Genomic DNA, 216,712 nt, shown 5'->3' with positions numbered 1-216,712 from the left:
AAGCTGTTCCCATGGAACGCGTTGGCCTGCGCGCTTCTCCCAGGATTACCCTCGAGGCCCTCAAGGAAGCCCTTAAGGGCGTGCGCTTTCCTGAGGCCAAGGTCTATTTCATCACCGACTGGCAGGACCGCCGGCACCAGGCCCGGTACGCCCTTCTCATCCACGGGGGCAAGAAGGACCTCCTCACCCCTGACGCCTTCGGCCCCGCCTTTCAGGGAGGGGAAGAGGCGCTTTCGGAGCTGGTTAGCCTGTTGCTGGGGCTTGGGGCCAGGAAGTTCTACGAGGCGGTGGTTTCCCCAGGGGAGCTGACGGGCCTTTTGAACCTGCCGCCAGAGGAGCTCCTTAGGCGGATCAATGCCATCGCCAACCCCACCGACCCGGGCATCTACCTGAAAAGGGCCGCCTAACCGTATAGAAGCTTAAGCCGGGCGGCTTCCCCTGCCAGCTCGGGGAGGGCTTTCAAGTCTATTCCCGTGTGGAAGCCTTTGGTTTCCAGGTAGGGGAGGACCTTTTCCGTGGGCAGGTTTCCCACCAGCTCATCCCCGGCGAAGGGGCAGCCCCCTACCCCGGCCAAGGCGCCCTCCAACCAGAGGATGCCCGCCGCCAGCACCGCCTCCACCTTGGCCAAGACCCCTTCCGGGCGGGCGTGCAGGTGGGCCCCCAGGCCCTCGGGGCCAAAGCGGGCCGCGGCCTCCCCTAGCACCTCCTGGATGCGGCTTGCCTCCGCCACCCCGTAGGTGTCCGCCAGGGCGATCTCCCTGACCCCAAGTTCCCGTAGCCGCGCGATATCCTCCAGGACCCCCTCCACGCTCCAGGGGTCCCCGTAGGGGTTGCCGAAGGCCATGGAAAGGTAAACCACCAGGCCAAGCTTTCCTTTTGTGGCCTCCACCATGGCCTTTACCAGGGGCCAGGATTCCTGCCGGGTGCGGTTCGTGTTCTTCCGCTGGAAGGTTTCCGAGAGGGAGAAGGGGTAGCCGATGGCCGTGAGGTTTGGGGCCTTAAGGGCCCTTTCCAGGCCCTTTTCGTTGGCCACTATGGCCAGATAGGTGCGGCCCTGGGGTGGGGGAAGGCTGGCCAGCACCTCCTCGGCATCCGCCATCTGGGGTACCCACTTGGGGGAAACGAAGCTGGTGAGGTCCAGATGGCGAAACCCCGCTTCCAGGAGTTTCTTTAGGAAGACTACCTTCTCCTCGGTGGGGATGAAGCGGCTGAAGCCCTGCCAGGCATCCCGGGGGCATTCCACGTAGCGGATGGGGACCTTGGCCATAGGGCTACACCTGGAAGACCCCGGTGCGGAAAGGCTCCCGCTCGGGGTTTAAGGCGCAGGCCTCGAGGGCCCGGATAAGCCACTTCCGGGTCTCGTGGGGGAGGAGGATCCCATCCACCCAAAGCCGGGCGGCGGCGTACCGGGGGTCCAGGGTTTCCTCGTAGCGGCCCTTGATGCGCTCGTAAAGCTCCTTTAGCTCCTCGTCAGAGGGTTCCTTCCCCTCCCGCCTGAGCTTTTCCACCTCCAGCTCCAAGAGGGTCTTGGCCGCCTGGGCTCCTCCCATCACCGCGTACTTGGCGCTGGGCCAGGCGAAGATGAACCTAGGGGCGTAGGCCTTGCCCGCCAGGGCGTAGTTTCCAGCTCCGAAGGAGCCTCCCAGGATCACGGTGATCTTGGGCACCACGGAGTTGCTCACGGCATTGACCAGCTTGGCTCCCCGGCGGATGATCCCCGCCTGCTCCGACTCCTTCCCCACCATGAAGCCCGTCACGTCCTGGAGGAAAAGGAGGGGGATGTTCATCTGGTTCACCTCGAGGATGAACCGGGCGGCCTTGTCCGCCGCCTCCGCGTAGATCACCCCACCCACCTCGATCCGTCCCTTCTTCTTCAGGATGAGGCGCTGGTTGCCCACGATGCCCACGGGGAAACCCCCGATGCGGGCAAAGCCCGTGACCAGGGTCTCCCCGTATCCCCCCTTGTACTCCAGAAACTCCGAGCCATCCACCAGCCGGGCGATCACCTCCCGAAGGTCGTAGGGACGGCTGCCGTCAGGGGCGATGAGGCCGTAGAGGTCTTCGGCGGGGTAAAGGGGTTCCCTGGGTTTCTTGCGCCCTTCTGCCCAGGGGGCGAGCCTGGGGGGCGGGTACAAGGCGATGAGCTGGCGGATCCTTTCTATGGCGGCTTCGTCGTTCGGCTCGTAGAAGTCCACGGTCCCCGAGACCTCAAAGTGCATGCGGGCCCCTCCCAGCTCCTCGCTGTTGACCTCCTGGCCGATGGCCGCCTTCACCAGGGCTGGGCCCGCCAGGTAGAGGCCGCTTCCCTCGGTCATGATGAGGATGTCGGTCATGACGGGGAGGTAGGCTCCCCCGGCCACGCAGTTGCCCATGATGGCGGAGATCTGGGGGATGCCCAGGGCGGACATGCGGGCGTTGAGGTAGAAGATACGGCCAAAGTCGTCCTGGTCCGGGAAGACCTCGTCCTGTAGGGGTAGGAAAACCCCGGCGGAGTCCACCAGGTACAGGGTGGGGATGCGGTTTTCCAGCGCCATGGTCTGGGCCCGGATCACCTTCTTGGCGGTGATGGGGAAGAAGGCCCCCGCCTTCACCGTGGCGTCGTTGGCGATGATCATCCAGGTCTGGCCCTGGATCTGCCCGAGGCCGGTGATGACCCCTCCGGCCGGGGCCCCGCCCCACTCCTCGTACATCCCCCACCCGGCAAAGGCCATGAGCTCGTAGAACTCCGTGCCCGGGTCTAAAAGCCTCGCAATGCGCTCCCGGGCGGTGAGGCGTCCCTTTTTGTGCTGCCGCTCTACGGCCTTGGGCCCGCCCCCTTGGCGCACCTTCTCCAGGCTTTCCCTGAAGTCCCGCACCAGGGCCACCCAGGCGTCCTTATTGGCCTTGTAGACGGGACCTTCCCGCTCCTCCGGGCGGAGCTTGCTCTCGAGGCGGCTCGTGGGCTGGCCTAGCATGGCCTTAGTATAACGTTTTTCTGCTTATCGGGGAAAAAGCGTAGCCCCCTCAGGGGAGCAAGGGGTCTGGGACAGGGCCTTTTGCCGCTGGGCCTGGTGCCTGGCCTCCCGGTCCACCCGTTCGTTCTCCGGGTGGCCGCCATGTCCACGCACCCAGTGGGCCACCACCCGGTGCCGTTTGAGCTCCGGCATAAGGGCTTCCCAGAGGTCGCGGTTTTCTATGGGCTTGCCGTCCGCCTTCCGCATCCCCCTTTTTTCCCAGGCGGGGAGCCACTCGTTTAAGGCCTTCACCAGGTACTGGCTGTCGGAGAAGAGGTGTACTTCACAGGGTTCCTTGAGCGCCCTAAGCCCTTGCAGCAGGGCGGTGAGCTCCATGCGGTTGTTGGTGGTGCAGGGCTCGCCTCCGGAAAACATTCGTTCGTGGCTGCCGTAGCGCAAAAGCGCCGCCCACCCGCCAGGGCCGGGGTTTCCCAGGCAGGCCCCATCGGTGAAAAGCTCCACCTGCTTCACGACCAGGGGATGGGCCGATGGGGGAAGGCCAGGGGGGCCTTGGCCTCGCCGGGGAAGAGGATTTCCCTAAGGCGGTAGTGGTCCTCTTGGGGATGGCGGTAGACCTCCAGGAGGTTTTCCACCAGGTTCACGATCCAGACCTCAGGGATGCCTGCTTTGGCATACAGGGCGAGCTTCCTGCGGTCGTGGTCCAGGCTGGTGTCGGCCACCTCTATGAGGAGGAGGACGTCCTGGGGCTCAGGGAGGCGCTCGCTGTACTGTTCTAGGGGGGGCTTCAGCACCTGAAGGTCGGGCTCGGGTTCGGAGTCGGGGGAAAGGCGCAGGGGACTTTGGACTAGGATCACGGCTTCGTGGCCAAATAGCTCCACCAAGCGGTGGGTTAAGCGGGCGACGGTGCCAACATGCCTAGGACCAATTGGGCTCATCTCGTAGATCTCCCCCTCGAGGAGCTCGAGGTGCTTCACCCCCTGGAAGAGGCGTTCAAACTCCCCTACCCCGAAGCGGTACCGGGTGGCCATGCCCTCATTCTAGGCCCCAGATGTCGGCGGGGGCCAGCTCCACCAGGTTTCCCGCGGGGTCGCGGGTGTAAAGGCTTTTCCCCCGGGGCCAGTCCGCCCACCAGACGGGAAAGCCCGCTTCCTCGAGCTTCTTAGCCCAAAAGGGGAGGTCCTCCTCCGCCACCTTAAAGGCCACGTGGACGCTTCCTTGGGCCCCGTGGGGGGGGAAGCTTTTCTTCCTTTGCCGCGTGATGGGGGTTGAAAACCAGAAAGACCCCCTTCCCCGCCCGGAAGAAGGCGTGGCGCGGGGGCTGGTACTGGAAGCAAGGAAGGCCCAGGACCCCCTCGTAAAAGGCCCGGGCCTTCTCCAGATCCTCGGCGTAGACGGCGGTTTCCAGAACCTCCACTACTTGAGCTTGGCGATGAGGTCAGCCACGGGGATGGCCTCGAGGGTGGTGGTCCTCACGCTTCCCCTGGCCGAGAGGTGGAGCATGGCCCGGGCCACCGCCAGGGCATCCTCCGCCTCCACGATGTTCACGAAGTCATAAGGCCCCAAAACCGCGTACTGGGCCACCACCTTGACCCCGAAGTCCCGCTCCAGCTCCCGGTTCACTTCCTTGATGCGCTCGGGGTTTTTCACCAGGGTCTCGGCGCCGTCATCCGTGAGGGTGCTGAGAACGATAAAGGTAGGCATCTTGGCCTCCTTTCCCCCTCAGGATAGCCCAGGAGTTCCAGTTCGGCAATCGAGCTAGTCTTCCTGAAGTGTTTCCAGGGAAATCCCGCTATAGACCTCCTCCAAGGAGAGGGTTCCTTGGGGGCAGGGCAAGGGTACCTCCCCTTCTGTGAAGACCTGATAGAGGATGCCCGTGGCCTTTTTTTGATAAAGCTCTATTCGCCTTTCCCGGATATCCGCCAATACATACCCTTGCAGGGAAGGCAGGGAAAGATACCGCCAAAGCTTCTCCCGCCGGTCTATACCTTCGGTGCTTGGGGAAAGGACCTCCACCACCAGGCAGGGAGCTTCCTCGTAGTAGGGGTTTTCGGGCGGGGGAGCACAAACCACCATGAGATCCGGGTAGTAGACGGTCCTTTCCCCCACCTTGAGCTTCATATCCGCCACGTAGAGGCGGCATCCCTGCCTACGGGCTAAGGGGCCCAGGAGGAGGGCCAGGTTGGTGGTTAAAAGGGCGTGAGCCCGGCTGGCCCCGGCCATGGCGTAGGGCAGGCCCTCCACCAGCTCATGCTTGGTTTCAGACCGAGCTTCCCAGGCCAGATACTCTTCCAAGGAAAGGGGTTTTAGGGCCTTGGCGGGTTCGCCCATCACTCCCATTCTATGGTGGCGGGGGGCTTGGAGGTGAGGTCGTAGACCACCCGGCCGATCTCCGGCACCCTGCGGGTGATGCGCCGGGCTGCTTCGTCCAGGAAGTCCAGGGGCAGCCTGGCCCAGTCGGCGGTCATGAAGTCCTCGGTGGTCACAGCCCTTAAGGCCAGAACGTAGCCGTACTTCCGCTCGTCCCCTGCCACCCCTACGCTCCGCACGGGGGTGAGGACGGCCAGGGCCTGGGCCACCTGGGAATAAAGCCCCCACTCCCTTAGAAGGCTTATGAAGATATCGTCGGCCCGCCGGAGGATGTCCAGTTTTTCCTCCGTGACCTCCCCCAGGATGCGCACCGCCAGGCCCGGCCCCGGGAAGGGGTGGCGCAGGCGGATAGGGTCGGGAAGGCCGAGAAGCAGGGCGAGTTCCCGCACCTCGTCCTTGAAGAGGAGCCGGAAGGGCTCGAGGAGCTCGAACTTCAAATCTTCAGGAAGACCGCCCACGTTGTGGTGGCTTTTGATCTTGGCCGCTCCCTGTTCCCCGGCGGACTCGATCACGTCGGGGTAGAGGGTCCCCTGGGCGAGGAAGCGGAAAGGGCCTGCTTCCCGGGCCACCTGGGAGAAGACCTCCACGAACTCCCGCCCAATGATCCGGCGCTTTTCCTCGGGGTCTTCCACCCCCTTAAGGGCTTTAAGGAAGTGCTCCTTGGCGTCCACCACCCGGAGGTTTACCCCAAGGGCTTTAAGGGCTCCTTCCACCTCCTCCCGTTCCCCCAGGCGCAGGAGGCCGTGGTCCACGAAGACCGCCAGGTGGTTCACCCGGGCCTTGGCCAAGAGGAGGGCCAGGGTGCTGGAGTCCACCCCGCCGGAAACCGCCAGGAGCACCCGGTCCTCGCCCACCCTTTCCCGCACCTCCTTAACCAGGCTTTCCAGCACGTGCTCCGGAGTCCAGTCCCGTTTTACCCCGGCGATCTCCAGGAAGTTTTCCAGGATCTGCATCCCCTTGGGGGTATGGGCCACCTCGGGGTGGAACTGGACGGCGAAGGTCTTTCCGTCCGGGGCTTCCATGGCCGCCACGGGGTTTTCCTCGGTTTCCGCCACCACCCGCCACCCCGGGGGAAGCTCGGTCACCGCGTCCTGGTGGCTCATCCAGACCTGGACCTCGCCCTCCAAGCCTTTGAAGAGGGGTCCCTGGTAGCGGGTGAGGAGGGCCTTGCCGTACTCTGCCCGTCCCGCGCGCTCCACCTTGCCCCCAAGCTCCTGGGCGAGAAGCTGCATCCCGTAGCAGATGCCCAAGGTGGGAAGGCCGAGGGTGAACACCCGGGGGTCGGGGCGGGGGGCATCGGGGTCAAAGACGCTGTTGGGTCCGCCGGAGAGGATTAGGGCTTGGGGCTTGTGCTTAAGGATTTCCTCCAGGCTCGCCCGCCCCGGCAGGATCAGGGAAAAGACCCGAAGCTCGCGGAGCCTTCTGGCGATGAGGCGGGTGTATTGGGAACCGAAGTCCAGGACCAGGACCATGGAAGCCAGTCTAGCAGGGTAGGATAAACCCATGGCCGAGGTGGAAAGCTTTGCCCTGGACCACACGAAGGTGAAGGCTCCTTATGTCCGCCTGGCGGGGAGGAAGGCGGTGGGGAGTGGCCTGGTGGAGAAGTACGACCTGCGCCTGGCCCAGCCCAACCGGGAAGCCCTGCCCACGGGGGCCTTGCACACCCTCGAGCACCTTTTGGCTGGCTACCTCCGCGACCACCTGGAAGGGGTCATAGACCTTTCCCCCATGGGGTGCCGCACGGGGTTTTACCTGGTGGTGGAAGGCCCTTTGGAGGAGGAAAGGGTTTTGGTGGCCTTTGAACGGGCCTTAAGGGATGTTCTCCTGCACCAGGGGCCCATTCCCGGGGCCAGCTTCAGGGAGTGCGGCAACTACCGCGACCACGACCTCCAAGGGGCCAAGGCCTGGGCAGAGAAGGTGCTGAGGGAAGGACTGAAGGTTCAGGCCACCCTTCCCCTGGAGGAAAGGTGATCGCTTTCTTTGCGGCGGAGCCCGAGGAAGCGGAGGCCTTAAGGGAGGCCTTGGGCGCGAGGGAGGCCCTCGAGGCGCCCTTTCCCCTCCATCAGGCCCCCGGGGTGCTGGTGGCGGAAACCGGGGTGGGCAAGGTGGCGGCGGCCTTGGCCGTGGCCCATGTCCTAACCCGCTTTGCTCCCAGGGAAAGTTTTTTCCTGGGGGTGGCGGGGGGCTTGGACCCCTCCCTTCGCGCCCTGGACCTCCTTTTGGCCGAGAAGGCGGTGCAGTGGGATGTGGACCTGACCCCCTTTGGTCGGGAGCCCGGAGAGACGGCCTTTGGGGTGCGCTTTTTCCCCTCGGACCCTGGCCTTCTGGCCCGGGCTGAGGTGGCGGCTTCCGCCTTAGGCTTTCCCGCCCAGCGGGGGGTGGTGGCCACGGGGGACCGGTTTCTGGCGGATAGGGAGGAGGCAAGGAGGCTGGCCCGGCTCCACGGGGCCCAGGCGGTGGAGATGGAAGGGGCCGCGGCCCTCATGGTGGCCTGGCGCTTCCGGCATCCCATGGCCTTGATCCGTGCCGTGACCGATGGGGCGGGGGAGGAGGCGGCCAGGGACTTCCAGGCCTTTTTGCAGGCGGCCTCGAGGCGGCTTGGCTTCCTGGCCCAGGCTCTTTTGGCATACTGAAAAGGGAGGGGCAAGGTGGAGATCAAGCTCTTCACGGGGAACGCCCACCCCGATCTGGCCCGGCGGGTGGCGGAAGCCCTGGGGGTTCCCTTGGGAAAGGCGGTGGTGGACCGCTTCCCCGACGGGGAGGTGAGGGTGCGCCTTTTGGAAAGCGTGCGCGGGGATGATGTGTACCTCATCCAGCCCACCAGTCCCCCGGTGAACGACCACCTGATGGAGCTCCTCCTGCTGGCGGATGCCGCCCGCCGGAGCTCTGCGGGCCGCATCAACGCCGTCATCCCCTATTTCGGCTACGCCCGTCAGGATAAGCAGACCCAGGGCCGCGAGCCCGTGAGCGCCAAGCTGGTGGCCAATCTCCTGGAAACCGTGGGGGTGCACCGGGTGATCGCCATCGACCTCCACGCTCCCCAGATCCAGGGGTTTTTCGATATCCCCGTGGATCACCTTTCGGCGGTGCGCCTTTTTGCCCGCTACCTCCAGGAGAAGGGCTATACGGAGAACGGCGTGGTGGTTTCCCCGGATGCGGGCCGGGCGGAGGAGGCCAGGCGGCTTTCCGAGAGGCTGGGCCTGCCCTTTGCCATGCTGGCCAAGCGCCGCCACGGCCCCAGGGAAACCTCCGTCACCTACGTGATCGGGGAGGTGCTGGGAAAGAGGCCCTTGATCATTGATGACATCGTTTCCACCGGGGGGACCATAAGGCGGGGGGTGGAGGCCCTCCTGCTGGCTGGGGCCTTGCCGGAGATGGTGGTCATGGCCACCCATCCGGTCCTGGTGGGGGAGGCCAGGGAAAACCTTTCCCATCCCGCCATCCGTGAGGTGATCTTCACCGATACCATTCCCTTAAGGGATGGAGGGTACACGGTGCTTTCCACCGCCGAGCTTCTGGCCCAGGCCATCCGGCACGTGCACACCAACCAGTCGGTGAGCGCGTTGATCTGAGGTGGCAGGAGGGCCGGGGGGTGTGATAAGCTTTCCCATAGTGTGCCCCTAGGGGGCCTTTGCCTTTTGGGAGGTTGAGGAGGAGACATGGAATACCGTTTGAAGGCCCAGTACCGGGAAGGGGAGAAGCCCGCCGCCTTGCGCCGGGCGGGGAAGCTCCCTGGCGTCATCTACAATAAGCACTTGAACCGTAAGGTCTACGTGGAGCTCGGGGAGTTCGACAAGGTCTTCCGTCAGGCTTCCATCCACCACGTGATCGTCCTGGAACTCCCCGACGGCCAGGAACTGCCCACCCTGGTGCGCCAGGTGAACCTGGACAAGCGCCGGCGCCGTCCCGAGCACGTGGACTTCTACGTGCTCTCCGACGAGCCCGTGGAGATGTACATTCCCCTGCGCTTCGTGGGCACGCCCCAGGGGGTGCGGGAAGGAGGCGTGTTGCAGGAGGTGCACCGGGACATCCTGGTGCGGGTTTCCCCACGGAACATCCCCGAGTTCATCGAGGTGGATGTTTCGGGCCTGGGCATCGGGGATAGCCTCCACGCCGCCGACCTCAAGCTTCCGGAAGGGGTTAAGCTGGCCATTTCCCCGGAGGAAACCATTGCTGCGGTGGTGCCTCCTGAGGATGTGGAGAAGCTTGCGGTGGAGGCCCCCGAGGCTCCTGCCGAGCCCGAGGTGATCAAGAAGGGCAAGAAGGAAGAGGAGGAGTAGTACCGTCCTGTACTTGACGGGCGGGGACCCTGGGAAGGGGATTGGCCGCTGGCGGAAGGAAGGGGGGCGTTTTCGCCCCCTTTTTGCGGAGGGCAGGAATGTTCCTGGTGGTGGGCCAGGGAAACCCAGGGGAGCGGTACGCCAGGACCCGCCACAACCTGGGCTTCATGGTCCTGGACCGGCTGGGCCTGGAGTTTCGGGAAAGGGGGGAGGCCCTCCTGGCCGAGGTGGAGGTGGAGGGGAAAAAGGGGTTTTTCCTCAAGCCCCTCACCTACTACAACCTGAGCGGCCAGGTGGTGGCTCCCCTGGTCCGCTTTTACAAGATCCCCCCGGAGCGCCTTCTGGTGGTCCACGACGAGATGGACCTGCCCCTGGGCCGCTTGCGCTTCAAGGCAGGGGGTAGCCCCGCGGGAAACCGCGGGGTGGCCTCCATCGCCCAGGCCTTGGGGACCGAGGCCTTTCACCGCCTGCGCTTAGGGATTGGCAAGCCCCCTTCCCGGGAGCTTGGGGCAGCGTATGTCCTTTCCCCCTTCCTTCCCGAGGAGTGGCCGGTGGTGGAGCGGGTCCTCGAGGCGGCCAAGGAAGCCGTGCTCTGCTGGGTGAAGGAGGGGCTTCCTCCCTGTGCGGGCCGTTTTAACGGCCTGGATCTTTCCCAGGGCTTGGGGGAAAAGGGCTAAGCTTTAGGCATGGCCGCGCCAAAGGTCCTTCTCATCGCCGGGGGAAGAAGCCCCGAGCACGAGGTGTCCCTGCTTTCCGCCCAGGGGGTTTTGGAGCACATGCCCTTTCCCACTGAGCTTGCCGTGATCGCCAAGGACGGCGGGTGGCTCCTTGGGGAGGAGGCATTTGCCGCTCTGAGGGCCAAGGTGGCCCCTATCGGCCGGCACGCCTTTCCACCCCCTTTGGATTGGAGCCGGTATGACGTGGTCTTCCCCCTGCTTCACGGAAGGTGGGGGGAGGACGGCACCATCCAAGGCTTCTTGGAAATCCTGGGTAAGCCCTACGTGGGGGCGGGGGTGGCGGCCAGCGCCCTTTGCATGGATAAGGACTTAAGCAAAAGGATTCTGGCCCAGGCGGGGATTCCCGTGGTTCCCTGGGTGGCCCTTTATCAGGGGGAGCGCCCCTTTATCCCCTTTGACCCCCCCTTCTTTGTGAAGCCCGCCAACACGGGTTCCAGCATCGGCATCCGCCGGGTGGAGCATTACGCCGAGCTGGAGGAGGCCTTGGCCGAGGCCTTCCGCCACGACCAGAAGGCGGTGGTGGAGCAGGCGCTTTCGGGGGTGCGGGAGCTGGAGGTGGGTATTCTGGGGAACATCTTTGGCGAGGCCAGCCCCGTGGGGGAGGTGCGCTACCAGGCGGCCTTTTACGACTACGAAACCAAGTACACCCCGGGCCGGGCGGAGCTTTTGATCCCTGCCCCCCTGGACCCCGGTACCCAGGAAACCGTGCAGGAGCTGGCCTTGAAAGCCTACAGGCTTTTGGGTATCCGCGGCATGGCCCGGGTGGACTTTTTCCTGGTGGAAGGGGAGGTCTACCTCAACGAGATCAACACCATTCCCGGCTTCACCCCCACCAGCATGTACCCCAGGCTTTTTGCCGCCGGGGGTCTACCTTACCCCGAGCTTTTAAGGCGGCTGGTGGAACTGGCCCTGGAGTGAGGGGCTTAACCCCTCGAGGGGCTTGGCCAAGCCCCTTTTTGCTTTTTTCCCTGGCGGTGCGCTAGGATGGAATCCGAAGGGAAAGGGGGTTTTTATGGACCTTCTGGAGCGGCTTGGGCTTCTTGGGCGGCGGGTCCTCCTCCTGCACCACGATGACCTGGGCCTGACCCATGCGCAAAACGGAGCCTACCAGGCCCTGGGATTTCCCACGGGGAGCGTGATGGTGCCGGGGGCCTGGGCCAGCGGGGTCAGGGGGGAGGATCTCGGGGTGCACCTGGTGCTCACCAGCGAGTGGCCTGCCCCCAGGATGCGGCCCCTCACGCCGGGGGAAAGCCTTCGGGACGAAGCGGGGTATTTCCCTTCTTCTCTGGAGGTTCTCTGGCAGAATGCCCGCCTCGAGGAGGTGGAGCGGGAGCTAAGGGCCCAGATTGAGGCGGCGAAAAGGCTTTTTTCCCCCACGCACCTGGACACCCACCAGGGGGCGGTCCTTCGCCCCGACCTGGCGGGGATCTACGTGCGCCTGGCTGAGGAATACCGCCTGGTGCCCTTGATCCCGGAGAGCCTCGAGGGCCTGGGGGTCCCGCCTGTATTTTTGCCGGAGCTGGAAAGGCTCATGGCCCAGGTGCCCTTCCCCAGGGTGCGCTTCCTGGACCCCTATGGCCTTCCCCCGGAGGAGCGGCTTGGCTTTTACCTGGACCTGGCCAACCTCCCCCCTGGCCTTTACTACCTGGTCCACCACAGCGCCCTCCCTACCCCCGAGGGCCGGGCCCTTCCCGACTGGAGGACGCGGGAAGCTGACTACTTCGCCCTTGCCCACCCCGAGGTGCGCCGGGTCCTTTCCGAGTTCTACCCCCTCACCTGGCGGGCCGTGCGGGAAGTCCTTTGGGGGGCGTCATGAAAAAGTGGCGCTACGCCTCAGGGCAGCTGGGCCTCACCCTGGTTTCCGAAAGCTTCGGCACCTATCTGGCCTTCTTCTATCTGGAGAAGCTCGGCCTTTCCGCCGCCTTCTATGCCTTGGCCCGCACGGTGTATGCCTTCTGGGACGCCATCAACGACCCCCTGTTTGGCCACCTTTCCGACCGCACCAAGACCCGGCTGGGCCGCAGGCGGCCCTGGCTTCTTGTGGGTGTTCCCCTGTTTCTTCTCTTCTACCTCCTGGTCTTCTGGGTGCCGGACTGGGCCCGCTCCCCTCAGGTCCTGCCCTACTACTTTGCCGTGGGCATCGTCCTTTATGAAACCATGGCCACCGTGGTCTGGACCAACTACGGGGCCCTCTTCCCGGAGATGTTCCGGGGCCTTGGCGAGAGGGCGGGAGCCGCGGCCTTGAAGCGGGGCACGGAGCTTTTTGGCCTGATCCTGGGAATCGCCCTGGCCCCCTTGGTCTATGCCCAGGTGGGGTTTCTGGGCATGGCCCTCCTCTTCGCTGGGCTTGCCCTTATGGCCTTCTCGTGGTTCTTCCCGGGCATCCAGGAGGACCCCAGGGCGGAAAGCGGCCTGGGGCTAAGAGAGTCCTTCCGGCTGGTCCTGGCGAACCGGGCCTTCTGGGTGGCGGCTTTGGTGGGGCTTCTCTTTGAGTTCGGGCGCATGGTGATCCAGACGGGGATGGCCTTCTATGCCAAGCACAGCCTGGGCCTGCCGGAAGGGGCCACCACCTTTCTTTTCGCCGCCGTTTTCCTGGTGGCGATACCCTCGGTCTTCCTCTGGGGCCGGCTGGCAAGGACCCTGGGGGGCAAGAGGGCCTGGCGGCTCGCCCACCTCCTCATGGGCGTGGCGGCCTTGCTCCTTTTCCTTCCCCAAAGCCTCCTTCCCGCCATCCTGGTGGGCGCCCTGGTGGGGGTGGGGTTTGCCGGGGTGCGGGTCACGGGGGAGGTGGTGATGGCCAAGGTCATTGACCTGGACGCCGAGAGGACGGGCACCCGGCGGGAAGGAGCCTACTACAGCCTGGTGGGGCTTTTTGGCCGGGCCTCGGGGGCCTTGGTGGGGCTTTCCTTCGCCCTCCTTGGACCCCTTTTCGGGTACGTGAGCGGGGAAAATCCCGGGCCGAACCCGGGCTTGGCCTTCCGCTTCCTGGTGGCGGTGATCCCGGGGGTGGCCATCCTGCTGGCCTACTTCCTCGCGGCCCTTTTCCCCCATGAGATCAAGGAGTAGGGTCTTATGAAGCTGGACCCCAATCATCCCAGGCCCACCCTCCAGCGCCCGGGTTGGAAGAGCCTCGAGGGCCCGTGGAACTTCTCCTTGAACGAGGCCGAGGACCCCAAGAAGGTGCGCTTTGACCGTACCATCCGGGTGCCCTTTCCTCCCGAGTCCCCGGGTAGCGGCGTGGGCGAGCCCTGGGTGCAGGTGGCCTGGTACCGGAAGGTCCTAAGGATTAGGCCCAGGCCCGGCCTTCGGCTTTTCCTGCGCTTCGGGGCGGTGGACTACCGGGCGGAGGTCTTTTTGAACGGGGCCCGGGTCCTGGAACACGAAGGGGGGCATACCCCCTTCGGCCTGGAGCTCACCTCCTTCCTGGGGAGGCCCTTAGAGGTCCTGGTGCGGGCGGAGGACGACCCCTCGGATCCGGAAAAGCCTAGGGGCAAGCAGGCCCTGGGGGAGCCCGAGGGCATCTTCTACCCGAGGACCACAGGGATCTGGCAGCCGGTTTGGCTGGAATGGGTTCCGGAAAGCCACATCGCCTCCCTTCGCCTCCGCCCGGACCTCGAGGCCCTGGGCTTCCACCTGGAGGTCCAGGCCGTGGGGGAAGGGGATGCGGTGGAGGTGGCCCTTTTCCCGGGGGTGCGGGGGGAGGTTTTGGGGGAAAAGCCTTGGCTAGAAGCCCGTTTTCCCCTCGTGGGCGGGCTTGCCCGGGGGTTTTTGGGGCTTCCCCTAAAGGGAGAGGCGGGGGCAATCCTTTGGCGCCCGGAGAATCCGGTGCTTTTCCCCTTGCGCCTCCGCCTCCTCGGGGGAAGGCGGGTTCTGGATGAGGTCTACTCCTACGGGGGCTTAAGGGAAGTTTCCGCCCGGCAAGGGGTTTTCTTCCTCAACAGGGAGCCCTACTACCCCAAGCTGGCCCTGGACCAGGGGCTTTGGCCGGAGGGGCACTTAGCCCCGCCTGGCCTCGAGGCCCTCAGGCAGGACATCCTCCTGGCCAAGGCCCTGGGCTTTAACGGGGTGCGCAAGCACCAGAAGCTGGAAGACCCCCGCTACCTCCACCTGGCGGACCGGCTAGGGCTTTTGGTCTTTGCCGAGATGCCAAGCTTCTTCCGCTTCTCTCCCAGGGCCGCCCGGCGCTACCTGGCCGAGCTGGTGGCGGCCTGGGAGCGGGACCACAACCACCCCAGCGTGGTGGCCTGGGTCCTTTTCAACGAGAGCTGGGGCCTTTGGCCTTGGGGGCCTGAGGCTCGCTCCTTCCTCCAGGGCGTGTTTTTCCTGGCCCGCTCCTTGGACCCCACGCGCCTTTTGGTGGATAACGACGGCTTTGAGCACGGGTCCTTTTGGGACCTCTACACCGTGCACGACTACGCTCCCCCTGAGGTCCTTGCCCGCCGCTACCGCCAGAAGCCCTTTCCCCTCGCCCCCATGGGCCGGCCCCTTTCCTGGGAGGCTCTTCCTGAAGGGGTGCGCCCCTTCCTTTCCGAGTTCGGGGGTGTGAGGCTCAAGGGCTCCACCCCGGGCTGGGGGTACCGGGAGGTGGAGGGGGAGGAGGCCTTCTTGCAGGAGGTGCTCCGTTATTTGGAGGTGGCCTGCGAAAGCCTCCTGAGCGGGTTTTGCTACACCCAGCTCTACGACACCTTTCAGGAGGAAAACGGGCTTTTGGACTTCTGGCGCAGGCCCAAGGTGCCCCCGGAGAGGATGCGGGCTTTCCTGGAGGGGTGCGAGGCCAGGCGGGTGCTTTGGGAGTAGGCTATGGGTGGACCGCGAAAGGGCTTGCTGAAGAAACTGTGGAATGCGGTGGAAATGGTGGCCCTTCTGGGCCCTGGGGTTCTCCTTTTGGCCATCCAGTACGCCAGGAAGCGGGATCGGTGGGAGCCCAAGGCCCCCTTCCTCCCGTGGCAAGGGGTGGGGAAGCCCCTGGGACTAAAGGCCATTCCCGGCGGGGTGAGGGTGCGTTTCCAGGAGGTGGAACTGGAAGCGGTCTTCCTGGGAGAGGACCTCCTCCGCCTCACCTGGTTTCCCGGCGAGGCGGTGCCTCCTTACGCCCTAGCGGAGGCGGGGGAAGCCTCCCCCTTTGAGCCTGAGCGCCAGGAGGGAGGCCGCCTTCTTAGAACCCCCCACCTGGCCCTGGCGGTGGGGGAGGAAGGGTTGACCTTGTGGGATGGGGCGGGAAGGCTTCTCAGGCAGGAGGCCTACCCCGAGCGCTCGGGGAGGGCCTGGCGGCACCGGGTGCACCTGGCTCCGGAAGAGAGGGTCTTTGGCCTGGGGGAAAGGGCCTACGCCTTGGACCGCCGGGGTGGGGTCTTCCGTTTCTGGAACCAGGACCCCGGGGGAAGCTACGGCCCTGGGGAGGATCCCCTCTACCTTTCGGTGCCCCTTTGGCTTTCCCAAAAGCTCGAGGGAGGGTACCTGGCCTTTTACGAGAACCCTGCGGATGGCTTTGCCGACCTGCGGGAAGGCGAGGCCCTGGTGGGCTTTCTTGGCGGAACCTTCCGCTACTACCTGATCCCCGGGCCCCTGGAGGAAGCCCTGGCCCGTTATGTGCGCCTCACCGGCCTTCCACCCCTGCCGCCCCGCTGGGCCCTGGGCTTCCACTATGCCCGCTGGGGGCTTAGGACCCGGAAGGAGGTGGAGGAGGTGGTGGAGGGTTTCCTGAAGCGGGACCTTCCCCTGAAGGCGGTCCACCTGGACATCGATTACATGCGGGGATACCGGGTGTTCACCGTGGATGAAAAGCGCTTTCCCGACCTGGGGGGCATGGTGCGGACCCTCCGGGAAAGGGGAGTGCACACGGTGCTTATCCTGGATCCTGGGATTAAGGGAGAAAAGGGATTTTCCCCTTACGAGGAGGGGCTAAGGGAGGGGGTGTTCTGCCGGTTGCCCTCGGGGGAGGTCTTCCTGGGCCCTGTCTGGCCTGGACTTGCTGCTTTCCCCGACTTCACCGACCCCGGGGGCCGGGCCTGGTGGGGGGAGAGGCTTAAAGGATTCTTGGACATGGGGGTTTCCGGCTTCTGGCTGGACATGAACGAGCCCGCCCTCTTCGCCGCCTGGGGGGAGCCCACCTTTCCCCGGAGCATCCGCCATGCCCTCGAGGGCCAAGGGGGAGACCATACCCTGGCCCACAACCTCTACGGCCTCCTCATGGCCCGGGCCAGCTTTGAGGGATTCCGGGAACATGCCCCCCTTCGCCGGCCCTTCCTCCTCACCCGCGCGGGGTTTGCCGGGGTGCAGCGCTACGCCTGGGCCTGGACCGGGGATGTGGAAAGCACCTGGGAGGGCCTGAGGACCACCCTGCGGGCTCTCCTGGGCCTTTCCCTTTCCGGGGTGTACTTCGTGGGCTCGGACATCGGGGGCTTTAGCGGAAACCCCTCCCCCGAGCTATATTTGCGCTGGTTCCAGCTTGCCGCCTTTACCCCTTTCTTCCGCCTCCACTCCGCCCGCTGGACCAGGCGCCGGGAGCCCTGGCGCTTTGGGGAGGAGGTCTTGGAGGGGGTGCGCTGGGCCATGGAGCTTAGGGAAAGGCTTCTTCCTTACCTCTACACCTTGGCCTATCGGGCGAGCCGGGAGGGGCTTCCCCTCCTCAGGCCCCTTTTCCTGCAAGGGGGCCAGCCTGATGGGGCAGACCTTGGGGAGGCCTTTTTGTTGGGAAGGGACCTCCTGGTGGCTCCGGTCCTGGAGGAAGGGGCCAGGGCTAAGGAGGTGCCCTTGCCCAAGGGCGGGTGGTACCCCTGGGAGGAGGATGGAGTCGTGGAGGGCCCCGCCCGGGTGCGGCTTCCGGCTCCCTTAAAGCGGATTCCCCTTTTGGTGCGGGCCGGGTCCATCCTGCCCCTCTTGGAGGAAGGGGGCCTTGCCCTGCACCTTTACCCGGGGGAAGGCGGGGCGGAAGGCCGCCTGTACTGGGATGAGGGGGACGGGAAGGGGTCTTATCGGCTGGATCGGTTCCGCCTGCTCCCGGCGGAGGGGGGCTACCGCCTCCTTTGGGAAGGGGAAGGGGAGTACCCCTGGCCCTGGGAGGGAGTGAGCATCAGGCTTTGGGGGAGAAGGCTTTGGGGGGCCCGGGTGGAGGGGAAGGTCTACCCGTCCCAGGGAGGGCGGGTTTTCCTGCCTCCTTTCCGGGAGGCCCTGTTGGAGGTGGAGGGATGAGGTGGGAAAGAGCTTGGTTTTTGGCCCATGAAGCGAGGACCCCGGCGGAACTTCCCCAGGAAGGCTGGTGGGAGGTAGCCCTTCCCCACCAGTGGAGCCTGGGTGAGCCCGGGGGGCCGGAGGGCGCACGCCTGGAGGCGGAGGTGGGTTGGTACCGGCTTTCCCTTCCCGAGGGGGGCCCAAGGCGGTTTCTCTACTCCCTTGGGGACTATTACCAGGAGGCCTGGCTGGATGGCACCCACCTGGGACGGCACGAGGGGTACTTCTTCCCCTGGCTTCTGGAGCTTCCCCCTGGGCGGGAGCTTCTCCTTAGGGTTTCCGCCCCCAAGGAACCCCTGGGGGTCTGGCCCCGGTTCAAGCGGCAGATCAAGGGGGTCTTTGGGCAGCACGACTGCCGGCCCGGGGGGAGTTCGGAACGGGGCCAGGAGCGGGGAACGGGGGGCCTGTGGGGCGGGGTGGAGGTCTGGATGCGGGAGGAGGTGGCCCTTCTCGGCCTCACCCACCGCCTCCTTCCCCGACCCGGGGGGTGGCGGCTATGGGTGCGCCTTTGGGTGGATGCCCCAAGGCCCTTCCGCGAGGAGGTGGCCCTCAGGATCCTCCCCGAGAACTTCTCAGGGGAGGCCCTGGAGAGAAGGCTGGTCCTGGAGGGGGAAGGGGGACGGGGCTGGCGGGAGGCGGTCTGGGACCTGCCGGGGATGCCCCTGTGGGAGGTGTGGGAACGGGGGTTCCCCCATCTCTTCCGCCTGGAGGCGGAACTCCTGGGGGCCAGCCTAAGGGCTCCTCTCGGCTTCCGCACCGTGGAGCTGGACGGAGAGGGGTGGCTTCTTCTAAACGGCAGGAGGCTTTTCCTGAGGGGGACCAACATCATCCCCACCCAGTGGCTTGCCGGCTACAGCGAGGCCCTGGCCCAGAAGGACGTGGTCCTCCTCAAGGAGGCCAACCTGAACGCGGTGCGGGTCCACGCCCACGTGACCCACCCCGCCTTCTACCGGGCCTGCGACCAGGAGGGGATCCTGGTCTGGCAGGACTTCCCCTTGCAGTGGGGGTACGCCCCCGACGAGGCCTTCGCCCAGGAGGCCTTGCGCCAGGCAAGGGCCATGGTGGAGGTGTTGGGGGCCCATCCCTCCCTTTACCTCTGGTGCGCCCAGAACGAGCCCACCCACAACCGCCACACCCTGGGCCCCCTCCTTTCCGCTGCCCTCAGGGCCGAAGACCCCACCCGCCCGGTGAAGGAGGCTTCCGACTTCCGCGAGCACCCCTACCCCGGGTGGTACTGGGGGCACCTGCGGGACTTCCTGGCCCTTCCCGGGGCCCCCCTTCCTTCCGAGTTCGGGGCCCAGGCCCTGCCCCGGGCGGAACTCCTGCGCCGGGACCTGGGGGAGGCGGCCTGGCCTCCTAGATGGGAGGTCTACGCCTACCACAACTTCCAGCCCCACGAGACCTTCCGGGTGGCGGGGGTGGAGGTTGGGGGGTCCCTGGAGGAGTTTGTGGAGAACTCCCAGGCCTACCAGGCGAGGTTATTGGAGTTTGCCATCCATGCCTACCGGCGGGGGAAGGGGAGGGTGGTGGGCTACTTCCAGTTCATGTTCGTGGAGCCCTGGGAGGGGATCACCTGGGCGGTGGTGGACGTGGAGCGGGTGCCCAAGAAGGGCTACCACGCCCTGAAGGAGGCCAGCAGCCCGGTTCTCCTCTCCCTGGTTCCCTACCGGGAAAGGATGGAGGTGGGAGGGCCTCCCCTGCAGGAGGCCTGGCTCATAAGCGACCTGGAAAGGCCCTTAAGCCTTCGGGTCCACCTTTTCCTGGAAGGTCCACAAGACCTTTCCCTTTACGAGGAGGAGGTGGCCCTGGCCCCCGGGGAGGCCCGAAGGTTTTTCAGCCTGGGCGAGCTTTGGGAAAGCCCCCTCGAGGTCCAGGCCCGCTACCTTCCCCTCCAGGAGGCCTTGAGGCGGCTTCCCCCTGGCGCCTACCGACTGGTGGGGGAAGCCTACGAGGGGGAGAGGCTTTGGTCCCGCCATGTCCTCGAGGTGGAGTATCTGGAGCCTATCCTTCCCCTGGGGGTGGCCTGGTGATCCCGGCCCATATCGCCTATGCCCTGGGTGCTTTGGGCCTAACCCTGCCGGGCCAGACCTTCGGCACCTACCTGGCCTTTTACTACCTGGACCATCTGGGTTTGGCCGCCAGTGCCTTCGCCTTGGCCCGCTTGGTCTTTTCCGTCTGGGATGCGGTGAACGATCCCCTTTTCGGCTACCTCTCCGACCGCACCAGGACCCCCTGGGGCCGGAGGCGGCCCTGGCTTTTCCTGGGGCTTCCCTTTTTGCTTTTGGCCTTCTACCTTACCTTCAGCGTCCCCGGGCCCTTCCTTCAGGGGCCTGCCCTCTTCTGGTATTGCCTTGGGGTGATCCTGTTCTTTGAGACCTTCGCCGCCCTCACCTGGGTGAACCATGCGGCCCTTTTCCCCGAGCTTTTCCGCAAGGAGGAGGAGCGGGCCCGGGCCAACGCCTGGCGGCAGGGGTTCTACTTCGTGGGTCTGGCGGTGAGCATCGCCCTGACCCCCTTGGTCTACACTGCCTTGGGTTTCCCCGGCATGGCCCTCCTCTATGGGGGCCTCGGGGGCCTTTTGGTCCTCCTTTTCCTCAAGAGCATCCGGGAGGATCCCAAGGCCCAGGAGGCGGAGCCCCTTCCCTTTATCCCCGCCTTCCGCTACACCCTGGGGAACCAGGCCTTCTGGATCTACTCCCTGGCCGCCTTGTTCCTCCTCTTCGCCGTGGGGCTTTTCGGGGCGGCCATGCCCTTTTACGCCAAATACGCCTTGGGCCTTGGGCCGGAGGCCACTTCCTTGCTCTTCGCTACGGTGCTCCTGGCCGCTTTGCCCTCGGTCTTCCTCTGGGCCCGGCTGGCAGGGACTTTGGGCTCCAAGGGAGCCTGGCTCCTGGCCATTTTCCTCTTGGCCCTGGGGGCCCTTCTCCTTTTCCTGCCCCGCACCCTTCTTGAGGCTCTTCCCGTGGGCCTTCTCATCGGGGTGGGGTTTGGCGGGGTGCTGGTCCTGGGGGATGTCCTCCTGGCCGAGGTGATCGACCGGGACGCCGAGGTTACGGGGAGGAGGCGGGAAGGGGTTTACTATAGCGTGTACGGCTTCATCAACCGCCTTTCCGGGCCCCTGCAGGCTCTTTCCTTTGCCCTCCTCACCCCCCTCTTCGGCTACGTGAGCGGGGAGGTGCCGGGCCCGCGTCCCGAGGCCGCCTTCCGCTTCCTTATGGCGGGTCCACCCTTTTTGGCTACGCTTTTGGCCCTGGCCCTAGCCTTTCGCTTCCCTTACGGAGCGAAGGGTAGAATGCCGGGGGCAGGAAGCTCCTAGGGAGGATGGGGCATGCGGCTGGAGTTCTCGGATCCTCTTCGGGAAAGCCGCCTCGAGGTGCCGGTTCTGGCGGAGGCCTTGGGGCCTGTTCCCGGGGGTTACCTCCTGAGGGGCCGGGAGGTGCGGATCTTTGCTCCCTTTGCCTCGAAGCGCTTCTTCCGCCACGGCTGGCAGAGCTGGAGCCTCACCACCTGGGTGGACCTAAACTTTCCCCCGAAGCCCCTTTTCCCCGAGGCCCGCAGGCCCCAGGCGGACGACCCCTTCCTCCTCGAGGCTTCCGAGTGGTGGGGAAGCGGCCTAGGGGCCCTCGAGGGGCCAGATGGGAAGGTACTTCTCCTGGGGGCCCTGGGCGTGGGGGCGCGGGTCTTGGGGCGCGAGGACCTCCTCCTGGGCCGCTACGCCGAGGGGGAGGGGGAGTGGTTTCTGGGCTACGGGGAGCCAACGGAGGTGTTCGCCGCCTATGGCAGGCTCCTTCCCAGGCGGCTTTCCAAAGGGCCTCCCAGGCTGTGGTGCTCCTGGTATAGCTTCTACAACCGGATCCATGAGGCCTTGCTCCTCGAGGTGCTGGAGGAAGTGGCCGGGCTTCCCTTTGAGGTCTTCCAGATCGACGACGGCTGGCAGCGGGCCCTTGGGGACTGGGAACCCAACGAGCGCTTCCCCCGGGGGATGGCGTTTTTGGCGGAGAGGATCCGGGAAAAGGGCTTCAGGGCGGGGTTATGGCTGGCTCCCTTTTTGGTGACGCCGGATAGCCCCCTTGTGCGGGCCCATCCCGAGTGGATCCTGCGGGACGGGGAGGGAAGGCCCATCCCCGCGGGCTTCAACTGGTGGAAACCCCTATACGCCCTGGATTCGGGCAACGAGGAGGTTTTGGACCATGTGGCGGGCTTGGTGCGCAAGGTGCGGGCCTGGGGGTACGACTACCTGAAGCTGGATTTCCTCTACGCCGCTGCTTTACCCGGGGCCGAGGGGGAGGTGCGGTACCGTAAGGCCATGGAGCGGATCCGCGAGGAGGCAGGGGAGGCCTACCTTCTCTTTTGCGGCGCTCCCATCCTGGCCTCCTTGGGGCTTGCCGATGGCCTCAGGGTGGGTCCGGATGTGGCCCCCTACTGGGACAACGAGGACCGCTCCTTCTGGCTACAGGACCCCACGGGCCCGGGGCTAAGGAACGCCCTCCGCACCACCCTGCACCGGCTTTGGTTGCGGGAAAACGTCCAGGTGGACCCGGATGTGGCCTTTTTCCGGAGCCGTTTCTCGTTGCTGTCCCTTGAGGAGATGCGCCTGCAGGAGGCCATGGGGGAGATCACGGGCTTCAAGGCCACCTCCGACCCGCCCTCCTGGCTTTCCCCGGAGGAAAGGGAAAGGCTTTGGGCCTTCCTGAGCCGGGATAAGGAGGTAAAGCCCCTTGGCCCCTACCGTTTCCGGGTGGGGGAGGAGGTGTTGGACTATGCCTTCCTTTTATAAGCATGTGCATCGCAAGAAGGACGGGCGGGAGCTGATCCTTTACGGGCTTCATCCCCTCGAGGTGGAGGTCTTGCCCGTGGCCGAGGAGCCTTCCTTGCCGCAGGAGGCGGGGTCCATCTCCCCAAGCCCGCACCTCCGCTACCACCCCTTGCGGGGGGAGTGGGTGGTCTACGCGGCCCACCGCCAGGAGCGCACCTTCTTGCCTCCCAAGGAGCACTGCCCCCTTTGCCCAAGCCAGGAGGGGGGCTTTCCCACGGAGATTCCCTTTGACCGTTTTCGGGTGGCGGTCTTTGAAAACCGGTTCCCCTCCCTGGTGCCAAGGCCCACTCCTCCTCCGGATGGGCTTCCCGTTCCCGCGGAGAGGGCTTTGGGCCGGTGCGAGGTGGTGGTGTACACCCAGGCCCACGTGGGAAGCCTGGCCACCCTCACGGAGGAGGAAAGGCTCCTCCTGGCCTGGGTTTGGCGGGACCGGTACCGGGCCTTGTATGCCCTCGAGGGGATCCGGTTCGTCATGCCCTTCGAGAACCGGGGGGAGGCGGTGGGGGTGACCCTCCACCATCCCCACGGGCAGATCTACGCCTACCCCTTTGTGCCCCCCATCCTGGAGCGGGAAAGCCAGGCCTTTAAGGAAAGGCCCGTGCTCCTGGAGCTTTTCCCCCACCTGGAGCCCTACCGGGTGGACCAGGAGGAGGGGTTTTTGGCCTTCGTGCCCCCCTTCGCCCGCTACCCCTTTGAGGTCTGGGTGGCCCCTCTGGAGCGCCACCCTGGGCTTTGGACTTTTTCCGAGGGAGAGATGGCCGCCTTCGCCCGGCTTCTGGGCCGGGTGGTGGCCCGCTACGACGCCCTTTTTGGGGAGCCCTTCCCCTACGTGATGGTTTTCCACGCCGCCCCCTTGGGGGAGGAGCGCACCTTCCACTTCCACGTGGAGTTCTACCCCCCGAAAAGGGCCAAGGACAAGCTCAAGTTCCTGGCGGGCACGGAGCTTGGGGCGGGCACCTTCGTGGTGGACGCCCTGCCCGAGGAAGCAGCAAAAAGCCTAAGGGAGGCCTTATGAAGTACCTTTTGGCCCTGGACCAGGGCACCACCAGCAGCCGGGCCATCCTTTTCAGCTTGGAGGGGAGGCCTGTGGCCATGGCCCAGAGGGAGTTCCGCCAGCTCTACCCGAGGCCGGGCTGGGTGGAGCACGATCCCCTGGAGATCTGGGAAAGCCAGCTTGGGGTGACCCAGGAGGTCTTGCGCCAGGCCGGGGTGGAGGCCAGGGAGGTGGTGGCCCTGGGCCTCACCAATCAGCGGGAGACCACCTTGGTGTTCGAGAGGGGCACGGGGAGGCCCCTCTATAACGCCATCGTCTGGCAGGATAGGCGCACGGTCTCCCTGTGCCAGGAGCTTAAGGCCCAGGGCTTGGAGCCCCTCTTCCGGGAGCGCACCGGGCTTCTTCTGGACCCCTACTTCTCCGGCACCAAACTGGCCTGGCTGTTGGCGAACGTGCCCGGCCTTAGGGAGCGGGCGGGGAAGGGGGAGGTTCTTTTCGGCACCGTGGACACCTGGCTCCTCTACCGCCTCACCGGGGGCAGGGTGCACGCCACGGATCCCTCCAACGCCAGCCGCGCCCTGCTTTTTAACCTGCACACCCTCTCCTGGGACGAGGGGCTTCTGGGGATTCTGGGGATCCCCCCGGCCATGCTGCCCGAGGTGCGCCCCTCGGATGGGGAGTTTGGGGCGACCCTCCCGGAGCTCTTCGGGGCCCCCATCCCCATCCGGGGGGTGCTGGGGGACCAGCAGGCGGCCCTCTTCGGCCAGGCGGCCTTGGCGGCAGGGCAGGGGAAGTGCACCTATGGGACCGGGGCCTTCCTGCTCCTGAACACGGGAAAGCGGCCCGTCCCTTCCCCCAAGGGCCTCCTCAGCACCGTGGCCTGGAGCGTGAGGGGCAAGGTCAGCTACGCCCTGGAGGGAAGCGTCTTCATGGCGGGGGCGGTGGTGGGGTGGCTTCAGGGCCTGGGCCTGATCCGGGAGAGCGCCGAGGTGGAGGCCCTGGCCCGGGAGGTGGCGGACAGCGGGGGCGTGTACCTGGTCCCCGCCTTCACCGGCCTGGGGGCCCCCTACTGGGACCCCTACGCCCGGGGGGCCATCCTGGGCCTCACCCGGGGGACCAGCAGGGCCCACCTGGCCCGGGCGGCCCTGGAGGGGGTGGCCTTCCGGGTGCGGGACGTGGTGCGGGCTATGGAGGGGGAGGCGGGGCTTTCCCTGAAGGAGCTCCGGGTGGATGGGGGCATGGCCCAGAACGCCCTTTTCCTGGAGATCCAGGCGGACCTCCTGGGGGTGCCGGTCCTCAGGCCCAGGGTCACGGAGACCACCGCCCTGGGGGCGGCCTGGATGGCCGGGGTGGGGGCGGGGGTCCTGGGGCTGGAGGCGGTGCGGGAAGCCTGGACCCTGGAGGCTCGCTTTCTCCCCCGCCTATCCCCCTCCCGGCGGGAGGCCCTTTATCAGGGCTGGCGGCGGGCGGTGGAGCGGGCTTTGGGCTGGGCGAGGGAGGAGGGATGACCCCAAGCCGGGAGGAGCTCTGGGAGCGCCTGAAGGAGCCCCTGGACCTCCTGATCCTGGGGGGTGGGGCCACAGGGGCGGGGGTGTTGTGGGAGGCCACCCTAAGGGGCCTGAAGGCGGCCTTGGTGGAGACGGGGGACTTCGGGGCGGGCACCAGCAGCCGCTCCACCAAGCTCCTCCACGGGGGGGTGCGCTACCTGGAGCTGGCGGTGCGGCACCGGGACCCCAGGCAGCTTCGCCTGGTGCGGGACGCCCTCCGGGAGAGGAGGGTGGTGATGGAGCTCGCCCCCCACCTGGCCAGGCCCTTAACCCTCCTCACCCCCCTTTTCCGCCCCCTGGAGATCCCCTACTACGGGCTCGGCCTCAAGCTCTACGACCGGTTGGCGGGAAGAAGGCGGCTGGCCCCAAGCCGCTACGCTCCTCCCAAGGAGGTGCAGGCCCTCTTCCCCAGCCTTCCCCCCACCCTGGGGGGCATCCTCTACCAGGACGGGCAGTTCGCCGACTACCGCCTGAACCTGGCCCTCATCCTCTCCGCTCTCGCGCGGGGGGCGGTGGCCCTGAACCACGCCGAGGCCACGGGCTTCCTCCTGAAGGGGGGAAGGGTAAGGGGGGCGGTGGTCCGGGACCGCCTGAGGGGCCGGGAGGTGGAGGTCCAGGCCCGGGCGGTGGTGAACGCCGCTGGCCCCCAGGCGGACCGGGTGCGCCACCTTTTGGACCCCCATCTTCCCCCCCTCCTCACCCCCTCCAGCGGGACCCACCTGGTCCTGGACTACCCCTTGCGGGTGGGCCTCCTCCTGCCCAGGACCCGGGACGGCCGGGTCCTCTTCCTCCTGCCCTGGCAGGGCCGGGCCCTTCTGGGCACCACCGACCTCCCCGCCGAGGCCACCGCCTGCCCCCTGCCCCGGGAGGAGGAGGTGGCCTACCTCCTGGAGGAGATCCGGCCCTACCTGGGGGACCTCTCGAATAGGGTCCTGGCCGCCTGGGCGGGCCTCAGGCCCTTGGTGGGGAAGGGGGAGACCCGGCTTTTGGTGCGGGACCACCTCATCGTGGAGGAACAGGGCCTCTACACCCTCACCGGAGGCAAGTGGACCACCTTCCGCCTCATGGCCCTGGACCTCCTGGAGCGCCTGGCCCGGGACCTCTCCCTTTCCCTCCCTCCTTCCCCAAGCCACCGCACCCCCCTCCTGGGGGCGGGGCCCAGGCCTCCCCTGCCCCTGCCGGAGGGGGTGGCCGAGCACCTCTACGCCCACTACGGCACCCTGGCCCCCGAGGTGGCGGCCTTGGGGGATAGGCCCCTTCTCCCCGGGCTTCCCTACCTGGAGGGGGAGGTGGTGTGGGCGGTGAGGGAGGAGCTTGCCCAAAAGCCCCTGGACGTGCTGGCCCGCAGGCTGGGCCTGGCCCCTCTGGACCGGAAGCGGGCGGAGGAAGCCCTGCCCCGGGTGGGGGACCTCATGGCCCCTCTCCTGGGCTGGGATGATCCCACAAAGCAGGCCCTTCTCTCGGAGGCCGAAAAGGCTCTTCCCGCCCTTTGCTAGGCGCTTTCCTCCGAGGCCCTTTGCACCGCTTGGGCTTCCTTGAGGATGGCCCGCACCCGCTCCCCGGGGATGGTCTCCTCCCTAAGGAGTTCCTCGGCGATCTTGTGCATGGCGGGGGCGTGCTCCATGAGGACCTGGCGGGCCTTGGCGTAGGCTTCGTCCAGGATCTTGCGGATGTCTTGGTCGATGAGGCGGGCGGTTTCCTCGGAGTGGTCCTTCTTCTTGGCGATCTCCTCACCCAGGAAGATGGGGCCGGAGTCCGAACCCCAGGCGATGTTCTTGAAGTGCTCCCCCATACCCCAGTCCAGGACCATGCGTTTGGCGATCTGGGTGGCCCGTTTGAAGTCGTCCTGGGCCCCGGTGGTCACGGTGCCGGTGAAGAGCTCCTCCGCCACTCGGCCCGCCATGAGGACGGCCAGTTCGTCCATGAGGTGGTCCTTGGAAACCAAAACCCTTTCCTCGGGTTTGCTCCAGCGGGCACCCAAGGCCATGCCCCTGGGGACGATGGAAACCTTCTCGGTTTTGTCGGCGTGGGGCAGAACCTCGCCCACCACGGCATGCCCGGCCTCGTGGTAGGCCACGGCCCTCTTCTCTTCCTCGGAAAGCTTAAGGGCAGGCCGCTCGAGGCCCAGGACGATCTTGTCCAGGGCCTTCAGGAAGTGCTCCTTGCGGATTTTCTTGGCGCCATCCCGGGCCGCCAGCAGGGCTGCCTCGTTGACCAGGTTCTTCAGGTCGGCCCCGGAGAAGCCCGGGGTGAGGTGGGCCAGCTCCAGGGCATCCACCTCCTCGGCGATGGGTTTACCCCGCATGTGCACCAGGAGGATATCCCGGCGCTCCTCCAGGGTGGGAAGGCCCACCACCACCTGGCGGTCAAAGCGCCCGGGGCGCAGCAGGGCGGGGTCCAGGATGTCCGGGCGGTTGGTGGCGGCCAGGACGATCACTGAGGTGTCCTTTTCGAAGCCGTCCATCTCGGAAAGGATCTGGTTCAGGGTCTGCTCCCGCTCGTCGTGGCCGCCCCCGATGCCTGCCCCCCGTTTGCGGCCAATGGAGTCCAGCTCGTCGATGAAGATGATGCTGGGAGCGTTCCTTCGGGCGTCCTCGAAGAGGCTTCGCACCCGGCTTGCCCCCACGCCCACGAACATCTCCATGAACTCGCTGGCGGAAACGGAGAAGAAGGGTACGCCCGCTTCCCCCGCCACCGCCCGGGCCAGAAGGGTCTTGCCGGTTCCGGGAGGGCCCACCAGGAGAACTCCTTTGGGGATTTCTGCGCCCAGCTCCAGGTACTTCTTGGGGTTCTTGAGGAAGTCCACCACCTCCATGAGTTCCCGCTTGGCTTCCTCGTGGCCGGCCACGTCCTTGAAGGTGGTGTTGACCTGCTTTTCCTTCCCGTAAAGCTTGGCCCGGCTCTGCCCGAACTGCATCACCTGCCCAGCCCCACCCTGCGCCCGCATGAAGAAGAACCAGAAGAAGACGATGAGGAGAAGGGTGGGTCCCAGGTAGAGGAGGAACTGGGGCCATAGGGAGGGAGGTTTGGTGACGATCCTCACCCCGTTTTCCTCCAGAAAGCGGAGAAGCTCAGGGTCGGTCACCTGGGCCGGGGGCAAGGGCACGGCGAAGCGCCTGGCCACCTGGCTTCCCCCCTGTGGGGTGGGGAAGCGCTCGGGTTCCTTCAAGGTGCCCAGGATGCGGGTTTCCTCCAGGGTCACCTCCGCCACTTTGCCCTGGCGCACCAGGGTGCGGAACTCCGTGTAGGGAAGGGTGGGGGCCGGGGGGCCCGTGAAGGCGGTATAGGCCAGATAGCCTAGAAGGAGCAAGAAGACTAGGGTGAAGGGGTTGATCCGTTGCGGCAAGGTCTACCTCCCTGGTCCTATGGTAGCGCCTTTGTAGTGAGAGGACTGAGGGGTGTGGTATCCTCTAGCGGCGATGAAGGGGGTCCTCGAGGCCCTGCACCAAGGGGATTACGATACCGCCATCGAGCGCCTTACCCGGAAGGCCCTGTTCGGCTCCAAAGGGGAGGCCCGGGAGGCCCTTTTGCTCCTGGCGGAGGTGCACAGCCTCTACGGGGAGGAGGGGCTGGAGAAGGCCCACCGGGCCTTGGAGGAGGCCTATGAGCTTGGGGGGCTGGAGTACGACCCCCTGTACCGGGCCCTTCTGGGGGAGCTTCTGGCCCTCGAGGGCCGGGGGGAAAAGGAGGTGCTGGCCCTGTTCCTTCCCACGGAGGACCCCCGGGCCCGCTACCATCAGGCCCAGGCCCTTTTCTACCTGGGCCGGTTTGAGGAGGTTCTGAGGACGCTCAAGGAGGGGCTTCCCGCCTTTTTGGCCTGGCGGGCGGAGGGGCTTAAGGGAAGGGCCTTGGAAAGGCTCGGCCGCTACCGGGAGGCCGCTTTGGCCTACGAGAGGGGGGCGGAGCTGGCCTTGGGGCTGGAGCGCTACTGGCTCCTTTTGGATGCTGCCGCCATGTGGCTGGAGGCGGGGGAGGGGGAAAGGGCCCTTCTGGCCCTCGAGGAGGCCTCGGGAGCCGTGGGGGAGGAGCCCGTGGAGGACGCCGCCACCCGCCACTACCTCCTGGCCCGGGCCCATCTCCTCCTGGATAACCCCAACCGGGCCCTGGAGGAAGTGCAGAGGGCTTTGGCCTTGGAGGAGGAAGGCGGCCACAAGGCCTATGGCACCCCCCTTCTGCAGGGGCAGATCCTGCTCCGCCTGGGCCGCTACGCTGAGGGCATGGCGGCCTTCCAGGAAGCCTTGGCCAGGGCTGAGGGTCTGGAGAAGGGATACGTTCTCCACGAGATGGCGGTGGCGGCCTTGGACCAGGGGGCCTACCTGGAGGCGGAGGAGTACCTGGAGGCCCTTTTGCGGGAAGAGGGCTACCCCTACCGGGCCCAGGCCCTGGCGGACCTGGCCGAGGCCCTGTACCGGCAGGGGCGGTACCAGGAGGCGGAGGAAATGGCCCAAAGGGCCATGCGCCAGGGAGCGGAGGCGGCAGGGGAGCTCATCCTGGGCCATATCGCCTACGACCTGATGCACCTGGAAGAAGCCTTGGCCCACTACCGGAAGGCGGCGGAGGTTTCCGAGGAGGGAAGCCGGGAGTGGGTGGGAGCCCAGGAGATGGTGGTGGACACCCTGGTCCAGCTGGGTTACCGCTCTCCTGAGGAGATCCTGGCCCGTGCGGAGGCGGTGCTGCCCCATGTCCATCCCGCCGATGAATGGCACCAGGCCCTGGTTGCCTACCGGGAGCGGGCGGAGGCCATCCTGCGGGAGGGAAGGCGGCCCAACTAGGTCCCGCCCCGCCTTAAGGGGGCCAGGGCCTTAAGCACCTCCTGGGCCTTTAAGGGTTTGGGAAGATGCAAAACCCTGAGGGGACGGAAGAGAAGCCCCGGGGGGGTTTCGCTCACCACGTACAGGGAGGCCAGCTTGCCCTCGGGGTGGGCCCGGAGTTTTCGGGCCATTTCTAAGATCCTTTCCCCCTGGAGGATGATGGCCTTGGGCCTTTCCTTGAGAAGGCGCAGGGCCATCTCCAGGTCCAGGGGAAGCTGCACCCGGTAGCGGTGGGCCTCCAGGAGGTAGAGGAGAAGCCGCCGCACCACCCCGCTTTCCGCCAGCACTAGGACCAGGGGGTCGTCCGCAAGCAGGGTGGAAGGGCGGATCAGCCCCCGGCTTTTCAGCTCAAAGAGGATGTGGTAAACCTGCTCTTCCGGAAGGCCGGATAGCAGGGCCACGCTTCTCGCCCGGCGCACCCCGTCCAAGAGTTCCAACACCGTCCAGGCCTCGGGGGTGAGGGGGTGGCGGGTGGGGTCCTCCACCAGGTGGAAGACCTCGTCGGGGTCCACCTGGGCCTGGCGCCACTCGTCCAGGTGCCGGGCTGCTTCCAGAAGGGTGGCCTTGGTTTCCAGGGTTTCCGGCAAAGCCACCTGGCTTCCCTCCTCAAGGGGCTCGGCCAGGATCTCCCCCTCCTTCTCCCCCAGCAGGGTGGCTAGGGCCTCCAGGACCTGGGCCTCGAGGGCCTCCCTTAGCTCCTCTTCCCCGATGAGGCCCAGCTCCAGGGCCAGGGCCCCCAAGGGGGTTCCGGGGTTTTCCCGCCCCTGGCGCTCCACTAACTCCTGAACTTCCTCCAGGGAAAGGTGACCAAGGCGCACCAGGTACTCCCCCAGGTGGGGTCCCGGCTCGGTGCGGGCGTAGAGGATGCGCCCGTGGAGGAGGTGGATCCTGCCGTAAAGTCGCCCCCGGAAGGTCACCACGACGCTTTTGCGGTGGTCGGCCAGGGCCTTCAGGAGTTCCGCCAGGTCCAGTTCTTCCAGGGTGGCCCGTACCATGGCCTAGAGAAGGGGTTCCACGGGAGGGGGATAGCCCAGGTGGCGGTAGGCCCGTTCCGTGGCCACCCGGCCCCGGGGGGTGCGCTTCAGGAGCCCCTGCTGGATGAGGTACGGTTCGTGGACTTCTTCCAGGGTATCTGGATCCTCGGAGACGGCGGTGGCCAGGGTCTGCAGGCCCACCGGGCCGCCTCCGAAGCGCAGGATCAGGGTTTCCAGGATCTCCCGGTCCCGTTTCTCCAGGCCGAGCTCATCCAGGCCCAAGGCGTTTAGGGCTTCCAGGGTCCTTTCCTGGGTGATGGTTTCCTCCCCTGCCACCTGGGCGAAGTCCCGCACCCGCCGGAAAAGCCGTTTGGCCACGCGCATGGTGCCCCGGCTTCTTTTGGCGATCTCCAGGGCGGCTTCCTCGGTGATGGCTACCCCTAGAAGCCTCGCGTCCCGCCTGACCCCTTCGGCCAGCTCCTCCAGGGAGTAGTACTCCAGGTGCTCCACGATGCCGAAGCGGCTCCGCAAGGGGGCGGTGATGAGGCCCGGGCGGGTGGTGGCCCCGATCAGGGTGAAGCGGGGAAGCTCCAGGCGGATGGTGCGGGCCGCCGGCCCCTGGCCGATGACGATGTCCATCTTGAAGTCCTCCATGGCCGGGTAGAGGTGCTCCTCCGCCTGGCGGCTTAGCCGGTGGATCTCGTCGATGAAGAGGATGTCCCCTTCCTCCAGGGAGTTGGCCAGGATGGCAGCTAGATCGCCGGGTTTTTCTATGGCGGGCCCCGAGGTGACGCGCAGGTTCACCCCAAGCTCGTAAGCGATTACGTGGGCCAGGGTGGTCTTGCCTAGGCCTGGGGGGCCGAAGAGGAGGAGGTGCTCTAAGGGCTCCCCCCGGGCTTTGGCCGCCTCGAGGTACACCCTCAGCTTCTTCTTCAACCTCTCCTGGCCGATGTACTCGTCCAGGGTCCTGGGCCTTAGGGCGAGGTCCGGGTGCACTTCCACGCCCTTTCATGATAGCCTTTTCCCGTGCGCCGGACGGTTAAGGAGTTCCGTCACGCCAAGGGCCAGAGGCTCGTGTACCTCACCGCCTACGATTACCCCACGGCCCGCCTAGCTGAGCGGGCTGGGGTGGACGCCATCCTGGTGGGGGATTCCCTGGGCATGGTGGTGCTGGGCTATTCCTCCACGGTTCCCGTGAGCCTGGAGGAGATGCTCCACCACACCAAGGCGGCCCGGCGGGGGGCCCCGGACACCTTCTTGGTGGCGGACCTGCCCTATCTTTCCTATGCCACCCTGGACCGGGCCCTTTTCGCCGCCGAGCGGCTTCTCAAGGAAGGCGGGGCGGATGCGGTGAAGCTGGAGGGTGGGGAGGAGGTGGCGGAGATCGTCTTCGGGCTCAGCCGGGCGGGGGTGCCGGTCCTGGGCCACGTGGGCCTCACCCCCCAGACGGCGAGCCAGCTTGGGGGCTACAAGCTTCAGGGGAGGCGCCCCGAGGAGGCCGAGCACATCCTAAAAGGGGCCTTGGCCCTCGAGGAGGCGGGAGCTTACGGGGTGGTGCTGGAGATGGTGCCCAAGGACCTGGCCAGGGAGATCACGGAAAGGCTATCCATCCACACCGTGGGCATCGGGGCCGGCTCCCACACGGACGCCCAGATTCTGGTCTTCCACGACGTGGTGGGGCTTTACGGGGAGTTCAAGCCCCGGTTCGTGAAGCGGTATCTGGAGGGGGAAAGGCTCTTCCTCGAGGCCCTATCCCAGTACGTGCAGGAGGTGCGGGAGGGCGTGTTCCCCTCTGACGAGCACAGCTTCTAGGGGTAGGGTTTCCTCCCGCCCGGGCTTTTTATTCGCCCCAAGCGTTTGGAGATGGTCTATACTTTTGCAGGAGGGCGCTTTGGGTATGGAAGGGCCTATGCCCTCGCACCCCGGATCTTTGATCCGCAGGATCCTCCTTGCCCTACGCCAGGTGTTCCAGGCGGCCCCGCGGGAGGCGGCCTTGCTTTTGGGTCTTCTCGCCCTGGGCGGGCTCCTTCCGGTTGCGGTGCTGGGTCTCACCCGCACTCTGGTGGATGGCCTGGCGCGGGAACTGGGAAGGGGATCCCTTACGGACCTGTTCTGGCCCCTGGCGGGGCTGGCGACCTTCCCTGGTGGGCTTGACGGGCTTGTTGAAAATGGATTACCGTTATTGTGTGTTGGCCCTCGAGGTCCGGGACCTGTCCGTGCGCTTTGGGGAGTTCAGGGCCCTGGAGGGCGTCAGCCTGAAGGTGCCAGAGGGAGCCTTCGTGGCCATCGTGGGCCCCAACGGGGCGGGGAAGAGCACCCTCTTGAAGGCCATCCTGGGCCTTGTTCCCTTCCGGGGCGAGGTCAGGGTTTTGGGGCGTTCCTTGAGGGAAACCGATCCCCTGTGGTTCGGCTACGTGCCCCAGATCAAGACCTTTGACCGCTCCTTCCCGGCGCTTTCCCTGGAACTGGTGGCCACGGGTCTGAGGCGGCGCTGGCCCTTCCGCCTGTCCCCCTGGGAAAGGGAGGAAGCCCTTTCCGCCTTAAGGCGGGTGGGGGCGGAGGCACTGGCCTTCCGCCCCTTGGGCCGGCTTTCCGGGGGGCAGCTCCAACGGGTCTACCTGGCCCGGGCCCTCATCCGCCGGCCGAGGATCCTCCTTTTGGATGAGCCCGCCACCGGGGTGGACCGGGTGGGGGAGGTGGACCTCTACCGGTACCTGGAGGCCTACCAGGAGGAATCGGGGGCCACGGTGCTGATGATCACCCACGACTGGGAGGCCGCCCACCATGCCAGCCACGTCCTGGTGATGAACCGCAGGGTGGTGGGGTTTGGTCCGCCGGAGCGGGCCCTCACCGAGGAGTGCCTGCGCCAGGCCTTTGGGCACCTGGGCCATGCCCACGGGCTGTACCTAGGGGGTGGGCATGCTTGACGCCCTGGGTTATCCCTTTTTCCAGAGGGCCCTCCTTGCAGGGCTTTTGGTGAGCCTTCTTTCCGGATTGCTCTCCCCCTTCGTGGTGCAAAGGCGGCTTTCCTTCCTGGGGGATGGGCTTGCCCACGCCGCCTTCGCCGGGGTGGCCTTGGGGCTTTTCCTAAGGGGGGAGCCCCTTTGGTTTGCCCTGCCCTTCACCTTTCTGGTGGCCATGGCCATCACCCTGGTGAAGGAGAAGACCGAGCTTTCCGAGGACACCGCCATAGGGGTCTTCTTCGCTCTCTCCGTGGCCCTGGGGGCGGTCTTCCTCTCCAAGGCCCGGGGGTACGTGGGGGACGCCATGGGCTACCTCTTCGGCTCCCTTCTGGCGGTGGGGCCCGCGGACCTTTGGGCCATGGCCCTCCTCCTCTTCCTGGCCCTTTTCCTCCTTCCCCTGTGGGGGCCCTTGGCCTACGCCACCTTTGACCGGGAACTGGCCCTTTCCGACCGGGTGCCGGTGGTTCTCCACGACTACCTCCTTTCCGGCTTCCTTGCCGTGAGCCTGGTGCTGGCGGTGAAGGTGGTGGGGATTATTCTGGTGGCGGCTTTTTTGGTGATCCCCGGGGCGGCGGCCAGGCTCTTGAGCCGCACCTTTGCCGGGCTCACCCTTCTTTCCCTCCTCCTGGCCTCCTTTTCCACGGTGCTTGGCCTTTTCCTCTCCTTCCTCCTGGACTGGCCCAGCGGGGCCAGCATCGTGCTTCTGCAGGCGGCCTTGTTTGGCCTGGCCTTCGTGAAAACCGTATTTTCCGTGAGGAAATAAAGCCTTTGCGCTATACTGGGGGCATGTGGGTGTCCACGAAGGCCCAGTACGGCCTCAGGGCCCTGGTGGAGATTGGCCTCAAGGCCCCGGAGGCGGTGCCCCTTAAGGAGGTGGCGGAGGCTCAGGGCATCAGCCAGCACTACCTGGAGCAGATCGCGGCCCAGCTTAGGCGCTCCGGGTTCATCCGCTCCGTGCGGGGGGCCAGGGGGGGCTACCGCCTGGCCCGTCCCCCCGAGAGGGTGACGGCCCTCGAGGTGGTGGAGGCCCTCGAGGGCAGCCTGGCCCCGGTTTCCTGCATCGAGGACCCGGAGTCCTGCGCCAAGGTGGGGCAGTGCTCCACCGAGCTCCTCTGGAAGCGGGTGGATCTGGCCATGCGCCAGGTCCTGGGGAGCACCACCTTGAAGGACCTCATCGAGGAGCGGAAGCTCATCGAGGCCAAGCGCTTGATCCAGCTCCAGCCCGCAGGCTAGGCAAAGGGTCTTAGGAAGGGCTGCCAGGGCTTGCCCCTGGCAAAGGGAATGGAGGGCAAGGAGGAAACCTTGGCTTTGGTCTATCTGGACTACGCGGCCACCACGCCCCTGGACCCCGAGGTCCAGCAGGCCATGCGCGAGGTGGAGGGAATCTTCGGCAACCCGAGTAGCATCCACCGCTTTGGCCAGGAAGCCAGAAGGGTGCTGGAGGGAGCCCGGGAGCGGATCGCAAGCCTCCTGGGGGTGCGCCCCAGAGAGGTGGTCTTTACCGGTTCGGGTTCCGAGGCGGATGCCCTGGCCCTCTTGGGGGTGGCCTTGGCCAAGGGGAAGGGGCATGTGGTGAGCACGGAGGTGGAGCACTCCGCGGTCCTGGGGGCCTTGCGGCTTCTTGAGCGCCTGGGTTTTGCCGTGACCCGGCTCAGGCCCGACCGCTTGGGCCTGGTTTACCCGGAGCAGGTGGAGGAGGCCCTGAGGCCCGACACCATCCTGGTGAGCGTCATGGCCGCCAACAACGAGCTCGGCACCCTCTACCCCATCCGGGAGATGGCCGAGATCGCCCACGCCCACGGAGCCCTTTTCCACACGGATGCCGTGCAGGCCGTGGGCCAGGTGCCTTTCCGGGTGGATGAGGTGGGGGCGGACCTGGTTTCCCTAAGCGCCCACAAGTTCTATGGGCCGAAGGGGATTGGAGCCCTTTTGGTGCGCCAGGGGGTGGACCTCTTCCCCCTGGTGCCGGGCAAGCAGGAGGGAGGAAGACGGGGGGGCACGCAAAGCCCAGTCCTGGCCCATGGGATGGCGGTGGCCCTGGAGAAGGCCTTAAGGCTCTTGCCGGAGGAGTCCTCCCGGCTTCTCGCCTTGAGGCGGCGCCTCGAGGCGGGCTTGCTTTCCGTGGAAGGGGTGGAGCTCAACGGCCACCCGGAGCGCCGCCTTCCCAAGCTGGTCAACGTGACGGTGAAGGGCGCGGATGGGGAGGCCTTGCTTCTCGCCATGGACCTCATGGGGGTGGCGGTTTCCTCGGGCTCGGCCTGTTCGGCGGGGAGCCTCGAGCCCTCCCATGTCCTCCTGGCCATCGGACGCTCCCCGAGGGAAGCCCGGGCCTCCTTGCGCTTCTCCCTGGGACGCTACACCACGGAGGCCGAGGTGGACCGGGCGGTGGAGGTCTTCAGGGAGGCGGTGGCCCGGGCGCGGGCCTAAAGCTAAGGCTGCCTTTTGGCAAACTCTTCGCGGAGTTCCCGCCTGAGGATCTTCCCCACGCTGGTTTTGGGCAGGCTATCCCGGAACTCGATGATGCGGGGAACCTTGTAGGCGGCGAGGTTTTGCCGGCAGAAGGTTTCGATGTCCTTTTCCGTGACCTTGCCCTTATACCCTTCCTTGAGGACGATGAAGGCGGCCACGGTTTCCCCGCGGTAGGGGTCGGGTACGCCCACCACGGCGGCTTCCTGGACGGCTTCGTGCTGGTAGAGGACCTCTTCCACCTCGCGGGGGTAGATGTTGTAGCCGCCGGCGATGATCATGTCCTTTTTGCGGTCCACGATGTAGAAGTAGCCGTCCTGGTCCATTCGGGCCATATCCCCGGTGAAGAGCCAGCCGTCCTGGAGGGCCTTTTGGGTTTCCTCGGGGCGGTTCCAGTAGCCCTTCATGATGTTGGGGCCTTTGACGACGAGTTCGCCCACCTCTCCCATGGGGACTTCCTTACCCTCCTCGTCCACCACCTTGGCCTCCACGCTGGGCAGGGGCATGCCGATGGAGCCCTTTTTGATCTCCCCCTGGACAGGGTTGGAGTGGGTCACGGGGCTTGCCTCGGAGAGGCCGTAGCCCTCGATGAGCCGGGCCCCGGTGAACTCCTCAAAGCGCTTGGCCACCTCCACCGGCAGGGGAGCGGCTCCGGAGAGGCAGATGCGGATGCTCTTTACGTTTCGTTTCTCGATTCCCGGGAAGTTGTTGAAGGCCACGTAGAGGGTGGGTACTCCGGGGAAGTGGGTGACCTGGTGCTTTTCTATAGCCTCCACGATGGCGTGGATCTCCGGCCTGGGCAGGAGGACGATCTTGTAACCGGAGTAGATGCCGTAGTTCATGGCCACGGTCATGCCGTAGACGTGGAAAAAGGGCAGGGCTCCCAGCATCACTCCTTTGCCCAGGAGTTCCTTGGAGGTGGAATCCCAGGCGTCGACCTGTAGGACGTTTGCTACCAGGTTCCGGTGGGTAAGCATGGCGCCCTTGGAGATCCCCGTAGTGCCCCCTGTGTACTGCAAAAGGGCCAGGTCCTCAGGATCAGCGGGATGGGGGGTGGCGGGGGGATGCTTCAGGAGGTCCAGGAAGGCGTGGAATCCTTCCCGTTTGGGAAAGCCCAGGGGAAGCTTGTCCCGCTTCGCCTTTAAGGGGTAAAGGAGGGTTTTGGGGAAGGGGAGGAAGTCCTTGATGCCCGTGACCACGGTGAGCTTCACCGGAGTTTCCCCCTCCACCTCCAGGAAGCGGGGTAGGAGGTGGTCCAGGATGACCAGGGTTCCCGCCCCCGAGTCCTTGAGCTGGTGCCTCAGCTCCCGTGGGGTGTAGAGGGGGTTCACGTTGACTCCCACGCCCCCCGCCAGAAGGGTGCCGTAGAAGGCGATGACGAACTGGGGGGTGTTGGGGAGCATGATGGCCACCCGGTCGCCAGGCTTCACTCCCAGGGCCTTAAGCCCCTCGGCGAAGCGTCGGGATTTCTCCCATAGCTCCGCATAGGTAAGGGTCTTGCCCAGAAAATCCAGAGCTACGTGTTGGGCGTAACGGCTTGCGCTATTTTCCAGGAAGCGCCACAAGGGGATGGGGGGAACCTCCACCTCTGGGGGAACCCCAGGATCGTAGTGGGCGAGCCAGGGTCTAGAGCCTACGTGGTCCATACTGACCTCCTTGGGGCCCAGGTTACCAAAAACTTTATACCGCGTTCAAGACCATGGGCCGGTGTAGCATGGATAGGGAGGTTTCCTATGCGCTTCCGCGACCGCAGGCACGCTGGGGCTCTTCTGGTGGAAGCCCTGAAGCCCTTGGGTCTAGAACGCCCTGTGGTTTTGGGCATCCCTCGAGGCGGGGTGGTGGTGGCGGATGAGGTGGCCAAAGGCCTGGGGGGGGAGCTGGATGTGGTCCTGGTGCGCAAGGTGGGGGCTCCGGGCAATCCGGAGTTCGCCCTGGGGGCGGTGGGGGAAAAGGGGGGCATGGTCTTGAAGCCCTATGCCCTCCAGTACGCCGACCAAAGCTACCTGGAGCGGGAAGCGGCCAGGCAGAAGGACGTGATCCGCAAGCGGGCCGAGCGCTACCGGAAGGTGAGGCCAAAGGTACCCCTTGCGGGCCGGGATGTGGTGCTGGTGGATGACGGCATCGCCACCGGTTCCACCATGGAGGCGGCCTTGGCCGTGGTCCTCTCGGAAAAACCCCGGCGGGTGGTGGTGGCGGTGCCCGTGGCCAGCCCGGATGCGGTGGAGAGGCTGAAGGATCAAGCCGAGGTGGTGGTGCTCTCCACCCCACCGGACTTCGCCGCCGTGGGGGCCTACTTCATGGACTTCGGTGAGGTCACCGATGAGGAAGTGGAGGGCCTTTTGCTACAATGGTCGGCATGAAGCCCGTGGTCAAGCAGGGGGCCAGCGTGGAGGCCCGTCCCGTGGAGCGGGGGGAGAAGGCCTTTATCCAGGTGCTCATCGGCCCTGAGGATGGAGCCCCCCACTTCATCACCCGCAAGTTCACCATCCTGCCGGGGGGAAGGATTCCCAAGCACAAGCACCCCAGCATCGAGCACGAGCAGTACGTGCTCTCCGGGCGCATGAAGATCTACCTGGGCGACGAGGTGAGGGAGGTGGCGGCTGGGCAGGCGGTCTACATCCCCCCGGACACGCCCCATGCCTATGTGAACGAGGGGGATAAGCCGGTGGAGTTCCTCTGCGTCATCCCCAAGACCAACGCCTACGCCACCGAGTGGCTGGAGGACTAGGGTTTCTGGGGTCCCCGCTGGGGTGCTTAGCCCCAGCGGGGTTTTCTAGGCGCGCACCTCTTGCCGCTGGAAGGCCACGTAGGCCAGGGTGAAGAGGAGGATCACCAGGGCCATGAGGCCGGTGAGCTGGGGCCAGATCAGGAGGAGGCTTTGGGAGAGGGGAAGGGGGGTTCCCAGCACCGCTCCCTCCAGCTGGGTGATGAGGATGGGGCCCAAGGAGCGCACCGCCGGGTTAAGCACAGCGGTGAGGGTTTCCGCGTAAAGGGTGTTGGGGGAGAGGCGGGAGATCCAAAGGGCCAGGTTGGCCTGCCTGAGCTGGCTTTCCGGGTCAAAGGGGTCGGCCTGAAGGAGAAGGGCGCTTGCCGCCAGGTCGGTGAGGATGGGGAAGAAGACGGCGAAGAAGAGCCAGACCCCGATGGCGGCTAGGGCGGCGGTGGCCGGCTGGCGAAAGAGGACGGAGAAGAGGAGGCCCAAGGCCAGCCAGAAGCCCGCATAGGCCAAGGTGGCCAGGAGAAAGAGGAAGGCCCGGGCCATCTCCTCGCCTCCGGGGGGCACTCCCAGGGTGAAGAGGCCCAGGCCCACCACTAGGAGGAAGAGGGCGGTGAGGAGCACGGCCAGGGTGCCGAGCCCCGCAAGGAACTTGCCGAAGAGGAGGGCGTCCCGGTAGATGGGCTGGGAGAGGATACGGGAAAGCGTTCCCCTGGCGTACTCCCCGTTCACCGCATCGAAGGCCAAGGCAATGGCCGCCAGGGGTACGAAGAAGGAGAGGAAGCCCACGAAGGAGGGCAGGGGGTCCTGGGCGGTGGTGAGGAGCTTCAGGTAGAGGTAAGGGTCCTCCCCCACGGTCTGGCGCAGGGTCTGGGTGCCGGTGTACACGGCGGCCAGGGCGGAAAGGAGGATCAACCCCTCCAGAATGCGCATCCTCAAGCCCGTGAGGTGGTCGGCCATCTCCTTGAAGAAAACCGCCCAAAGCCCGGTCCAGGGGGAGCCTTCACGCCGCATGGGCCACCTCCTTGAAGTAGTGGGCGTAGACCTCGTCCAGGCTGGGACGGCGGAGGGAGAGGCTTAGAAGCTCGCCCTGCTCCACGGCTATCCGGGCCAGCTCCGGCCGGAGGTCCCGGCTGGAGAGAATCCGGTACCGTCCTCCCTCCGCTGCCACCCGGGCCACGCCTTCCAGGCGGCGGAAGGCTTCCTCGAGGCCCGGGCTGGCCTCCACCAGGATCTCGTACCCACCCCCTAAGACCCTTTGCGCCAACTCCTCCACGGTGCCCAAAAGGGCGAGGTGCCCTTTATGGAAAAGCCCCACCCGGTCGCAGACCTCCTGCACCTGGTGCAGGAGGTGGCTGGAGAGGAGGATGGTGATGCCCTCCGCCTTCAGGCCCTTGATGAGCTCCAGAAACTCCCGGGCGGCCTCGGGGTCCAGGCCCAGGGTGGGCTCGTCCAGGATGGCCACCTTAGGCCTCTTCAGGAGCACCTCCGCAAGCCCGAGGCGCTGCCGCATCCCCCGGCTGAAGGCGGAAACCCGCCGGTCCCGCACCTCCCACAGGCCCATGCGCTTGAGCACCTCCTCTATGCGGGCCCTAGCCTCGGCCTCGGGGAGGCCCAAAAGGCGGGTGGTGTAGCGCAGGTTCTCCCAGGCGGTGAGCTCCCCGTAAAACCCCACCTGGTCGGGGAGGTAGCCCACTTGGCTCTTCACCTTTAAGGGTTCCCGCATGGGATCCAATCCCAGAACCCGGGCCTCGCCCCGGGTGGGCTCGGTGAGGCCCAGGAGCATGAGGATGGTGGTGGTCTTCCCCGAGCCGTTAGGCCCCAGGAGGCCGAAGACCTCCCCTTCCTGCACCTCCAGGTTCAGGTCCTCCACGGCCACCACCCGCCCGTAGCGCTTGGTGAGGCCATGGGTTTCGATGACCGCCATGCTACCTCCGGCCGAAGCGGTTCACGGCGAAGCCCAGGACCAGAAGGGCCACGGCCATGATGCCCACCCCCACCAGGCCCCAGAGGCTGGAGCGCACCACGGTGGCCCGGTAATCCAGGCTCTCGGAAAGGCCATCGGACCCGGAAAGGCTGAGGGTCACCATATAGTCCCCCGTCACCGCCTTGGGGGAGGGCTTGATGCGGGCGGTTACCTCCTGCTCCTGGCCGGGGTCCAGGGCGTCCAGCTTATCCGGCTCAAACTTCACCTCCCAGCCCGAGGGCTCCATGGCGCTAAAGGACAGGTTCTTGGCCGGGGCGCTACCCTCGTTCTTCACCACAAGCTTCACCGCGTTTTCCCGGCCCGCCACCACCTGTCCGGAAAGCCGCCCCTCCTTGGTGGTGAAGCGCACCTCGGGCCGGCCCGTGACCTCGAGGGTCAAGGCCAGTTCCGCCTTGGCTTCCCCGGCGGCTGCCCTCAAGGTGAGGCCGTAGGTGTCCGCCTTGGTGTCCTTGGGCAGGGAAACTTCCACATCCAGGTCCTTGCTCTCCCCGGCCTTGATGGGCAGGCTGGTCACCTGCTGGCTGGAGAAGGCGGGGGTGAAGGTCACCTGCCAACCCTTGGGGGCCTCGTACTCCAGGGAGACCAATAAGTCGCGGTCGGACTCGTTTTTCAGGGTCACCCGGTAGCGGAAGGAGCTAGTGGGAGGACCCTTGAGGATTGGGAGCTCCGCCTCGAGGCTAAGCCTCTGAGGCAGGCCCTGCCCCACCACCAGGCCGATGGGAAGGCTGGCGGTATGGCCAAGCCCCTCAGCCCGCACCAGGAAGCGGTAGGTGCCGGGCTTCACCTCCTTGGGAGGCTGGAGGCGAAGGGTAAGGGTAGCCTCCCCGTCAGGGGCCAGGTAGACCGCCCGCACCAGGCGACCCCCGCCGATGAGGCTTGCCTGCCAGCCTTGCGGGGCCTCGGCCACCTGGACCCGCACCACCCCGGGGGGAAGGCCATAGTTCTTGAGGGTGAGGGTCAGGTTGACGCTCTCCCCGGGTTGCACCCCGATCTCCGGATAGGAGGTGCCTAGAGAAAGACCGCGAAAGCCCTGGGCTTGGGCTAAGGCCACGCCGAATCCCAGAAGAACCAGGGTGAGTAGCTTGCGCACCATACCTAAGCCTCCTCCTATAAGCTAGAGAGGAAGGATGAGTCCAAAATGAAAACCCCGGGGCAAGCCCGGGAAAGGGGGGCAGTTTTCCTAGCTCACCCGCGCCTCGAGGTACTCCCGCTCCCCCAGGACGATCTTCCGGGCCAGCTCGGGGTCCTTGGGAAACTCCTTGCCCCGATTGATCATGTAGGTTTCGTAGCGGCCGATCTCGAAAACCGCGGTGAGCTTCCTGAGCACCTGGGCCATGTCAAAGGCCTTGCAGGAGAAGATGTCGATGGAAAGGAAGCGCTTTTTGGGGAAGGTGTGGATGGCGATGTGGCTTTCGGCGATGATCACCACCCCGGTCACCCCGTCCTCCCCCTCGGGGCCGTAGCTGTAGACGAAGGGGGGAAGCACCTTGGTCATCTCCATCTCCTCGGGGAGCTCATCCAGAACGCGGCGCACCAGCTCGGCGTCCCGGAGCTTTTCGGGATTGGCGTCGTAGCCGTCCACCATCAGATGCGGTCCGAATCCAAAGAGTTCCATCCTGACCACCTCCTTCCCGTGCCCCCCGGGGTATCCCCCCGCGGCACGCCCCCCATTATGCCCCCCCCTCCCCCCCCTGTCAATACCTTGTCCCCTGGCGGGAAAACCCCCTTTTGCTCCCCCTGGGGGTGGCCCCGGGGAAGGGGGGAAGGGGAGGTGGAGGGAAGCTCCCTTCCATGCGCCTCTTATACGGGGATGGGGTATGGATGAGGGGGAAATAAGCCCCAGACGGTGGTTTCCTTAAGAAAGGTGGTATGATATCCCCGGCAAGGAGGTGCCATGTACAGGGGAAGAGAAGGGCAGTGGGCGTTTTACCTGCACCGGATCTCAGGCCTGGGCATTCTGGTCTTCCTCATGCTCCACGTGGCCAACATCGCAAGCGCCATGTGGGGCCCGGAGGTGTCCAACGCCCTCATGAAGTTCTACCACCAGCCGGTTTTCCAGATAGGGCTTCTTCTTCTCATCGCCGGGGTGCTTTACCACGGGTTCAACGGGCTCAGGATCATCCTCATGGACTTCACCGCCTGGGGGGTGCGCTACCAGCGGCAGCTTTGGTACGGGGTCTGGGTTCTTTTCGTAATCTTCTACCTTCCCTTCCTTTTGAAGATCGGAGGGGGCATCCTGGGGGGTAGCCATGGCGATTAAGTCCAAGCGCTATGAGGAAGCCCGCCTCGAGGCCAGCACCAACCTGGAGCTTTACTGGTGGGTCTTCATGCGCATCTCCGGGGTGGTGTTGGTCTTCCTGCTCATCGGCCACATGTGGATGAACTCCGTCATCACCGATCTCAACAGCATTGACTACGAGTACGTGGCCAAGAGACTTTCCCAGACCACCTGGAAGATCTACGACCTTTTGATCCTGGCCTTGGGCCTCTTGCACGGGGCCAACGGGCTTAGGTATGTGCTGGACGACTGGATTCGGAACCCGTCCAGGCGCTTCTGGACCAAGGTGGTGCTCTACAGCCTCATCGCCTTTCTTTTCTTCCTGGGGAGCCTTTCCCTTCTCAATCACGATTTCGGGGTGAACTAGTATGGCGCACAGACACGAGGTCATCGTGGTAGGCGCAGGTGGGGCGGGCCTGGCTACGGCCCTCTATGCGGCTAGGGAAGGTGCGGACGTGGCGGTGGTCACCAAGCTCTACCCCACGCGAAGCCACACGGGGGCGGCCCAGGGAGGGATAGGGGCGGCCCTGGGCAACGTGGAGGAGGACCACTGGGAGTGGCACATGTTCGACACGGTGAAGGGAGGGGACTACCTCACCGACCAGGATGCCGCCGAGGTCTTCGCCAAGGAGGTGATCGAGGCGGTCCTGGAGCTGGAGCACATGGGCCTTCCCTTTGACCGGCTCCCCAACGGCAAGATCGCCCAGCGCCGATTTGGCGGCCACACCAAGGACTGGGGCAAGGCCCCGGTGCACCGGGCGGCCCACGCCGCCGACCGCACCGGGCACATGATCCTCCAGACCCTCTACCAGCAGTGCGTGAAGCACAACATCACCTTCTACAACGAGTTCCACGTCACCGATGTCATCGTTGAGGACGGGGTGGCCAAGGGTCTGGTGGCCTACGAGCTGGCCACGGGAGAACTTCACCTCTTCCAGGCCAAGGCCATCGTCATCGCCTCGGGGGGCTTTGGCCGCATCTACAAGGTGACCTCCAACGCCTACACCCTCACCGGGGACCTGCAGGCCATCCTCTACCGCAAGGGGCTTCCCCTCGAGGACATGGAGTTCTACCAGTTCCACCCCACGGGGCTTTACCCCCTGGGCATCCTCCTCACCGAGGGGGCCAGGGGGGAGGGGGGTATCCTGAGGAACGCCCTGGGGGAGCGCTTCATGGAGCGCTATGCCCCCACCATCAAGGACCTGGCTCCCAGGGACATGGTTTCCCGGGCCATGTACCTGGAGGTGCGGGAGGGCCGGGGGGTGGGTCCCAAGAAGGACCACGTGCTCCTGGACCTCACCCACCTGCCCCCTGAGGTCATCGAGAAGAAGCTTCCCGACATCACCGAGTTCAGCCGCATCTACCTGGGGGTGGACCCCTTGAAGGAGCCGGTGCCGGTGATGCCCACCGCCCACTACGCCATGGGGGGGATTCCCACCACCCTCTGGGGCCAGGTCATCCGGGACGAGAACAACACCGTGGTACCCGGGCTTTACGCTGCCGGGGAAGCGGCTTGCGTGAGCCTGCACGGGGCCAACCGCCTGGGGACCAACTCCTTGGGGGATCTGGTGGTCTTTGGCCGGCGCGCCGGGATCCATGCAGCCCGCTTCGCCAAGGATGCCGACTACCACGAGCTCACCGAGGAGCACCTGGGCGAAAGCCGCGAGCGCATTGAGCGCATCAAGAACTCCACGGGCAAGGAGAAGGTGGCGGCGCTCCGGGCCGAGCTCCAGCAAACCATGATGGACAACGCCTCCGTCTTCCGCACCGGGGAGCTCTTGGCCAAGCAGGTGGAGATTCTGAAGGAGCTCATGGACCGCTACCGGAACATCTCCATTGACGACAAGGGGGATGCCTACAACACCGAGCTGGTGGAGGCCCTGGAGCTTGGGTATCTCCTCGAGGTTTCCGAGGCCCTGGTGCACTCCGCTTTGAACCGCACTGAGTCCCGCGGGGCCCATGCCCGGGAGGACTACCCCGAGCGGGACGATGCCAACTGGCTCAAGCACACCCTGGCCTACAAGGTGGCCGACGGCAAGGTGACCTTCCGCTACAAGCCCGTGGTCCTGGGCCGCTTTGAGCCCAAGGCCCGCACCTACTAGGAGGCGCCATGCAGGTAACCCTGAAGATCCTTCGCTTTGACCCCGCCAAGGACCAGAAGCCCACCTGGCACACCTACCAGGTGGAGGCCGAGCCTTGGGACCGGGTTTTGGACCTCCTCCACAAGGTGAAGTGGGACCAGGACGGCACCCTGGCCTTCCGCCGGAGCTGTGGGCACGGCATCTGCGGCTCCGACGCCATGCTCATCAACGGCAGAAACCGCCTGGCCTGCAAGACCCTGGTGAAGGACCTGGGGAACGTGATCACCGTGGAACCCATCCGGGGCCTGCCGGTGGAGAAGGACCTCATCGTGGACATGGAGCCCTTCTTCGCCGCCTACCGGGCGGTGAAGCCCTACCTCATCAACGACGAGCCTCCCCCGGCCCGGGAGCGCCTGCAAAGCCCAGAGGAACGGGAGCGGTTTGACCACGGCACCAAGTGCATCCTCTGCGCCAGCTGCACCACCAGCTGCCCTGTCTTCTGGGTGAACGGGACGTATCTGGGTCCTGCCGCCATCGTGCAGGCCCACCGGTTCATCTTCGACTCCCGCGACCGGGGAAAGCGGGAACGGTTCAAGGCCCTGGGCTCGGGAAGCGGGGTTTGGCGTTGCCGCACCGCATACAACTGCACCGAGGCCTGCCCCCGGGATATCCCCGTAACCCAGCTCATAGAGGAGGTCAAGCGGGCCATCCTCTTTGACCGCTTCTAGAAGCAATCCTCTCCTGGTGCCCCACCCTGGCGAGGCCAGGGTGGGGTGGCATCAGGGGGTGAGCCGGTGCCGGTCCCTGGGGAAGGCCCGGGCGTAGCGCACGTTGGGAAGGCCGAGAAGCTTTTGCGTGAGCCTTTCTGCCCCGATGGCGAAACCCCCGTGGGGGGGCATGCCGTACTTGAAGACCTCCAGGTAGCCCTTAAAGCCCTCGAGGTCCATGCCCTTGGCCTTTAGGCTTTCCACCAGATCCTGGTAGCGGTGGATCCTCTGGCCCCCGGAGGTGATCTCCAGGCCCCGGAAGAGGAGGTCAAAGCTCCTTGTGGTGCTGTCCTCCTCGGGATAGGTGTAGAAGGGCCTAAGGCTTCGGGGGTAATGGGTGATGAAGAGCCAGTCCGAACCCCACCGCTCCTTTGCGTACTGGCCCAGGAGGCGCTCCGCTTCCTCGGAAAGGTCCTGGCCCACGGGGTAGCCCAGTTCTTCCTTGAGGATTCTCCTGGCCTCGGCGTGGGTCAGGCGGGGGATTTCCTTGGGGAAGGAGGGCCACTCGGCTTCCAAAAGCCGGATCTCGTTTCCGGCGCTGGAAAGGGCTTCCTCCAGCATCTCCTGAAGGAGGTTTTCCTCAAGCCGCATGAGGTCCTCCTCCCCCCCGATGAACCCCATTTCCACGTCCAGGGAGAGGTACTCGTTCAGGTGGCGGCTGGTGTTGTGCTCCTCCATGCGCCAGACCGGGGCCACCTCGTAGACGCGCTCAAACACCCCCACCATGATCTGCTTGTAAAGCTGGGGGGACTGGGCCAGGTAGGCCCGGTACTCGAAGTAGTCCACCCCGAAAAGCCCCGAGCCTCCCTCGGCCCCGGCCCGCACCACCTTGGGGGTGAAGATCTCCGTGAAATCCTGCCGGTCTAGGTACCGCCTAAAACCCCGCACCAAGGCCGCCTGCACCCTGAGGGGAGCGCGGGCCTTCTCCCCCCTTAGGGTGACGTAGCGGTATTCCAGAAGGGTGTCGGGGCTTGCCCGCCATTCCTCCTTGGGGATCTCCACCGGGGTGGGCTCCAGGGCAGGGGAGAGGATCTCTATTTCCTTTGCCTGCACCTCGAGGCCCCCTGGGGCCTTGGGGTTTTCCACCACCTGGCCCCTTACCCGGAGGCTGCTTTCCGGCAGGGGAAGTTTCTGCCCACCGGTCACCACCTGCACGATGCCGCTTCGGTCCCGTAGCAATAAGAACTGCACCTTGCCCAGGTCCCGCCGCCAGTGGAGAAAGCCCAAAAGCTCCACCTCTTCGCCCACATGCTTCTTCAAGTCCCGTACCAGAGCCCGCATGCTCCCTCCTCTTAAGGTTTGACCCCCCCGGCCATGGGGGACCGGGGGGGCCGGATGGCCTTGCCCCCCGTCTAGGCGTCATTACCCTGGGGCAGACGCATATTGCCCTTGAGTTTAGGGGGTTTCTTCCCCTAGGTCAAGGCGCTCAAAGGCCAGGACCAGGCTGGGGAGGTCCTGAGGGTCCGCCACAGCGAAGAAGTTCTCCTCCACCTGGTACCGGGCTGCCCACTCCCCTGCCACCCCGGCCAGGTTCAAGGGCTTTGCCTCTTCCCTCAGGAAGCGGAGGCGCCTTAGGCGCACGTCCCCCGCCTCGGAGTAGAAGACCTGGTAGAGCAAGCCCCCCCGGCGCTTCTCCCCGTAGAAGCCCCCTTCTATGGGGCTTATCTCGTAGCCTAGGGCCTTAAGGGCTTCCATCCAGCACCTCGAGGGCCGAGGGATCCTCCAGGACGATCTCGTAGTAGCCGGCGTAAAGCACGATGCGCCCCCTGGCCCTTACCTTCTTGCCCAGGTAGCTTTGGGGGAAGGGTTGCCGGAAGAGGGCGTAGCTCCTTGGGAAGACCACCAGCCTCAGGTCGCTTTCCCCGGGTCCGAACCGGAGGAAGGCCACGGTGCCCCGGTCTTCCACCTGCTGAATCACCCCTTCCACCGTGGCTATACGGCCAAAGTACTTAGGGGCATCTTGCCAGGGAATGACCCCTTCCAGGGGCGGTAGGGCAAAGGGGTTTTCGGTAAGCCCTGCCTGGAAGTCCCTTTCCATCACGGAAAGGAGCCTGGCGAAGGCCTCGGGGGCTTCCCTGCGGGTGAAGCGCACGGAAAGCTCCCGGTTGGCGTTCAAGGAGTTGGCGCTCAGGTTCAGGCTTCCCACGAGGGCCACCTCCCCGTCCACCACCAGGGCTTTGGCGTGCACGTAGGGATCGGGTAGGAAGCGGAGATCCGCCCCGGCCCGCCTTAGCTCCTCCGCTCCTGCCAGGAAGTAGGTGTCCCCGGGCTCCTGCGGGCTTCCCACCAGGCGGACCCGGACCCCTCTGGCCAAGGCTTCCTTGAGGGCGGCCACCACCTCGGGATCGGCCATGGCCTGTTGCTCGAGGAAAACCTCCCTCTTGGCCCCACGGATCAGGGCGAGGAGGGTTTCCCGGGCGTTGCCCTCCTTGACCCCGCCCAGGATGCGGCTTGGAGCCCAGACGAGAAGCGCCTGGGAGAGATCCAGCCTTTTCCCTTCCCAGTCCGCTTCAAAGACCCTTACCACCTCCGCCACCTGCCTGGGATCGTCTAGGATGAGGGCGTACTCCCGGTTGGCGGTAAAGGAGCTGCCCGTGAGGTTCATGGTGCCCACCCAGGCCCGCTTGCGGTCCACCACCAGGCTTTTCTCGTGGACGAAGACGAAGCGGAAGGGGGTGGTGAGCTTGACGTCTACGCCCCGTTCCTTCAGGGCCTGGAATACCGTGAGGTCCATCCGTCCCCCGGAGGGCTCCCGCTCCAAAAGGACCTTTACCTTCACGCCTCGGGCCACAGCCTCCCCCAAGGCGTCCACCACGTCCAGGCGGCTTGGGGTCCAGAGGTACATCTTCACCAGGATCTCCTCCCGGGCCGAGGCAATGAGGTCCAGTAGCGGCTTGACCCCGTCCTCCGGCTCCACCACCAACCTGGGGGCGGCCAGGGCGGTTAGGAGGAGGAAGAAAAGAAGTAAAAAGAGATTTCTCATACCGCCTTTCATTCTGACCCATGGGGGTCAGGGAGGGGTCAGGAAGCTTGCAAACAGAGGGCGGGGGCTATGTCCAGCGGAAGCAGGTTTCCGCGTTCTGGTCGGTGATGGATTCCATTTCCTCCAGGGCCACTCCCCGCACCTCCGCAAGCCTATTCAGGGTGTGGCGCACGTAGTGGGGAAGGTTGCGCTTTCCCCGGTGGGGTTCTGGGGGCAGGAAAGGGGTGTCGGTTTCCACCAGGAGCTTGTCCAGGGGAAGCCTTTGGGCGGCTTCCCGGAGGGCCTGGTTTTTCTTGTAGGTGAGGGGGCCTGCGAAGCTGAAGTAGGCTCCCACCTCGAGGCCCGCTGCCTCGAGGGCCGGGTGCCCGCCAAAGGCATGGAGGACCACCCTTTTGGGTCGGTGGGCGAGGAGCCAGGCGGCCAGGTCTTCCTCCGCTTGCCCATCCTTGCTCCGCACATGGAGCACCAAGGGTAGTCCGAGCTCCTCAGCCAGGGTTGCTTGGAACTCCAGGGCCTTGAGCTGGGCGGGCTTGGTTTCGGGGGTCCAGTAATAGTCCAGGCCGCTTTCCCCAATGGCCCGCACCCGGGGGTGACGGGCGTAATACCTTAGAGCCTCTTCCACCTCGGGGGAGAGAAGATGGGCCGAGGTGGGGTGGAGGCCCACCGCGGCGTACACATTGTCCTGGGCCAGGGCCAGGGTCCTTTCCCAACGGGTGGGGTCTACCCCCAGGGTGAGGATGGCCCTAAGTTCCGGAAAGTGGGCTTTAGCGTCTTCCAGCTCGGCTTCTTCCAGGAAATCCAGGTGGGCGTGGGTGTCGGTCATGCGTTCTCTTCGTCCTCTACCAGGATCCAGATTCGCTTAAGGGGAAGTTCGGCCTTAAGTTCCTCAGGCAGACGTTCGTAGCTCTCCAGGCAAAAGGCCTCGGTTTCCCCTCTCTTCCCCGCCCGCACCAACCAGAGGGCCATGTCTTCAATCTAGCATGGGAAGTCCCCCACCCTAGCCACCCAGCCCGGTTGTGTAGATTGAAGCTATGCAGCGGCTTTGGTCCCTCCTCCTCTTGCTGGGAGCCTGTGCCCCCGCTCTGGTGGGGGTGGACCCCCAAAGGCTGCCGGACCCCAGGGACTGGGACCCCAAGCCCGCCCAGATGGAATGGTGGTACGCCTCGGGCTGGGTGGAGCCCTATGCCTTCCACTTCGCCTTTTTCAAGGCCTACGCCCCTCCTGCTTACCGCATCCTGGGCCTTCCGGGAAGCCTCTTCGGCCCTTTCCACGTTGCCCACCTGGCCCTGACCGACCTTCGTACCGGAGAGAGGATCTTCCTGGAGGTTTCCGACCAGGACCTCCTGGCTCCCCGGGGCCGGGTGGAGGCAGGCCCTGACCTGGAGGTTTCCGGCTGGCGGTTCTACCGGGAGGGTGGGGCCTTCCGCCTCCTGGCGGGCCCGGTGGACCTCCGCTTCCTTCCCCTGAAGCCCCCCGTGGTCCACCCTCCGGGCTACTCCGGTACCGAGGAAACCGGGCGGCTCTATTACCAGTCCTACACCCGGGTGGAGGCCTGGGGCCGGATCCGGGGCGAGGAGGCCCGGGGAGAAGCCTGGATGGACCACCAGTGGGGGGAGCAGCTTTCGGGGGTGGGCACCACCTGGGACTGGATCAGCCTCCACCTCTCCGATGGCTCCGAGCTCATGGCCTACCAGGTGAAGAACCGCCAGGGGCAGGTGGTGCAGGTCCTGGGGAGCCGGGTGGATCCCTTGGGGAAGGTGGAGGAGGTGGAGCTCCGCTTCCTTCCCCAGGAGCGCTGGCCAAGCCCCTCGGGCCGCACGTATACCCTGGCCTGGCGCCTCCAGGGGCCGGGGGTGGATCTGGAGGTTCGCCCCGTCTTCGCGGAGGGGGAGATCCTATCCCGCACCACCCGGGTGGCCTACTGGGAGGGGCCAGTGGTGGGGGAAGGCATCCTCAAGGGCTACCCCGTCCGGGCCCGGGGGATGGGGGAGTTCGTGGCCGGGCCTTGGCGGCCTTAGGGTGCGCGTGCTAAGCTAAAGGAGGTTTAGTGCGTGGGTGATATTTATGAGTCTACGCGTGCTCGGCGTCAACGCATCGGCACGGACGGACGGGTTTACGGCAGAGTTGTTGGACGAGGTTCTGGAAGCCGCTAGGCGCCAGGGAGCCACCACCGAGCGCCTGGACCTGGTGCGGTACCCCTTCCCCTTCTGCGTGGGGAACTACTCCCAAGACCCTACTTCCTGCGGCCCGGACACCTGCGTGCAGGGACCCTGGGATGGGTTCGGCAAGATAGCGGACAAGCTCGTCCAGGCGGACGCGGTGGTTTTCGCCACGCCGGTCTACTGGTTTAGCGTTTCCGCCCGGATGAAGGCCCTTTTGGAGCGCATGACCTCCATGGAGAATCAGGGCCTTTTAAACCTGGGGAAGCCCATGGTCCTGTTGGCGGTGGCCGAGGAGGAAGGGGCCAGCCAGGCGCTTTCGCAAATGCTCCTGCCCCTTTCCTACATGGGGTTTGTCCTGGCGCCCCTGGGTTTGGTCTACGCCCATCACCGGGACCGGGGGGCCGTGAGCCTCAAGGAGAATACCGAACTCATGGAGGATGCCCGCATTGCCGGGGAGAACCTGGTGCTGATGGCGGAAAAGCTTAGGGGAACCGCTTTCCGGGAACCCCTTCCCAGCTACCAGTACCGTCTGCCCAGGCTGCCAGGAGTGGCGGCGGATTAGCAGGGACGCTTTAAAGGTACAAGGGCTCCACCCCATCCCTGGCAAAGGGCAGAAGCTCGTAAAGGGCCCTGGGATCTGGGGGCGCGTCCAGGAGAAGGTGGCTACCCTGGAGCTGGGCCCTTGAGACCTCCTGGGCTTTGAGCTTTCTAGGGGGCTCGAGCACAAGGGGTTTCCCCTCACGCCTGGCATAGGTGGCCCCGTAGAAGAGCCCGTTTCTGGCGGTGAAAAGGGCGGTTAGGGGAGGCCCGCCTTCCTCCAAAAAGGGCCAGCAGGCGGCGAGGAGGGAGCTTACCCCAAACACCTTGGCTCCGTGGGCTAAAGCGATGCCCATGCCCGCGGCCAAAGCGATGCGAAGGCCCGTGTAGGAACCCGGGCCCTCCCCCAGGACCAGGGTGCCGATCTCCTCCCGCTCCACGCCCACTTCCCTTAGGAGCTCGTCCAGTAAGCCAAACAGAGCTTCCTCGTGCCTACGGCCCAGCCGCACCACCCGGCCCACCCCCTCTTCCCTGTGGAAGAGGCCCAAGGAAAGGTAGGGAGTGGCGGTGTCCAGGGTGAGGGTCCACACCTTACCATCCTATATACTCCGGCACGGGATGCGGACCTTTCCCCTCCATGCCCTTCTGTCCTTGGGGGCGCTTCTTGCCCTTGGTGTTTACGCCTCCCGGCTCGGCTTTCTCCCGGGAGCCTGGGTGGGGATGGGGCTTGGGCTTTACGCCCTTTTCGTCCTTTGGGGGCTTCGTTTTGGTCGGCACCATGCCCTTTTGGGGCTTGGGCTTTTTGCGTACTGGTTCCCACCCATGGCGTTTCTGGCTCCCCTCTTCTTCGCCCTCTTGTTTGGCCGGGGCCTGAGGGAAAAGGCGCAGGCAGCCCTCTACGGCTGGGCCTTGGTTTGGCCGGCTTTAGCCCTCCTTCTGGTTTGGCATGTTTTCCCCACCTTTTACGCCTTTTATCTGAGCCTCTTTGAACGGGTGAACTTCCTGCGCCCCGCGGCCTTCTCTGGCTTGGAGAACTACCGCATTCTCCTCCAGGATCCTCTTTTCTGGAAGGCCTTGGGGAACACCTTCTGGTACGTGGTCTTTACCGTGCCGGTGGGCCTTCTCCTGGCCACAGGGGTGGCCATCCTCCTGAACACCCAGGTGGCCTTCCTGGGATTCTACCGCACCCTTTACTTTCTCCCCTACATCACCGCCCTGACGGCGGCGGCAGCGGTGTGGCGATGGATCTACCACCCGGAGTTCGGTTTTCTCAACTGGCTTCTTCGCACCCCGGGCCTGGACTGGCTGAACACGCCTAAGGGTGTCTTCGCTCTTCTCCTCGAGCCCCTGGGAGTTCAGCCCCAGGGTTTTTGGGCGGGGCCCAGCCTGGCCTTTGTGGCCATCATGGTCATGAGTGTATGGCACTTTCTGGGATACCAGGTGGTGATCCTCCTGGCCGGGCTTCAGGCCATTCCCAAGGAGTATTACGAGGCGGCGGAGCTGGATGGGGCGAGCTTTTGGCAGAAGCACCGGCTCATCACCTGGCCCCTTCTTTCCCCCACCACCTTCTTTCTCTTCACCCTGGGGCTCATCGGGGCCTTCCAGGTGTTCACCCAGGTTTACGTCCTGACCCCCACGGGCGGGGTGTTGCAGGATACCCTTACCCTGGCTTTCTACCTCTACAACAAGGGTTTCCGCGACTCGGATTTCTCCTACGCCAGTGCCATCGCCATGGTGACCTTCCTTCTTATTCTGGTGCTCACCTTGATCCAGAGGCGGGTTTTGGAGAGGCGGGTGAACTATGAGATTTAGGTCTGGGACCCTGGTCGTGCACTTGCTCCTCCTAGGGGGAGGGCTCGTCATGGCCTTTCCCTTCTACTGGATGCTGGCCACCAGCCTGAAAAGCCCCCAGGAAGCCCTGCAGGCCAAGCCCATCTGGGTTCCGGAGCGCATGAAGCCGGCGAACTGGCTCAGGGCGGCCAGGCTGGGGGATAGCCCCCTATGGGGGGGCTTGGCACCCGGTAAAAGCGTGGAGCTGGTTTTCCCTGGGAGGGAAGGGCATCCGCCCAGGGCTTTGGTACCCCGCACCCCTGGGGCCTTTTTTGACCCGCGGGCGGATGGCACCCGGGTGGAGGCGGCATATCGGGAAGGGGCTTGGCGGGTGCGGCTGACCAACACCACGGAAGAAGCCTTCCGCTTTTTGCCCCTGGTGGTGCTCTGGCCCAAGGAAGTCCCTCTGGAGGCACCCTTGCCACCCGATGCCATTCGCTCCCAGGGGGAGTACTGGCGGCTGGAGTGGGTGAATGCGGTGCCCGGGGCCTTGGGCTACGTGCTCCACAACTACCTGGAAGCCTGGCATGCGGCTCCCTGGGGGCGCTACTTCTTCAATAGCTTCTTCACCGCGTTGACCCAGGTGGCGGTGGGGCTTTTTCTGGCGGCCCTGGCGGCCTTTGCCCTGGCCCGCATTCCCTTTCCGGGCAAGGAGGCGGTGTTCGTGCTCATCCTGGCCACCATGATGGTGCCGGGGGAGGTGCTCCTCATCCCCAACTACGTGCTTCTGGCCAGGCTGGGCTGGCTGGACACCTACTACGCCCTTATCGTGCCCTGGCTGGCCTCGGTGTTTGGCATCTTTCTCCTTAGGCAGTTCTACCTTTCCTTGCCCCAGGATCTTTTTGATGCCGCCCGCATAGACGGGGCGGGGTACCTGACCCAGCTTTTCCGCATCGCCCTGCCCTTAAGCCTTCCCGGGCTGGTGTCCTACGGAATCTTCACCTTCCTGGGGGCTTACAACGCCCTCCTTTGGCCCCTTATCGTCACCCAAAGCCCGGAGATGCGCACGGTGCAGCTGGGCTTGCAGGCCTTTGTTTCCGAGGCGGGATCGGACTACGGAGCCTTGATGGCGGCCAGCACCTTCGTGATCCTCCCCGTGATCCTGGGCTACTTCTTAGCCCAGCGCCAGTTTATTCAGGGGATTGCCCGCTCGGGGCTTAAGTAGCCTGACCTTGGCTTGACAGGAGGAGGGATATACTCTCCTTGGAGGTCTTGTGTATGCGGAAAGCGTTTTTGCTAGCGGCGGTTTTGGGGCTGGCTTTGGCCCAGCAGGCCAAACCCGAGGACGTTATCAAGGAGCAGTGCGCCAAGGCCAAGGTGGTGGCGGAGCTCTGGCACGGCTTCACTGGAGGGGCGCCCAAGGCTGCCTTGGAGAACCTGGTGGTGGAGTTCAACAAGACCCAGCAGGGCCGGTGCGTGCGTCCCGTGCCCCAAGGGGGGTACCGGGACCTTTCCACCAAGATCAAGGCAGCCTTCGCCGCAGGGAAGGTGCCCGCCATGGCCCAGGCCTATGAGAACAACATTGCCTTGTACCTCGAGGCCAAGGCCCTTCTGCCCATCGAGTCCTTGGGGGTGAAGCTTCAGGGGGTGAACCTGGCCTTCCTGAACGCCGTGCGCTTCGGGGGGGTGGTCTACGGGGTGCCCTTCAACAAGAGCATCCAGGTCCTCTATTACAACAAGGACCTCCTCAAAAAGCACGGAGCCAAGGTGCCAGCTACCCTCGAGGAGTTCGTGGCCTTAAGCAAGAAGCTTTCCCAGGCGGAAGGGGGTCCTGTCTACTGGTTCCAGCCGGATGCCTCCACCTTTGCCTACTTCTTCTTCAACCTGGGGGGGAGCTACCTGAAAAACGGCAAGCTGGTCCTGAACTCCAAGGAGGCGGTGGAGGCCCTCACCCTCCTGCAAAACGGGGTGAAGGAGGGGTGGGCTAAGGCTATCACCTCCGGGTACATCAACCAGAACCTGGGCTCCGGCCCCTACGCCTTCAGCGTGGATACCTCTGCCGGCTACACCTACTACCGCCAGGGAGCCAAGTTTGACCTGGGGGTGGCCACCTTGCCGGGCCGCACCTCCGGCCAGGCGGGCTTCGGCCTGGTCCAGGGCACCAACCTGGTGGTCTTCCGCCAAGCCGGCAAGGAGGAGCAGGCGGTGGCCAAGGACTTCCTGCAGTTTGTCCTCTCCCCCAGGGCCCAGGCGGTCTTCGCCACCGCCACAGGGTACGTGCCGGTGACCGAGGGAGCCCTGAAGGATGCGGTCTACCAGACCTACGCTACCGAGAACCCCGATTTCGCCACCATCGTGCGCCAAAGCCGCTACGCCAAGTTTGAGCCGGCTTTGGCGGAGTGGGAGCAGATCCGCTTTGACATTCTGGGCCAGGCCATCAAGGAGGCCATTTTGAACAAGGCGGATCCCAAGTCGGCCCTGGATAAGGCCCAGAAGCTGGCCGAGGACCTTTTGGCGGGGAAGACCCGCTAACCCAATCCGGGGTTTACCCCTGGGGCTTTGGCCCCAGGGGTTAAACTTTAGCTATGCCCAAGGGCTATCACGACCGCGTGGCCTTCGTGGACCTCTCCACGGGACGGATCTGGTATGAGAGCTATGGCGAGGCTTTCTGGCGCAGGTTTCTTGGGGGTAGGGCCCTTTCCGCTTACCTTCTTTTGAAGCATGTGCCCAAGGGAGCGGATCCCCTGGGCCCGGAAAACGCCCTTATCTTTGCCCCCGGCATCCTCACCGGCACCCCCATCTCGGGGTCGGGCCGCAACACCGTGGCCGCCAAAAGCCCCCTCACCGGAGGGTATGGGGATGCGGAGGCCGGGGGGTTCTTCGGCGCCGAGATGAAGAACGCCGGCCTGGACGCCCTGGTGGTCCTGGGGCAGGCGGAGGAACCCGTATACCTTCACGTGGAGGGTGGCGAGGTGGCCCTTCACCCTGCTTCCCATCTTTGGGGTAAAGACCCCTTGGAGGTGGAAACCCTCCTCAAGGCGGCGCATGGCTCCAGCACCCGTGTGGCCCAGATCGGCATCGCAGGGGAAAACCGGGTCCTCACCGCCAACGTAATCCACGACCTGGCCCACTTCGCCGGGCGAGGGGGCCTGGGGGCGGTGATGGGGGCCAAACGCTTGAAGGCGGTCTCCGCCCGGGCCAGAAAGGATACCCGTCCCACTTATCACGATCCCTCCCTCCTCTCCACCCTGGCCCGGCGTATGGCGGGGGAACGCATGGAAAGGGCCGCGGGCCTGGTCACCATGGGTACCGTGGGTACGGTGAAGCCTTTCAATCTCCGGGGGGTTCTTCCCAGCCACAACTTTCTAGATGGTTTCCTGGAAGGAGCCGAGGCCTTGGACGGCACCAGCTTGGACGCCCTGGGCATCCGCATCGGTCGGGATACCTGCTACGCCTGCGCCATCCGTTGCAAGCAGGTGGTGCGGATCGAGGGCACCGGCAAGTACGACGTGCGCCCCGAGTACGGGGGGCCGGAGTACGAGGGGCTTGGGGCCTTGGGCTCCACCTGCGGGGTCACGGATCCCTATGCGGTCACCAAAGCCAACACCCTTTGCAACCAGTACGGTCTGGACGTGATCGGGGTGGGGGTGACCATCGCCACGGCCATGGAGGCAGTGGAGAAGGGCTACCTGGACGACGAGGGTCTGGGGCTCCGCTTCGGCAACGGGGACGCCCTGATCGCTGCCATAGAGAAGCTGGCCCGGAGGGAAGGGCGGCTTGGGGAGCTCTTGGCCTTGGGGTCCAGGCGGCTTTCGGAGGCCATCGGCCATCCGGAGCTGGCCATGCAGGTGAAGGGCCAGGAGGTGCCCATGCATGACCCCCGGTACAAGCGGGCCCTGGGGGTGGGGTATGCGGTGAGCCCAACGGGAGCCGACCACAACCACAACCTGCACGACACCGCCTACGCCAAGGAGGGGAAGGCCCTAAAGGAGCTTCGCTTCTATGGGGAAGACTTTGCGCCCCTTCCCCCAGAGGACCTTTCCGAGGCCAAAATCCGCATGCTCTGGACCAAGACCCGGGAGCGGGGCTTCGTGAACAGCCTGGTGATGTGCGACTTTGTGCCCTGGACCCCAGAGGAGTGGCAGGAGGCCATCTACGCCACCACAGGCTGGCGGCTTTCCCCTAAGGAGATGCTGGAGGTAGGGGAGAGGACGCTTCAGCTCACCCGGCTTTTCAACCTACGGGAGGGGATCGGTCCGGAGGAGGACCGCCTACCCGAGCGCTTCTTCCATCCCTTCCGCAAGGGCAGTCCAGAGGCCTATTTGGGCAAGGAGGCCTTCCAGGAGGGCGTGCGCACCTACTGGCGGCTTGCGGGGTGGGAGAAGGGAAGCGTGGACCCCGGAAGGCTAAGGGCCCTGGGGCTTGAGGAGTTTACCCAGGCGTACTAAAGGGGCTCCACCACCCCCTGGCGGAGGAGGGCGGGAAGGGGAGGTTCTCCCACCTTCAAAAGGGCGTAGCGGCCCCGAAGAAGGGCGAGGAGGCGGAGGGCTTTTAAGTGCCCCTCGAGGGCCTTTTGGTACGCCCTTACCTCCTCCGGCCCCACGGGGAGAGATTCCCCGGTTTCCACGTCCTTGAGGAAGGCTTCCTCGAGGGGCGGGGTCAGCTCCAGGGGTGCCAGGATCTGGACCAGCACCAATCTCTTCGGAAGGATCCTGGGCCAGGGCAAGGGGTCTAGCCCGTCGGTGATGAGGACCAGGGTGCCCCGGCCCGGGCGAAGGGCTTCCGGTCTGCCCCGTTCCAGCCGGGCCAGGGCGTCCTCCTGGCGGGCGATTCCCAGGAGGAGCCTCGCCACCTCCTCCCCGTAGGCCAGCTTGCCGAAGAGGCGCATGCTTTCGCTTTCGTCCAGGTAGATGCGGAAACGGCTTCGCTCGGGTGCAGTTTCCAGGCGGGTGTAGAGCCTTCCCGTCTTGGCGTAAGCCCGCCAGTGGACCCGCCTTACCTCGTCCCCGGGGGCATAGGGGTGGAGCTCGTAAAACTCGCCTCCCAGGCCCTTCCTGCGGGCCAGGCGCTCCCCCGGGTAGGGAAGGTAGGGCCGGGTGGCGATGCGGTAGCGGGTCATGCCGTCTGGCAGAAGGTGCAGACCCCCACCGGGGGCAGGGGTTCGATGACTTCCTCCCGGCTTCCCTCCCGGAAGACGGTGATGCCCTTGCACCCCTCCTTCCAGGCGGTGAGGAAGAGGTTCTCCACCACCTCCTTGGGGGTTTCCTGGGGGAGGTTCACCGTAGAGGAGATGCTTTGGTCCACATGGCGTTGCAAGGCGGCCTGGAGGCGTACCCTCTGGAAAGGATCCACAGTATGGGCCGTGGGCCAGTCCGGCACCTCGCCTCCTCGTTCCCTGCGGTACCGCTTCAAGAGGGGATGTTCCGCCAAAAACACCTGTCCCCCGGCGTGGCGCAGGTAGGTGAGGGCGAAGATGGGTTCTATGCCGCTCGTTACCCCCGCCAGGATGGAGATGGAGCCGGTGGGGGCGATGGAAAGAAGGGCAGCGTTCCTCAGGCCCTTTTCCACCGCCTGGATGAGGGCTTCGGGCAGGGACTGGATGAAGGGGCTTTTTATGTGCTCCTTTGGGTCAAAGGCTGGGAAGGAACCCCTTTGCCTTGCCAGGCGGGTGCTTTCCCAGTAGGCGGCTTCCTTGATGCGGCGCATGACCTCTTCCGCAAACGTTAAGCTTTCCTCCGCACCATAGGGCAGTCCCAGCATGGCCAGGGTGTCCGCCAGGCCCATGATCCCAAGGCCAACGCGCCGGCTTCTTAAGGAGGCTTCCCGTTGGGCCCTCAAGGGATGGCGGTTCTTTCCCAGGTCCACCACCGCATCCAAGAAGCGCACGGCCAAACGGGTGGCCTCCTCGAGGCCCGCATAGTCCAGCTGGGCCCTGTCCGTAAAGGGCTCCTGTACGAAGGCCGCCAGGTTAAGGCTTCCCAGGTTGCAGGCCCCATAGGGTTCCATGGGAACCTCCCCGCAAACGTTGACCCCTTCCACCTCCATCCCCCCGTACTGGGCCGTGGCCCAGGTGCGCACCCGGTCCCAGAAGAGGAGGCCGGGTTCGGCGCTTTGCCAGGCGGCCTCCACCAGGAGGTCCCAGGCTTCCTTGGCCCGGATGATGCGGGTTATGTGCTCCCGGGGTGTGGTGAAGGAAAGCGTCCAGGGTTCGTCGGCCAAGGCGGCTTGTAAAAAAGCGTCCGTGGCCCTTAGGGAGATGTTGGCGTGGCGCACCCGGCTTCGCTCGGGGTCGGTTTTGACCTGGAGGAAGTCCAGGAGGTCGGGATGGGTGTCGGAGAAGGTGAGCATCAAGGCACCCCGCCGGCCCCCGCTGGCCCCCATGACCCCCGCCAGGGTGGAGAAGAGCTCCATGAAGCTCACCGCCCCCGAACTCTCCATGCCTGCGTTGCCCACCTTAGCCCCCTTGGGCCTCAAGGCATCCGCATTGCTCCCCACCCCGCCCCCGTAGGCGAAGGTGCGGGCGGCCTCGTCCAGGAAGCGGGTAATCCCCTTCACCGAGTCCTCCCGGATGGGGATGTAGTAGCAGTTGAACAGGGTGGACCGGCGCCAGTTTCCCAGGCCGAAGAGTATCCGTCCCCCGGGGACAAAGCGAAAGTCGGAGAAAAGCCAGGAGAACTCCTGCGTGGCTCCCTTTTCCACCCGGGTGACTCCTTGGACGAGCCGCTGCCACATTTCCTCCGGGGTGGCTTCCAGGAGCCTGCCTTCCGGGTCCTTTAGGGCGTAGCGGTGGAGGAACACGGAGGCCCTAAGCTCATCGCCCTGGAAGAAATCCAGGGCAAGCCTTAGGGCTTCTTCCTGGGCGTACCAGCGGGGCACGCCCTTAGTCTAAACCCGAATGGTCACCCGGGCTCCGGTTTCAAAAAGATGAATGGAGTCTATAAACCGAACGGTGCGGGTGGCGTGGCCCAGAACGATGGAATGGGTCCTGGCCCCGCCCCCGAAGAAGCGCACCCCCTGGAGGATATCCCCGTCGGTGATGCCGGTGGCGGCGAAGACGATCTCCCTTCCCGGGGCCAGGTCCTCGGTGCGGTAGATGCGGTTTTCGTCCCCTCCCATGGCCTTGAGCCGGGCTCGTTCCTCCTCGTTTTGTGGGGTGAAGCGGGCCTGGATCTCCCCGCCCAGGCACTTTAAAGCGGCGGCGGCCAAAACGCCTTCAGGGGCCCCGCCAATCCCCATCACCGCATGCACCCCCGTGCCCCGGATGGCGGCGGCCAAGGCGGCGATCACATCCCCATCGGAGATCAGCTTCACCCGGGCTCCTGCCTCCCGGATCTCCCGGATGAGGCGTTCATGGCGGGGGCGGTCCAGGACCACCACCACCAGGTCCTCCACGGAGCGCTGGAGCGCCAGGGCTAAGGCCTTCAGGTTGGCGGAAACCGGCCAGGAAAGATCCACAAGCCCCGCGGCCGGGGGGGGAACGATGAGCTTTTCCATGTACATGTCGGGGGCGTGGAAGAGGCCGCCCTTCTCGCTGATGGCGATCACGGTCACGGCGTTGGGCAGGCCCTTGGCGGCGGTGGTGGTGCCCTCCACGGGGTCCACGGCGATGTCCACCTCCACGCCCCCTTGGCCCAGGACCTCGCCAATGTACAGCATGGGGGCCTCGTCCATCTCCCCTTCGCCGATGACCACCGTGCCCTTTATGGGAAGCTCGTTCAGGACCCGGCGCATGGCCTGGGTGCCCGCCTCGTCCACGGCTTCCTTATCCCCCTTGCCCGCCAGGCGGCTTGCCGCCAGGGCGGCCTGTTCGGTTACCCGCACCACCTCGAGGACCAGTCGGCGCTCGATTTCCATGTTTCCATCATAAGGGGTTGGGCTAAGCTGGAAGCATGACCGCCTTGGTGCCCGACGGTCCCTGGCTTTACCGAAAGGCCACCCAAAAGCGCTTCCTCCGCCTAAGGAGGCGCTACCTCCGGCGCTTGCGGCAGAAGGGCTTCACCGCCTACCTCCTGGGATAGCTCCGCCTTCTCGGGAGGGCGGTCCTTCTGGAAGGAAGGCTCTGGCTGAGCGCTCCCGCCCAGGGGAGGCGGCGCTAAGGCCAGGGGGAAAGGGGGTACTTAACTGGGCGCAGGGCCGCCTGGGGGCCGGTGCCGCTCCCAGAGGGTCCTGGCCAGGTCCTCCGGGGTGAGCCCCAGTTCCGCCAGCACGATGAGGAGGTGGAAGAGAAGGTCCGTGGCTTCCCAGCGCACCTCCTCAGGGCTTTGGTTCTTGGCGGCGATGATGACTTCTCCGGCCTCCTCCCCAATCTTCTTCAGGATCCGGTCCAGGCCCGCCTGGTGAAGCTTGGCCACGTAGCTTCCCTCGGGAAGGGTTTTAAGCCGCTCCTGGATGGTGGCGTAGACCTGGGAAAGGACAAAGCCCAGGCTGGGTTCTCCGGAAAGGAGGGGGCGGTGGAAGCAGCTTCGCTCCCCCGTGTGGCAGGCGGGGCCGTGGGGAAGGACCCGGTAGACCACCGCATCCCCATCGCAGTCCAGGAGGACCTCCACCACCTCCTGGATGTTCCCCGAGGTCTCCCCCTTGCGCCACAGGGTCTTTCGGCTCCGGCTATAGAAGGTGCTCCGCCTTGTCCTTAGGGTTTCCTCCAGGGCTTCCCGGTTGGCGTAGGCCAGGGTCAGGACCTCGCCCGTTTTGGCATCCTGTACCACCACGGGCACCAGGCCCTGTTCATCAAACTTCACTTGGGATAGGTCCATCTAGGCGCACCTCCAAGCCCTGTTCGGCTAGGAATCGCTTGAGTTCGGGTATGGGGATCTCGCCGAAGTGGAAGACGCTGGCGGCCAAGGCGGCGTCGGCTCCGGCCAGGAAGGCCTCGAGGAAATGCTCCTTTTTCCCCGCCCCCCCGCTTGCGATCACCGGCACGCTCACCGCCTCGGCCACCATGCGGGTGAGCCTGAGGTCGTAGCCCTCTTTGGTGCCGTCCTTGTCCATGCTGGTGAGAAGGATCTCCCCGGCGCCAAGCTCTACCCCCCTAAGGGCCCATTCCACCGCGTGAAGCCCCGTGGGGATGCGTCCGCCGGCGATGTAGACCTCGGGGAAGTCCCCCTTCCAGCGGGCGTCAATGGCCAGGACCACCGCCTGGGAGCCGAAGTGGTCCGAAAGCTCCTGGATGAGCTCGGGGCGCTTCACCGCGGCCGAGTTCACGCTCACCTTGTCGGCCCCGGCCAGAAGAAGCCTCCGGGCATCCTCCAAGGTGCGGACGCCTCCCCCCACGGTTAAGGGGATGAAGACCCTTTCCGCCACCTGGGCCACCACCTCCAGGAGGATGGCCCGCTCCTCGTGGGTGGCGGAGATGTCCAGGAAGACCAGCTCGTCGGCGCCGGCCTCGTCGTAGGCCTGGGCGGCTTCCACGGGGTCGCCCGCATCGCGGAGGTTTACGAAGTTGACCCCCTTCACCACGCGGCCCGCGTGGACATCCAGGCAGGGGATGATGCGCTTGGCCAGGCTCATAGGGAATCCACCTTAAACCGGTGCCGCACCGCCATAGGGTCATTCTACCCGCCCTCGCCCTTTTCCCAAACCAGCCCGGGTGGTACCATCTAAAGGATGGAACGGGTAACGGTGGTGGGCGGAGGCCTGGCGGGAAGCGAGGCCGCCTGGACCCTGGCGCGGCTTGGGGTTCCCGTGCTCCTTTATGAGATGCGCCCCAAGCGCATGACCCCGGCCCACGCCACAGAAAAGCTGGCGGAGATCGTCTGTTCCAACTCCTTGGGGGGCGAGGGGCCTGCGAACGCCAAGGGGCTATTGCAGGCGGAGATGCGCCGGGCGGGAAGCCTGGTCATGGAGGCAGCCTTCAGGGCCCGGGTGCCTGCAGGAGGGGCCTTGGCCGTGGACCGGGAGGAGTTTAGCCAGTACATCACGGAGAGGCTTTCCCGGCATCCCCTGGTGGAGGTGGTGCGGGAGGAGGTGGCGGAGGTCCCTGAGGGCCTCGCCATCCTGGCCACGGGGCCCCTTACCTCCGACGCTCTCTCCGAGGCCATACGGCGCCGGTTTGGCGACCACTTCCTGAGCTACTTTGATGCGGCAAGCCCCATCGTCCTGTACGAAAGCATCGACCTGGAAAAGTGCTTCCGGGCCGGGCGGTACGGGCAGGAGGCGGACTACCTCAACTGCCCCCTGACCAAGGAGGAGTACCGGCGGTTCTACCAGGCCCTCCTCGAGGCCGAGGAGCACACCCCCCACGAGTGGGAGAAGCGGGAGTTCTTTGAGGCCTGCGTGCCCGTGGAGGAGCTGGCCCGAAGGGGCTACCAAACCCTCCTCTTTGGCCCCATGAGGCCCGTGGGGCTCAAGGACCCAAGGACCGGCAAGGAGCCCTTCGCCGTGGTGCAGCTTCGCCAGGAGGACAAGGCGGGGCGGATGTGGAGCCTGGTGGGGTTCCAGACCGGTCTTAAGTGGCCCGAGCAAAAGCGGCTCATCCAGATGATCCCGGGCCTGGAAAACGCCGAGATCGTGCGCTACGGGGTGATGCACCGGAATACCTACCTAAACGCTCCCCTCCTACTCCGGGAGACCCTGGAGTTTAAGGAGCAGGAAGGGCTTTTCGCCGCGGGGGTGCTGGCTGGGGTGGAGGGCTACCTGGAAAGCGCCGCCACAGGATTCCTGGCGGGCCTGAACGCCGCCCGGCGCTACCAGGGGTTAAAACCCGTGGCCCCGCCGGAGGAGAGCATGCTGGGGGGATTGGTCCGCTTCCTGGCCACCGCCAACCCCAAGGGCTTCCAGCCCATGTACGCCAACTGGGGGCTGGTCCCGCCGGTGGAGGGAAGGATGGCCAAGAAGGAGAAGCGGGAAGCCATGTACTATAGGGGCCTTAGGGCCTTCGAGGAATGGGTGGCTTCCCTAGGGATGCTCGCCTCCACCTAGGCCCAGGGCCTTAAGCCCTTCCAGGGCCACCGCCTTCTCGTCCCAGGGCAGGGCCAGGGTACCCCTTTCCAGGGTGCGCTCGTGCCCCTTGCCGGCAAGGAGCACGGTATCCCCTTCCCGGGCCTCGGAAAGGGCGCGGAAGATGGCTTCCTTGCGGTCGGGGATGATCTCGTAAAGGCCCCCCTCCTCCCTGGCGGCCTTGGCCAGGGCCTCGAGGATGGCCCGGAGGTCCTCCGTGCGGTGGTCCTCCTCGGTGAAAAAGGTCTTGTCGGCAAGCCTCGCCACCCGCCCGATATCCTCCCGCCTCCTCGGATCCCGTTCCCCGGCAGCCCCCACCACCAGAAGAAGCCTTCCCCGGGTGGTGGCCCGCAGGGTCTTTAGGGCCTCCTCCAGGCTTTTTCCCGTGTGGGCGAAGTCGATGACCACCTGGAAGGGCTTTCTCTGCACCACCTCCATCCGCCCCGGCACCCCCCTAAAGGTGGCGAGGCCCTGAAGCACCTTTTCCAGGGAAAGCCCATAGGCCAAGGCGGCGGCGCTGGCAGCCAGGGCGTTATCCAGGTTGTACCTCCCCAGCATGGGCAAAAAGGCTTCCCCCGAGCCCCAGGGGGTATGCAGGGTAAAGCGGAGGCCTTCCTCCTCTTCCCGCAAGCCCTCCCCCCACACCTCCCCACCCGGTCCGAAGAGAAGATGGGGCCTGGGAAGAAGGCGCTTCAGATGGGGCAGGCGGGTGTTTAAAACGGCCAGGTGGGAGCGCTCCACCAAAAGGGCCTTGGCGGCAAAGTAGGCCTCGGCGGTGCCGTGCAGGTCCAGGTGGTCGTCGGGGTAGAAGCTCACGAAGACCCCGATGCGGTAGGAAAGCTCCTCCACCCGCTTCAGGGCCAGGGCGTGGCTGGAAACCTCCAGCACCGCAGCCTCCAGCCCCCTCTCCACGGCTTCCCACAAAAACCCGTACACCTCGGGGGCCTCGGGGGTGGTGAAATGGCCGATGTTAGGGCGGGCCTCCTTTCCCAGGCGGAGGCCCACGGTGGAGAGGAGGGCGGCGGGTTTTTCGCCAGCTTGCAGGAGGTGGTGAAGGAGGCTTGCCGTGGTGCTCTTCCCCTTGGAACCGGTGATGCCCAAGAGGGCCAGTTTCCGGTCGGGTTCGCCGAAGAAATGGCGGGCCAGGTGGGCCAAGGCCTCCCGGGCGTCCCCCACCCGCAGGTAGGGCACGGGAAGGCTTAACTCCCTTTCCCCCACCACGGCGATGGCCCCCTTGGCCAGGGCTTCGGGGATAAAGTCGTGCCCGTCCAAGGGCTTGCGGTGGGGAAGGGGCACCCCAGGCACGGCCACGAAGACGTAACCGGGTTCCACCCGCCTCGAGTCCAGGGTGAGGCCTAAGACCCTAAGGGGCGGGGCCTTGAGGCCAAAGGGGGCGAAGAGTTCCTCGAGGGTCATGGCTGGATCCACAGGCGGAGGGCGGCAAGAAGGCTATCGCGGTCCTCCGCCCTTTCCACGAAGTCTATCCGGTCCGCCTCCACCACGTAGACGGGGGAGAGGTCCCAGGAGGCGATGAGTTCCTCGTAGAGGGTGTTGAGCCCGAGAAGGTAGCGGTCGGGGAGGTTTTGCTCAAAGGGCCTTCCCCGCTTTTTTATCCGCTCCCTTAAGGTGGGGAGGCTCGCCCGGAGGTAGATGAGAAGATCGGGCTTCCTGAGGGCTGGGGACACGCTCTGGAAGAGGTCCAGGTAGGTTCGCCAGTCCCGCTCCTTCAAGTGGCCTTCCCGGTAAAGGTTCTGGGCGAAGACCAGGGCGTCCTCATAGACCGTGCGGTCCTGCACCACGGCCCTCGCCCCGTTCACCTCCAGAAGGTGCTGGCGCACCCTTCTTGCCAGGAAGAAGACCTGGGAGTGGAAGGCGTAGGCCCCCATATCCCGGTAGAAGTCCTCCAGGTAGGGGTTTTCGCTCACCGCCTCGTACACCGGCTTCAGCCCGAAGGCCTCTGAGAGCAAAGCGGTGAGGGAGCTCTTGCCGCTACCGATGTTGCCGGCGATGGCCAGATACATGCTGGACCCTTCTTTAGGCGGTCCTGCCGTCCTGGGCAAGGTGGGTCTTCACCAGGGCCACCACCCGGTCCTGGTCGGGGCCGGGTTGGCTGTAGTCCAGCTGGTCCGCCTCGAGGACCAAGAGGGGATGGGCGTAGCGGGTAAAGTGGCGCTCGTAGGCTTCGGAGAGGGCCTCGAGGTAGGCGGGGTCCATCCCCTCCTCAAATGGCCTGCCCCGTTTCCGGATGCGTTCTAATAGCACCGGCACCGGGGCCCTTAGGTAGACCGTGAGGTCGGGCGGGGGGAGCTTCAAGGAAAGTTCCCGGTAAAGGTCCAAGTAAAGGTCCCACTCGGGGCCCTCCAGGTTGAGGCTCGCGAAGATGGCGTCCTTGTCAAAAAGGTAGTCGGCCACCACCCCGCCGAAGAGGGGTCTTTCCCGAAGGCGGGAAAGCTGCCGGTAGCGGGAAAGGAGGAAGAAGACCTGGGTCTTGAAGGCGTAGCGCTTTCGGTCCTGGTAGAAAAGGGGCAGGAAGGGATTTTCCTCCACCACCTCCAGAAGGGGCTCGGCCCCAAACCTTTGCGCAAGAAGCCGGGCCAGAGTGGTTTTGCCTGCACCGATGGGGCCTTCTATGGCGATGTACACGCTTACCTCCGCAAGGTAGCCTAACGGCTGGCAGGCCGGGCCACCATGGTGAGGGTGACCTCGAGCCTCCGTCCTTCCCGCCAAAGCGTTAGCCGCACCCGGTCCCCAGGGCGGTAGCGGGCGATGAGGCGGACCACCTCCGCCTTGCCCTTGACCGCTTTGCCGTTTACCGCCAGGATCACATCCCCAAGGGCGAGAAGCCTCCCCTGGGCATCCCGCTGGGCTCCCCTTAGGCCGGCCCGGGCTGCGGGGCTTCCGGGGTCCACCCGGTCCACCATGGCCCCCTGGGTGGTGGTGAGGCCCACCGCCCTGAGGAGCACCGGCGGAAGTTCATCCAGGCTAACCAGGCTGGCCCCCAGCCAGCCCCGCTGGGGGATGCCGAACCGCTCCAGGTCCTGGACGCTTTGGGCCACCAGATCCGCCGGGATGGCCACCCCAATTCCTCCCATCCCTGAGGGTCCTCCCACCACGTCCGCCACCACCCCCACCACCTCCCCTTGCAGGTTCAGAAGGGGGCTTCCCGAGTTGCCCACGGTGAGGGGGGCATCGGTGAAGAGGTATTCCCCCACCTCGGCTCCCACGCTGGGGTCGGGGGAGGGAACCTCGAGGGGGCCTATGCCGGAGAGGATCCCGTAGGAGGCCAAGGGTCCCTGGCCGAAGGGAAACCCCACCAGCACCACCCCCATGCCCAGGGGAAGGCTGGTGCTGGGGGTCTTGCTGAAGGCCAGCACCCGGGGAGCCTGGAGGCCGCGTACCGTGAGAAGGGCGATATCGATCCCGGGGTCCACGGCGAAGCGCTCCGCGGGGAAGGTGCGCCCGTCCGCCAGGCGCACGGTGAGGTCGGCCAAGTCCTGGACCACGTGGTAGTTGGTGACCACCCGGAAGGGACTCACGAAGAACCCCGTGCCCACCACCTGGTTCTCCCCAGGGGCGGTGGGGGAGCCCTGGACCCGGACCACTGCGGGCAGGGCCTTTTGGATCACCTGGCTTCGGGCCACCTCCTCGGGGGAGACTAGGCGCTGGCCCAGGGCCAAGAGGGAAAGGAGGAGGGCGGCGAGGACGAGGCGCATGCCCTTACATTACCTCAGGGGCGGGGATACCCAGGAGGGAAAGCCCCGTCTTCAAGGTTTCTTGCAGGCTCCTCACCAGGCCAAGGCGGAGTTCCCTCAGGCCCGGGGGTGCCGTGAGCACCGGGGTGGCGGGCCTCCCGTCCTCCTTGGCGTTGTAGTAGGCGTTCCAGCTGGCGGAAAGGTCCAGCAGGTACTGGGCTAGAACATGGGGGGTCTTCTCCTCGGCAGCTTCCAGCACCGCCTCCTCAAAGTCCAGGAGGGCCAGGGCCAGTTCCCGCTCGTACGGGGTGGCCTGGGCAAGGTCTATCTCCCCCCACTCCCCGGCCTTGCGCAGGATGCTGTGGGCCCTGGCGTGGGCGTACTGGACGTAGGGGCCCGTATCCCCTTCAAAGGAAAGGGCCTCGGCGTAGCGGAAATCGATCTGTTTCCTGGGCTCGGTCTTCACCATGGCAAAGCGGATGGCCCCCAGGGCCACCATCCTGGCCGCCTCTTCCTTGGCGGGGTGGTCGGGGTTTTTCTCCTCTATCACGGCAAGGGCCCGCCTTTCCGCTTCCTCCAGGACCTCATCCACGCTCACCGCCAGGCCCTTGCGCCCGGACATCTGCTTGCCTTCCAGCAGTACGGTTTCATAGGCCAGGTGGAAGGCACCCTCCGCCAGCTCGAGGTGCCCCGCCAGGGCCAAGGCCGCCCGCACCAGGGCCTGGGGGTGGCTTTGGCGCACGTCGATGACGTTGATGGTTTCCCGGGCCCTGGGAGTGTAGGGTTCCCCCTGGGGGGCGCTGGTTCTCAGGGCCGGGTAGTAGGGGTTCTCGTAGGGCTGAAAGTACAACCCCTCCAAAAGGCCCATCTTCCAGAACTGGAAGGCGATGTCCTTGGCGTAGTAGGTGGCGGCTCCCCCGGAGCGCACCAGGACGAAGTAGGGGTCTTCCAGCCCGGGGATGAAGGGGCTTGCGTCCATGACCAAGGCCCCCGCATACTTGCCCTCCGTGGGGCGGAAGACGTGGGGACTCTGTTCCAGGATCCTCAGGGCCTTTTCCAGAAGCCCCGCCCGAACGATGTCGGATTCCCAGACCAGAAGATCGTAATGAGCGTTCAGGGCCTTCATGGTGGCCATCTGGGCCAGGAGGATGCGGTTGACGTCTTCCCTGAGCTCCCCCCGCTCCAGGGCGTGAAGGACTTCCTCTATGCCCCACTGCAGGTTGGGGTACTCGGGGTCCTGGTGGAGGCGCACGTAGGCCTTGCCGGCGAAGTGGTCGTACTTCTCCTTCTCGTCCCAGGTGAGGCCGTAGTGCCTTAGGGCGAAAAGGGTTTCCGCCGCCTGGCGGCCCGTGTCGTCAATGTAGTTCAGGACCAGGACGCTCCGCCCCGCATAGTCCAGGATGCGGGCCAGGCTGTCCCCCAGGGCGATATTCCGCAGGTGGCCCACGTGGAGCTCCTTGTTGGGGTTCACCGAGGTGTGCTCGATGAGCACCAGGCCTTCCCTCTTTGGGAAAGGCTCCTTGGGCCTCAGGGCCTCCTTGAGGAGATCCTCCGTACGGATGCGGAAGTTCAAGTACCCCCCCACGGGGATGACTTCCTCCACGAAAGGGGGAAGGTCCAGGCGGGCCTTGAGCTCCTCGGCGATGGCCTGGGGGGGTTTCCTTAGCTCCTTGGCTAGGGCGAAGAGGGGAACCCCGTAGTCCCCGGGCTTGTCCTTGGGGGCCTTGGCCACCTTGAGACGGAGGTCCAGGCCCATCTCCTTGAGGGCTTGGTGAATGGCCTCTTCCAGGGCGCGGCGCACCATCAGGGGGTTATCTTACCCCAGGTGTTTAAGGTGGCTTTAGGCGACCCTGGTTAGCCTAGGAATCAGAATGGGATGGCAACGGTGGGGTGGGTTAACGCTCTTGTTCCTGGGGGTAGCCCTTTCCCAGGGCATGCTGGCGGCGGGTTCTGGGCATAGCCTCTTCCTTAAACAAGGCGTGGTTAAACTGGGCACTTTGTGGGGATGGGGCTGGAACTACCATGGCCAGCTAGGGGACGGAACCTTCTTAAATCGTAACCGCCCGGTGCTTTTGCTGCAGGGTGTGGTAACTGTGGCGGCGGGCGAAGCCCATACCTTGGCCTTGGACCCCGAGGGAAGGGTGCTGGCCTTTGGCCGCAACGAGGAAGGCCAGCTGGGCTTGGGTTCCTTGGCCAGCCAAGGCCGGCCGGTGCGCGTGGAGGGCTTGCCCAGGATTGTGGGTGTGGCGGGGGGCTACCAGCACAGCCTGTTTCTGGCGGAGGACGGGGCGGTGTACGCCTCCGGGGCCAACGTGGAGGGCCAACTAGGCGATGGCACCTACGAGATGCGGAAGTCCCCGGTGCGGGTTCAGGGGCTTCCCCCGGTAATGGCGGTGGCGGCGGGGTACTTCCACTCCTTGGCCATCACCCGCGAGGGGCAGCTTTACGCCTGGGGGGCCAACCTTTCAGGTCAGCTGGGGGACGGCACGGTGGAGTCCCGCTCCAGGCCCTTGTCGGTGGAGGGTCTATCCCAGGTGGTCCAGGCTGTGGGCGGAGGTAACTTCAGCGCGGCCCTTTTGGCGGATGGCTCGGTGTACGTTTTCGGCTTGGATTCCGCCACGCCGAGGCGGCTTGAAGGCCTGCCGCTAATAGTGGCCTTGGCAGCGGGCCGGGAGCATCTCCTCTGCTTGACCCAGGAGGGGGAGGTGTGGGCCTTGGGCGCCAATGAGGCCGGCCAGCTGGGGGATGGCACCCACGAGTCCCGCCTCGAGGCCCGTCGGATAGAGGATTTAAAGGGGGTTGTGGCCTTGGCCGCAGGGGACGCCCATAGCCTGGCCCTGACCAGGGAGGGCATCCTTTACGCCTGGGGAAAGAACGAGTACGGGCAACTGGGCGACGGGACCCGGGAAAACCGCCTCAGGCCGGTGGTGGTGAGGTTTCCTTAGGGGGGTTTTCCAAAGCGGCCTTTAAAGCCTCGGCAGCTTTTCGGTTCATGCCCGGCAGGCGGGCAAGCTCTTCCAAAGGTGCTTCCTTTAAGGCCTTAAGCCCCCCGTAGCGCTCCAAAAGAAGGCGCCTTCTCGCCTCCCCGATGCCGGGGATGCCCTTTAGCACCTGGAAAAGTTCCTGGCTCCTTCGCTTTTGGTGGTAGCGGAGTCCGTTTTGGTGGGCCTCGTCCCGAAGGTGGATGAGGAGCTGGAGGGCAGGGTGGGTTAGGGGCAGGCGGATCTCCCGGCCCTCTTGGGTGATGAGGACCTCCTCCTTCTTGGCCAGGCCCACCAGGGGGAGGTTCAGGCCGGCCCTTTCCAAAGCCCGGGCTGCCGCCCGCACCTGGCCTAGCCCGCCATCGATCAGGAGGAGGTCGGGGAGGGGCAGGTCCTTTAGGCTTCCCGTGAAGCGCCGGTATACCCCCTCCTCCATGGCGGCGTAGTCGTCGTTTCCTGCCTTCAGGCGCATCCTGCGGTACTCCGCCCTCTTGGGCCTGCCCCCCTCCAGGACGGCCATGGAAAAGACCCGGGCCTCCCCCTGGAGGTGGCTTACGTCGTACCCCTCGAGGCGATGGGGCCTTTGGGATAGCCCCAGGATCTCCTGTAGGGCCTTTAGGGCGGGGTGGTCCCCCCGCCTTTCCCGTTGCTTGAGCTCGGTTTCCAGGGCCAGGCGGGCGTTCTTCTCCGCCAGCTCGAGAAGCCTTACCTTCTCCCCCTTTTTGGGCACCCTTAGCTCCACCCTCCGCCCGGCGCGGCGGTGAAGGAGGGCTGCTAGGCTTTCCAGATCCTCCAGGGGGAAGGGCAGCAGGATCAGGGGGGGTAGGGGGGAAGCCTCCAGGTAGTAGTCCCGCAGGAAGGCCCAGAGGATTTCCTCAGGGCTCGCTTCCTCCTTTTCCACCACCCCGCTGATGCGGCCCAGGATCCGCCCTGAGCGCACCTGGTAGAGTTGCACCACCGCCAAAGGCCCTGCCTGGGCCAAGCCCAGGAAGTCCAGGTCCCCCATCTCCGGGTCAAAGGCTTGCTGGGCGGTGGAGAAGAAGGCCCTTAGGGCCTCCATTTGATCCCGGATTTCCGCTGCCCGCTCAAACTCTAACCTCTGTGCGGCTTCCCGCATCTTGGCTTCCAGCTCCCTTAGGAGCCCATCCACCTTTCCCTCCAGCACCGCCTCCACCTGGCGTACCACCTCCTGGTAGGCCTTGGGGTCGGCAAGGCCCACGCAAGGGGCCAGGCAGCGGCCCATGCTGTAGTTCAGGCAGGGGTAGCGCCTTTTTTTCATGGGGTAGCCGGAGTTCTTGCGCAAGGGGAAAAGGCGGTCTATCAGGGTCTTGATGCGCCTTAGGGCGCTGGCTTCGGGGAAGGGGCCATAGTACTTGGCCCCATCCTCCTCCACCCGCCGCACCACCAAAAGGGTAGGGAAGGGCTCCTGGGTGAGCTTTAAGAAGGGGTAGTGCTTGTCGTCCTTGAGAAGGACGTTGTAGGGGGGGCGGTGGGCCTTGATGAGGTTGGCCTCGAGGAGAAGGGCCTCCACCTCGTCCCGGGTGGCGATGAAGTCCAGGCCTGTGGCCTCCTCGGCGATGCGCCTGGCCTTGCCCTCGGCGTGGAAGTAGCTCCGCACCCGGGCCCTTAGGCTTTTGGCCTTGCCCACATAGAGGACCTCCTCTTCCCGCTTCCAAAGGTAGACCCCAGGGGCCTCAGGGAGAGGAGGAAGCTCGGCAAGCCGCACGCCTCCCATTGTAGAGTTCCCCTATGGAGCCCGTCATGGTGGACGCCCACCTGGATTTGGCCTACAACGCCCGGATCCTGGAGCGGGACCTCTCCCTACCCCTGGACCGCCTTAGGGAGGTGGACCCCCATCCCGAAACCCCCTTGGTGACCCTGGAAAGCCTTAGGGAGGCCCGGGTGGCAGTGGCCTTCGCCACCTTGTTCGTGGACCCCAGGGAAGGGGGCCTCGAGGACTGGCAGGAGGAGGTGTACGCCCAGCTGGCCCTCTACGAGGCCTGGGAGGCCAAGGGATGGATGAGGATCCTCCGCCACGGAAGGGATCTGGAGGCGCACCTCGCCCGTCACCGGGAGGACCGGATCCCGGGCCTGGTGCTCCTCCTGGAAGGCGCCCATGCCCTCGCCTCCCCTGAGGAGTTGGCTCCGTTGCGGCAAAGGGGCCTCAGGATGCTTTCCCTCACCTGGGCCACCCGGAATGCCTACGCAGGGGGCAACGCCGAGGAGGCTCCCCTGACCGACTTGGGAAAAGCCCTTTTGCGGGAAATGGAGGGCCTGGGAATGGCCCTGGATCTCTCCCACCTAGCGGAGGAAGCCGCCTTCCAGGCCCTGGAGGTCTTCTCGGGCCCGGTGTGCGCCACCCATGCCAACGCCCGGGCCCTGATGCCCTCCCCCCGCCACCTCTCCGACCGGCTCATGGAGGCCCTAAGGAAGCGGGATGGGGTTTTGGGCTTGGTGCCCTTCAACGCCTTCTTGGACCCCGGTTGGAAGCGGGGCGATCCCAGGCTTCCCCTGGAGGCTTTTCTCCGCCACAAGGTCCATGCGGAAGCCCTCCTGGGCCCCAAGAGGGTGGGCCTGGGCACGGACTGGGATGGGGGATTCGGCCTCGAGGCGGTTCCCCTGGGGCTGGACCGCCACCGGGACCTTTGGTCCTTAGGGGACGAGGCGTTCCTGGGGGAGAACTGGCTTCGCTGGCTACGCTCCTGGTTCTAGGGGCACCACCGCCAGGGTGCACCGGCTTGCCGCCACCAGCTTTCCCTCCTCGTCGTAGACCTTGACCTCCCACACCTGGGTGGTGCGGCCCACGTGCAGGGGCCTGCCCACGGCCCGGATGGTGCCCTGGCTTTTCCTGCGGATGTGGTTGCAGTTGATCTCCAGGCCGAAGGCGGCATGCCCTGGCGGGCAGTTGAGGAATCCCCCCACGCTGGCCACGCTTTCCGCCAGGGCCACCGTGGCTCCCCCGTGGAGGAAGCCAAAGGGCTGGTGCACCCTGGGGGTCACCTCCAGCTCGGCCACCACCTCCTCCTTTTCCAGCTTCAGGTAGCGCACCCCCAAGGTGGCATCCAGGGTTTCCCGCTGGGGAATGGTTTTTCCTTCCATGCCTTGGAGTATAAAGGGGGCGTGGGCGAGATACGGCTTTTTCCTGGGCTTCTTTCCCCCCCGGCGGGGCTGGAGTTTTTCCTGGACCTCCCCTCGGAGGAGGGGCTTCACCTGATCGCCTTTGCGGAAGGGGCCCTTGCTGCCTTGAAGGTGGCCTTCCAGGAGGGGGCGAGAAGCCTGGTGCTCCTTTCCCCCATCCTGCGGCGGGATGCCCTTCTTTCCGCCAAGCTTGCGGCCTTAAGGCTGGGCCTCGAGGCCCGGGGGAAGGAGGGGTTTGCCCAGGTGGGCCGGGCCCTCTTCTTCGGCCCAAAGGCGGTGGGGAGCGAGGAGATCTTCGCCGCCTGGAAGGAAGGGCTTTCGGAGGAAGGGGTGCAGGCCTGGCTGGCCCTTATGGAAGGGCTTTCCGATGAGCGCCGCTGGCTTAGGGGCACGGAGGCCCGGATCCTGGTGGTCCAGGGGGCCTGGGATGCCTTTACCCCGCCTTTTTACGGCAGGGAGGTGGCGGACTTCGCCAAGGGGGAGGCCTTGCGCTTCACCCTGGAGGAGGCGGGCCACCTGGTGCCCTGGGAGGCCAGGGAGGAGGTGGTGGACCTGGTGGCGGATTTTCTCCTGGGGGAAGCTTTCCGTCCCTTGCCCGGAGGCCTTGCCCTATGAGGCGAACCGGGTACCTTCACCTCTATGGGCTCAACCTGGTTTTCGACCGGGTGGGAAGGGGTCCAGGGGTGCTCCTCCTGGCGGAGGAGGCAAGGGCCTGGCCCGAGGTTCTTCCGGAGGGGTATACCTTCTATCTTTTGGACCTCCCGGGCTACGGCCGCACGGGCGGGCCCAGGATGGCCCCGGAAGAGTTGGCTGAGTACGTGGTGGGTTTTCTGGTCATGCTCAACCTGGGTTCTCCTCCCATCCTGGTCCGGGGAATAGGGGAGGCGGTGGGTGAGGTGCTTAGGGATAGGGGGTATAAGGTGTTCTCTGGAGTTTCCCTAGAGGAAGGCTTGAAAAGTGTCATGGGTATGGGGTAGTATGCACAGGGGAGGTATGGGTATGCGGAGGATTCTGGGTGTTTTGATGGTGGCCTTCGGCTTGGGTCTGGCGCAGTTTTCCGTGGAGAACTTAAAGCCCTCCCTGGCGGCGGTGGGGGGTACCCAGGGCTTTGGCCTCGAGGCCTCCTGGCACTGCCAGCTCTTCCAGCCCCCTGTGGGGGAGGTGCGGCCGGCTTTGGACGTGGGTTATGACGTGAACGGAAACTGGAACGGGGCCTTCCTCTTCCGCTACCTCTACCCCCTGGCCGAGGGTTTGAAGGGGGGCGTGGGGCTTGGGGTGGTCATCCCTGGCTTCCAGTTCGGCAACACCAGCCTCTACTTCCGGGCGGATGCCGAGTATGACCTCAAGGCTACCTTAGGGGCGCCGCTTTTCCTGGGCGGGGACCTGGGTGTCGCCGCTGGCAAGCTGGCGGCCCAGCTCAAGGTGGGCTACCGCTTCTAGCGGCTACCCAGGGCTGGGGGAGGGTTTAGCCCTCCCCCAGGGCTTCTTCCTCTTCCGGTGCATCCACCTCCACCTTCATCACCTCCCTTAGGAGGCTGGTGGCGTAGCTGCCCTTGGGCAGGAAGAAGGTCAGCCAAAGCCCTTCCGGGGTTTCCTCCAGGGTCCACTCCGTAAGGGGGATGCGGATGGGCCTCCTGGCCCCCCGGCGGGCGCGGAACTCCTCCCGCTTCAGGTCATAGCGGGCCAGGATCTCGTCCTCCAGGGCCCTGGCCTTCCCCTGGGCCTCCGGGTACTTCTTGCCGAAGAGGGGCCCGGTGGCGCTGATTTCCAGCCTCAAGGCCCTTTCCGCCTCCTCCTCCCGCTCCACCAGAAACTCCCCCCCGGTGGCGTGCTTCTTGGCCCAGTCCCCGGGGATGACCCGGTCGTAAAGCCCCCTTTCCATCCTTAGGGCCACCCAGTCGTTGAAGAGGAGGCTTTGCAGGCTTCCAATCAGGAAGCGCTTAAGCCAGGGATTTCCCCTTCCCTTACCCTTCTTCACCAGCTCATAGCCCTTGACCGGGTTCTGCCCGCCGAGGCCAAAGCGCTGGGGGCCGTAGTAGTTGGGAATGCCCTTGGCCTCGAGGGTCTTCAGGATGGCCCGGGCTCTCTCCACATCGTGGGCCCCGCGAATGAGAATGCGGAAGCGGTTTCCCTTGAGATGGCCCGTGCGCAGCTTGTTGGTGTGCAGGTTGGCTTCCAGAAGCCGGGTTCCCTTAAGGTTTTCCAGCAAGCAGAGGGCATCCTCGTGTTTGCGGGGGATGGAGAACCACTGCCGGGTTTTCGCGCGCTTGTCCTTTAGCCCCGCCACCCCGATCTCCTTTTCCGGGACCCCCACCTCGTCCCGCAGAAACTCCACCACCTGGCGGGTGGTTAGGCCTTCCTTCTCCAGGAGGAAGTAGAGGTGTTCCCCTTCCCCGCTGGGCAGGTAGGCGGGCACCTCCTCCACCTGGAAGTCCTGGGGAAGGAGGCGGATCGTACCCCCCACGCCGGGAAGATCCTGGGTGAGGTAGGGGTAGCGCCCGGGGCGAAAGACGAGGTCCATCCCCTTATTTTGGCTTAGGGAAGGGCCTTTAGCCAAGACTCCAGGACCCCGAAGCCGTACCGGAAGAAGGCCTCGGAGGCCAGGTCCACCCCGGCTTGGGCCAGGATCTCCTTGGGGCTTTGGCTTTCCCCCGCCTCGAGGATTCCCAGGTACTTGGGCACGAAGGCCTTCCCCTCCTCCTGGTACTTGCCGTAGAGGGCCAGCACCACCAGATACCCAAGGGCGTAGCTGTAGGTGTAGAAGCGGAAGTGGACGAAGTGGGGAATGCCGGCCCAGGCCGCTTGGTCCAGCTCCGTCCACTCCACGGCATCCCCGTAAAGCCTTTCTTGCTCCTCCTGCCAGATCCCGTGGAAGGCCTCAGGGGAAAGGGCGGCTTCCCGGCGGGCCTCGAGGCTCCTTCGCTCAAAGAAGGTGTACATGACCTGGCGGAAGAGGGTGCCGATGGCATCCTCCACCCTCTCGGCCAAAAGCAGGGTGCGTTCCTCCGGGGAAAGCCTTTCCAAGAGGAGGTCGTCCAGGAGGATCTCCGCAAAGACGCTGGCGGTTTCCGCCAGGGGGGTGGAGGCCCCGAAGTTCAGGAGACGTTGCTTCCTGGCCAGGTAGAAGTGCACCCCGTGCCCAAGCTCGTGGGCCAGGGTGTGGGCGGCGTCCAGGTCGTCGGTGTGGTTGAGGAGGACGTAGGGGTGGGTGGAGGGAAGCCCGCCCGAGCAGAAGGCCCCACCCCGCTTGCCCGGCCTGGGGTAGGCATCGATCCAGCGCTTTTCGAAGAACTCCCGGGCGATCCTTCCCAGCTCGGGGGAGAAGCGGTGGAAGGCGGTGAGGACCAGGTCCTGGGCCTCCTCAAAGGGCACCTTGGGTTTTTCCCTGGCCAAGGGGGCCAGGAGATCCGGGCTTGGGGTTTTCTCCAGGCCCAGCCGCCTTGCCTTCCAGCGGTAGTAGGCCTCCACCAGGGGGTAGTGGGCCCGGGTGGCCTCGAGGAGGGCCTCGATGTCCTTTACCTCCACCTCGTCCCTGAGGGCCACGGGCTCCAGGGGATGGCGGTAACCCCGTAGGCGAAGATCCTGGAGGTAGTCCAGGAACACCGCATTGAACACCGCGCTTAGGGTGGGGGCTTCGGCCATAAGCTTCCCGTATAGCTCCCGGTGGGCTTCCCGCCGCACCTTGGGGTCGGGGTCCCGCCTTAGGGCCCGCACCTCCATCTCGGTAAGCTCCCTTTCCCCCACCCGGAAGCGGAAGCGGCCGGTGTATTCCGTGTAAAACTGGCTCCAGGCGCTTCTTCCCACCAGGCCCTTGAGGTTTAAAAGCTCCTCCTCCCGCTCGGAAAGGGTGTGGGGGGCGAAGGCCCTCTGCCTTTGCAGGAAGTGGCGGAGATCGGCAAGGCCGGGGTGCTCCAAGAGGGCCTGGAAGGCCTCCTCGGGAAGCTTGCGCAGGGCCACCTCGAGGGGCACCAGGCGGTTTCGCACCTCGGTGTAGCGGTTCCTTACCCGGTCCAGAAGGGCCTTGGCCACAGGGTCCTGGGTGCGGGTGGCGAAGTAAAGGGAAGCGTAGTTCAAGGGCTTATAGGCTTTCTCCAGGGCTTCCTCGTAGCGCCGGAAAAGGCCTTCCGCCTGGCTGGGATGGAGGAGGTCCTTGGGGTCCAGGCTGCTGGCGAGGTTCAGAGCCTCGGCCAAGTCCCTTTCGAGGTTTGGGTCCTCAGGGCTAAGGTACAGGTCGGAAAGGTCCCACTCCATGCCGTCCACTATATCGCCCCCATCCGTTTAAGGAATCTGTAAGGCCGCATCCATAGGGTGGGAAGTAGGAAGAGGGGGTGGCAGGTTGTCGGGCATGTCCCGCGCAGCGGCGGATTGTGGGCCCAAGGATAGGCGGTGGCAGAGGGCTTTGGGGGATCTTCCCCTGTTGGGGTGGGTGCCTGATGAGAAGGAAGAAGGAGGTGAGGGAAACGAGCCGTCTAGTCCTCCCGGAGCCCAGGAGGAAGGTGAGCTCCTCGAGCCCTCTTCCCAGGAGGAGAAGGCGGGATGAGAGACAGGGTTTTTGGAGGCCGGAAGGGAGTTCTCGGGCTTGGCATGTTTCTGGAAAAGCTCTTCCAGCTGGCTTGTTCGCGGGGTCCTTGTACCTGCCCCAGCCGGCAGGGAAGTTGCCTCAGAGGATCGGGAGGAAGGTTATGAAGAGGCGGCTAGGAGGCGGCTGGCTTGGCGTTTGGGGGCTCTTCCTCCTTTTAGCCCTGGCGCAGCAGGTGCGCTACCCTCCCAGCTTCGGTCCTTACGAGGACCTTCGGCGCCAGGCCCATGCCCAGTGCCAGGGCTATCTGGTCCAAGGGGGTAAGGCCTATGTGTACTGCTTGCAGCAGGTGGCTGTAGCCACGTGTGGAGGGCCCTACGCCCCGCGGATGGACCCCATGACAGGCATGGCTTGCAGTTTTGCGGCTTCCGCCGGGTACCCAGCTCCGTCAAAGCCTGTCCTTACCAGGCCTTCCTACCGGGTGGAGGTGATGGGAGGGGTTGACCGGGAAAGGGATGTGCGCACGGGCCAGGTGATCCGGCAAACGCCTATCGCACCCCGTCTCCTTTCCACCTTGGAGCGGACGCAGCAAGGCGTTTACCGGGGGGTTACCTATAACCCCCAAGGCCAGGCCTTGCTGACCTACTGGGTGAATGCTTCTTGCGAGATCCTGGATCCAAATGGCCAGCCGGCCATGGATGGTGTGTGCCCCGTATTCCCGGATAAGCCCTATCTTCTCATGCTTCAGGAATCTCCCCTACCTGGAATGCCTCCAAGCGCTAAGTTTTATTTCCCAGGCCGGCTCCAGGATGATTTTGACGGGGATGGGGTAGTAGAAGTTGGGTATTTGGCCGAAGGGGGCTCGAGTGGGCGCACGTATACCTCGGGCTGGGCCGAGGCCCTTGGCTACGATCCCAGCACCCGGATGCTGAAATACCACTACCAGATGGCTGCCCGGGAGTCAGGAAGCGCCCATGCCACTTATTACCTGGAAAAACTGCTTCTTTTTCGGGTGAGGTGAGGCATGGAGGTCTTGGCCTACGCTCCCTGGCAAAAGCGGGCGGCTTTGGGTCGGCTTGCCTTAGGGCTTTTGAGCATGGGGTTCCTTCTCTGGCTGGGTATGGGCGCGGTGGAGGATGGGGAGGTTGGGTTGGGGCTGGGCTTGGGGTTGATCGCCTTCTTGGTGGGGCTTTTCCTTTACCCGTCCGCCGTGGGGCCTCTTCTGCGCTCGGGATTCCAGGTGGTTTTGGAGCCGGAGGGGATTCGGGTGGCCGGAAGGCTTTACCCGAAGGACCGCTTGGCGTGGGTGGAGGGGCCCTTTCCTGGGGGAGGCACCGAGGCCCAGTGGCAGAGGTTGATAGAAGTGGGTCGCTTGTCCGCAGGACCCCTTTTCCACCTGGTCATGGGGAGGGAAAGCGTGCCCCTTTGGCTGGACCTGCCGGGCTGGGACCGGATGCTAGCCCACATGGGTGTGGATTGGAAGGAGCAACCGGGCCTGGTGCGGTACCTCCACTCGGTGCGCGGTCTGGCCTGGTTGAACGGGCTTTTGTACCCTCCCGCGGAGGTACAGGAGGAGTGGGAAAGGGCTCGCAGGCGCTACCAAAGGCTTTTTGCCTGGCTGTGGATCGGGGTAGGGTTGGCGGGAGCGGCCCTTGGCCTCGAGGCCCAGCTTCCCGAAAACGCTAGCCTTGCCCTTCTCGGGGTGGGGGTGGCCCTCGGCGGCTATGCCTTCCTCGCTCTTTTCGGTGGCAAGTCTCCCCGGGACGGGTGGGCCGAGGCGTACAACCCCTTCAGGCAAAAGGAAGCCGGGGGAATAAGGGGGTAGGTATGGAAGCAGAGGGACAGGGCATGCAGGAAAAACCAAAGGTGAAGCTTCTTTGGCCGCGCAGGGGGCGGGATTGGCTCCTTCTTCTCTTCGCCGCCGTGGTGGTGCTTGGCATCGTGGGGAACCTTCTTCCCCAGGGGCCTGAGGAGGTGCAGGTGGGGCAGGTGCGCCTGCAGGTGCCCTCGAGGTGGGAAGCCAAGGAGGTGCAGGGCGGATGGGCTCTTCTAAGCCCCCTGGAGGGTCCTAAGGATGCCTTCCGGGAAAACCTGACCCTCCTGGTGGAACCCCTTCCCCAGCCCATGAACTCCCTTCAGTACGCCCAGGTGGTGGCCTGGCGGAACGCCCAGGGGGTGGAGGGGTTTGTCCCGGGGCCGGTCCAGGTGGTCCCCTTGGCGGGCGTGGAGGCTGTGGCCTTTGCCGGGCAGGGGCGGTACGGGGGACGGAGCTTGGAGTTTTGGGTCTGGGCCTTTGTCCTGGGCCAGGAGGGGTACCAGCTTACCCTCACCGGGGAGGTGGGCAAGCTAACCCAGATCCGGCCCCAGGTGGCAGCGGTCTTGGCCTCCATGCGGGTGGGGGGAAGCAGCCCGGTGGCCCAGCCCGGGCCGGGCTTGGGCCCGGGGGCTGGAGGGGATGGGGCTTCTGGGCCTGCCTCCCCGTCCGTGCCCTGGGGGCCCTCTATGGGTGGGGGGCCCTATTCCCCTGGGTTTTCGGGTGGGGGGGATTTCTCAGGGTCCCCTTATGGCTACGGAGCCGGGGATATCCCTGGGGGAGAACTGCCCATGGACCTCCCAGGTGGGGGCTTGGATTCCTCAGGGTTGGACGAGAGCCTGCAAGAGCATCGGGACTTCAACACCTGGATGGCCGAGGAGTGGAGCCAGCTTCTTTCCAGGGAAACCCCAGAGCCCACCCACCAGGACGAGGAGGGGAACCTTTATTGGGAGGGTCCCTCGGGCCTGCTCCACGAGTGGGGGGATTACAGCGGGGAGTAGGGAGGTGCCGTGGAAACCCTAAGCTACCGGCCATGGCAACGATGGGCGGCGTGGAAGCGCCTTCTTGCCCTCTCGCTCCCCACGGGCTTCTTTCTAGCCTTAAGCGGGGAAGGGGGCCTTCCCTTCCTCTTGATGGCCATTCCGCCAGCCTTCTATCTTTTCTCCACGGCCCTCGCCCCCGTTTTGCGCTCCTCCTTTACGGTGGCTTTGGAGCCGGAGGGGATCAGGGTGGGGAGCCGGTTATACCCCAAGGAGAGGTTTTCCGGGGTGGAGGGGCCCCTGGGTCTTTGGACCCGGTGGGAGGTGCGGCCGGGGAGGTTGAATCCCTACCGCCTTCGCCTGGGCTGGCGTTTGGGCACCAGCCCGCTTTTCCAGCTGGTTTTCGGGGAGGAAAAGGTACCCCTCTGGCTGGACCTGCCCGGTTGGGATCTGCTTCTGCTCCACCTGGGCCTTGACTGGAAGGAGCATCCGGGGTTACGGGAATACCTGGGCTCAGCCCGGGGGCTGGCCTGGCTCAATGGCCTTCTCCATCCCCCCGCAGAGTTGGAAGGAGCATGGGAGGAAGCCAGGAAGCGCTACCGCCAGGTTTCCGCCTGGGCATGGGCGGGCATAGGCTGTATTGGCCTTGGCTTCCTGGGGCCTCAGGCGGCGGGGTCTTCCAGTCCCCTAGCCTTGCTCTTCCTGGCTTTGCCCTTTTTGGGGATGCTCCTTTTGGTTTACCCGCTTATCACCGCCTTCAACATCGGTCGGGGTAGGCCTGGATGGGCGGTGGCGTATAGCCCCTTTGGCCCCCTCGAGGAGCGGGTTCACGGATAGGGGGCGGCTTTTGCGTAATGGGGGTGCCCTTTTGCCCGGGTTCCTGGAGTGGCTGCGTGTAGCCCCTGGGGTATCCTTAGGGGCGTGGCCGCGTTGGTGGTCTACAAGGGAAGGCCTGCTTTGGCGGTGGAAAAGGGGGACCGTCTGGAGCTCACCCTGCCCGATGGGGCTCGGGTCAAGGTGCGTCCCAAGGATGTCCACTGGCTTCATCCCGGGCCCGCTTCCCTGGAGTTGAACCCGCCAGAGGGCGAGGAGGAGGCTGCTTGGGAGCTTCTTCAGGGCCAGGTGGTGGATCTCAAGGACTTGGCCGAGCTGGTCTACGGGGCGTACACGCCCGAGACCGCTTTCGGGGCTTATCTTCTGGCGCAAAGGGGGGAGCGCTTCCTCCTGGAGGGGGAAAGGGTCCGGGCCCGCACCCGGGAGGAAGTGGAGGCCCTCCTCGAGGCCAGGAGAAAGCGGGAGGAACAGGAGCGGCGCTTCCAGGAGGGGGTAAGGCGGCTTAGGGAAGGGGTGCCCGCCCCCGAGGACCGTCCCTTAATCCAGGAGGTGGAGGCCATGGCCCTGGGGGAAAGAAGGGAAAGCCGGGTGCTCAGAGCCCTGGGCCTTCCCGAAACTCCTGAGGCCGCCCACGGCCTTCTCCTAAGCCTCGGGGTGTGGCAGCGGCAAAATCCCCATCCCAGGCGGCTTGGGCTTATCCTCGTTCCTCCTGAGCTTCCCCTACCTGCCCTTCCCCAGGAAAAGCGGGTGGACCTGACCCACCTCCCCGCCTACGCCATCGACGACGAGGAAAGCCAGGACCCGGACGACGCCGTCTATGCCGAAAGGGTACCCAAGGGTTTCCAGCTTTGGGTGCATGTGGCGGATGTGGCGGCCTTGGTGGAGCCTTTTAGCCCCCTGGACCAGGAGGCCATGCGCCGGGGGGCCAACCTGTACCTGCCCGAGGGGACGGTACCCATGCTGCCCCAGGAGGCCACCTGGGTTCTGGGCTTGGGCCTGAAGGAGGTGTCCCCGGCCCTGACCTTTCGCCTCAAGGTTTCCGGGGAAGGGGAGATCCTGGAGGAGGAGGTTTTCCCAAGCTGGGTAAGGGTGAGAAGGCTCAGCTACCAGGAGGCCCTGGGGGTGGAGGAGCTTGCCCCTATGCGGGACCTGGCCTTGGCCTTCCGGCGGAAGCGCCTGGCCCAAGGGGGGCTGGACCTCCGCCTACCCGAGGTGAAGGTGCGCTTGGAGGGCCAGGAGGTAAGGATCCGTCCCCTCGAGGCCTACGAAAGCCGCATCTGGGTCCAGGAGGCCATGCATCTCGCGGGTTATGCCGCCGCCCACCTGGCCCTCAGGGAGAGACTGCCCTTCCCCTTCGCCACCCAGGAGGCTCCCGCCAGGCGGGTGGAAGGGGAGGGGCTTAGCGCCATGTGGGAGCAACGTAAGGCCCTGAAGAGGGCCCAGCTCAAGGCCGTGCCCGCACCCCACAGGGGCCTGGGCCTTCCCCTCTATGCCCAGGTGACGAGCCCTTTAAGGCGCTACCTGGACCTGGTGGCCCACCAGCAGCTAAAGGCTTGGTTGAAAGGGGAGAAGCCCCTTTCCCAGGAGGAGCTCTTGCAACGGGTGGGGGCGGCGGAGGCCATGGCCGACCTGGTGCGGGAGGCGGAGAGGAAGAGCAAGCTCCACTGGATCCTGGTCTACCTGATGGAGAAGGGGTACGAGGGAAGGGGAATCCTGGTGGAGAAAAGGGGAGGGCAGGGGATTTTCCTCCTGCCGGAGCTGGGCCTGACTGCCCAGGTGGCCCTCAGCAAACCCCTGCCCCTGGACACCGAGGTCCGCCTCCGCTTTCTGGAGGCGGACCTCCCTCGCCTCGAGGCCCGCTTCACCCTTCTCTAGCCTGCGAACCTTCCTGGACGAGGCCCGTGGGCGAGTGGTATCACATGTGCTCGATCAAGGCCCGGCCGAACTCGCTGGTCCTAAGGAGGGTGGCGGGCTTACCCTCTGCCTGGAGGAGGCGGTGGAAGTCGTAGGTAACAAGCCCCTTGGCAATGGTGCGCTCCATGGCCTGGATGATGAGGTCTGCTGCCTCGTTCCAGCCCATGTAGCGGAGCATCATCTCCCCCGAGAGGATGACGCTGGAGGGGTTCACCTTGTCCTGGCCCGCATACTTGGGCGCGGTTCCGTGGGTGGCCTCAAAGACCGCATGCCCCGTTTGGTAGTTGATGTTGGCCCCTGGGGCGATGCCGATACCACCCACCTGGGCGGCCAGGGCATCGGAGATGTAGTCCCCGTTGAGGTTCAAGGTGGCGATCACCGAGTACTCGTCGGGGCGAAGGAGGATCTGCTGCAGGAAGTTGTCGGCGATCATGTCCTTGATGACGATCTCCCGGCCGGTCCGGGGGTTTTTCAGCACATGCCAGGGGCCGCCATCCAGGGGCGTGGCCCCGTACTTCTCCCGGGCCAGGGCGTAGCCCCATTCCCGGAAGGCCCCTTCCGTGAACTTCATGATGTTGCCCTTGTGCACCAGGGTGACGCTGGGCAGGTCCTCCTTGATGGCGTAGGCGATGGCGGCGTCCACCAGGCGCTCCGTGCCCTCCTTGGAGACGGGCTTGATCCCGATCCCCGAGGTCTCCGGGAAGCGGATTTTGGCGTAGGCCTTGGGGAACTCCCGCTTGAGGAAGTCCAGGACCTTTTGCACCTCCTCGCTGCCTGCAGGCCACTCAATCCCGGCATAGATGTCCTCGGTGTTCTCCCGGAAGATGACCATGTTGACCAGCTCGGGGTGCTTCACCGGGCTGGGTACCCCTTTGAACCAGCGCACGGGGCGCACGCAGGCGTAAAGGTCCAGCTCCTGCCTTAGGGCCACGTTGATGGAGCGGATGCCCCCGCCCACCGGGGTGGTCAGGGGCCCTTTGATGGCCACCAGGTACTCGCGGATGAAGTCCAGGGTTTCCTCGGGTAGCCATACAGGCTCCCCATAAACCTGGTTGGCCTTTTCCCCGGCGTAGATCTCCGCCCAGGCGATTTTGCGCTTTCCCCCGTAGGCCTTTTCTACGGCGGCATCTAAGACGGGCCTGGCGGCTCTCCAGATGTCCGGCCCCGTCCCATCCCCTTCGATGAAGCCGATGATGGGCTGGTCCGGCACCTGGAGAACCCCGTTTTGGATGGTGATCCTTTCGCCGCCCTCTGGGATTTGGATGTGCTTGTAGGCCATACCTGACCTCCGGGCCATAGCATACCCCTTTCCCGAGGGAAAAGTGTCCTAGACTGGGGCCATGCCCGAGGTCCTGGTGGTGGGGGCGGGAATCGTGGGGGCGGCCTGTGCCTACCGCCTGGCGGAGGCGGGCCTTGAGGTCCTGGTTCTGGAAAGGGAGGCCACCTTTGCCCAGGGCTCCACGGGAAAGAGCGCCGCCGGGGTGCGGGTGCAGTTCTCCGAGCCCTTAAACATCCTTCTTTCCTACCACTCCATCCTGGAGTACCAAAGGATTCCGGAGGCCAGCTACCGGCCCATCGGCTACCTCTTCCTGGTGCCGGAGGCCCTGAAGGAAGCCCAGGAGGAGGCCTTGGCTACCCAGCGGGCTTTGGGGGTGCCGGTGGAGAAGCTTTCCCTAAAGGAGGCCCAATCCCACGTGCCCTTCCGGGAGGAGGGCTTGGCCTACGCCACCTTCGGTCCCATGGATGGGGTCATAGACCCCCATGGGGTTACCGCCCACTACCTCAGGGAGGCCAGGCGGCTTGGGGCCAGGGTGCGCTTTTCCGAGCCCCTCGTGGCCGCCTGGAGAAAGAAGGGGGTATGGCGGGTGGAAACCCCCTTGGCGGCGTACGAGGCTCCCTTTCTCCTCCTTTGCACCGGGGCCTGGACGGGGGAGGTGGGGAAAAGGCTTGGCCTGGAGATTCCCATCCAGCCCGTGCGCCGCATGGTCTTCGCCACGGCCCCCGCTCCCTTTCCCCATGCCTTTCCCCTCACCATAGACCTGGCCACGGGCTTCTACCTGCGCTCGGAGGGGGCGAGGGTGCTCATGGGCCGGTCCAACCCGGATGAGCCCCCGGGTTTTTCCGAGGGCATGGACTGGGGATGGCTGGCGCCGACCCTCGAGGCGGGCCTTTCCCGCTTTCCCTTCCTGGAAGGGCTTGCCCTGGACCGAAGGGCCAGCTGGTGGGGCTACTACGAGATGACCCCGGATGCCAACCCCATCCTGGGTTTTGTGGAGGAGGGGCTTCTGGTGGCGGCGGGTTTTTCCGGCCACGGGGTGCAACAGGCGGCCATGGTGGGGAGGCTCATGGCGGAGGAAGTGGTCCACGGGAAGGCGAGGAGCCTGGATATAACCCCGTTCCGCTTGGATCGCTTCCGGGAAGGGCGTTTCCTGAAGGAGAAGGGGATCGTGTAGGCTGGGGGTGTCCTGCAAGGTCGCCTACGGGCCCACCGGGACGGAAAAGGGGTTTTATGAGAATATTGCTGGCGGGATTGTTGTTTTGGGGATTGGCCTTGGGGCAGGCCGTGGTCAAGGGCTTGACCCCGGCCGAGGTGGAAGGGATTCTCAAGCAGGCGGGTCTTGCCTACGAGAAGACGGATGCCCAGGAGTTCCGTCTGGAGATGGCTGGCTTGACTAAGGTCTGGCTCTACCTGGATTTCTGCCAGGAGGGGCGGTGCGGGGTTCTGACCCTAAGCGCCGGATTCACCCTGGACGAGGTGCCGGACCTCGAGGCCGTGAACGCCTGGAACCGGGACCGCCGCTTTAGCCGGGCCTTTTTGGACGAGGAGGGAACCGTGTGGGTGGAATCGGACCTGGACCTCACGGGAGGGGTGAGCCTGGGGGCGGTAAGGGCCTTCTTGGACCTTTTCGCCGAAGAAATCCTCCCCGACTTCATGGATCACATCGGCTTTGAACCTTGACCGCTTGGGGGCCCTCCCCTAAGATGGGGATTGCCTGGTGCGCCCGTGGCGGCGTAGCTCAGGTGGTCAGAGCACACGACTCATAATCGTGGTGTCGTGGGTTCGAGTCCCACCGCCGCCACCAGCATCGGGATGCGAGGCTTAACCCCCCGGTAACGTGGCCGGGGGGTGTGGCCTTTTGGGGGGCTCGAGGCTGAGGAATCCAGGGACCGGGGTTGGCCTTGAGGGCCTCGAGGTTGCTACACTGGAAACCACGGGGCCCGGGATCCCCCCGGCCGCCCCAGGAGGTTTATGCGCGCCCACATCATTACCTTCGGATGCCAGATGAACGAGTACGACTCCCACCTGGTGGCCAGCGAGCTGGTGAGCCTGGGGTGGGAGCTGGTGGACTCGGTGGAGGAGGCGGACTTCGTCCTGGTGAACACCTGTGCGGTCCGCGGGAAGCCCGTGGAGAAGGTGCGCTCCCTTCTAGGCCAGCTTCGGAAGGAGAAGGATAGGCGAGGGCTCCTCATCGGGCTCATGGGCTGCCTGGCCCAGCTGGACGAGGGTCAGCAGATGGCCCGGAAGTTTGGGGTGGATGTTCTCCTGGGCCCCGGGGCCCTGACCTCCTTGCCCGAGGCCTTGAAGGGGAACCAGCGCTTCTGGGACCTCACCTTCAAGGACGATCTTTTGGACTACATCCCCCCGCCTCCCAGGGGAGCGCTTTCCGCCCACGTGACCATCATCCGGGGGTGCAACCACCACTGCACCTACTGCATCGTCCCCACCACCCGGGGCCCTGAGGTTTCCCGCCACCCGGACCTGATCCTGAAGGAGATCGAAACCCTGAAGAAGGCCGGGGTGGTGGAGGTGACCCTCCTCGGGCAGAACGTGAACTCCTACGGCAAGGACCAGCCGGGCTTCCCCTCCTTCGCCGAACTCCTGAGGATGGTGGGGCAGATGGGCATTCCCAGGGTGCGCTTCCTCACCAGCCACCCGGTGAACTTCACCGACGACATCATCGAGGCCATTGCCGAAACCCCTGCCATCACCCGTTACATCCACCTGCCCGTGCAGTCTGGCTCGGACCGGGTGCTTAGGCGCATGGCCCGGGAGTACCGGCGGGCGCAGTACCTGGAAAGAATCAGGAGGATCCGCGAGGTCCTGCCGGATGCCGTGCTTTCCACGGACATCATCGTGGGCTTCCCCGGGGAGACGGAGGAGGACTTCCAGGAAACCCTCTCCCTCTACGACGAGGTGGGCTACGACCAGGCCTACATGTTCATCTACTCTCCTCGGCCCGGTACCCCCGCCTACAAGCACTTCCAGGACCTGCCCCGCGAGGTGAAGGTGGAGAGGCTCCAGCGCCTCATTGAAAAGCAGAAGGAGTGGAGCTACCGCCGCAACCTGGAGTGGGTGGGGAAAACCGTGGAGGTTCTGGTGCGGGGAGCGGCCAAGGAGGAAGGGTACGTGCAGGGGCACGACCGCGGGAACCATCCGGTGCTGGTTCCCGCCCACCAGGCTCCCACCCCGGGGCTCTACCAGGTGGAGATCAAGCAGGCCACCCCGCACCTGCTCTTTGGGGAGGTGGTGGGGGCCAGGGAGCCTGCGCCCATCCCCTTGCCCGTGGCCTGAGGGGGCAGCATGCGAGAGCACTTCCTCCCCTTTAGCGGTGCCTTGGCCCTTTTCCTTCTTGTTTATGCGGCCTCCCGCTTCGCCCTTTGGGGGCTTGTCCTGGCAGCCTTTCTTGCCTATCTTCTGTATCTGGTCCTATTCCGCTGGCAGGGAAGGCTTTTGGCCAAGGGGCCTTCGCGGGCAGCCTTGGAGCGCCTGGCCATGAGGGAAGCCTGGCGGAAGGGGGGGTTCTTGAGCCCGAAGGACCTTGGAGCCTTCCTCCCCCAGGACGAAGCGGAACGCCTCCTGGAGGGCCTGGCGGCCAGGGGTTTGTGCCGGAGGGAGGGGGAGGGCTTTCGCTTCTGACCCCAGCAGGGGATGAGGAAGGTGGAGGAAGCCGAGGCGGTGGTCCTGGGAGCCGGGGTGGCGGGGCTTACCGCCGCCTGGCTTCTCAAGGAAAGAGGCCTTAGGGTGCGGGTGGTGGCCCAGGGCCTGGGGGAGGCAAGCCGGGTGCCCGTGGCCCTGGTGAACCCCTTGCGGGGGAAGCGCTTTACCCTGGCGAGAAAGGGAGAGGAGGCCCTCGAGGCGGCCCTTCGCTTTTACAGCCGCTTTGTGCCCCTGCACCTGGGCGTCTATCGCCCGGTGCCGAAAGGGGAGAGGGAGAAGGTGGCGGCCCGACTTGGGGGGCTAAAGCATTCCTGGGAAGGAGAGGGGGTCCTTTTGGAAGAGGCCTTTTGGCTGGAGCCCAGGCCCCTTTTGGAGAAGCTCTCGGAGGGGGTTGGCGTTCTCAGGTCCCGGGTTCTGGCCTGGGAGTCCCCCTACCTCTTCCTGGAAGGAGGAGGGCGGATAAGGGGGGAGGTGTTGGTCTACGCAGGGGGTGGGCAGGGAGCCCATCTTTTGGGCCTGGAGGGGCGGCACATCCCTGGACTGGTCCTCCTCCTGCTGGATTACTTCCCCCGGGCTATCAGCTACCGGGTCTACCTGGCAGGAAGCGCCCTAGGGGGAAGCTACCTCCCCCATCGTTCTGATCCCGAGGCTCCCCCTCCCACGGAAGGGGAGGTGGAATGGCTTCTAAGGGGCGCGGAAGACCTTCTGGGCTACCGCCCTTTGGTGGCCTCCGCATGGCGGGGAGTGCGCTTCCGGTTGGACCACTCTCTTCCGCCTGGTGGTGTGGACCTTCCCTACCTGTTTCCCGTGGAAGGTGGCTTTGCCCTGACGGGCTTTGGCTCCACGGGTTTTCTCTACGCCCCCTGGCTGGGGGAAAGGCTTCTTGAGGCCTTAGGATGGTAGGCGTGTACTCGGGGGCGGTGATCGCCGGGGGGCTTTCCCGCAGGTTCGGGGAGGACAAGGCCCTTTACCCCTATCGGGGAAAGCCCCTGATCCAGTGGGTTTTGGATAGCCTCCAGGAGGCGGGGGAGCGGTTCATCGTGGCCAGCCGGCCCTATCCTGGCTTTGGCGTGCCCGTGTATCCCGACCTGCTTCCGGGGGCGGATAGCCTTTCCGGCCTGCACTCCGCCCTCTTTCACGCCCGCTACCCCTGGGTGGCGGTGGCGGCCACGGACCTGCCCTTTCTGAGGCCGGAATACTGGGCCTTTCTCTATGAGCACGCCCTGGCCTCCCCTCACCCGGTGGTGGTGGCCTACAACCCGGAAGGCCACCTCGAGCCCCTCATGGCCTTCTACCACAAGGACTGCCTTCCCCAGGTGGAGCGGCAGATCCGGGAAGGGGATTTCCTCCTGAGGCGGGTGATGGAGGTGTTGGGGGCCACCTATATCCCAGCGGAGGAGGTGGTGGAGCGCTTCGGCGCCCAGGTCTTCCTGAACGCCAACCGCAAGGAGGAGCTTCCCTAGTCCCGCACCCGGATGCGGGCGGTGTGAACCCGGTTCCCATCCAGGTAGAGTTCCAGCTCGTAGGCTCCCGGGGTCTTAGGGGCCAGGAGGGTGCCTCGGTAGGTGAAGTCGTCCACCTTCTCCAAGGGGACGATCAGAGGGCCTAGCCGCACCTCCACCCGGCTTGCCCTTCGGAGGAGGCGGGCCTCGAGGCGCACTTCCTCCCCCGGGTCCAGGAGGGCGGGGCTGGCCTGAAGGGTGGCCAGGGGACCGGGCCGCACGGTGAGGAGGGCCGAGGTTTCGGTGCGCTCGCCCATGCCCTCGGCCACCACCTTGACCTCGTGGCTTCCCTGTCCTTCCACGGAAAGGTAGGCCCCGAAAAGCCCCTCCCCCATGGGTTGTAAGGGATAGGTCTGCCCCGCCAACTCCGCCCACACCCTTTCCGGCCTTCCCTGGACGTGGGCCCTTAGGGGAAGCTCGGCCCCTGGGGGCAGGACTGTGGGCAGGGGTTCTAGAACCAGGGCCAGGCTTTCCTCGGTGAGGGTGTGCACGATTTCCCGCACCACCGGTCTGGCGGCCAGGAGCACCTGGGGTAGGGGACCGGGCTCCAGGGCCAGGGATACGGGTTCCCCGGGCTCCTGCAGCTTGTCCAGGCTGGTGGGATCCAGGCTGAGGGTGTAGGTGCCTGGCAAAAGCCCTCCTATCACGAAGGCCCCGCGCCCATCGGCGGTGGCGGTGCGGGATTCCACACCCTGGAGGCGGATGCGGGCGTAGGGGAGGGGAGGTTCGCCTTCCTCCCTGATACCGTTCCGGTTAGTGTCCAAAAATACCTGGCCCATCAGGCCCACCACGGTTTCCACGGGTAGATCCAGGGGTAGGGTGAGGCCTCTTTCCACCTTGGCCTCCACCCTGCGGCGCAGGGCCAGGCTGGCCTCGAGGCCTCCTACCTCCAGGGGGTAGCTTCCGGGGTAAAGCTCCAGGCGGTAGTGGCCCCCTGCGTCGGCCACTGCCTCCAGGCCCCCCACCCGAACCTTTGCTCCGGGCAGGGGAGGTTCGTCGGGACCCTTTATCCCGTCCCTGTTTCGGTCGTGGAAGACTAGGCCCTCCACATACCCCGTGGCCCGGCCGCCAAAGGCCTGGACCACTTCCTCGGGGGTGTCAAACCCGCCCTTGATCTCCAGGGCCCCCAAGGCCGCCAGTTTCAAGGTTCCTTGGGCGTACCGGCCTTCCAAGCCCAGGCCCAAGGTCCCTTCCCGGTAGGCCAGGCCAAAACGCCCCTCCAGGCGCCTTTGTTCCACGTCGTACCCCAGGCCCAGGCTTCCCTCCCACGGAGGAAAAGTACCTTGGATGGAAGCTAGGAGGCGCCGGGTTTCGGCGGCAGTGTAGCCAAGCTGCAACGCATAGTCCCGCTCCCGGTAGCTGGCGTAAAGGCCCAGGTAGGGGCCCGTGGGGTTCCGCCCCAGGCTTCCGCCAAGTTCAAGCCCTCCTTCCCGGTAGCGGGCGGCCAGGCCAAGGACCAGGCCTCCCTGGGTTCCCACCGTGCCGCTTACGGAGAAGGGCTCCCTTAAGGGGCGGTAGGCCAGGGTGTAGAGGAGGCCATAGGTGGTGGCCAGGCGGAAGGTGAGGCTATGGGTGGTGGCCTCGTCCAGGCGCTCGGTGAGGGTGGCCGAACCCTGCCAGGTTCCTCCCTCGTAGGCCACCTCCCCCTTGAAGCCCAGGGGGTCCTGGCTCCGGCTGGCTCCGCCCAGGCGGAGCCTGAGGCCTTCCAGGTACTCAAGCCTCCCCGAAAGGCTCAGCTCCCGGTTTTCCAGCTTGCCCTCGAGGCCAGCTCCAGCCCGCACCGCCTCGGGGTCGGTCCGGCGGCTCACCGCCCCGTAGGGCACCAGGGTGAGCCCGCCTTCCTGGAAGGCGTAGCCCACGCTGAAGCGCTGGCCCAGGGTGCTCAGGTAGGTGGCGAGCCGCAGGGGACCCTCTTCGTAGGTTCCCCCCAGGCTCAGCCCGCCCCCAGCCCAGGCGGCATAGCCCCGGAAGGGCCCAAGTTCCCCTTCCAGCCGGTAGACCCCGGGGTAAGCGCGAAAACCCAGGGAGAAGTCTTCCCCGAAAAGGAAGGCTTCGCCGGCGAGCCCTTCGGTCTTAAGGCCCAGGCTGGAGCTTAAGCGCACGAAGTCGGAAAGCGCTCCTGCTAAGGAAAGGGTAAGGGCGTAGCCTGCACCTTCCTGGCTGTAGCGGGCGGTGAGGCCAAACCGGTAGAAGAGGGCTTGTCGGGAAAGCTTTTCCGCCCCGGCGAAGGGCTGGATAACGGTTTCAATCACCCCGTAGGCCCGCACCTTGGGGTCCAGGCTGGAGTAGGCGAGGATTGTGGCCGTGTCCCGGTTGCGACCCACGAGGCGTAGCTCCAGGCTCACCTCCTTGGCCTCCCCCGGGGCCAGTTCCAGAACCTCCTGGGAAAGCCGGTAGGGAAGAAGGCTTCGCACCTCGAGGCGCACCCGGTCCACGGCGTTGCCCGTGTTGCGTACGCTCAAGGTGTAGCTCAGGCTTTCCCCTTCCACGCCCTCGCCGCCAGGGGGAACCCTCAGCTCCACTCCTGCCCGTACCAGGATGCGCACCTGCACCGTGCGGGTCTCCCGGCTATCCTTGAGCACCAAAGGGTGTTCCCCCGCCAGGGCCTCCGGTCCCACCAGGAAGTTCAGTACCCCTTCCCCTACGACCTCTTGCGAGAGGGGGACGAGTCCTTTGGGCACTTCCACCGCCACCACTTCCCCTTCCCCCCGCACGGGCACGCTTAGGAAGCCTCCTTGCTGGGCTTCCAGGACCTCAGGGGCCTCGAGGGCCACCCCAAAGCCCAAAAGGAGGAGAAGGGCCAGGGCCCGCATGGCCTAAAGCCGGCTCAGGGTGAAAAGGAGGCTACCCCGGTATACGCCAGGCACCTCCCGTCCCGTGAGCACCAGCCGGAACTCCAGCACGTAGCTCTGGTAGCCCGGGGTGGGTCCGCTTCCCGTGAGGAGGACCACCTTGGGGCCCAAGGGAATCCAGGGGCCTCCGTTTAAGCGGTACTCCACCTGGCCTGGAGGGATCTCCGCACCGCCTTCCGCCAGGAGAGGCGTGGCCTCCACCTCCACGGCAAAGCCCCCCTCGAGGTTGGTGAACAGCCTCAGGGTGAGGGGGCCTTGGGGAAGGGTGGGGGCGTAGGTGTAGGGGAAACTGGGTGGGGGATAGGTGCTCTGGGTGAGGTCGAAGAGGACTTCCTCCGCGCTCAGGGAAAGGCTGGTACCTTCCGGAAGGTTCACCCCGATGGGAACCTGGGCCAAGGCCAGCGCAAGGAAGGGAGCAAGGACCAGAAGTCGCATCATTTCACCTCAATCCGTCCTTCCCCGGCGATCAGGCTGGGGCTCCCAAAGTCCAAAACCGCCAGCACCACGTAGCGCCCAGGAGGAAGGGGTTTCTCCAGGGGGGCAGGAAGCTCGTGGGTAGCCCCGGGGAGGCTTGCGGTTTCCGGCACCTCCGCCTGGGCCAGGGGGCGGCCCTGAAGGTCCCGCACCTCCACCCGACCCTTCAGGCGAAGAAGCCCGGTGCCCGTGTTCTGAAAGACCAGGCGTACCTGGGCCGGGCCCTCGCGGCTTTGCGGCTGATAGCGGAAGCCCTGGATCCGCCCCGAGCGGCTCACCTGCCCCACCTCCACGTAGACCACATGCCCCACCCGGGTCTTCACCCGGATACCCAAGCCTTCCCCGCCTTGCCGGCTTCCCGCAGGGGCCGATTCAAAGAAGACGATGCCCCAGTAGGTGCCAGGCTGGACGCTTGGGGGCACCTGCACGGTGTAGCGCACTTCCTGGGTGGCTTGGGGTTGAAGGAGGAAGGTGAGGGGGCTTACGGAAAGCCAGCGGCTTAGGGAGCGGGGATGGCTTCCCGGGTCCAGGTAGAGGGGTCTGCCATCCGCCTGTAGCAGCACATCCTGCAACACCACCTCCACCTGCAGGGTGCCGCTACGGCCCGGGTGGTCCACCAGGATGCTTCCCGTTAGACTGGTTCCGGGGGTGGCGGGGTAAAGGGCCCTGGGGGGGCTTACCCCCACCCCGGTCTGGGCCTGGGCCTGGCTCAGGAGGATCATCGGGATCATCAGGGGAAGGAGTTTTCTCATACTGGAATTTTAGGGCAAAAGGCTGCCCCCGGCCAACCCGGGGGCAGCCTGGGAGCCTAGAGGGCTGCGAGCTGGAAGAGGAAGTTGAACTCGTAGGTTCCCGCTACTTCGGAGCCGTCAAACCAGAAGGCCTCGATGATGAGGTCATCCAGCCAGCCGGGGAGGCGCTGGCCCAGGACCTTGAGAAGTTCCAAGGGGGTGCCGTCGTCTGCCCCGTTGAACTGGACAAACTTGGTGTACTGAAGGTCAGGAGCGTTTTCCACCACCCCGCTCAGGCCGTAGTGGGACCCGCCCAGGGTCCGGGTCACTTTGAGGTCCAGCTCGCAGCCGTCCCCGTTGTTGCAGAACTTCTGCAGTACCTTCTGGTTGAGGCAGATGATAGTGCCTTTTTCGCCCTCGTCAATTTTTCCGTTGCCGTTTAGGTCCTTGATGGCGGGGTAGGTGTCGATGGGTTTGAAGTGGTCGCCCAGGGCAGCGGCGATGGCGTCTTGCAGCGTACCTTGGTAGCCCTTGGGCACCAGGTAGCACCCCTCCCCGTTCTCCCCGGGCATGGGGTTATTCAGATCCACGATCCACTCGTCCTCGGTGAGGTGCAGGGCCACCCGTTGAGGGATGGTGAGGTTGATGCGCTCGCTGAGGCTTGCCTGCTGGGAGTCAATGCTCCACGCCTCCCCGGCGGCCAAGGCCAGCGTCAGGAGCCCGCTGACCATTAGAAGGAAAAGCTTCCGCATGGCCTACCTCCTTTAGAGACCCGCCAGGGTGAAGGTCACATCGATGGTGTAGGTGCCGTCCAGCTCAGAGCCGTCAAACCAGAAGCTCTCCACGATCAGATCGTCCAGCCAGCCGCCCGTGGGGTGAGTGTCCTCGGCCACCCCGTGGGGGCCGGAGGGCAGGCTGTTGGTGGCAAAGCCACCCTGGCGCCTGTTGTTGATGAAGTCCGCCAGGCCGAACCAGCCGAAGCCGCTTGCGGGTACGCCCGTCAGGGATACGCTAAGCTGCCAGCCATCGGGGTCGTTGGAGAACTTCTGCAGAATTTTATGGTTCACGCAAAGCAAGGTACCCTTTTCATCGTTGGAGAGCTTGCCGTCCCCATTATAGTCCTTGGCCGCCGGGTAGGCGCCGATGGGGCGCAAAACGCCACCGTTTTGGATGTAAGTCTGGAGTTGTTCCCAGGTCTTCACCTTCTTAGGCACCAGGTAGCACCCTTCGGGCGGCACAGGATTGGCGGGGCTGTAAGACCAATCTCCCGGGGCTTCCGGAGGGGTGTTGAGGTTAAGATCCCACTCGTCCTCGGTGAGGTGCAGGGCGTAGCGGGGCGGGATGATGACCCTCACCTTCTCCTTCACCGCCGCCTGGTCGTGGTTGTCGTCCCAAAGTTCTTCCACGTTCCCGTCCAGGTCGCCTTCCGAAGGGAAGTTCACCTGGGCGTAGCCCACTGCCAGGGCCAGAGCTAAAGCCGTGACCAGCCACTTCTTCATGGTGTCCTCCTTTCTTTCCGCTGAACTCGAGGGCCTAGAGCCGAAAGACCTCCTACAAGAGGGTCAAGGTGTAGACCAGCCAACCCTCGTACTCCCCTGGTGTTTCGGAACCGTCCAGCCGGAGCTTGATCCCCAAGGTGACCGACTGCCAGCCCCCGGGATGGTCGGTGACCTCCTCCAAGAGCACCCCGCCGTCGGGTCCGGAGGGAGCCGGGCAGATGTGGGAGGGCGGGCGGTCCCAGTCCGGGTGGTAAGCCAGGCATTTCCAGTGGGGGGTGGGGGGAAGGCCTCCCCGCCCCGTGAGGATGGAGTGCATGGCAAAGTGGGTGGCGTCCAACACCCTTCCATCCGGACTGGTGGGTTCGGTCTCAAAGGCCACGGATAAAGCCCAGTGCCGCCTTTGGGTGAAAACGTGAAGCCGCATGGAGGGATGGGTGAAGTACTGGGGAAAGCGCTTGGAGCCGGGGATCACCCGGCCATCCCCATCCAGGAGAAGAGGGGGGTAAGGGCGCCCGTCTTCGTCCAGAAAACGGCCATCCCCGCCGTAAAGGCCCACGCAATGGGGAGGTACCGGGCCTAAGGTGGCGCACCTGAGGTCAAAGACCACCACGGGATCCCGCAGGCAGAGGGTGGGGTCGCTGGGGTCCCGGGGACAGTAAGGGGGCTGGCTGGGGTTTCCCCCATCCCCTTTGCCAGCCCACAAGGGACCTGCCACCCTGCCCCCCACTGCCGGGGGTTCCAACACCAGGGCCGCGCGTTCCGGAATCCTAACTTCCAGCCGCACGGAGGCTTGGGGCCCCGCTGCCCCCAGGATGAGGGGCAGGAGAAGCCACGTCCAAAGCCCAAGCCTCACCATCTCACCTCCTTCCGCCCCGGAGGTTAGATAAGAGGGCGTTAAGGAAGCGTTAAGGGAAGATGTGCTTTTCTGACACGGGAATGGTTTTTAGGCGTTAAGCTTAAGGTGAAGGGTGAGGATGTTCTTAACGGTTTCTTAACGATTAGGTTAACGGGGTGAGAGGAATGAAGGTGCGGTTGCCCCTATACGGCCCTGCCCGGGCGGAAGGACCACTGGGGTCCCTTTCCTTGCGGCGGAAGGCCTTGGGTATTCTCTATTACCTGGCCCTCGAGGGTCCCACCCGCCGGGAAAAGCTGGCGGATCTCCTCTGGGGCCACAGGGCCGCCCTGCAGAACCTGCGGGTGGAGCTTACCCACCTCCGCAGGGTTTTCGGGAAGGGTACCTTTCAGGGCAGGATTCTGGAACTGCCCCCTGGCGTGGAGCTGGATCCCACTCCGGGGGGCGAGGAGGTGCTGGAGGGCCTCGAGGACCTCTCCCCAGCGTTTACCGATTGGGTGCATGTGCAGAGGGCTCGCCGGGAGGTTCCCAAGGAGGCCCTACCTCTCCTCGAGGGGCTAAAGGAGGTGCGTCCCCCCGCTTTGGTGGTGCTGATCGGTCCGCCGGGTTCGGGGCAGGAGGAGCTGGCCTGCTTGCTGGCGGGCAGGTTGGGCCTACCCCTCCGGGAAGGGCTGGGTCAGGGGCCGGGGGTCTTCTACCTTTCGGACCCCTTGCCCGCCAAGGAAGAAGCCTTGAAACTCCGCCTTAACCCAGGGCAGGTGCTGGTGGTGGCCAGAAGCCTTTTCGGGGAAGATCCAGCCTTCTTTTTGGCTCTAAGGGCCCGCTTTCCCGCCGAGATTACCCGGGTTTTCCAGGTGCCTCGCCTGGAGTTTTCCGAGGCTCGCCAGCGGTTTCTCCGCCATCTATCCTTTGAGGAGGCGGCCCGTTTTTACTTGGAAAGTGGGGGGCGGCCCGGGGTGTTGCGGGAGCTTCTGGCCATGGGGGATCCCCAGGCCCTGCCCCAGCGGGTGCGGGCCATAGTGGCCCTCGAGGCGCGCCACCTTTCCCAGTCCGCCAGGAAAGCCCTGGAGATGCTGGCCCTTCACCCAAGGGCTTTCCCTGCTCCCTTGGCCGAGGCTTTGGGGTTTGGGGCACATCTGGGGGAACTGGAGCATAAGGGCTGGCTCAGCTTTTTTGAGGGCCGCTACTGGCTTACCGAACCCCAGTTCCGCCGCTATCTCTGTTCGGCTGTTCCCCAGGGGGAAAGGGTTCGTTTCCATCTCCAGCTGGCCGAAGCCTTTCGCCAGCTAGGGGACCCGGTGGCCGAGGCCTTTCACCTCAGCCGGGCCGGGGAGCCCTTGGAGCCGAAGGCCTTGCTGCGGGGCCTTAAGGAGTGGCGACGGGTGAGCGCGGATCCGCAGTTCCCGTGGTCAGATTTCCCCCCGCCTAATGTTTCGCTGGGCCTCGGGCCTTCCCTGCCTTTGGAAGCTCCGGAGGTGTTCTCCTTGGTTTCCCTGGGCGGGGAGCCCGTGGAGGTGCCCTTGGTGCTTTCCGAACCCGCGGTGGTCAAGTTGGAGGGACGGGTCTACCAGGAGCTTCCTCTGGGCCTGGGTCCCGATTCCGCTTCCTTTCCCTTGCGTCTTCTTGGGGAGGAGCGGAGCCTATACTTCCTGCCTACCCCCTTGGGAAGCAGCCTTTTTTGGGGGACGGTTCTCCCGGAAAACCCCTTGGAGTACCTCCTTCTTCTGCCCCCAGGGGTGTACCGCTTGGGGCTTGGGGTGCGGGGGCTGGCGGAGTTCAGGCTGAACGCCTACCGGCCTGCACCAGGAACCCTCCGGGTACTGGCTCCCTTGGGCCAGGTGGTGGAGGTTTAGGCCCCGGCACCCGGTTGCGGCCGGTCGGTGGGGGCCACGGGGGGTGGGCTAGGAGGCAGGAGGAGGAGCCTGAGCACCTCTCCCACCTCCTCCACGAAGGTGATCTCCAGGTCCTTGAGGATTTCCTCGGGGACCTCCTTAAGCTCGGGTTCGTTCTCCTTGGGCAGGACTACCCGGAAGATGCCCGCCTGGTGGGCAGCCAGGAGTTTTTCCTTTACCCCGCCGATGGCCAGAACCTTGCCCCTGAGGGTGATCTCCCCGGTCATGGCGATGTCCATCCGCACGGGGCGCCCCGTGAGGGCGCTGGCCAGGGCAGTGGCCATGGTGATGCCGGCGGAGGGGCCATCCTTGGGAGTGGCTCCTTCGGGAACGTGGATGTGGAGGTCGTATTCCTTGTGGAAGCCCTCAGGCAGGCTCCACTCCTCCCGGTGGGCCCGAAGATAGGTGAGGGCGGCGTGGGCCGATTCCTTCATCACCTCCCCCAGGTTGCCGGTGAGGTTTACCTTGCCCGTTCCGGGTACGGCCACGGCCTCGATGGTGAGGAGGGCTCCGCCGTAAGGAGTCCAGGCCAGGCCCTGGGCCACCCCCACCTGGGGAGCCTTCTCCGCCCGGTCCGGGCGGTACTTGGGCACGCCCAGGTAGGCCTCGAGGTCCTGGGCATCCACCACCCGCACGCCCTCCCAGGGGCTCTCGAGGTAGTCCTTGGCCGCTTTGCGGGCCACCTTGGAAAGCTCCCGGTCCAGGTTCCTCACCCCCGCCTCCCGGGTGTACTCCTGCACGATGCGCTCTATGGCCCGATCGGTGACCTCCAGTTTGCCCTCGAGGCCCGCTTCCTTAACCTGGAAGGGCCAGCGGAAGTGGCGGGCGATGGCCCGCTTCTCCGGGAGGGTGTAGCCTGGGATTTCGATGACCTCCATCCGGTCCAGAAGGGGCTTGGGAATGGTGCTTAGGGTGTTGGCGGTGGTGATGAAGAAGACCTTGGAGAGGTCGTAGGGAACATCCAGGTAATGGTCGGTGAAGGTGTGGTTCTGCTCGGGGTCCAGGACCTCTAGCAGGGCCGAGGCCGGGTCCCCCCGCCAGTCGGAGGAGAGCTTGTCGATCTCGTCCAGCAGGAAGACGGGGTTTACCACCCCCACCTGCTTCATCCCCTGGATAATCTTCCCGGGAAGCGCTCCGATATAGGTGCGCCGGTGGCCCCGGATCTCCGCCTCGTCCCGCACGCCACCTAAAGAGATGCGGTGGAACTTGCGGTTCATGCTTCGAGCGATGCTCTTGCCCAAGGAGGTCTTGCCTACCCCGGGAGGTCCCACGAAGCAGAGGATGGGAGCGTGACCCCTAACCTCCTTCTCCTGGGTAAGCTGGCGCACCGCCAGGTATTCCAGGATGCGCTCCTTTACATCCCTGAGGCCATAGTGGTCCTCATCCAGGACCCGCTTGGTGACGAAGATGTCCAGGACTTCCGGGTCAGCCTCAGTCCAGGGAACATCCAAAAGCCAGTCCAGATAGGTCCGGCTCACCGTGGCCTCGGGGGAGCCGGGCTGCATGCGCTCCAGGCGCTTAAGCTCCTTGAGGGCCTTTTCCTTAACCCCCTCGGGCATGCCCTTTTTCTCGATGCGCTCCCGGAGCTCCTCGATCTCGGAAAGGAAGTCCTCCCCACCCCCGAGCTCCTTCTGGATGGCCTTCATCTGCTCCCGGAGGTAGTACTCCCGTTGATTCTGGTCCATCTGCTCCTTGACCCGGGCGGCGATCTTCTTGTCCAGCTCAAAGCGCTCCAGATCGCGAAGAAGCAGGGCTAGGACCTTTTTAAGCCTTTCCTCCACCTCCGGGGTCTCCAGGATTTCCTGCTTCTCCTCGAGGCTCCAGGTGGCGTGGTGGGTTACCAGGTCCGCCAGGATGGCGGGGTCCAGGGTGCTCTTAACCGCTTCCTGCTGGTAGCGGTCCAGGCGCAGGGTTTTGTGGTTTTGCAGGTAGCGTTCAAAGGCCTCCTGCACCTCGTTCACCAGGACCCGGGCGAGGCTTGGGTCCTGCAGGGGAGGCTCGGACAGCACTTCTCCCACAGCCCTCAGGTAGGGGGCGGCCACGTAGGAAACCAGGCGGGCCCGGTTCCTGGCCTCCACCATCACCTGCAGGGTGCCGTCGGGCAGCCGCATGGCCTGCTTGACCACCGCCAAGGTGCCCACCGCAAAGAGGTCCTCAGGGGTGGGGTCGTCCACCTCGGGGTCCTTTTGGGTGACCAGGAAGATGTAACGATCGGCGTTAAGGGCCTCCTCCACCGCCCTTTTGCTCTTGGGGCGACCCACGTCCACCCCGGTGGTGGTGTGGGGGAGGATCACGGTGTTCCTCAGGGGAAGTACGGGAAGTTCCAGGCGCAAGACGTCCTTCATCTAGTCCCTATCATAGCGCCGGCAGGGGCAAAGAAAAAACCCGGAGGCACAAAGGCCCCCGGAAGGAGTGGGTTTGGCTTTTCAAAAGCCCACCGTCACCGTGGCCTTGAGGTTTTTGAGGGCAAAGTTCACCAGGCCCTGGGGCAGGCCCTGCACCTCGAGGCCCAGCCAGAACTGGCCCTGGGCGATGCCCTGGGTGAGGTTCCTGCCCGTTAGGGTTAAGGGGGCAGAGGAAGAGTTGTTAAAGGAAGCTTCTCCCGATTTTTCGTCGTCGGGGCCGATGCTACAAGCGTAGGCGGGAAGGTTGTAAAAGATGCTGAGGTCTGTGCAATTGGGATCGGTTTTGGGATCCTGAAGACGCACGTAGAAGGTTAGGGTGGTGTTTAAGGGCTGATCGGCCTCAAGGGTGCCTTGGATGAGCACGCTCTTGGGGGAAACAGGGGGTGGGTCAAAGGTGGCTGGATTTTTTGGGTAAAGGATTTTCCCCTGGGTATTGGGCAGGGCTTGGGCGCTGAAGGTTTGGTCGGGGAGAGTCACGGTAACGGTAAAGGAGCAGGCGGCAAGTAGAAAGCCGAGGCTTAGGACAAGGCTCTTCAAGCCGATACGGAAGCCCTCACGCATGGGCTAGGTATACCTTGGAAAGGACGGCTATGTCAAGGTACCATGGGCCCGTATGCACCGCCTGCTCTTCGCCCTGGACCCGGAGGAGGCCCACGAGCTCACCTTAAGGCTTCTTTCCTTCTGGTCGGAACGAGGGCCCATGCTGGAGGTTCCCGCGAAGCTTCTTAGGGTGGAGGACTCGAGGCTCGAGGTGGAGGCCTTTAGCCTTCGCTTTCCCAATCCCTTGGGCCTGGCGGCGGGGATGGATAAGGATGCCCGGGCTTTGGGGGCCTGGTGGGCTTTGGGCTTCGGTTTCGCCGAGGTGGGTACCCTCACCCCCAGGCCCCAGGAAGGGAACCCCAGACCCCGGCTTTTTCGGCTGGTGGAGGACCATGCCCTTATCAACCGCATGGGCTTCAACAACCAAGGGGCGGAGGAGGCGGCTAGGAGGCTTAAGCGCTTTCGGGAAAGGGGGCTTCGTTTCCCCGTGGGGGTGAACCTGGGCAAGAACCGGGATACCCCTTTGGAAGGGGCGGCGGAGGACTACCAAAGGGCCCTGCAGGTCCTGGAGCCTTATGGGGACTATTTCGTCCTCAACGTGAGTTCTCCCAACACCCCGGGGCTACGCACCCTGCAGGAAGGTCCCTTTTTGGATGAGCTTCTTTCCCGGCTTCGCCCCGTCACCCGAAAGCCCCTTCTCCTCAAGGTGGCCCCGGACCTCACCTTTGAAGCCCTCGACGAAGCGGTGGAGCTTTGCTTGAAGCATGGCCTCGAGGGCCTGGTGGCGGTGAACACCACCTTGGAGCGCCCAAACCTCAAAAGCTCCCTGGCCACGGAAGCCGGAGGGCTTTCAGGGAGGCCCTTGAAGGAACGGGCCCTAGAGGTGCTGCGGCATCTTTCGGGGGTGGAGGGCCTCACCCTGGTGAGCGTGGGAGGAGTGGAGGGTCCTGAGGATGTCTGGGAGCGCCTGAAGCTAGGAGCCAGGTTGGTCCAGGTCTACACGGGTTTCGTCTACGGGGGTCCCCTTTTCCCCCGCCGGGTGCTGAAGGGCCTTCTGAAGCTTATGGAGGCGGAGGGGGTGAGAAGTCTGGAGGAGATATGGGCTCCTAGACGGTGAGGGTACAACCGCAAAGTGGATGCAAGGGCACGAGGAGCCCTTCTTAGGGCGGATGCTTTGGCGAATGCGGTCCACGGCCTTCTGGTGCCGGTAGGTGGGCTGGGCTTCCCAAAGGGGAAGCCCCCCATTCCAGACGCAGGCCCAGTTGATCGGCTTCCAGGAGCTTTTTCAGCACGCTCTTATTCTAACGCCTGGTACACCACCCGCCCTACCACCAGGGTGAGAACCGGCCACCCCCCTAAGACCCACCCTGCCCAAGGGGAAAACCGGGCCTTGGAGGCGAAGTTCCTGGGCTCCACGGGACGCTCCTTGGGGTCCAGGAGGACGAGGCTGGCCTCGGCTCCTTCCTCCAGATGGATGGGCTTCAGGCCCAGGATGTTGCGGGGACCGTCGGTGAAGAGTTCCACCAGGCGCTTTAGGGGGAAGCCCCGCTTCAGGTGAAGCTCGGTGTATAGGAGGGGAAAGGCCACCTCGAGGCTGGGTATCCCAAAGGGTGCCCGCAAGAGGTCCATCTCCTTCTCCGCCTGGGTGTGGGGGGCGTGGTCGGTGGCGACGGCGTCCAGGGTGCCTTCCAGAAGGCCTTCTATGAGGGCTTCTACATCCTCTTGGGTGCGGAGGGGTGGGGCCACCTTGAAGAGAGGGTCAAAGGAACGTAGGGCCTCCTCGGTGAGGGTGAGGTGGTGAGAAGTGGCCTCGGCGGTGACCGGGAGCCCAGCCCTCTTGGCCTCCCGCACCAGCTCCAGGCCCCGCTTGGTGGAGAGGTGCTGGATGTGGAGGTGGGGTTTCTTTTGGCTCCGGCGTACAGCGTAGCGCAGGACCTCGAGGTCCCGGGCGATCCGGGCGGCTTCCGCCTCTTTCGGGTTTCCCGGAAGGCCCAAAAAGTCGGCCAGGGGGCCATCGTTCATGACCCCACCCCGGCGCAAGGAGGCATCCTCGGCGTGCACCGCCACGGGGAGGCCGAAGGCGGAAGCCTGCAGAAGCCCTGCCGCCAAGATTCCAGCATCCTCGTTGGTGTGGCCGTCGTCGGTGAGGAGGGAGGCACCGGCCTCCTTTAAGAGCCCGGCTTCCGTGAGGGCCTTTCCCTCCTGGCCCTGGGTCAGGGCGGCGGCGGGGTGGAGCCGGGCAAGCCCCAGGGCCTGGGCCTTCTTCCTCAGGGCCCGCACGGCCTCCGGGGTGTCCACGGGAGGTGTGGTGTTGGGCATGGAAACGATATCCGTGTACCCTCCCCGCACGGCGGCCAAAAGCCCGCTGGCCAGATCCTCTTTCACCTCCTGGCCAGGTTCCCTGAGGTGGGCGTGCAGGTCCAGGAAGCCAGGGGCCAAGAGGAGGCCCTTCCCGTCCAGAATCCTTTCCGCTTCCCCACCGCTTAGGCTAAGGATCCTGCCTTCCCCGATGAGCACATCCGCAGGACCCCGTTCCCCTAAGGCGTCCACCAGCGTGACATTCCTGATGAGCAGCATGCTCTCCTCTCCCTTCAAAGGGGGTGTGTTACCCCTCCCTCCCCACCAGGAGGTGGTAAAGTACCGCCATGCGCACCGCCACCCCGTTTCGCACCTGGCGGTTCACCAGGCTTCTTTCCGAGTCCGCCAGGGTGCCTTCCAGCTCGATGTCCCGGTTCATGGGGCCGGGGTGGAGGAGGAGGGCTTGGGGTTTGGCGTTTCTTAGGCGCTTTTCCGTCACCTGGTAGTGGGCGATGTAGTCCTGGAGGTGGATGAGGCCGGCTTCCATGCGCTCCTTCTGGAGCCTCAGCACCATAACCGCATCCGCTTCCGCCAAAGCCTCGTCCAGGTGCGGGGTGAGCCTGGCTCCGGGAAGGCTTTGGGGGAGAAGGGTGGGGGGGCCTGCCACCCACACCTCAGCCCCGAGAAGAGGGAGAAGCTCCACGTTGGAGCGGGCCACCCGGGAGTGAAGGATATCCCCCACGATGGCGATCTTCATGCCCTCCAGGGTTCCCAGGGCCTCCAGGAGGGTGTAGGCGTCGAGAAGAGCCTGGGTGGGATGGGCCCGGCGGCCATCCCCCCCGTTCACCACCACTCCCTTTACCCAGCGGGCGGCCTGGTGAGGGACCCCGGCGCTGTCGGCGCGGATGATATAGGCATCTATGCCCATGGCCTCGAGGGTAAGCAGGGTGTCCTTGTAGCTTTCCCCCTTTTGCAGGCTGCTGGCCTGGGCGGCGAAGGACACCACATCCGCGGACATGCGCCTGGCTGCCAGTTCAAAGGAGATGCGGGTGCGGGTGGAGGGCTCAAAGAACACCGTGGCCACGGTGAAGCCCTGGAGGGCCGGCACCTTCTTCACCGGCCTTTCCAGCACCTCGGCCATCACCCTGGTGGTGTCCAGGATGTTTTCCACCTGGCCTCGAGTCCAGCCCTGGAAATCCAGGAGGTGCCTCATGCTTCCTCCCTTTCCCAAAGCTCCACCCGGTCCTCCCCGTCCACTTCCTCCACCTTCACCTTCACCACCTCGTTTTTGGCCGTGGGGACGTTCTTGCCCACGAAGTCGGCCCGGATGGGGAGTTCCCTGTGCCCCCGGTCCACCAGAACCGCCAGGTAGATGCGCCTGGGACGGCCTAGGTCCATGAGGGCATCCAAGGCTGCCCTGGCGGTGCGGCCCGTGTAGAGCACATCGTCCACCAGGACCAGGGCCTTACCCGTGATGTCAAAGGGAATCCGGGTCTGGCGCACCTGGGGCCGGATCCCGATCTCGGAAAGGTCATCCCGGTAGAGGGTGATGTCCAGCATTCCCACCGGTACCTCCTTCCCCTCAAACTCCCGGATGTAGTGGGCGATGCGTTCGGCTAAGGGAATGCCCCGGGTGTGGATGCCCACAAGGGCCAAGCCCTCCACGCCCTTGTTGGCTTCCACGATCTCGTGGGCGATGCGGTGTAGAGCCCGCCGCATCTCCTCGGCGTTCAGAAGCTCCGCCTTAAAGCGCACAAAGCACCTCCAAAAAGAAGCGGAGGCCGAAGCCCCCGCCTGGCTTTTTCCAATGGCCGTCCTTATATCGTTTCATCTCTCCCCCTTTCCGGCCTCACGGGACCGGTTTAAAGGCCGACCTTACCTTACCTCCTGTCCCCAGGTGGTGCAAGAGGCCAACCCGCCTAGGGTTCATCCTAGGCGGAAGGTCTGAAGCATGGGCTCGGAGTTCAGGCTGCCCGGGGTTTTTCCCGCGCCACGCTTAGGGCCAGGACACCCACCAGGACGCCCACGATAAGGGCATTCCACATGGCGTTTCCCATGCCGCTGAACCCCAGGATCCAGGGGGAGAGGATGAGCCAGATGCCCAGGACCACGTTCACCCACTCCTCCCACAAGGGGCCACCCCGGAGGTGCATGAGGGCCATAAGCCCCACCACTACCCCCACGATGACCGCGTTCCACATGGCGGCGGGGGTGCCGCTAAAGCCCAAAAGCCACGGGGAAAGGATGAGCCAGACGCCAAGGACAAGATTGGCCCAATCCTGCCAGCGTTGCATTTGCCCACCTCCTTTCTTCTTTACGGTAGTCCACCTTGGCCTCGAGGAATAGTGCAAAAGGTCACCGTTTCCTGCCGGAGGGACGGAGGTACCGCCAGGAAGTCCATAAAAGCACCATGGCGAAGACCAGGCGTAAGGTGGCCTCGGGTAGAAAGTGGGCGGCCTCGCCTCCCAAAAAGGTACCTAGGAACACCCCAGGTACCAGGCCAGGGGCCAGGAGGGTATCCACGTTGCCCAGGCGGTAGTGGGTATAGGCCCCCACCAGGCTGGCGGGTACCATGGCGAGGAGGCTCGTGCCCTGGGCGGTGTGCTGGTCCATGCCCAAGACCAGGACCATGGCCGGGACCATGATGGTCCCTCCTCCCACCCCCATCATGCCCGAGAGGAAGCCGGTGAGGCCTCCCGCCAGGAGGAGGGTGAGATCCTCCCAAACCTCGCCCCGCACCAGGCCCACGGGGGCCAGGTAGGGCTTAAGGAGAAGCAGAAGGGAAACGAACAGGAGGAAGAAGCCGAAGGCTCGCTTGAGGTCCTTTTCCGCCAGGCCGTGGGCGTAGCGGGCCCCTAGGCGGGCGGTGAGGATGGCGGTGGCCGCCAAGAACAAGGCGGCCTTAAGGCTCAAGGACCCCTGGAGCCCGTAGGTGAGGGCTCCCATGAACCCGGTGAAGAAGACCGCCACTAGGCTAGTGCCGTGGGCCTTGTGCTGGGAAAGCCTGAGAACCCCCACCATCAGGGGGATCATCACCGTGCCTCCCCCAAGCCCCACGAGCCCCCCAAAGCCCCCACCGAGAAGGCCGATGACGAAGCTCATGGGGCTCATACTACCGGGTTTGGCGGTTCCCTGCCCTCCAGCGCAAAGAGGAGGTTCTCCACCGCCATCTCCGCCATGCGTTCCCGGGTTCGCCTTCCTGCCGAGCCGATGTGGGGGGTGATGACGGCGTTGGGAAGGGTGTAAAGGGGATGCCCTGGGGGCAAGGGCTCGGGATCGGTGACGTCCAGGCCGGCTCCGAAAAGATGCCCCTTTAAGGCCTCTACCAGGGCCTCCGTGTCCACGAGGCCTCCCCGGGCGGTGTTGATCAGGATGCTTCCCGGCCTCATGGCGAAAAGCCTTTCCCGGTTCATGAGGCGGTGGGTCTCGGGGGTCAAGGGGGTGTGGAGGCTCACGATGTCGGATGTGGCCAGGAGTTCCTCCAGGGAAAGGTGGGGGTAGGGAAGGGGCTTTGGAGCACGGCTCGTATAGACCACCTTCATCCCGAAGGCCTCGGCCCTTTTGGCCACCGCCTGGCCGATACGGCCCATGCCCACGATGCCCAGGGTGGCGCCCTGGAGGTCCATTCCCAGAAGAAGTTCGGGATGCCAGGCCCGCCAAAGGCCCCTTCGGGCGTAGTCCACTCCCTCCACCACCCGCCTGGCCACCGCCAGGAGAAGGGCCAAAGTGAGGTCAGCGGTGGCCTCGGTAAGCACCCCGGGGGTGTGGGTCACGCGGATGCCCCGGGCTTTGGCCGCCTCGAGGTCCACGTGATCCACCCCCACGCTGTAGCAGGCGATGACCTTCAGTTCCGGGGCCCGGTCCATCACCTCGGCGTCGATGCGGTCCTCCACGGTGGGTATGAGGCCTATGGCTCCCTCCACCCTCTTGAGGAGGTCTTCCCGGGGAAGGAAAAGCCCCTCGTGGACCTCCACCGGGTAACCTGCTTCCCGTAAACGGTCCAAGGCCTTTCCCGGAAGGCTACGGGTTACAAGGATTTTTCCCTTGGGCATCAGGGCACCACCTCGAGCTCAGGGAAGGCAAGCCAGTAGGGGCCAGGGTCAAAAGTGGCCAGGCTTACGCCGTGGTAAAGAGCGTGGGAGCCGACAAGGAAATCCGCCAGGATGCGCCAGGGCAGAGAGGTTTTTCGCCTCTTTTGAGCGTAAAGCCCAAAGCGCTCGCCCGCCAGTTCCCAGATGGGAAGGGGCATCTCAGGCCGCAGGTGGATCCCCAGGCCTTCAAGGAAAGCCCCTATGAGGGGCCACCCTTGCCCGGCGCAAAGTTCAGCGTAAACCGGGGGGCTGATGAAAAGGATCTCCGGGGATAGCTCGTCCAGCAGGAAGACGGCCTTCTCATGTTGAGCGTCCTGGGGGTCCAGGGCAGCGAGGATGATGTTGGTGTCCAGGCTGATCATCCCTTGCGCAGTTTCCGGATATAGCCCACCGCGTCGTGCCTCGTGATCTTTCCCACGGCCTCGGCTTCCTCGGGATAGGCTTGGAGAAGTTCCCGCAAAAGCTGCCGCACCAGTGGGCGCCAGGGGCGTAGGCGGATTTCTCCCCCCACCACTTCCACCAGGAGCTTTTCCCCGGGATGGAGACCCAAGGCCTGCCGAACCTCGGCGGGCAGGGTGATCTGGTATTTGGGGCTGATGGTGACCGTAGCCACGCCTTTGGCTTAGCATAAATCACCAAGCGCATTTTGCTTTACCCTAAGCTCCCGCAAAGGAAAGCTCCGCCACCGCCACCAAGGGGCTTCCGAAGGCGGCCCCCATCACCTCCCAGTCCAGTTCGTCCCCCACGGCCTCGATGGCTTGGAGAAGCTCCAAAAGGTTCCCGGCCACCGCAAAGTTTTCCACCGCATAGCGCACCTCTCCCTCTTCCACCCAAAGCCCCAGGGCCTGCAGGGAGAAATCCAGGCTCACGGGGTTGGCCCCGGCGTGTAGGCCCATGAACTCGGTCACCAGGACACCCTTTTCCAGGCGCAGGTTGCCCACGGGCTCCAGGTAGAGGTTGGTGGGAGCCACGTCCAGGATTCCGCGGTAGGTGCGGAAGGCGTGGCCGGTGTTCTCCTGGCCCAGGGCCCTGGCGGTTTCCGCGTTGTGCAGGAAGGTTTTGAAGATTCCCTTCTCCACCACCACCGTGCGCCGGGCCGGGGTGCCCTCGGCGTCGAAGGGGCGGGAAAGGAAGCCCTTTTCCAGGGTGGGGTCGTCCACCAGGGTGACCCATTCCGAGGCGATCCGCTCCCCAAGCCGGTTTAAGAGGCGGCTTTTGCCCTCGAGGGCGCTTTTGGCGGAAAGGGAGCGGGAAAGCACCAGGAGAAGCCCTGCCATGGCCTTGGGCTCCAGGTAGGCCCGGTAACGGCCGGTGGGGAGGGGCCTGGCGTTTAAGTGCCTGGCGGTTTTCTCCCGGATTTCCAAAGCGGTGCGGCCGGGGTCCAGGAGGTGAAACTCCTTGGCCAGCTTGAAGTCCCAGCCTTGCTTGAGGCTTGGGCCATCCCCCATCACCAAGCTACCCCCCAGCCCAGCAAGCCCTGTGCGGAGGGCACCCTCGGCCCCTAAGGTGCTGGAGAGGGCCACCCGGACCTCCTTTTCCATGTAGCTCCCCATGAGGACGCTTCGGGTGCGGGGGTCGTCCCGCAAGGCCCTTTCCAGTTCCAGGGCGCTTTGCTTCTTGGCTTCCAGGGGAGCAGAAAGGCCCTCCCCCAGAAGGTCGTGGCTTCCCAAAGCCTGGCCCGGGGGGATGAAGCCTTCCTTTCCCGCAAGAAGGGCGTTGTCCCTGGCCTCCGATAGGGCCCACTCTAAGGCCTCCGGGGCAAGCTCTTCCGTGTAGGCGTAGCCCACGTGGCCTTGGACCACCACCCTGAGGCCGATTCCCCCCTGGCGGGCTTCCTTGATCTCCTCCAGGGTACCTTGCCGGGCCCTTAAGGAAAGCTCCCGCTCCTCCTGGAAGAGGACTTCCGCCTGAAGGCCCAGTTCCCGGGCCCGCCTCAAGAGGTACCGCTTGGCTTCCTCCAGCGTCATGCCCTACCTCCCACCACGATTTCCGAGACCAGCACATGGGGCTGGCCCACCTCCACGGGCACCATTCCCGAGAGGCTCCCGCACATCCCGGGGGCGTTTTCCCAGTCCTTGGCCACGGCCACCACCTTCCTGATGGTCTCCGGCCCCTTGCCCACCAGCATGGCCCCGCGCACGGGTTCTTCCAGGCGCCCGTGGCGGATGATGTATCCCTCCTGCACAGCGAAGTTGTACTCCCCGGAGCCCGGCTTCACCTGTCCGCCTCCCAACTCCTTGGCGTAGAGGCCGAACTCCACGCTGGCGATGAGGTCTTCCACCTCCTTGTCCCCCGGGGCGATGAAGGTGTTGCGCATCCTCGAGGTGGGAGCGAAGGTGTAGTCCTGCCTGCGGCCCGAGCCGGTCATGGGGTAGCCGGTGAGAAGATGGCCCAGGCGGTCCACCATGTAGCTTTTGAGGATGCCCCTTTCGATGAGCACCGTGCGCTCCGTGGGGCGGCCCTCGTCGTCCACCTCCGTGGAACCCCAGGCGTGGGGGAGGGTGCCGTCGTCGATGTAGGTCACCGCGGGGCTTGCCACCTCCTCCCCAAGCCTATCGGCCAGGACGCTGGCCTTTTTGGCCACACTGGTGGTTTCCAAAAGATGTCCCAGGGCCTCGTGGAAGATAACCCCGCCGAAGGCGTTCCCCACCACCACGGGCATGGTCCCGGCGGGGGCAGGCTTGGCCCGCAGGTTGGTGAGGGCCTGGCGGGCGGCCTTGGCCCCCACCTCCTTGGGGGGGAAGAGGTCGAAGAGCTCCAGGCCCACGCTCTTGCCAGGGGCCGCGTAGCCCGTTTGCACCTCCGTGCAGTCTTGGGCCACCGCCAGGACGAAAAGCCGGGTGCGGACCCTCTTTTCCTCGGCCCACGTGCCCTCCGTGTTGGCGATCAGGACTTCCTGCTCCCATTCCTGGAGGCTGGCCTCCACCTGCCTGATCTCCGGGGCGATCCTGGCGCCGGCCTCGGCCTCCAGAAGCCTTTCCAGGCGGTAGCGCTTGTCCTTTTCCCCGTAGGGCGTCCTGGGGGTGTGAAGGCCCTTGGGGAGAGCCTTGCGGAAGTCCAGGCCCCCAGCACCCCGTTCGTCCACCTGGCCCATGGCTCCCTTGGCCCGGAGGAGGGTTTCCAGGGCTTCCAGAAGGCCTTCGCGGGTGAGCTGGTTGGTGTAGGCGTAGACCACCTCGGTGCCGAAGAAGAGGCGGAGGCCCGCCCCGTAGTCCAGGCCGGAGATGGCCTCCTCCAGGCGGCCCGAACGCACGATCATGCGCCGCCTCCGGGAGCGCTCCGCATAGATCTCGGCGAAGTCGGCCCCGCCCTTTAGGGCTTGCCGCAGGAGGGTTTCCACCAGATCTGGGCTTAGCATGGAAGGAGGCTAACCCAGGACTGACCCGTGGGTCAACTCCTTAGGGAAGAATTCCCTGGAGGACTCCTTTGGGGGTGTCACGCAGGTTCTGCCGGGGTGAGGTGGAGGAGGGTGTAGACCGCCCTTTCCAGGGCCAGCCAGGGATCCTTGCCCTCCTTGGCCCGGCGCTCCGCCTGGATCAAGGCGTCCAGGCTGGCCTCGAGGGCTTCCTTGGGGAGGCCTCGAGCCAGCTCCAGCGCCCTTTTGGCCGCGTAGGGATGGGCCTCGAGGCGGGCGAGGTCGGCTTCCGTGGGCCTGGGGTTTTCCTTGAGAAGCATCCAGGCCCTGGCCAGAAGGGAAAACTGCCAGGCGAAGGCCCCAAGGAGCCTTAGGGGCTCCTCCCCCTCCTCCCTTAGCCGCCTTAGGTGGCGAAAGGCGGCCTTGGCCTCCCTTTCCAAAACCGCCCGCACCAGGTCAAACCCGCTTACGGGGGGCTTTAGGGCCACCACCCGTTCCACCTTCTCCAGGGTGAGGGGAGGTGGGAGAAGGGCGAGCTTCTCCAGCTCCCGTTCCAGGGCCTCGAGGTCCCCTTCCAGGGAGGCCAGGTACTGGGCGATGCCGGCGGGTAGCCTGAATCCCAGCCGCTTGGCCCGGTTTTCCAGGTGGCGGACGAGGTCCTTGCCCTTCGGGGTAGGGAAGTCCCGCCGCTCCCGGGTGCGGTAGAAAGCGGCCCGGGCAGTGGTGGGCTTGGGGTCAAGGAGGAGCACGGCCACCCCTTCGGGGACGTTTTCCAGAAAGGGTTTTAGCGCCTTCCACTCCCCGTCGCTCACCTCCCTCAGGTCCAGCATGGCCCCAGCTTGCCCGAAAAGCCCGGGGCTTAGGGCCTCCGCCAGGGCTTCCGGGGTGGGTTCGGTGAAGTGGGTGAGGCCCCGAAGGGAGGCCTCCTGGAGGAGGGCCTCCTTGGCCAGAAAGGGATCCCCCGTGAAGGCGATGACCATGCTTTAGAAGGCGTTCAGCCCCGTGGCCTCCCGCCCCAGGACCAGAGTGTGGATGTCGTGGGTGCCCTCGTAGGTGTAGACGGTTTCCAGGTTGAGCATGTGGCGGATGGCGTGGTACTCCAGGGTGATGCCGCTTCCCCCCAGGATGTCCCGGGCTAGGCGGGCGGCCTTCAGAGCCTTCCACACGTTCTGCCGCTTGGCCAGGGAAACCTGGGCCGGCTTGAGCTTCCCCTCGTCCTTTAGTCGGGCCAGGCGCCAGGCGAGAAGCAGCCCCTCCGTGTGATCGGCCAGCATCTCCGCCAGCTTGGCCTGCACCAACTGCTTTTTGGCGATGGGCTCGCCGAAGGTGCTCCGGCTTTTGGCGAACTCCACTGCCTCGGTGTACACTGCCTCCAAGGCTCCCAGAACCCCCCAGGCGATGCCGAAGCGGGCCTGGGTGAGGCAGGAAAGGGGGGCCTTGAGGCTCTCAGCCTTGGGCAAGCGCAGGGCCTCGGGCACTCTCACCTCCTCCAGCACCAGCTCGCTGGTCACCGAGGCCCTCAGGCTCATCTTGTGCTTCACCCCCCGGGCCTGGAAGCCTGGGGTGTCGGTGGGAACAATGAAGCCCAGAACCCGCCCCTCCTCGTCCTTGGCCCAGATGATGGCGATATGGGCCAGGTTGCCGTTGGTGATCCACATCTTGGTGCCGTTCAGGACCCAGGTGTCCCCCTCGAGGCGGGCTTTGGTCTTCATGTTGCCGTAGGGGTCCGACCCCCCATCGGGTTCGGTGAGGCCGAAGCAGCCCACCATCTCCCCCCGGGCCAGCTTGGGCAGGAACTCCCGCTTCTGCTCCTCGCTGCCGAAGGCGTAGATGGGGTACATGACCAGGGAGCTTTGCACGCTCACGAAGCTCCTAAGCCCCGAGTCCACCCGTTCCAGCTCGTAGGCGATGAGCCCGTAGGCGGCGCTGGAAACCCCTGCTCCTCCGTACTCCGGGGGCAGGGTGGGGCCCAGGAAGCCCAGCTCCGCGAACCGGGGTATGAGGTGGGTGGGGAAGACTCCTTCCTCCCACCAGTCCCGGATATAGGGCAGGGCCTCCTTTTCCAGGAAGCGACGGGCGGCCTTTTGGATCTCCTTCTCCTCCGGGGTGAGGAGGTCTTCTAGGGCGTAGAAGTCCAGCATGGGGCACCTCGAGGGGCAGTTTACCGGAAGAAGAGGGGGAATAGCTCCTCATGGCACCTCGGCGAAAGCCAAGGTAGAGTGGTATCAGAGCATTCCCGCCAAAAAGCCCTGCTCCCGGATGGTGCGGAGGAGGTCCATCACCGTCAGGACCTGGGGGTCGTACTCCACCAGGACCTGGGCGGGGCCGGTGGCCTGGACCTGGGAGGTGCCCTCGAGGTCCCGTAGCGCCTTAAGGATCCGCTCCATCCCCTCGGGGGTAGGCTCTCCCCGGATGCCGATGAGAACCCGGTTCATGGTCCCTATTCTAGGACGCCCCGGGTTTCTCCCCTTTGCCCCCGGCTTCCCAGGACCCTCACCGCCAGGACCAAGGGTCCGATGGCAAATCCCTGGGCCTGTAAGGCCGCTTGAAGATCCTCCCGTGTGGGGTCCAGGTGCAGGGCCACCTCGTAGACCCCAGCGTCGTAGGCGCTTTTCACCACGGCGGCCAGGAGGCCCTCCAGGACCGCCTGGTTCCTGCCCTCCACCCGGGTGACGAGGACCGTGGTGGCCTCCCCCTGCCACACCGCCTGGGCCAGGGCGAAGCCCATGGGCTCCTCCCCCTCTTCCGCCAGGAAGGAGTGGCCGGTGCGGGCGAAAAAGCGCACGGCACCCAGGCTCAAGGGCCGGCTTCCCGCCACCCGGTTGAGGAGGTGCAGATCCAGCTCGGTGAAAGGACGGAAGCGCATGGGCCCATTATGCTTCCTGGGCCCGGGGTTTGGGGCGGAAGAGTAGGGCCTCGAGGAGGAGCACCAAGGCGGCGAGGAGGGCGAGGAACCGGCCTGCCCCTCCCTGGCTTGGAGGAAGAAAGCTGGGTCCGGGGGTGGGAAGAAGGGTTTCCCCGGGGGAAAGGAGGCCCGTGCGCACCTCCCGGTAGGGTTTGAGGAAGTTGTAGACCAGGAGGGGGAAGAAGGGGTGCTCCTGGATGGTGGCCAAGGGGGGCAGGTAAAGCCCTCCTTCCGTGAAGTAGACAAGGCCCACCCCATCCTCCCCTTCCACCAGGGGCCGCCAGGAACTGGGGGGCGGGGGAGGAGGGGGCAGGCGCTCCCCCAAAAGGGCCACCCCTTCCAGGAGGGGATGAGGCGTAGCGAGGAGAACCGGGGTAGGGTTTCCCCCGGAAGGGGCCAGGTAGAGGGTTGGCCTATCGGGAAGCCCCTGGGGTACCCCGATGCGCACCCGCACCTCCTCCCCGGGAGCCGCCCCCAGGAGGAGGAAGAGCCTTTCCAAGGCGGGGGCCTTGGGGTAGTCCACCCCAAGCCGCTTTAGGCCGAAGCCCGCCTCGTCGTCCAAGTCCAAGGCACCTCCATTCAGGAGCCGGGCGGTAAAGGTGGGGGGAAGGTTCTCCAGCCGGGCGAAGCCCCGGGCTGGAACCCGTACCTCCTCCACCCTGCCCCCCACCTCCACCCGGGCGACAAGGGTGCGGCTTGCGCTATTCCCTAAGGCCAGGAACCCCTGGGCCACGGCCACGATCCCCAGGTTTTCCCTGGGGCTTCCCACCCCGATGTACCCCTCCGCCCCATGGGGCGGGGGGCCGTCGCTCGCCACCAGGACCGGGGCCTTTAGAAGCCTCCGTCCTAGGGCGATGGCCTCCTCCAGCCGGGCTTCCCGGTCCCTTGCCTCCAGCGCCAGGAGTCGGGTCCTCAGGGCGATGCCGGGGGCAGGGCCATAGGCTTCCGGCTTTTCCCCAGCCCTCACCAAGACGGCCTCTGGGGCTTTTTCCAGGAGGGGGAGAAGCCTTTCCTTGGCCAGGTCCAAACGGGTCTTGGCTCCTTCCCGGGTGGCCATACTGGCAGAGGTGTCCACCACGAAGACCATGGGGGAGGGCCCCAAGGGGGGATCCTCGAGGGCCAGGACCATCAGGGCGGCCGCCAGGAGAAGGAGGAAAAGCCTTGAGTCCAGCCGGGGCCGAAAGCGCTTCCTCCTGCCCCTCTGCCAAAGCCATACCCCGGCCCAGGGGCGCACCTTAGGCCTCCTCGCCCGGTAAAGGAGGTAGACGAGGAGGAGCACCGGAAGGAGGAGCCAGAGCATCGCCCTTAGCCTAGTCCCTTCTTGAGGGTATCTGCTAGAGTAGCAGGAGGTGATACCATGCCCGGGGTGCTGGTGCACTTGAGGCTTCCGGAAGAGCTTGTAAAGCGCCTGGACGAGGAGCGGAAGGGGCGTTCCCGAAGCGAGGTGGTGGCGGAGGCCCTGGAAGACTACCTCAGGCGGGTGCGGCTTCTCTCCCTGGTGGAGGAGGTGGCGGGTTCCGTGGGTTTTGAGGAGGCTCCCCACTGGGCCACGCCGGAGGATGTGGTGGGCTATGTCCGGACTTTGAGAGGGGAAGCGGAGGCCCGTTTGGATGCGTTATCTCCTGGACAGCACGGTGATCATTGATCTCTTTCGGGGCCATCCCCGGGTGGTGGCCTGGGTGCGGGGGAGTCTGGCCCAGGGGGCGACCCTGTGGGTTACGCCCATTACGGTGGCGGAGGTGTTGGCGGGCGTTCCGGAGAGGGGATTGGAGGCCCAGCGCCGGTTTCTCCGGGAGCTGGGTTTCGCGCCTTTAGACTTCGCGGTAGCCGAGCGGGCTGCAAGGCTTTTTTGGGAGAGGAAGGTCCAGGGAGCCCGGCTTCCTTTAGTGGACCTGTTGCAATGGGCAGCGGCAGAGGTGCACGGCCTTACCTTGGTCAGTTCCAATACCCACCATTACCCGGGCCCGGTGCTGGATCCGAGGGAAGGATAGCCATGTGGATTTTGGGCATTGACACCTCCTGTGACGACACAGGGGTAGGCCTGGTGAAGGACGGGGAGGTGGCGGTGAACCTGGTGGCCAGCCAGGTGGCCCTGCACCAGGCTTTCGGGGGGGTGGTGCCCGAGCTGGCCAGCCGGGAGCACCTGAAGGTCATCCGCCCCCTTGCGGAAACGGCCCTGGCCGAGGCGGGGATAGGGCCCAAGGATCTTTCCTTGGTGGCGGCCACCCGTGGCCCTGGGCTCATCGGGGCCCTGCTGGTGGGGTACACCTTCGCCAAGGGCCTGGCCTGGGCCTTGAGGAAGCCCTTCTATGCCATCCATCACCTCGAGGCCCACATCGCCGCTGCCTGGCCTCCTGGCCTGAACCCCCCTTTCTTGGCCCTGGTGGCCTCGGGTGGGCACACCCACCTTTTCGCGGTGGAGGCCCTGGGCCGTTACCGGCTTCTCGGGGCTACCCGGGATGATGCCGTCGGGGAGGCCTTTGACAAGGTGGCGAGGCTTCTCGGCCTGGGCTTTCCCGGGGGACCCGAGATCGAGCGTCTGGCCCAGGAAGCCAGGGAGAAGGTGCCCTTCCCCGTTCCTCTCAAGGACCAGAAGGGGTACGAGTTCAGCTTCTCCGGCCTCAAGACCAAGGCGGTGCAGCTGGTGGAGGCTGGGCATCCCGCCCCGGCCTTGGCCAGGGGGTTTCAGGAGGCGGCGGTGGAGCACCTGGCCCAGGTGGTCATCCGGGCTGCCCAGGACACGGGCCACCGGGTGCTTCTGGTGGCGGGAGGGGTGGCCGCCAACCGGGCCTTGCAGGCTCGCTTCCAGGAGGCGGGGCTTACCGTGTACTTCCCCCCTAGGGGCCTTTCCCAGGACAACGGGGCCATGGTGGCCTTGGCCGCCTGGCGCCGTTACCAAGGAGGTTTTCCCCCTAGTCCCCTGTCCCTTGGGGCCACCGCCTACTGGCCCCTCGAGGAGGCCTGAAGGCTTTCTCATCCTGGAGGGGTACAATCGGCCTTAGGATGCTGGGCCTCATACGGAAGCTTTTTGACAACAACGAGCGGGAGATTGCCCGCTACTACAAGCAAGTGGTGGAGCCCACCAACCGGCTGGAGCCGGAGGTGGAGAAGATCGCTGACCTGGCCGCGGCCTACGCGGAGCTCAAGGAGAAGCACGAGAGGGGAGCGAGCCTCGAGGAGCTTCTCCCCATGGCCTTCGCCTTGACCCGCGAGTCCGCCAAGCGCTATTTGGGCATGCGCCACTTTGATGTGCAGCTCATCGGCGGGGCGGTGCTCCACGAGGGCAAGATCGCGGAGATGAAGACCGGGGAGGGCAAGACCCTGGTGGCCACCCTGGCCGTGGCCCTGAATGCCCTAAGGGGTAAGGGTGTCCACGTGGTCACGGTGAACGACTACCTGGCCCGCCGCGACGCCGAGTGGATGGGGCCCGTGTACCGTGGCCTAGGCCTCACGGTGGGGGTCATCCAGCACAGCTCCACCCCCGAGGAGCGCCGCAAGGCCTACCTGGCCGACGTCACCTACGTGACCAACTCCGAGCTGGGCTTTGACTACCTCCGGGACAACATGGCCATCAGCCCGGACCAGCTGGTGCTTCGCCACGACACTCCCTTGCACTACGCCATCATCGACGAGGTGGACTCCATCCTCATCGACGAGGCCCGCACCCCTTTGATCATCTCCGGCCCGGCGGAGAAGGCCACGGATCTCTACTACAAGATGGCGGAGATCGCCAAGAAGCTCGAGCGAGGCCTTCCCCCGGAGCCCGGGGTGCGCAAGGAGCCCACGGGGGACTACACCATTGAGGAGAAGAACCGCTCCGTGCACCTCACCCTCCAGGGCATTGCCAAGGCGGAAAAACTCCTTGGGGTGGAGGGGCTTTTCAGCCCCGAGAACATGGAGCTCGCCCACATGCTCATCCAGGCCATCCGGGCCAAGGAGCTCTACCACCGGGACCGGGACTACATCGTCCAGGATGGCCAGGTTATCATCGTGGACGAGTTCACGGGCCGCCTGATGCCAGGGCGGCGCTACGGGGAAGGCCTCCACCAGGCCATTGAGGCCAAGGAGGGGGTCAAGATTGAGCGGGAGAACCAGACCCTGGCCACCATCACCTACCAGAACTTCTTCCGCCTCTACGAGAAGCGGGCCGGGATGACCGGCACCGCCAAGACCGAGGAGAAGGAGTTCCAGGAGATCTACGGCATGGACGTGGTGGTGGTGCCCACCAATCGCCCCATGATCCGGCAGGACTTCCCCGACGTGGTCTACCGCACGGAAAAGGGCAAGTTCTATGCGGTGGTGGAGGAGATTGCCGAGAAGTACGAACGGGGCCAGCCGGTCCTGGTGGGCACCATCAGCATCGAAAAGTCCGAAAGGCTTTCCCAGATGCTCAAGGAGCCCCGCCTCTATCTGCCCCGGCTGGAGATGCGCCTGGAGCTTTTCAAGAAAGCCAGCCAGAAGCAACAGGGGGAGGAGTGGGAGCGCCTGAGGAAGCTTCTGGAAAAGCCCACCCAGCTTAAGGATGAGGACCTTGCGGCTTTTGAGGGCCTTATTCCCCCGAAGGGCAACCTGCGCGCCGCCTGGGAGGGCTTAAAGCGGGCTGTGCATACCCTGGGCATCCTGCGCCAGGGCATTCCCCACCAGGTCCTGAACGCCAAGCACCACGCCAAGGAGGCGGAGATCGTGGCCCAGGCGGGCCGGAGCAAGACCGTCACCATCGCCACCAACATGGCGGGCCGGGGCACGGACATCAAGCTGGGGGGGAACCCCGAGTACCTGGCGGCAGCCCTATTGGAGAAGGAGGGCTTTGACCGGTACGAGTGGAAGGTGGAGCTCTTCATCAAGAAGATGGTGGCGGGCCAGGAGGAGGAGGCCCGGGCCCTGGCCCAGGAGCTGGGGATAAAGGAAGAGCTCCAGGAAAAGATCCGCCAGATCCGGGAGGAGTGCAAGGCGGACGAGGAACGGGTGCGGCAACTGGGAGGGCTTTTCATCCTGGGCACCGAGCGGCACGAGTCCCGCCGCATCGACAACCAGCTTCGGGGCCGGGCCGGGCGCCAGGGGGACCCGGGGGGAAGCCGCTTCTACGTGAGCTTTGACGACGACCTCATGCGCCTTTTCGCCTCAGACCGGGTCATCGCCATGCTGGACCGCATGGGCTTTGACGACTCTGAGCCCATCGAACATCCCATGGTGACCCGTTCCATCGAGCGGGCCCAGAAGCGGGTGGAGGACCGCAACTTCGCCATCCGCAAGCAGCTTTTGCAGTTTGACGACGTGATGGCCCGCCAGCGGGAGGTCATCTACGCCCAGCGCCGCCTGATCCTCTTGGGCACGGATGAGGAGGTGAAGGAGGCGGCCTTGGGCATGGTGGAGGAAACGATGGCGGGGATTGCGGAAAACATCCTGAACCCCCAGGTGCACCCCGAGGACTGGGACCTGGATGCCCTAAAGGCCACCCTCCTGGACACCGTGCCCCAGCTTGCGGACTTCCCCTTTGAGGAGCTTCGCACCTTAAAGCCCGAAGAGGGCGTGGAGCGCCTGGTGGAGGCGGCTTTGAAGGCCTACGGGGCCAGGGAGCAGGAGCTTACCCCTCCCCTGATGCGGGCGGTGGAGCGTTTCGTGATCCTCAACGTGGTGGACTCCGCCTGGAAGGAGCACCTGCATAACCTGGACGTGCTCCGCCAGGGCATCTTCCTGCGGGGCTATGGTCAGAAGGACCCCTTCCAGGAGTACAAGATCGAGGCCACCCGGCTGTTCAACGACATGGTGGGCTTCATCAAGGGGGAGGTGGCCAAGTTCCTCTTCCGCCTCAAGGTGGAGGCGGAGCCGGTGCGCCCGGTGCGGGAGGCTCCTTACGTGCCCGTGCCCGCTCCCCAGGAGGAGGCCCGGCCCTTCGGCGTGGAGAAGAAGCGCCCCACCACCCCACCGCCCCAGCCTGGCCTTTCCCGGGCCGAGCGCCGAAGGCTCATGCGGGAGGAGAAGAAACGCAAGAAAGAGTGAGGAAACCGGCCCGGGGGTAGCCCCGGGCCGGAAAGCTAGTTCGGTTAGGCCTCCACCTGGAGGCTAGCGGGGTCCAGGTTGGTGTAGACGTGCTGCACGTCGTCCAGGTCCTCCAAGGCCTCCACCAGGCGCATCACCTTGGCGGCCTCCTCAGGAGGCAGGGCCACGGTGTTCTGGGGATGCTGCACCACCTCCACCGCCTCCACAGGTATGCCCCGCCTTTTAAGCTCCTCGGCCATGCGGTAGGTTTCGCTGGGGTCGGTGTAGATGGTTAGGCTTTCCCCTTCCTCCTCAAGGTCGAGGGCCCCGAGTTCTATGGCTGCCTCCTGGGCGGCCTCGGAGTTCTGGCAGACGATCACGCCTTTGCGCTCAAACTGCCAGGCCACGCTGCCCGTGGCCCCCAGGGAGCCGCCGTACCTGTTGAAGACGTGGCGCACCTCTCCGGCGGTGCGGTTGCGGTTTTCCGTGAGGGCGTAGACCAGAAGGGCCACCCCGCCCGGGGCGTAGCCCTCGTAGATGATCTCCTCGTACTGCTCGGCTCCTTCCCCTCCCCCTTGCAGCTTCTGCAGGAGGCGCTCGATGTTTTCCATGGGGACATCGTCGGCGCGGGCGGCTTCGATGGCGTTGCGAAGCTGGACGTTGGCCTCGGGGTAGGGGCTTCCCCCCGCCCGGGCAGCCGCCTGGATGGCCCGTAGGTGCTTGGAGATGATCTTGCCGCGTTTGAGGTCGTTGGCGGCTTTTTTGCGCTTGATCTGTGCCCACTTGCTATGACCGGCCATGGCTCACCTCACCCATTATAGCCAGCCTTTCCAGCACCTTCTCCGCCAGGCGTTCCCCGGCCTCCCGGAAGGGGTGGAAGAGGAGGCTCACCCCGGCGGCTTCCAGGATGGGGTCTTCCTCCAGGTGGAAGCTGGTGGCGGCCAGGATCCCCTTAAAGCCCCGCTCCTTCAGCCAGCGAGCGGCGAGGACCTTGGCCTCGAGGTCCGGCAGGGCCAGGACCACCGCCTTAAGTCCCGTAAGGTCCAGGCGTTCCCAGAGCTCGGGGTCCTCCGCATCCCCGTAGAGGACCTTCCGCCCCTTGGCCTGGTGGCGGGCCACCTTCTCGGGGTCGGCGTCCAGGCCCACCGGGCGCTCCCCCTTGGCCTCCAGGATGCGGTAGACGGCTCCCCCGGTGCGGCCCATGCCCACGATGAGCACCGTGGCCCCTTCCAGGCGTTCGGGCTCCTGGTCGGGGTGGCGCCCCTGGCGCTCCAGGGGAAGGAGGCGGGCCTCGAGGCGTTTGTAAAGGCTATGGCTGTACCGGGCTAGGGGTGCGGAAATCGCCATGGAAAGGGCCACCAAAAGGGCCAGGGTGGAAAGGCTATGGGGGAGAAGCCCCGCCCGTTCCAGCACGACCCCCACGATGAGGGCAAACTCCGAGTAGTTGCCCAGGTACATGCCGCTCACGAAGGCGGTGCGGGCCCGAAGCCCGAAGAGGAGAAACAGGGCGAAGAAGAGAGGGGTTTTGACCAAGGCCAGGAGGAGAAGGGACAGGACCACCCCGAGTTCCACGCCCTGTAGCCCTTCCCTGAGGCCGATATCCAGGAAAAAGGCCACCAGAAAGGCTTCCTTGAGGCTCCAAAGCCCCTTGGCCATCTCCCCTCCCTTTTCGTGGCCCGAGAGGAGGATGCCCATGATTAAGGCTCCCAGTTCCGGGGATAACCCCATCTGGCGGAAGCCCTCGCCTCCCAGTAGGGCAAGGCCCAGGCCGAAGAGCACGAGTAGCTCGTCGTGGCCGCTTTTTTCCAGAAGCCAGGCCACGGCAAACCTGAGAAGGGGCAGGAGGAGAACCAGCCCTACCCAGGGGCTTATTTGGTTCTCACCATAAAGGGTGATAAGGCCCACCGCCACCAGGTCCTGCAGGACCAGGATGCCCACGCTGAGGCGGCCATGGTAGGTGGTGAGCTCCTTCTTGTCCTCGAGGACCTTCACCACCAGCACGGTGCTGGAAAAGGCCAGGGCGATGGCCAGGGGAAGGTTTCCCACGAGAAGGAAGGCGAGCAGGGCGAAAAGCAGGAGGTGGAGGCCGCCCACTCCCAGGATGCGGGGCTCGAGGAGGTCTTGAAAGCGGAGCTTTAACCCCACGGTGAAAAGGAGAAGGAGCACCCCGATCTCCGCCGCGCGGTGCAGGAATTCCGTCTCCCGTAGGCCCAAGCCGTGCAGGGCGAAGCCTGCCCCCAGATAGCCCACCAGGGGAGGAAGCCCCAGGCGGCTGGCCAAGAGGCCCAGGGTAAAGGCAGCGGCCACCCAGAGGGCTTCCATGGCTTCCAGGGTAGCAGACCCGCATGGGACAAGGGGGGTGTACCCTCCCTTGCCCCTACACCGAAAGGCTTACTTCTTTTCTGCCAGGGCCTTGTCCAAGAGGGTCTTCCACTCCTCGTAGGGCAGGAAGCCCGTGCGCTTTTCCCCTGCGATGAAGAAGGTGGGGGTACCGGTGAGGCCTAGATCCGAGGCCAGCTTCTGGTCGGCCAGGACCCCCTCGCGGTGCTTATTGGAGGAAAGGCACTGGCTAAAGGTGTTCTCGTCCAGCCCCATCTGCCCCGCCAGGTCCACCAAGTAGCGGTCCAGCACGCTCCCCTGCAGGTTTGCCCAGCTGGAGGCGGCCCGGAAGAGGACCTCGTGGTACTCGTAGTAGCGCCCTTGGTCGGCGGCGCAGGCGGCGGCCTCGCTGGCCCGGATCACGTTGGCCTGGCCGGGGAAGGGGAAGTCGCGGAAGAGGTAGCGCACCTTACCGGTGTCGATGTACTCGGCTTTCAGTCGGGGAAGGACGTTCAAGGCGTGGTTCTGGCAGTGGGGGCAGAGGTAGTTGGAGAAGTCCACCACCACCACGGGGGCGTTGAGATCGCCCAGGGCAAAGCGGGCACCTTGGGCGGGGTCCAGCCCGGCTTTCCCCTTGGGACCCCAAAGGATCCAGCCCAAGCCGAAAAGGGCCAGGGCCACCACTACGAGAACTATAGCGCGCTGCATGGGTTTACTCTACCACGCTCCCGGTGAGAAACCCTGAGAGAGGCCCCCTTAGCCCCGGTAGGGGGACTGGCGGGCCTCGCCCTCCGGGGTGAGGTAGAAGGGGTTCGCATCGGTGGATACCATGGTTTCCGTTTCCACCGCCTCCTGGATGTCCTTGGGCAGGACGAACATGGCCTCGAGGTAGGGGGCGGAGAGGTGCCTTAAAGCCAGCTGCCGCTCCCGGATGCGGGCCTCGATGACCCCTTCGGAGAAGGCCGCGGGGTCAAAGGCATCCGAGGCCAGGAGGAAGCCAAAGTTCAGGAAGAAGCCGGGGATGTGGTTCTTGTAGCTCCGCACGTAGCGGAAAGCCTCCCGCACCGTGCGGTGCACCACGGGATGCACGCGGTGGTGGGTAAGCATGATCATCCCCGCCTGCATGCCCATGATCCCGCCTGGGTTCAGGTGGGCCTTCACCAGGCGGTAAAACTCCACCGTGTAGAGAAGCCTTGCGGGGTTGTCCTCCCCCACGGGGTCCGTGAGGTCGATGATGATGACGTCGTACGTGTCCTGGGTGCGCTCCAGGTAAGCCCGGGCGTCGTCGATGATCAGGACCGTTCGGGGATCCTCGAAGGCTCCCTGGTGCCATTCGGGCATGTGGCGCTTGGCCACCTCCACCAGCTCCCCGTCGATGTCCACCATCACCGCCCGTTCCACGGTGGGGTGCTTGAGCACTTCCCTCAGGGTGGCCCCTTCCCCGCCTCCCACGATGAGCACGGTCCTGGGCTCGGGATGGGAGAGCATGGCCGGGTGGACCAGGGTTTCGTGGTAGACGTACTCGTCCCTTTCCGTGCTCTGCACGTCCTTGTCCAGGACCAGCACCTTGCCGAAGCCCTTGGTTTCAAATAGAAAGTAGTCCTGGTACTTGGTGCGGCCGGAGGCGATCACCCTTTCCATGCGCCGCACCATGGTTTCGTAAGGGGTGATGTGCTCAAAAAAGTACATGCCGTAGTCCATAGCTTCAACCTCCTTGCTGGCCGCCAAAGGCCCGGCGCTTGATGGCGTGTTCCGTTCCCCGCCAGTAGCGGAAGGCCGATTCCTCCTTGGCCCCGAAGGCCCGGGAGAGCCCCTTCAGGACCTCCTCGGGGTCCACTCCATCCCGGTAGAAGTAGAGGTCCAGGGTGGCGGAGGCGTTGTCCTCGGGCCAGGTGTGGATCATCACCGCGGCCACCGGGCTCACCACCGCCGCCGAGAGCCCCTGGGGATGAAACTTGTACACCACCGACTGGGCCGAGCCCCTGGGTGCCCCCAGGCGCATCACCGCATCCAGGAGGGCTGCCTCCACCATCTTGGGGTTTTCCAAGACATCCAGGTCGCAACCGTAGATTTCCGCCACCCAGCGCCCGCCCGGCACCGTTTCCACAAAGGGCCATGATAGCACACCTTTACCCGAAGAAGTCCTTGAGCTGTTCTTTGCTGATGAGGACTTCCCGGGGCTTGGAACCCTTGGAGGGGCCCACGATTCCCATGGCCTCGAGGGCATCCATCAGCTTCCCGGCCCGGGCGTGGCCGATGGAAAGGCGGCGCTGCAGGCGGCTTACGGAGCCGTAGCCCTCCTCCACCACGATCTCCGCCGCCTTCTTGAGAAGGGGATCCGAGAAGTCCACCTCGCCGGGGCCCGCGCCCTCCGGCCCCTTGGGGGGCTCAAAGTCCTGGCCGTAGGCCTCGGCGAAGCGGTCCTCGTAACTCTGGCCCCTGAGGAAGCCGGCCAGGCGCCCTACTTCCTCCTCGGAGAGGTAGGGTACCTGCAGGCGCACGGGCTTGGTGAGCCCGGGCTGGTAGAAGAGGGCATCCCCCTGGCCGATGAGCTTTTCCGCTCCTTGGGTGTCCAGGATGGTGCGGGAATCGAAGCCGCTGGACACGGCAAAGGCCAGGCGGGCGGGAATGTTCACCTTGATGAGGGAGGTGAGGATGTCCACGCTGGGCCGCTGGGTGGCCAGGATGAGGTGCATGCCGGTGGCCCGGGCCATCTGGGCCAGGCGCAGAATGGCGGATTCCACCTCCTTGGGGGCGGTCATCATCAGATCGGCCAGCTCGTCCACCACGATGATCAGGTAGGGAAGGGTTTCCCCGCCCTCCTTTTCCATCTTGGCGTTGTACTGTTCCAGGTTCCTGGCCCCCACCCCGCTTAGGAGCCGGTAGCGCCGTTCCATGTGGGCCACCGCTCCTTGCAGGACCCCGGCAGCTTCCTCGGGGCTGGTGACCACGGGGCGCACCAGGTGGGGGATGCCCTCGTAAGGGGTGAGCTCCACCATCTTGGGATCGATGAGGAGGAAGCGCAAGGAGGTGGGGAGGTGTTTGAAGAGGAGACTTGCGATAAGGACGTTGATGGCCACGCTCTTGCCGCTTCCCGTGGAGCCCGCGATGAGGAGGTGGGGCATTTTGGCGAGGTCCCTTACCCAGATCTCCCCCTCGATGCTCTTGCCGAGGACCAGGGGCAGAAGGGCCTTGGCGTTTTGGAAGGCAGGGGAGAGGACCGCCTCGGAAAAGCGCACCAGCTCCCTTTTGGGGTTTGGCACCTCGAGGCCCACGGTGTTTTTCCCGGGAATAGGGGCTTCGATGCGCACCGCCCCCACCGCCAGGGCCCGGGCCAGGTCGTTTTGCAGGCTCTGGATGCGGCTGATCTTCTCCCCGGGGGCAGGCAGAAGCTCGTAGCGGATCACGGAGGGGCCGCGGGCATGGCCCACCACCTCCGCCTGCACCCCGAAGTGCTTGAGGGTGTCGGCGATGGTGCGCTTTAGCCTTTCCACCTCCTCCTCCAGGCCCCGGGCGGTTCCCTTGGGCTCCGGGGGGTCCAGGAGGTCCGGGGTGGGGAGGGCCAGGGCCGTGCTCTGGGGACGGGAGCGGGGCGGTGAAGGAGGGTCCGGCTGGACCTGGGCTGGGGAAGGTTCGGGGAAGACCAGGTCTAGGTCGAAGGGTTCCGGTTCAGGGGCAGGGGGTGGGGGAGAAACAGCGGGCGGGGGATTCCCCGTGAGGAGGGCCCTAAGCCCCTCGGCCTGGGCCTCGGGATGCCGGGAGAGGAAGGATAGCCAAGAGGAAAGCTCCTCGTAGCGCCCCTCGAGGTCCTGGACCAGACCGGAAAGCTCCCCCCAGCGGGCCTTGCGCTCTTCCCGAAGCCTTAGGCCCTGGACCAGGCCTCCCACGCTGGGCTTGGGTGCGGGAAAGGTGAGAAGGGCTTTCAAGCGGGATAAAAGGGCCTGGGCCTCGAGGTGAAGGGCTGCCCGCCGTTCCTCCAGGGCATCCCGCAGGGGACCTTCCCCCGGCACAGGGGTTTTCAAGCCTTGGAGAAGGGCTTGGAGCCGGGGTTCCAGGGGCCTTTGGTCCTCTTCCATCTGCCGCTTCAGCTCGGCGGCCCGTTCCTTCAGAAACTCCCTTAAAGCCTTTTCCACCCCCGGGAGTTCCGCAGGGGAGAGGTTCTGCGCCAGGGCCTTTAGGGCGGTGTGTTCAGGGTAAAGGCGGGCGAGGAAGCCGATCCTTTGCCTGAGAAGAAGGGCTTTCAGGCGGTGGCGGATCCGGCGCACGCCCTCCACCCCCAGGTGCAGGCCGGTGAGAAGGAGGTGAAAAGGAGGTTTTCGCCGCCAGAGGTCCAGGACCAAGGAGGCCAGGATGGGAGGAAGGAGGAAGCCCAAGGCCCCTGCCTTGGCTTCCAGGAAGGAGCGCACTTCCTCGCCCATCCGGCCCGAAAGGGGTCCCAGGAGGGGAAGGAGGGCGAAGGCCAGGAGGTAAAGGAAAAGAAGGTGGCGAAGAAGAGGCTTTAGGGGTTTGTTCCGGAAGAGGAAGGCCCCCAGGAGGAAAAGGCTTGGCGGAAGGAGGTAAGCGGGTAGGCCCAGCGCCTGGTAGAAGGTTTCCCGGAGGAAGGACCCGAAGGCCCCCGTGGGCAAGGGTAGAAGGGGAGCGGCAAAGAAGACCCCCGCCCCCAAGGCCACGGTACCCAGGGCCTCGAGGTCGCGGTTTCGGCTGGGCCTAGCCGGTTTCCGCTTCGCCATCGGAAGGATTATAACCTGGCGGCATGGAAGGGAAAAGGGAAGCCCGGGGCATACTTCCCCCGGGCCTGAGGTTAGGGGGCTACTTCTTCAGCTCCTTAATCACCGCCTGGGTGAGGTCGGTGTCCTCGTCGGCGTAGACCACGAGCCCCGACTGGGCCGCCACCTGGCGGCTCATGACCACGGCGAAGCCCTGGGCCTTGGCCACCTTGGCGATGGCTTGGTCCACCTCCTCCAGGATGGGCTTGAGTACCGGATTCTGCCGGTCCTGCCATTTCTTCAGGGTGTCCTGGTAGGTCTTGAGGAGGGCCTCGTAGTCCTGGCGCTCCTTGGCCGTGGCCTGGCCCGAACGGATCTTTTGGTCCAGGGGCTTGAGTTTCTCCTCCAGGGGAGCCAGCTCCTTGCGGGCCTGGGCCTGGAGGTCCTGCACCTTCTTGTAGTCGGGATGGGCCTGCACCAGGGCATCCGCATCCACGAACCCCAGCCGGGTGGCCACGTTCTTGTTCTGGGCCAGCATGGGGGTGAGGAGGGCACCAAGGGCCAATAGGAGAGCTGCTAGGGGAAAGCGCTTCATAGGAGAAAGCCTAAGGCTTTAGGGTGAAGGGTGCGTGAGAGAAGCCTCTCTATCGCTTTGCCCCAGGTGGGGGTACCATGCATGGAGGAGGTGGATTATGCGCAAGGTGCTCTGGATGTTGGCGTTGTTGACCTTGGGCACGGGAGCTCTTGCCCAGCGGGCGGTGTCCTTCCGCCTATCCCTGCCCCCGGCGGGGCTGGGACTGGGCCTGGAGGCGCCTTTGGAGCGCAACCTGGCCTTCCGGGGATTCGTGGACCTCTTTCCCGGCGGACCCAGTTTCCTGGCGGCGGGCGAGGTGCTGTTTAAGCCTGACCTGGGCCAGTGGGATAGGGACCTCAGGGGGATACGTCCCTATTTCGGCGGGGGGCTCGCCGGCTACTTTGCCGGCCTGGGTGAGGTGGGGATTCATCTCTCCCTGGGGGTGGAGTTCCTCCTGGACGCCCGCACAGGGATCTTCCTCGATGGGGAGTATTTCTACGCCTTTGGAGGAGGACGCTTCCCGCGGACGGTAATCGGGGCCAATCTGCGCTAAAGCCATCCTTCATCCCCCGCCCAGCTTTGGGCGGGGACATTTTTCTTTTTATCACGGGGTAAACTAGGAAGCGGAGGTGAAGCCATGCTGGTCAGGGACTGGATGACCAAGGACCCCCTCACCGTGGCCCCGGATACCCCGGTGCTGGAGGCCATCAACCTTTTGAAGAACAAGGGTTTCCGGCGCTTGCCGGTGGTGAAGGACGGGAAGCTCATCGGCCTGGTCACCGACAAGGACCTCAAGGACGCCATGCCCTCCAAGGCCACCACCCTCTCCGTGTGGGAGATGAACTACCTCCTCTCCAAGCTCACGGTGCAGGAGGTCATGGCCAAGCCGGTGATCACCGTGGAGGCCGACGCACCCCTGGAGAAGGCAGCCCTTTTGATGGAGGAGAAGAAGATCGGTGGCCTTCCGGTGATGGACGGGGAGAAACTGGTGGGTATCATCACCGTGACCGATGTCCTGAGGGCCTTTATTGAGGTATTGGGGCTTAAAATGGGGGGCTTGCGCATCACCGTGGACATCCCGGATGTACCCGGGGCCCTGGCCCAGATGGCCCGGGCGGTTCCCCCGGCCAACATCGTTTCCATCGCCACCGCTGCCCATTTGAACGGGTACCAGCGCCTGGTCCTGAGGGTGGTGGGGGAGGATGTGGAGGGTGTCCCTGACCGGCTTCGGGCCGCCGGGGAGCGGGTGGTGGACGTACGCCCCGGTTAGGCGCCGTTGCGGTAGGCAGGATAGGAGCCCAGAACCTTGAGGAAGGCGGCCCGCCTGAGAAGGCCCAGAAGGGCTTGGGCGGGCCCGGGGTCTTCCAGGTGGCCCTCGAGGTCCAGGTAAAAGAGGTAGCTGAAGGGCTTATCGCGCCTGGGCCGGGACTCCAGCTTGGTGAGGTTCACCCCGGCCTCGGCGAACACGGAAAGAGCCTCCAGAAGCCCTCCGGGCCGGTGGCGCACGGCGAAGACGATGCTGGTCTTGTGGGGACCTTCCCCCTTAGGGGCTTCCTCCCGCCCGATGACGAAGAACCGGGTGTAGTTGTGGGGGTAATCCTCGATGTTTTCCGCCAGCACCTTTAGGCCGTAAAGCTCCGCGGCCCGCCGGCTGGCGATGGCCCCCACCCCGGGCTCGGGGTCCTCCGACAGGGACCGGGCTGCCCCTGCCGTGTCAAAAACCGGGATGGGCGTAAGGCGCATGCGGGCCAGGAAGCCGTCGCACTGGGCCAGGGCCTGGGGGTGGCTTTTGACCGCCTTGAGGTCTTTGAGCTCGGTGCCCTTGGGAGCGAGGAGGCAGTGCTCCACCCGGTGGATGATCTCTCCCACCACGTGGAGGTCGCTTTCCAGAAGCAGGTCGTAGGTCTGGTTGATGCTGCCTGCGGTGGTGTTCTCCACGGGCACCACCCCGAGCTGTGCTTCCCCTGCTTCCACCGCCTCGAAGACCTGGTGGAAGGTGGGAAAGCCTATGGGGGTGGAGCCGGGAAAGTTCCTGAGCAGGGCCTCCTCGCTATAGGCTCCTTCCGTTCCCTGGAAGGCGATCCTCATGCCCTTCATCCTACCGCTTCCCGTAGACAGGGGAAAGGCGCCTCCCTTAGCATGGCCCTTGTGGCGCGGCTGCTTGTGGTGGACGATGACCCCCGCATCCGGCACCTGTTGGAGCTCCTCCTTTCCGGGGCCGGCCACCAGGTGGTGCTGGCGGATTCGGCGAAAGCCGCCCTGGAGCATCTGCGCAGGGAAACCCCGGATCTGATCCTCCTGGACATCATGATGCCGGATATGGATGGCCTCACCCTCCTGGGGCGCATCCGGGCGGTGCGCCGCCTGGCCAAGGTGCCGGTGATCATGTTCACCGGGGGTGGCAAGGAGCTGGAGGGACCCAGCCGGGCTTTGGGGGCGGATCTCTTCCTGGAGAAGCCCGTTTCCGGCCGCCGGCTTAAGGAGGTGGTGGAAAACCTTCTTGCCCGGGAAGGGTATGTGCTGCCCGGCGGGGAGCGGGTAAATAGCCTCGAGGAGGTGGGTAGCCGCTTGCGGCACGCCTTGCCCGAGGAGGCCCGCTTCAAGCTCCTTTGGCGAAAGACGGCAAGCCGCCGTGCCCTTCTGCAAAACCTTTTGGCCAAGGGCTGGACCGAGGCCCTTTTGCGGCGCATTCTTCCCGGCGAATACGACCTCTATGACCTCCTTGGCCACCTGGCCTTTGGCTGGCCTTTGGTGCCCTTGAGGGAGCGGGCAGCCCGGGTGCAGGACCCCCGCCTGGCTTCCCACCTGGAGGCCTATCTGAAGGAGAAGCGGCTACCCCTGGAGGGGAACGGCCTCCTGGAAGAGCTGGCCCAGGCCCTGTACGCTTAGGGGGTGGCCGAGCTTTTAGAGATCACCGATCCTGAGGCCTGGAACCGGATGGTTTCCAGCCTCCCCATCACCAGCGCCCTGCAGTCCTGGGGCTGGGGGGAGGTGAAGCGGCTTTCCGGCTGGGTGCCCAGACGACTTGCGGTCTACGGAAAGGAGGGGCTTCTGGGGGCAGCCCAGGTGCTGCTGCGCCCCCTGCCTGGGGGTCTCCGCCTGGCCTATGCCCCTAGGGGACCTGCCCTTTCCCGCCTCGAGGACCTGCCTCTGGTGGCCAAGGCCCTGGCCCAGGGGGTGCGGGGTACCCACCTGGTCCTAGAGCCCGAGGCGGGATGGCCAGCGGAGGAACCTTCCCCCACCTTCCCTGGCCTCCTCCTCGAGGAATCCATCCAGCCCGCCTATTCCCTATGGCTGGACCTCACCCAAGGGGAAGAAGCCCTCCTCAAGGGGATGAAGGAGATGCACCGCCGCAATGCCCGCCTGGCCCTCAAGCGCACGGAGCTTGGCGTGGAGGGGGAGGAGGCCTTTCCCGAGTTCTTCCGCCTCTTCGAGGAGACCAACCGCCGGGCCAAGCTCCTGCAGCACGCAAAGGAGTACTACCAGGCGGTGCTCAGGGAGATGAACCAGCCCTATGGGGAGGCCTTCTTGGCCGTGGCCCGTAAGGATGGGGAGGCCTTGGCGGCGGGGCTTTTTGTGGCCTTCGCTGGTAAGGTGGACTACCTTTACGGGGGGAGCAGCCGCGCCCACCCCGAGGCCAAGGCTCCCATGGGCATGCACCTGGCGGCCATCCGCCATGGGATCGGACGCGGCTACCGCATCTACGACCTATGGGGCGTGCCCAGGACCCCGGAGGGCAGCCATGCAGAGGGGATATGGCGCTTCAAGGAGGGGTTTGGGGGTAGACGCGTCCAGTTTCCCGCCTACACCCTGCCCCTTTCCCCCCTCTACCGTCCCTTGAAGCTCCTCCTGCGCCTGCGCAAGACCTGGGTGAACCTGCGGGTTCGGGGGAACCCGCGGGATGTCCTGGGCTGAAAGGGCTTGCGGGTCTTGTCATCTTTCTCAAGGGGCCTTGGGTAAGGTGGGAAGGTGGTGCGGCTCCTCCTTCTCCTTCTTGTCATCCTCAGTATGGTTTGTTGGTTCCTCCGGCCCCCGCCAAGGCCCTTGCCCACGGAAGGCGTGCGCCTTAAGGGGGTGGAGTTCTACCTTTTCCCCGAGGAGGAGGGGGTGGAGTGGCGGTTCACCGCCCAGGAGATGGTGGAGGAGGGAGGGGTTTTCCGCATCCAGGGGGGGCTTAAGGGGGAACGCTATGTGGAGGACCGGCTGGACCTGCGCCTTTTCGCCCCCGAGGTGGCGGTGGAGCCAGGGGATAACCTGCGGGCTCCTTTCGCCCGGGTGGAGATCCTGAAGGGATGCTTCCGCCTCCAGCTCTCCGCCCCGGGCAGGGGGGAGGTCCTCATCCGTCAGAAGGAGGGGTTTTTCGCCCCCTGGGTACGGATCGAGGCTCCTAACCTGAGGGGAGAGGCCCAGGGCTTTCGCTCGGATTTCGGCATGGAGCGCATAGAAGCGGAAAGCCCGCGGTTTGAGTTTCCCGCGGGTGGCACCTTTGGTCCTTGTACCGTGGAAGGAGGTAGCTCATGAGAAGGTGGGTTTGGTTGTCCCTTTTGGGTTTGGCCTTGGCCGCTTCCGGCGTCCGGGTGATTCAGGTGGAAGGGGGTCGGCTTTCGGGGGACCTGCGCTACGGCCCCTGGACCTTTGAGGGGGAGGTGAGGGGCCGGGTGAAGGACCTGGAGATCCGCTCCCCCAAGGCCACCCTCACCGCTCCCAAGGGCAAGACCATGCAGGAGGCGGAAGGGGAGCGGGAGGCCCGCTTTGAGGGCGGGGTGGTGGTGCGCCGGGGCCGGGTGGAGGCCAGGGGGCCGGTTCTGGTCTACCGGGAGAAGACCGGGGAGGGAGAGCTTCTGGGCCCGGCCCGCATGCGCCAGGAGCCCAAGCCGGGGGAGGACCCGGTGGAGGTGGAGGCCAGCCGCATGACCTTCCAGGTGGACACGGACACCTCCAGCAGCGAAAATGCCCTCCTTAAGAGCGGGAACCAGGAGGGGCGGGCCGCCTTTGTCTACTACGAGGAGGAGAAGGGCCTGGCGGTGTTCACCGATTCCAAGGAAGTGGTCCTCACCCGCAAGCGCAAGGACGGGGACCTGGTGATCCGGGCCAAGGAGGTGCGAAGCCTCACCGGACCCAAAAAGCTCATCGCCACCGGGGGGGTGCGGCTTCAGGACGGGGATCTGGTCACCACGGGGGAGAGCCTCTACTACGACGATACCACCGGGGAGGCCATCGTTTTGGGCAGGCCGGCGGTGAGCGAGAACAAGAAGGAAGGGTTCAGGCTTTCGGGGAACACGCTCCAGCACAATGTGAACCGCCACCAGGTGCGGGTTTACGGCAAGGAGTTCCGCCTGCCCGTGGGGGAGTTTAGGAAGCTTGGGGAGAAGTAAGCGGGGTTTAAGGTGCTCCTCTCCCGCCCTTGCCGCCATGCCCTAAGGTTCCTCCTTGGGGTGGCTGCTCTTTGCCTCCTCGCCCTGGCCCAGGAGGTCTTCCACCCCCAGGTGGAGCTCACCCGCAAGGAGAAGAAGGTGGTGGCCTGGGTGAGCGGGGAGGAGGGAAGCCTCTTCTACGCGGACTACGGGGACCTCCTGGTAGGGGAGCTGCAAGCCCTTTCCCCCGAGAGGGTCCAGGTGGAGAACCGAGCCTTCTTCCGGGATGCGGGAAGCGCGGTGGAGGAGGGGCTGAAGGTGGGGGAAAGGGTGGAGGTGGCCTATAACCCCGATTGGGAACAGGAGGGACTTCCCTACCTGATGCGTTTGCGAAGGGCTGGCGAAGGGAAAGGGGAGCGCTACCTCCGCCTCGTCCTCTTTGACCCCAAGGGGGTGGAGGTGCGCCTGGGGGAGGAGGTGGAGGCCAGGGGGCCCCTGGCGGTGGTGGAGCGGGGTGGGGTGGAGGAGCTCTTCCTCTCCGGGGGAGAGGCCCGGTACCTGGAGGAGGAAGGCCGGCTGGAGCTAAGGCCGGCCCCCGGAAAGGTGGCGGTGGCCCAGGGGCAGATGCGGGTGGAGGGGCAGAGGCTCCGCTACCAAAACGACACCGGGGAGGCCCTATTGGAAGGTCCTCTGGAAGTGCGCCGCGAGGGGGAAAAACCCCTTTCGGGCAAGGCGGGCTCCTTGCGCTATCTTCTGGACGAGGACCGGCTTTGGCTTCTCGGAGGGGTGGAGCTTAGCCAGGGCGGGCGCACCACCAAGGCCGAGCGGGCGCTTCTCCGGGAAAAGGAAGGGTACGCCTTCCTGTATGGGAAGGTGGAAAGCCGGGACGAAAGGGGTGTGGTGCGGGGGGAGCGGGTGCGCTACGCCCTGAAGAGCGGGGAAGTGGTGGTCCTGGGTGGGGTGGCCGGGGAGTTCCGCGGCGACTAGGCGGGCACGCCCGCCATCAGAAGGCCCAGGCGCTCTTCCTTGGCTTCTTCCGGGGTGAGTTCCCCCACGATGCGCCCCTCGTACATGACCAGGATGCGGTCCGAGAGGCTGATCACCTCGGAAAGGTCGGCGGAAACCAGAAGCACCGCCAGGCCCTGGTCGCGGGCCTCCACCAGGCGTTGGTGGATAAATTCTATGGCTCCCACGTCCACGCCCCGGGTGGGCTGGGCGGCGATGAGGAGGCGGGGCCCCCGCAAAAGCTCCCTGCCCACCACGATCTTCTGCTGGTTCCCCCCGGAGAAGCGCCGGGCGGAGAGGTCCGTGGAGCGAGGGCGGACGTCAAAGGTTTCCACCAGGGTCCGGGCGTGGTGCTCCATGGCCTTCCCATCCAGAAAGCCCAGGAAGCCCCGGAAGGGGGGGCGGTGCTGGTCCCCCAGGATGGCGTTTTCCCGCACGGAGAAGTCCAGGACCAGCCCCCGGGCGAGCCGGTCCTCGGGGATGTGGCTCACGCCCGCCTCCCGTACCTTGAGGGCCAGGTGGGGAAGAGGGTGGCCCAGGTAGCGCACCGTTCCCCGGTACTTGCGCAGGCCCGCCAGGGCCTCCACCAGCTCGGTCTGGCCGTTCCCTTCCACCCCGGCGATGCCCACGATCTCCCCAGCCCGCACGAAGAAGCTCACCCCCCTTAGCCTGGGGGGCGCCTCGAGGCCCTCCACCTCCAGCACCACCTCGCCCGGCTTGGCGGGGCCCTTTTCCACCCTCAAGACCACCTCCCTTCCCACCATCATCCGGGCCAGCTCCTCCAAGGAGGTTTCCGGGGTCTTCACCGTGCCCACCACCCTTCCGTCCCGGATCACCGTGACCCGGTCGGACACGGCAAGCACCTCCTTCAGCTTGTGGCTGATGAAGATGGCGGCGTTTCCCTTGGCCACATAGGCCCTGAGGAAGCGGAAAAGCTCCTCCGCCTCCTGGGGGGTTAGGACGGCGGTGGGTTCGTCCAGGATGAGGATTTTGGCCTGGCGGTAGAGGGCTTTGAGGATCTCCACCCGCTGCTGCAAGCCCACGGGGAGGTTCTCGATGCGCTCGTCCAGGGGTACCTGGAAGCCCAGCTCCTCCATGAGGGCGGTGGCCCGCTTCCTGGCCTCGTCCAGATTGAGGTATAGAGGGCTTCCCGGCTCGAGGCCCAGGACCAGGTTCTCCAGCACGGTGAAGGGCTCCACCAGCATGAAGTGTTGGTGGACCATGCCGATGCCGTGGGCGATGGCGTCCAGGGGGCTCTTGGGCCGGTAGGGCTTGCCGTCCACCCACATCTCCCCTTTGTCCGGCGGCTGCAGGCCGTAGACGATCTTCATCAGGGTGGACTTCCCCGCCCCGTTTTCCCCCACCAGGGCCAAGACCTCGCCCCAGTTCAGGTCCAGGCTGATGTGGTCGTTGGCCAGGACCAGGGGGAAGCGCTTGGTGATGTCCTTGAGCACCAGGGCCTTTGCGATGGCTCCGCTAGCCTCCACGCCCGGAGTATACAAAAAGGCCGGGGGAACCCCCCGGCCTAGAGAGCCCTTCCTTTAGCGCTTTTCAGGCACCTTGAGCTGGCCCTTGATGATCTGTTGCTTCAAAACCTCCAGCTTGCTCACCACCGCAGCGGGGATCAGGGCCTTGTTGTACTCGTCCAGGGCGTAGCCCACCCCGTTGTTGACCAGGCCGAACTCCCGCACCCCACCCTTGAAGGCCTTCTGCACCACGCTCTTGATGACCTCGTAGGTGGCCACGTCCACCCGCTTCATCATGGAGGTGAGGCCGTGGTTCAGGGTGTTGGGGTTGTTGTCGGTGTCCCCCAGGTAGTTCTGGTTGGCGTCCACCCCGATGAAGAAGAGGGGCGTGGCCTTGGTGCCGTCGGTGCCGCAGGTCTTGGTGTAGTCGGCGTACTTGGGCACCTTGGCGTAGGGGTCCGCCTTCCGCACGAAGCGGATGGCCCCGCCTTCCTTCAGGCACTTGGCCTGCTTCACGTAGTCGATGAGTCCCAGGCCTGAACCACCGGCGGCGGCATAGGTGATGTCGGCTCCCTGGCGCACCTGGCTGGCGGCGATCTCCTTGGCCTTGGCGGGGTCGTTCCAGGCGGCGGGGGTGTTGCCCACGTACCCCACCAGGACCTTGCCCTGGATCTTGTCCTCCTTGAAAGCGTACTCCGCCCCGGCCCGGAAGCCTGCCTCAAACTTGTGGATGAGGGGGATGTCCATGCCGCCGATGAAACCCACCACCCCAGTGCGGCTCATCTTGCCGGCGATGTAGCCCACCAGGAAGCTCCCCTCGTGCTCCCGGAAGACCAGGCCCACGGCGTTGGGAAGTTTGCCTTCCCCGGGGACGGCGTCGATCACCGCAAAGTTCACCTTGGGGAACTCTTTGGCGGTGGCGGTGATGGCGGGTTCGTTGGCGAAGCCCACCCCGATCACCAGGTCAAAGCCCTCCTCGGCGAAGGTTCGGATGCCCTGGCCCACCTGGGAGGGGTCGGCGGGCTCGAAGTCGAAGAGCTTAACCCCGAAGTCCTTGGCTGCCTTCTGGGCTCCTTCCCAAGCGGACTGGTTGAAGGAGCGGTCAAACTTGCCGCCCGCATCAAAGGCGATCCCCACGCGCACCTGGGCCAGGCTCAAACCTAGGGCCAATACCGCCAAAAGGGCCACAATACGTTTCATCTGCCACCTCCTATGGCATTTCGCCGTAGGGCATTATACCCGGTTCGGTAAACTCAAGGCATGACCCTGGAGGAGGCTCGCAAACGGATCAACGAGCTCCGGGACCTCATCCGCTACCACAACTACCGTTACTACGTCCTGGATGCCCCGGAGATCTCCGATGCCGAATATGACCGGCTTTTGCGGGAGCTTAAGGAGCTGGAGGAACGCTTTCCCGAGCTCAAAAGCCCGGATTCCCCCACGGAGCAGGTGGGGGCTAAGCCCCTCGAGGCCACCTTCCGCCCCATCCGCCATCCCACCCGCATGTACTCCCTGGATAACGCCTTCACCCTGGAGGAGGTCAGGGCCTTTGAGGAGCGGATCGAGCGGGCCTTGGGGAGGAAGGGGCCCTTCGTGTACACGGTGGAGCACAAGGTGGATGGCCTTTCCGTGAACCTCTACTACGAGGAAGGGATTCTGGTATGGGGGGCCACCCGGGGGGACGGGGAAACAGGGGAGGAGGTCACCCAGAACCTCCTCACCATCCCCACCATTCCCCGAAGGCTTAAAGGGGTACCGGAGCGCCTCGAGGTCCGGGGCGAGGTGTACATGCCCATAGAGGCCTTCCTCCGCCTCAACGAGGAGCTGGAGGAAAAGGGAGAGAAGATCTTCAAAAACCCCAGAAACGCCGCCGCCGGCTCCCTCAGGCAGAAGGACCCCCGGATCACCGCAAGGAGGGGCCTCAGGGCCACCTTCTACGCCCTGGGCCTCGGCCTGGAGGAAAGCGGGCTCAAGACCCAGCTGGACCTCCTTCACTGGCTTAGGGAGAAGGGGTTTCCCGTGGAGCATGGCTTTGCCCGGGCAGAAGGGGCAGAGGGGGTGGAAAAGATCTACCAGGGCTGGCTGAAGGAGCGGCGAAGCCTTCCCTTTGAGGCGGATGGGGTGGTGGTGAAGCTGGATGAGCTTGCCCTCTGGCGGGAACTGGGGTACACCGCCCGGGCCCCGCGCTTTGCCATCGCCTACAAGTTCCCCGCGGAGGAGAAGGAAACCCGCCTGCTTCAGGTGGTCTTCCAGGTGGGACGCACGGGCAGGGTGACGCCGGTGGGCATCCTGGAGCCCGTCTTCATTGAGGGAAGCGAGGTCAGCCGGGTTACCCTGCACAATGAAAGCTACATTGAGGAGCTGGACGTGCGCATCGGGGACTGGGTCCTGGTGCACAAGGCGGGGGGGGTGATCCCCGAGGTCCTCAGGGTCCTGAAGGAGAAGAGGACCGGGGAGGAGAGGCCCATTCGCTGGCCGGAAACCTGCCCCGAGTGCGGCCACCGCCTGGTCAAGGAGGGCAAGGTGCACCGCTGCCCCAATCCCTTGTGCCCGGCCAAGCGCTTTGAGGCCATCCGCCACTACGCCTCCCGTAAGGCCATGGACATCGGGGGCCTTGGGGAGAAGCTCATTGAGAAGCTCCTGGAAAAGGGCTTGGTGAAGGATGTGGCCGACCTTTACCGGCTTAAGGAGGAGGACCTGGTGGGCCTCGAACGCATGGGGAAGAAGAGCGCAGGGAACCTTCTCCGCCAGATTGAGGAGAGCCGGAGCCGGGGCCTGGAGCGGCTCCTCTATGCCCTGGGACTGCCGGGGGTGGGGGAGGTGCTGGCCCGCAACCTGGCGGCCCACTTCGGCACCATGGACCGCCTCCTCGAGGCCAGCCTGGAGGAACTCCTCCAGGTGGAGGAGGTGGGGGAACTCACCGCCCGGGGGATTTACGAAACCCTGCAGGACCCTGCCTTCCGGGACCTGGTGAGGCGCCTCAAGGAGGCTGGGGTGGAGATGGAGGCCAAGGAACGGGGGGAAGAGGCTTTAAAGGGCCTTACCTTCGTCATCACCGGGGAGCTTTCCCGCCCCCGGGAGGAGGTGAAGGCCCTCTTGAGGCGCCTGGGGGCCAAGGTGACGGATTCCGTGAGCCGCAAGACCAGCTACCTGGTGGTGGGGGAGGCCCCGGGGAGCAAGCTGGAGAAGGCCCGGGCCCTGGGGGTGCCCACCCTGACGGAGGAGGAGCTGTACAGGCTCATAGAGGAGCGCACGGGGAAGCGTCTGGAAACCCTGGCCTCCTAAGGCGGGTGGGGTCAGTCGGGCAGGCCTGGGTTAAAGATCTTTTCCAGGGCCTCCTGGAGCCTGGAACCGGACAAGCCAAGCTCTTTCAGGGCCTTTTCGTAAAGCTCCGGGGTGAGAAGCCCCTGGAGGGCCTTAAGCTCCGTACGGGAGAGATGGGCTCCCTTTAATACGTGCTCCTCAAAGCTCTGCCAGGCCAGGGGCACATGGGCCTTGACTATTTCAGCAATGGCCTTGGCGTACTGCCTTATTTCCCACTGGGCATGGGGATCCAGGCGCAGGGCCAGGAAGTGGAAAAGATTGTGGAGGTCCTGCTTCCAGTAGAACTCGGTGTAGAGGTTTAGGGGCAGGACCATGCGGGCCATCTCCCGGGCGATCCCCTTTTCCAGAAGGGTTTGGTAGGCCTGGTAGGCTTCCCGCTCCACCCCTTTGAGGAGAAGGGAGGCTTCCTCATCGGAAAGCTCCCCCTCGGAGCCCTGCTTGTTCCGCCGGGCTTGTTTCCGCCATGCTTGTGGCTCGTAAAACTCCTCCTTGAGGACGGAGTAGCGACCGGAGATCTCGTTCACGCTGGCGGTGCGGTGGCGGAACCACTGGCGCACCACGAAGATGGGAGCCTTCACGTGGAACTTGAACTCCACCATCTCAAAGGGGCTGGTGTGGCGGTGGCGCATGAGGTAGTCGATAAGGGCGGCATCCTCCCGCACCGTCTTGGTGCCGGGGCCGTAGGAAACCCTGGCTGCCTGGACGATGGAGGCATCGCTTCCCATCACCTCCACCAGGCGCACGAACCCCTTGTCCAAAACCGCAATCTCCATGCCCTTGAGTCTACTTGCCCTTTGGCCCAAAGGGGTCTACCCTAAGCTCATGCGGGTCCGCACCCCCTTTGCCTACAAGTGGCGGCACGGGCGCTACAGGCCCTCTTGACCTTGGCTCTAAGGGCTTGCGGCATGTAGGATGGATAGGCTTTGTGGCGCCAGTGCGCCCATTTTCGGAGCGAGTATGTTGAGGTTGCCAGACTTTCCCCTGCCCGACCCTCGAGGACGCTTCGGTCCTTACGGAGGAAGGTACGTTCCCGAAACCTTGATCCCGGCCCTGGAGGAGGTGGAGGCCGCCTACAGGGAGGCCAAGAAGGACCCGACATTCTTGGCGGAGCTTGAGTACTACCTCAAGACCTTTGCCGGCCGGCCCACTCCCCTGTACCACGCCAGGAGGCTTTCCGAGTACTGGGGCGGGGCCCAGGTGTACCTGAAGCGGGAGGACCTTTTGCACACCGGGGCCCACAAGATCAACAACACCCTGGGCCAGGCCCTCCTGGCCCGGCGCATGGGCAAGAAGCGGGTCATCGCCGAAACCGGCGCCGGGCAGCACGGGGTTTCCGTGGCCACGGTGGCCGCTCTCTTTGGCCTGGAATGCGTGGTTTACATGGGGGAGGAGGATGTAAGGCGGCAGGCCCTGAATGTCTTCCGCATGAAGCTTCTGGGGGCGGAGGTGCGTCCCGTGGCCGCGGGAAGCCGTACCCTTAAGGACGCCACCAACGAGGCCATCCGGGACTGGCTCACCCATGTGCGCACCACCTTCTACATCCTGGGCTCGGTGGTGGGTCCCCACCCCTACCCCATGATGGTGCGGGAGTTCCAAAGCGTGATCGGGGAGGAGGTGAAGGAGCAAAGCCTCAAGCTTTTTGGCCGTTACCCCGACGCCCTCATCGCCGCCGTGGGGGGAGGGTCCAACGCCATCGGCCTCTTCGCTCCCTTTGCCTACCTTCCCGAGAAGGAGCGCCCCCGGCTCATTGGGGTGGAGGCCGCCGGGGAAGGGCTTTCCACCGGCAGGCACGCCGCCAGCATCGGGGCGGGAAAGCGGGGGGTGCTTCACGGAAGCTACATGTACCTCCTCTACGACCACGATGGCCAGATCACCCCGGCCCACTCGGTTTCCGCCGGGCTGGACTACCCCGGGGTGGGACCGGAACACAGCTACTATGCCGACCAGGGCATCGCCGAGTACGCTGGGGTGACGGATGAGGAGGCCCTCGAGGGTTTCAAGCTCCTCGCCCGCCTCGAGGGGATCATCCCCGCCTTGGAATCCGCCCATGCCATCGCCCACGCCGCCAAGGTGGTCCCGGAGATGGACAAGGACCAGATCGTGGTCATCAACCTCTCGGGCCGGGGGGATAAGGACGTGACCGAGGTGATGCGCCTTCTGGGAGGGGAGCTATGACCACGCTGGAAGCCTTCGCCCGGGCCAAGGCCGAGGGCCGGGCCGCCTTAATCCCCTACCTCACCGCGGGCTTCCCCAGCCGGGAAGGGTTCTTGCAGGCGGTGAAGGAGGTACTGCCCTACGCCGATCTTTTGGAGATTGGCCTCCCCTACTCCGATCCCCTGGGGGACGGCCCGGTGATCCAGCGGGCCAGCGAGGAGGCCTTGAGGAAGGGGATGAGCGTCCAGGGCGTTTTGGAGCTCTTCCGGGAGGTGCGGGCCCTCACCGAAAAGCCCCTTTTCCTCATGACCTACCTGAACCCCGTGCTGGCCTGGGGGCCGGAGCGGTTCTTCAGCCTTTTCAAGCAGGCGGGGGCCACGGGCCTCATCCTGCCCGACCTTCCTCCCGATGAGGACCCTTCCCTGGTGCGCCTGGCGCAGGAGATCGGCCTGGAAACGGTATTTCTCCTGGCCCCCACCTCCACGGATAGGCGGGTGGAAACCGTGGTGGGCTACGCCACCGGGTTCATCTATGCGGTTTCCGTCACCGGGGTCACCGGGGAGCGGGAGCGCCTGCCCGACGAGGTGCGGGACCTGGTGCGGCGGATCAAGGCCAAAACCTCCTTGCCCGTGGCCGTCGGCTTTGGGGTTTCGGGGCGGGAAACCGCGGCCCAGGCGGCGGTGGCCGACGGGGTGGTGGTGGGAAGCGCCTTGGTGCGGGCCCTCGAGGGGGGTCGGCCCCTGGCTCCTCTCCTCGAGGAGATCCGCCAAGGGCTTTTGCAGAAGGAACCCGCTTAGGCCAGGGGAAGCTCGGCTTCCTCTTCCAGGATGGCCTTGGGGTCCGGATACCGCAGGATGCGGTAAAGCGGGTCGCGCTCCGCTGGCTTGAAGCCTGCGTCCACGATGTGGCGCACGATCTCCCGAACCGTGGCGTGGGTGCGCCCATGCCCTCCTGCCGCCGAGACCACGTTTTCCTCCAGCATGGTGCTGCCGAAGTCGTCGGCCCCGTAGTAAAGCGCCGCTTGGGCCACCTTGAACCCCAGGGTGGGCCAGGAAGCCTGGAGGTGGGCGAAGTTGTCCAGGGTGAGCCGGGCGATGGCCAGGGTTTTCAGGTACTCGTGAGCGGTGGCCCCGGGAGCCTTGCCCTTCAGGCGGGTGTGCTCCACCTGCAGGGTCCAAAGGGCGAAGGCGGCAAAGCCATTCCGGTACTGCTTCAGGGCCTTGTCTTGCTGGGCGCGGATGCCTAAGAGGTGAAGGGTGCGCTCCCTTGGGCCTTCTCCGAAACCGATCACCATGCTGGCCAGGGTGTAAAGCCCCAGGGCCTGGGCGGCGTCCACGATGCGGTACCAGTCGGCGGTCTGGATGCGGGCAGGGGCGGCCTTGTGGCGCACCTCGTCCACCAGGATCTCCGCCCCGGCCCCCGGCATCCCGTCCAGGCCAGCCTCCATCAGCTTTTCCAGGATCTCCCCAGCCTTAAGCCCGGTAAGCCGTTCCAACCCCAGGATCTCCTCGGGGCTGAAGGCATCGATGCGCAGGTCGGGGAAGCGGTTCTTCAGGTAGCGCAGGAGGTCCAGGTACCACTCCAAGGGCAGGTCCGGATTAACGCCTCCTTGCATGAGGATGCGCCTTCCCCCCACCTGGTAGAGTTCCTCCACCTTCCTGGCGATCTCCTCGTAGGTGAGGGTGTAGGCGTCCTCTTGCCGCCGGGTGCGGTAAAAGGCACAGAAGGCGCAGGCCACGGTGCAGACGTTGGTGTAGTTGATGTTGCGGTCTATGAGGAAGGTGACCACCTCGGGGTCGGTCTTCTGCAAGCGCACCTCGTGGGCGGCGGCGGCCAGCTCGGGAAGGGGCAGTTCAAAGAGGGCCATGACCTCCGCCTCGGAAAGCCTTTCTCCCGCCACGGCCTTTTCCAGCACATCCATGGGCCTTATGCTACACCCTTAGGGCTTCGCCGGTTGGAGGCTGGGCCACGGGTAAAATGTAGGCATGGAACTCAAGGTAATCCCCATCGAGAAGCCGGAAAACCTGAACGTCATCCTGGGCCAGGCCCACTTCATCAAGACGGTGGAGGACCTGCACGAGGCTTTGGTGACCGCCGTGCCGGGCATCAAGTTCGGCCTGGCCTTCTCCGAGGCCAGCGGCAAGCGCCTGGTGCGGCGCTCGGGCACCGATCCCGAGCTTACCGAGCTTGCGGTCAAGAACCTCCTCAACCTGGCGGCGGGGCACAGCTTCCTCATCGTTTTAGGGGAGGGGTTTTACCCCATCAACGTGCTTCATGCGGTGAAGGCCTGCCCGGAGGTGGTACGCATCTATGCCGCCACTGCCAATCCCCTCAAGGTGGTGGTGGCGGAGGAAGGGGAGCAACGGGCCATCCTGGGGGTCATGGATGGCTTTAAGCCCCTGGGGGTGGAGGACGAGGCCGAGGTGGCCTGGCGCAAGGACCTTCTCCGCCGTTTTGGCTATAAACTTTAGCGCCCCCTTATCCCGGCTTTGGGGGCTTGGGGTAAGATGCCCTCATGGAGCCTGGAACTGCTGCGCCCGACTTTGCCCTGCCGGACCAGGAGGGGCGGATTCACCGGCTTGCCGATTACCGGGGGAAGTGGGTGGTTCTCTACTTCTACCCCAAGGACGACACCCCGGGTTGCACCAAGGAGGCCTGCGGCTTCCGCGACCGCATGGGGGATCTGCAGGACCTGGGTGCCGTGGTGCTTGGGGTGTCGGCGGACGATGTCCAAAGCCATAAGCGCTTCGCCGAGAAGTACGGTTTGAACTTTCCCCTTCTTGCCGATCCCGAGCGGGAGGTCATCCTGGCCTACGGGGCTTGGGGGAAGAAGAACCTTTACGGCAAGGAGTACGAGGGGGTTTTGCGCCAGACCTTCCTGATCGATCCCGAGGGCCGGATTGCCAAAGTCTGGCGCAAGGTTTCCCCGGAGGGCCACGCCGAGGAGGTGGCGGAGGCCCTGAGAGCCCTGAGGGGGTCTTGAGGATGGAAAGGCCTTTGGAAAGCTACAAGAAGGAGGCTGCCCATGCGGCGGTAGCCTTTGTGCAGGATGGCATGGTGGTGGGCTTGGGCACGGGGTCCACGGCTAGGTATGCCGTCTTGGAGTTGGCCCGGCGGTTGAGGGAAGGGGAGCTTAGGGGGGTTAAGGGAGTTCCCACCTCCGAGGCCACCAAGGACCTGGCCCTGAGGGAGGGGATTCCCCTGGTGGATCTTCCGCCAGAGGGGGTGGACCTGGCCATTGACGGGGCTGACGAGATCGCTCCGGACCTCTCCCTTATCAAGGGCCTTGGTGGGGCTCTGTTGCGGGAGAAGATCGTGGAGGGCAACGCCAAGGAGTTCATCGTCATCGCCGACCACACCAAGAAGGTGTCGGTATTGGGCCGCGGGGTGGTGCCGGTGGAGATCGTGCCCTTTGGCCACCTGGCCACCCTAAGGGCCATCCGCTCCCTTGGGGGGGAGCCGGAGCTGAGGATGAACGGGGATGAGGTTTATTTCACCGACGGGGGCCACCTCATCGCCGATGTGCGCTTTGGCCCCATCGGGGATCCTTTGGGCCTCCACAAGGCTCTTTTGGAGATCCCCGGGGTGGTGGAAACGGGGATCTTCGTGGGGCTCGCCACCCGGGCCCTGGTGGCGGGACCCATGGGGGTGGAGGAGATTCTGCCATGAGCCTCGAGGAGATCCTGGCTCGCTTGCGTGCTCATAGGGACGAACTTCAAGCCCTGGGTGTGAAGGACCTCTTCTTGTTTGGGTCCTTTGTACGAAAAGAGGCCGGCCCTGGAAGCGATTTGGACGTGGCTGTTGAGCTTATAGAGCCGGTTTCCTTTGATCGCCTCATGGCTTTAAAGCTTTACCTGGAAGACCTTTTGGGTGTACCTGTGGACGTGGTTCGTTTGAGGGCGCTAAAGCCCTCCTTGCGGCGGATCGTGGAGCGGGAAGGCCTGCGTGTCGCGTGACCCCTCCTTGTTATTGGAAGACATATTCTTGGCGTGTCAGCGGATTGTGCGCTACACGGAGGGGATGTCGTATGAGGCTTTTTTGGAGGACGAGCGAACCGTAGACGCTGTCCTCCGCAACCTCACGGTGATAGGGGAGGCCGTTAAGCGGCTTCCTGTGGGCTTTAAGCTTGCCCATCCGGAAGTGGAGTGGCGGAAGATAGCCGGTTTTCGGGATGTGGTGGTCCACGATTATTTTGGTGTAGACCTGGAATTGGTCTGGGACGTGGTGAGGAACAAGGTGCCGCAGCTTTATGCCTGGGTAGAGCGGGTTTTGCAGCAAGGTTGGGGTTGGGTGTAGAATCGGGGTTGTGAAGGGCATGCCTTTGGGCTAGGGCGGGAAGGTCCTTCCCGCCCGGGGCGCATGCCCCGGTTTTTCTTGGAGGAGGGATGGAAAAAGTTTTTTACATCACTACCCCCATCTACTACGTGAACGCAGAACCCCACCTGGGCCACGCCTACACCACGGTGGTGGCGGATTTCCTGGCCCGCTGGCACCGGTTGGACGGGTACCAAACCTTCTTCCTAACCGGCACGGATGAGCACGGGGAGACCGTTTACCGGGCAGCCCAGAGGGCAGGGGAGGAACCCCAGGCGTTTGTGGACCGGGTATCCCAGCGCTTCCGCAAGGCCTGGGAGCTTTTGGGCATCGCCTACGACGATTTCATCCGCACCACCGAGGAGCGGCACAAGCGGGTGGTGCAAAGGGTGTTGCAAAGGGTCTACGAGGCCGGGGACATCTACTACGGGGAGTACGAGGGGCTTTACTGCGTAAGCTGCGAGCGCTTCTACACGGAGAAGGAGCTTCAAGGGGACCTCTGCCCCATTCACGGCCGGCCCGTGGAGAGGAGGCGGGAGGGGAACTACTTCTTCCGCATGGAGAAGTACCGGGAGTGGCTCATAGATTACCTCCAGACCCATCCGGACCTCATCCGTCCTGAAGGGTACAGGAACGAGGTGCTCTCCATGCTCTCCGAGCCCGTCGGGGATCTTTCCATCTCCCGGCCCAAGGCCCGGGTTCCCTGGGGTATCCCCTTACCCTGGGATGAAGCCCACGTGACCTACGTCTGGTTTGACGCCCTCCTCAACTACGTGTCCGCCCTAGGCTACCCCGATGATCCCCGCTACGCCACCTTCTGGCCGCAGGCTTGGCACCTGATCGGCAAGGACATCCTGAAGCCCCACGCGGTCTTCTGGCCCACCATGCTGAAGGCGGCGGGGATTCCCATGTACCGGCACCTGAACGTGGGAGGGTTTCTGCTGGGGCCGGATGGGCGGAAGATGAGCAAGACCCTGGGGAACGTGGTGGATCCCTTTGCCCTCACGGAGAAGTATGGCCGGGATGCGGTGCGGTACTACCTTTTGCGGGAGATTCCCTATGGCCAGGATACGCCCGTGAGCGAGGAGGCCCTGAGGGCCAGGTACGAGGCGGATTTGGCCGATGACCTGGGCAACCTTCTCCAGCGCACCCGGGCCATGCTCTTCCGCTTCGCTGAAGGGCGCATCCCCGAGCCGGTTCCCGGGGAGGAGCTGGAGGAGGGGACGCGGCTTGCGGGGCGTTTAAGGGGGCTGGTGCGGGACCTCCGCTTCCACGTGGCCCTCGAGGAGACCATGGCCTATGTGAAGGCCCTAAACCGCTACATTAACGAAAAGCGTCCCTGGGAGCTATTCAAGGAGGATCCGAGGGAGGCTAGGGCGGTGCTTTACCGGGTGGTGGAGGGCCTGCGGATCGCCTCTATCCTCCTTACCCCGACCATGCCGGACAAGATGGCCGAGCTGCGCCGAGCTTTGGGCTTGAGGGAGGAGGTGCGCCTCGAGGAGGCGGAGCGCTGGGGTCTGGCGGAACCCCTTCCCCTTCCCCAGGAGGCGGGGGTTCTCTTTCCCAAGGAGGCTCCCAGGGAGGAGGCCAGGAGCTCCGGAGAGGGCAAAAGGGAGGATAGCGTAGAGGATCGTTCCATCAGCATAGAGGACTTTGCCAAGGTGGAGCTGAGGGTGGCGGAGGTGGTGGCGGCGGAGAAGCATCCCAACGCCGACAGGCTTCTGGTGCTTAGGCTTTCCCTGGGGAACGAGGAGCGCACCGTGGTTTCCGGAATCGCTCGCTGGTACCGCCCCGAGGAGCTCGTGGGGAAGAAGGTGGTGCTGGTGGCCAATCTGAAACCCGCCAAGCTCCGGGGCGTGGAGAGCCAGGGTATGATCCTGGCGGCTTCGGAAGGGGATAAGCTCACCCTGGTCACCGTGGAGGGGGATATCCCCCCGGGGGCGGTGGTGAAATAGCCCTTGGCGCAAGAGGGGTGTAGAGGAAGGAACTACCAGAGCCCCCACCCTGGCAGAGCCAGGGTGGGGTGGTTTAAAGGGGCCGGGAAAACCCGGCCCCTTTAGCCTTCCTCCCAGGCTAACGGGTGGCGTTAAGCTCCTGCAAAGCCCGCTTGAGGATGGCGTCTTGCTCCAGGTCCAAGACCGCCTGGCCCCGGTCCTCGGGAAGAGGCCGCTGGCGCTGGGGTTCGGCGTAGGTAAACTTGCCCTCGGCGTCGGCCTTCACCTTCACGGTCTTGCCGTTTAAGGTTACGCTGACCTCGGCCCCCGGCGGTGCCCCAGCCCCTTGCAAGGAGAAGGGAGTGGGGAAGCGGGTGTCCTTCACCTCGATGTCGGGCTTCAGGCCCTCCTTGTTGATGGCCCGGCGCTTGGGGGTAAGCCACTCGAAGGTGACCAGGGTGAGCTCGCCCCCGTTGGCCAGGGTGTAGGGGGTCTGGCCCACGCCCTTGCCGAAGGTCTTCTCCCCGATGACCTTGGCCCGGCCGTAGTCCTGGAGGGCCCCGGCCACGATCTCGCTGGCGGAGGCCGAGTTCCCGTTCACCAGGACCACCATGGGGCCATCCCATAAAGGCTTTCCCGAGGCCTCGCACCAGACCCGGGTGAGGTTTTTGGTGCGGGTATAGACGATGGGTCCCTCCTTTAGGAAAGCGCTGGCCACGGCGCAACCCTGGTCCAGGAGGCCCCCTCCGTTGTCCCTAAGGTCAAAGATGAGCTTCTTTATGCCCTGGGCCTTGAGCTCGTCTATGGCCCGCTTCAGCTGGTCCTCCACCTTGAAGTTGGCAAAGGTTTCCAAGGCGATGTAGCCCACGTCCCCGATCCTGCCCGTGGAAACCGAGATGATCTCCACCTTTTCCCGGATGAGCTCAAAGACCAGGGGGGCGGGGGTGCCTTCCCGACGAACCTTGATGGTGACCTTGGTGCCCTCGCGGCCGCGGATTCTGGCCACCACTTCCTGGAGAGGCAGGCCGGTCACATCCTCCCCGTCCACCTCCAGGATCACATCCCCGGCCCGCATCCCGGCCCGCTGGGCGGGAAGGCCCTTCATCACCCCTTCGATCTTGGCCCCCGTGCCGTCAGGGTTGGCGGGGGAAAGGGTGGCCCCGATGCCGAAGAACTCTCCCCTGAGGTCCTCCTGCCGGAGGCTTGCCCGCTGGGGCGGAGAGTAGCTGGTGAAGGGGTCCTTCAAGGCGGAAACCATCCCCCCGATGGCCCCTTCCAGGAGGGCGTTGAGCTTCTCCCGGGGCAGGGGTTCCAGGTAGTCCTGCTGGATCCTCTGGTAGACCTCCAGGAGGGCCTGGCCGTTGGGGTTTTGCAAGAGGTTTTCCGCCTGGGGACGAGGAAGCTGGGCGTATACCAGGGCCAGGACCACCCCGAGCCCTGCGATGAGCCATGCGCGTTTTTTCATCTCTTCCCTCACCTAGCTTCCACTATAGCGCCTTTCCATGAGAAGAAAGTCTGGCCTGCCTTCCGTATAGTAGGAGCATGATCGCCTTCCACCGGGTGGGCCTGGAGTACCCCCGCACGGGGACCAAGGCGCTTTACAATGTGAGCCTCGAGGTGAAGAAGGGGGAGTTCGTCTACGTGGTGGGCCACTCCGGGGCTGGGAAGTCCACCTTGCTCGCCCTTATCCTCCGCCGCCTTCTTCCCACCCAGGGGGCGGTGTACTTTGCTGGGCAGAACCTTAAGCTCCTCAGGGGGAACCAGGTGGCCCTTCACCGCCGCCGGATCGGCATGGTCTTCCAGGACCACCGCCTCCTTTCCGACATGACGGTGGAGGAGAACCTGGCCTTTGTGCTTAGGGTGCAGGGGATTCCTTCCAGGGAGTGGGGAGAGCGGATCGCCACCGCCCTGCGCCGGGTGGGGCTCGTTCACAAGAAAAGGGCCTTTCCCGAGGAGCTTTCCGTGGGGGAGGCCCAACGGGTGGCCATAGCCCGGGCCTTGCTTCTGGACCCCCCCGTGATCCTGGCGGACGAGCCCACGGGGAACCTGGACCTGGATAACGCCCTTCAGGTGTTGGATATTCTCAAGGCTGCTCACCAGCGGGGGGCCACGGTGGTGGTGGCCACTCACAGCCGGGAGCTTCTGGAGGCCTATCCGGCGCGGGTGGTGGTCCTGAAGGCCGGGCAGGTGGTGCGGGACGAACGTCCTGGGGAAGGTGGTAGCATAAGGGTAAGGGAAAGCCCTGACCGGGGCGGAAAGGAGGGCGCATGAACGTCTACAAACTCATCGGTCGCAACCTGGAGATCACCGACGCCATCCGGGACTACGTGGAGCGGAAGCTCTCCCGCCTGGACCGCTACCAGAACGGGGAGCTCATGGCCAAGGTGGTTCTCTCCCTGGCGGGTAGTAATCACGTGGCCCGCAAGGCCAAGGCCGAGGTGCAGGTGGACCTCCCCGGGGGGCTCGTCAGGGTGGAGGAGGAGGATCCCGACCTTTACGCGGCCATCGACCGCATGGTGGACCGCCTGGAAACCCAGCTCAAGCGCTTCAAGGAGCGCCGTTTTATCGGTAAGCGCCACTCGTACCAGGGGCCTCCGCCCCCCGAGGTGCAGGACCTCGAGGCCCTGCGCAAGCCCGAGGAGGAAGAGGGTCCCAAAATCGTCCGGGTCAAGCGCTTCGAGATGAAGCCCATGGACCCCGAGGAGGCGGCCTTCCAGATGGAGGCTTTGGGCCACGACTTCTTCGTGTTCCGCAACGCCAAGACCGACGAGATCAACGTCATCTATCGCCGTAAGGACGGCAACTACGGGCTTATCGAGCCCGCATAGCCTTCAAGGCCCTTAGTAGTAGGCGGAGGGATCCACGAAGCGGGTCTCTCCGCCTACGCGTACCGCCACCCTGAACTCCAGCTCCTCCGGGCGGATGAGAAGGCCTCCCCCCGTGTAGCCGACGAGCTGGCCTCGCTCTACCCTTTGCCCTTCCTGCACCAGGGGTTCTTGCAGGTTGGTGTAGACGGTGGAGAGGGTTTCCGTGTGCACCAGCATCACCGTGTAGCCCAGGTTGGGCAGGTAGAGGATTCCGGCCACGTACCCTTCCGCGGCTGCCTGCACGGGGCTTCCCGGGGCTGGACCCTGGATGACCTGGAAAGGTCCTTCCTGCCCGTAGGGCACCAGGATCCTGCCCCCGGGCACGGGGAAGGCCAGCCGGCCCACGGTGGCGGGTAAGGGGGGAGGGGGCACCACCACGCTGGCTTCCCGGGGCGCTGGCTGGGCCGCGGCCTGGCGGCGCTCGGCTTCCCGCCTACGCCGTTCCTCCTCCTGCCTTCTCCGCTCCTCCTCCTGGCGCTTGAGTTCGAGGAGGCGTTGCCTCTCCGCCAGGACCCGGGCCTGAAGCTGGGCCAGCTCCGCTTGCAGGCGTTGCCTTTCCTGTAGAGCCTCCCGCAGGAGGGCTCGTTTGCCCTGGGCTTCCCGCTCCAGGCTGGAGAGGGTAGCCTCCAGCTCCTTCTTCTGCCCCTCGAGGGTCCTTTGGGTTTCCCCGAGAGCCTTTTCCTTGGCGGTGAGGTCGGCGAGGAGAAGGCCTAAGCGCTCCCGTTCTTCCCTTAGGGCCTTCAGGGTGGCCTGAAGGGCATGGACCAGGTCCGCATCCCGCTTTGAGATGTACCCCACCCAGCGGGCTCGGACCGCCAGGTCGGTGAAGGACTGGGCCCTGAGGAGGGGTAGGTAGCGGCCCGCCTTTTCCCGGTGTAGGCTTCGCATCAGGGCCTGGAGCCGTTCCTTGAGGCTTTCCAGGTCCTTTTCCAGCTGGGCGATGCGCCCTTCCGTCTGGCGTATCTCCTCTTTCAGCTGGGCGATCTGCTGGCTTAAGGCGGCGCGCTCCCTCTCCAACCGGGTGATTTCTCCTTCCAGGCGGGCCTTCTCCTTGAGCAGGTTCTCCACCCGGGTGGAGAGGCGGGAAAGCTCCTGGTTTAGGATCTGGATCCGCCTTTGGCTTTGCTCCTCGAGGGCCTTGGCCCGTTCCAGCTGGCCTTCCAGGTTGCGCACGGTGCGCTCCTGGGCGGGCACGTTCTGGCCCAAGGCCCATGGGAAAAGGCCTTGGCACAAAAGCAAGAAGAGGAGAAGCCAGCTGGGGCGCATCCTAGACTTCCCTCAGGTAGGCCCGGGTGGCCATGAAGGCTCCCCCGGCCCCTAGAACCACTGCCAGGGCCAGGACCATGAGGCCCGTCTGCGAGAGGTCCTTGACCCCTAGCACGGGGAGGAAGGGAAGGAGCCCCTGGAGGGCCTGCGCCAGGCCCCGGTAGAGGAGGGTACCGAAGCCCACCGCCAGGAGGCTTGCCCCCAGGGTGAGGAGGATTCCTTCCACCACGAAGGGAGCCTGAATAAAGCGCCGGGTGGCCCCCACCAGGAGCATGATGCCCAGGGCTTCCTTGCGGCTTTCTAAGGATAGGCGGATGGAGCCCATGACGCTGAAGAAGGTGTTGAGGAGAAGGAGCCCCACCAGGACCCCCATGGCCAGCCGGCTTCCGGATAACACCTGGACCAGCCTTTCCGTAAGCTCCCCCCCGTACTCCACCCCTTCTATCCCCGGAAGCCTCCGTAGCCTTTCCGCCACCTTGCGCACCGCCTCCGGATCCTTAAGCCTCAGGCGCAGGGTGTCGGGCAAGGGATTTTCCACCAGGTCCTTGGCCTCGGCCAGGTAGGGGTAGTCCAGGACCAGCTGGGCCAGGGCCTCCTCCTTGCTTTGAAGCCGCACCTCACCCACTTCCGGCCAGCCCTGGATCTCGGTGAGGAGGGCCTCCACGTTGGCTTCCTTTTGCAGGAAGGCCGCCACTTCCAGTTCCCGCTCCAGGGTATGCACCACCCGCTCCAGGTTCCAAAGGACAAGGCCCAGGAAGTAAAGCAGGGCGAAGGATACGAGGGCGGTGAAGAAGGTGGCGAGGCTGGCCGTGGGATGGCGGAGGATCTGCCGCAGGCCCTCGTGCAGGGCGTACATGCCTTACATCTTACGCCCCTAGCTTGAGAAAATGCTTGGGAGGGGATCAAGAAGGGGTTGGCGGGGGTATGGCTGGAAAAGTGCTCCCCGACCTGCCCTTCTTGCCCGGGCTGCTACCCTAAGGGGTATGAAGCCTTTTCTACTGGGTCTGGCCCTGGGAGGGCTTCTTGGGATGGGGGTGGCCTGGATGGGGCGGCTACCCGGGAGCGGGTCCTTGCGGGGAGCCCCTGCTTCCTGGGTTTTGGGGCCTATACCTGTTCAGCAACTCCCTTCCCCGGGCGGGGAGGGATGCGAACCCCAGGTTTACCTCTTCTTGAACGGGGAGTTTTTCCGCATGCTCCCGGTGCCTGGGGGTGAGCCCCAGGAGCTTTTCCCGGTGGAGCCCGTTCCTAACCCCTTTGGCGGGTCCTAGGCGGGAAAGAGATAACGCCGTAAGGCCACCCCTAAGAGGGCCAAAAACCCTCCCAGGACCCCCACGAGGCCAGCGGCTTCCCCTGGCATGACCTCGAGGCGAACCGAGCGGGCGAGCTTCCGGTAGAGGTCGGAAAGCTCCTTTTCCGAGGCCACCAGGTAATACCGTCCCCCGGTGAACTCCGCCAGGGCCCAGAGGAGTTCCTCGTCCACCTCAAAGGCCCCCGGGAAGAAGCCGAAGGCGCTTACCGGATCCTCGGGGCCCGGGGTCCATCCCGGCACCCCTACCCCCACGGCGTAGATGCGCACCCCCATGCGGGAGGCTTCGGCCGCCGCCTCCAAAGGGTCTTTCCCTGTTCGGTTCCTGCCGTCGGTCAGGAGGAGGATCTCCCCTTCGCCCCCGGCCTCGCGGATGTTGCGCAGGGCTTCCAGGATTCCCTCCCCGATGGCCGTGGAGCGGCCGAACTCCAGGCTGTCCAGGCTCTCCCGCAGGAGCCTGCGGTCGGTGGTGGGGGGGTGGATGGTCTGGGCATGGCTGCCGAAGGCCACGAGCCCTATCCTTAGGACCCTCGGCGCCTCGCGGAGGAAGACCCGGGCGGCTTCCTTGGCCGCCTCGAGGCGGCTTGGCTTCAGGTCGGCCGCCATCATGCTGCGGCTTACGTCCATGACCAAGATCACCACGTTCCGGCTCGCCTGGCCGGGCAGGGGCAGGAGGGGGCGGGTGGCTGCCAGGACCAGGAGGAGAAGCCCCAGGAGAAAGAGGGCCGGGGGCAGCCAGGGAAGCACGCCCCGGGACTCCCGAGCCGCTTGCTGGAGCAGGGGGACCAAGGGATGGGGCAGGCGGGCTTTGGGGCGCTTTGAGTAGAGGCCCAGGAGCAGGAAGGCCAAAAGGAGGAGAAGGCTTAAAGCCTCGGGGGCCTGCAGGCTCACGGCCACCTCCCTTCCCGGGCCAGGTGCAGGTAAGCGCCGAAGGAAAAGGAGAGAAGACCCGCTACCACCAGGGCCTGGGTGAGGTCTAGGGTCTGGGTCCGCCACACCTGGTAGGGGCGGAGGGCCCGGTAGAGGGGTTGGAAATCCTCGCCGAGCACCTGGCCCCCGGTGGCCTGGGCCAGGCGCAGGAGGCTTGTGGGGTTGGTGGGCAGGAAGTAAAGCCCCTCCCCGATGCGGCTCACCGCCCCCCTGGGGTCGCCCAGGGGACGCACGAAGACGGGGAGGCCTGCCCGGGAGAGCTCTTTAGCCGCCTCGAGGGGATCGCCCCCTGTGTTGGCCGCTCCGTCGGAAAGAAGGAGGATGGCGGCGGGGGGTTCTGCCTGGGGAAGATCCCCCTCTGGCCCCTTGGGCCGGAGGATCCGCCGGGCCTGGAGGAGACCCTGGCCCAAAGGGGTGGTGCCCCCGGGTTTGAGGCCTTGCAGGGCCTTAAGGAGAGCCTGGCGGTCCCGGGTAGGGGAGAGGACCAGGACCGCCTGGGGTCCGAAGCTCACCAGCCCCACCTTGACCGAGGGATCCAGGCTGCGAAGGAAGCTTTGGGCCAGGGCCTTGGCCCGCTCCAGGCGGGTGGGGGCCTCGTCGTCCGCGGCCATGGAGTGGCTGGTGTCCACCACCAGCAGGGCCTGGGTCAGGTTCTCCCGCCAGGGAAGGCTGGCCTCGAGGCGGCCTGCCGCCAGGAGAAGGAAAAGAGGGGCCAGGAGGAAGGGAAGGGGTAGGGGCCTAGGCCCAGGGAGGAAGGCCGGGTCCAAGGCGGAGAGAAGCCGCCTCCGCCCGGCCCGCTCCAAAAGCCAGAGGAGAAGCCCCCCTGCGCCCAGGAGGAGAAGGCCTAGGAGGAAGCCCTCGGGGCTTTTGAAGGCCACCTGCGCCTCCTTTCCACGAAGCCGAGGAGGAGGGGAAGCAGGTCCATCTCCGTGGAGGCCACCAGGAGATCGGCACCCGCCTTGAGGATCTCCCCCATCCTGGCGGTCCTGAGGGCCTCCGCCCGGAGGCGGTAGGCTTCCCGCACCCTTGGGTCCAGGGTGTTCACCTCCACCTGGGCCCCGGTTTCCGGGTCCACGAAGGAGAGCACCCCTGCCCGGGGCAGGGCCCGTTCCAAGGGGTCCTCCACCAAGACCCCCACCAGGTCGTGCCGGGCGGCCAGGCGGGAAAAGGGAGCGGAAAAGGTGTCCAGGAAGTCCGAGAAGACGAAGACCAGGCTCCGGCGCCTGGCCACCCGCTCCAGAAGCCCCAAGGCTTCCCCCAGGGAAAGCGCCTTCCCGCCCTTAAGGGCCTCCCGGGCCAGGAGGAGGGCCTGGGCCTTCCCTCCTCGAGGGGGCAGGAGGCCCGAGGGCAGGATAGCCCCCACCCGGTTCCCGTGGCGGAGGGCGATATAGGCCACGCTCAGGGCCAGCTCCAGGGCCAGGGTGTACTTTTCCCGCCTCCTAGAGCCAAAGCGCATGGAGGGGCTTCCGTCCAGGAGGAGCCACAGGGTGAGCTCCCGCTCCTCGCGAAAGCGGCGCACGTGGAGTTCCCCGGTCCGGGCGGTGGCGGGCCAGTCGATGCGTTCGGCCTCGTCCCCGGGGGCATAGGGACTGATCTCCGCCAGCTCCAGGCTCTTGCCGTAGAACACCCCCCGGTAGTCCCCGAAGAGGAGTCCGTCCAGGGGACGTACCACCTTAAGCTCCAGGCGGGCCAAGAGGGCTTCGGGCGTCTCCATAGGGGTCGTGAAGGGGCACGAAGGGCGGGGGAAGGCGGTTGAGGATGGCTTCCAGCACGTCCTCCACCCGCACGCCCTCCGCCAGGGCCTGGTAGGAGAGGATCACGCGGTGGCGGAGGGCGTCCAGGTACAGGTCCCGCACATCCTCCGGCAGGGCGTGGGCCCGCCCCCGGACCAGGGCCAGGGCCTTGGCCCCCTGAACCAGGGCCAAGGAGGCCCGGGGGCTTGCCCCGTAGGCCACGAAGGGCTTCAGGTCCTTAAGCCCCGCCCTTTCCAGATCCCGGGTGGCCTGGACCAGGGCCACGGCGTGCTCGGCCACCTTGGGATGGACGTAGACGCGGTCGGCCAGGCGGGAAAGCTCCAAAACCTCCTCCAGGGAAAGCACCTGGGCCACCTGGATTTCCTCCCCCGTGGTCATGCGCCCCACGATGAGGAGCTCCTCGTGGAAGGCAGGGTAGCCCACCACCACCTTGAGAAGGAAGCGGTCCAGCTGGGCTTCCGGCAGGGGATAGGTGCCCTCGCTTTCTATGGGGTTTTGCGTGGCCAGCACCAGGAAGGGCTTGGGTAGGGGATAGGTTTCCTTGCCCAGGGTCACCTGGCGCTCCTGCATGGCCTCGAGGAGGGCCGACTGCACCTTGGCCGGGGCCCGGTTGATCTCGTCCGCCAGAAGGAGGTGGGCGAAGATGGGACCGAGCTCGGTCTTGAACTCCCCCTCCTTGGGGTTGTAGATGCGGGTTCCCAGGAGGTCGGCGGGCACCAGATCGGGAGTGAACTGGATTCTTTTGAAGTTCCCCCCGACCGCCTGGGCCAGGGTCTTCACCGCCAGGGTCTTGGCCAGCCCCGGCACCCCCTCGATCAGGAGATGGCCCCGGGCGAGAAGGGCCACCAGCATCCTCTCCAGGGGGTGGTCCTGGCCCACAATGACCCGCTTGACCTCCTTCAGGAGGGCCCGAAGCCTTTCCCCTGCCGCCAAGAAGGGTTCCTCTTCCCAGGCCATACCCACCCCCTAAGGGTTTCCCAGGAGTATAGCCCCCCAGACCAGGGGATACTCCCCTTCAGGACACATTTGGCCGGAATAGGGCCTTGCCCTTGGCGGAGAGGGCTTTTTGCCAGTCGGTAAGAGGGAAGATGCCCCCGATGAGGGCCTCGAGGCCCACCAGCTCGGGAAGGAGTCCCACCGCCTGGGCAAACTCCTCGGGGCTATAGGTGTAGCTTCCCACCAGGCCCACCTCCTTGAACCAGAAGGGTGAGAGGTCGGCCCAGTCCAGCCCAGGGGCCCCCAGGAGGAGCACCCGGCCTCCTTCCTGGGCCAGGGTAAGGGCCTGGCGGAAACCCGCCCCGCTTCCCGAGGCCTCGAGGACCGCCTCGTACCCACCCCGGTACCCTTCAAAGAGGAGGTAGCGATAGCGCTTGGCCCGCTCCAGCAGGGCCTCTTTGGCGCTTCCATAGACCCCATCCGCCCCGAAGGCCAAAGCCCGCTCCGCCTGGTGGGGGTACTTGGCCACCGCATAGACCTTTCCGGAAAACCCCAGGGCCCTAAGGGCCTGGAGGGCCAGAAGGCCCAAAGTACCCATGCCCAGGATCAGGACCTCCTTGGGCCAGGGCTTCAGCTTCGTAAGGCCCCGCACCACCACCGCCAGGGGCTCGGTGAGCACGGCCCGTTCCTCGGGGACGTGGGCTGGGATGGGGTAAAGCCGTTCGGGCCGGGCCAGGATCCACTCTCCCCAGCCCCCGGGCAGGTCCCGGTTGTAGCCCAGCATCCCTGGGGCCAGGGATCCTTCCGCCACGTTCTGGCATAGGCCTTCCTCGCCCTCCTGGCACTTTGGGCAGGGGGGAAGGCCGCGGTCGGCGCAGGTGAGGAGAGGGTTTACCGCCACCAGGCTTCCCTCCACCTCCCCCAGGATCTCGTGGCCAAGGATGGCGGGAAAGGAGAAAAAGGGGCTGATGGATGGGGGGCTTTTCCCGTAGAGAAGGGCCAGGTCCGAGCCGCAAACCCCGCTTAGCCTGACCCTCACCCGTACGAAGCCTTGCCGTTCGGGAAGGGGAAGTTCGGTGAGGCTTAGGGGTAGAAGGCCCTTGGGAAATCGCTTGCCCAGGACCCTGGCGGCGAAGAAGCGGGGAAGGGAAGGGGTGTAGAGGAGGGCCTTCATGACATGGGCACGGTGCGGATGAGCTTACCCTCTATCCGCTCCATGATCTCGTCCAGGCTGCGCCCGGTGATGGTGAGGCCGTGGTTTTTCAAGCCCACCACCGCCCGGGTGGGGTCAGGGGCCTGGCGCACCTTTTCCGCCACCGCCTGGGCCAGCTCGTAGGTGCCGCAAGGGTAGTTGAAGGGGGTGGCGGGAACCCCTTCCATCCAGGCGTGCACGTGCAGGATGGCCCCGACCCCGGGGTGTTCCCGGTAGATCATCCAGTGCTCGATGGCGTCCACGCTGACCCGCCTAGTTTCCACATGAGGGGGTACGGAGAGGAGGATGGCGTTTCGCTGGGGGTCGTAGTCCTTCACCATGAGGATGTCCCGGCCGATCTCCTTCAGGTTGGCCTTGTCCACCCCACTTGCGGACATCCAGAAGCGGCGCTCGTCCTTGCGCACGGAGAGGTTGCCGTAGGAAAGTCCCCCGATGCCGTAAAGCCGTTTGACATGCCGGAGGTCCTCGGGGGGCAGGATCTCCTCGATGGGGAAGGGAGCAGGAAGGAGGTCCCACTCCTTGAGTTTCTTCCCCGCCCGGTACATGCTTTCTGTAAGCTCGTCCCCTTGCCAGAGCTCGGGCTCGAGGTCCGTGTGGAAGATGTTGTTGATGACCAGGCGGCTACAGGCGATGGGCCTGAGGCGCCCGGCCACCCTCTCGTAAAACCCTTCCCCGTTGGGTTCGTCGTAGTGCCCGAGCTCCAGGGTGAGGAACTTGACCCCCTGGTGGGGCACATAGGCCAGGAGCACGTTGGAAAGAGCCCGGACCAGGTAGGGGTAGAGGGTCTGGAGGGGGTTTTCGGGGAAGGCGGGAAGCTCCAGCACCGAGGCCACGAAGGTGGCCTGGGCCCGCCGGCGATAGGGGCGTGGGTTTTCCAGGGAGATGGCGTTCAGCACCAGGTTTGGAGCCTCGGCCTGAGGGTTATGGCGAAACCCGTGGGCCTCCAGGGCTTTCCCCAGTCCTTCCAGAAAAGTCCGGACGTTAGGAGAAGGCTCACCGTGGATCAAGTACTCCCACATATGCCCTCCTTGCTCTGGTCCTTAGCCTACCCCATACTGGTCCTATGGTGGAAGCCTTAGGGGGTAGCCGGGCCCTGGTCCCCGGGCTAAGGGTGGGGCATTTCACCGACCTCGAGGCCCTCACCGGCTCCACCGTGGTCCTGGTGGAAGAGGGAGCGGTGGGAGCGGTGGACGTGCGGGGGGCGGCTCCCGGTACGCGGGAAACCGACCTCCTGTCCCCGGAGAACACCGTGGAGAAGGTGCAGGCCATCCTGCTTACCGGGGGAAGCGCCTTCGGCCTAAGGGCGGCGGATGGGGTCATGCGCTACCTGGCGGAAAGGGGAAAGGGCTTCCCCACCCCAGGGGGTGTGGTGCCCATCGTGCCCGCGGCGGTCCTCTACGACCTGGGCCGGGGGAGGATCCACCGCCCGCCCGGGGTGGAGGCAGGGTACCAGGCAGCCTTGGCCGCAGGGGAAAGGGTGGAGGAGGGTAGCGTGGGGGCGGGCACGGGGGCGGTGGCGGGGGGAGTCAAGGGCGGGGTGGGCCTGGCGGGGTACCTTCTGGAGGAAGGCCACCGGGTCATGGCCTTGGTGGCGGTCAACAGCCTGGGCCGGCCCTTTGACCCCCAGACGGGGAGGCTTTACGGGGAGGATCTCCTTGCGGAGGAGGAAAGGGCCCTTCTGCCGGACCGCTCCCGCTACCAGGGAAGGCCTGAGGACTACCGTTACCCTTTCCTTTTGGGCCAGAACACCACCCTGGTGGTGGTGGCCACGGATGCGCCCCTGAGCAAGGCCCAGGCCAGGAGGCTTGCCATCGTGGCCCAGGACGGGATTGCCCGGGCCATCCGTCCGGCCCATACGCCCCTGGATGGGGACCTGGTCTTCGCCCTGGCCCTGGGGGAGGGGAAAGGGGTGGACCCCTACACCCTCTTGCGCCTCGGGGCCTACGCCGCCGACGCCGTAACCCGGGCGATCCTTCGGGCGGTGCTCCTTTCAGGGAGTGCGCCGGGGATCCCCGCTTACCGGGACCTCATGGGCTGATCACCTTCCGGGAAAGGGGGCGAGCTCCGCCTCCACCTGGAGGACCTCCCCGCCCCGGCGCACACTAAGGCGGATCCTGTCCCCCACCTGGTAGCGGCGCACCTCCCGCAGGAGGTCCTCGAAGCTGTTCACCTTGACCCCGTTGACCTCGAGGATCACATCCGGCACCCCCCCTGCCTCCAGGCCCCTTAGCCCTGCCCGGTGGGCGGCCCCGCCCGGGACCACCTCGCCCACCAGCACCCCACCCGGGGGCAGGCCCAGCTCCTGGGCCAGCTCCGGGGTTAAGCCCCTTGGACCCTTCAGGCCCAGGTAGGGCCAGTAGCTTCGCTTACCCCCTTCCATCTCCGCCAGGACCTGGCCCCGGCCCAGGAACGGGGTGAAGAAACTCCGGAAGCCCTCCTCCGTCTGGCCGATGGCCACCGCTACCCCCACCACCTTCCCCTCGAGGTCCAGCACAGGTCCTCCCGAATCCCCAGGGGAAAGGGGGAGGCTGGTTTCCACCAGGCCCTGGGGAAGAAAAGGCGAGGGGTCCACGAAAAGCCGGGTGATGCGCCCATACCGGGGGGCGATGAACTGGTTGCGCCCGTTGCCGATGTGCAAGACCGCTTCCCCCACCTGGGGGCGCCTTTGGGTTTCCAGGGAAAGGAGGGCGGGGGCCCGGGCCTCCGTGGCCAGGATCGCCAGGTCCATGGGCTCGGCGAAACCGAGAAGGGTGGCCGTGGCCCGCTTTTGGTCGGAGAGCACCAGGGTATAAGGCCCGCCCTCGGCCACCACGTGGTAGGCGGTAAGGACGAGGCCCTCCCGGTAAAAGAACCCCGTGCCCCGGCTTCCCTCCGGGCCGTCTATGCGCAAGACGGCGGGATGGGCCCTGGTGTAGACCTCCTGCAGGCGTTCAGGAGGCGCCTGGGCCAGTTCCCAAGTTACGTTCTCTGGCCTACCCCAAAGCTGTACAGGCTGGCTCCACAGGGCGTAGAGGGCCCCGGCCAAGGGAAGAAGGAGGAGAATCCCCCAGGCTTTCCTCATGCTTCCATTTTCCCCGGTGGCGGGGGGAAGAGGGTGGTTCCGCCCACCATGGGCCTCAGTGCCAAAGAAGGAGGAATCCCAGGAGGAGGAAGCCAATCCCAGGCCAGGGATGGGGTTTTTTCAGGAGGAGGTGGAGGAGGCCCACCCCCATGAGGGCCAGGAGGGGGTGAGGGAGGGGTTTCCAGAGAAAGGCCAGGTAGAGGAGGCCCAAAAGGGCGTTCAGGTCGTAAAGCCCCAGGAGAAGGCGGACGGGCCTGTTTACCTCCTTCCGCAGGAGGAGGTAAAGCCCTGCCAGAAAGGCCAGTCCCACCAGGGTCCATCCCAGGAACCGGTGCAGAAGCGGCACCCCCAAAAGGGCGGTGGGAAGGCCCTCAAGGGTATAACCCAAAGCGGTGGCCAGGACCACCAAAAGGCCAAAGCCCATCTGGGTCCAGCCGATGATCCTGGCCTCCACCGGTGGTCTCAAGAGGGCGAGACTTCCATAAAAGGCCAGGAGGAGAAGGGCGAAGGTGGTGGTAAAGGGAAACAGCCCCTGGCTCTGGAGAAGAAGGGCGAGGAGGGAGGAGGTCCAGAGGGCCAGGTGGGCGGGGTAATGCTTGGGGTTTCTTCCCCGGGCCCTGAGCACCTGGGTGCGGGCATAGTACAGGGCGGCGATGTCCCTGATGGCCAAGGCGAGAAAGCTTCCCAAAGCGATCCCCGGCTCCAAGCCTCCTGCCAAAACCCCCGCAGGGGCCAAGGAAGCCATGGCCAAGGCGGCGGCGATCTCGGGGAAAAGGTCCCGGGAGCGGTTTGAGACATCCGCCCAGAGCATGTAGACCCCCAAGGGCACCGCCAAAAGAAGGGGGAGGAGGAAGGGGCCTTTGGCGGTCAAGGCGGCAAGGAGAAGGCCCAGAAGGGCCAGGGCCAAATAGGCCCCGCCCACCTTTAAGGCCAGCTCGGTGCGGGGGTAGCGTTTGCCCTTCCTTAGGTCCTGGTAGACCAGCTTCAAGGGGTGCCGGGCCAGAAACCCGAAAAGGCCCAGGAGGAATAGCCCCAGGGTGTGGGGTCCTGGCGAGAGGAATAGGCCCAGGAGGATGGGCTCTAGGGTAAACCCCCAGCCCCCGTGCTCCGTGGGAAGGGCTACGGCTTTAAGGGGAACGCTTGTCGCACGCATACCGTTCTCCAAAGTCCCTAGGGTTCCTTAGCCCCAGAGTATCTCCAGCATGAGGAGGACAAAAAGGCTTCCCGCCAAAAGCGAAAGGAGAGCGAAAAGCCCCCAAATGTGGGTCCCAAGCCCGAGGCCCCAGGCTAGGGCCATCCCCAGAAGTCCGAGGTTGGCCAGGAGCACTTGGAAGAGGGCCAGTCCCGGCCTGCGGAAGACCACCCCCCGGAACCGGGGCAGGGCGTGGTAGGCTACCCCGTAGATCATAAGGCTTACGAAGCCCAGAAGTTGCATGTGGGCGTGGGCGGGCCTCCAGCTATAGGGAAGGAGGTCCAGGCCTAGGAGCAGGCCCACCAGGCCAGCGGCCAGGAACCAGAGGAGGGCCGTGGTGAGGGCGAGCCGGCTTGCCGGAATCATGGCCTGGGGGTGAGGATGCCAAGCACCAAGAAGGCTCCCTCCCCGGCCTTGGCCCCATGGGCTTCCCCCGGCTCTGCCGCCAGGAGGGTGCCCGGGGTGGCGGGGATGCTCCGTTCCCCGGCCCACAGGATGCCCTCCCCCTCGAGGCAAAGCAGGTGAACCCGGGGTTCCCCTTTACCCCGGACCTCCTGCCCCCTTTGCAGGCTGAAGAGGACCAGGCGCACTTCCGGGTGATCGGCCAGGAGTTCCACCCCCCGGACCTCGCCGTAGCGGGCCTTCTCCAGGAGGTTCATCCTTCCCTCCCCAAAAAGGCCAGCAGGGCCTTCAATACCTCTTCGGGGTCCTTGCCTGCTTGGCGGGCGGCTTCCTCCAGGGAATCGGCTCCGCCACAGCAGGTATCTATGCCCATCTCGTTTAGCAAGCTCACCGCTTCCGGATGGCGTTGCAGGACCTGGTTTACCGTGGTCTTTATGGTGAGTTCCACCATACCCCCCCTTAGCTTGGTACCCGGGGGGTTGGACCGCCATGACCTGGGTCAAGCGGTCTGGGTAGCTTCGGGCAGGAGATCCTTTAGGGTAAGGCCCTCGAGGGCTTTGCGGATTTCCTGGTTGATCCGCACCAGGTTTGGCTTGAGGTAGCAGAATCCCCGCCTCTCCTCTGTGGGGCAGCGCTTCAAGGTGGCGCAAAGGTCCAGGGCCACAGGTCCGGAGAGGCCTTCCATCACCTTAAGCAGGGTGATCCCCTCTGGGGGAGCTTTTAACCACACCCCTCCTGCTCGGCCCATGCGGCTTTCCACCAAGCCCGCTTTGGCCAGCTTGGAGAGGACCTTGGCCATAAAGGCAGGAGGAGCCTTGAGCTTGGTGGCGATCTCCGCCGCGCTAAGCCCAGGTTCTTCCGCAAGGAGGAGGAGGGCGTGGATGGCATAGGATTCATCGCGCTTGAGGAGGGTTCGGAGCCGCATGCCCTCATGCTACCCTTTTCGGCTTCGTGTAGCGTGCCATTTCCGCTAAAACCAGCAGGAGGGTTAAGCTCCTAGCCAGAAGGATTCTTAGAAAGAAGTGTGGTTTTCGGCTAGCAAGTCGGTTGCCTTCCCATTACAGCTCTTTCTGGGACATTTGCCCTTGACCTAGATCATGGAAACTCCACCGGCTTAATCCGAGTTTGTGAGCTGGAGGTGAAAGGAGGTTAAGGTATGGAGATCGGCTGGATAGAAACCACCATCGGGGCGCTTTTTGCCACAGTGGTCCTCACCCTGTGGCTTTCCCGGGGGTCCGGATGGCTCGAGCCCCGCTTCTGGCGAAATGCGGCCGTGGTGAGCTCCCTGATCATGACCGGGATCCTGGTGTATCTGACCATTGACTCCTTGAACCAGATCCGGGAGGGCTCGGCCCGGGTGCCGGCCTACACCGTGATCAACAAGGCCATAGGGCTCAAGCGGGATTACGAGAAGCGGCGGGACATCCCGGTCATCGGGGAGGAGGTGGGGTTTTTCGGCAAGGTTTGGAGCGAGGAGGAGGCCTACACCTTGGTCAACAAGGGCAAGATGACCTTGCAGAGCCGCAACTGTATGGACTGCCACACCCTTCTGGGTAACGGGGCCTACTTCGCTCCCGACCTCACGCGTGCCTGGTTGGACCCCAAGTGGGAAACCATGGTTAAGGGCATGACCGGCAAGGCCACCAAGGAGGAGGCCATGGCGGAATGGCTTCAACACCCCGACCGCTATCCCACCTTCGTTCGCCGTATGCCCAATCTTGGCCTAAGCGAGGAGGAGGCCAAGGCCTTGGTGGCCTTCTTGAAGTGGATGTCGGCCATCGATACCAACGGTTTCCCGGACCGCTTCGCCGGGGTGCAGTAGGAGGTGGACCATGACCCAGGCTTTACCGCAAGGAAAACTCTACGAGTCCCAGAAACTGGCCCTCTGGTACTTCTGGGTGGCCTTGGCCCTTTTTGGGGCCCAGGTCCTTTTCGGTCTGCTGGCGGCCTGGCAGTACCTGGATCCTAATTTTCTTCACGGCAAGCTTAACTTCATGACCAACCGGATGCTCCATATCAACGCCATGGTGGTATGGCTCCTTCTCGGCTTCATGGGGGGGGTGTACTGGTTCCTGCCCCTGGAGCTCGGGCGGGAGGTGGTGGGCATCCGGCTTGCCCGCTTCGCCTTCTTTACCCTTATCGCCGCGGTGGGAATCGTGGTGTTGGTCTATCTCCTTGTGCAGTACGGGCCGGGCAACGCCTTTACCCTGTGGTTCATCACCGAGGGCCGGGAGTACATAGAAGCCCCCCGCTGGGCGGATATTGGCATCGTGGCGGTGATGGCCATCTTCCTCTACAACGTGGTGGCCACGGCCCTCAAGGCCCAGCGCATCACCGGGGTGGTGGCGGTGTTGATGTTTGACCTGGTGGCCCTGGCCGGGCTCTACACCGCGGGCATGCACTACACCCCCAACATCTCCATGGACCAGTACTTCTGGTGGTGGGTGGTGCACCTCTGGGTGGAGGCCACCTGGGAGGTGTTGGTGGGCTCCATCATGGCCATGGCCTTGATGCACCTTCTGGGAACCCCAAGGCGCATCGTGGAGACCTGGCTTTACCTGGAGGTGGCCTTGGTCTTCGGCACCGGGATTCTGGGCCTTGGGCACCACTACTTCTGGATAGGTACCCCGGAGTACTGGCTGGGCCTGGGAGGGTTCTTTAGCGCCCTCGAGCCCATACCCCTGGTGGCCATGGTGGTTCATGCGGTTTACGACGCGGGGATGCACCGCATGCAGACCGTGAACCAACCAGCCCTCTTTTGGGCCATCGCCCAAGCTTTCGGAAACTTCATCGGCGCTGGGGTCTGGGGGTTCATGCAGACCCTGCCTCAGATCAACCTCTACTCGCACGGTACCCAGCTGGCCCCTGCCCACGGCCACCTGGCCTTCTTTGGAGCCTATGTCACCGCCATTCTCACGGTGATCTACATGGCGCTCCACCAGGTGCGTCGCCCTGAGCTTCCCCGTTTTGACTCTAAGCTCTGGAAATGGGCGTTTGTGCTGATGGTGGTGAGCATCTTCGGCATGTCGGCGGCCATGACCATCGCCGGCTTTACCCAGACCATGGTGGAACGGGCCATCGGGGGCAGCACCTGGCAGGCCTACATAGACGCTCAGCAACACCCCTGGTTCCAAAGCGGCATGGTCTGGCGCTTTGTCTTTGGGGTCTTCTTCCTGATCAGCTACCTGGTTCTCCTCTGGGATGTGGTGACCATCGGCAAGGGCGAGGCCAAGGTGGCCAAGGAGGTGGGGGCCCATGACTAGCGAGGCGGTGCGGGACCTGATGCTCTATGGCATGCTCATGGTTTCCGCCGCAGGGTTCTACGCCATGTTCTACGCCCTGGGGCGGATGCTGGAGAGGCCCTCCGTCGTTACCTTCTCCTACCTCTTCGCCGCCTTGCAGGCCCTGGGGGCTTTGGGCATGATTCTGCCGCCCTACTTGGATCCCTTCTGGAAGTACCTGATCGCTTTTAGCTCCGCGGTCTATCTCTTTATCCCCCAGGGGATGTGGTGGGTGGTGACCACCTTCCACGAAAAAGAGCACGCCCATTAGCCCTTCCTTCCCCCTGCCGGACCCCATACGGGGTCCGGCTTTTTCCAGTTTAGGTGGGGAGATTTGTAGGGACTTTGGCCATAGGACATCTGTACTACTCGGACACTTATATCCTAGTTGATGGAGGTGAAAGCTGTGAAAAGAACGTTAGGTTTATTAGGATCTCTACTGCTGGCCGCTTTGGCCTTGGCCCAGGCTCCTGCTCCCCTAAGCCCGGCGGAGAAGGAGGAAGCAGCCAAAATCTACTTTGACCGCTGCGCTGGGTGCCATGGGGTGTTGCGGAAGGGAGCGACAGGTCCCGCCCTTGACCCCAAGAAGATGGCGGAAAAGGGAGTGGAGTACCTGAAGGCGGTGATCTTCGGCGGCCTTCCTGGGGGCATGCCCGATTGGGGACGGCAGGGGATTCTTAAGGAAAAGGACATCGAGCTCGTTGCCCGCTTCCTTTTGGAGCAGCCCCCAGCGCCTCCAGTTCCCACCTTTGAGGAGATCAAAAAGACCTGGAAGGTGCACGTGCCCCCGGAGAAGCGGCCCACCAAACCCCTCCATAACCGCAACTGGCAGAACTTCTTCGGCCAGGTGCTCCGGGATACGGGCCAGGTGGCCATCATCGACGGGGATAAGAAGGAGTTGGTGACCATCGTGCCCACCGGTTTCGCCACGCATATTCTGCGCTCGTCCGCCACGGGGCGGTACTTCATGGCCATCGGCCGGGACGGGAAGGCGAGCCTGATAGACCTCTGGATGAACCCGCCCCAGGTGGTGGCGGAGTCCAAGCCCTGCCTGGATGCCCGGTCCATAGAGTCCAGCAAGTTCAAGGGCTACGAGGATAAGTATGCGGTGGTGGGGTGCTACTGGCCACCCACCATGGTGGTTCTGGATGGCCTCACCCTCGAGCCCCTCAAGATGGTCTCCACCATCTCCTACGCTAAGGGGGCCGGGGAACTGGTGATGGAAGCCCGGGTGGCCGCCATCGTGGCGAGCCACTTTAACCCCGAGTGGATCGTAAACCTCAAGGAGTCGGGCCAGACCTGGCTGGTGGACTACTCCAATCTGCACAAGAAAGGTCGGCCCCTGCCCATCACCATGATCGACACCGATCTCTTCCTGCACGATGGGGGCTGGGCCCTGAAGCGCTACTTCATCGTGGCGGCCAATGCGTTGAACAAGCTGATCGTAATAGATACCAAGACCCGGGAGTTCGCAGCCGAGGTGGAGGCGGGGGTCAGGCCCCACCCGGGCCGGGGTTCCAACTGGGAGCATCCCACTTACGGGCCGGTTTGGGCCACCGGGAACATCGGTAGCCCCGAGGTGACCGTGGTGGGTGTGGATCCCGAAAAGCATCCCCAGTACGCCTGGAAGGTGGTCAAGCGGATCACCCTCCCCTACGCTGGTACCCTCTTCATCAAGACCCACCCCAATAGCCCCTGGGTCATCGTGGACTTCCCCATGAGCCCGAGTCCCCAGGCGGCTGCCAGCCTCTGCGCCATAGACAAGCGCAAGCTGGAGGTGGCCAAGTGCTGGGAGGTGCCGGGAGCCCAGGAGCTGAAGGCCCGCATGGTGCATCCCGAGTTCAACAAGGGTGGGACCGAGATCTGGGTTTCCGCCTGGGGTTCTAAGGATACCCCTACCTTCATCGTGGTCTACGATGCCCTTACCCTCAAGGAAAAGGCCCGCATCACTGGGGACTGGGTGCGCACCCCTACGGGGAAGTTCAACGTGTACAACACCGCTTACGACATCTACTAGCCTGCTGGGGTGAGGGCGGGGAGTGCTTGGGCGCTCCCCGCTTGGCCTTGATCTCGGTCATGGCCGGCAGGGAGTCTTCCGGTTAACTTGCCCCTATGGAGCGTCCTGAGTTCGCCCAGTACCCGTATCTGGTCGCCTGGGAGGTGACCAACGCCTGCCTCCTTGCCTGCCGCCACTGCCGGGCCTCGGCCATGCCCCACCCCCTGCCTGGGGAGCTTTCCACGGAGGAGGGCTTGGGGCTTATAGTGGAGGTGGCCACCTACCGCCCTAAGCCCCTCCTCCTCCTCACCGGGGGAGACCCCCTTGCCCGCCCTGACCTCCTTTTCCTCATCCAAAGGGCCCGGGAGCTGGGGCTTAAGGTGGGCCTCACCCCGGCGGCCACACCCCTTCTCACCCGGGAAAAGGTGTTCCAGCTCAAGGAGGCAGGGGTAACCCGGCTGGCCCTTTCCTTGGACGGGGCAAGCCCCCAAAGCCACGATGCCTTCCGGGGAGAGGAGGGCACCTTTGCCCGGACCCTGGCGGCCTTGGAATGGGCCAAGGAAGCGGGGCTTCCCACCCAGGTGAACACCACCGTGACCCGGGAAAACTGGCCGGAGATCCAGGCTTTACCCGATCTCCTGGCGGAGAAGGGGGTGGTCCTTTGGAGCCTTTTCTTCCTGGTGCCCGTGGGACGGGGGGCCTTGTTAAGGCAACTCTCCGCTAGGCAGTTTGAGGAAGTGCTCCACTGGCTTTACGAGGTTTCCCTTTCCTACCCCTTCCATGTAAAGACCACCGAAGCCCACCACTTTCGCCGGGTGGTGTTAGAGAGGCGGAGGGAACTGGGTGCGCAGGACCGGGCCCTGGCGGCGGGAGAAAGCCTCCACCGGGAGTACTTCCAAGACGGTATGGAGCACTCCCGGCTTGGGGTTACGGACGGCAACGGCTTTGTCTTCGTGTCCGCCACCGGGGATGTAGCCCCTTCGGGGTTCTTGCCCGTTTACGCCGGCAACATCCGGGAGAAGTCTCTCCTGGAGATTTACCGGTATAGCTCTCTCTTTCAAGAACTCCGCAATAAGGACCTCCTCAAAGGGAAGTGCGGGGTCTGCGAGTACCGCTTTGTGTGCGGGGGAAGCCGGGCTAGGGCCTGGGCGGAAACCGGGGATTACCTCGCCAGCGAGCCCCGGTGCGTCTATGTGCCCCCGGCTTGGTTGGAGAAGGTGGGCAAAGTTTCCAGAGTGGGATGAGGGCTTGGGCGGGGGCGTGGTGCGGGCAGGCAAGGCGGGTGCCAAGGACAAGCTGAAGAGGGAACACAGAAAGCTTGCTTCCCGCTACCAATAGCGGCGGGTAAGGGCAAGACCGGTCTCGGGTACCGTTTCTTGGCGCACCAGCTTTGCCTAAGGGGTCGGGAGGGCTGGGCTCAAGCCTCCTGCTCCAGGATCTCCAGCAGGGCCCTGGCGTTGCTGTAGCGTTCCTCCCTGGCGGCGAAGAGGAGGGTCACGGTCCTCTCCCGGCTTAAGGCTTTTAGGTGCTCCAAGGCGGGGTTGCCCTCCAGCTCCTTGCGGTAGCGCCGGAGGAACTCCGGGTACTTCCCGGGGTCGTGGGCGAAGAAGCGGCGGAGGGCATCGGAGGGGGCGAGCTCTTTGGCCCACCAGTCCACCCGGGCCTTTTCCTTGCTGAGCCCTCGAGGCCAGAGGCGATCCACGAGCACCCGCACCCCGTCCTCCGGGGAAGCCGGCTCGTAAACGCGCTTTACCCTTAAAGCCATTCCGCCTCCGGGAGGACGCACTCCGGGCACTGGGCTCCTGTGAAGCGCACCCAGTCCAGGATTTCCTCCACGCCCTCCACCGGCCCCAGGTGGTAGATCTCCAGGAAGGGGTCGGCCACCAGTATGCCCTTTTCCGGGATGGCGTGGACCAGGTTTCCTTCCCGGTCCAAGAGGAGGGGCAAGGGGCTTTCGTGGGCTTCTTGGGCGAGGAGGAAGGCTTGGGCCTCGAGGGCAGCGAGCTCTTCCTGGCGGAGGGCCAGGGCCTGGGCCATCCCGGGGTTCCGCAGGAAAACCAGGATCTTCCCCTTAAGGTCCGGCAGGTACACCCTTTCTCCGCCCGGAGTGTGGAGGGTATAGGGGGGAAGGAGCTTTCTCAAAGCCACCATGTTCTATTTTTGTCTTTCTCGCTCCCGCACAAGTGTGAGCTGGTTCCTGGGGGATTTGGAAGGCGTGCCCCCAAGATCCCTTGACCCCGGTCATGGACGGGCCGAAAGCCAGGGAGCAGGCTAGGCCTTGGAGGTAGCTATGCCCCACGTGATCTGCGAGCCCTGCATCGGCGTAAAGGACCGGTCCTGCCAGGAGGTCTGCCCCGTGGAGTGCATCTACGATGCCGGGGAGCAGCTTTACATCCACCCCGACGAGTGCATTGACTGCGGGGCCTGCGTGCCCGCCTGCCCGGTGAACGCCATCTTCCCCGAGGAGGATGTTCCCGAGCCGTGGAGGGAGTACATAGAAAAGAATCGGCACTGGGCTAAAACCCTGCCTAACGTGCCCGTGCTGGAGCAAGGGTAGCGGGCTAAGAACTAGGGCGTGGGGCCTGGAGCGAGTTTTCCCGGGATTCGCACCCAGGGGGTTTCGTTGGGCCCGGGGCAGAGGTTGCGGAAGGCGCAGGCCCCGCAGGATGTAGTGCAGGGGAGAGATTGCACATAGCCCCTTCGCTCCAGTTGCTGAAGAAGAAGAAGGGTGGCCTCGAGGCTGAGCCCCAGCGCTCCAGCCAGCTCCCGGGGAGTCTTGGGGGACGTGAGGAGGTTCAGGACCTTGGCCATCATGGCAGTAACTGGCGGGCCAAAAAGGCCAGCATGTAGGCCACGGAAAACTGGTACACCACGGCGGCCAGGGCTACCCTTCCGCCAATCACCTGGCGGAGTGCGGCCAAGGTGGCCACGCAAGGGGTGTAAAGGAGGACGAAGACCAGATAAGCCAAGGCCCCGGAGGGGGAAACCGCTTCTTTAAGGGCCACCTGAAGGGGAGTGGGCTCAGGGGCAAGGTTTAAGGAGAAGGGAAGAAAGAGCGACCCAAGACCCCGAAGGGTACCGGTTAAGGCGGAAAGGAGGCCATCGAGAAGCGCTTTTACCCCTGCGAGGAAGCTCAGCGGATTAAGGCCCTCTGCCCCGAGGAAGCTCACCCCCAGGGTGCCCACCACCACTTCCTTAGCGATAAATCCCGGGATCAAGGCCCCCACCAGTCGCCAATCCTCGAGGCCCAAGGGATGAAAGAGAGGGGTGAGGGCCTGGGCCAAGAAGGCATAGGGGCTTCCTCCCGGGAAGGGGAGGTGAAGCAAACCCCAGACGGTTAAAACCGCTATCAGGATAGGTCCCCCTGCCCCTTGAACGAAGCTCTGGGTCCGGGCCCAAGCCAGGCGCAGGAGAAGCCGCCAGGGGGGGAAGCGGTAGGGGGGAAGCTCCATGGTCCCCTCTCCTCGTTCAGCCCGCAGCACCTTGCCCAGAAGAAGAGCGGTGAGTAGGCCCGTGATCAACCCCAGGAAGTATAGCCCTAAGACCACCAGGGGAGCCTGCCGGGGGAAAAAGACGAAGGCGAAAAGGGTGAAGACGGGAAGCCTGGCTCCACAGGCCATGAAGGGGATGGCCAAAGCGGTTCGGAGGCGGTCCAGGGGATGGGAGAGGGTGCGGGTGGCGTATACGGCGGGCACATTGCAACCGAAACCCAGCACCAGGGGAATGAAGGCCTTGCCCGGAAGCCCTGCCCATTGCATGGCCCGGTCGGCCACAAAGGCCATGCGGGCCAAGAAGCCTGATAGCTCCAGGAAGGCCAGGGCCAGGTAGAGGAGGAAGAGGAGAGGGGTAAAGGCCAGGACCGTGCCCACCCCGGCCACCAACCCTTCCGCCAGGAAGGACCGGGCTAAAGGGGGTATGGGCAGGGCGACGACCCATCCTGCCAGGACCTCTTGGACCCTGCCGATCAGGTCCACCCAGGGGGTGGAAAGAGTGAAGGTGAAGCGGAAGGTAAGGAACAGGGCCAGGAGGAACAAGGGTAGCCCCAGGAGGGGGTGGAGAACCAGGCGGTCCAGCTTCTCGGTAAGGGGGGGCTTGCTTCCTATCCGATGGGCTACCCGGTGGTAAACCTCCTGGGCCGTAGCGTACTGAGCCTCGAGGGCCAGGAGGTAGGGATCCAGGCCGGTTTTCTCCAGGTGTGCTCGTTCTTCCTCGACGGCCTTCAGCGCTTCCTGGGATAGGGGAAGGTTTTCCTCCCCCATGAGGGCCAGAAGGGCCAAGGCCCGGTTGGGAATCCGAGGGGTAAGGCGGTCTATCGCCTTCTCCAGGGCCTCGGGGTATCGCACCTTAGGGCTTGGAACACGGGCCTCCTTAGCTTTGGCCAAGACCTCCGCCACCTGGCCCCGGCTGGCTACGGTGCCGGCCACAGGTAGGCCCATGTCCTCCTCCAGGGCCTCGAGGTTGATCTTCAGGCCCTTAGCCTCTGCTTCGTCTAGGAGGTTAACCACCAGGACCATGGGCAACCCAAGCTCCATGAGCTCCAGGGTGAGGACCAGGCTCCTTTCCAGGTTGCCCGCGTCCAGGACGTTGAGGACCAGGTCTGGGGGGTTCTGCAGGAGCTCGCGGACCACCAGGGCCTCTTCGGGCGAGGTGGCGAGGAGGCTGTAGGTGCCGGGCAGGTCCACCAGCTCCACCTGAGTTTGGTTCAGGTCCACGCGGGCGAAGAGGCGCTCAAGGGTAGTCCCCGCCCAGTTCCCCACGGAAAGCTGGCTTCCTGCCAGGGCGTTGATGAGGGAGGATTTCCCGGTATTAGGTCCACCCACCAGGACCCAGCGTTCCGTGCGGGTGGGCGAGGCCTGCAGGGTGGCACTATCTGGTGGGTGGCACCGGGGGCAGCTCATGGGGATCTGCGGCGATCAGGGCTTCCACCAGGATTCCCCTGGCTTCTGCCCGGCGTAAGAGCAGGTAGGTTTCCCCGGCCCGAACCTCGAGGGGATCTCCCAAAGGAGCCTTGAGGAGGATCTCCACCACGGTCCCAGGTCTTAACCCCAAGGCGAGAAGCCGCTTCTTTTCCGGGGGGACCTGGAGGATGCGGGCCCGGTGACCAGGGGAGAGCTGGGCTAGGGAAAGCATAACCGACCTCCTGGAGCCAGGCTAAACCGGAGCCGGGCTAATGTCAAGTATTCCGCTCGGATTTTGTAAGTTAGAAACGATAACTACTTTCATCTGAGTAAGTCCACCAGGGCCTGTGGGTTGGGGATCTCCACCCGCCTTCCCTTAAGCCGAATGAGGCCCTGGCGGTAGAGCTGGCCCAGGTTGCGGGAAACCGCCTCGGGCACGGTGCCCAAAAGGGCGGCGAGCTCCGGGTTGGTGGGCAGGTGGAAGCCCTGCCCTTCCTGGGAAAGCTTCTCCAGGAGGAACTCGCAGAGCCTCTCCCGCACCTCGTGGAAGACCAGGCGGTCCAGAAGGTGCAGAAGCTGCCCCTGGCGGCGGGCCAGGTACCGGATCAAGGCCCGGGCTAAAGGAGGGCGGGCTTCCACCAGCTGGAAGAAGCGTTCCTTGGGAATGGCCAGGACCTGGCTATCCTCCAGGGCCTCGGCGCTGGCGGGGTAGGTGGGCCGGTCCAGGAAGAGGGCCACCTCGGCCAGGACCCGTCCTGGGCCTTCCAGGTGGAGCACCACCTGCTTGCGCCCCTCGGGATCCAGCTTGTACACCTTGATGAGGCCCCTTTCCACCACGAAGAGGGAGCGCACGGGCTCCCCCTCGAGGAAAAGCACCTCCCCCCGCTTTAGCCGCCTGGCCCTGGCCTCGTGTTCCAAGGCCTTGAGGTCCTCGAGGTTCAGGTCTCGGAAGAGAGGAACCTGCTTAAGATCCATTCCTTACCCCTTCAAGAAGCTCAGGCGCCTTTGTGCCTCCTCCAGGAAGGGCTCCAGCTTTAGGGCCCTGGCGTAGGCTTCCTTGGCCACCTCCAGGTAACCCAGGGCCTCGGCCAGCTCCCCCAGGCGCAGGAGGCCGGCAAGGGCCCGGTCCTGCAGGTAGCTTCTCTCCGCCTCCGCCCACTCCCCATAGGGGTCATCCCCGAAGAGGGGGCCTTTGTAGAGGTCCAGGGCCTGCCTTAGCGTTTTAAAGGCGGAAAGCCCGTCCTCGAGGTCGGCCTTGCGCATGAGTTCCTCAAAGCGTTCAAAGTCCAGGAAACGATCCTCGGGAAGCTTCAAGCGGTAGTATTCCCCCTCCCGCTCCACAATGCCAGGCAGGGTTTTGCGCAGGTAGTAAACCAGGGTGTAAAGCTCCTGTTTGGCCTTTTCAGGCGGCAGGTGAGGGCAGAGGGTTTCGCAAAGGTCTTCCACGTAAAGGGCCCGGTCCTTGTTGGCCAGAAGGTACTTGAAAAGCTGGTACGCTCCAGCCCGCCCGAAGCTTTTGGGGGTGAGCTCTTTCCCCCGGTACCGCAGGCGGAACTGTCCCAGGGCGTAGATCTCCAGCTCCGGTGAGCCAGGTTTCTCCTGCGGGTTCAAGGGTGGAAAGAGGAAAGGAGTGGCCAGACGGGAAAACCAGAGGGTAGGAGCCGCGGGACGGGTGGCGGGCTTGGGGGGGCGGGCGTGGAACAGGGTCACCATGGCCACCACCTCCCCCCGGGCCCAAAGGGGCAGACAGGTCCTGGGGCGTCCATGGGCTTCGGGGCAGGGGGGAAGGCCGTTCTTGTAGCCCACCACTTCCCCTTTCCAGGCGGGGCAGTTTTGCATCTCGCACGGGGGGACCAAACCGGCTTCCCACCTCTCCCCGCTTCTGGCCACCACCCGGACCCCGGTGGCCTGGCTTAGGCGGCGGATCTCCTTGAGGAAGGCCAAACGGGCCTCGGAAACCTCGCCCCGGTAGAGGTGCTGGTGAAGGGCCTGTAGGCCTACCTCCCCTAAGCGGGTGAGGAGGGTGTACAGGGTGCTGGCGAAGAGAGGCCCGATGCGGGAGAGGGTTTCCAAGGGCTCCTGGTGGTCCAGGTCCGGATCCCGGGAGGCCAGGTTCAGGACGCCGATGAGCCCTTGGGGAAGCTCTAGGGGGTAGCAGATGTAGGTCTGGTATCCCAGTTGCTTTACCTTCTGGCGCAGGTACCTGGGGTCCTCCCCCAGGGCGTGGGTGAAGAGGGGTTCTCGCTTCAGGGCCACGATGCCGGGGTACCCCTCGCCCAGCTGGAACCAGGGTCGTTCCAGGAAGGCCTCGCGGTGCAGGCCCTCGTAGGCGGTGAGGATCAGGTGGTGGCCCTCGGGGTCGATCAGGAAGAGCTCGGCGGCCTCCATGCCTAGGGCCAGGCGCAGGGCCTTGAGGAACTCCTCCAGGGCACTGGGGAAGTTCTCCGGGCTTTGCAGGAGGTGCTGGGTGAGGCGGGAGAGCTCCAAGAGGAGGTCAGGGGGTTCGGCCCGCTCGGGATGGAGTTCCACCAGAAAGCCTCCCTCTTCCCGGTAGCCCAGGCACCGGAGGCGCCTGCCCTTGAGGAGAAGGGGCGTGCTGGCCCGGTAGGCTCCCCGCCTAAGCTCCCGTTGCACCGGGCATCGGGGGCAAAGGGGGCGGCCAAAGGGATCCTGCCCCTGGACCAGAAGGGCGCAGGGGAGGCCCCCTCCTTCCAGGCCCAAGGAGGGGTCGGCCTCGAGGACCGTGGCCATCCCCTTGGGGTCTAGCCGTAGCCGGGCCAAGGGCTTCATCGCCTCCCAGGATAGGGGGCTTCTTCTAGGACGAATGTCCCGGGGAAGGGAAGTGGGCGCCAGGCCCCCTCCCCACACTGGAAGCCGGAGGTGAGGATGAAGGGCACGCGGTTCGTTCCCCTAGCCTTGCTCCTGGCTCTTTCCCCAGCGTTTGCCCAGGAGGGGAAGGCCCTTTACGGCCAGTACTGCGCTTCCTGCCATGGCGCAGAGGCACAGGGCATCCCCGGGGCCATCCCGCCCTTGGCGGGGAACCCCAAGGTGCAGGACGAGGCCTATGTGGTGAGGGTGGTGCGGCAAGGGCTTTCTGGCCCCCTGGAGGTGGGTGGGGTGACCTATAGCGGGGTCATGCCCCCCCTCGCCCAGGTTTCTGAGGCCCAAGCCCGGGCCATCGCCCAGTATCTCAAGGGTTTATCGGGTGCCCAGGCCGAGGCCAAAGCGCCGGCTCCCCAGGTGCAAGGGGATTCCGCTTTGGGCCGGGCTCTATACCTAGGGCAAAAGGCCTTGCAAAACGGCGGGGCACCCTGCCAGGCCTGCCACACGGTGGCGGGCGTGGGCTTCCTGGGCGGGGGGTCCATGGGCAAGGACCTCACGGATGCCGCCAAGCGCCTGGGAGGCGAGGCGGGGCTTACCGGTTTGTTACAAAACCCCGCTTTCCCCGTGATGCGGGAAGCCTACAAGGGCAAGCCTTTGACCGAGGTCGAGGCGGCGGCTCTGGCTGCCTTCTTGGTGCAGGCGTCCAAGGAGGTGCCAAGGCCCGCTTCCCTGTATCTGGGCCGGTTCTTGGTGGCGGGATTGGTGCTTTTGGGACTCTTGTTGCTTTACCAGGCCATCCTCTGGCAGCTAAGGCCCAAGAGCCTGGCGGAGCGCATCCAAAGCCAGCTTAGGAGGTAAACATGAAGGATTGGATCAGGGAAATAGAAAGCCCAGCGGAAAGGAAGTGGGAGGAGTTCTACCGCAACCGGTTCCAGCACGACAAGCGGGTGCGCACCACCCACGGGGTGAACTGCACGGGTTCTTGCTCCTGGGAGGTCTTCGTCAAGGACGGCGTGGTTACCTGGGAGCTTCAGGCTACGGATTACCCGAGCCTCGAGGCGGGCCTGCCCCCCTACGAGCCCAGGGGTTGCCAGCGGGGCATCAGCTTCAGCTGGTACCTCTATAGCCCCATCCGGGTGAAGTACCCCTACGCCAAGGGGGCCCTTCTGGACCTCTGGCGGGAGGCCAAAAAGCAGCATCCCGACCCCGTGGCCGCCTGGGAGGCCATCCAGAGCGATCCCCATAAGCGCAAGCGCTACCAGAAGGCCCGCGGAAAGGGAGGCTTCAGGCGGGCGAGCTGGGACGAGGTCCTGGAGCTCATCGCCGCCGCCGTGGTTTCCACGGTGAAGCGCTACGGGCCGGACCGGGTCATCGGCTTTTCCCCCATCCCGGCCATGAGCCAGATCTCCTACGCCGCCGGAAGCCGCTTCCTCTCCCTTTTAGGCGGGGTCCCCTTGAGCTTCTACGACTGGTACTGCGACCTGCCCAACGCCTCCCCCGAGATCTGGGGGGAACAGACCGACGTTCACGAGTCCGCCGACTGGTACAACGCCCGCTTCATCGCGGTGATGGGCTCCAACCTCAACATGACCCGCACCCCGGACACCCATTTCATCTCCGAGGTGCGGCATGCGGGGGCCAAGCTCACCGTCTTCAGCCCCGACTTCTCCCAGGTTTCCAAGTACGCCGACTGGTGGATTCCCATCCATCCCGGCCAGGATGGGGCCTTCTGGATGGCGGTGAACCACGTCCTCCTCAAGGAGTACTACGCCGAGCGGGAGGTGCCCTACTTCCTGGACTACCTGAAGCGGTACACCGACGCCCCCTTCCTGATCGAGATCCGGGATGGCCGCCCCGGGCGCTACCTCAGGGCTAACCGCCTCTCGGAGTACGCCGAGGAGGAGAACGGGGACTTCAAGCTCCTCCTCTGGGATGAGGAGAAAGGCCCCAGGATGCCCGGAGGGACCATCGGCTTCCGCTGGCAGAAGGAGAAGGGCAAGTGGAACCTGAAGCTGGAAGACCCGAGAACCGGCGAGCCCTTAAACCCCCGGCTGAGCCTCCTGGGGGTGGAGGACGAGGTCCTTCTTGTAGAGTTTGACGACTTCGCCTCCGACCAAAAGCTCAAGCGGGGCGTTCCCGTCAAGTACGTGGTGACCAAGGAGGGGGAAAAGGTGGCGGTGGCCACGGTCTTTGACCTCCTCATGGCCCAGTTCGGGGTGGGGCGGGGTCTTCCGGGGGATTACCCCAGGGATTACGGGGATGAACTGCCCTACACCCCTGCCTGGCAGGAGAAGTGGACCGGGATCCACCGGGATACCCTCCTTAAGTACGCCCGCTCCTGGGCGGAAAACGGCCTCAAGACCAAGGGGAAAAACCTCATCATCATAGGGGCGGGCATCAACCACTGGTACCACAACAACCTCATGTACCGGGCGGGGATCGTGGCTTTGATGCTCACGGGGAGCGTGGGGGTGAACGGCGGGGGCCTGGCCCACTACGTGGGCCAGGAGAAGCTGGCCAACCAGGCCTCCTGGGGTCCCATTGCCTTCGCCACCGACTGGGGCTACCCTCCCAGACAGCAGAACACCCCGAGCTTCCACTACGTCCACTCCGACCAGTGGCGCTACGAGCGGGGCTTTTCCGCCTACGACAAGACGGCGGCCGGCCTAACGGACCACACCATAGACCACCAGGTGCGGGCGGTGCGCAAGGGGTGGCTTCCCTTCTTCCCCCAATTCAACAAGAGTCCTTTGGAGGTGGTCAAGGAGGCGGAGGCCAGGGGAGCCAAGACCGAGGCGGAGATCGTCCAGTACGTGGTGGAAGCCCTTAAGCGGGGGGAGCTGAGGTTCGCGGTGGAGGACCCCGACGCTCCTGAGAACTGGCCCAGGGTCTGGTTCATCTGGCGGGGGAACGCCATCGGTACCAGCGCCAAGGGGCACGAGTACTTCCTGAAGCACTACCTGGGCACCCACACCAACACCGTGGCCGAGGAAAAGGCCGAGGGCCAGGTACGGGAGGTGGTCTATCGCAAGCCGGCCCCTGAGGGGAAGCTGGATTTGGTGGTGGATCTCAACTTCCGCATGGATACCAGCGCCCTCTACTCCGACATCGTCCTTCCCACCGCCACCTGGTACGAGAAGGACGACATCAACACCACGGACATGCACACCTTCATCAACCCCCTGCAGGCGGCCGTGCCCCCCGCTTGGGAGTCCAAGCCCGACTGGGATATCTTCAAGGCCATTGCCAAGAAGGTCTCGGAACTGGCACGGGTGCACCTGCCCACCCCGGTGAAGGACCTGGTCATGATCCCCTTGCAGCACGACACCCCGGACGAGCTGGCCCAGGCTGAGGACCGGGACTGGAAGAAAGGGGAAGTAGAGCCCATCCCCGGCAAGACCATGCCCAAGTTCCGGGTGGTGGAGCGGGACTACACCAAGCTTTACGAGAAGATGGTCACCCTGGGGCCGGGGGTGGAGAAGGTGGGGGTGGGGATGCACGGCCTTACCATCCCCGTGGAGGACTTCTACAAGGAGCTGGCCGAGCGCCAGCCCCGGCTCTTCCAGGGGGAGAAGCGGCCGAGCCTCGAGGAGGCCCGCCAGGTGGCCGAGGCCATCCTTTTCCTGGACCCGGTTTCCAACGGGGAACTGGCCTATCGGGCCTTCCTGGACGAGGAGAAGAAGACCGGGGTCAGGCTCACCGACCTGGCCGAGGGCAACCGCCACGTGCGCATCTCCTTCAAGGACCTGGTGGCCCAGCCCCGCCGCCAGCTCACCACCCCCACCTGGAGCGCCATCATCAATCAAGGCCGGGCCTACAGCCCCTACACCTTAAACGTGGAGCGCCTTATTCCCTGGCGCACCCTTACGGGCAGGCAGCACTTCTACCTGGACCACCCCAACTACCTGGCCTGGGGTGAGCACCTGCCCACCTACAAGCCGCGGCCGGACGTCCTCATGCTCCAGGAAACGGAAAAAAGCGCCCTCGAGGCCCAGGGCAAGCTCCTCAACTACATCACCCCCCACGGGAAGTGGTCCATCCACTCCACCTACTCGGAGAACCACCGCATGATGACCCTTTCCCGGGGAGGCTACCCGGTCTGGCTCAACGACAAGGATGCGGCGGAGCTGGGCATCAAGGACAACGACTGGGTAGAGCTTTTCAACGACAACGGCGTCTTCGTGCAGAGGGCCATCGTCTCCGCCCGCATCCCCAGGGGAACCGTCTTCGTGTACCACGCCACCGAGCGCACGGTGGGCATTCCCAAGAGCCCCCTAAGGGGCAAGCGGGCGGGCATGAACAACTCCATCACCCGCGCCCGCCTCAAGCCCGTTTTGATGTCCGGGGGCTATGGCCAGTTCACCTACGCCTTCAACTACTGGGGGCCGGTGGGGGTGAACCGGGACACCTGGGTCTTCGTGCGCAAGCTGGAAAGGCCCCCGGAGTGGTGAGAAAGGAGGAACGCCATGAAGGTTAGAGCCCACATGTCCATGCTCTTCCACCTGGACAAGTGCATCGGCTGCCACACCTGCTCCATCGCCTGCAAGAACCTCTGGACCGACCGCAAGGGTGCGGAGTACATGTGGTGGAACAACGTGGAAACCCGGCCCGGTGCCGGCTACCCCACGGGCTGGGAGGACCAGGAGCGCTTCAAGGGGGGCTGGAGGTACCAGGACGGCCACCTGGACCTCCGCCTGCACTCCCGCACCCAGGGGCTAGCCCGCCTCTTCTTCAACCCAGCCTTGCCTTCCCTGGACGACTACTACGAACCCTACACCTTCCGGTACAACGACCTCTTCACCAGCCCGGAAGGGGAGGATCAGCCCACCGCCATCCCCATCTCCATGATCACGGGGGAGCCCATGACCCCAGGGGCCGGGCCCAACTGGGACGACGACCTTGGGGGAAGCCCCCTCTACGCCGCCAACGATCCCAACCTGAAGGGGCTGGACCCCGAGGTGCAGGCCCAGCTTTCCGAGATCGAGGGGGTGGTGTTTCAGTACCTGCCCCGCATCTGCAACCACTGCCTGAACCCGGCTTGCGTGGCCGCCTGCCCCACCGGGGCCATCTACAAGCGGGCGGAGGACGGGGTGGTGTTGGTCAACGAGAACAAGTGTAAGGCCTGGCGAATGTGCGTGGCCGCCTGCCCCTACAAGAAGGTCTACTACAACTGGGCCACGGGGAAGAGCGAGAAGTGCATCCTCTGCTTCCCCCGGCTGGAAACCGGCCAGGCCCCGGCCTGCGCCCATTCCTGCGTGGGGCGGATCCGCTACATGGGGGTGCTTCTTTACGATGCCGACCGCATCCCCGAGGCGGCCATGGTGCCCGACGACCGGCTGGTGGAGTCCCAGCTTGGGATCATCCTGGATCCCTTTGACCCCGAGGTCATCGCCGCCGCCAAGGCTGAGGGGATTGACGAGGGTTGGATCAAGGCCGCCCAGAACTCCCCCATTTACAAGTTCGTGAAGGTCTGGGGGTTGGCCTTCCCCCTGCACCCCGAGTACCGCACCCTGGCCATGATGTTCTACGTCCCGCCTCTTTCCCCGGTGGTGTCCACCTTGGAGAAGGCCTTAAGGGCTAGCCAGGGGAGGGAGGGTCTGGTGCGGCTTGACCTTCCGGAGACCGACTTGGACTTTGAGGTGTACGAGAGCCTGGAAAAGGCGAGGATGCCGGTGAAGTACCTGGCCAACCTCTTCACCGCCGGCAATGAAAGCCTTATCGTGCCCGCCCTTAAGAAGATGCTGGCGGTGCGCATCCTGAAAAGGCAGGAAAGCCTGGAAGGCGGCGTGACGGAAAAGGCCCAGAGGGTCTTGCGGGATGCCGGGCTCACCCTCGAGGAGGCCGAGGCCATCTACCGCCTCACCACCCTCCCCACTCTGGAGGAGCGCTTCGTGCTGCCCCCTTACCACCGGGAGATGGCGGCGGAGGTGTGGAAGGATCCCTTGGCCCACAAGGGGGAGACGGGCTTCGGCTATATCCAGCCGCCCTTGAGGGGGGAGTAGGAGGAAGCCATGGGCAACGCCACCCTTTTGGAAACCCTGGCCCTGGCCCTGGATTACCCCATGCCGGGGCGCTTGGAGGAACTCTGGCGGCGCTGGATCGCCTGCCCCCGGGGGCCTGCCAAGCAGAAGCTGGAGCGCTTCCTGCGCCAGGTGGAGGGGCTTTCCCTGGGGGAGTGGGAGGAGCTTTACACCCGCACCCTGGACCTCACCCCCACCACCGCCCCCTATGTGGGCTTTGCCGTCTACGGGGAAAGCTACCAGCGGGGGGAGCTCCTGGCCGCTTTGGTGCGGGCCTTCCGGGAGATCAACCTGGACCCGGGAAGCGAGCTTCCCGACCACCTGGCCAACGTCCTCCGCTACCTGGCCCGCTCGGAAAACCCCCTTCCCGAGCTCTTGGAGATCCTGCCCAAGGCCCTCCATGAGATGCACAAGACCCTCAAGACCCTGGACGCCAGGAACCCTTACCTCCTGGTTCTCGAGGGGGTTCAGGAAGCCTTGCAGGGAGTGTTGGCAGGGAGGTGAAGGATGAACTGGAACACCCTTCTCTTTGGCGTCTTCCCCTACATCGCCCTTACCCTGGCGGTGGCGGTCACCGTCTACCGCATGGTCTACAGGCCCTTTTCCGTCTCCGCCCAGTCCAGCCAGCTTCTGGAGCAAAAGCGCCTTTTCTTCGGCTCCATCGCCATGCACTGGGGGCTGGTCCTAGTCCTTTTGGGACACCTTCTGGCCCTTTTAATCCCCAAGGGGCTTCTCCTCTGGAACGCCGTCCCTTTGAGGCTTTACCTTTTGGAGATCACCGGGCTCGGCCTTGGGCTTTGGGCTCTGGTGGGCACCTACGTGCTCCTGGCCCGAAGGGTTTCCGTGGCCCGGGTGCGGGCGGCCTCCACCTCCATGGACTATGTGGTCCTGGTGGTGATCTTTGTGTCCGTCCTTTCCGGGGTCCTCACCGCCCTTTTCTACCGCTACGGAAGCTACTGGTTCCCTGCGGTCATGACCCCCTACCTCTGGTCCATCCTTACCCTACAGCCTAGGCCGGAACTCATCGCCGACCTGCCCTTCTGGACCCAGCTCCACGTCTTTAACTTCTGGGTCTTCCTGGCGGTATTCCCCTTCTCTCGGCTGGTCCACATCATCACGGTGCCCCTGGGCTACGTGGTGAGGCCTTGGCAGATCGTCATCTGGGTGCGCAAGCTGGCGAGGTGAACTATGGTCCACGATCCCATTCAACTGGAGAAAGAGCGTCCCGAACGGCTTCGGGTCCTTTGGCTTTCCACCCTCGGCTTCACGGTGATGTTTGCGGTGTGGCTGATGTTCGGGGTGCTGGGGGTGCCCATCCGCAAGGAGTTCGGCCTCACGGATGTGGAGCTTTCCTGGCTCTCGGCGGTGGCCATCCTGAACGGTTCCCTGTGGCGGCTTTTCGCCGGCATCCTCACGGACCGGTACGGGGGGCGGCTGGTCTTTACCCTCATGCTCTTCTTCACCGCCATCCCCGCCTATCTGGTGTCCCGGGCGGGAAGCTACCAGGAGCTTCTTCTTTACGCCTTCCTGGTGGGCTTTGCCGGGAACTCCTTCAGCGTGGGCATCGCCTGGAACTCCGCCTGGTTCCCCAAGGAGCAGCAGGGCTTTGCCCTAGGGGTTTTTGGGGCGGGGAACGTGGGGGCCAGCGTCACCAAGTTCATCGGGCCCGCCCTCATCGCTAGCGTTCCGGCTGCCGGGTACCTGGGAGGCTTAATCCCCGGGGGCTGGCGCTTCATTCCCTTCCTCTATGCGGTGCTCCTGGTGCTCATGGGCTTTCTCATGTGGTTCGGTACTCCCGGGCAGGATAAGCGTCCGGGGCAGGGGAGGCCTTTTCTTGAGATGTTAAGGCCACTTAGGTACGTAAGGGTCTGGCGCTTCAGCCTCTACTACGTGGTGGTCTTCGGGGCCTACGTGGCCTTGAGCGCCTGGCTTCCCAAGTACTACGTGGATGTCTTCGGCCTGCCCCTGCACGAGGCCGCCCTTCTCACCGCCCTTTTCATCTTCCCCGCAAGCCTCTTGAGGCCCCTTGGCGGCTACCTTTCCGACCGCTTCGGGGCTCGGCGGGTCATGTACTGGACCTTTGGCATCATCCTCCTGGCCTCGGGGGTTCTCATGATGCCGGAAGGGCACATCGTCCTCTACACCAAACAGGGGAGCAAGGAGGTCATGCAGTTCACCATGAACGTTTGGCTCTTTACCGCCTTGGTGTTCTGGATCGGTGTGGGGATGGGTGTGGGCAAGGCGGCGGTGTACAAGCACATCCCCACCTACTTCCCCAAGGACGTGGGGGCCGTGGGGGGATTGGTGGGATTGCTAGGGGCTCTGGGAGGCTTCTTCCTGCCGCCTCTTTTCGCCTACGCCCAGGCCTGGACCGGCCTGCCCCAGATGACCTTCTTCGTGCTCTTCATACTTGCCGCCCTCAGCTTCCTCTGGATGCACCTCACCGTCTTGCAGCTTCTGCAACAAGAGGCCAGGCACCTTAAAGACGAGTTTGAGTTGAAAGGAGACCGTCCATGCTGAAGGTAGCGAAGGGTACCTGGATCCCCGAGTGGAACCCCGAGGATCCCAAGCGCTGGGATTCCGCCTTGGCCTGGCGCACCCTCTGGATCACCACCTTTAACCTCACCCTGGCCTTCATCACCTGGTTCGTGGTAAGCGCCCTGGTGGTCCGGCTTCCCAAGGTGGGGTTTGAGCTTTCCACCCTGCAGCTCTTCTGGCTCACGGCCATGCCGGGGCTGGCGGGGGGGACCTTGCGCATCATCTGGACCTTCCTGCCCCCCATCCTGGGCACCCGGCATCTGGTGACCTTCTCCACCCTGCTCTTGCTCATACCCCTCCTGGGCTGGAGCTTCGCTGTTCAGAACACCCACACCCCCTACTGGGTTCTTCTCCTCTTGGCCTTCTTGGCGGGGATCGGCGGGGGGAACTTTTCCGGCTTCATGCCCTCCACCAGCTACTTCTTCCCCAAGCGCCTCCAGGGGACGGCCCTGGGGTTGCAAGCGGGCATCGGCAACTTTGGCGTTTCCGTGGTCCAGTTCCTGACCCCCTGGGTCATCGGCTTCGCCCTCTTCGGCTCCCTCCTGGGGGGTCCGCAGACCTTCACCCCCAAGCCCGGGGTTTCCCAGCCCATCTGGTTGCAAAACGCCACCTTCCTCTGGGTGCCCTTTGTGCTGGTGGGGTCTTTGCTGGCGTGGGTGTACTTAAGAAGCGTTCCGGTGCGGGCCAACCTTCGCGAGCAGTTTGACATCTTCCGCGACAAGCACACCTGGATCATGACCAGCCTCTACATCATGACCTTCGGCTCCTTCTCCGGGTTTTCCGCCATCTTTCCCCTTCTGATCCGGGAGGTCTACGGGAAGTTCGATGGGGCGCCCGATCCCTTGAAGTATGCCTTTTTGGGTCCCTTGGTGGGTTCTCTGGCCCGCATCGTTGCCGGGCCGATCTCCGATCGCTTTGGCGGGGCCATCGTCACCCAGGTTTCCGCCATCGGCATCTTCCTTTCCGCTCTCCTGGTCACCCTCTTCACCCGGCCCACTTCCTTGGAACAGTTCCCCTTCTTTGTCCTGGCCATGCTTCTGGTCTTCCTCTTCAGCGGGGTGGGGAACGCCAGCACCTTCAAGCAAATGCCCATGATCTTCCCGCCCAGGCAGGCGGGAGGGGTCATCGGCTGGACCGCGGCCATCGCCGCCTACGGCCCCTTCATCTTTTCCACCCTTGCCGGCTACACCCAGAAGGCCACGGGGGGTTTCACCGCCTTCTTCTATGGCCTCATGGTCTTCTACGCCTTGAACCTCTTCCTGAACTGGTACTACTACGCCCGCAAAGGGGCGGAGAAGCCCTGCTGAGGCCACCCCACCCTGGCAGAGCCAGGGTGGGAGCCCTGGTGAGGGCTTTCCCTAAGTTGGAAGGTCGGAAGGCATGCAATAGCGAGGGTGGGATAGGGAAAGCTCCCGGGCAAGGATGCCTTGCCCGGGTCTTCCCTTGACACAGGTCATGGCGGATAGGGCGAGGACGGGGGAAGCTTGGGCCATGGAGCTGGATGTGCGCACCCTACCCCCAAGGGAACGGCACCCTAGGATTTTTGCCCTCTTCGATGCCCTGAGGCCCGGGGAAAGCTTCGTTCTGGTCAACGACCACGACCCCAAGCCCCTTTACTACCAGCTCATGGCGGAAAGGCCTGGGCAGGTGGACTGGGCGTACCTGGAGGAGGGACCGGAGGTATGGCGGGTGAGAATCGGCAAGAGGTAGTCCGGCCCGAGATGAAGGTGGCCGAGGTTTTGCGGCGCTGGCCAGAGCTCCTCGAGGTCCTGGCGGAGGCAAGCCCCGCTTTCCAGAAGCTCAAAAACCCCCTTCTGCGCAGGACTATGCCCAACCTGGTCACCGTGGCCCAGGCGGCCAGGATCGGGGGGCTGGAGCCGGAGGAGCTGGTGGCCCGCCTCAACCGGGCCCTGGGGGTGGAGGCCAGGCCGGAGGTGCCGGTGGCCAAAGAAGGGGAAAGCCTCCTCGGTACCCCACCTCCCCCCTGGTTATCCGCTCCCGTGGGCTTCCACCTGGACGTGCGGCCCATTCTGGAGCAGGGAGGAGAGCCCTTCCAGGCCATCATGGCGGCGGCCCGGGAGGTGGGACCCGGAACGAAGCTGGTTTTGGAGGTGCTCTTTGAGCCCATTCCCCTTTACAAGGTCCTGGGAAAGCAGGGCTTTTTGGCCTGGTGCGAGCGGCTTGGGGAGAGGCACTACCGCGTTCACTTTTACCGCCAGGAGGTCAGGCAAGGGCAAGGGGTGGCCGCGGGCTCTGCTTCCTTAAGCGAGGAGGACTGGCGGGACTACCAGGCGGAGGTGTTCATCGAGGAGAACCTCGAGCCCCCCCTGCCCATGATGCGGGTCCTGGAGGCCTTGGCCGGGCTAAGGCCCGGGGAGAAGCTCCTGGTCCACCACGTGCGAAGGCCAGTGCACCTCCTCGCCCGCCTCGAGGAGGAGGGGCACGCCTACCTTCTCAAGGATCTGGGACCGGAGCAGGTGAAGATCCTGATCCGTAAGGGGGGCTAGGCCCTGGGGGCCGGTTTCCCGGGAGGGACCCGTGGGCTTTTGGCACTTCCTCTTCGTGCGGGCGGCCTTGGTTTACCTGATCTACACGGCCTTGCTGGGCACCCTCTTCTACCTCTTTCCCGGCCTTCAGGGGCCTTTTCGCCCCTCCCATGGGCATGCGGGGCTCGTGGGGTTCTTCCTGCAGATGGTGATGGGGGTGGCCTACTGGATGATGCCCAGGCCCGGGGGCCTGAGGCAGGATCGCCTCGAGGGGCTCACCTTCGTTCTTCTCAACGCCGGCCTGCTCCTAAGGCTCGTCCTCGAGCCCCTCTACCTCCTGGGCCAGGAGGGCCTGCGCCCTTGGCTTGGGCTTTCCGGTGGGCTTCAGCTTCTGGCCACCTTGGTCTTCGCCTTCGCCATGCATAGGCGGGTGGTCACGGGGGATATGCTGAGGAAAATGCGGGAGGAAAGGGAAAGGAGGGGAGGATGAAGCAGGTGTCCTCACGGCCTGAGGAAGCCCTTGTTCTGGATCTTCCGCCCGTGCCCGAGGAGGTCTTTGCCGACCTTCTCGCCTTTGGCGGGCTTGGGGAGGAGGAGAAGAGGGCCATGCGCCTGGATGCGGAAAGGCTCCTTGAGGAAGCGGCTTCCTTTGTGGCTGGGGTTTACGACCACCTAAGCCGCCACCCCGGTACCGCCCGGGCCCTGGGATGGGAGGGCAGGGTGCCGGAGGAGGAGCTTTACACAAGACGGGCCTTTTTCTCCGCCTGGCTGGCCCGCACCATCGGGGTGGACACCTCGGCGGAGTTCGCCCGGGAGGTGTACCGGGCGGGGCTCTGGCACGGGGGCTTGGGCCCCAAGGGGGCCCTGATCCCCCCTGAGTACGTGGGGCTTTCCTTTGCCCAGGTGGGGCGGTATGTGGCGGAGAGGGTGCGGGATGTGCGCCTCTGGCTCGTCTACCTGTCCGCCCAGGAGGAGGTGATGCGGAAGGGGTTTGACGCCGCCCTTGCCCTTAGGGAGGGGAAGGCTGCCGTGCGCTTTCAGGCCTTGGGCCTGGCCCACCCCGCCTTGCCCAGGCCCCTCGCCTTGCGGGCGGGAAGCGTGGGGGAAGCTCTCTTCAAGGTTTTTGCCGTGAACCCTGCCCTAAGGGACCTCGCCCTCGAGGCCCTGGCTGCCGAGGAGGAGGTGGGGCTTTGGCTGGAGCCCAAGACCCTCTGGCGGCTCAGGCCCCGCTGGACGGTGCTTCTCAACGGCCGGGATGTGCGCTACCTCGAGGGCCTGGCCACCCGGTTGCGGGAAGGGGACCTCCTCACCCTTCTGCCCCCGGGCCGCTGACCGCCCAGGGGGTGGCCATGACCTGGATCATGGCTAATCCCGAGCAACAGGCCCAGGATTATGGCGATGCTGGTCACCGCTCATAACCGCGTGATTCCCCTTTCCATCCCCGCCGGATTCGTCTTCCTGGGGGAGGTCTTTTTCCTGGCGGCAGGCCTCCTATTTGCCCTTCATCCCGAGGCCTTTGCCGTTCCCCGGCACCCTTTGGGCTTGGCCGGGGCCCACCTCTTCCTCCTGGGCTTCGGGGTGGGGGTGCTCCTTGGGGCCATGCACCAGCTTCTGCCGGTGGTCCTGGAGACTTCCCTTTACCGCCCGGAGTGGGGGTATCCGGTGATGGTTCTTTGGAGCCTGGGAGTAGTCCTCCTGGCCTCGGGCTTCGCCTGGGTTCCTTCCCTTGTGCCCTGGGGTGGGGGCTTGGTCCTGGTTGCCCTTCTTTTCTTCGCTTACCACGCCTACCTCACCTTCCGTCAGGCTCCCCGCTGGAACCGGGTGGCCACCGCCTTGGCCTGGGTGGTCTTCTACCTGGTCCTCACCCCCTTTCTAGGGCTTTTGCAGGCTCTTTCCCAGCGCTATGGTTTTTACGACCCGGAAAGGCTCACCTGGCACCTCCTTGCGGGCTTGGGCGGGGTTTTCCTCCTTTCCATCCTGGGCGTGGGCTACAAGCTCCTTTCCATGTTCACCCTCACCCACGGGGTGGACGAGCGGGTTCTGGGGCTTCTCCTCTTTGCGGCCAACTTTGGGCTCCTCGGTTTGGCCATGGGGGAGAGGCTGGGCTATCTCCTCCTTCTTCTTTCCTACGCCCTGGCCCTCTACGACACCTGGCGCATCCTCAAAAACCGCATGAAAAAAGCCCTGGATATCGGGGTGCGGCACTACCTCCTTGGCCTCCTCTTCCTGGGCCTGGTCCTCTTGGCCCTGCCCTTTAACCCCGTATGGGCGGCTCTTTGGTTTGCCTTGGGCTTCGTGGGGCTGGTGGTGACGGGGATGCTTTACAAGATCCTGCCCTTTCTGGTCTGGACCCACCGGTATGCCCCAAGGGCAGGGAAGGAAAAGGTGCCTCTGTTGAAGGAGATGCTTCCGGAAGGTGCGGGGTATGGGGCAGGGGCCTTGTTGGCCCTAGGGGCCTTCCTCGTTCCCCTCTTTCCCGGGGCGGGCTGGGTTTACCTCTTGGGGGTTTTCCCCCATGTTTATGCCCTTTGGGAGGTGATGCGGCGATGAACCCTTTGGAAGAACAGGCGTGGAACCTCTTGCGGACGGTTTATGACCCAGAGCTGGGCCTGGATGTGGTCAACCTGGGGCTTATCTACGAGCTAAAGGTGGAACCCCCCAGGGCCTACGTGCGCATGACCCTCACCACCCCGGGCTGCCCCCTGCACGACAGCATGGGGGAGGCGGTGCGCCAGGCCTTGAGCCGCATCCCAGGCATAGAGGAGGTAGAGGTGGAACTCACCTTTGACCCCCCTTGGACCCCTGCCCGGCTTTCCGAGGAGGCCAGGAGGCTTCTGGGCTGGATTTAGGGAAGGGGAGGTTCCTCCCCAGCTACCAGCCGCAGAAAGGCTTCCACCACCTCGGGATCAAACTGCTTGCCGGCTTGCTCCTGGATGTAGGCTAAGGCCTTTTCCCGGGGCCAGGCCTTCCGGTAGGGGCGGTCGGAGGTAAGGGCGTCGTACACGTCCACCACGGCGAAGATACGGGCGGAAAGGGGAATCTCCAGGCCCTTTAGCCCCCTGGGGTAGCCGGAGCCATCCCAGCGCTCGTGGTGGCAGTAAGGGATCTCCAGGGCTTTCTTGAGGAAGGGGATGCCGGAAAGCCACTCGTAGGCGTAGACGGGGTGCTTCTTCATAACGGCCAACTCCTCCTCGGTGAGGGGGCCAGGCTTTAGAAGGATGCTGTCGGGAATGCCAATTTTGCCCACATCGTGGAGGATGGCCCCGCGCCGGATGTGCTCCAGGTCCTCCTCCGGCACCCCCAAGGCCCGGGCCAGGCGCAGGGTAAGCTCCGTGACCCGCTCGGTGTGGCCTGCAGTTTCCTGGTCCCTTAGCTCCACCGCCTTGGCCCAGCCCCAGAGGGTGAGGTCGTAGGCGGCTTCCAGCTCCCGCTGGCTTTTCAGAAGCTCCTGGAAGGTAAGGGCGTTATCCAGGGCCACGGCTCCCTGGCCAATCAGGGCTTCCAGGAACTCCTCCTCCTCGGGGGAGAGATCCCAAGGCCTCCGGGTGAAGGCGGCCAGGACGCCAAGGAGCCGTCCTTTGGCGAAGAGGGGGTAGGCCTTTTCCGCCACCAACCCTTCCCTCAGGGTGAACTGGGCGTCGGCCCCGGGGTCTTGGGCCAGGTTGGGGACGAAGACGGTCTCGCCGGAAAGGACCGCTTGCCCGATATGCCCCTGGCCTAGGAGAAGGCGGTGCGGGACCCCTTTCGTGGGGGTGTAGAACCCCCTAAGGCCCCGGAGCTCCAGGGTTTTTTCCCGGGGGTTATAGAGGAAGAGGGCCGCGGCATCCAGGGGAAGGCGCATCACCTGGTTGAAGAGGACCTCCAGGGTGGGGTCCAGGTCCAAGGAGGCCGCGATGGCTTGGTCCACAGCCCTCAAGGCCTCCAGCTGCTCCACCCGCCGGGCCAGCTTGCGCCGTAGGCTCGCCCGACGCACGGCGTTGCCTATGGCCTCGGCCACGAGAAGCACCCGTTCCACCTCGGCGGGGGTGGGGGTGCGGGGATGAGGCCAGGCCAGGGTTAGGGTTCCCACCACTTCCTTCCCCGCCAGGAGGGGGGCCACCACCCCACTCCATCCTTCCGGGACCAAGGGCCTGGCCCCGGGGCGCACCCGGGGATCGTGCTTCAGGTCCTGGCTCACCACCACCTCTCCCCGGAAGGCCCGGGCCACCAGGCCCTCTCCGGCAAGGGTTTCCGGGGTGGGAATCTCCTTAAGCCAGCCCCGGCTTGCGGCTTCCTCCAGGCGTCCTGTTTCGGCATCGTAGAGGAGGATGCTCCCCACAGGGGCTTCCAGGGCCTTAAGGGTTGCCTCCAAAGCAGCCTCCATCATCTCCTTTAGCTCCTCGCTTCGCCGGAGGGCCACGCTCACCTGGGCGAAGGCCTCGAGGGCCAGTTCGCGCTCCTTGGCTTCGGTGATGTCCAGCCCCACACCTAAGACGGCGGGCTTACCGCCAACCTCCACCCGGGCGGCGGAGTAGTCCAACCAGCGCACCTCTCCCCCTTTGGTGAGGATGCGGAAAGTGTAGCGACTGGGAGGATTCTCCCCTCGGATCCGGGCAAGGCCTCGCTCCCGCACTAGGCTCCGGTCGGCAGGGTGGACGAATTCCCAGATGGGGCGGCTTGCGAGTTCCTCCCGGGTGTAGCCGGTGAGGCGCATAGCTTCCTCGTTGGCGAAAGTGAGGCGTTCTTCCTGCCACATGAGGATCAGGGCGGGGGCGGTTTCCGCCAGGGTGCGGAAGAGGGCCTCGGATTCCCTTAGGGCTCGTTCCCGGGCCTTTTCTTCGGTGACATCCCGCTTGATGGCGATAAAGTGGTGGATCTCCCCGTTTTCCCGCACGGGGGTTATGGTCATGCGCTCGGTGTACAGGGTGCCGTCCTTGCGCCGGTTCACCAGTTCCCCTGTCCACACCCTTCCGGAGAGGATAGTGTCCCAGAGGTTTTTGTAGAAGGCCTGGTCCTGAACCCCGGATTTTAAGATACGGGGGTTTTTCCCCAGGGCTTCCTCCAAGGTGTAGCCGGTGAGCCGGGTGAAGGCAGGGTTTACCCACTCGATCTGCCCCGAGCGGTCGGTGAGGACCACGGCTTCGTGGGCAGCTTCCAGGGCGTTTTGCAAGAGGCGCATGGTGGCCTCAGCCTGGAGGCGTTGGGTCACGTCCAGGGCTACCACCAGCACCGCAGGTCTCTTTTCCCATTCGATGAGGTGGGAGAAGATCTCCACCTGGATCTCCCGCCCATCCTTGAGGCAGTGGGTCCAGGGGCCGGAGTGTTGCAGGGGAGGCCTTGGGCTTCTCAGGTCCTGGAGAAGTTTGGGACGTTCCCGCTCGGGGCGGATGTCCAGGATGGTTAGGGTGAGGAACTCCTCCCGGGTGTAGCCGTACTTCTCCACCGCGGCGTGGTTGACCTCCAGGAAACGCAGGGTTTCCAGGTCGTACACCCACATGGGGAGGGGGTGGGCGTGGAAGAGAAGGCGGAAGCGAGCCTCCTGGGCCTCGAGGGCTCTACGAGCCTCTACTTCCCGGCTAACATCCTCGGTGTATCCGGTGAGGTGGTGGGTTTCCTCGTCGTAGTACAGGCTATGCTTGAGCCAGCGCCACTGGCTCGGGTCGTTTGGGTCCAGGAAGAAGCGGAAGGTTACCTCCTGCACGGTGCCCGGCTGGGCGATGGCCCTGTGAAAAGCTTCCGCCAGAAGGTCCAGGTCCTCGGGGTGGATGTGCTTTAAGTAAAGCCCCGGATCTTGGAAAAACGCTTCCAGCGGGTAACCGGAACGTGCCGCCTGCGGTCCAAGGTAGAGGATGGGGGCGCGGAGGGGGTCCTCGCCCGGGGATATCAAGATCTGCCAGGGAACGCCGGGCAGGGTTTCCAAGAGGTCCTTGAAGCGGTGGTGTTGGGCTTCCAGGTCCCTTTTGAGCCGAACCTCCTCGGTTTCGTCCCGGATGTTCAGGACAATGCCCTGAACTGCAGGGTCATTTAGGAGGTTTCTCCCCCAGACCCGTACGTACCGCACCCCGCCCTGCTGGTCAAAGATGCGGAGGCTGTACTCGCGGGTAGCCCCGGGGTGGCAGACGAGGTCCTCCAGGGCTGCCTCGGCGTAAAGGCGGTCCTCGGGGTGGACAAAGGAGAGGATGGGGATCCGCTCCCGGGTGTACCCAAAGGGGTCATACCCCAGCACCTGGTCCACGTTGGGGGAGGTATAGCGCATGTACCCTTCCGCATCGATGATGTAGATGAGCTCGTGGCTGTTTTCCACCAGGGCCCTGAAGCGGTTTTCCGAGGCCTCTAGGGCTTTTCGCCTCTGCGTTTCCGTGTACTCCTGGGCCTTGGCCAGGAGGTAGACCAGCAGGATGGAGAGGACGGCGAAAATAGCTTCCTTAATGGAGTGTTGCCGGGTGAGGGTGGTCAGGTCCTGGGCTCTGAGGTGCAAAAATCGGTCGCCCACGAGGATCCAGAGGAGGGCGAAGAGGCTGTAGATGAAAACAACCCTAGATGGGCTGAGTTTCATTCCGCTCCATTATAAGCGGTCAGGCCTACCGAGAAGGTAGCCCTGCCCCAAGGGAAAACCAAGGTTCTTTAAGTAAACCAGAATGGTTTCGTCCTCTATCCCCTCGGCGATGGCCTGTAGCCCCAGGGCCTGGGCCAAGGCTAAGACCGCCCCCACCACCCGGGCGGCGGGGCTTTGGGGGTCGGGCGGGATGCCCAGGCGCTGGGTGAAGGCCTGGCCCAGCTTGACCCCGTCCACGGGGAGCTCGGCCAAACGCTCCAGGCTGGAGTAGCCTGAGCCGAAGTCGTCCAGGAAGATGCTTATGCCCAGAGCCTTGAGGGCCTCGAGGGCCCGGGTGGCATCCCTGCCCCGCTCGTCGGGGATCAGGGTGGTTTCCGTGATCTCCAACACCAGGCGGCCAGGGGGACAGGAAGCTTCCTCCAGGACTTCCGCCACCCGAAAGGCATAGGTGGGGTCCAGGAGCTCCTGGGGGCTCACGTTCACATGCACCTTCAGGCCGTGCCGGTCCAGTTCCCGGCAAGCCTGGCGGAGGACCCACTCGCCCAGCTCGGGCATGAGGCGGTGGCGTTCCGCCAGGGGGATGAACACGGAAGGCGGGGCCAGGCGCCAGCGCACGAGGGCCTCGAGGGCCACCCGCTTCCCCGTGCTCAGGTCCACGATAGGCTGGTAGGCCAGCCACAGGCCTTCTCCCCGCTCCAGGTCCTGCCTTAGCGCCTCCAGGAGGTTCATTTCCTGCCGGAGGGCTTCTTGCAACTGGGGTTCGAAGAAGGCCAGCCGGTCCTTACCCTCCCCCTTGGCCCGGTAGAGGGCCAGGTCCGCGCGCTTGAGAAGTTCCCCCGGGGAAAGGCCAGGCTCCCCCAGGGCAATGCCCAGGGAGGTGGAGAGGTGGTAGAGCCGTTCTCCCATGGCGATGGGGATACGGGCTACCTCCAGAAGCCTTTCGGCGATGCGCACGGCCTCGGAAGGAGTTCTAAGGCCCGTGAGGAGGACCAGGAACTCGTCCCCTCCCTGCCGGGCCACCAGGTCCCGGGGGCGGAGGGCGGCCCGCAGGCGGGCGGCTATGACCCGAAGCACCTCGTCCCCGGCGGCGTGCCCGTCCAGGTCGTTCACCAGCTTGAGCCCGTCCAGGTCCAGGTACATGATCGCCAGGTGCGGGCCCTCCTCCTTGAGGGCTTGGGCGAGCTTTTCCAGGAAGAAGAGGCGATTGGGCAGGCCCGTTAAGGGATCGTGGTAAGCCAGGTGCTGGATCCGGCCTTCCAGCTCTAGCCTTCTCAGGAGGAGGCCTAGCTGGCTGGCGAAGGCCTGGGCCAGCTCCAGGTCCAGAGGGGTGAAGGCATCCTCCCGCTCGAAGTTGTCCAGGTACAGGAAGGCCTTGCGCTCCCCCGCCAGGTACACGGGGACGGAGAGGATGGCCTTGATCTCCCGAACCCGGCCGGCCTCCTCCATGACCTTCCGCCTTGGTTCGTCCAGGCGGGCGTTGAAGCGTTCCAGGTCCTTCCAGGTGAAGACCTGGGCTCCCTTGTGGTCCGTGAGGGAGAGGGGTTCCTCGGGGCGGAGGCACACCTGGCGAAGGGCCTCCAGGTCGTACCCTTGGGCGGCGACGAAGTGGTAGCAGCCATCTTCCAGGAGGACGGTGACGCTTCCTGCCTGGGCCGCGGGGACTGTTTCCAAGGCAGCCTCGAGGATCAAGCCAAAGATAGACTCGGAAAGCCCCTCGGCCATAAGGGTTTCGTAGACCCGGAGGAGGTTGTTGCGGAAGAGGTTCCAGCGGGCTTCCCGGGCCTTTGCTTCCTTCCGCTCCGTCACATCCACGCCTAAGGCTAAAACCTCCAACGCCTCCTGGCCTGGGCCAGGCACCGCCAAAAGGGTCCACTCTACCGCCCAGTCTTTCTCGGTGAAGAAACTACGGGGCCGGCCTGGAGCTTTCAGGACTTCGGCCACCGGCAGGGTAAACCCGTGGGGAAAGGCCCTCCTAAAGGCTGGGTTAGCGTAGAGCAGATGGCCCTCCTTGTCCAGGCGGGCCAGGTAGAAGGGGGAGGACTCGAGAAGGGTTTCCAGCCAGCGCTCCCTTTCCCAAAGCTCCAGGGTCCGGGCCAGGGCCTCGGCCACCAGGCGCAGGAAGGCCTCCTCTTCGGGGGCGAACTCCCTTATCCTCTGGCAGTCGTCCACTCCCAGGAACCCCCAGAGCCTTCCCTCCACCCATATGGGCACCACCAGGAGGCTTTGGATCCCCTGGGCCTCGAGGAGGGGCCGCTCCTCCTCGGGGAAGGAGGCCACGGGCCCCGCCACCGCCCGGTCCTCCAGGAAGCGGTCCAGCCAGCGCCCGTAGCCTTTTTCCCGCACGGGGAGGTTTTGCAGCTCAGGATTCTGGATCTGAGGGGTGGTGTCGGGCCCCGCCCACTCCGAGAGCTGGCTGGCGTACCAGATGCCCTGGCGCTCCTCGAGGCGAAAGAGGTAGGCCCGATGGGCCCTAAGGGCCCGGCCCACCTGCTCCAGGGCCTGGGGTAGCCCCTTAATCCCCTGGCGCAGCAGGGGAAGAAGGGCTTGGGATGGGCCTAGGCCCCAGCTCCTGTCCATGGCTAGGCCTGGTCCAGTATACAGCTATTTGGCGGAGGTTCAAGCCACCATGACCTGGCCACAGGCCTTGGCCTCGTACATGCGGGTATCGGCGGCGCAGAGAAGCTGGTCCGGGGTGCTGCCGTCCTCGGGGTAGCTGGCCACCCCGATGTTCACCCCCAGGCAGAGGCCGTTAAAGCAAAGGTCCTGGATGGCCTTGGCATAGCGAAGGGCGGCCGCCACCGCTCCTCTCTTGGGGGTGTGGGGGAAGATGGCGGCGAACTCATCCCCGCCCCAGCGGAAGAGGCGGTCGCCGTTGCGCCTTTCCCGTTCCAGCACCTCGGCCACCTTCATGAGGGCCGAATCCCCCACGGCGTGCCCCAGCCGGTCGTTCACCGCCTTGAACCCCTTAAGGTCCAGGACCGCCAGGGAAAGGGGGTAGCCGTAGCGCTCGGCCCGTTTGAGCTCCTCTTCCAAAAAACGGTCAAAGGCCCTGCGGTTCCCGAGGCCGGTGAGGTAATCGGTCAGGGCGGATTCCTCCAGGAGCCTGCGGGTGCGGCTTTCGTGAAGCAGGCTGGCCAAGGGGGCGGCGAAGAAGCGGGCGGCCTCCAGGGAATCCTCGCCAAAGGCCCCGGGGTCGTGCAGGTTGTCCAGGTTCAGATAGGCCAGCACCTCCCCCTTGTAGGGAATGGGCAGGCAGAGGTTGGCCTTGATCTCCTGGGCTTTGCCTGCGGAGTCGATCACCTCGGGTGGGGCGGTTTGGTGGCTGATCTCGGCGATGGGCCGCTCTTCCACGCTCATGATGCGGGGCTCCCCCTGAGCCGCCCGTTCCGCTCCCAGGCCGTACCAGAGAAGCTGGTCCTCCTGGCTGAAAGTGACGGTTTGCAGCCCCTCGAGGTCATAACCCAAGGCTGCCTTGTAACGATAAGCTCCTTCCTCCCACACCAGAAGGCTTCCTGCTTCCGAACCCGGCACCTGGCGGACGGCTTCTTCCAGGATGCGTCCGTAGAGTTCTTCGGGAGGTTTCTCCAAAAGCTCCAGGAAAAGCTGGTTAACGCTTTCGTGCCGGGCCTTCTCCGTGAGCCGCTCCATCCCCAGGCCCAGGGTGCGGCAGGCCAGGAGGAGAAGTTCCACCTCCGCTTTGCGCCAAAGGCGCTCCTCCTTCTTTCCCAAAACCAGCACCCTCCGGCTCCTTGGGGCCTTGGGGGAGGGAATGGGCAAGGCCGCCAGGGTGCGCCAGTCCAGGGCCTTAAGCGGGGGTATGGCCTGGGGTTCCTCCGCGTAGCGGGCGGTGAAGAGGGGGCTTTCCCGATGGTAGACCTGCCAGGCTAGACCTTGCCCATAGGGAAGGCCTTCCCTTAGCACCTGGAGCAGGGCGGGTTCCTCCACACCCTGGTGGGCCAGGGCCTCCATACGGGCCCCCCGGGCTTCCCAAAACGTACCGGTTTCCAGATCTAGGGCCTGGAGGAGGAGGGCCAGGGCTTTCTCCACCGCTTCCTTCAGGGTGGTGGCGCTTTGCAGGCGTAAGGAAAGCTCGCTTAATAGCCTTCGTTCCTCCAGGTCGGCAAGCCGGTCCAGCTGGAGGCTTACCGCCTGGGCGAAGCGCTTCAGCCCTTCCGCTTCTTCCAGGGTGAAAGGGTAGGGGCGTTCCAGGTTGAGCACGGCCACCACCTCGCCCCGCTCCCAAAGGGGGAGGGCCAACTCGGAGAGGGTGTGGACACCCGGTGCGGGAATGTAGCCTGGCTCCTTCCGTACGTCGGGCACGTGGACGGGCTGGGCCTCCCGGAGGACGCGGCCCAGAACTCCCGTGGCCGGTACCTCCTCCAGGGCCAGGGGGGGGACGCTGGCAAGAAGGCGGAAGCCTTGACTGGTGGGTACCCAAACCCCCACATGCCCCCCGGCTCCGAGGGCAGCCAGGCGCTTGGGAAGGCTTTCCAGAAGGGCCTGGCGGCTTTCCGCTTGGGGCAGGGCCTCGAGGGCCTCGGCTAAAAAGCGCTGGCTTTTAGCTAAAGCCTTGGCCTGGCGGTGGGCCTTTCTCAGGCTTTCGCCAATGCCGTGGGCCAGCCAGGCGGAAAGGAGAAGAAGGGCTGCGGCCATGATATTGAACCCGGGGAAGAGAAGAAGAAGGAACGTGGAAACCCCAGAAGCCAGGAGTCCCCATCCCAGGCCATACATGCTGGTGGTGGAGGCGGTGAAGATCATGAGCCACGGCAAAATATAGGGGTCCGTGTAACCCAAGATTCCTGCCAGGAGCCCCAGGAGGATGGAGCCCAAGGCGATTGCGGGGTAGGGCAGAGCCATGTTTGCCCTATCCTAAACAGGAATCAATACTTTGCCTAGGGGGTGGGGGCCAGGGCCAGGTAGCCCAGGGCTCTTTGGGCCGCTTTACGGCCAGAGCGCACCACCTCGGGGAGGCCGACCCCCTCCAGGTAGTTCCCCGAAAGGAAAAGGCCCGGGGCCTTGAGAAGGCTCATTTCCAGCCTTTCCATGCGCTCCAGATGCCCCACCCGGTAGGCGGGCATGCCCTCGGGGAAGCGGAAGACCCAGGTGCGCTCCGCTCGCACCTCCTGGCCCAGGAAACGGCGGAGGTCCTCCAGGGCCACCCGAGCAAGCTCCGCCTCGGAAAGCCGCGCTACCTCCCCGGAAAAGTAGGCCCGCACCAGGCTGAACCCCTCCGGGGCCCTCCCGGGCCATTTCTGGTGCGTCCAGGTAAACCCCCTGGCCCTGTAGCCCTCCCCCTTGGCGATGAGGAGGCCATGCCCCGCTACGGGAAGTGCTTCCTTAAAGGCCAGGCTCACCGTGGCCGCCGGGGTGTGGGGAATCCCCTTGAGAAGGGCGGTGGCCTCGGGGAGGAAGGGCCTTAGCAGGTGGGCCGCCACGGGGGCGGGGGTGGCCAGAACCACTGCCTCCACCTCCAGGGGTCCCCTGGGGGTGTGGAGGCGGTACCGGCCACCCAGGGGCTCGAGGGCTAATAAAGGGGTGGCCAGGAGGATTCTTTCCGCCACCTCCTCGGCAAGCTTCCGCGTTAGGGCGGAAAGCCCCTCCTGGAAGGAGAAGAACAGGCTTCCCCCCTCCCGGCTCCCCCGCGTTCTTTTCGCCCGCATGGCCCCCAGGATGAGGCTTCGGTGCTTCCGCTCCAGGTCCAAAAGCTGGGGGAAGGCCGCTCGCATGGAGAGCTCCTCGGGTTCCCCTCCATAGATGCCTCCCGCCAGGGGTGCCACCAGGGCGGCGAAGACCTCGGGGCCAAGCCTCCGTTCCACGAACTCCTTCAGGCTCTCGTCCTCCTTGGCCCCCCGGGGGAGGAAAAGGTCGTATAGGGCCCTGAGCTTCCCGGAAAGGGAGAGGAGGGAGGTGCGGTAAAGGCCCTTGAGGTCCCCGGGCACGATCTGCAAAAGCCCCTCGGGGAGGGGATGGGCTTTACCCTTGCGCAGGATCCACGCTGCGGGTTTGGCGGGGAGGGTCCCTATGGGCGTGAGGCCGAAGCGCTCCCCTAACTCCAGGACCTCCTTCTTGTAGCGCACGCTGGCGTCCGGCCCCCCTTCCACCAGGAAGCCCTCCCCCTTGTGGGTGCGCACCTTGCCCCCCAGGCGGGGGCCTGCCTCCAGGAGGAGGAAGTCCACCCCCGCCTCCTTCAGGGCCAAGGCGGCGGAAAGCCCTGCCCATCCTCCTCCCACCACGGCTACCTGAGCCACGCTACCTCCACCAGCTCCTTAAGCACCTGGATGTAGTCCAAATCGGCGTTGAGGCTCCGGGCCCGGATGAGCCTTAGTCCCACCTCCTGGGCGGTGGCCTGGGCCTCGAGGTCCAGGTCGTAGTAGACCTCCAGGTGGTCGGCCGGGAAGCCCACCGCCTGGACCACCACCTCCTCAAAGCCCTCCTCCCTCAAGGACTTAAGGTGCTCGTTGATGTCGGGGCCGAGCCAGGGCTCGGGGGTGCGCCCTGCGGACTGGTAGGCCACGCTAAACCGGGGCAGGGCAAGCCTCTTGGCGATGAGCTCCGCCGTCCTCTCCACCTGCCGGGGGTAGGGGTCGCCCCGTTCCACCGCCGAGAGGGGGATGGAGTGGGCGGTGAAGACGTAGGCGGCCTTCCTGGGCTCTTTGAGCCGCCATATGGCCTCCTCCAGCCTCCTGGCGTAGGCGGCGATCAGGCTGGGATGGGCCTCGTAGCTTTCCACCCAGACCATCTCGATGGGCTCGGGGAGGGACTTTAGGGCGGCTTCCACCTTCTCCTGGTACTCCGCCACGCTCCTTAGGGAGTAATGGGGGGCGGCCACGATGGCCACCGCCCGCCTCACCCCATCCTCGTGCATGGCGGCGAGGGCCTCCCCGATGGAGGGATGCCAGTGCTTGGTGCCCACGTAGACCCGGGCCGGCCCCTGGGGGATGCGGGGGCCGAAGGGGCCCAGGAGGCGCTTGGGGTAGGCGGGGGCCTCGAGGTTCAAAAGCGCCTGGAGCCTGATGGCCTGGACCAGGGTGATCTCGTTCAGGGGGCTTTTGCCGATGGCGTGGTAGCGCTCTTCCAGCTCCCTCACCAGCTCCTCGGAAGGACGCCTTCCTCGGCGGATGTCCGTGTAGTAGGGTTCGATCTCTTCCGGGGTGTAGGGGGTGCCGTAGGCCATGAGGAGTACGTTCATGCTGCTTCCTCCTTTTCCTTGAGGAGTTCTACCACATAGCGCACGTGTTCCACCGGGGTGCCGGGCAGGATCCCGTGGCCCAGGTTGAAGATGTGCCCGGGCCGGCCAGCGTTTTCCGCAAGGATCCTTTCCACCTCCCGCCGGATCACCTCCTTGGGGGCGAAGAGGACCACGGGGTCCAGGTTGCCCTGAATGGGGGTTTCCCCCAGCGCCTCCCGGGCCCAGGGAAGGGGGGTGTGGTGGTCCAGGCCGATCACGTCCCCTCCGGCCTCCTGCATCTCCTTAAGAAGGCCCATGGTCCCCACCCCGAAGTGGATCACGGGCACCCCAAGGGATCTTAGCTCCTGGAAGAGCCTGGCCATGTGGGGCTTCACGTACCGCCGGTAGTCCGCAGGGGATAGGGCCCCCACCCAGGAGTCGAAGACCTGGAGGAGATCAGCCCCTGCCTCCACCTGGGCCTTCAGGTAGCGGGCCATGGCCTGGGTGAGCTTGGTGAGAAGCCGGTGCCAGAGGGCTTCCTCCCGGTACATGAAGGCCTTGACCTCCTTGAACTGGCGGCTCGGCCCGCCCTCGATGAGGTAGCTGGCCAGGGTGAAAGGAGCCCCGGCAAAGCCGATGAGGGGCACCTTAAGCTCCCTTTTCAGAAGGCGGATGGTTTCCAGCACGAAGGGCACGGCCTCTTCCGGCTCCAGGGGCCTTAGGGCCTCCACCCCCTTGGGATCCCGGATGGGCCGGTGGATGACGGGGCCTTTGCCCTCCACAAGGTCCAGCTCCACCCCCATCCCGTAGAGGGGGGTGGTGATGTCCGCAAAGAGGATGGCGGCATCCACCCCAAGCTGTTTCACTGGAAGAAGGGTCACCTCGGCGCAGACCTCGGGGTTCTGCACGATCTCCGGTAGGGTGTAGCGCCGCCTGATCTCCTGGTACTCCTTCTGGTAGCGCCCCGCCTGCCGCATGAACCAGACGGGGGGCCTCGAGGTGGGCCTGCCCCGGGCCGCCTGGAGGATGAGGTCGTTCACGCCCTCCATGCTAGCATGGGGCATGCGCTTCCTTTTTTTCCTCCTAACCTTAAGCCTAAGCTTATCCCCCTTTGCCCGGGCCCAGGAAGACCCCGTGGTGGCCCAGGTGGGGCCCGAACACATCACCAAAAGCCAGTTTGAGCTCCGCTTTGGCCTCTTCGCCAGAAGCGCACTCCGGCAGCTTGGCCTCCCCGACTCGGAGGAAACCCGCGCCCTCCTGGCCCAGTACCGGGCCCCTTACCTGGAGGCCCTGGCGGAGGAACGGGCGCTTCTCTTGCTGGCCAGGCGCCAGGGGTTCTGGCCCCTGCCCGACAGCGTGGAGGCCCGGGTGGCGGAGCTCATGAAGGCCTTCCCCGAGGAGGAAGCCCTGCGGAAGGCCCTGGAGGGGGCAGGGGTGCCCGACCTGGCCACCTACCGCACCCTCCTGGCCGAGGCCATGGCCCTAGAGGCCCTGGAAGCCCATTACCGCACGGAGCTTAAGGTTTCCCCAGCGGCCCTGAAGGCCCTCTGGCTCCTTTCCCCGGAGTACCGCCACCCCACCCTCTACTGCGCCCGGCACATCCTGGTGCCCACCCTCGAGGCGGCCAAGGAGGTCCTGGCCCGCCTGGCCAAGGGGGAGGCCTTCGCCCAGGTGGCCAAGGAGGTGTCCCAGGACCCGGGCTCCAAGGAAGCCGGGGGGGACCTGGGCTGCGAGCCGGAAGGCACCTACATCCCCGCCTTTGAAAAGGCCCTGCTGGCCCTGAAGCCCGGGGAGGTTTCCCCTCCCGTGGGGACGGAGTTTGGCTTCCACGTGATCCTCTTGGAAAGGCTGGTACCCCCGGGCCGCTACCCCTTGGAGGAGGTGGCGGAGGAGCTGGCCCAGGGGGTGAAGGACAAGGCCTGGGAAAGGCTGGTCCGGTTCCTGATCCGCCCCTATCCCATCACCCTTTTCCCCGAGCGCCTATAGGGTTAGGAGGAGGGCCGCATCTCCCCTTGGGGCAGGGGCCAAGGCCAGGGCTTCCCTGAGGGTGTAGATGCCGCTTTGCCCCTCAAAGGTGAGGCCCAAAAGCTGGCCGTTCAGCATGGGGTTCAGGAGGAGCCGGAGGTGTTCCCGGCCCACGAGCCTTTCCTGGGCGGAAGCCCTCCAGACCTCTCCTTCCCTTCGGGATCTATCCCAGGGCCAGGGGCGGTCCCAGGGGGCGGGGTTGGCGGAGGGTTGCAGGAGAACCTCCGCTCCCAGGGCGTCCAACCGGGCCAGGTACCGCTCAAAAAAGCCGTCCAGGCAGATGAGGATGCCTACCCTGCCCGCCTGGGTTTCCACCAAGTGGGGGCCGAAGGTGCCCCGCCTGAGCCAGCGCTCAGGGGGCGTGAGTTCCACCTTGGGCACCTGGGCCAACAAGCGGCCTTCGGGGTTGAAGAAAAGGGCAAGGTTCTGGAAAAAGAGCGTGCGAGCGAACCGTCCTCGGGCCAGCTCCTCCTCGTAGGGCGGGGAGAGCAGGGTGCCCGCCAGAAGATAGGTGCCGAAGGCTCGGGCGGCTTCCGCCATCACCTCCCGGAAAACCCCGTAGGCCCGCTGGGCCCGCCTCCAGGGGAGAAGGGGGTTTTTCAGGAGGTCCCTGGGATGGAACCCCCCTTCCAGGTGGAGGAGGAGGGGAAGCCCAAAGAGCTCCGGGAAGGCGGCCAGGCGGGGAAAGGGGGTGCCCTCGAGGCTTTCCAGCAAGGAGAAGACCCGCTTCCGGAAGGCCTCCTCCGTGCGGTAAAAGTCCGGCTTGACCTCCGCCTGGATGGCCAAGAGGGTGCGGAAGGGCACCCCTTTAGTCTAATGCCCCAGGACCAGGTTCTGGCCCAGGATGAAAACCCCCATGACTACCATAAAGAGGGCAAAGCTCCGCTTCAGGCTCTCCTGGGGCAGACGCACGGAAAGCCACCCTCCCAGAAAGCTACCCAGGGTGCCCACAGCGATGAAGAGAGAGGCTACGGCATAATCCATCCTGAGGCCATACTGGGGCAGGAGGTGGAGGTACTTATAGAACCCGGTGAAGGAATTTAGGGCGATGATGAGGAGACTGGTTCCCACCGCCAGGTGCATGGGAAGCCCCCCCAGGAGGAGCAAGGCGGGTACGATGAGGAACCCTCCTCCCACCCCCACGAACCCCGTAAGGGCCCCTATGAAAAGGCCATCCACGACGATCCTCCAGGCCTTCCGTTGCTTCGGGGTACCGGCTAGGGGTTTGGGCCGGGCCATGAAGTAGGCGGCTAGGAGCATGACCAAAGCGAAGGTGAGAAGCTGCACCTGCCCCGAGACGAAGTGGGAGATCCAGGCCCCCAGGTAGGTGCCCGCCATGCCCGGGAGGCCGAAGAAGAGCACGTTGCGCCAGTCCACCAGGCCCCTCAGGGCGTAGGGCAAGGCTCCCAGAAGGGCGATCCCCCCCACGATGAGGAGGCTTTCGGCGAAGGCCTGCTTGGGAGATTCTCCCAAGAGGTAGACCAGGGTGGGTACGGTAAGGATTGCCCCTCCCGAGCCCAGAAGCCCCAGGGAAAGCCCGATGAGAAGAGCACCTAATAGGGCCAGGCTCATCGTTCCACCGGAAGGCCCGCGCTCATCCAGGCGTAAGTGCCCCCCTCGAGATTGTACAGCCTTTCCCCAGGGAAGCCCTGGCCCACCAGGAAGTCCGCCGCCACCCCTGAGCGGTTGCCGGAGTTGCAGACCAGGAGGATGGGCCGGTCCTTGGGCAGGTCCTTAAGCCTTTGCGGCAGAGAAGAGAGGGGGATGTTCACCGCCCCGGGCACGTGCCCTTCCACATACTCCCAGGGTTCCCGCACGTCCACCACCAAGGCTTCCTGCAAAAGCTTTTCCGCCTCGTGGGGGCCCACTTCCTGGTAAGGCGTGGCGGCGTAGCCCACCTCCACCGGGCTGGTGTCCACGGGGAGCCCTGCCCTGTACCAGCGGACGATGCCCCCCTCGAGGTTGTAGATGTTCCCGTAGCCCTGGGCGGTGAGCCAGGCGGTTGCCTGCCAGGAGCGGTTTCCCGTACGGCAGTAGAGGACCACGGGCCGGTCCTTGGGGATCTCCCCATAGCGGGCCATGAACTCGGAAAGGGGCAATAGACCTGCCCCGGGAATCCGGGCCTGGGCGTACTCCTCCACCTCCCGCACATCGATGAACGCTACGCCCTGGTCGTAGAGCTTCTTGGCTTCCTCTGGGCTCAGGTCCTTGACCTCGGCTTCGTACATGGTTACCTCCTTGGGATGTTTGGGGAACTGGGGCAGAACCCCAGTTCCCCGGCGCTACACTCAGGCGCTTACCAGCTCCTCGCCCTTTTCCACCGGGAAGCCGGCTTCCTGCCAGGCCCTAATCCCCCCGGTGAGGTTCAGGGCGTTCCTGAAGCCATGGGACAAGAGGGCGCTGATGGCGGTGCTGGAACGGTCCCCGCCCACGCAGTGCACGATGAGGGGCCTCTCCTTGGGGAGCTTGTCCAGGTGGGCGAGGACGCGGCCGGCGTGGATGTTCAGGGCCCCGGGGATGTGCCCGGCCAGGTACTCGTCCCGGCCCCGCACGTCCAGGATCACCGCCTCGCCCCGCTCCCAGAGGGCCTTGGCTTCCCGGGCCGTGATCTGGGGTACGGTTTCCAGCTCTCCATCCGCATACCCCTGGAGGCCCGGGATATACCCCACCACCTCGTCCAGGCCAATGCGGATCAGGGCCCGGGTCAGGGCCTCCACCTCGGAGGGATGGGCCAGGAGGATCAGGGGCCGGTCGTAGGGAAGAAGCCATCCCGCCCAGGTGGAGAAGTTCTTTCCGGCAGGGATGTTGATGGCCCCCCGGATGTGCCCCCCGGCGAAGGCGAACTTGTCCCGGGTGTCCACCAAGATGGCCCCCTCCCGCAGGCGCCGGTCAAACTGGGCCTTGGTGAGGCGGCCTGGGTGGGGGGTGCCTCCCAGGATGGGCATGCCGTCCCGGTTGAGCCGCTTCATCTCCTTGAAGTAGGTGGGGGCTTCCGGCTGACCGGCGAGAAGCGCCTTTACGAAGCCCTCCTCATCGTCCCTTTCCAGGTACTCCGCCCACCAGGCATGCCGCCTCTCGTAGCCCACGGTGGTGGCGGGAAGGGCCCCCAGGGCCTTGCCACAGGCGGAACCTGCCCCGTGGCCTGGCCAGACCTGCACGTGGTCGGGAAGGGTGAGGAACTTCTCCTTGAGGCTTCGGAACATGCGCCGGGCCCCGGGCAGGGCGGTGCCCTTGATGCCAGCGGCTTCCTCCAGGAGGTCCGGCCGACCGATGTCCCCCACGAAGACGAAGTCGCCCGTGAGGAAGAGGAGGGGTTCGTCCGTCACCGCCCCGTCCGCCACCAGGAAGGAAAGGTGCTCCGGGGTGTGGCCCGGGGTGTGCACGGCCTTCACCCGGATATTCCCCACTCTAAACTCGTCCCCATCCCTGAGGAGGACATGGGAGAAGCCCTCCAGTCCCTTGTACTTCCAGTTCTCGTCCCCTTCGTCCGAGAGGTACAGGGTGGCCCCGGTGGCCTTGGCCAGCTCCCGGGCTCCCGAGAGGTAGTCGGCGTGGATGTGGGTTTCGGCGATGGCGGTGATGCGCAGGCCCAGGCTTTGCGCCAGCTCCAGATAGGTGTCCACGTCCCGCTTGGGATCCACCACCAAGGCCTCCCCAGTGGCGGCGCACCCCAGGAGGTAGCTCATTTGGGCCAAGCCTTCCTCGTAAATCTGCCTGAAAACCACAGCTTCACCTCCGGTGTGGGACTATTGTCCCCACGCCGGTACGATACCCCATGGGGGTACTAGGTGTCAACGGGGACAGTGTGCGCGGAGGTCTATTCTTTACAGGAAACATCTGCTATATTCAGCAAAGGATGTACCCCTACGGGGGTATCCGGGAGGAAACGATGGCGCTATTGGGACCTAAGGAGCAAGAGATCGTACGCGAGCGGCTTTCCAACCTGGTGCGGGATGTGGAGCTGGTGCTTTTCACCGACACCTCCACCCTGATCGCCCCGGGTAAGGAGCCCTGCCTGTACTGCAAGGAAACCAAGCAGCTGCTGGAGGAGCTGGCCGCCCTTTCGGATAGGCTTCACCTGGTGGTCTACGACCTGGCCACCCCCGAGGGTAAGGAGAAGGCCAAGGAGTACAGGGTGGAGGATCCTCCCACCCTGATCCTGCGGGAGAGGGGCTCTTCCGCCATCAACCTTCGGTACCGGGGCATCCCGGCGGGGTACGAGTTCGCAAGCCTCCTCGAGGACATCGAGATGCTGGGGCGCGACGGCCACGGCCTGCCGGAGAACGTGGTCCAGGAGCTTAACAACCTCCCCGAGGAAGTGGTGCTCCAGGTCTTCGTCACCCCCACCTGCCCTTACTGCCCGCAGGCGGTGCGCACCGCCCACCGCATGGCCTACGCCTCCCCCAAGGTATGGGGCGAGATGATCGAGGCCAACGAGTTTCCGGAGCTTTCCAGCCGCTACCACATCCACGGGGTGCCCGACACCATCGTGAACCACGGCAAGGAGAGGATCCTCGGGGCCCAGCCCCTTTCCCAGTTCCTCCAGGCCATCCGCAAGGCGGTGGGGGTGAGCGCCTAACATGACCCGGCGGGCGCTTCTCGGGTTTTTCGCCCTTTTGGCCCTGGCGGCCTGCGGGCCCAAGGGAAGCTACCAGAACATCGGCCCGAGGGAGCTTTACCAGGCGGTGGACCAGGGGGCGATGGTGGTGGACGTGCGTACCCCCCAGGAGTTTGCCGAGGGGCACGTCCCCGGGGCCATCAACCTCCCGGTGGAAGCCGTCGCTCAGTGGGCGGATACCCTTCCCAAGGACAAGCCGGTCTACCTCTACTGCCATAGCGGGAACCGCAGCCGCCAGGCGGCGGAGTACCTGAAGCGGAAGGGGTACACCAACCTCTACAACCTCGAGGGCGGGATCCTGGCCATCCAGAGGGAAGGCTTCCCCCTGGTTCGCTGATGGATGCGGTGCAGGTAGGGCCCTTCGCCATTCCCTGGGCCAGGTTCCAGGTGTTCCTGGCCCTTCTGGCCATGGTGGCGGTGGCCGAGGTCCTGGCCCGAAGGGTGGACCGGAGGCTTGCCCCGTGGACCTACAACGCCATCCTTGCGGGTTTTCTTGGAGCCCGAATTGGCTTTGTTCTGGAGAACGCTTCCGTTTACGCCCGGGATCCCCTTTCCATCCTCTATGTGTGGCAAGGGGGGTTTGACCCCCTTTGGGGTATCCTGGCTGCGGGGGGGTATACGCTGATGGCATTGCCCAAGAACCTTTGGCGGTATGCTTTGTTCTCTGCATTGGCGGCGGGCTTGGTCTTTGGGGTCTTCCTGGTACAGAGGCGAGGAGGGGAGGAGGTGCGCCTGCCCTCCCTCACCCTCACCACCCTGGGGGGTACTCGGGTGGACCTTCAGGACTTCCGGGGTAAGCCCCTGGTCCTGAACCTCTGGGCCACCTGGTGCCCTCCTTGCCGGCGGGAGCTACCCATGATGGTGCGCCTGAGCCAGGAGCACCCCGAGGTGCGCTTCGCCTTCGCCAGCCAAGGGGAGGGGCCGGCGGTGGTGCGGAACTTTTTGGAGGAAGAGAGGCTGGCCGCCGAGTGGGTTCTCCTGGATCCGGAAACTCAGCTTTCCCAGCTCCTGAAGACCCAAGGCCTCCCCACCACCTTTTTCTTTGACCGGGAGGGGCGCCTGGTGGCCCGGCACCTGGGGGAGCTTTCCGAGGCCCTTCTTCTTGGGTACCTGAGGGTTTTGCGCTAGCTTCCCGCGGAAAGCAGGGTTTCCTTCTCCCCCACCACCGTCTTCAGGTGCACCGGCCGGCCCCACAGGCGGTAGAGGTTCTCCAGCACCGCCTGGGTCTTTTTCAGGTCCAGCTCCACGCCCTCGTAGGCGTGTTCCAGAAGAAGCTCTCCCCGGTTCCCGTAGTTGGCGTCCACCAGCTCCACGATGGGGTAGCCCCCGTTGGTGAGGCGGAAGAGGAGGGCCTTCTTGGCCTCGGCGAAGCGGGGAAGGTCCTCGGGGTTGAGGAGCCTCTGCCGGAGGGCGAACTCGGGGGTCAGGAAACTATCCAGGAAGCTCAGGTCCGTGTGGACGGTTCGCACCTGGAAAAGCTGCTTGAGCCCCAGGCCGGTGGGCCTCTCGTAGGTGAGCCGCTCCCCTAGGGGCAGGGCCTCGTACTCGGGGCCGAACCGCCCCTTATCCCAGCGTTCCTCCACCTCCTTTAGGAGCAGGTAGCCCAGGCGGTAAGGGTTAAAGCCGTGTGGGGCGAGAAGCCCGGCCTGGAGCTCGGCGAACTCCAGGGCTTCCTCCGGGGAGAGGAGGGGAAGGAGGAGGCGGGTGTGCCAGTAGGTGGCCCAGCCCTCGTTGAGGATCTTGGTGGCGGCCTGGGGGACGTAGTACAGGCTCTCCTCCCGGATGATCTCCAGGATGCCCTTCTGCCAAGGGGCCAAGGGGGCGTGCCGGGCCAGAAAGCCCAGGATGTCCCGGGTGGGCCTTGGGGGGAGGGGGCTTGGGCTTGCCCCCTCCTCGGCTTCCTTGGGAGGCGCTGGAGGAGGGTTCACGTAGGGATCCAGGTAGGGGCGTACCTGGAGGCGGTCAGGGGGTCTTTCCTCCTTATCCTCCCCCGCCTGCCTTTGGATGTAGAGGGCGTGGGGATCGATGAGGTTTTCCAGGGAAAGGGCTAGGTCCAGAAACTCCTCCACGCTTCTCGCCCCATGCCGCTCCATGGCCTTTTCCACAAAGGCCGCATGGTGGGCCATCTCCGCTTCCATGTCCTTGGGGATGGGTTTGAAGGCCAGGTTGTGGTGAAAGAAGTCGGCGTGGGCGTAGACGTGGGCCATGACCAGCTTCTGGGCGAGAAGGGTGTTGCCCTTGAGGAGGTAGGCGTGTACGGGATAGGTGTTGGCCACCAGCTCGTAGATGCGCCCGAGGCCATAGCGGTAGGTTTCCCGGTAGCGCAGGTACTCGCTGCCGAAGCGCCAGTGGGAATAGCGTCGGGGAAAGCCCCCGTAGGCGGCCAGCATGGCCATCTCCTCCGGACCCACCTCCTCAAAGAGCACCGGGGGAAAGGAAAGCCCTTCCGCCAGGGCTCTTTCCCTGAGGATCTCGGTCCAGCGCCTCAGTTCCTTGCGCATCCTTCAGCCTCCCAAAAGCCGCCTAAGGGCCAGGGGCAGATCCTCCTTGCCGTGTACCTCCATGGCGGCGAGCCCTTCCTCCTTGCCCAGGGCTTCCTTCAGGTCCTCAAGGAACCGCCCCTGGCCGTAGGGCCCCTGCACCTGGGCATACCCATAGAGGGCCAGGGTGGGGAGGAGGCGCCTTAGGGCCTCGAGGGCCACGGGGGTGTCCCCCTGCCAGTTCTCCCCGTCGGAGAAGTGGTAAAGGTAGCGGTTGTAAAAGGCCTCCGGGTAGCGCTTCAGGATCTCCTCCGCCAGGAGGAGGGCGCTGGAAAGCCGGGTACCCCCGCCTTCCCGGGCCCGGAAGAACTCCTCCTCCGTTACCTCCCAGGCCTCGGCGTCGTGCAGGAGGTAGCGCCTTTCCAGGCGGGGGAAGTGGCGCTTGATCCAGAGGGTGATCCAGAAGGAGAGGGTCTTCACCAGCCTAAGCTCCTCCTCCCGCATGCTCCCCGAAACGTCCAGGGCGAAGAGGACCACCGCCTGGGCGTGGGGCCTGGGCTTGCTCCTCGGGGCCTTGTAGCGGAGGTCCTCCCGCTCGGGGACCAAAAGGGGTTCCTCCGGGCGGTACTCCCCGGTGATGAGGGCCCGCTTGAGGCTTTCCTTGAGGGTGCGGCGCACGTGGCGCAGGCCCCTTGGCCCCTTGCGGGCGATGGTGGTGTAGCGGAAGGCCTCCTCCGTGACCTCCCCTTCCCCCTTGGGCCTGAGCCGGGGAAGGCGCAGGGCCTCGCCCACCAGGTCCAAAAACTCCTCCAGCTCCAGCTCGGCCACGGGCACGTGGCCCGCAGGGCCCAGGCTTTCCGTCCCCGGACGCCCAAGGCCCAGGTCTTCCCCCAGGGGTTCCCCGTAGACGATCTTGGGAAGCTCCAGCTGGGGCAGGGGTATAGAGACCAGGCGGCCTTCCACCTGGCCGAAGAGCTCCTCCCGGGTTAAAAACTCCCGGGCCCGTTTTTTCACCTCCCCGCGAACGATCTCCTTAAAGCGCAGAAGGTCGCGCTCAATGGGCCTCATCGCTCACCCCGGGCGAAGATGGAGGCGGCGAACTCCAAAACCCCGCTGGCGCAGTGCTCGCAGTAGCCGTGGTCGCGGATGAGGCGGGCCTTGACCACGTCGATCTTGGCCTGGGTCTCCGGGTCCACCACCCCCGAGACCAGGGCGGAGAGGCGGATGGTGTCCTTCTGGTCGTCGAAGAGCTTGAGCTCCAGGGCCCGGCGGAGCCTTTCGTTGTCCTTGTAAGTGAACTGCCTTCCCTCCAGGGCCAGGGCGCCAATATAGTTCATGATCTCCCGGCGGAAGTCGTCCTTGCGGGACTCGGGGATCTCTATGCGTTCCTCTATGGAGCGCATGAGCCTTTCGTTGGGGGGCTCGGGGGCACCGGTGTAGGGGTTTTTCACCTTTTCCCCCAGGACATAGGCCTTTACGTGGTCGATGTAGTTGTGGAAGAGGCGGTTTAGGGCCTCCTCGTCGGCGGCGATGGCCCTTTGCACCTCGTTCTTCACGATTTCCGCGTACTCGGCCTTGACCTCCTGCAGAAGGGCCTTGTAGCGTTCCCGGGTTTTCTCGTCGGAGATCAAGGAGTGGTGCTTGAGGCCCTCTTCCAGCTCGTTCATCACCATGAAGGGGTTGATGCAGGGTTCCTCCGAGGTGACCAGGACGTTGGAGATCTTGTCCTGGATGTAGCGGGGGCTGATGCCCTCGAGGCCCTCCCGCTTGGCCTCGGCCATGAGCTCCCGCACCGCCTCCTCTGTCCAGCCGGGAAGGAGCTTGCCGTCGTAGAGCTTGAGCTTCTGCATGAGGGTGAGCCCCGCCCGCTTGGGAGGCTCCAGCCGGGTGAGGACCGCCCAGGTGGCGGCCATCTCCAGGGTATGGGGGGCGATGTGCTTGGCCCTGACCTTGCTGAAGTCCCGCTGGTAGATCTTCACCTCGTCGGAAACCCGAAGGATGTAGGGGACGTCGATCTTGATGGTGCGGTCCCTGAGGGCCTCCATGTACTCGTTGGCCTGGAGCTTTCGGTACTCAGGCTCGTTCGTGTGCCCAAGCACAATCTCATCTATATCCGTCTGGGCGAACTTCTTGGACTTGATCTTGTGCTCCTGGCTGGCGGTGAGGAGGTCGTAGAGGAAGGCCACGTCCAGCTTGAGGATCTCGATGAACTCCACCAGGCCCCGGTTGGCGATGTTGAGTTCCCCGTCGAAGTTAAAGGCCCTGGGGTCGGAGTCGGAGCCGTAGATGGCCACCTTGCGGTAGTTGATGTCCCCGGTGAGCTCGGTAGAGTCCTGGTTCTTTTCGTCCTTGGGCTGGAAGGTGCCGATGCCGATGCGGTCCTTTTCCGAAAGGACCAGGCGCTTCACCACGATCTCCTCCTCCAGCACCTTGGCCAGATCCCCACCGTGGCGGGCCAAGGCCTCCCGCATCTGGAAGCGGCAGACCGGGCAGAGATCCCCCTCCAGCTCGAGGGGGTAGGGGTACTCGGGATGGAGGTGCTTAAGCTCCTCGAGAAACTCGTTTCGGATCTCCTTGGGCAGGAGGAGGAGGGGCTCCTCGTGCATGGGGCAGGGAAGGGGGCCTTCCTTGGTCTTCCAATAGAAGGTGAAGAGCTTTCCCTCCTCCGTGCGGCTGTAGGCCTCGAGGCCCTTCTTGAGAAGCCGGGCGATGGTGCTCTTGGCCGAGCCCACGGGACCGTGGAGGAGGAGGATCCGCCGTTCGGGCCCCAGGCGGTGGGCGGCGGCCTTTAAGGTGGCCACCAGGCGCATGAGGGGCTTGTCCAGGCCGAAGATGGCGTCCTTTCCCCCTTCGAAGGGGTCCTCGAAGAAGCGGTAATGGAGGAGCTTTTCCCTGAAGAGGGTATACTCCTCCACCCCGTAGGAGAGGATCATGTCGTGGACCCGCTGGAAGCTGGTCCTCAAGGGCCTGGGGTCCTTCTTGAGAAGGCCTAGATAGTCGGCGAAGGAGCCTTCCCAGCTCAGGGCCCGGTAGGCCTCGAGGTCTTGACGGCGACGGATGCGCTCCAGTTCGTTCATGGACGCCCTCCTTCATACCGGCTAGGGACGGGTTTTGATAGCTATGCCTTTATTGTAGCAGATTCTGGGCGGAGAATGTGGCCCTGGTTCTAGCCGGGGAAGGGGTTTTGCGCTAAGCTTTTCTAGCTTCTTGAGATCTCGTAGAACCCCCGGGCGTTGTGGAGGAAGTGGGCCAGGATGCCGGGGAGAAGGCTTCCGGTGACAAGGTAGGTGAGCCCGAAAAGGAGCCCGGCAAGCCCGGTGTATACCGGGTAGGCAAGGGCCCGCCTGGGGGCGGGGTGAAGGAGGGCGAAGGCCAGGGCCTGGAGGAAGAGCCCCGAGGGCCCCAGCCAGGCCATGAGGAGGCTTTGCAGAAGCCCTCGGAAGAAGACCTCCTCTGCTACCCCCGAAAGGAGGGCGAGGAGAAGGAGGATTGCGGGTCCTACCCCAGCCCGGCGCAGGGCCTCTCCCAAGGCCCGGTGGAGGTTTTCCGCCTCCTGGAAGGAAGCGGGGAAAAGGTGCCGGAAGGCTTCCTCCAAAGCGGCCAAGGCCAGGAAGAGGCCCAGGGCACAGAAAAGCTCCTTGGGGCCTGCCTGGCCGAAGGGAAGGCCCAAGAGGAGCATGCCCGAAGCCCCAAGGAGGAGTAGCCCTCCTTGGAGGGCCAGGAGGAAGCCCAGGGGCGGGGGAACCAAGGCCTTAGGGCCTACTCCCCGCCCAGGGCGAAGCCCTGGTCCAGGAGCTTCTTGGGGTAAGCGCGGAAGGCCAGGAGGGTCTCCGTGCGCTCCACCCCTTCCAGGGCTAGGATCCCCTGGGTGACGGCATCGTCCAGTTCCTCGAGGTCCTGCAGGCGCAAAAGGGCCACCAGGTCGAAGGGGCCCGTAACCGAGTAGACCTCAGCCACCTGGGGGAGTTCGGCGATGGCCTCGCCCAGGGTGGCGATCCGGTCCCCGCGGGCACGGATGAGTACGAAGGCGGTGATCACCCCTTTATCCTACCTCCAGGATCAGCTTGGGTCGGAAGGCCAGGGCATCGGCGGCCACCAGGTGGAGGGGAATGCCCCGGTACTCCTTGGGAAGCTTTTCTGGGTCGGCCCCGTGCAGGTGGCCGTAGACGATGGCCTGGGGCTTGGCCTCCGCGGCCAGCTCCAGAAGGGAGGTAGCCTCCCCCTTGGGGCCGAAGGGGGGAAAGTGGAAGGCCACCACCAGGTGGCGGTAGGGTTTGCCCTTGAGGTCCTGTAGGGAGAGCTTGAGCCGCTCCACTTCCCGGGCGAAGATCCGCTCGTCCTCCGGGGTGGCGGGGGGGTACTGCCAGCCCCTACTTCCCGCCACCGCCACCCCGTCCAGGACCAGGGCATCGTTTTGCAGGGCGTACATGCCCTCGGGCAAAACGGCCCTCAGGCGGGTTATGGAGGGCCACCAGTAGTCGTGGTTCCCCTTCAGGAGCACTTTTTTGCCAGGCAGGGCGGCCAGGTCCAGGAGGTCCGGCAGGGCCTCCCCCAGGCGCATGGCCCAGGAGATGTCCCCCGGGACGATCACCAGGTCCCCCTCCGCCACCACCTCCCGCCAGCCCCGGAAGAAGGCCTCCGGGTGGCCCTGCCAGTTGGGGCCGAAGATGGTCATGGGCTTGGGGTGCAGGCGGGAGAGGTGGGGGTCGGCGATGGCGAAGACCCGCATGGGCTTTAGCGTACCCTATGGGTATGGAAAAGGCTGAGGCCCTGGCCTATGCCTTAAGGCTCCTCTCCCAAAGGGCCATGAGCCGGGCTCGCTTGCGGGAGAAGCTTCTCGGCCGCTTTCCTGAGGGAGAGGTGGAAGGAGCCTTGGCCCGCCTCGAGGAGCTGGGCTATCTGGACGACCGGGCCTTTGCGGAAACCTTCGTGGCCAGCAGGCGAAAGTACGGCCCCCATAAGCTCCGGTTTCTCCTGAAAGCCCAGGGGGTTCCGGAGGAGGTAGTGGAGGAAGTCCTTGCCGCCTATGGGGAGGAGGAGAGCCTGGAGGCCGCGCTTAAAGTCCTCCGCCGCTACCCCCGCCGCCAGCACAAGGCCAAGGCGGTGCGCTTCCTTCAGGGCCGGGGTTTTCCCCTTTCCGTGGCACTAGAGGCCTACCGGCTTGTCAAGGAGGAGGAAAGCGGGTAAAAAGAGCCCATGCCCGAGGTGCGCGCGGAACGCTTGATCAAGGCGCCAGCGGAAAAGGTGTATGCCCTGGCCAAGGATCTGGAGGGCTTGAAGCCCTACCTCAAGGAGGTGGAAAGCCTCAAGGTGCTCTCCCAGGAGGGCAACCGCACCCGAAGCGAATGGGTGGCGGTGGCCATGGGCAAGAAGGTGCGCTGGCTGGAGGAGGAGGAGTGGGACGACCAGAACCTAAGGAACCGCTTTTACTCCCCGGAAGGGGATTTTGACCGGTACGAGGGCACCTGGGTCTTCCTGCCGGAGGGGGAGGGGACCCGGGTGGTCCTGAGCCTGACCTATGAGCTCACCATCCCCATCTTCGGGGGGCTTTTGCAGAAGCTGGTGCAAAAGCTCATGCAGGAGAACATAGAAAGCCTTCTTAAGGGTCTGGAGGAACGGGTTCTGGCTTCCTAGTTGCACATGGGGCCCTTTTGCTCTACCATGGGCCTGAAGCCGCCCATGTCCTTCCAAAGCGGGGTGGCCCAAGAGCTTTCAGGAGGTCAAAGTGGAAACGTTGCGCGTGTCTTCCAAGTCCCGCCCCAACTCCGTGGCCGGCGCCATAGCGGCGCTCTTGCGCACCAAGGGGGAGGTGGAGGTGCAGGCCATCGGGCCCCAGGCGGTGAACCAGGCGGTGAAGGCCATCGCCATCGCCCGGGGGTACATCGCCCCCGACAACCTGGACCTGGTGGTCAAGCCGGCCTTCGTCAAGCTGGACCTGGAGAACGAGGAGCGGACCGCCCTTAAGTTCAGCATCAAGGCCCATCCCCTGGAGTCTTGAGGCCGGAAAGCCCCAGGGCCCTGGCCGTTCGCATCCTCCTCGAGGTGGAGCGGGGCGGCAGGGCCCAGCTGCTTTTGGACCGGGCTCTGGACCGCCTGTCCTGGCCCGAGCGGGACAGGGCCTACGCCACCCACCTGGTGTACGGGGTCCTGCGCCGCCTGAGGTATTTGGACTTTCTCTTGGAGCCCCACCTCAGGAAGCCGGAGAGGCTTCCTCCCCAGGTGCGCTGGATCCTGCGCCTGGGGGCCTGGGAGTGGCTTGCGGGCAAGGCGGACCATGCCCGGGTGAGCCCCTGGGTGGAGGAGGCCAAAAAGGTTTCCCCGCGCCTCGCCGGCCTGGTCAACGCCGTGCTCCGTCGTTTGAGCCTGCGGGAGGCCCCGGAGTGCGTACGCCTCAGCCTGCCCGACTGGCTTTGCCAAGCCTGGCAAGGATTCTTCGGCCAGGTGGCCTTCGCCGAGGGGTTCAACGAGCCCGCTCCCCTCTTCGTCACCGCGTACCGCTCCGTGGAGGGATTGAAGCCAGGGCCCATCCCTGATAGCTACCTCTGGGAGGGAGGGAAAACCGACTTTTCTGCTTTAGGCCTCCAGCCCCAAAACCCCGCTTCCCTCTTTGCCGCCCAGCTTCTTAGCCCTGTCCCCGGAGAAAAGGTGCTGGACCTGTGCGGGGGTGCGGGGCTTAAGGCCTTTTACCTGGCCGCCAAGGGGGCGGAGGTGGTGTCCTACGACCTGAACCCCAGGCGCCAGGAGGCAGGGGAGAAGACGGCGAGGAAGCTGGGCCTGAGGGTCATCTACCGCACCCAGGACCTGAGGGAACCTCTTTCCGAGAAGGCCAAAAAGGTTCTTCTGGACGCTCCTTGCACCGGAACCGGCACTTTCCGGAGCCATCCCGAGCTCCGCTACCGCCTGGCTCCAGAAGATCCGAGGCGCATGGCGGAGTTGCAGCTTAGGCTTCTGGAGACCGCTGCCCGGGCCACGGAGGAAGGGGGGGTGCTGGTGTATAGCGTCTGCACCCTGACGGAGGAGGAAGGGGAGGGGGTGGCCCGGGCCTTTCTTGCCCGGCACCCGGAGTTTGTGCCGGAGCCCATAGCCTGCCCCTTTCCTGCGCTTCGGTCGGGCCTGGGTGTTTATGTGGCCCCGGAGGGAGGCCTGGATGGGTTTTATTACCTGCGCCTGCGGAAGGTAAACTCTAGATCATGAAGCTGGTGTTCGTGGGCCTGGGCAAGATGGGG

General features: G+C 65.0%; 216 protein-coding genes, 1 tRNA gene and 2 pseudogenes (1 of these 219 only partly in view). 108 read left to right on the top strand and 111 right to left on the bottom strand.

The annotated features are described in order from the left end of the window. Positions 1-11 precede the first annotated feature (11 nt). Positions 12-407, top strand: coding sequence for a DUF3197 domain-containing protein (locus KQ693_RS12235; protein ID WP_038070211.1), 396 nt, complete (start codon positions 12-14; stop codon positions 405-407). On the opposite strand, the gene KQ693_RS12230 is transcribed toward KQ693_RS12235, so the two are convergent. From KQ693_RS12230 to guaA, 8 genes and pseudogenes are all read right to left on the bottom strand, one after another. Next, a complete protein-coding gene (locus KQ693_RS12230; RefSeq protein ID WP_267261465.1) occupies positions 404-1,267 on the bottom strand; it encodes a hydroxymethylglutaryl-CoA lyase in 864 nt (287 codons plus the stop codon). The two genes, KQ693_RS12235 and KQ693_RS12230, sit on opposite strands and share 4 nt — an antisense overlap. 4 nt (positions 1,268-1,271) lie before the next feature. Then, complete coding sequence (locus tag KQ693_RS12225; protein ID WP_267261464.1) at positions 1,272-2,954, bottom strand: acyl-CoA carboxylase subunit beta; 1,683 nt, start codon at positions 2,952-2,954, stop codon at positions 1,272-1,274. Between the two features lie 24 nt (positions 2,955-2,978). Beyond that, the gene (gene rnhA / locus KQ693_RS12220; protein ID WP_267261463.1) at positions 2,979-3,464 is read right to left on the bottom strand and encodes a ribonuclease HI; all 486 of its coding nucleotides are present in this window, start codon (positions 3,462-3,464) and stop codon (positions 2,979-2,981) included. Next, positions 3,461-3,982 carry a Uma2 family endonuclease gene (locus KQ693_RS12215; RefSeq protein ID WP_267261462.1) on the bottom strand — a complete coding sequence of 174 codons (522 nt, stop codon included), beginning with the start codon at positions 3,980-3,982 and terminating at the stop codon, positions 3,461-3,463. The genes rnhA and KQ693_RS12215 overlap by 4 nt, the downstream gene beginning before the upstream one ends. Positions 3,983-3,986: 4 nt before the next feature. Beyond that, a pseudogene (locus tag KQ693_RS12210) lies at positions 3,987-4,368 on the bottom strand (VOC family protein). Beyond that, positions 4,368-4,655, bottom strand: a complete 288-nt coding sequence (locus KQ693_RS12205; RefSeq protein WP_219759014.1) for a glutamine synthetase/cystathionine beta-lyase binding protein — start codon at positions 4,653-4,655, stop codon at positions 4,368-4,370. The pseudogene KQ693_RS12210 and the gene KQ693_RS12205 overlap by 1 nt, the downstream one beginning before the upstream one ends. A 54-nt stretch (positions 4,656-4,709) precedes the next feature. Next, positions 4,710-5,282 carry a Uma2 family endonuclease gene (locus tag KQ693_RS12200; RefSeq protein WP_267261461.1) on the bottom strand — a complete coding sequence of 191 codons (573 nt, stop codon included), beginning with the start codon at positions 5,280-5,282 and terminating at the stop codon, positions 4,710-4,712. Next, positions 5,282-6,793, bottom strand: a complete 1,512-nt coding sequence (gene guaA, locus KQ693_RS12195; protein ID WP_267261460.1) for a glutamine-hydrolyzing GMP synthase — start codon at positions 6,791-6,793, stop codon at positions 5,282-5,284. Before guaA ends, KQ693_RS12200 begins: the two co-directional genes overlap by 1 nt. A gap of 31 nt (positions 6,794-6,824) precedes the next feature. On the opposite strand from guaA, the gene KQ693_RS12190 reads away from it, so the two are divergent. From KQ693_RS12190 to KQ693_RS12115, 16 genes are all read left to right on the top strand, one after another. Further along, the gene (locus tag KQ693_RS12190; protein ID WP_267261459.1) at positions 6,825-7,292 is read left to right on the top strand and encodes an S-ribosylhomocysteine lyase; all 468 of its coding nucleotides are present in this window, start codon (positions 6,825-6,827) and stop codon (positions 7,290-7,292) included. Next, the gene (mtnN, locus tag KQ693_RS12185; RefSeq protein WP_267261458.1) at positions 7,289-7,954 is read left to right on the top strand and encodes a 5'-methylthioadenosine/S-adenosylhomocysteine nucleosidase; all 666 of its coding nucleotides are present in this window, start codon (positions 7,289-7,291) and stop codon (positions 7,952-7,954) included. The genes KQ693_RS12190 and mtnN overlap by 4 nt, the downstream gene beginning before the upstream one ends. A 15-nt stretch (positions 7,955-7,969) precedes the next feature. Beyond that, complete coding sequence (locus KQ693_RS12180; protein ID WP_038070190.1) at positions 7,970-8,893, top strand: ribose-phosphate diphosphokinase; 924 nt, start codon at positions 7,970-7,972, stop codon at positions 8,891-8,893. Positions 8,894-8,980: 87 nt separating this feature from the next. Then, on the top strand, positions 8,981-9,601 hold the full coding sequence (locus tag KQ693_RS12175; RefSeq protein WP_015717808.1) for a 50S ribosomal protein L25: 621 nt from the start codon (positions 8,981-8,983) through the stop codon (positions 9,599-9,601). 98 nt (positions 9,602-9,699) lie between these two features. Continuing rightward, positions 9,700-10,278: an aminoacyl-tRNA hydrolase gene (pth, locus tag KQ693_RS12170; protein WP_267261457.1), complete on the top strand. Its 579-nt coding sequence runs from the start codon at positions 9,700-9,702 to the stop codon at positions 10,276-10,278. A gap of 9 nt (positions 10,279-10,287) precedes the next feature. Next, on the top strand, positions 10,288-11,256 hold the full coding sequence (gene ddl / locus KQ693_RS12165) for a D-alanine--D-alanine ligase (RefSeq protein WP_267261456.1): 969 nt from the start codon (positions 10,288-10,290) through the stop codon (positions 11,254-11,256). Positions 11,257-11,350: 94 nt separating this feature from the next. After that, a complete protein-coding gene (locus KQ693_RS12160) occupies positions 11,351-12,154 on the top strand; it encodes a carbohydrate deacetylase (RefSeq protein WP_267261455.1) in 804 nt (267 codons plus the stop codon). Continuing rightward, positions 12,151-13,404 carry an MFS transporter gene (locus KQ693_RS12155; protein ID WP_267261454.1) on the top strand — a complete coding sequence of 418 codons (1,254 nt, stop codon included), beginning with the start codon at positions 12,151-12,153 and terminating at the stop codon, positions 13,402-13,404. The genes KQ693_RS12160 and KQ693_RS12155 overlap by 4 nt, the downstream gene beginning before the upstream one ends. Positions 13,405-13,410: 6 nt before the next feature. Continuing rightward, positions 13,411-15,135 (top strand): glycoside hydrolase family 2 protein, encoded by a 1,725-nt coding sequence (locus tag KQ693_RS12150; RefSeq protein ID WP_267261453.1) that lies wholly within the window; start codon positions 13,411-13,413, stop codon positions 15,133-15,135. A 24-nt stretch (positions 15,136-15,159) separates the two neighbouring features. After that, positions 15,160-17,529, top strand: coding sequence for a glycoside hydrolase family 31 protein (locus KQ693_RS12145; RefSeq protein WP_267261452.1), 2,370 nt, complete (start codon positions 15,160-15,162; stop codon positions 17,527-17,529). Then, the gene (locus KQ693_RS12140) at positions 17,526-19,598 is read left to right on the top strand and encodes a glycoside hydrolase family 2 TIM barrel-domain containing protein (RefSeq protein WP_267261451.1); all 2,073 of its coding nucleotides are present in this window, start codon (positions 17,526-17,528) and stop codon (positions 19,596-19,598) included. Before KQ693_RS12145 ends, KQ693_RS12140 begins: the two co-directional genes overlap by 4 nt. Continuing rightward, positions 19,598-20,884, top strand: coding sequence for an MFS transporter (locus KQ693_RS12135; RefSeq protein ID WP_267262386.1), 1,287 nt, complete (start codon positions 19,598-19,600; stop codon positions 20,882-20,884). Before KQ693_RS12140 ends, KQ693_RS12135 begins: the two co-directional genes overlap by 1 nt. A gap of 12 nt (positions 20,885-20,896) precedes the next feature. Then, entirely contained in the window at positions 20,897-22,345 is a 1,449-nt protein-coding gene (locus KQ693_RS12130; RefSeq protein ID WP_267261450.1) for a glycoside hydrolase family 36 protein, read from the top strand. Next, complete coding sequence (gene galT / locus KQ693_RS12125) at positions 22,329-23,399, top strand: galactose-1-phosphate uridylyltransferase (protein ID WP_267261449.1); 1,071 nt, start codon at positions 22,329-22,331, stop codon at positions 23,397-23,399. The genes KQ693_RS12130 and galT overlap by 17 nt, the downstream gene beginning before the upstream one ends. Then, complete coding sequence (gene glpK, locus KQ693_RS12120) at positions 23,396-24,886, top strand: glycerol kinase GlpK (protein WP_267261448.1); 1,491 nt, start codon at positions 23,396-23,398, stop codon at positions 24,884-24,886. Before galT ends, glpK begins: the two co-directional genes overlap by 4 nt. Continuing rightward, positions 24,883-26,421: an FAD-dependent oxidoreductase gene (locus KQ693_RS12115; protein WP_267261447.1), complete on the top strand. Its 1,539-nt coding sequence runs from the start codon at positions 24,883-24,885 to the stop codon at positions 26,419-26,421. Before glpK ends, KQ693_RS12115 begins: the two co-directional genes overlap by 4 nt. Here the strand turns inward: KQ693_RS12115 and ftsH are convergent. Beyond that, complete coding sequence (gene ftsH / locus KQ693_RS12110; RefSeq protein ID WP_015717795.1) at positions 26,418-28,271, bottom strand: ATP-dependent zinc metalloprotease FtsH; 1,854 nt, start codon at positions 28,269-28,271, stop codon at positions 26,418-26,420. The genes KQ693_RS12115 and ftsH overlap by 4 nt on opposite strands. Before the next feature lie 73 nt (positions 28,272-28,344). On the opposite strand from ftsH, the gene KQ693_RS12105 reads away from it, so the two are divergent. Continuing rightward, positions 28,345-29,697, top strand: a complete 1,353-nt coding sequence (locus tag KQ693_RS12105; RefSeq protein WP_267261446.1) for a tetratricopeptide repeat protein — start codon at positions 28,345-28,347, stop codon at positions 29,695-29,697. Here KQ693_RS12105 and KQ693_RS12100 read toward each other — a convergent pair. Further along, positions 29,694-30,731, bottom strand: a complete 1,038-nt coding sequence (locus tag KQ693_RS12100; RefSeq protein ID WP_267261445.1) for a DUF4388 domain-containing protein — start codon at positions 30,729-30,731, stop codon at positions 29,694-29,696. The two genes, KQ693_RS12105 and KQ693_RS12100, sit on opposite strands and share 4 nt — an antisense overlap. Positions 30,732-30,734: 3 nt before the next feature. Then, positions 30,735-31,706 (bottom strand): Holliday junction branch migration DNA helicase RuvB, encoded by a 972-nt coding sequence (gene ruvB, locus KQ693_RS12095; protein ID WP_267262385.1) that lies wholly within the window; start codon positions 31,704-31,706, stop codon positions 30,735-30,737. Between the two features lie 30 nt (positions 31,707-31,736). On the opposite strand from ruvB, the gene panB reads away from it, so the two are divergent. The 5 genes from panB to KQ693_RS12070 all read left to right on the top strand — a co-directional run bounded on the left by panB (position 31,737) and on the right by KQ693_RS12070 (position 36,100). Then, entirely contained in the window at positions 31,737-32,522 is a 786-nt protein-coding gene (gene panB / locus KQ693_RS12090; protein WP_267261444.1) for a 3-methyl-2-oxobutanoate hydroxymethyltransferase, read from the top strand. A gap of 374 nt (positions 32,523-32,896) precedes the next feature. Continuing rightward, positions 32,897-33,637: a metal ABC transporter ATP-binding protein gene (locus KQ693_RS12085; RefSeq protein ID WP_267261443.1), complete on the top strand. Its 741-nt coding sequence runs from the start codon at positions 32,897-32,899 to the stop codon at positions 33,635-33,637. Then, the gene (locus KQ693_RS12080) at positions 33,630-34,436 is read left to right on the top strand and encodes a metal ABC transporter permease (RefSeq protein ID WP_219758690.1); all 807 of its coding nucleotides are present in this window, start codon (positions 33,630-33,632) and stop codon (positions 34,434-34,436) included. The genes KQ693_RS12085 and KQ693_RS12080 overlap by 8 nt, the downstream gene beginning before the upstream one ends. A 23-nt stretch (positions 34,437-34,459) precedes the next feature. Beyond that, on the top strand, positions 34,460-34,906 hold the full coding sequence (locus tag KQ693_RS12075; RefSeq protein WP_038041747.1) for an RrF2 family transcriptional regulator: 447 nt from the start codon (positions 34,460-34,462) through the stop codon (positions 34,904-34,906). A gap of 48 nt (positions 34,907-34,954) precedes the next feature. Beyond that, entirely contained in the window at positions 34,955-36,100 is a 1,146-nt protein-coding gene (locus KQ693_RS12070; protein WP_267261442.1) for a cysteine desulfurase family protein, read from the top strand. Positions 36,101-36,102: 2 nt separating this feature from the next. On the opposite strand, the gene KQ693_RS12065 is transcribed toward KQ693_RS12070, so the two are convergent. Further along, complete coding sequence (locus KQ693_RS12065; RefSeq protein WP_267261441.1) at positions 36,103-37,785, bottom strand: long-chain-fatty-acid--CoA ligase; 1,683 nt, start codon at positions 37,783-37,785, stop codon at positions 36,103-36,105. Between the two features lie 87 nt (positions 37,786-37,872). Here KQ693_RS12065 and KQ693_RS12060 point away from each other — a divergent pair, with 87 nt between their 5' ends. Together KQ693_RS12060 and KQ693_RS12055 are read left to right on the top strand one after the other, a co-directional pair. Beyond that, positions 37,873-38,499 (top strand): phosphoribosyltransferase, encoded by a 627-nt coding sequence (locus KQ693_RS12060; RefSeq protein ID WP_038029823.1) that lies wholly within the window; start codon positions 37,873-37,875, stop codon positions 38,497-38,499. After that, positions 38,487-38,867, top strand: a complete 381-nt coding sequence (locus tag KQ693_RS12055) for a cupin domain-containing protein (RefSeq protein WP_219758687.1) — start codon at positions 38,487-38,489, stop codon at positions 38,865-38,867. The genes KQ693_RS12060 and KQ693_RS12055 overlap by 13 nt, the downstream gene beginning before the upstream one ends. Before the next feature lie 45 nt (positions 38,868-38,912). Here the strand turns inward: KQ693_RS12055 and KQ693_RS12050 are convergent, their stop codons facing one another. From KQ693_RS12050 to speD (KQ693_RS12035), 4 genes are all read right to left on the bottom strand, one after another. Beyond that, entirely contained in the window at positions 38,913-39,869 is a 957-nt protein-coding gene (locus KQ693_RS12050) for an ABC transporter permease (RefSeq protein ID WP_015717782.1), read from the bottom strand. After that, positions 39,859-40,782, bottom strand: coding sequence for an ABC transporter ATP-binding protein (locus KQ693_RS12045; RefSeq protein WP_038029819.1), 924 nt, complete (start codon positions 40,780-40,782; stop codon positions 39,859-39,861). Before KQ693_RS12045 ends, KQ693_RS12050 begins: the two co-directional genes overlap by 11 nt. A 1-nt stretch (position 40,783) precedes the next feature. After that, positions 40,784-41,935: an NEW3 domain-containing protein gene (locus KQ693_RS12040; protein WP_038070166.1), complete on the bottom strand. Its 1,152-nt coding sequence runs from the start codon at positions 41,933-41,935 to the stop codon at positions 40,784-40,786. An 87-nt stretch (positions 41,936-42,022) separates the two neighbouring features. After that, on the bottom strand, positions 42,023-42,457 hold the full coding sequence (speD, locus tag KQ693_RS12035; protein ID WP_015717779.1) for an adenosylmethionine decarboxylase: 435 nt from the start codon (positions 42,455-42,457) through the stop codon (positions 42,023-42,025). 279 nt (positions 42,458-42,736) lie between these two features. On the opposite strand from speD (KQ693_RS12035), the gene sdhC reads away from it, so the two are divergent. Genes sdhC through KQ693_RS12015 form a run of 4 tightly spaced genes read left to right on the top strand, consistent with a single transcriptional unit; the run spans position 42,737 to position 45,929 of the window. Then, positions 42,737-43,102 (top strand): succinate dehydrogenase, cytochrome b556 subunit, encoded by a 366-nt coding sequence (gene sdhC / locus KQ693_RS12030; protein ID WP_015717777.1) that lies wholly within the window; start codon positions 42,737-42,739, stop codon positions 43,100-43,102. Further along, the gene (locus tag KQ693_RS12025; protein WP_267261440.1) at positions 43,092-43,487 is read left to right on the top strand and encodes a succinate dehydrogenase hydrophobic membrane anchor subunit; all 396 of its coding nucleotides are present in this window, start codon (positions 43,092-43,094) and stop codon (positions 43,485-43,487) included. Before sdhC ends, KQ693_RS12025 begins: the two co-directional genes overlap by 11 nt. A gap of 1 nt (position 43,488) precedes the next feature. After that, a complete protein-coding gene (sdhA, locus tag KQ693_RS12020; protein ID WP_015717775.1) occupies positions 43,489-45,222 on the top strand; it encodes a succinate dehydrogenase flavoprotein subunit in 1,734 nt (577 codons plus the stop codon). A gap of 8 nt (positions 45,223-45,230) precedes the next feature. Beyond that, positions 45,231-45,929 (top strand): succinate dehydrogenase iron-sulfur subunit, encoded by a 699-nt coding sequence (locus tag KQ693_RS12015; RefSeq protein ID WP_038070159.1) that lies wholly within the window; start codon positions 45,231-45,233, stop codon positions 45,927-45,929. Positions 45,930-45,980: 51 nt separating this feature from the next. On the opposite strand, the gene aspS is transcribed toward KQ693_RS12015, so the two are convergent. The 5 genes from aspS to KQ693_RS11990 all read right to left on the bottom strand — a co-directional run bounded on the left by aspS (position 45,981) and on the right by KQ693_RS11990 (position 49,917). Further along, entirely contained in the window at positions 45,981-47,249 is a 1,269-nt protein-coding gene (gene aspS, locus KQ693_RS12010; RefSeq protein ID WP_267261439.1) for an aspartate--tRNA(Asn) ligase, read from the bottom strand. A gap of 114 nt (positions 47,250-47,363) precedes the next feature. Beyond that, positions 47,364-47,663, bottom strand: coding sequence for a hypothetical protein (locus tag KQ693_RS12005; RefSeq protein WP_267261438.1), 300 nt, complete (start codon positions 47,661-47,663; stop codon positions 47,364-47,366). Beyond that, positions 47,650-48,951, bottom strand: coding sequence for a phospholipase D-like domain-containing protein (locus KQ693_RS12000; protein ID WP_267261437.1), 1,302 nt, complete (start codon positions 48,949-48,951; stop codon positions 47,650-47,652). The genes KQ693_RS12005 and KQ693_RS12000 overlap by 14 nt, the downstream gene beginning before the upstream one ends. Positions 48,952-49,018: 67 nt before the next feature. Continuing rightward, positions 49,019-49,774, bottom strand: a complete 756-nt coding sequence (locus KQ693_RS11995; RefSeq protein WP_267261436.1) for a TatD family hydrolase — start codon at positions 49,772-49,774, stop codon at positions 49,019-49,021. Beyond that, positions 49,771-49,917, bottom strand: coding sequence for a hypothetical protein (locus KQ693_RS11990; protein ID WP_267261435.1), 147 nt, complete (start codon positions 49,915-49,917; stop codon positions 49,771-49,773). The genes KQ693_RS11995 and KQ693_RS11990 overlap by 4 nt, the downstream gene beginning before the upstream one ends. A gap of 65 nt (positions 49,918-49,982) precedes the next feature. Here KQ693_RS11990 and KQ693_RS11985 point away from each other — a divergent pair, with 65 nt between their 5' ends. Further along, entirely contained in the window at positions 49,983-50,969 is a 987-nt protein-coding gene (locus tag KQ693_RS11985) for a lipocalin family protein (RefSeq protein ID WP_267261434.1), read from the top strand. Between the two features lie 46 nt (positions 50,970-51,015). Next, positions 51,016-51,675, top strand: coding sequence for a flavodoxin family protein (locus KQ693_RS11980; RefSeq protein ID WP_267261433.1), 660 nt, complete (start codon positions 51,016-51,018; stop codon positions 51,673-51,675). A 10-nt stretch (positions 51,676-51,685) separates the two neighbouring features. Here the strand turns inward: KQ693_RS11980 and tsaB are convergent, their stop codons facing one another. Then, positions 51,686-52,240, bottom strand: a complete 555-nt coding sequence (gene tsaB, locus KQ693_RS11975) for a tRNA (adenosine(37)-N6)-threonylcarbamoyltransferase complex dimerization subunit type 1 TsaB (RefSeq protein WP_219758676.1) — start codon at positions 52,238-52,240, stop codon at positions 51,686-51,688. 28 nt (positions 52,241-52,268) lie between these two features. On the opposite strand from tsaB, the gene KQ693_RS11970 reads away from it, so the two are divergent. From KQ693_RS11970 to KQ693_RS11955, 4 genes are read left to right on the top strand one after another with little or no spacing between them, the layout of a single operon-like run. Next, complete coding sequence (locus KQ693_RS11970; RefSeq protein ID WP_267261432.1) at positions 52,269-53,462, top strand: carbohydrate ABC transporter permease; 1,194 nt, start codon at positions 52,269-52,271, stop codon at positions 53,460-53,462. Between the two features lie 49 nt (positions 53,463-53,511). After that, complete coding sequence (locus tag KQ693_RS11965) at positions 53,512-54,645, top strand: carbohydrate ABC transporter permease (protein ID WP_416376361.1); 1,134 nt, start codon at positions 53,512-53,514, stop codon at positions 54,643-54,645. Between the two features lie 53 nt (positions 54,646-54,698). After that, the gene (locus tag KQ693_RS11960) at positions 54,699-55,952 is read left to right on the top strand and encodes an ABC transporter substrate-binding protein (RefSeq protein ID WP_267261430.1); all 1,254 of its coding nucleotides are present in this window, start codon (positions 54,699-54,701) and stop codon (positions 55,950-55,952) included. Between the two features lie 53 nt (positions 55,953-56,005). Beyond that, positions 56,006-57,868 (top strand): aldehyde ferredoxin oxidoreductase family protein, encoded by a 1,863-nt coding sequence (locus KQ693_RS11955; RefSeq protein ID WP_267261429.1) that lies wholly within the window; start codon positions 56,006-56,008, stop codon positions 57,866-57,868. Here the strand turns inward: KQ693_RS11955 and KQ693_RS11950 are convergent. The 3 genes from KQ693_RS11950 to glpX are packed head-to-tail and all read right to left on the bottom strand — an operon-like array spanning position 57,865 to position 61,274. Beyond that, positions 57,865-58,539: a DUF58 domain-containing protein gene (locus KQ693_RS11950; RefSeq protein WP_267261428.1), complete on the bottom strand. Its 675-nt coding sequence runs from the start codon at positions 58,537-58,539 to the stop codon at positions 57,865-57,867. The two genes, KQ693_RS11955 and KQ693_RS11950, sit on opposite strands and share 4 nt — an antisense overlap. Continuing rightward, positions 58,536-60,296 (bottom strand): adenosylcobalamin-dependent ribonucleoside-diphosphate reductase, encoded by a 1,761-nt coding sequence (locus KQ693_RS11945; RefSeq protein ID WP_267261427.1) that lies wholly within the window; start codon positions 60,294-60,296, stop codon positions 58,536-58,538. The genes KQ693_RS11950 and KQ693_RS11945 overlap by 4 nt, the downstream gene beginning before the upstream one ends. A gap of 9 nt (positions 60,297-60,305) precedes the next feature. After that, positions 60,306-61,274 (bottom strand): class II fructose-bisphosphatase, encoded by a 969-nt coding sequence (gene glpX, locus KQ693_RS11940; protein ID WP_015717753.1) that lies wholly within the window; start codon positions 61,272-61,274, stop codon positions 60,306-60,308. Between the two features lie 35 nt (positions 61,275-61,309). On the opposite strand from glpX, the gene KQ693_RS11935 reads away from it, so the two are divergent. After that, on the top strand, positions 61,310-61,438 hold the full coding sequence (locus KQ693_RS11935; RefSeq protein WP_267261426.1) for a hypothetical protein: 129 nt from the start codon (positions 61,310-61,312) through the stop codon (positions 61,436-61,438). Between the two features lie 99 nt (positions 61,439-61,537). On the opposite strand, the gene hisIE is transcribed toward KQ693_RS11935, so the two are convergent. Both hisIE and hisF read right to left on the bottom strand, forming a co-directional pair. Further along, a complete protein-coding gene (gene hisIE / locus KQ693_RS11930) occupies positions 61,538-62,173 on the bottom strand; it encodes a bifunctional phosphoribosyl-AMP cyclohydrolase/phosphoribosyl-ATP diphosphatase HisIE (protein ID WP_267261425.1) in 636 nt (211 codons plus the stop codon). After that, on the bottom strand, positions 62,148-62,927 hold the full coding sequence (gene hisF / locus KQ693_RS11925) for an imidazole glycerol phosphate synthase subunit HisF (RefSeq protein WP_267261424.1): 780 nt from the start codon (positions 62,925-62,927) through the stop codon (positions 62,148-62,150). Before hisF ends, hisIE begins: the two co-directional genes overlap by 26 nt. Positions 62,928-63,023: 96 nt before the next feature. Here hisF and trmFO point away from each other — a divergent pair, with 96 nt between their 5' ends. Beyond that, positions 63,024-64,337 carry a methylenetetrahydrofolate--tRNA-(uracil(54)-C(5))-methyltransferase (FADH(2)-oxidizing) TrmFO gene (trmFO, locus tag KQ693_RS11920; protein ID WP_267261423.1) on the top strand — a complete coding sequence of 438 codons (1,314 nt, stop codon included), beginning with the start codon at positions 63,024-63,026 and terminating at the stop codon, positions 64,335-64,337. Here trmFO and KQ693_RS11915 read toward each other — a convergent pair. From KQ693_RS11915 to KQ693_RS11895, 5 genes are read right to left on the bottom strand one after another with little or no spacing between them, the layout of a single operon-like run. After that, on the bottom strand, positions 64,314-65,771 hold the full coding sequence (locus tag KQ693_RS11915; protein WP_267261422.1) for a Mur ligase family protein: 1,458 nt from the start codon (positions 65,769-65,771) through the stop codon (positions 64,314-64,316). The two genes, trmFO and KQ693_RS11915, sit on opposite strands and share 24 nt — an antisense overlap. Continuing rightward, on the bottom strand, positions 65,768-66,376 hold the full coding sequence (locus KQ693_RS11910; protein ID WP_267261421.1) for a deoxynucleoside kinase: 609 nt from the start codon (positions 66,374-66,376) through the stop codon (positions 65,768-65,770). The genes KQ693_RS11915 and KQ693_RS11910 overlap by 4 nt, the downstream gene beginning before the upstream one ends. Before the next feature lie 13 nt (positions 66,377-66,389). Further along, on the bottom strand, positions 66,390-66,998 hold the full coding sequence (locus KQ693_RS11905) for a deoxynucleoside kinase (protein ID WP_105316524.1): 609 nt from the start codon (positions 66,996-66,998) through the stop codon (positions 66,390-66,392). A 20-nt stretch (positions 66,999-67,018) separates the two neighbouring features. Continuing rightward, positions 67,019-68,068, bottom strand: a complete 1,050-nt coding sequence (locus tag KQ693_RS11900) for a S1C family serine protease (RefSeq protein ID WP_267261420.1) — start codon at positions 68,066-68,068, stop codon at positions 67,019-67,021. 4 nt (positions 68,069-68,072) lie between these two features. Then, a complete protein-coding gene (locus KQ693_RS11895; protein ID WP_267261419.1) occupies positions 68,073-69,851 on the bottom strand; it encodes an arginine--tRNA ligase in 1,779 nt (592 codons plus the stop codon). A 67-nt stretch (positions 69,852-69,918) separates the two neighbouring features. Here KQ693_RS11895 and KQ693_RS11890 point away from each other — a divergent pair, with 67 nt between their 5' ends. Next, positions 69,919-70,992: an RCC1 domain-containing protein gene (locus KQ693_RS11890; RefSeq protein WP_267261418.1), complete on the top strand. Its 1,074-nt coding sequence runs from the start codon at positions 69,919-69,921 to the stop codon at positions 70,990-70,992. Here the strand turns inward: KQ693_RS11890 and uvrC are convergent. After that, positions 70,964-72,763 carry an excinuclease ABC subunit UvrC gene (gene uvrC / locus KQ693_RS11885; protein WP_267261417.1) on the bottom strand — a complete coding sequence of 600 codons (1,800 nt, stop codon included), beginning with the start codon at positions 72,761-72,763 and terminating at the stop codon, positions 70,964-70,966. The genes KQ693_RS11890 and uvrC overlap by 29 nt on opposite strands. A gap of 14 nt (positions 72,764-72,777) precedes the next feature. On the opposite strand from uvrC, the gene KQ693_RS11880 reads away from it, so the two are divergent. After that, positions 72,778-73,740 carry a dipeptidase gene (locus tag KQ693_RS11880; protein ID WP_267261416.1) on the top strand — a complete coding sequence of 321 codons (963 nt, stop codon included), beginning with the start codon at positions 72,778-72,780 and terminating at the stop codon, positions 73,738-73,740. Here the strand turns inward: KQ693_RS11880 and KQ693_RS11875 are convergent. Beyond that, complete coding sequence (locus tag KQ693_RS11875; RefSeq protein WP_015717741.1) at positions 73,723-74,127, bottom strand: PaaI family thioesterase; 405 nt, start codon at positions 74,125-74,127, stop codon at positions 73,723-73,725. The genes KQ693_RS11880 and KQ693_RS11875 overlap by 18 nt on opposite strands. A gap of 21 nt (positions 74,128-74,148) precedes the next feature. Here KQ693_RS11875 and KQ693_RS11870 point away from each other — a divergent pair, with 21 nt between their 5' ends. From KQ693_RS11870 to KQ693_RS11860, 3 genes are read left to right on the top strand one after another with little or no spacing between them, the layout of a single operon-like run. Further along, entirely contained in the window at positions 74,149-74,781 is a 633-nt protein-coding gene (locus tag KQ693_RS11870) for an alpha/beta fold hydrolase (protein ID WP_015717740.1), read from the top strand. Then, positions 74,778-75,143, top strand: coding sequence for an alpha/beta fold hydrolase (locus KQ693_RS11865; RefSeq protein WP_015717739.1), 366 nt, complete (start codon positions 74,778-74,780; stop codon positions 75,141-75,143). The genes KQ693_RS11870 and KQ693_RS11865 overlap by 4 nt, the downstream gene beginning before the upstream one ends. 22 nt (positions 75,144-75,165) lie before the next feature. Continuing rightward, positions 75,166-75,606: a hypothetical protein gene (locus tag KQ693_RS11860; protein WP_015717738.1), complete on the top strand. Its 441-nt coding sequence runs from the start codon at positions 75,166-75,168 to the stop codon at positions 75,604-75,606. Between the two features lie 25 nt (positions 75,607-75,631). Here the strand turns inward: KQ693_RS11860 and truD are convergent, their stop codons facing one another. Together truD and KQ693_RS11850 are read right to left on the bottom strand one after the other, a co-directional pair. Then, positions 75,632-76,687 carry a tRNA pseudouridine(13) synthase TruD gene (gene truD, locus KQ693_RS11855; protein ID WP_267261415.1) on the bottom strand — a complete coding sequence of 352 codons (1,056 nt, stop codon included), beginning with the start codon at positions 76,685-76,687 and terminating at the stop codon, positions 75,632-75,634. 14 nt (positions 76,688-76,701) lie between these two features. Further along, entirely contained in the window at positions 76,702-78,417 is a 1,716-nt protein-coding gene (locus KQ693_RS11850) for a M3 family oligoendopeptidase (protein ID WP_267261414.1), read from the bottom strand. Positions 78,418-78,848: 431 nt separating this feature from the next. Between KQ693_RS11850 and KQ693_RS11845 the strand changes: the two genes are divergently transcribed. The 5 genes from KQ693_RS11845 to KQ693_RS11825 all read left to right on the top strand — a co-directional run bounded on the left by KQ693_RS11845 (position 78,849) and on the right by KQ693_RS11825 (position 84,187). Next, complete coding sequence (locus KQ693_RS11845) at positions 78,849-79,706, top strand: hypothetical protein (RefSeq protein ID WP_267261413.1); 858 nt, start codon at positions 78,849-78,851, stop codon at positions 79,704-79,706. 3 nt (positions 79,707-79,709) lie between these two features. Next, positions 79,710-80,510 carry a hypothetical protein gene (locus KQ693_RS11840; protein WP_267261412.1) on the top strand — a complete coding sequence of 267 codons (801 nt, stop codon included), beginning with the start codon at positions 79,710-79,712 and terminating at the stop codon, positions 80,508-80,510. Positions 80,511-80,533: 23 nt separating this feature from the next. After that, positions 80,534-81,499 carry a hypothetical protein gene (locus KQ693_RS11835; RefSeq protein ID WP_267261411.1) on the top strand — a complete coding sequence of 322 codons (966 nt, stop codon included), beginning with the start codon at positions 80,534-80,536 and terminating at the stop codon, positions 81,497-81,499. Positions 81,500-81,508: 9 nt separating this feature from the next. Next, positions 81,509-82,315, top strand: a complete 807-nt coding sequence (locus KQ693_RS11830; RefSeq protein WP_267261410.1) for a hypothetical protein — start codon at positions 81,509-81,511, stop codon at positions 82,313-82,315. Between the two features lie 84 nt (positions 82,316-82,399). Beyond that, entirely contained in the window at positions 82,400-84,187 is a 1,788-nt protein-coding gene (locus tag KQ693_RS11825) for an RNB domain-containing ribonuclease (protein WP_267261409.1), read from the top strand. A gap of 40 nt (positions 84,188-84,227) precedes the next feature. Here the strand turns inward: KQ693_RS11825 and icd are convergent, their stop codons facing one another. Further along, complete coding sequence (gene icd / locus KQ693_RS11820) at positions 84,228-85,505, bottom strand: NADP-dependent isocitrate dehydrogenase (RefSeq protein ID WP_267261408.1); 1,278 nt, start codon at positions 85,503-85,505, stop codon at positions 84,228-84,230. A gap of 61 nt (positions 85,506-85,566) precedes the next feature. Here icd and KQ693_RS11815 point away from each other — a divergent pair, with 61 nt between their 5' ends. The 7 genes from KQ693_RS11815 (at position 85,567) to KQ693_RS11785 (ending at position 90,628) form a co-directional block, all read left to right on the top strand. Then, the gene (locus KQ693_RS11815; protein WP_267261407.1) at positions 85,567-86,679 is read left to right on the top strand and encodes an NAD(P)/FAD-dependent oxidoreductase; all 1,113 of its coding nucleotides are present in this window, start codon (positions 85,567-85,569) and stop codon (positions 86,677-86,679) included. Positions 86,680-86,735: 56 nt separating this feature from the next. Further along, the gene (locus KQ693_RS11810; protein ID WP_054392036.1) at positions 86,736-87,185 is read left to right on the top strand and encodes a YbjN domain-containing protein; all 450 of its coding nucleotides are present in this window, start codon (positions 86,736-86,738) and stop codon (positions 87,183-87,185) included. A 47-nt stretch (positions 87,186-87,232) separates the two neighbouring features. Then, a tRNA-Met gene (locus tag KQ693_RS11805) sits at positions 87,233-87,309 on the top strand. A gap of 167 nt (positions 87,310-87,476) precedes the next feature. Then, a complete protein-coding gene (gene miaB, locus KQ693_RS11800; protein WP_267261406.1) occupies positions 87,477-88,799 on the top strand; it encodes a tRNA (N6-isopentenyl adenosine(37)-C2)-methylthiotransferase MiaB in 1,323 nt (440 codons plus the stop codon). Positions 88,800-88,808: 9 nt separating this feature from the next. Then, on the top strand, positions 88,809-89,144 hold the full coding sequence (locus KQ693_RS11795) for a hypothetical protein (RefSeq protein ID WP_267261405.1): 336 nt from the start codon (positions 88,809-88,811) through the stop codon (positions 89,142-89,144). Positions 89,145-89,156: 12 nt separating this feature from the next. Then, positions 89,157-90,068: an NAD(P)/FAD-dependent oxidoreductase gene (locus tag KQ693_RS11790; RefSeq protein ID WP_267261404.1), complete on the top strand. Its 912-nt coding sequence runs from the start codon at positions 89,157-89,159 to the stop codon at positions 90,066-90,068. Positions 90,069-90,070: 2 nt separating this feature from the next. After that, positions 90,071-90,628, top strand: coding sequence for a molybdenum cofactor guanylyltransferase (locus KQ693_RS11785; RefSeq protein WP_105316545.1), 558 nt, complete (start codon positions 90,071-90,073; stop codon positions 90,626-90,628). Here KQ693_RS11785 and KQ693_RS11780 read toward each other — a convergent pair. Genes KQ693_RS11780 through KQ693_RS11755 form a run of 6 tightly spaced genes read right to left on the bottom strand, consistent with a single transcriptional unit; the run spans position 90,625 to position 97,079 of the window. Then, the gene (locus tag KQ693_RS11780) at positions 90,625-93,480 is read right to left on the bottom strand and encodes a hypothetical protein (protein ID WP_267261403.1); all 2,856 of its coding nucleotides are present in this window, start codon (positions 93,478-93,480) and stop codon (positions 90,625-90,627) included. The genes KQ693_RS11785 and KQ693_RS11780 overlap by 4 nt on opposite strands. 3 nt (positions 93,481-93,483) lie before the next feature. Beyond that, complete coding sequence (locus KQ693_RS11775) at positions 93,484-93,957, bottom strand: hypothetical protein (RefSeq protein ID WP_219758644.1); 474 nt, start codon at positions 93,955-93,957, stop codon at positions 93,484-93,486. Then, on the bottom strand, positions 93,954-94,745 hold the full coding sequence (locus KQ693_RS11770; RefSeq protein WP_219758643.1) for a fimbrial biogenesis chaperone: 792 nt from the start codon (positions 94,743-94,745) through the stop codon (positions 93,954-93,956). Before KQ693_RS11770 ends, KQ693_RS11775 begins: the two co-directional genes overlap by 4 nt. Positions 94,746-94,801: 56 nt before the next feature. Continuing rightward, complete coding sequence (locus KQ693_RS11765) at positions 94,802-95,476, bottom strand: hypothetical protein (RefSeq protein ID WP_267261402.1); 675 nt, start codon at positions 95,474-95,476, stop codon at positions 94,802-94,804. A gap of 12 nt (positions 95,477-95,488) precedes the next feature. Further along, the gene (locus KQ693_RS11760) at positions 95,489-96,223 is read right to left on the bottom strand and encodes a hypothetical protein (RefSeq protein ID WP_267261401.1); all 735 of its coding nucleotides are present in this window, start codon (positions 96,221-96,223) and stop codon (positions 95,489-95,491) included. 52 nt (positions 96,224-96,275) lie between these two features. Next, positions 96,276-97,079 carry an NUDIX hydrolase gene (locus KQ693_RS11755; protein WP_267261400.1) on the bottom strand — a complete coding sequence of 268 codons (804 nt, stop codon included), beginning with the start codon at positions 97,077-97,079 and terminating at the stop codon, positions 96,276-96,278. A gap of 164 nt (positions 97,080-97,243) precedes the next feature. Here KQ693_RS11755 and KQ693_RS11750 point away from each other — a divergent pair, with 164 nt between their 5' ends. Further along, complete coding sequence (locus tag KQ693_RS11750) at positions 97,244-98,929, top strand: AfsR/SARP family transcriptional regulator (RefSeq protein ID WP_267261399.1); 1,686 nt, start codon at positions 97,244-97,246, stop codon at positions 98,927-98,929. On the opposite strand, the gene lon is transcribed toward KQ693_RS11750, so the two are convergent. Both lon and KQ693_RS11740 read right to left on the bottom strand, forming a co-directional pair. After that, positions 98,926-101,313, bottom strand: coding sequence for an endopeptidase La (gene lon / locus KQ693_RS11745; protein ID WP_219758639.1), 2,388 nt, complete (start codon positions 101,311-101,313; stop codon positions 98,926-98,928). The genes KQ693_RS11750 and lon overlap by 4 nt on opposite strands. Before the next feature lie 81 nt (positions 101,314-101,394). Beyond that, the gene (locus KQ693_RS11740; protein WP_267261398.1) at positions 101,395-101,934 is read right to left on the bottom strand and encodes a hypothetical protein; all 540 of its coding nucleotides are present in this window, start codon (positions 101,932-101,934) and stop codon (positions 101,395-101,397) included. Positions 101,935-101,986: 52 nt separating this feature from the next. On the opposite strand from KQ693_RS11740, the gene KQ693_RS11735 reads away from it, so the two are divergent. After that, entirely contained in the window at positions 101,987-103,030 is a 1,044-nt protein-coding gene (locus KQ693_RS11735; RefSeq protein ID WP_267261397.1) for a quinone-dependent dihydroorotate dehydrogenase, read from the top strand. Between the two features lie 3 nt (positions 103,031-103,033). On the opposite strand, the pseudogene KQ693_RS12940 reads toward KQ693_RS11735, so the two are convergent. The 16 genes and pseudogenes from KQ693_RS12940 to KQ693_RS11660 form a co-directional block, all read right to left on the bottom strand. Then, a pseudogene (locus tag KQ693_RS12940) lies at positions 103,034-103,205 on the bottom strand (Uma2 family endonuclease); the annotation flags it as partial. A 4-nt stretch (positions 103,206-103,209) separates the two neighbouring features. Beyond that, entirely contained in the window at positions 103,210-104,490 is a 1,281-nt protein-coding gene (locus KQ693_RS11730; protein ID WP_267261396.1) for a dihydroorotase, read from the bottom strand. Positions 104,491-104,518: 28 nt separating this feature from the next. Continuing rightward, the gene (locus KQ693_RS11725; protein WP_267261395.1) at positions 104,519-105,424 is read right to left on the bottom strand and encodes an aspartate carbamoyltransferase catalytic subunit; all 906 of its coding nucleotides are present in this window, start codon (positions 105,422-105,424) and stop codon (positions 104,519-104,521) included. Beyond that, positions 105,421-105,966 (bottom strand): bifunctional pyr operon transcriptional regulator/uracil phosphoribosyltransferase PyrR, encoded by a 546-nt coding sequence (gene pyrR, locus KQ693_RS11720; RefSeq protein ID WP_267261394.1) that lies wholly within the window; start codon positions 105,964-105,966, stop codon positions 105,421-105,423. The genes KQ693_RS11725 and pyrR overlap by 4 nt, the downstream gene beginning before the upstream one ends. 209 nt (positions 105,967-106,175) lie before the next feature. After that, a complete protein-coding gene (locus KQ693_RS11715) occupies positions 106,176-106,505 on the bottom strand; it encodes an SPW repeat protein (protein WP_267261393.1) in 330 nt (109 codons plus the stop codon). Positions 106,506-106,566: 61 nt separating this feature from the next. Continuing rightward, the gene (locus tag KQ693_RS11710) at positions 106,567-107,313 is read right to left on the bottom strand and encodes a sulfite exporter TauE/SafE family protein (RefSeq protein ID WP_219758633.1); all 747 of its coding nucleotides are present in this window, start codon (positions 107,311-107,313) and stop codon (positions 106,567-106,569) included. 5 nt (positions 107,314-107,318) lie between these two features. Further along, positions 107,319-108,263 (bottom strand): 2-hydroxyacid dehydrogenase, encoded by a 945-nt coding sequence (locus KQ693_RS11705; protein WP_219758632.1) that lies wholly within the window; start codon positions 108,261-108,263, stop codon positions 107,319-107,321. Further along, positions 108,263-108,664, bottom strand: coding sequence for a type II toxin-antitoxin system VapC family toxin (locus KQ693_RS11700; RefSeq protein ID WP_267261392.1), 402 nt, complete (start codon positions 108,662-108,664; stop codon positions 108,263-108,265). Before KQ693_RS11700 ends, KQ693_RS11705 begins: the two co-directional genes overlap by 1 nt. Further along, on the bottom strand, positions 108,661-108,915 hold the full coding sequence (locus KQ693_RS11695) for an AbrB/MazE/SpoVT family DNA-binding domain-containing protein (protein WP_219758630.1): 255 nt from the start codon (positions 108,913-108,915) through the stop codon (positions 108,661-108,663). The genes KQ693_RS11700 and KQ693_RS11695 overlap by 4 nt, the downstream gene beginning before the upstream one ends. Positions 108,916-108,958: 43 nt before the next feature. Beyond that, positions 108,959-110,269: a TldD/PmbA family protein gene (locus tag KQ693_RS11690; RefSeq protein WP_267261391.1), complete on the bottom strand. Its 1,311-nt coding sequence runs from the start codon at positions 110,267-110,269 to the stop codon at positions 108,959-108,961. Continuing rightward, a complete protein-coding gene (locus KQ693_RS11685; RefSeq protein ID WP_267261390.1) occupies positions 110,266-111,660 on the bottom strand; it encodes a TldD/PmbA family protein in 1,395 nt (464 codons plus the stop codon). The genes KQ693_RS11690 and KQ693_RS11685 overlap by 4 nt, the downstream gene beginning before the upstream one ends. 77 nt (positions 111,661-111,737) lie before the next feature. Further along, a complete protein-coding gene (gene holA, locus KQ693_RS11680) occupies positions 111,738-112,637 on the bottom strand; it encodes a DNA polymerase III subunit delta (protein ID WP_267261389.1) in 900 nt (299 codons plus the stop codon). A 3-nt stretch (positions 112,638-112,640) separates the two neighbouring features. Beyond that, positions 112,641-113,798, bottom strand: coding sequence for an acyl-CoA dehydrogenase family protein (locus KQ693_RS11675; protein WP_267261388.1), 1,158 nt, complete (start codon positions 113,796-113,798; stop codon positions 112,641-112,643). Between the two features lie 84 nt (positions 113,799-113,882). Further along, entirely contained in the window at positions 113,883-114,092 is a 210-nt protein-coding gene (locus KQ693_RS11670; protein ID WP_015717699.1) for a hypothetical protein, read from the bottom strand. A 5-nt stretch (positions 114,093-114,097) separates the two neighbouring features. Beyond that, positions 114,098-114,523 (bottom strand): DUF1999 family protein, encoded by a 426-nt coding sequence (locus KQ693_RS11665; RefSeq protein WP_015717698.1) that lies wholly within the window; start codon positions 114,521-114,523, stop codon positions 114,098-114,100. 7 nt (positions 114,524-114,530) lie between these two features. After that, positions 114,531-115,862, bottom strand: coding sequence for a vWA domain-containing protein (locus KQ693_RS11660; protein ID WP_267261387.1), 1,332 nt, complete (start codon positions 115,860-115,862; stop codon positions 114,531-114,533). Between the two features lie 57 nt (positions 115,863-115,919). Here KQ693_RS11660 and KQ693_RS11655 point away from each other — a divergent pair, with 57 nt between their 5' ends. From KQ693_RS11655 to secA, 4 genes are read left to right on the top strand one after another with little or no spacing between them, the layout of a single operon-like run. Beyond that, positions 115,920-116,207 carry a ribbon-helix-helix domain-containing protein gene (locus KQ693_RS11655; RefSeq protein ID WP_015717696.1) on the top strand — a complete coding sequence of 96 codons (288 nt, stop codon included), beginning with the start codon at positions 115,920-115,922 and terminating at the stop codon, positions 116,205-116,207. Beyond that, the gene (locus KQ693_RS11650) at positions 116,173-116,553 is read left to right on the top strand and encodes a type II toxin-antitoxin system VapC family toxin (RefSeq protein WP_081892743.1); all 381 of its coding nucleotides are present in this window, start codon (positions 116,173-116,175) and stop codon (positions 116,551-116,553) included. The genes KQ693_RS11655 and KQ693_RS11650 overlap by 35 nt, the downstream gene beginning before the upstream one ends. 2 nt (positions 116,554-116,555) lie before the next feature. After that, positions 116,556-117,527, top strand: coding sequence for a tRNA (adenosine(37)-N6)-threonylcarbamoyltransferase complex transferase subunit TsaD (gene tsaD, locus KQ693_RS11645; protein ID WP_038070030.1), 972 nt, complete (start codon positions 116,556-116,558; stop codon positions 117,525-117,527). A gap of 38 nt (positions 117,528-117,565) precedes the next feature. After that, positions 117,566-120,562, top strand: a complete 2,997-nt coding sequence (gene secA / locus KQ693_RS11640; RefSeq protein ID WP_267261386.1) for a preprotein translocase subunit SecA — start codon at positions 117,566-117,568, stop codon at positions 120,560-120,562. A 44-nt stretch (positions 120,563-120,606) separates the two neighbouring features. Here the strand turns inward: secA and KQ693_RS11635 are convergent, their stop codons facing one another. From KQ693_RS11635 to KQ693_RS11605, 7 genes are all read right to left on the bottom strand, one after another. After that, positions 120,607-121,341, bottom strand: coding sequence for a YebC/PmpR family DNA-binding transcriptional regulator (locus KQ693_RS11635; RefSeq protein ID WP_267261385.1), 735 nt, complete (start codon positions 121,339-121,341; stop codon positions 120,607-120,609). Then, positions 121,328-122,863: a cation:proton antiporter family protein gene (locus KQ693_RS11630; RefSeq protein WP_267261384.1), complete on the bottom strand. Its 1,536-nt coding sequence runs from the start codon at positions 122,861-122,863 to the stop codon at positions 121,328-121,330. Before KQ693_RS11630 ends, KQ693_RS11635 begins: the two co-directional genes overlap by 14 nt. Before the next feature lie 69 nt (positions 122,864-122,932). Next, on the bottom strand, positions 122,933-123,568 hold the full coding sequence (locus tag KQ693_RS11625; RefSeq protein WP_267261383.1) for a DsbA family protein: 636 nt from the start codon (positions 123,566-123,568) through the stop codon (positions 122,933-122,935). A 48-nt stretch (positions 123,569-123,616) separates the two neighbouring features. Continuing rightward, positions 123,617-124,561, bottom strand: coding sequence for a polyamine aminopropyltransferase (gene speE, locus KQ693_RS11620; RefSeq protein ID WP_038030292.1), 945 nt, complete (start codon positions 124,559-124,561; stop codon positions 123,617-123,619). Between the two features lie 4 nt (positions 124,562-124,565). Then, complete coding sequence (speD, locus tag KQ693_RS11615; protein WP_038030290.1) at positions 124,566-124,967, bottom strand: S-adenosylmethionine decarboxylase; 402 nt, start codon at positions 124,965-124,967, stop codon at positions 124,566-124,568. Positions 124,968-124,989: 22 nt separating this feature from the next. Beyond that, positions 124,990-127,590 carry an FtsK/SpoIIIE family DNA translocase gene (locus tag KQ693_RS11610; RefSeq protein ID WP_267261382.1) on the bottom strand — a complete coding sequence of 867 codons (2,601 nt, stop codon included), beginning with the start codon at positions 127,588-127,590 and terminating at the stop codon, positions 124,990-124,992. Positions 127,591-127,669: 79 nt separating this feature from the next. Next, a complete protein-coding gene (locus tag KQ693_RS11605; RefSeq protein WP_015717686.1) occupies positions 127,670-128,161 on the bottom strand; it encodes an OmpH family outer membrane protein in 492 nt (163 codons plus the stop codon). A 97-nt stretch (positions 128,162-128,258) separates the two neighbouring features. On the opposite strand from KQ693_RS11605, the gene KQ693_RS11600 reads away from it, so the two are divergent. Together KQ693_RS11600 and KQ693_RS11595 are read left to right on the top strand one after the other, a co-directional pair. Beyond that, positions 128,259-128,693, top strand: coding sequence for a hypothetical protein (locus tag KQ693_RS11600; RefSeq protein ID WP_267261381.1), 435 nt, complete (start codon positions 128,259-128,261; stop codon positions 128,691-128,693). 84 nt (positions 128,694-128,777) lie between these two features. After that, positions 128,778-129,410, top strand: coding sequence for a CBS and ACT domain-containing protein (locus KQ693_RS11595; RefSeq protein WP_219758617.1), 633 nt, complete (start codon positions 128,778-128,780; stop codon positions 129,408-129,410). Here KQ693_RS11595 and pheA read toward each other — a convergent pair. Continuing rightward, complete coding sequence (gene pheA, locus KQ693_RS11590; protein ID WP_267261380.1) at positions 129,407-130,228, bottom strand: prephenate dehydratase; 822 nt, start codon at positions 130,226-130,228, stop codon at positions 129,407-129,409. The genes KQ693_RS11595 and pheA overlap by 4 nt on opposite strands. Before the next feature lie 51 nt (positions 130,229-130,279). On the opposite strand from pheA, the gene KQ693_RS11585 reads away from it, so the two are divergent. Genes KQ693_RS11585 through KQ693_RS11565 form a run of 5 tightly spaced genes read left to right on the top strand, consistent with a single transcriptional unit; the run spans position 130,280 to position 134,481 of the window. Beyond that, positions 130,280-131,029: a response regulator gene (locus KQ693_RS11585; RefSeq protein ID WP_267261379.1), complete on the top strand. Its 750-nt coding sequence runs from the start codon at positions 130,280-130,282 to the stop codon at positions 131,027-131,029. Between the two features lie 3 nt (positions 131,030-131,032). After that, a complete protein-coding gene (locus tag KQ693_RS11580; protein WP_267261378.1) occupies positions 131,033-132,055 on the top strand; it encodes a lipid II:glycine glycyltransferase FemX in 1,023 nt (340 codons plus the stop codon). Positions 132,056-132,109: 54 nt separating this feature from the next. Continuing rightward, on the top strand, positions 132,110-132,661 hold the full coding sequence (locus KQ693_RS11575; RefSeq protein WP_416376360.1) for a hypothetical protein: 552 nt from the start codon (positions 132,110-132,112) through the stop codon (positions 132,659-132,661). Next, positions 132,658-133,515, top strand: coding sequence for an LptA/OstA family protein (locus tag KQ693_RS11570; RefSeq protein WP_038030284.1), 858 nt, complete (start codon positions 132,658-132,660; stop codon positions 133,513-133,515). The genes KQ693_RS11575 and KQ693_RS11570 overlap by 4 nt, the downstream gene beginning before the upstream one ends. A gap of 12 nt (positions 133,516-133,527) precedes the next feature. Further along, the gene (locus tag KQ693_RS11565) at positions 133,528-134,481 is read left to right on the top strand and encodes an LptA/OstA family protein (RefSeq protein WP_267261376.1); all 954 of its coding nucleotides are present in this window, start codon (positions 133,528-133,530) and stop codon (positions 134,479-134,481) included. On the opposite strand, the gene KQ693_RS11560 is transcribed toward KQ693_RS11565, so the two are convergent. Together KQ693_RS11560 and KQ693_RS11555 are read right to left on the bottom strand one after the other, a co-directional pair. Next, entirely contained in the window at positions 134,478-135,968 is a 1,491-nt protein-coding gene (locus KQ693_RS11560; RefSeq protein ID WP_267262384.1) for an ABC transporter ATP-binding protein, read from the bottom strand. The genes KQ693_RS11565 and KQ693_RS11560 overlap by 4 nt on opposite strands. 72 nt (positions 135,969-136,040) lie before the next feature. Continuing rightward, on the bottom strand, positions 136,041-137,165 hold the full coding sequence (locus tag KQ693_RS11555) for a BMP family lipoprotein (protein ID WP_267261375.1): 1,125 nt from the start codon (positions 137,163-137,165) through the stop codon (positions 136,041-136,043). Positions 137,166-137,225: 60 nt separating this feature from the next. Between KQ693_RS11555 and ligA the strand changes: the two genes are divergently transcribed. After that, a complete protein-coding gene (gene ligA, locus KQ693_RS11550; RefSeq protein WP_267261374.1) occupies positions 137,226-139,250 on the top strand; it encodes an NAD-dependent DNA ligase LigA in 2,025 nt (674 codons plus the stop codon). Between the two features lie 11 nt (positions 139,251-139,261). Here ligA and thyX read toward each other — a convergent pair whose 3' ends face one another. After that, positions 139,262-140,062, bottom strand: coding sequence for an FAD-dependent thymidylate synthase (gene thyX / locus KQ693_RS11545; protein ID WP_038070007.1), 801 nt, complete (start codon positions 140,060-140,062; stop codon positions 139,262-139,264). 184 nt (positions 140,063-140,246) lie between these two features. On the opposite strand from thyX, the gene trpB reads away from it, so the two are divergent. Further along, entirely contained in the window at positions 140,247-141,464 is a 1,218-nt protein-coding gene (gene trpB, locus KQ693_RS11540; RefSeq protein ID WP_219758609.1) for a tryptophan synthase subunit beta, read from the top strand. Further along, positions 141,461-142,240 (top strand): tryptophan synthase subunit alpha, encoded by a 780-nt coding sequence (trpA, locus tag KQ693_RS11535; protein WP_267261373.1) that lies wholly within the window; start codon positions 141,461-141,463, stop codon positions 142,238-142,240. Before trpB ends, trpA begins: the two co-directional genes overlap by 4 nt. On the opposite strand, the gene mqnC is transcribed toward trpA, so the two are convergent. Beyond that, positions 142,237-143,364 carry a cyclic dehypoxanthinyl futalosine synthase gene (gene mqnC / locus KQ693_RS11530; RefSeq protein ID WP_267261372.1) on the bottom strand — a complete coding sequence of 376 codons (1,128 nt, stop codon included), beginning with the start codon at positions 143,362-143,364 and terminating at the stop codon, positions 142,237-142,239. The two genes, trpA and mqnC, sit on opposite strands and share 4 nt — an antisense overlap. 64 nt (positions 143,365-143,428) lie before the next feature. On the opposite strand from mqnC, the gene KQ693_RS11525 reads away from it, so the two are divergent. From KQ693_RS11525 to metG, 6 genes are all read left to right on the top strand, one after another. Next, complete coding sequence (locus tag KQ693_RS11525; protein ID WP_239725427.1) at positions 143,429-143,914, top strand: adenosine diphosphatase; 486 nt, start codon at positions 143,429-143,431, stop codon at positions 143,912-143,914. Positions 143,915-143,958: 44 nt separating this feature from the next. Next, the gene (bcp, locus tag KQ693_RS11520) at positions 143,959-144,426 is read left to right on the top strand and encodes a thioredoxin-dependent thiol peroxidase (RefSeq protein WP_267261371.1); all 468 of its coding nucleotides are present in this window, start codon (positions 143,959-143,961) and stop codon (positions 144,424-144,426) included. Between the two features lie 2 nt (positions 144,427-144,428). Then, the gene (rpiA, locus tag KQ693_RS11515) at positions 144,429-145,112 is read left to right on the top strand and encodes a ribose-5-phosphate isomerase RpiA (RefSeq protein ID WP_267261370.1); all 684 of its coding nucleotides are present in this window, start codon (positions 144,429-144,431) and stop codon (positions 145,110-145,112) included. Then, complete coding sequence (locus KQ693_RS11510) at positions 145,109-145,399, top strand: nucleotidyltransferase family protein (protein WP_038069996.1); 291 nt, start codon at positions 145,109-145,111, stop codon at positions 145,397-145,399. The genes rpiA and KQ693_RS11510 overlap by 4 nt, the downstream gene beginning before the upstream one ends. A 46-nt stretch (positions 145,400-145,445) precedes the next feature. Beyond that, positions 145,446-145,739: a HepT-like ribonuclease domain-containing protein gene (locus tag KQ693_RS11505; RefSeq protein WP_267261369.1), complete on the top strand. Its 294-nt coding sequence runs from the start codon at positions 145,446-145,448 to the stop codon at positions 145,737-145,739. 89 nt (positions 145,740-145,828) lie between these two features. After that, entirely contained in the window at positions 145,829-147,712 is a 1,884-nt protein-coding gene (gene metG, locus KQ693_RS11500) for a methionine--tRNA ligase (RefSeq protein WP_267261368.1), read from the top strand. 118 nt (positions 147,713-147,830) lie between these two features. Here the strand turns inward: metG and KQ693_RS11495 are convergent, their stop codons facing one another. After that, on the bottom strand, positions 147,831-149,156 hold the full coding sequence (locus tag KQ693_RS11495; RefSeq protein ID WP_038069989.1) for a S41 family peptidase: 1,326 nt from the start codon (positions 149,154-149,156) through the stop codon (positions 147,831-147,833). Positions 149,157-149,233: 77 nt separating this feature from the next. Between KQ693_RS11495 and ftsE the strand changes: the two genes are divergently transcribed. Both ftsE and hpf read left to right on the top strand, forming a co-directional pair. Next, complete coding sequence (gene ftsE, locus KQ693_RS11490) at positions 149,234-149,962, top strand: cell division ATP-binding protein FtsE (RefSeq protein WP_267261367.1); 729 nt, start codon at positions 149,234-149,236, stop codon at positions 149,960-149,962. Beyond that, the gene (gene hpf / locus KQ693_RS11485) at positions 149,959-150,519 is read left to right on the top strand and encodes a ribosome hibernation-promoting factor, HPF/YfiA family (RefSeq protein WP_028493812.1); all 561 of its coding nucleotides are present in this window, start codon (positions 149,959-149,961) and stop codon (positions 150,517-150,519) included. Before ftsE ends, hpf begins: the two co-directional genes overlap by 4 nt. Before the next feature lie 12 nt (positions 150,520-150,531). Here hpf and KQ693_RS11480 read toward each other — a convergent pair whose 3' ends face one another. Together KQ693_RS11480 and KQ693_RS11475 are read right to left on the bottom strand one after the other, a co-directional pair. Beyond that, a complete protein-coding gene (locus KQ693_RS11480; protein ID WP_267261366.1) occupies positions 150,532-151,824 on the bottom strand; it encodes a murein hydrolase activator EnvC family protein in 1,293 nt (430 codons plus the stop codon). Between the two features lies 1 nt (position 151,825). Next, on the bottom strand, positions 151,826-152,680 hold the full coding sequence (locus tag KQ693_RS11475) for a cell division protein FtsX (RefSeq protein WP_267261365.1): 855 nt from the start codon (positions 152,678-152,680) through the stop codon (positions 151,826-151,828). 127 nt (positions 152,681-152,807) lie between these two features. Here KQ693_RS11475 and KQ693_RS11470 point away from each other — a divergent pair, with 127 nt between their 5' ends. Continuing rightward, a complete protein-coding gene (locus tag KQ693_RS11470) occupies positions 152,808-153,092 on the top strand; it encodes a hypothetical protein (protein ID WP_267261364.1) in 285 nt (94 codons plus the stop codon). Here the strand turns inward: KQ693_RS11470 and KQ693_RS11465 are convergent. Genes KQ693_RS11465 through KQ693_RS11440 form a run of 6 tightly spaced genes read right to left on the bottom strand, consistent with a single transcriptional unit; the run spans position 153,089 to position 158,982 of the window. After that, positions 153,089-154,021, bottom strand: a complete 933-nt coding sequence (locus KQ693_RS11465; RefSeq protein WP_267261363.1) for a vWA domain-containing protein — start codon at positions 154,019-154,021, stop codon at positions 153,089-153,091. The two genes, KQ693_RS11470 and KQ693_RS11465, sit on opposite strands and share 4 nt — an antisense overlap. Continuing rightward, positions 154,018-154,938 (bottom strand): vWA domain-containing protein, encoded by a 921-nt coding sequence (locus tag KQ693_RS11460; protein WP_267261362.1) that lies wholly within the window; start codon positions 154,936-154,938, stop codon positions 154,018-154,020. Before KQ693_RS11460 ends, KQ693_RS11465 begins: the two co-directional genes overlap by 4 nt. Then, on the bottom strand, positions 154,905-155,774 hold the full coding sequence (locus tag KQ693_RS11455; protein WP_267261361.1) for a DUF58 domain-containing protein: 870 nt from the start codon (positions 155,772-155,774) through the stop codon (positions 154,905-154,907). Before KQ693_RS11455 ends, KQ693_RS11460 begins: the two co-directional genes overlap by 34 nt. Further along, positions 155,734-156,771, bottom strand: coding sequence for an AAA family ATPase (locus KQ693_RS11450; RefSeq protein WP_267261360.1), 1,038 nt, complete (start codon positions 156,769-156,771; stop codon positions 155,734-155,736). The genes KQ693_RS11455 and KQ693_RS11450 overlap by 41 nt, the downstream gene beginning before the upstream one ends. A 58-nt stretch (positions 156,772-156,829) precedes the next feature. Beyond that, entirely contained in the window at positions 156,830-157,924 is a 1,095-nt protein-coding gene (locus KQ693_RS11445; protein ID WP_267261359.1) for a zinc-dependent alcohol dehydrogenase, read from the bottom strand. Continuing rightward, complete coding sequence (locus KQ693_RS11440) at positions 157,921-158,982, bottom strand: class II aldolase/adducin family protein (protein ID WP_219758592.1); 1,062 nt, start codon at positions 158,980-158,982, stop codon at positions 157,921-157,923. The genes KQ693_RS11445 and KQ693_RS11440 overlap by 4 nt, the downstream gene beginning before the upstream one ends. 44 nt (positions 158,983-159,026) lie before the next feature. Here KQ693_RS11440 and KQ693_RS11435 point away from each other — a divergent pair, with 44 nt between their 5' ends. Then, positions 159,027-160,001, top strand: a complete 975-nt coding sequence (locus tag KQ693_RS11435) for a P1 family peptidase (RefSeq protein WP_267261358.1) — start codon at positions 159,027-159,029, stop codon at positions 159,999-160,001. Here KQ693_RS11435 and KQ693_RS11430 read toward each other — a convergent pair whose 3' ends face one another. From KQ693_RS11430 to KQ693_RS11405, 6 genes are read right to left on the bottom strand one after another with little or no spacing between them, the layout of a single operon-like run. Beyond that, entirely contained in the window at positions 160,002-161,024 is a 1,023-nt protein-coding gene (locus KQ693_RS11430; RefSeq protein ID WP_267261357.1) for a S1C family serine protease, read from the bottom strand. Between the two features lie 55 nt (positions 161,025-161,079). Continuing rightward, positions 161,080-162,177, bottom strand: coding sequence for a YwiC-like family protein (locus KQ693_RS11425; protein ID WP_267261356.1), 1,098 nt, complete (start codon positions 162,175-162,177; stop codon positions 161,080-161,082). A gap of 27 nt (positions 162,178-162,204) precedes the next feature. Continuing rightward, positions 162,205-162,582, bottom strand: coding sequence for a hypothetical protein (locus tag KQ693_RS11420; protein WP_267261355.1), 378 nt, complete (start codon positions 162,580-162,582; stop codon positions 162,205-162,207). Further along, entirely contained in the window at positions 162,579-162,875 is a 297-nt protein-coding gene (locus KQ693_RS11415) for a cupin domain-containing protein (protein WP_267261354.1), read from the bottom strand. The genes KQ693_RS11420 and KQ693_RS11415 overlap by 4 nt, the downstream gene beginning before the upstream one ends. Then, positions 162,872-163,069 (bottom strand): DUF542 domain-containing protein, encoded by a 198-nt coding sequence (locus KQ693_RS11410; protein ID WP_219758587.1) that lies wholly within the window; start codon positions 163,067-163,069, stop codon positions 162,872-162,874. Before KQ693_RS11410 ends, KQ693_RS11415 begins: the two co-directional genes overlap by 4 nt. 48 nt (positions 163,070-163,117) lie before the next feature. Beyond that, positions 163,118-163,543 (bottom strand): RrF2 family transcriptional regulator, encoded by a 426-nt coding sequence (locus KQ693_RS11405; protein ID WP_219758586.1) that lies wholly within the window; start codon positions 163,541-163,543, stop codon positions 163,118-163,120. Between the two features lie 231 nt (positions 163,544-163,774). On the opposite strand from KQ693_RS11405, the gene KQ693_RS11400 reads away from it, so the two are divergent. From KQ693_RS11400 to KQ693_RS11380, 5 genes are all read left to right on the top strand, one after another. After that, a complete protein-coding gene (locus tag KQ693_RS11400; RefSeq protein WP_219758585.1) occupies positions 163,775-164,440 on the top strand; it encodes a c-type cytochrome in 666 nt (221 codons plus the stop codon). Positions 164,441-164,450: 10 nt separating this feature from the next. Then, a complete protein-coding gene (locus KQ693_RS11395; protein ID WP_267261353.1) occupies positions 164,451-165,881 on the top strand; it encodes a cbb3-type cytochrome c oxidase subunit I in 1,431 nt (476 codons plus the stop codon). Beyond that, a complete protein-coding gene (locus tag KQ693_RS11390) occupies positions 165,874-166,170 on the top strand; it encodes a hypothetical protein (protein WP_267261352.1) in 297 nt (98 codons plus the stop codon). The genes KQ693_RS11395 and KQ693_RS11390 overlap by 8 nt, the downstream gene beginning before the upstream one ends. A gap of 135 nt (positions 166,171-166,305) precedes the next feature. Next, positions 166,306-167,916, top strand: coding sequence for a nitrite reductase (locus tag KQ693_RS11385; RefSeq protein WP_267261351.1), 1,611 nt, complete (start codon positions 166,306-166,308; stop codon positions 167,914-167,916). A gap of 95 nt (positions 167,917-168,011) precedes the next feature. Next, positions 168,012-169,139 carry a TIGR04053 family radical SAM/SPASM domain-containing protein gene (locus tag KQ693_RS11380; protein WP_267261350.1) on the top strand — a complete coding sequence of 376 codons (1,128 nt, stop codon included), beginning with the start codon at positions 168,012-168,014 and terminating at the stop codon, positions 169,137-169,139. 173 nt (positions 169,140-169,312) lie between these two features. On the opposite strand, the gene KQ693_RS11375 is transcribed toward KQ693_RS11380, so the two are convergent. Both KQ693_RS11375 and KQ693_RS11370 read right to left on the bottom strand, forming a co-directional pair. Further along, positions 169,313-169,660 (bottom strand): DUF488 domain-containing protein, encoded by a 348-nt coding sequence (locus KQ693_RS11375; RefSeq protein ID WP_267261349.1) that lies wholly within the window; start codon positions 169,658-169,660, stop codon positions 169,313-169,315. After that, complete coding sequence (locus KQ693_RS11370) at positions 169,651-170,046, bottom strand: hypothetical protein (protein ID WP_267261348.1); 396 nt, start codon at positions 170,044-170,046, stop codon at positions 169,651-169,653. Before KQ693_RS11370 ends, KQ693_RS11375 begins: the two co-directional genes overlap by 10 nt. A 139-nt stretch (positions 170,047-170,185) precedes the next feature. On the opposite strand from KQ693_RS11370, the gene KQ693_RS11365 reads away from it, so the two are divergent. Then, positions 170,186-170,452 (top strand): indolepyruvate ferredoxin oxidoreductase subunit alpha, encoded by a 267-nt coding sequence (locus tag KQ693_RS11365; RefSeq protein ID WP_105318230.1) that lies wholly within the window; start codon positions 170,186-170,188, stop codon positions 170,450-170,452. 11 nt (positions 170,453-170,463) lie between these two features. Here the strand turns inward: KQ693_RS11365 and KQ693_RS11360 are convergent, their stop codons facing one another. The 5 genes from KQ693_RS11360 to KQ693_RS11340 form a co-directional block, all read right to left on the bottom strand. Next, positions 170,464-170,706, bottom strand: coding sequence for a hypothetical protein (locus tag KQ693_RS11360; protein WP_267261347.1), 243 nt, complete (start codon positions 170,704-170,706; stop codon positions 170,464-170,466). Then, complete coding sequence (feoB, locus tag KQ693_RS11355) at positions 170,706-172,715, bottom strand: ferrous iron transport protein B (protein WP_267261346.1); 2,010 nt, start codon at positions 172,713-172,715, stop codon at positions 170,706-170,708. Before feoB ends, KQ693_RS11360 begins: the two co-directional genes overlap by 1 nt. Positions 172,716-172,761: 46 nt before the next feature. After that, the gene (locus KQ693_RS11350) at positions 172,762-173,025 is read right to left on the bottom strand and encodes a FeoA family protein (RefSeq protein WP_267261345.1); all 264 of its coding nucleotides are present in this window, start codon (positions 173,023-173,025) and stop codon (positions 172,762-172,764) included. A gap of 89 nt (positions 173,026-173,114) precedes the next feature. Next, the gene (locus KQ693_RS11345; protein ID WP_267261344.1) at positions 173,115-173,768 is read right to left on the bottom strand and encodes a Crp/Fnr family transcriptional regulator; all 654 of its coding nucleotides are present in this window, start codon (positions 173,766-173,768) and stop codon (positions 173,115-173,117) included. Between the two features lie 3 nt (positions 173,769-173,771). Beyond that, positions 173,772-175,583 (bottom strand): AfsR/SARP family transcriptional regulator, encoded by a 1,812-nt coding sequence (locus tag KQ693_RS11340; RefSeq protein ID WP_267261343.1) that lies wholly within the window; start codon positions 175,581-175,583, stop codon positions 173,772-173,774. Positions 175,584-175,679: 96 nt separating this feature from the next. Between KQ693_RS11340 and KQ693_RS11335 the strand changes: the two genes are divergently transcribed. The 13 genes from KQ693_RS11335 (at position 175,680) to KQ693_RS11275 (ending at position 189,509) form a co-directional block, all read left to right on the top strand. After that, a complete protein-coding gene (locus KQ693_RS11335; protein WP_267261342.1) occupies positions 175,680-176,474 on the top strand; it encodes a c-type cytochrome in 795 nt (264 codons plus the stop codon). A gap of 2 nt (positions 176,475-176,476) precedes the next feature. Beyond that, complete coding sequence (locus KQ693_RS11330; protein WP_267261341.1) at positions 176,477-180,067, top strand: nitrate reductase subunit alpha; 3,591 nt, start codon at positions 176,477-176,479, stop codon at positions 180,065-180,067. Positions 180,068-180,082: 15 nt separating this feature from the next. Continuing rightward, positions 180,083-181,618: a nitrate reductase subunit beta gene (narH, locus tag KQ693_RS11325; RefSeq protein ID WP_267261340.1), complete on the top strand. Its 1,536-nt coding sequence runs from the start codon at positions 180,083-180,085 to the stop codon at positions 181,616-181,618. Positions 181,619-181,627: 9 nt separating this feature from the next. Then, positions 181,628-182,140 (top strand): nitrate reductase molybdenum cofactor assembly chaperone, encoded by a 513-nt coding sequence (locus tag KQ693_RS11320; RefSeq protein ID WP_219758570.1) that lies wholly within the window; start codon positions 181,628-181,630, stop codon positions 182,138-182,140. Positions 182,141-182,143: 3 nt separating this feature from the next. Then, positions 182,144-182,821, top strand: a complete 678-nt coding sequence (narI, locus tag KQ693_RS11315; protein WP_219758569.1) for a respiratory nitrate reductase subunit gamma — start codon at positions 182,144-182,146, stop codon at positions 182,819-182,821. Positions 182,822-182,824: 3 nt separating this feature from the next. Continuing rightward, the gene (locus tag KQ693_RS11310; protein WP_267261339.1) at positions 182,825-184,156 is read left to right on the top strand and encodes an MFS transporter; all 1,332 of its coding nucleotides are present in this window, start codon (positions 182,825-182,827) and stop codon (positions 184,154-184,156) included. Continuing rightward, positions 184,150-185,481: an MFS transporter gene (locus KQ693_RS11305; RefSeq protein ID WP_267261338.1), complete on the top strand. Its 1,332-nt coding sequence runs from the start codon at positions 184,150-184,152 to the stop codon at positions 185,479-185,481. The genes KQ693_RS11310 and KQ693_RS11305 overlap by 7 nt, the downstream gene beginning before the upstream one ends. 184 nt (positions 185,482-185,665) lie before the next feature. Then, positions 185,666-185,884 carry a DUF2249 domain-containing protein gene (locus KQ693_RS11300; RefSeq protein WP_323808523.1) on the top strand — a complete coding sequence of 73 codons (219 nt, stop codon included), beginning with the start codon at positions 185,666-185,668 and terminating at the stop codon, positions 185,882-185,884. Beyond that, a complete protein-coding gene (locus KQ693_RS11295; protein ID WP_267261336.1) occupies positions 185,857-186,681 on the top strand; it encodes a DUF2249 domain-containing protein in 825 nt (274 codons plus the stop codon). Before KQ693_RS11300 ends, KQ693_RS11295 begins: the two co-directional genes overlap by 28 nt. A gap of 31 nt (positions 186,682-186,712) precedes the next feature. After that, a complete protein-coding gene (locus KQ693_RS11290; protein WP_267261335.1) occupies positions 186,713-187,150 on the top strand; it encodes a hypothetical protein in 438 nt (145 codons plus the stop codon). Continuing rightward, complete coding sequence (locus KQ693_RS11285) at positions 187,147-187,992, top strand: protoglobin domain-containing protein (RefSeq protein WP_267261334.1); 846 nt, start codon at positions 187,147-187,149, stop codon at positions 187,990-187,992. The genes KQ693_RS11290 and KQ693_RS11285 overlap by 4 nt, the downstream gene beginning before the upstream one ends. 66 nt (positions 187,993-188,058) lie before the next feature. Beyond that, positions 188,059-189,210, top strand: coding sequence for a hypothetical protein (locus KQ693_RS11280; protein ID WP_267261333.1), 1,152 nt, complete (start codon positions 188,059-188,061; stop codon positions 189,208-189,210). Then, positions 189,207-189,509 (top strand): metal-sulfur cluster assembly factor, encoded by a 303-nt coding sequence (locus tag KQ693_RS11275; protein ID WP_219758563.1) that lies wholly within the window; start codon positions 189,207-189,209, stop codon positions 189,507-189,509. Before KQ693_RS11280 ends, KQ693_RS11275 begins: the two co-directional genes overlap by 4 nt. On the opposite strand, the gene KQ693_RS11270 is transcribed toward KQ693_RS11275, so the two are convergent. Genes KQ693_RS11270 through hemE form a run of 6 tightly spaced genes read right to left on the bottom strand, consistent with a single transcriptional unit; the run spans position 189,506 to position 201,412 of the window. Beyond that, entirely contained in the window at positions 189,506-193,195 is a 3,690-nt protein-coding gene (locus KQ693_RS11270; RefSeq protein WP_267261332.1) for a PAS domain S-box protein, read from the bottom strand. The genes KQ693_RS11275 and KQ693_RS11270 overlap by 4 nt on opposite strands. 9 nt (positions 193,196-193,204) lie before the next feature. Further along, a complete protein-coding gene (locus KQ693_RS11265; protein ID WP_267261331.1) occupies positions 193,205-195,772 on the bottom strand; it encodes a bifunctional diguanylate cyclase/phosphodiesterase in 2,568 nt (855 codons plus the stop codon). 39 nt (positions 195,773-195,811) lie between these two features. Further along, positions 195,812-198,052, bottom strand: coding sequence for a diguanylate cyclase (locus KQ693_RS11260; RefSeq protein WP_267261330.1), 2,241 nt, complete (start codon positions 198,050-198,052; stop codon positions 195,812-195,814). A 35-nt stretch (positions 198,053-198,087) separates the two neighbouring features. Then, the gene (gene hemG, locus KQ693_RS11255; RefSeq protein WP_267261329.1) at positions 198,088-199,443 is read right to left on the bottom strand and encodes a protoporphyrinogen oxidase; all 1,356 of its coding nucleotides are present in this window, start codon (positions 199,441-199,443) and stop codon (positions 198,088-198,090) included. Next, a complete protein-coding gene (gene hemH / locus KQ693_RS11250) occupies positions 199,431-200,384 on the bottom strand; it encodes a ferrochelatase (protein WP_267261328.1) in 954 nt (317 codons plus the stop codon). The genes hemG and hemH overlap by 13 nt, the downstream gene beginning before the upstream one ends. After that, complete coding sequence (gene hemE / locus KQ693_RS11245) at positions 200,381-201,412, bottom strand: uroporphyrinogen decarboxylase (protein WP_267262383.1); 1,032 nt, start codon at positions 201,410-201,412, stop codon at positions 200,381-200,383. Before hemE ends, hemH begins: the two co-directional genes overlap by 4 nt. 13 nt (positions 201,413-201,425) lie before the next feature. On the opposite strand from hemE, the gene KQ693_RS11240 reads away from it, so the two are divergent. After that, positions 201,426-202,349 (top strand): peptidylprolyl isomerase, encoded by a 924-nt coding sequence (locus tag KQ693_RS11240; protein WP_267261327.1) that lies wholly within the window; start codon positions 201,426-201,428, stop codon positions 202,347-202,349. Here the strand turns inward: KQ693_RS11240 and KQ693_RS11235 are convergent. From KQ693_RS11235 to KQ693_RS11220, 4 genes are read right to left on the bottom strand one after another with little or no spacing between them, the layout of a single operon-like run. After that, positions 202,344-203,192, bottom strand: a complete 849-nt coding sequence (locus tag KQ693_RS11235) for a carbon-nitrogen hydrolase family protein (protein WP_267261326.1) — start codon at positions 203,190-203,192, stop codon at positions 202,344-202,346. The two genes, KQ693_RS11240 and KQ693_RS11235, sit on opposite strands and share 6 nt — an antisense overlap. Before the next feature lie 9 nt (positions 203,193-203,201). Then, positions 203,202-203,960, bottom strand: a complete 759-nt coding sequence (locus tag KQ693_RS11230; RefSeq protein ID WP_267261325.1) for a sulfite exporter TauE/SafE family protein — start codon at positions 203,958-203,960, stop codon at positions 203,202-203,204. Continuing rightward, on the bottom strand, positions 203,957-204,616 hold the full coding sequence (locus tag KQ693_RS11225; RefSeq protein WP_267261324.1) for a rhodanese-like domain-containing protein: 660 nt from the start codon (positions 204,614-204,616) through the stop codon (positions 203,957-203,959). Before KQ693_RS11225 ends, KQ693_RS11230 begins: the two co-directional genes overlap by 4 nt. Positions 204,617-204,676: 60 nt before the next feature. Continuing rightward, a complete protein-coding gene (locus KQ693_RS11220; protein WP_267261323.1) occupies positions 204,677-206,113 on the bottom strand; it encodes an MBL fold metallo-hydrolase in 1,437 nt (478 codons plus the stop codon). Positions 206,114-206,277: 164 nt separating this feature from the next. Between KQ693_RS11220 and pdo the strand changes: the two genes are divergently transcribed. The 3 genes from pdo to KQ693_RS11205 are packed head-to-tail and all read left to right on the top strand — an operon-like array spanning position 206,278 to position 208,134. After that, a complete protein-coding gene (gene pdo / locus KQ693_RS11215) occupies positions 206,278-206,967 on the top strand; it encodes a protein disulfide oxidoreductase (protein ID WP_219758552.1) in 690 nt (229 codons plus the stop codon). A gap of 1 nt (position 206,968) precedes the next feature. Beyond that, positions 206,969-207,343, top strand: a complete 375-nt coding sequence (locus tag KQ693_RS11210; RefSeq protein WP_267261322.1) for a rhodanese-like domain-containing protein — start codon at positions 206,969-206,971, stop codon at positions 207,341-207,343. After that, entirely contained in the window at positions 207,343-208,134 is a 792-nt protein-coding gene (locus KQ693_RS11205; RefSeq protein WP_267261321.1) for a TlpA disulfide reductase family protein, read from the top strand. Before KQ693_RS11210 ends, KQ693_RS11205 begins: the two co-directional genes overlap by 1 nt. Here the strand turns inward: KQ693_RS11205 and KQ693_RS11200 are convergent. The 6 genes from KQ693_RS11200 to KQ693_RS11175 all read right to left on the bottom strand — a co-directional run bounded on the left by KQ693_RS11200 (position 208,131) and on the right by KQ693_RS11175 (position 214,215). Beyond that, positions 208,131-209,507 carry a SpoVR family protein gene (locus tag KQ693_RS11200; RefSeq protein ID WP_267261320.1) on the bottom strand — a complete coding sequence of 459 codons (1,377 nt, stop codon included), beginning with the start codon at positions 209,505-209,507 and terminating at the stop codon, positions 208,131-208,133. The genes KQ693_RS11205 and KQ693_RS11200 overlap by 4 nt on opposite strands. Before the next feature lie 3 nt (positions 209,508-209,510). Continuing rightward, on the bottom strand, positions 209,511-210,554 hold the full coding sequence (locus KQ693_RS11195) for a DUF444 family protein (RefSeq protein WP_267261319.1): 1,044 nt from the start codon (positions 210,552-210,554) through the stop codon (positions 209,511-209,513). Continuing rightward, positions 210,551-212,563: a PrkA family serine protein kinase gene (locus KQ693_RS11190; RefSeq protein WP_267261318.1), complete on the bottom strand. Its 2,013-nt coding sequence runs from the start codon at positions 212,561-212,563 to the stop codon at positions 210,551-210,553. Before KQ693_RS11190 ends, KQ693_RS11195 begins: the two co-directional genes overlap by 4 nt. Positions 212,564-212,685: 122 nt before the next feature. Further along, positions 212,686-213,234, bottom strand: a complete 549-nt coding sequence (locus KQ693_RS11185) for a CPBP family intramembrane glutamic endopeptidase (protein ID WP_267261317.1) — start codon at positions 213,232-213,234, stop codon at positions 212,686-212,688. Between the two features lie 11 nt (positions 213,235-213,245). Beyond that, complete coding sequence (locus KQ693_RS11180) at positions 213,246-213,524, bottom strand: Lrp/AsnC family transcriptional regulator (RefSeq protein WP_267261316.1); 279 nt, start codon at positions 213,522-213,524, stop codon at positions 213,246-213,248. A 4-nt stretch (positions 213,525-213,528) separates the two neighbouring features. Beyond that, a complete protein-coding gene (locus tag KQ693_RS11175; RefSeq protein WP_038069932.1) occupies positions 213,529-214,215 on the bottom strand; it encodes a metallophosphoesterase in 687 nt (228 codons plus the stop codon). A gap of 17 nt (positions 214,216-214,232) precedes the next feature. Here KQ693_RS11175 and KQ693_RS11170 point away from each other — a divergent pair, with 17 nt between their 5' ends. The 5 genes from KQ693_RS11170 to proC all read left to right on the top strand — a co-directional run. After that, on the top strand, positions 214,233-214,673 hold the full coding sequence (locus KQ693_RS11170) for a regulatory protein RecX (RefSeq protein WP_267261315.1): 441 nt from the start codon (positions 214,233-214,235) through the stop codon (positions 214,671-214,673). A gap of 9 nt (positions 214,674-214,682) precedes the next feature. Then, entirely contained in the window at positions 214,683-215,120 is a 438-nt protein-coding gene (locus tag KQ693_RS11165) for a type II toxin-antitoxin system RatA family toxin (RefSeq protein ID WP_015717586.1), read from the top strand. A 91-nt stretch (positions 215,121-215,211) separates the two neighbouring features. After that, a complete protein-coding gene (locus tag KQ693_RS11160) occupies positions 215,212-215,484 on the top strand; it encodes a stage V sporulation protein S (RefSeq protein WP_014515944.1) in 273 nt (90 codons plus the stop codon). Next, the gene (locus KQ693_RS11155; protein ID WP_267261314.1) at positions 215,481-216,680 is read left to right on the top strand and encodes an RsmB/NOP family class I SAM-dependent RNA methyltransferase; all 1,200 of its coding nucleotides are present in this window, start codon (positions 215,481-215,483) and stop codon (positions 216,678-216,680) included. The genes KQ693_RS11160 and KQ693_RS11155 overlap by 4 nt, the downstream gene beginning before the upstream one ends. Next, positions 216,677-216,712, top strand: partial view of a pyrroline-5-carboxylate reductase gene (gene proC, locus KQ693_RS11150; protein ID WP_015717584.1) — the 5' portion only. 750 nt of this gene lie beyond the right edge of the window; 36 of the gene's 786 nt are visible here — the first part of the coding sequence; the start codon lies at positions 216,677-216,679; its stop codon lies off the right edge, out of view. The genes KQ693_RS11155 and proC overlap by 4 nt, the downstream gene beginning before the upstream one ends.

Source organism: Thermus brevis (genome assembly GCF_026427635.1).
Taxonomy (GTDB): domain Bacteria; phylum Deinococcota; class Deinococci; order Deinococcales; family Thermaceae; genus Thermus; species Thermus antranikianii.
Note: the sequence above shows the minus strand (reverse complement) of the source record. Positions and strands in the feature narration are given on the sequence as shown.

What these genes read in the sequence shown, in the direction of transcription:
- KQ693_RS11610 (WP_267261382.1), bottom strand. Translation starts at nt 127,590, where the DNA reads ATGGCGAAGCGGAAACCGGCTAGGCCCAGCCGAAACCGCGACCTCGAG.
- KQ693_RS12215 (WP_267261462.1), bottom strand. Translation starts at nt 3,982, where the DNA reads ATGGCCACCCGGTACCGCTTCGGGGTAGGGGAGTTTGAACGCCTCTTC.
- KQ693_RS11840 (WP_267261412.1), top strand. Translation starts at nt 79,710, where the DNA reads ATGGAGGTCTTGGCCTACGCTCCCTGGCAAAAGCGGGCGGCTTTGGGT.
- KQ693_RS11275 (WP_219758563.1), top strand. Translation starts at nt 189,207, where the DNA reads ATGAACCCTTTGGAAGAACAGGCGTGGAACCTCTTGCGGACGGTTTAT.
- rpiA (WP_267261370.1), top strand. Translation starts at nt 144,429, where the DNA reads ATGGAAAGGCCTTTGGAAAGCTACAAGAAGGAGGCTGCCCATGCGGCG.
- trpB (WP_219758609.1), top strand. Translation starts at nt 140,247, where the DNA reads ATGTTGAGGTTGCCAGACTTTCCCCTGCCCGACCCTCGAGGACGCTTC.
- KQ693_RS11480 (WP_267261366.1), bottom strand. Translation starts at nt 151,824, where the DNA reads ATGCGCCCCAGCTGGCTTCTCCTCTTCTTGCTTTTGTGCCAAGGCCTT.
- KQ693_RS11705 (WP_219758632.1), bottom strand. Translation starts at nt 108,263, where the DNA reads ATGCCCAAGGGAAAAATCCTTGTAACCCGTAGCCTTCCGGGAAAGGCC.
- KQ693_RS12040 (WP_038070166.1), bottom strand. Translation starts at nt 41,935, where the DNA reads ATGGTGCGCAAGCTACTCACCCTGGTTCTTCTGGGATTCGGCGTGGCC.
- KQ693_RS11935 (WP_267261426.1), top strand. Translation starts at nt 61,310, where the DNA reads ATGACCGCCTTGGTGCCCGACGGTCCCTGGCTTTACCGAAAGGCCACC.
- KQ693_RS11410 (WP_219758587.1), bottom strand. Translation starts at nt 163,069, where the DNA reads ATGGTGGAACTCACCATAAAGACCACGGTAAACCAGGTCCTGCAACGC.
- KQ693_RS12230 (WP_267261465.1), bottom strand. Translation starts at nt 1,267, where the DNA reads ATGGCCAAGGTCCCCATCCGCTACGTGGAATGCCCCCGGGATGCCTGG.
- KQ693_RS12130 (WP_267261450.1), top strand. Translation starts at nt 20,897, where the DNA reads ATGCGGCTGGAGTTCTCGGATCCTCTTCGGGAAAGCCGCCTCGAGGTG.
- KQ693_RS12055 (WP_219758687.1), top strand. Translation starts at nt 38,487, where the DNA reads ATGGTCGGCATGAAGCCCGTGGTCAAGCAGGGGGCCAGCGTGGAGGCC.
- KQ693_RS11910 (WP_267261421.1), bottom strand. Translation starts at nt 66,376, where the DNA reads ATGTATCTGGCCATCGCCGGCAACATCGGTAGCGGCAAGAGCTCCCTC.
- KQ693_RS11700 (WP_267261392.1), bottom strand. Translation starts at nt 108,664, where the DNA reads ATGATCAGCCTGGACACCAACATCATCCTCGCTGCCCTGGACCCCCAG.
- hemE (WP_267262383.1), bottom strand. Translation starts at nt 201,412, where the DNA reads ATGGAGGGCGTGAACGACCTCATCCTCCAGGCGGCCCGGGGCAGGCCC.
- trpA (WP_267261373.1), top strand. Translation starts at nt 141,461, where the DNA reads ATGACCACGCTGGAAGCCTTCGCCCGGGCCAAGGCCGAGGGCCGGGCC.
- KQ693_RS11980 (WP_267261433.1), top strand. Translation starts at nt 51,016, where the DNA reads ATGAGTCTACGCGTGCTCGGCGTCAACGCATCGGCACGGACGGACGGG.
- KQ693_RS11670 (WP_015717699.1), bottom strand. Translation starts at nt 114,092, where the DNA reads ATGAACCGGGTTCTCATCGGCATCCGGGGAGAGCCTACCCCCGAGGGG.
- KQ693_RS11280 (WP_267261333.1), top strand. Translation starts at nt 188,059, where the DNA reads ATGCTGGTCACCGCTCATAACCGCGTGATTCCCCTTTCCATCCCCGCC.
- KQ693_RS11210 (WP_267261322.1), top strand. Translation starts at nt 206,969, where the DNA reads ATGACCCGGCGGGCGCTTCTCGGGTTTTTCGCCCTTTTGGCCCTGGCG.
- KQ693_RS11740 (WP_267261398.1), bottom strand. Translation starts at nt 101,934, where the DNA reads ATGCGTGAGGGCTTCCGTATCGGCTTGAAGAGCCTTGTCCTAAGCCTC.
- metG (WP_267261368.1), top strand. Translation starts at nt 145,829, where the DNA reads ATGGAAAAAGTTTTTTACATCACTACCCCCATCTACTACGTGAACGCA.
- KQ693_RS11425 (WP_267261356.1), bottom strand. Translation starts at nt 162,177, where the DNA reads ATGCGTGCGACAAGCGTTCCCCTTAAAGCCGTAGCCCTTCCCACGGAG.
- KQ693_RS11995 (WP_267261436.1), bottom strand. Translation starts at nt 49,774, where the DNA reads ATGACCGACACCCACGCCCACCTGGATTTCCTGGAAGAAGCCGAGCTG.
- KQ693_RS12075 (WP_038041747.1), top strand. Translation starts at nt 34,460, where the DNA reads ATGTGGGTGTCCACGAAGGCCCAGTACGGCCTCAGGGCCCTGGTGGAG.
- KQ693_RS11390 (WP_267261352.1), top strand. Translation starts at nt 165,874, where the DNA reads ATGACTAGCGAGGCGGTGCGGGACCTGATGCTCTATGGCATGCTCATG.
- hpf (WP_028493812.1), top strand. Translation starts at nt 149,959, where the DNA reads ATGAACGTCTACAAACTCATCGGTCGCAACCTGGAGATCACCGACGCC.
- KQ693_RS11655 (WP_015717696.1), top strand. Translation starts at nt 115,920, where the DNA reads ATGCCCGGGGTGCTGGTGCACTTGAGGCTTCCGGAAGAGCTTGTAAAG.
- pheA (WP_267261380.1), bottom strand. Translation starts at nt 130,228, where the DNA reads ATGAGGATCGCCTTCCAGGGAACGGAAGGAGCCTATAGCGAGGAGGCC.
- KQ693_RS11320 (WP_219758570.1), top strand. Translation starts at nt 181,628, where the DNA reads ATGGGCAACGCCACCCTTTTGGAAACCCTGGCCCTGGCCCTGGATTAC.
- KQ693_RS12005 (WP_267261438.1), bottom strand. Translation starts at nt 47,663, where the DNA reads ATGGAAGCCCTTAAGGCCCTAGGCTACGAGATAAGCCCCATAGAAGGG.
- KQ693_RS11510 (WP_038069996.1), top strand. Translation starts at nt 145,109, where the DNA reads ATGAGCCTCGAGGAGATCCTGGCTCGCTTGCGTGCTCATAGGGACGAA.
- KQ693_RS11850 (WP_267261414.1), bottom strand. Translation starts at nt 78,417, where the DNA reads ATGGAGTGGGACCTTTCCGACCTGTACCTTAGCCCTGAGGACCCAAAC.
- KQ693_RS11345 (WP_267261344.1), bottom strand. Translation starts at nt 173,768, where the DNA reads ATGGATCTTAAGCAGGTTCCTCTCTTCCGAGACCTGAACCTCGAGGAC.
- KQ693_RS11990 (WP_267261435.1), bottom strand. Translation starts at nt 49,917, where the DNA reads ATGGCCCTCTGGTTGGTGCGGGCGGGGAAGAGAGGGGAAACCGAGGCC.
- narH (WP_267261340.1), top strand. Translation starts at nt 180,083, where the DNA reads ATGAAGGTTAGAGCCCACATGTCCATGCTCTTCCACCTGGACAAGTGC.
- KQ693_RS11715 (WP_267261393.1), bottom strand. Translation starts at nt 106,505, where the DNA reads ATGCAACGCTGGCAGGATTGGGCCAATCTTGTCCTTGGCGTCTGGCTC.
- speD (WP_015717779.1), bottom strand. Translation starts at nt 42,457, where the DNA reads ATGGAACTCTTTGGATTCGGACCGCATCTGATGGTGGACGGCTACGAC.
- KQ693_RS11365 (WP_105318230.1), top strand. Translation starts at nt 170,186, where the DNA reads ATGCCCCACGTGATCTGCGAGCCCTGCATCGGCGTAAAGGACCGGTCC.
- KQ693_RS11900 (WP_267261420.1), bottom strand. Translation starts at nt 68,068, where the DNA reads ATGCGCCTCGTCCTCGCCGCCCTCCTCCTTTCCCTCTTGGCCCTGGGC.
- KQ693_RS11430 (WP_267261357.1), bottom strand. Translation starts at nt 161,024, where the DNA reads ATGAGGAAAGCCTGGGGGATTCTCCTCCTTCTTCCCTTGGCCGGGGCC.
- KQ693_RS11305 (WP_267261338.1), top strand. Translation starts at nt 184,150, where the DNA reads ATGCTGAAGGTAGCGAAGGGTACCTGGATCCCCGAGTGGAACCCCGAG.
- guaA (WP_267261460.1), bottom strand. Translation starts at nt 6,793, where the DNA reads ATGGTCCTGGTCCTGGACTTCGGTTCCCAATACACCCGCCTCATCGCC.
- KQ693_RS12115 (WP_267261447.1), top strand. Translation starts at nt 24,883, where the DNA reads ATGACCCCAAGCCGGGAGGAGCTCTGGGAGCGCCTGAAGGAGCCCCTG.
- KQ693_RS11225 (WP_267261324.1), bottom strand. Translation starts at nt 204,616, where the DNA reads ATGTACGAAGCCGAGGTCAAGGACCTGAGCCCAGAGGAAGCCAAGAAG.
- pth (WP_267261457.1), top strand. Translation starts at nt 9,700, where the DNA reads ATGTTCCTGGTGGTGGGCCAGGGAAACCCAGGGGAGCGGTACGCCAGG.
- KQ693_RS11875 (WP_015717741.1), bottom strand. Translation starts at nt 74,127, where the DNA reads ATGGAAGGAAAAACCATTCCCCAGCGGGAAACCCTGGATGCCACCTTG.
- KQ693_RS11265 (WP_267261331.1), bottom strand. Translation starts at nt 195,772, where the DNA reads ATGGACAGGAGCTGGGGCCTAGGCCCATCCCAAGCCCTTCTTCCCCTG.
- KQ693_RS11170 (WP_267261315.1), top strand. Translation starts at nt 214,233, where the DNA reads ATGGGTATGGAAAAGGCTGAGGCCCTGGCCTATGCCTTAAGGCTCCTC.
- KQ693_RS11450 (WP_267261360.1), bottom strand. Translation starts at nt 156,771, where the DNA reads ATGGCCTGGGAAGAGGAACCCTTCTTGGCGGCAGGGGAAAGGCTTCGG.
- KQ693_RS11475 (WP_267261365.1), bottom strand. Translation starts at nt 152,680, where the DNA reads ATGTACGCCCTGCACGAGGGCCTGCGGCAGATCCTCCGCCATCCCACG.
- KQ693_RS11780 (WP_267261403.1), bottom strand. Translation starts at nt 93,480, where the DNA reads ATGCGGGCCCTGGCCCTTCTCCTCCTTTTGGGCTTTGGGGTGGCCCTC.
- KQ693_RS11660 (WP_267261387.1), bottom strand. Translation starts at nt 115,862, where the DNA reads ATGCTCTGGCTCCTCCTTCCGGTGCTCCTCCTCGTCTACCTCCTTTAC.
- KQ693_RS12205 (WP_219759014.1), bottom strand. Translation starts at nt 4,655, where the DNA reads ATGCCTACCTTTATCGTTCTCAGCACCCTCACGGATGACGGCGCCGAG.
- KQ693_RS11165 (WP_015717586.1), top strand. Translation starts at nt 214,683, where the DNA reads ATGCCCGAGGTGCGCGCGGAACGCTTGATCAAGGCGCCAGCGGAAAAG.
- speE (WP_038030292.1), bottom strand. Translation starts at nt 124,561, where the DNA reads ATGGACTACGGCATGTACTTTTTTGAGCACATCACCCCTTACGAAACC.
- KQ693_RS11360 (WP_267261347.1), bottom strand. Translation starts at nt 170,706, where the DNA reads ATGGCCAAGGTCCTGAACCTCCTCACGTCCCCCAAGACTCCCCGGGAG.
- KQ693_RS11965 (WP_416376361.1), top strand. Translation starts at nt 53,512, where the DNA reads ATGGCCTTTCCCTTCTACTGGATGCTGGCCACCAGCCTGAAAAGCCCC.
- uvrC (WP_267261417.1), bottom strand. Translation starts at nt 72,763, where the DNA reads ATGGGAGGCGTGCGGCTTGCCGAGCTTCCTCCTCTCCCTGAGGCCCCT.
- KQ693_RS11915 (WP_267261422.1), bottom strand. Translation starts at nt 65,771, where the DNA reads ATGACCCTCGAGGAACTCTTCGCCCCCTTTGGCCTCAAGGCCCCGCCC.
- miaB (WP_267261406.1), top strand. Translation starts at nt 87,477, where the DNA reads ATGCGCGCCCACATCATTACCTTCGGATGCCAGATGAACGAGTACGAC.
- KQ693_RS11685 (WP_267261390.1), bottom strand. Translation starts at nt 111,660, where the DNA reads ATGCTAAGCCCAGATCTGGTGGAAACCCTCCTGCGGCAAGCCCTAAAG.
- KQ693_RS12025 (WP_267261440.1), top strand. Translation starts at nt 43,092, where the DNA reads ATGGCGATTAAGTCCAAGCGCTATGAGGAAGCCCGCCTCGAGGCCAGC.
- KQ693_RS11330 (WP_267261341.1), top strand. Translation starts at nt 176,477, where the DNA reads ATGAAGGATTGGATCAGGGAAATAGAAAGCCCAGCGGAAAGGAAGTGG.
- sdhA (WP_015717775.1), top strand. Translation starts at nt 43,489, where the DNA reads ATGGCGCACAGACACGAGGTCATCGTGGTAGGCGCAGGTGGGGCGGGC.
- KQ693_RS12060 (WP_038029823.1), top strand. Translation starts at nt 37,873, where the DNA reads ATGCGCTTCCGCGACCGCAGGCACGCTGGGGCTCTTCTGGTGGAAGCC.
- KQ693_RS12070 (WP_267261442.1), top strand. Translation starts at nt 34,955, where the DNA reads ATGGAGGGCAAGGAGGAAACCTTGGCTTTGGTCTATCTGGACTACGCG.
- KQ693_RS11985 (WP_267261434.1), top strand. Translation starts at nt 49,983, where the DNA reads ATGCAGCGGCTTTGGTCCCTCCTCCTCTTGCTGGGAGCCTGTGCCCCC.
- KQ693_RS11340 (WP_267261343.1), bottom strand. Translation starts at nt 175,583, where the DNA reads ATGAAGCCCTTGGCCCGGCTACGGCTAGACCCCAAGGGGATGGCCACG.
- KQ693_RS11200 (WP_267261320.1), bottom strand. Translation starts at nt 209,507, where the DNA reads ATGCGCAAGGAACTGAGGCGCTGGACCGAGATCCTCAGGGAAAGAGCC.
- KQ693_RS11435 (WP_267261358.1), top strand. Translation starts at nt 159,027, where the DNA reads ATGGTGGAAGCCTTAGGGGGTAGCCGGGCCCTGGTCCCCGGGCTAAGG.
- KQ693_RS11605 (WP_015717686.1), bottom strand. Translation starts at nt 128,161, where the DNA reads ATGAAGCGCTTTCCCCTAGCAGCTCTCCTATTGGCCCTTGGTGCCCTC.
- hisIE (WP_267261425.1), bottom strand. Translation starts at nt 62,173, where the DNA reads ATGGACCTATCCCAAGTGAAGTTTGATGAACAGGGCCTGGTGCCCGTG.
- KQ693_RS11555 (WP_267261375.1), bottom strand. Translation starts at nt 137,165, where the DNA reads ATGAAACGTATTGTGGCCCTTTTGGCGGTATTGGCCCTAGGTTTGAGC.
- KQ693_RS11845 (WP_267261413.1), top strand. Translation starts at nt 78,849, where the DNA reads ATGAAGAGGCGGCTAGGAGGCGGCTGGCTTGGCGTTTGGGGGCTCTTC.
- KQ693_RS11400 (WP_219758585.1), top strand. Translation starts at nt 163,775, where the DNA reads ATGGAGATCGGCTGGATAGAAACCACCATCGGGGCGCTTTTTGCCACA.
- KQ693_RS12235 (WP_038070211.1), top strand. Translation starts at nt 12, where the DNA reads ATGGAACGCGTTGGCCTGCGCGCTTCTCCCAGGATTACCCTCGAGGCC.
- KQ693_RS12000 (WP_267261437.1), bottom strand. Translation starts at nt 48,951, where the DNA reads ATGAGAAATCTCTTTTTACTTCTTTTCTTCCTCCTCCTAACCGCCCTG.
- KQ693_RS11815 (WP_267261407.1), top strand. Translation starts at nt 85,567, where the DNA reads ATGCCCGAGGTCCTGGTGGTGGGGGCGGGAATCGTGGGGGCGGCCTGT.
- KQ693_RS11790 (WP_267261404.1), top strand. Translation starts at nt 89,157, where the DNA reads ATGAGGAAGGTGGAGGAAGCCGAGGCGGTGGTCCTGGGAGCCGGGGTG.
- KQ693_RS11370 (WP_267261348.1), bottom strand. Translation starts at nt 170,046, where the DNA reads ATGGTGGCTTTGAGAAAGCTCCTTCCCCCCTATACCCTCCACACTCCG.
- KQ693_RS11865 (WP_015717739.1), top strand. Translation starts at nt 74,778, where the DNA reads ATGAGGCGAACCGGGTACCTTCACCTCTATGGGCTCAACCTGGTTTTC.
- KQ693_RS11350 (WP_267261345.1), bottom strand. Translation starts at nt 173,025, where the DNA reads ATGCTTTCCCTAGCCCAGCTCTCCCCTGGTCACCGGGCCCGCATCCTC.
- KQ693_RS11795 (WP_267261405.1), top strand. Translation starts at nt 88,809, where the DNA reads ATGCGAGAGCACTTCCTCCCCTTTAGCGGTGCCTTGGCCCTTTTCCTT.
- KQ693_RS11770 (WP_219758643.1), bottom strand. Translation starts at nt 94,745, where the DNA reads ATGAGAAAACTCCTTCCCCTGATGATCCCGATGATCCTCCTGAGCCAG.
- KQ693_RS12105 (WP_267261446.1), top strand. Translation starts at nt 28,345, where the DNA reads ATGAAGGGGGTCCTCGAGGCCCTGCACCAAGGGGATTACGATACCGCC.
- KQ693_RS12015 (WP_038070159.1), top strand. Translation starts at nt 45,231, where the DNA reads ATGCAGGTAACCCTGAAGATCCTTCGCTTTGACCCCGCCAAGGACCAG.
- KQ693_RS11285 (WP_267261334.1), top strand. Translation starts at nt 187,147, where the DNA reads ATGAAGCAGGTGTCCTCACGGCCTGAGGAAGCCCTTGTTCTGGATCTT.
- KQ693_RS11405 (WP_219758586.1), bottom strand. Translation starts at nt 163,543, where the DNA reads ATGCGGCTCCGAACCCTCCTCAAGCGCGATGAATCCTATGCCATCCAC.
- KQ693_RS12175 (WP_015717808.1), top strand. Translation starts at nt 8,981, where the DNA reads ATGGAATACCGTTTGAAGGCCCAGTACCGGGAAGGGGAGAAGCCCGCC.
- KQ693_RS11635 (WP_267261385.1), bottom strand. Translation starts at nt 121,341, where the DNA reads ATGGCCGGTCATAGCAAGTGGGCACAGATCAAGCGCAAAAAAGCCGCC.
- KQ693_RS11300 (WP_323808523.1), top strand. Translation starts at nt 185,666, where the DNA reads ATGGAGCTGGATGTGCGCACCCTACCCCCAAGGGAACGGCACCCTAGG.
- KQ693_RS12150 (WP_267261453.1), top strand. Translation starts at nt 13,411, where the DNA reads ATGAAGCTGGACCCCAATCATCCCAGGCCCACCCTCCAGCGCCCGGGT.
- KQ693_RS12190 (WP_267261459.1), top strand. Translation starts at nt 6,825, where the DNA reads ATGGCCGAGGTGGAAAGCTTTGCCCTGGACCACACGAAGGTGAAGGCT.
- KQ693_RS11725 (WP_267261395.1), bottom strand. Translation starts at nt 105,424, where the DNA reads ATGAGGCACCTCCTGGATTTCCAGGGCTGGACTCGAGGCCAGGTGGAA.
- secA (WP_267261386.1), top strand. Translation starts at nt 117,566, where the DNA reads ATGCTGGGCCTCATACGGAAGCTTTTTGACAACAACGAGCGGGAGATT.
- mqnC (WP_267261372.1), bottom strand. Translation starts at nt 143,364, where the DNA reads ATGGATGTGCTGGAAAAGGCCGTGGCGGGAGAAAGGCTTTCCGAGGCG.
- narI (WP_219758569.1), top strand. Translation starts at nt 182,144, where the DNA reads ATGAACTGGAACACCCTTCTCTTTGGCGTCTTCCCCTACATCGCCCTT.
- KQ693_RS11205 (WP_267261321.1), top strand. Translation starts at nt 207,343, where the DNA reads ATGGATGCGGTGCAGGTAGGGCCCTTCGCCATTCCCTGGGCCAGGTTC.
- glpX (WP_015717753.1), bottom strand. Translation starts at nt 61,274, where the DNA reads ATGGAAATCGAGCGCCGACTGGTCCTCGAGGTGGTGCGGGTAACCGAA.
- KQ693_RS12045 (WP_038029819.1), bottom strand. Translation starts at nt 40,782, where the DNA reads ATGGCGGTCATCGAAACCCATGGCCTCACCAAGCGCTACGGGCGGGTG.
- KQ693_RS12140 (WP_267261451.1), top strand. Translation starts at nt 17,526, where the DNA reads ATGAGGTGGGAAAGAGCTTGGTTTTTGGCCCATGAAGCGAGGACCCCG.
- KQ693_RS11765 (WP_267261402.1), bottom strand. Translation starts at nt 95,476, where the DNA reads ATGCGGAAGCTTTTCCTTCTAATGGTCAGCGGGCTCCTGACGCTGGCC.
- KQ693_RS11190 (WP_267261318.1), bottom strand. Translation starts at nt 212,563, where the DNA reads ATGAACGAACTGGAGCGCATCCGTCGCCGTCAAGACCTCGAGGCCTAC.
- KQ693_RS11860 (WP_015717738.1), top strand. Translation starts at nt 75,166, where the DNA reads ATGCGGAGGATTCTGGGTGTTTTGATGGTGGCCTTCGGCTTGGGTCTG.
- galT (WP_267261449.1), top strand. Translation starts at nt 22,329, where the DNA reads ATGCCTTCCTTTTATAAGCATGTGCATCGCAAGAAGGACGGGCGGGAG.
- KQ693_RS11955 (WP_267261429.1), top strand. Translation starts at nt 56,006, where the DNA reads ATGCCCAAGGGCTATCACGACCGCGTGGCCTTCGTGGACCTCTCCACG.
- ligA (WP_267261374.1), top strand. Translation starts at nt 137,226, where the DNA reads ATGACCCTGGAGGAGGCTCGCAAACGGATCAACGAGCTCCGGGACCTC.
- KQ693_RS12225 (WP_267261464.1), bottom strand. Translation starts at nt 2,954, where the DNA reads ATGCTAGGCCAGCCCACGAGCCGCCTCGAGAGCAAGCTCCGCCCGGAG.
- KQ693_RS11335 (WP_267261342.1), top strand. Translation starts at nt 175,680, where the DNA reads ATGAAGGGCACGCGGTTCGTTCCCCTAGCCTTGCTCCTGGCTCTTTCC.
- KQ693_RS11375 (WP_267261349.1), bottom strand. Translation starts at nt 169,660, where the DNA reads ATGGCTTTAAGGGTAAAGCGCGTTTACGAGCCGGCTTCCCCGGAGGAC.
- KQ693_RS11445 (WP_267261359.1), bottom strand. Translation starts at nt 157,924, where the DNA reads ATGAAGGCCCTCCTCTACACCCCTTCCCTTCCCCGCTTCTTCGCCGCC.
- KQ693_RS11835 (WP_267261411.1), top strand. Translation starts at nt 80,534, where the DNA reads ATGCAGGAAAAACCAAAGGTGAAGCTTCTTTGGCCGCGCAGGGGGCGG.
- pdo (WP_219758552.1), top strand. Translation starts at nt 206,278, where the DNA reads ATGGCGCTATTGGGACCTAAGGAGCAAGAGATCGTACGCGAGCGGCTT.
- KQ693_RS12100 (WP_267261445.1), bottom strand. Translation starts at nt 30,731, where the DNA reads ATGGTACGGGCCACCCTGGAAGAACTGGACCTGGCGGAACTCCTGAAG.
- KQ693_RS11630 (WP_267261384.1), bottom strand. Translation starts at nt 122,863, where the DNA reads ATGGAAGCCCTCTGGGTGGCCGCTGCCTTTACCCTGGGCCTCTTGGCC.
- KQ693_RS11415 (WP_267261354.1), bottom strand. Translation starts at nt 162,875, where the DNA reads ATGAACCTCCTGGAGAAGGCCCGCTACGGCGAGGTCCGGGGGGTGGAA.
- KQ693_RS11600 (WP_267261381.1), top strand. Translation starts at nt 128,259, where the DNA reads ATGCGCAAGGTGCTCTGGATGTTGGCGTTGTTGACCTTGGGCACGGGA.
- KQ693_RS11675 (WP_267261388.1), bottom strand. Translation starts at nt 113,798, where the DNA reads ATGCTGGACTTCTACGCCCTAGAAGACCTCCTCACCCCGGAGGAGAAG.
- KQ693_RS12160 (WP_267261455.1), top strand. Translation starts at nt 11,351, where the DNA reads ATGGACCTTCTGGAGCGGCTTGGGCTTCTTGGGCGGCGGGTCCTCCTC.
- ddl (WP_267261456.1), top strand. Translation starts at nt 10,288, where the DNA reads ATGGCCGCGCCAAAGGTCCTTCTCATCGCCGGGGGAAGAAGCCCCGAG.
- KQ693_RS11440 (WP_219758592.1), bottom strand. Translation starts at nt 158,982, where the DNA reads ATGTGGGAGTACTTGATCCACGGTGAGCCTTCTCCTAACGTCCGGACT.
- KQ693_RS12080 (WP_219758690.1), top strand. Translation starts at nt 33,630, where the DNA reads ATGCTTGACGCCCTGGGTTATCCCTTTTTCCAGAGGGCCCTCCTTGCA.
- KQ693_RS11585 (WP_267261379.1), top strand. Translation starts at nt 130,280, where the DNA reads ATGGCCCTTGTGGCGCGGCTGCTTGTGGTGGACGATGACCCCCGCATC.
- KQ693_RS12050 (WP_015717782.1), bottom strand. Translation starts at nt 39,869, where the DNA reads ATGCGGCGTGAAGGCTCCCCCTGGACCGGGCTTTGGGCGGTTTTCTTC.
- icd (WP_267261408.1), bottom strand. Translation starts at nt 85,505, where the DNA reads ATGGCCTACAAGCACATCCAAATCCCAGAGGGCGGCGAAAGGATCACC.
- KQ693_RS11690 (WP_267261391.1), bottom strand. Translation starts at nt 110,269, where the DNA reads ATGACGCTGGAGGAAGCCAAGCGGTACCTCTTGAGGCGGGCCCGGGAA.
- bcp (WP_267261371.1), top strand. Translation starts at nt 143,959, where the DNA reads ATGGAGCCTGGAACTGCTGCGCCCGACTTTGCCCTGCCGGACCAGGAG.
- aspS (WP_267261439.1), bottom strand. Translation starts at nt 47,249, where the DNA reads ATGCGGGCTCTGGTACGGGACTTGAAGAAGCATGTGGGCGAAGAGGTG.
- glpK (WP_267261448.1), top strand. Translation starts at nt 23,396, where the DNA reads ATGAAGTACCTTTTGGCCCTGGACCAGGGCACCACCAGCAGCCGGGCC.
- ftsE (WP_267261367.1), top strand. Translation starts at nt 149,234, where the DNA reads ATGATCGCCTTCCACCGGGTGGGCCTGGAGTACCCCCGCACGGGGACC.
- KQ693_RS11625 (WP_267261383.1), bottom strand. Translation starts at nt 123,568, where the DNA reads ATGCAGCGCGCTATAGTTCTCGTAGTGGTGGCCCTGGCCCTTTTCGGC.
- KQ693_RS11570 (WP_038030284.1), top strand. Translation starts at nt 132,658, where the DNA reads ATGAGAAGGTGGGTTTGGTTGTCCCTTTTGGGTTTGGCCTTGGCCGCT.
- KQ693_RS11175 (WP_038069932.1), bottom strand. Translation starts at nt 214,215, where the DNA reads ATGCGGGTCTTCGCCATCGCCGACCCCCACCTCTCCCGCCTGCACCCC.
- KQ693_RS11735 (WP_267261397.1), top strand. Translation starts at nt 101,987, where the DNA reads ATGCACCGCCTGCTCTTCGCCCTGGACCCGGAGGAGGCCCACGAGCTC.
- KQ693_RS11755 (WP_267261400.1), bottom strand. Translation starts at nt 97,079, where the DNA reads ATGGTGAGGCTTGGGCTTTGGACGTGGCTTCTCCTGCCCCTCATCCTG.
- KQ693_RS11230 (WP_267261325.1), bottom strand. Translation starts at nt 203,960, where the DNA reads ATGAGCCTGGCCCTATTAGGTGCTCTTCTCATCGGGCTTTCCCTGGGG.
- KQ693_RS11240 (WP_267261327.1), top strand. Translation starts at nt 201,426, where the DNA reads ATGCGCTTCCTTTTTTTCCTCCTAACCTTAAGCCTAAGCTTATCCCCC.
- trmFO (WP_267261423.1), top strand. Translation starts at nt 63,024, where the DNA reads ATGGAACGGGTAACGGTGGTGGGCGGAGGCCTGGCGGGAAGCGAGGCC.
- holA (WP_267261389.1), bottom strand. Translation starts at nt 112,637, where the DNA reads ATGGTCATCGCCTTCACGGGGGATCCCTTTCTGGCCAAGGAGGCCCTC.
- truD (WP_267261415.1), bottom strand. Translation starts at nt 76,687, where the DNA reads ATGGACCTCGTCTTTCGCCCCGGGCGCTACCCCTACCTCACCCAGGAT.
- KQ693_RS11470 (WP_267261364.1), top strand. Translation starts at nt 152,808, where the DNA reads ATGAAGCCTTTTCTACTGGGTCTGGCCCTGGGAGGGCTTCTTGGGATG.
- KQ693_RS11810 (WP_054392036.1), top strand. Translation starts at nt 86,736, where the DNA reads ATGAGAATATTGCTGGCGGGATTGTTGTTTTGGGGATTGGCCTTGGGG.
- KQ693_RS11260 (WP_267261330.1), bottom strand. Translation starts at nt 198,052, where the DNA reads ATGGCTCTGCCCTACCCCGCAATCGCCTTGGGCTCCATCCTCCTGGGG.
- KQ693_RS11310 (WP_267261339.1), top strand. Translation starts at nt 182,825, where the DNA reads ATGGTCCACGATCCCATTCAACTGGAGAAAGAGCGTCCCGAACGGCTT.
- KQ693_RS11950 (WP_267261428.1), bottom strand. Translation starts at nt 58,539, where the DNA reads ATGACCCGCTACCGCATCGCCACCCGGCCCTACCTTCCCTACCCGGGG.
- hemH (WP_267261328.1), bottom strand. Translation starts at nt 200,384, where the DNA reads ATGAACGTACTCCTCATGGCCTACGGCACCCCCTACACCCCGGAAGAG.
- KQ693_RS11650 (WP_081892743.1), top strand. Translation starts at nt 116,173, where the DNA reads ATGCGTTATCTCCTGGACAGCACGGTGATCATTGATCTCTTTCGGGGC.
- KQ693_RS11525 (WP_239725427.1), top strand. Translation starts at nt 143,429, where the DNA reads ATGGAACTCAAGGTAATCCCCATCGAGAAGCCGGAAAACCTGAACGTC.
- KQ693_RS11665 (WP_015717698.1), bottom strand. Translation starts at nt 114,523, where the DNA reads ATGCGCTTCCGTCCTTTCACCGAGCTGGATCTGCACCTCCTCAACCGG.
- thyX (WP_038070007.1), bottom strand. Translation starts at nt 140,062, where the DNA reads ATGGAGATTGCGGTTTTGGACAAGGGGTTCGTGCGCCTGGTGGAGGTG.
- KQ693_RS12200 (WP_267261461.1), bottom strand. Translation starts at nt 5,282, where the DNA reads ATGGGCGAACCCGCCAAGGCCCTAAAACCCCTTTCCTTGGAAGAGTAT.
- KQ693_RS11270 (WP_267261332.1), bottom strand. Translation starts at nt 193,195, where the DNA reads ATGAAACTCAGCCCATCTAGGGTTGTTTTCATCTACAGCCTCTTCGCC.
- KQ693_RS11960 (WP_267261430.1), top strand. Translation starts at nt 54,699, where the DNA reads ATGCGGAAAGCGTTTTTGCTAGCGGCGGTTTTGGGGCTGGCTTTGGCC.
- KQ693_RS11750 (WP_267261399.1), top strand. Translation starts at nt 97,244, where the DNA reads ATGAAGGTGCGGTTGCCCCTATACGGCCCTGCCCGGGCGGAAGGACCA.
- KQ693_RS11195 (WP_267261319.1), bottom strand. Translation starts at nt 210,554, where the DNA reads ATGAGGCCCATTGAGCGCGACCTTCTGCGCTTTAAGGAGATCGTTCGC.
- KQ693_RS11495 (WP_038069989.1), bottom strand. Translation starts at nt 149,156, where the DNA reads ATGAAAAAACGCGCATGGCTCATCGCAGGGCTCGGGGTGGTCCTGGCC.
- tsaD (WP_038070030.1), top strand. Translation starts at nt 116,556, where the DNA reads ATGTGGATTTTGGGCATTGACACCTCCTGTGACGACACAGGGGTAGGC.
- KQ693_RS11730 (WP_267261396.1), bottom strand. Translation starts at nt 104,490, where the DNA reads ATGCTGCTCATCAGGAATGTCACGCTGGTGGACGCCTTAGGGGAACGG.
- KQ693_RS11420 (WP_267261355.1), bottom strand. Translation starts at nt 162,582, where the DNA reads ATGATTCCGGCAAGCCGGCTCGCCCTCACCACGGCCCTCCTCTGGTTC.
- KQ693_RS11775 (WP_219758644.1), bottom strand. Translation starts at nt 93,957, where the DNA reads ATGATGCGACTTCTGGTCCTTGCTCCCTTCCTTGCGCTGGCCTTGGCC.
- hisF (WP_267261424.1), bottom strand. Translation starts at nt 62,927, where the DNA reads ATGAGCCTGGCCAAGCGCATCATCCCCTGCCTGGATGTCCACGCGGGC.
- KQ693_RS11895 (WP_267261419.1), bottom strand. Translation starts at nt 69,851, where the DNA reads ATGGTGCGCCGCGCCCTGGAAGAGGCCATTCACCAAGCCCTCAAGGAG.
- KQ693_RS11760 (WP_267261401.1), bottom strand. Translation starts at nt 96,223, where the DNA reads ATGAAGAAGTGGCTGGTCACGGCTTTAGCTCTGGCCCTGGCAGTGGGC.
- KQ693_RS12155 (WP_267261454.1), top strand. Translation starts at nt 12,151, where the DNA reads ATGAAAAAGTGGCGCTACGCCTCAGGGCAGCTGGGCCTCACCCTGGTT.
- KQ693_RS11455 (WP_267261361.1), bottom strand. Translation starts at nt 155,774, where the DNA reads ATGGAGACGCCCGAAGCCCTCTTGGCCCGCCTGGAGCTTAAGGTGGTA.
- lon (WP_219758639.1), bottom strand. Translation starts at nt 101,313, where the DNA reads ATGAAGGACGTCTTGCGCCTGGAACTTCCCGTACTTCCCCTGAGGAAC.
- KQ693_RS11595 (WP_219758617.1), top strand. Translation starts at nt 128,778, where the DNA reads ATGCTGGTCAGGGACTGGATGACCAAGGACCCCCTCACCGTGGCCCCG.
- KQ693_RS12065 (WP_267261441.1), bottom strand. Translation starts at nt 37,785, where the DNA reads ATGGACCACGTAGGCTCTAGACCCTGGCTCGCCCACTACGATCCTGGG.
- KQ693_RS11395 (WP_267261353.1), top strand. Translation starts at nt 164,451, where the DNA reads ATGACCCAGGCTTTACCGCAAGGAAAACTCTACGAGTCCCAGAAACTG.
- KQ693_RS11710 (WP_219758633.1), bottom strand. Translation starts at nt 107,313, where the DNA reads ATGAGCTTCGTCATCGGCCTTCTCGGTGGGGGCTTTGGGGGGCTCGTG.
- sdhC (WP_015717777.1), top strand. Translation starts at nt 42,737, where the DNA reads ATGTACAGGGGAAGAGAAGGGCAGTGGGCGTTTTACCTGCACCGGATC.
- KQ693_RS11380 (WP_267261350.1), top strand. Translation starts at nt 168,012, where the DNA reads ATGGAGCGTCCTGAGTTCGCCCAGTACCCGTATCTGGTCGCCTGGGAG.
- KQ693_RS11890 (WP_267261418.1), top strand. Translation starts at nt 69,919, where the DNA reads ATGGGATGGCAACGGTGGGGTGGGTTAACGCTCTTGTTCCTGGGGGTA.
- KQ693_RS11880 (WP_267261416.1), top strand. Translation starts at nt 72,778, where the DNA reads ATGGAGCCCGTCATGGTGGACGCCCACCTGGATTTGGCCTACAACGCC.
- KQ693_RS11970 (WP_267261432.1), top strand. Translation starts at nt 52,269, where the DNA reads ATGCGGACCTTTCCCCTCCATGCCCTTCTGTCCTTGGGGGCGCTTCTT.
- KQ693_RS11295 (WP_267261336.1), top strand. Translation starts at nt 185,857, where the DNA reads ATGGCGGGTGAGAATCGGCAAGAGGTAGTCCGGCCCGAGATGAAGGTG.